The organism is Hymenobacter glacieicola (genome assembly GCF_014640315.1).
In the GTDB taxonomy this organism is placed as follows: domain Bacteria; phylum Bacteroidota; class Bacteroidia; order Cytophagales; family Hymenobacteraceae; genus Hymenobacter; species Hymenobacter glacieicola.
The window spans coordinates 171,777-402,462 of the sequence record NZ_BMGS01000001.1 but is presented as its reverse complement, the minus strand read 5'-3'; the positions used below and the strand labels follow the sequence as shown (position 1 = coordinate 402,462).

At 58.4% G+C, this 230,686-nt stretch carries 202 protein-coding genes, 5 tRNA genes and 2 riboswitches (2 of these 209 only partly in view); of the genes, 59 read left to right on the top strand and 148 right to left on the bottom strand.

Translation table 11 applies throughout. The features are described 5' to 3' along the window. From deoC to IEW18_RS01695, 10 genes are all read right to left on the bottom strand, one after another. A protein-coding gene (gene deoC / locus IEW18_RS01735; protein ID WP_188556081.1) for a deoxyribose-phosphate aldolase crosses the window boundary here: on the bottom strand, positions 1 to 231 show its 5' portion. It extends 447 nt beyond the left edge of the window; only the first 231 of its 678 coding nucleotides appear in the window; it begins with the start codon at positions 229 to 231; its stop codon lies off the left edge, out of view. A 114-nt stretch (positions 232 to 345) separates the two neighbouring features. Continuing rightward, complete coding sequence (gene secA / locus IEW18_RS01730) at positions 346 to 3,747, bottom strand: preprotein translocase subunit SecA (RefSeq protein WP_188556080.1); 3,402 nt, start codon at positions 3,745 to 3,747, stop codon at positions 346 to 348. A 154-nt stretch (positions 3,748 to 3,901) separates the two neighbouring features. Continuing rightward, positions 3,902 to 4,948 carry an acyltransferase family protein gene (locus IEW18_RS01725; protein WP_188556079.1) on the bottom strand — a complete coding sequence of 349 codons (1,047 nt, stop codon included), beginning with the start codon at positions 4,946 to 4,948 and terminating at the stop codon, positions 3,902 to 3,904. A 199-nt stretch (positions 4,949 to 5,147) separates the two neighbouring features. Further along, entirely contained in the window at positions 5,148 to 6,080 is a 933-nt protein-coding gene (locus IEW18_RS21585; RefSeq protein WP_229728550.1) for an SDR family oxidoreductase, read from the bottom strand. A 3-nt stretch (positions 6,081 to 6,083) separates the two neighbouring features. Further along, the gene (locus IEW18_RS21580; RefSeq protein WP_229728549.1) at positions 6,084 to 7,391 is read right to left on the bottom strand and encodes a family 1 glycosylhydrolase; all 1,308 of its coding nucleotides are present in this window, start codon (positions 7,389 to 7,391) and stop codon (positions 6,084 to 6,086) included. Between the two features lie 188 nt (positions 7,392 to 7,579). Beyond that, the gene (gene glf / locus IEW18_RS01715; protein WP_188556078.1) at positions 7,580 to 8,761 is read right to left on the bottom strand and encodes a UDP-galactopyranose mutase; all 1,182 of its coding nucleotides are present in this window, start codon (positions 8,759 to 8,761) and stop codon (positions 7,580 to 7,582) included. Between the two features lie 143 nt (positions 8,762 to 8,904). Further along, entirely contained in the window at positions 8,905 to 10,155 is a 1,251-nt protein-coding gene (locus tag IEW18_RS01710; protein ID WP_188556077.1) for a glycosyltransferase family 1 protein, read from the bottom strand. Between the two features lie 155 nt (positions 10,156 to 10,310). Continuing rightward, on the bottom strand, positions 10,311 to 10,838 hold the full coding sequence (locus IEW18_RS01705; protein WP_188556076.1) for a GNAT family N-acetyltransferase: 528 nt from the start codon (positions 10,836 to 10,838) through the stop codon (positions 10,311 to 10,313). A 310-nt stretch (positions 10,839 to 11,148) separates the two neighbouring features. Further along, positions 11,149 to 11,958, bottom strand: coding sequence for a diaminopimelate epimerase (gene dapF / locus IEW18_RS01700; protein WP_188556075.1), 810 nt, complete (start codon positions 11,956 to 11,958; stop codon positions 11,149 to 11,151). 17 nt (positions 11,959 to 11,975) lie between these two features. Beyond that, complete coding sequence (locus IEW18_RS01695) at positions 11,976 to 12,458, bottom strand: DinB family protein (protein WP_188556074.1); 483 nt, start codon at positions 12,456 to 12,458, stop codon at positions 11,976 to 11,978. Between the two features lie 104 nt (positions 12,459 to 12,562). Here IEW18_RS01695 and IEW18_RS01690 point away from each other — a divergent pair, with 104 nt between their 5' ends. Next, positions 12,563 to 13,447 (top strand): class I SAM-dependent methyltransferase, encoded by an 885-nt coding sequence (locus IEW18_RS01690; protein WP_188556073.1) that lies wholly within the window; start codon positions 12,563 to 12,565, stop codon positions 13,445 to 13,447. 204 nt (positions 13,448 to 13,651) lie between these two features. After that, positions 13,652 to 14,593 (top strand): Ppx/GppA phosphatase family protein, encoded by a 942-nt coding sequence (locus IEW18_RS01685; protein WP_188556072.1) that lies wholly within the window; start codon positions 13,652 to 13,654, stop codon positions 14,591 to 14,593. 6 nt (positions 14,594 to 14,599) lie between these two features. Here IEW18_RS01685 and IEW18_RS01680 read toward each other — a convergent pair whose 3' ends face one another. Beyond that, positions 14,600 to 15,691, bottom strand: a complete 1,092-nt coding sequence (locus IEW18_RS01680; protein WP_188556071.1) for a zinc-binding metallopeptidase family protein — start codon at positions 15,689 to 15,691, stop codon at positions 14,600 to 14,602. A gap of 455 nt (positions 15,692 to 16,146) precedes the next feature. Between IEW18_RS01680 and IEW18_RS01675 the strand changes: the two genes are divergently transcribed. From IEW18_RS01675 to IEW18_RS01660, 4 genes are all read left to right on the top strand, one after another. Further along, the gene (locus IEW18_RS01675; RefSeq protein ID WP_188556070.1) at positions 16,147 to 17,601 is read left to right on the top strand and encodes a circularly permuted type 2 ATP-grasp protein; all 1,455 of its coding nucleotides are present in this window, start codon (positions 16,147 to 16,149) and stop codon (positions 17,599 to 17,601) included. Positions 17,602 to 17,739: 138 nt separating this feature from the next. Further along, positions 17,740 to 18,675 (top strand): alpha-E domain-containing protein, encoded by a 936-nt coding sequence (locus IEW18_RS01670; RefSeq protein WP_188556069.1) that lies wholly within the window; start codon positions 17,740 to 17,742, stop codon positions 18,673 to 18,675. Then, the gene (locus IEW18_RS01665; protein ID WP_188556068.1) at positions 18,647 to 19,681 is read left to right on the top strand and encodes a transglutaminase family protein; all 1,035 of its coding nucleotides are present in this window, start codon (positions 18,647 to 18,649) and stop codon (positions 19,679 to 19,681) included. Before IEW18_RS01670 ends, IEW18_RS01665 begins: the two co-directional genes overlap by 29 nt. A 134-nt stretch (positions 19,682 to 19,815) precedes the next feature. After that, positions 19,816 to 20,883, top strand: coding sequence for an Ldh family oxidoreductase (locus IEW18_RS01660; protein WP_188556067.1), 1,068 nt, complete (start codon positions 19,816 to 19,818; stop codon positions 20,881 to 20,883). A 74-nt stretch (positions 20,884 to 20,957) separates the two neighbouring features. Here the strand turns inward: IEW18_RS01660 and IEW18_RS01655 are convergent, their stop codons facing one another. Beyond that, positions 20,958 to 21,788 carry a murein L,D-transpeptidase catalytic domain family protein gene (locus IEW18_RS01655; protein ID WP_188556066.1) on the bottom strand — a complete coding sequence of 277 codons (831 nt, stop codon included), beginning with the start codon at positions 21,786 to 21,788 and terminating at the stop codon, positions 20,958 to 20,960. A gap of 310 nt (positions 21,789 to 22,098) precedes the next feature. On the opposite strand from IEW18_RS01655, the gene IEW18_RS01650 reads away from it, so the two are divergent. Next, the gene (locus IEW18_RS01650) at positions 22,099 to 24,465 is read left to right on the top strand and encodes an alpha-amylase family glycosyl hydrolase (protein WP_188556065.1); all 2,367 of its coding nucleotides are present in this window, start codon (positions 22,099 to 22,101) and stop codon (positions 24,463 to 24,465) included. A 90-nt stretch (positions 24,466 to 24,555) separates the two neighbouring features. Here IEW18_RS01650 and IEW18_RS01645 read toward each other — a convergent pair whose 3' ends face one another. The 7 genes from IEW18_RS01645 to IEW18_RS01615 form a co-directional block, all read right to left on the bottom strand. Next, positions 24,556 to 25,044 (bottom strand): globin domain-containing protein, encoded by a 489-nt coding sequence (locus tag IEW18_RS01645; protein ID WP_188556064.1) that lies wholly within the window; start codon positions 25,042 to 25,044, stop codon positions 24,556 to 24,558. An 83-nt stretch (positions 25,045 to 25,127) separates the two neighbouring features. Continuing rightward, complete coding sequence (locus tag IEW18_RS01640) at positions 25,128 to 25,457, bottom strand: heavy-metal-associated domain-containing protein (protein WP_188556063.1); 330 nt, start codon at positions 25,455 to 25,457, stop codon at positions 25,128 to 25,130. A gap of 159 nt (positions 25,458 to 25,616) precedes the next feature. Next, positions 25,617 to 26,063: a CHRD domain-containing protein gene (locus IEW18_RS01635; RefSeq protein ID WP_188556062.1), complete on the bottom strand. Its 447-nt coding sequence runs from the start codon at positions 26,061 to 26,063 to the stop codon at positions 25,617 to 25,619. 40 nt (positions 26,064 to 26,103) lie between these two features. Next, entirely contained in the window at positions 26,104 to 27,027 is a 924-nt protein-coding gene (locus tag IEW18_RS01630) for a DUF5777 family beta-barrel protein (RefSeq protein ID WP_229728548.1), read from the bottom strand. A 66-nt stretch (positions 27,028 to 27,093) separates the two neighbouring features. Next, positions 27,094 to 27,639: a YceI family protein gene (locus tag IEW18_RS01625; RefSeq protein WP_229728547.1), complete on the bottom strand. Its 546-nt coding sequence runs from the start codon at positions 27,637 to 27,639 to the stop codon at positions 27,094 to 27,096. Positions 27,640 to 27,690: 51 nt separating this feature from the next. Next, positions 27,691 to 28,062, bottom strand: coding sequence for a hypothetical protein (locus tag IEW18_RS01620; RefSeq protein ID WP_188556060.1), 372 nt, complete (start codon positions 28,060 to 28,062; stop codon positions 27,691 to 27,693). A 761-nt stretch (positions 28,063 to 28,823) separates the two neighbouring features. Beyond that, complete coding sequence (locus IEW18_RS01615) at positions 28,824 to 29,711, bottom strand: murein L,D-transpeptidase catalytic domain family protein (RefSeq protein ID WP_188556059.1); 888 nt, start codon at positions 29,709 to 29,711, stop codon at positions 28,824 to 28,826. A 1,023-nt stretch (positions 29,712 to 30,734) separates the two neighbouring features. On the opposite strand from IEW18_RS01615, the gene hscA reads away from it, so the two are divergent. After that, entirely contained in the window at positions 30,735 to 32,594 is a 1,860-nt protein-coding gene (hscA, locus tag IEW18_RS01610) for a Fe-S protein assembly chaperone HscA (protein WP_188556058.1), read from the top strand. Between the two features lie 247 nt (positions 32,595 to 32,841). Beyond that, complete coding sequence (locus IEW18_RS01605) at positions 32,842 to 34,050, top strand: anhydro-N-acetylmuramic acid kinase (protein ID WP_188556057.1); 1,209 nt, start codon at positions 32,842 to 32,844, stop codon at positions 34,048 to 34,050. An 87-nt stretch (positions 34,051 to 34,137) separates the two neighbouring features. Here IEW18_RS01605 and IEW18_RS01600 read toward each other — a convergent pair whose 3' ends face one another. From IEW18_RS01600 to IEW18_RS01335, 54 genes are all read right to left on the bottom strand, one after another. Continuing rightward, positions 34,138 to 34,596 carry a hypothetical protein gene (locus IEW18_RS01600; protein WP_188556056.1) on the bottom strand — a complete coding sequence of 153 codons (459 nt, stop codon included), beginning with the start codon at positions 34,594 to 34,596 and terminating at the stop codon, positions 34,138 to 34,140. Positions 34,597 to 34,634: 38 nt separating this feature from the next. Continuing rightward, positions 34,635 to 34,955: an FtsB family cell division protein gene (locus tag IEW18_RS01595; protein WP_188556055.1), complete on the bottom strand. Its 321-nt coding sequence runs from the start codon at positions 34,953 to 34,955 to the stop codon at positions 34,635 to 34,637. A 131-nt stretch (positions 34,956 to 35,086) separates the two neighbouring features. Beyond that, positions 35,087 to 38,746 (bottom strand): CARDB domain-containing protein, encoded by a 3,660-nt coding sequence (locus IEW18_RS01590; RefSeq protein ID WP_188556054.1) that lies wholly within the window; start codon positions 38,744 to 38,746, stop codon positions 35,087 to 35,089. 377 nt (positions 38,747 to 39,123) lie between these two features. Beyond that, the gene (gene eno / locus IEW18_RS01585) at positions 39,124 to 40,395 is read right to left on the bottom strand and encodes a phosphopyruvate hydratase (RefSeq protein ID WP_188556053.1); all 1,272 of its coding nucleotides are present in this window, start codon (positions 40,393 to 40,395) and stop codon (positions 39,124 to 39,126) included. A 293-nt stretch (positions 40,396 to 40,688) separates the two neighbouring features. Continuing rightward, the gene (gene rplQ / locus IEW18_RS01580) at positions 40,689 to 41,270 is read right to left on the bottom strand and encodes a 50S ribosomal protein L17 (protein WP_188556052.1); all 582 of its coding nucleotides are present in this window, start codon (positions 41,268 to 41,270) and stop codon (positions 40,689 to 40,691) included. Positions 41,271 to 41,489: 219 nt separating this feature from the next. Continuing rightward, positions 41,490 to 42,479, bottom strand: coding sequence for a DNA-directed RNA polymerase subunit alpha (locus IEW18_RS01575; protein ID WP_188556051.1), 990 nt, complete (start codon positions 42,477 to 42,479; stop codon positions 41,490 to 41,492). A 148-nt stretch (positions 42,480 to 42,627) separates the two neighbouring features. Then, positions 42,628 to 43,233 carry a 30S ribosomal protein S4 gene (gene rpsD / locus IEW18_RS01570; RefSeq protein WP_188556050.1) on the bottom strand — a complete coding sequence of 202 codons (606 nt, stop codon included), beginning with the start codon at positions 43,231 to 43,233 and terminating at the stop codon, positions 42,628 to 42,630. A gap of 129 nt (positions 43,234 to 43,362) precedes the next feature. Next, positions 43,363 to 43,755, bottom strand: coding sequence for a 30S ribosomal protein S11 (rpsK, locus tag IEW18_RS01565; protein ID WP_110977283.1), 393 nt, complete (start codon positions 43,753 to 43,755; stop codon positions 43,363 to 43,365). Between the two features lie 79 nt (positions 43,756 to 43,834). Then, complete coding sequence (rpsM, locus tag IEW18_RS01560) at positions 43,835 to 44,212, bottom strand: 30S ribosomal protein S13 (protein ID WP_045688471.1); 378 nt, start codon at positions 44,210 to 44,212, stop codon at positions 43,835 to 43,837. Positions 44,213 to 44,238: 26 nt separating this feature from the next. Then, the gene (gene rpmJ / locus IEW18_RS01555; protein WP_044003233.1) at positions 44,239 to 44,355 is read right to left on the bottom strand and encodes a 50S ribosomal protein L36; all 117 of its coding nucleotides are present in this window, start codon (positions 44,353 to 44,355) and stop codon (positions 44,239 to 44,241) included. A gap of 9 nt (positions 44,356 to 44,364) precedes the next feature. Next, positions 44,365 to 44,583 (bottom strand): translation initiation factor IF-1, encoded by a 219-nt coding sequence (gene infA / locus IEW18_RS01550; protein ID WP_022822146.1) that lies wholly within the window; start codon positions 44,581 to 44,583, stop codon positions 44,365 to 44,367. 4 nt (positions 44,584 to 44,587) lie between these two features. Further along, positions 44,588 to 45,358, bottom strand: coding sequence for a type I methionyl aminopeptidase (gene map / locus IEW18_RS01545; protein ID WP_188556049.1), 771 nt, complete (start codon positions 45,356 to 45,358; stop codon positions 44,588 to 44,590). Between the two features lies 1 nt (position 45,359). Further along, complete coding sequence (secY, locus tag IEW18_RS01540) at positions 45,360 to 46,676, bottom strand: preprotein translocase subunit SecY (RefSeq protein WP_188556048.1); 1,317 nt, start codon at positions 46,674 to 46,676, stop codon at positions 45,360 to 45,362. 13 nt (positions 46,677 to 46,689) lie between these two features. Continuing rightward, a complete protein-coding gene (rplO, locus tag IEW18_RS01535) occupies positions 46,690 to 47,133 on the bottom strand; it encodes a 50S ribosomal protein L15 (RefSeq protein WP_188556047.1) in 444 nt (147 codons plus the stop codon). 13 nt (positions 47,134 to 47,146) lie between these two features. Further along, positions 47,147 to 47,326, bottom strand: coding sequence for a 50S ribosomal protein L30 (rpmD, locus tag IEW18_RS01530; RefSeq protein ID WP_188556046.1), 180 nt, complete (start codon positions 47,324 to 47,326; stop codon positions 47,147 to 47,149). Between the two features lie 6 nt (positions 47,327 to 47,332). Continuing rightward, positions 47,333 to 47,944 (bottom strand): 30S ribosomal protein S5, encoded by a 612-nt coding sequence (rpsE, locus tag IEW18_RS01525; RefSeq protein ID WP_229728546.1) that lies wholly within the window; start codon positions 47,942 to 47,944, stop codon positions 47,333 to 47,335. A 6-nt stretch (positions 47,945 to 47,950) separates the two neighbouring features. Further along, positions 47,951 to 48,301, bottom strand: a complete 351-nt coding sequence (gene rplR / locus IEW18_RS01520) for a 50S ribosomal protein L18 (protein ID WP_188556045.1) — start codon at positions 48,299 to 48,301, stop codon at positions 47,951 to 47,953. 9 nt (positions 48,302 to 48,310) lie between these two features. Continuing rightward, positions 48,311 to 48,865: a 50S ribosomal protein L6 gene (gene rplF / locus IEW18_RS01515; protein WP_188556044.1), complete on the bottom strand. Its 555-nt coding sequence runs from the start codon at positions 48,863 to 48,865 to the stop codon at positions 48,311 to 48,313. Positions 48,866 to 48,885: 20 nt separating this feature from the next. Then, positions 48,886 to 49,284: a 30S ribosomal protein S8 gene (gene rpsH, locus IEW18_RS01510; RefSeq protein WP_045688463.1), complete on the bottom strand. Its 399-nt coding sequence runs from the start codon at positions 49,282 to 49,284 to the stop codon at positions 48,886 to 48,888. Between the two features lie 198 nt (positions 49,285 to 49,482). Further along, entirely contained in the window at positions 49,483 to 49,752 is a 270-nt protein-coding gene (gene rpsN, locus IEW18_RS01505; protein ID WP_088462455.1) for a 30S ribosomal protein S14, read from the bottom strand. Further along, on the bottom strand, positions 49,745 to 50,305 hold the full coding sequence (gene rplE, locus IEW18_RS01500) for a 50S ribosomal protein L5 (protein WP_188556043.1): 561 nt from the start codon (positions 50,303 to 50,305) through the stop codon (positions 49,745 to 49,747). Before rplE ends, rpsN begins: the two co-directional genes overlap by 8 nt. Before the next feature lie 14 nt (positions 50,306 to 50,319). Continuing rightward, positions 50,320 to 50,583 carry a 50S ribosomal protein L24 gene (gene rplX / locus IEW18_RS01495; RefSeq protein WP_139925674.1) on the bottom strand — a complete coding sequence of 88 codons (264 nt, stop codon included), beginning with the start codon at positions 50,581 to 50,583 and terminating at the stop codon, positions 50,320 to 50,322. A gap of 3 nt (positions 50,584 to 50,586) precedes the next feature. Beyond that, on the bottom strand, positions 50,587 to 50,955 hold the full coding sequence (rplN, locus tag IEW18_RS01490) for a 50S ribosomal protein L14 (protein ID WP_045688459.1): 369 nt from the start codon (positions 50,953 to 50,955) through the stop codon (positions 50,587 to 50,589). A gap of 1 nt (position 50,956) precedes the next feature. Beyond that, positions 50,957 to 51,247, bottom strand: coding sequence for a 30S ribosomal protein S17 (rpsQ, locus tag IEW18_RS01485; RefSeq protein WP_188556042.1), 291 nt, complete (start codon positions 51,245 to 51,247; stop codon positions 50,957 to 50,959). Between the two features lie 2 nt (positions 51,248 to 51,249). Next, complete coding sequence (gene rpmC / locus IEW18_RS01480) at positions 51,250 to 51,462, bottom strand: 50S ribosomal protein L29 (RefSeq protein ID WP_188556041.1); 213 nt, start codon at positions 51,460 to 51,462, stop codon at positions 51,250 to 51,252. Between the two features lie 3 nt (positions 51,463 to 51,465). Beyond that, positions 51,466 to 51,888, bottom strand: coding sequence for a 50S ribosomal protein L16 (gene rplP, locus IEW18_RS01475; protein ID WP_045688456.1), 423 nt, complete (start codon positions 51,886 to 51,888; stop codon positions 51,466 to 51,468). Positions 51,889 to 51,927: 39 nt separating this feature from the next. After that, positions 51,928 to 52,806, bottom strand: a complete 879-nt coding sequence (gene rpsC / locus IEW18_RS01470; RefSeq protein WP_188556040.1) for a 30S ribosomal protein S3 — start codon at positions 52,804 to 52,806, stop codon at positions 51,928 to 51,930. Between the two features lie 5 nt (positions 52,807 to 52,811). Beyond that, positions 52,812 to 53,294: a 50S ribosomal protein L22 gene (rplV, locus tag IEW18_RS01465; RefSeq protein WP_188556039.1), complete on the bottom strand. Its 483-nt coding sequence runs from the start codon at positions 53,292 to 53,294 to the stop codon at positions 52,812 to 52,814. A gap of 1 nt (position 53,295) precedes the next feature. Further along, on the bottom strand, positions 53,296 to 53,574 hold the full coding sequence (gene rpsS, locus IEW18_RS01460; protein WP_044003251.1) for a 30S ribosomal protein S19: 279 nt from the start codon (positions 53,572 to 53,574) through the stop codon (positions 53,296 to 53,298). A gap of 3 nt (positions 53,575 to 53,577) precedes the next feature. After that, positions 53,578 to 54,405 (bottom strand): 50S ribosomal protein L2, encoded by an 828-nt coding sequence (gene rplB / locus IEW18_RS01455; RefSeq protein ID WP_188556038.1) that lies wholly within the window; start codon positions 54,403 to 54,405, stop codon positions 53,578 to 53,580. Positions 54,406 to 54,444: 39 nt separating this feature from the next. Further along, positions 54,445 to 54,732, bottom strand: a complete 288-nt coding sequence (gene rplW / locus IEW18_RS01450) for a 50S ribosomal protein L23 (protein WP_188556037.1) — start codon at positions 54,730 to 54,732, stop codon at positions 54,445 to 54,447. Then, entirely contained in the window at positions 54,732 to 55,370 is a 639-nt protein-coding gene (gene rplD / locus IEW18_RS01445) for a 50S ribosomal protein L4 (RefSeq protein WP_188556036.1), read from the bottom strand. The genes rplW and rplD overlap by 1 nt, the downstream gene beginning before the upstream one ends. Before the next feature lie 8 nt (positions 55,371 to 55,378). Next, positions 55,379 to 55,999: a 50S ribosomal protein L3 gene (gene rplC, locus IEW18_RS01440; protein WP_188556035.1), complete on the bottom strand. Its 621-nt coding sequence runs from the start codon at positions 55,997 to 55,999 to the stop codon at positions 55,379 to 55,381. 295 nt (positions 56,000 to 56,294) lie between these two features. Beyond that, positions 56,295 to 57,575 carry an O-antigen ligase family protein gene (locus IEW18_RS01435; protein ID WP_188556034.1) on the bottom strand — a complete coding sequence of 427 codons (1,281 nt, stop codon included), beginning with the start codon at positions 57,573 to 57,575 and terminating at the stop codon, positions 56,295 to 56,297. A 167-nt stretch (positions 57,576 to 57,742) separates the two neighbouring features. Continuing rightward, positions 57,743 to 58,048 carry a 30S ribosomal protein S10 gene (rpsJ, locus tag IEW18_RS01430; protein ID WP_022822123.1) on the bottom strand — a complete coding sequence of 102 codons (306 nt, stop codon included), beginning with the start codon at positions 58,046 to 58,048 and terminating at the stop codon, positions 57,743 to 57,745. Between the two features lie 21 nt (positions 58,049 to 58,069). Next, positions 58,070 to 60,211, bottom strand: coding sequence for an elongation factor G (fusA, locus tag IEW18_RS01425; RefSeq protein WP_188556033.1), 2,142 nt, complete (start codon positions 60,209 to 60,211; stop codon positions 58,070 to 58,072). A 106-nt stretch (positions 60,212 to 60,317) separates the two neighbouring features. Further along, entirely contained in the window at positions 60,318 to 60,785 is a 468-nt protein-coding gene (gene rpsG, locus IEW18_RS01420) for a 30S ribosomal protein S7 (protein ID WP_110976705.1), read from the bottom strand. An 85-nt stretch (positions 60,786 to 60,870) separates the two neighbouring features. Then, positions 60,871 to 61,299 (bottom strand): 30S ribosomal protein S12, encoded by a 429-nt coding sequence (rpsL, locus tag IEW18_RS01415; protein WP_045688446.1) that lies wholly within the window; start codon positions 61,297 to 61,299, stop codon positions 60,871 to 60,873. A gap of 205 nt (positions 61,300 to 61,504) precedes the next feature. Beyond that, entirely contained in the window at positions 61,505 to 62,389 is an 885-nt protein-coding gene (locus tag IEW18_RS01410) for a hypothetical protein (protein WP_188556032.1), read from the bottom strand. Between the two features lie 118 nt (positions 62,390 to 62,507). After that, the gene (locus IEW18_RS01405) at positions 62,508 to 62,861 is read right to left on the bottom strand and encodes a DUF3467 domain-containing protein (protein ID WP_188556031.1); all 354 of its coding nucleotides are present in this window, start codon (positions 62,859 to 62,861) and stop codon (positions 62,508 to 62,510) included. A 562-nt stretch (positions 62,862 to 63,423) separates the two neighbouring features. Further along, positions 63,424 to 67,776: a DNA-directed RNA polymerase subunit beta' gene (gene rpoC / locus IEW18_RS01400; protein WP_188556030.1), complete on the bottom strand. Its 4,353-nt coding sequence runs from the start codon at positions 67,774 to 67,776 to the stop codon at positions 63,424 to 63,426. A gap of 342 nt (positions 67,777 to 68,118) precedes the next feature. Then, positions 68,119 to 71,994, bottom strand: coding sequence for a DNA-directed RNA polymerase subunit beta (gene rpoB / locus IEW18_RS01395; protein ID WP_188556338.1), 3,876 nt, complete (start codon positions 71,992 to 71,994; stop codon positions 68,119 to 68,121). 288 nt (positions 71,995 to 72,282) lie between these two features. Beyond that, positions 72,283 to 72,663, bottom strand: coding sequence for a 50S ribosomal protein L7/L12 (gene rplL, locus IEW18_RS01390; RefSeq protein WP_188556029.1), 381 nt, complete (start codon positions 72,661 to 72,663; stop codon positions 72,283 to 72,285). Positions 72,664 to 72,726: 63 nt separating this feature from the next. After that, complete coding sequence (gene rplJ / locus IEW18_RS01385; RefSeq protein WP_188556028.1) at positions 72,727 to 73,281, bottom strand: 50S ribosomal protein L10; 555 nt, start codon at positions 73,279 to 73,281, stop codon at positions 72,727 to 72,729. 19 nt (positions 73,282 to 73,300) lie between these two features. Continuing rightward, positions 73,301 to 73,996, bottom strand: coding sequence for a 50S ribosomal protein L1 (gene rplA / locus IEW18_RS01380; protein ID WP_188556027.1), 696 nt, complete (start codon positions 73,994 to 73,996; stop codon positions 73,301 to 73,303). Between the two features lie 19 nt (positions 73,997 to 74,015). Further along, the gene (gene rplK / locus IEW18_RS01375) at positions 74,016 to 74,459 is read right to left on the bottom strand and encodes a 50S ribosomal protein L11 (protein WP_188556026.1); all 444 of its coding nucleotides are present in this window, start codon (positions 74,457 to 74,459) and stop codon (positions 74,016 to 74,018) included. A 113-nt stretch (positions 74,460 to 74,572) separates the two neighbouring features. Then, on the bottom strand, positions 74,573 to 75,139 hold the full coding sequence (nusG, locus tag IEW18_RS01370) for a transcription termination/antitermination protein NusG (RefSeq protein WP_110976696.1): 567 nt from the start codon (positions 75,137 to 75,139) through the stop codon (positions 74,573 to 74,575). 19 nt (positions 75,140 to 75,158) lie between these two features. Continuing rightward, positions 75,159 to 75,353: a preprotein translocase subunit SecE gene (gene secE / locus IEW18_RS01365; RefSeq protein ID WP_188556025.1), complete on the bottom strand. Its 195-nt coding sequence runs from the start codon at positions 75,351 to 75,353 to the stop codon at positions 75,159 to 75,161. 59 nt (positions 75,354 to 75,412) lie between these two features. Further along, positions 75,413 to 75,486: transfer RNA gene (locus tag IEW18_RS01360), tRNA-Trp, on the bottom strand. A gap of 127 nt (positions 75,487 to 75,613) precedes the next feature. Then, the gene (gene tuf / locus IEW18_RS01355; protein ID WP_185888775.1) at positions 75,614 to 76,801 is read right to left on the bottom strand and encodes an elongation factor Tu; all 1,188 of its coding nucleotides are present in this window, start codon (positions 76,799 to 76,801) and stop codon (positions 75,614 to 75,616) included. A gap of 168 nt (positions 76,802 to 76,969) precedes the next feature. After that, positions 76,970 to 77,041 (bottom strand) — tRNA-Thr (locus IEW18_RS01350). A gap of 91 nt (positions 77,042 to 77,132) precedes the next feature. Then, positions 77,133 to 77,205 (bottom strand) — tRNA-Gly (locus IEW18_RS01345). 58 nt (positions 77,206 to 77,263) lie between these two features. After that, a tRNA-Tyr gene (locus IEW18_RS01340) sits at positions 77,264 to 77,346 on the bottom strand. Between the two features lie 251 nt (positions 77,347 to 77,597). After that, on the bottom strand, positions 77,598 to 80,189 hold the full coding sequence (locus IEW18_RS01335; RefSeq protein WP_188556024.1) for a M1 family aminopeptidase: 2,592 nt from the start codon (positions 80,187 to 80,189) through the stop codon (positions 77,598 to 77,600). Positions 80,190 to 80,287: 98 nt separating this feature from the next. Between IEW18_RS01335 and IEW18_RS01330 the strand changes: the two genes are divergently transcribed. The 3 genes from IEW18_RS01330 to frr all read left to right on the top strand — a co-directional run bounded on the left by IEW18_RS01330 (position 80,288) and on the right by frr (position 82,363). Then, positions 80,288 to 80,797, top strand: a complete 510-nt coding sequence (locus IEW18_RS01330) for an acyl-CoA carboxylase biotin carboxyl carrier protein subunit (protein WP_188556023.1) — start codon at positions 80,288 to 80,290, stop codon at positions 80,795 to 80,797. A gap of 112 nt (positions 80,798 to 80,909) precedes the next feature. Further along, positions 80,910 to 81,701, top strand: coding sequence for a UMP kinase (gene pyrH, locus IEW18_RS01325; protein ID WP_188556022.1), 792 nt, complete (start codon positions 80,910 to 80,912; stop codon positions 81,699 to 81,701). Positions 81,702 to 81,799: 98 nt separating this feature from the next. Next, on the top strand, positions 81,800 to 82,363 hold the full coding sequence (gene frr, locus IEW18_RS01320; protein ID WP_188556021.1) for a ribosome recycling factor: 564 nt from the start codon (positions 81,800 to 81,802) through the stop codon (positions 82,361 to 82,363). An 83-nt stretch (positions 82,364 to 82,446) separates the two neighbouring features. On the opposite strand, the gene nadD is transcribed toward frr, so the two are convergent. From nadD to IEW18_RS01285, 7 genes are all read right to left on the bottom strand, one after another. Next, positions 82,447 to 83,052, bottom strand: coding sequence for a nicotinate (nicotinamide) nucleotide adenylyltransferase (gene nadD, locus IEW18_RS01315; RefSeq protein WP_188556020.1), 606 nt, complete (start codon positions 83,050 to 83,052; stop codon positions 82,447 to 82,449). Continuing rightward, a complete protein-coding gene (gmk, locus tag IEW18_RS01310) occupies positions 83,049 to 83,633 on the bottom strand; it encodes a guanylate kinase (protein ID WP_188556019.1) in 585 nt (194 codons plus the stop codon). Before gmk ends, nadD begins: the two co-directional genes overlap by 4 nt. Positions 83,634 to 83,642: 9 nt before the next feature. Beyond that, on the bottom strand, positions 83,643 to 83,930 hold the full coding sequence (locus tag IEW18_RS01305; protein ID WP_188556018.1) for a hypothetical protein: 288 nt from the start codon (positions 83,928 to 83,930) through the stop codon (positions 83,643 to 83,645). 23 nt (positions 83,931 to 83,953) lie between these two features. After that, positions 83,954 to 84,598, bottom strand: a complete 645-nt coding sequence (locus IEW18_RS01300; protein WP_188556017.1) for a sigma-70 family RNA polymerase sigma factor — start codon at positions 84,596 to 84,598, stop codon at positions 83,954 to 83,956. 86 nt (positions 84,599 to 84,684) lie between these two features. Then, positions 84,685 to 85,971, bottom strand: a complete 1,287-nt coding sequence (locus IEW18_RS01295) for an O-antigen ligase family protein (protein WP_188556016.1) — start codon at positions 85,969 to 85,971, stop codon at positions 84,685 to 84,687. 17 nt (positions 85,972 to 85,988) lie between these two features. Then, positions 85,989 to 87,032, bottom strand: a complete 1,044-nt coding sequence (locus tag IEW18_RS01290; protein WP_188556015.1) for a glycosyltransferase family 9 protein — start codon at positions 87,030 to 87,032, stop codon at positions 85,989 to 85,991. Further along, on the bottom strand, positions 87,029 to 87,793 hold the full coding sequence (locus IEW18_RS01285; RefSeq protein ID WP_188556014.1) for a glycosyltransferase family 2 protein: 765 nt from the start codon (positions 87,791 to 87,793) through the stop codon (positions 87,029 to 87,031). The genes IEW18_RS01290 and IEW18_RS01285 overlap by 4 nt, the downstream gene beginning before the upstream one ends. A gap of 333 nt (positions 87,794 to 88,126) precedes the next feature. Between IEW18_RS01285 and IEW18_RS01280 the strand changes: the two genes are divergently transcribed. After that, positions 88,127 to 89,002, top strand: coding sequence for an SDR family NAD(P)-dependent oxidoreductase (locus tag IEW18_RS01280; RefSeq protein WP_188556013.1), 876 nt, complete (start codon positions 88,127 to 88,129; stop codon positions 89,000 to 89,002). 631 nt (positions 89,003 to 89,633) lie between these two features. On the opposite strand, the gene IEW18_RS01275 is transcribed toward IEW18_RS01280, so the two are convergent. From IEW18_RS01275 to IEW18_RS01250, 6 genes are all read right to left on the bottom strand, one after another. Next, positions 89,634 to 91,244 (bottom strand): RagB/SusD family nutrient uptake outer membrane protein, encoded by a 1,611-nt coding sequence (locus tag IEW18_RS01275; RefSeq protein WP_188556012.1) that lies wholly within the window; start codon positions 91,242 to 91,244, stop codon positions 89,634 to 89,636. A 21-nt stretch (positions 91,245 to 91,265) separates the two neighbouring features. Further along, positions 91,266 to 94,685: a TonB-dependent receptor gene (locus IEW18_RS01270; protein WP_188556011.1), complete on the bottom strand. Its 3,420-nt coding sequence runs from the start codon at positions 94,683 to 94,685 to the stop codon at positions 91,266 to 91,268. Positions 94,686 to 94,847: 162 nt separating this feature from the next. Beyond that, positions 94,848 to 95,888 (bottom strand): FecR domain-containing protein, encoded by a 1,041-nt coding sequence (locus tag IEW18_RS01265; protein ID WP_188556010.1) that lies wholly within the window; start codon positions 95,886 to 95,888, stop codon positions 94,848 to 94,850. A 135-nt stretch (positions 95,889 to 96,023) separates the two neighbouring features. Beyond that, positions 96,024 to 96,617: an RNA polymerase sigma-70 factor gene (locus tag IEW18_RS01260; RefSeq protein ID WP_188556009.1), complete on the bottom strand. Its 594-nt coding sequence runs from the start codon at positions 96,615 to 96,617 to the stop codon at positions 96,024 to 96,026. Positions 96,618 to 96,790: 173 nt separating this feature from the next. Next, a complete protein-coding gene (ahcY, locus tag IEW18_RS01255; RefSeq protein ID WP_188556008.1) occupies positions 96,791 to 98,110 on the bottom strand; it encodes an adenosylhomocysteinase in 1,320 nt (439 codons plus the stop codon). A gap of 128 nt (positions 98,111 to 98,238) precedes the next feature. After that, entirely contained in the window at positions 98,239 to 99,003 is a 765-nt protein-coding gene (locus IEW18_RS01250) for a DUF4397 domain-containing protein (RefSeq protein ID WP_188556007.1), read from the bottom strand. Positions 99,004 to 99,147: 144 nt separating this feature from the next. Here IEW18_RS01250 and IEW18_RS01245 point away from each other — a divergent pair, with 144 nt between their 5' ends. Both IEW18_RS01245 and IEW18_RS01240 read left to right on the top strand, forming a co-directional pair. Continuing rightward, positions 99,148 to 99,768, top strand: a complete 621-nt coding sequence (locus tag IEW18_RS01245; protein WP_188556006.1) for a hypothetical protein — start codon at positions 99,148 to 99,150, stop codon at positions 99,766 to 99,768. A 209-nt stretch (positions 99,769 to 99,977) separates the two neighbouring features. After that, positions 99,978 to 101,165 carry a THUMP-like domain-containing protein gene (locus IEW18_RS01240; RefSeq protein WP_188556005.1) on the top strand — a complete coding sequence of 396 codons (1,188 nt, stop codon included), beginning with the start codon at positions 99,978 to 99,980 and terminating at the stop codon, positions 101,163 to 101,165. A 241-nt stretch (positions 101,166 to 101,406) separates the two neighbouring features. On the opposite strand, the gene IEW18_RS01235 is transcribed toward IEW18_RS01240, so the two are convergent. Continuing rightward, the gene (locus tag IEW18_RS01235; RefSeq protein ID WP_188556004.1) at positions 101,407 to 102,006 is read right to left on the bottom strand and encodes a DNA-3-methyladenine glycosylase; all 600 of its coding nucleotides are present in this window, start codon (positions 102,004 to 102,006) and stop codon (positions 101,407 to 101,409) included. Positions 102,007 to 102,152: 146 nt separating this feature from the next. Continuing rightward, positions 102,153 to 102,372: riboswitch (cobalamin riboswitch) on the top strand. A 171-nt stretch (positions 102,373 to 102,543) separates the two neighbouring features. On the opposite strand from IEW18_RS01235, the gene IEW18_RS01230 reads away from it, so the two are divergent. Together IEW18_RS01230 and IEW18_RS01225 are read left to right on the top strand one after the other, a co-directional pair. Continuing rightward, positions 102,544 to 104,508: a TonB-dependent receptor gene (locus tag IEW18_RS01230; RefSeq protein ID WP_188556003.1), complete on the top strand. Its 1,965-nt coding sequence runs from the start codon at positions 102,544 to 102,546 to the stop codon at positions 104,506 to 104,508. Between the two features lie 28 nt (positions 104,509 to 104,536). Then, positions 104,537 to 105,625 carry a YncE family protein gene (locus IEW18_RS01225; RefSeq protein WP_188556002.1) on the top strand — a complete coding sequence of 363 codons (1,089 nt, stop codon included), beginning with the start codon at positions 104,537 to 104,539 and terminating at the stop codon, positions 105,623 to 105,625. Between the two features lie 120 nt (positions 105,626 to 105,745). Here the strand turns inward: IEW18_RS01225 and IEW18_RS01220 are convergent, their stop codons facing one another. Beyond that, positions 105,746 to 106,024 (bottom strand): hypothetical protein, encoded by a 279-nt coding sequence (locus IEW18_RS01220; protein ID WP_188556001.1) that lies wholly within the window; start codon positions 106,022 to 106,024, stop codon positions 105,746 to 105,748. A 227-nt stretch (positions 106,025 to 106,251) separates the two neighbouring features. Between IEW18_RS01220 and IEW18_RS01215 the strand changes: the two genes are divergently transcribed. The 3 genes from IEW18_RS01215 (at position 106,252) to IEW18_RS01205 (ending at position 109,675) form a co-directional block, all read left to right on the top strand. After that, positions 106,252 to 106,605: a hypothetical protein gene (locus IEW18_RS01215; protein ID WP_188556000.1), complete on the top strand. Its 354-nt coding sequence runs from the start codon at positions 106,252 to 106,254 to the stop codon at positions 106,603 to 106,605. After that, positions 106,602 to 107,174 (top strand): AraC family transcriptional regulator, encoded by a 573-nt coding sequence (locus tag IEW18_RS01210; RefSeq protein ID WP_188555999.1) that lies wholly within the window; start codon positions 106,602 to 106,604, stop codon positions 107,172 to 107,174. Before IEW18_RS01215 ends, IEW18_RS01210 begins: the two co-directional genes overlap by 4 nt. A gap of 170 nt (positions 107,175 to 107,344) precedes the next feature. Continuing rightward, positions 107,345 to 109,675, top strand: coding sequence for a B12-binding domain-containing radical SAM protein (locus tag IEW18_RS01205; protein ID WP_188555998.1), 2,331 nt, complete (start codon positions 107,345 to 107,347; stop codon positions 109,673 to 109,675). 179 nt (positions 109,676 to 109,854) lie between these two features. Here the strand turns inward: IEW18_RS01205 and IEW18_RS01200 are convergent, their stop codons facing one another. The 3 genes from IEW18_RS01200 to IEW18_RS01190 form a co-directional block, all read right to left on the bottom strand. Continuing rightward, positions 109,855 to 110,916, bottom strand: coding sequence for a hypothetical protein (locus IEW18_RS01200; protein WP_188555997.1), 1,062 nt, complete (start codon positions 110,914 to 110,916; stop codon positions 109,855 to 109,857). Between the two features lie 154 nt (positions 110,917 to 111,070). After that, a complete protein-coding gene (locus tag IEW18_RS01195; protein WP_188555996.1) occupies positions 111,071 to 111,610 on the bottom strand; it encodes a GNAT family N-acetyltransferase in 540 nt (179 codons plus the stop codon). A gap of 43 nt (positions 111,611 to 111,653) precedes the next feature. Then, positions 111,654 to 111,896: a hypothetical protein gene (locus IEW18_RS01190; RefSeq protein WP_188555995.1), complete on the bottom strand. Its 243-nt coding sequence runs from the start codon at positions 111,894 to 111,896 to the stop codon at positions 111,654 to 111,656. 119 nt (positions 111,897 to 112,015) lie between these two features. Between IEW18_RS01190 and IEW18_RS01185 the strand changes: the two genes are divergently transcribed. Further along, a tRNA-Gly gene (locus IEW18_RS01185) sits at positions 112,016 to 112,088 on the top strand. A gap of 121 nt (positions 112,089 to 112,209) precedes the next feature. On the opposite strand, the gene IEW18_RS01180 is transcribed toward IEW18_RS01185, so the two are convergent. The 15 genes from IEW18_RS01180 to IEW18_RS01110 all read right to left on the bottom strand — a co-directional run bounded on the left by IEW18_RS01180 (position 112,210) and on the right by IEW18_RS01110 (position 130,929). Continuing rightward, positions 112,210 to 112,695 carry a hypothetical protein gene (locus IEW18_RS01180; RefSeq protein ID WP_188555994.1) on the bottom strand — a complete coding sequence of 162 codons (486 nt, stop codon included), beginning with the start codon at positions 112,693 to 112,695 and terminating at the stop codon, positions 112,210 to 112,212. Positions 112,696 to 113,215: 520 nt separating this feature from the next. Then, on the bottom strand, positions 113,216 to 114,013 hold the full coding sequence (locus IEW18_RS01175) for an HNH endonuclease signature motif containing protein (protein WP_188555993.1): 798 nt from the start codon (positions 114,011 to 114,013) through the stop codon (positions 113,216 to 113,218). Positions 114,014 to 114,269: 256 nt separating this feature from the next. Beyond that, positions 114,270 to 115,193, bottom strand: coding sequence for a hypothetical protein (locus IEW18_RS01170; RefSeq protein WP_188555992.1), 924 nt, complete (start codon positions 115,191 to 115,193; stop codon positions 114,270 to 114,272). 15 nt (positions 115,194 to 115,208) lie between these two features. Beyond that, positions 115,209 to 115,484: a helix-turn-helix domain-containing protein gene (locus IEW18_RS01165; protein ID WP_188555991.1), complete on the bottom strand. Its 276-nt coding sequence runs from the start codon at positions 115,482 to 115,484 to the stop codon at positions 115,209 to 115,211. Between the two features lie 108 nt (positions 115,485 to 115,592). After that, on the bottom strand, positions 115,593 to 116,687 hold the full coding sequence (locus IEW18_RS01160; RefSeq protein WP_188555990.1) for a hypothetical protein: 1,095 nt from the start codon (positions 116,685 to 116,687) through the stop codon (positions 115,593 to 115,595). Between the two features lie 29 nt (positions 116,688 to 116,716). After that, positions 116,717 to 118,087: a site-specific integrase gene (locus IEW18_RS01155; RefSeq protein WP_188555989.1), complete on the bottom strand. Its 1,371-nt coding sequence runs from the start codon at positions 118,085 to 118,087 to the stop codon at positions 116,717 to 116,719. 277 nt (positions 118,088 to 118,364) lie between these two features. Continuing rightward, complete coding sequence (locus IEW18_RS01150) at positions 118,365 to 120,161, bottom strand: HAMP domain-containing sensor histidine kinase (RefSeq protein ID WP_188555988.1); 1,797 nt, start codon at positions 120,159 to 120,161, stop codon at positions 118,365 to 118,367. Positions 120,162 to 120,267: 106 nt separating this feature from the next. Further along, positions 120,268 to 121,434 (bottom strand): sensor protein KdpD, encoded by a 1,167-nt coding sequence (locus IEW18_RS01145; protein WP_188555987.1) that lies wholly within the window; start codon positions 121,432 to 121,434, stop codon positions 120,268 to 120,270. Between the two features lie 358 nt (positions 121,435 to 121,792). After that, the gene (locus tag IEW18_RS01140; protein ID WP_188555986.1) at positions 121,793 to 122,923 is read right to left on the bottom strand and encodes a porin; all 1,131 of its coding nucleotides are present in this window, start codon (positions 122,921 to 122,923) and stop codon (positions 121,793 to 121,795) included. Positions 122,924 to 123,201: 278 nt separating this feature from the next. Continuing rightward, complete coding sequence (gene kdpC, locus IEW18_RS01135) at positions 123,202 to 123,753, bottom strand: potassium-transporting ATPase subunit KdpC (protein ID WP_188555985.1); 552 nt, start codon at positions 123,751 to 123,753, stop codon at positions 123,202 to 123,204. A gap of 199 nt (positions 123,754 to 123,952) precedes the next feature. Continuing rightward, a complete protein-coding gene (gene kdpB / locus IEW18_RS01130; protein ID WP_188555984.1) occupies positions 123,953 to 125,998 on the bottom strand; it encodes a potassium-transporting ATPase subunit KdpB in 2,046 nt (681 codons plus the stop codon). A gap of 88 nt (positions 125,999 to 126,086) precedes the next feature. Then, positions 126,087 to 127,787, bottom strand: coding sequence for a potassium-transporting ATPase subunit KdpA (gene kdpA, locus IEW18_RS01125; RefSeq protein WP_188555983.1), 1,701 nt, complete (start codon positions 127,785 to 127,787; stop codon positions 126,087 to 126,089). A gap of 82 nt (positions 127,788 to 127,869) precedes the next feature. Further along, complete coding sequence (gene kdpF / locus IEW18_RS21980) at positions 127,870 to 127,947, bottom strand: K(+)-transporting ATPase subunit F (RefSeq protein ID WP_110978249.1); 78 nt, start codon at positions 127,945 to 127,947, stop codon at positions 127,870 to 127,872. Between the two features lie 353 nt (positions 127,948 to 128,300). Continuing rightward, positions 128,301 to 129,431: a TlpA disulfide reductase family protein gene (locus tag IEW18_RS01115; protein WP_188555982.1), complete on the bottom strand. Its 1,131-nt coding sequence runs from the start codon at positions 129,429 to 129,431 to the stop codon at positions 128,301 to 128,303. Positions 129,432 to 129,576: 145 nt separating this feature from the next. After that, the gene (locus IEW18_RS01110; RefSeq protein WP_188555981.1) at positions 129,577 to 130,929 is read right to left on the bottom strand and encodes a sigma-54-dependent transcriptional regulator; all 1,353 of its coding nucleotides are present in this window, start codon (positions 130,927 to 130,929) and stop codon (positions 129,577 to 129,579) included. Between the two features lie 303 nt (positions 130,930 to 131,232). On the opposite strand from IEW18_RS01110, the gene IEW18_RS01105 reads away from it, so the two are divergent. Both IEW18_RS01105 and IEW18_RS01100 read left to right on the top strand, forming a co-directional pair. Next, the gene (locus IEW18_RS01105) at positions 131,233 to 132,087 is read left to right on the top strand and encodes a phosphatase PAP2 family protein (protein WP_188555980.1); all 855 of its coding nucleotides are present in this window, start codon (positions 131,233 to 131,235) and stop codon (positions 132,085 to 132,087) included. 100 nt (positions 132,088 to 132,187) lie between these two features. Further along, the gene (locus tag IEW18_RS01100) at positions 132,188 to 132,601 is read left to right on the top strand and encodes an EamA family transporter (protein ID WP_188555979.1); all 414 of its coding nucleotides are present in this window, start codon (positions 132,188 to 132,190) and stop codon (positions 132,599 to 132,601) included. A gap of 40 nt (positions 132,602 to 132,641) precedes the next feature. Here the strand turns inward: IEW18_RS01100 and IEW18_RS01095 are convergent, their stop codons facing one another. Continuing rightward, positions 132,642 to 133,280, bottom strand: a complete 639-nt coding sequence (locus IEW18_RS01095; RefSeq protein ID WP_188555978.1) for a chloramphenicol acetyltransferase — start codon at positions 133,278 to 133,280, stop codon at positions 132,642 to 132,644. Between the two features lie 57 nt (positions 133,281 to 133,337). Here IEW18_RS01095 and IEW18_RS01090 point away from each other — a divergent pair, with 57 nt between their 5' ends. After that, positions 133,338 to 134,057 (top strand): HAD family hydrolase, encoded by a 720-nt coding sequence (locus tag IEW18_RS01090; protein WP_188555977.1) that lies wholly within the window; start codon positions 133,338 to 133,340, stop codon positions 134,055 to 134,057. On the opposite strand, the gene IEW18_RS01085 is transcribed toward IEW18_RS01090, so the two are convergent. From IEW18_RS01085 to IEW18_RS01060, 6 genes are all read right to left on the bottom strand, one after another. Beyond that, positions 134,050 to 135,579 carry an ArnT family glycosyltransferase gene (locus IEW18_RS01085; protein WP_188555976.1) on the bottom strand — a complete coding sequence of 510 codons (1,530 nt, stop codon included), beginning with the start codon at positions 135,577 to 135,579 and terminating at the stop codon, positions 134,050 to 134,052. The genes IEW18_RS01090 and IEW18_RS01085 overlap by 8 nt on opposite strands. Positions 135,580 to 135,715: 136 nt before the next feature. Further along, complete coding sequence (locus IEW18_RS01080; RefSeq protein ID WP_188555975.1) at positions 135,716 to 136,252, bottom strand: hypothetical protein; 537 nt, start codon at positions 136,250 to 136,252, stop codon at positions 135,716 to 135,718. Between the two features lie 102 nt (positions 136,253 to 136,354). Beyond that, a complete protein-coding gene (gene uvrB, locus IEW18_RS01075) occupies positions 136,355 to 138,391 on the bottom strand; it encodes an excinuclease ABC subunit UvrB (protein WP_188555974.1) in 2,037 nt (678 codons plus the stop codon). A 270-nt stretch (positions 138,392 to 138,661) separates the two neighbouring features. Beyond that, positions 138,662 to 139,003 (bottom strand): DUF6970 domain-containing protein, encoded by a 342-nt coding sequence (locus IEW18_RS01070; RefSeq protein WP_188555973.1) that lies wholly within the window; start codon positions 139,001 to 139,003, stop codon positions 138,662 to 138,664. A gap of 54 nt (positions 139,004 to 139,057) precedes the next feature. Next, positions 139,058 to 140,671, bottom strand: coding sequence for a hypothetical protein (locus tag IEW18_RS01065; RefSeq protein ID WP_188555972.1), 1,614 nt, complete (start codon positions 140,669 to 140,671; stop codon positions 139,058 to 139,060). After that, positions 140,652 to 141,344 (bottom strand): RNA polymerase sigma factor, encoded by a 693-nt coding sequence (locus IEW18_RS01060; RefSeq protein ID WP_188555971.1) that lies wholly within the window; start codon positions 141,342 to 141,344, stop codon positions 140,652 to 140,654. The genes IEW18_RS01065 and IEW18_RS01060 overlap by 20 nt, the downstream gene beginning before the upstream one ends. A gap of 434 nt (positions 141,345 to 141,778) precedes the next feature. On the opposite strand from IEW18_RS01060, the gene wrbA reads away from it, so the two are divergent. Continuing rightward, entirely contained in the window at positions 141,779 to 142,390 is a 612-nt protein-coding gene (wrbA, locus tag IEW18_RS01055) for an NAD(P)H:quinone oxidoreductase (protein WP_188555970.1), read from the top strand. Between the two features lie 296 nt (positions 142,391 to 142,686). Here the strand turns inward: wrbA and IEW18_RS01050 are convergent, their stop codons facing one another. Together IEW18_RS01050 and IEW18_RS01045 are read right to left on the bottom strand one after the other, a co-directional pair. Beyond that, positions 142,687 to 143,424, bottom strand: coding sequence for a LytR/AlgR family response regulator transcription factor (locus IEW18_RS01050; RefSeq protein ID WP_188555969.1), 738 nt, complete (start codon positions 143,422 to 143,424; stop codon positions 142,687 to 142,689). A 160-nt stretch (positions 143,425 to 143,584) separates the two neighbouring features. Then, the gene (locus IEW18_RS01045) at positions 143,585 to 144,856 is read right to left on the bottom strand and encodes a sensor histidine kinase (RefSeq protein ID WP_188555968.1); all 1,272 of its coding nucleotides are present in this window, start codon (positions 144,854 to 144,856) and stop codon (positions 143,585 to 143,587) included. A gap of 488 nt (positions 144,857 to 145,344) precedes the next feature. On the opposite strand from IEW18_RS01045, the gene IEW18_RS01040 reads away from it, so the two are divergent. The 7 genes from IEW18_RS01040 (at position 145,345) to IEW18_RS01010 (ending at position 153,630) form a co-directional block, all read left to right on the top strand. Beyond that, positions 145,345 to 145,893 (top strand): RNA polymerase sigma factor, encoded by a 549-nt coding sequence (locus IEW18_RS01040; protein ID WP_188555967.1) that lies wholly within the window; start codon positions 145,345 to 145,347, stop codon positions 145,891 to 145,893. A 30-nt stretch (positions 145,894 to 145,923) separates the two neighbouring features. Then, a complete protein-coding gene (locus IEW18_RS01035; protein ID WP_188555966.1) occupies positions 145,924 to 146,793 on the top strand; it encodes a HEAT repeat domain-containing protein in 870 nt (289 codons plus the stop codon). Positions 146,794 to 147,032: 239 nt separating this feature from the next. Continuing rightward, the gene (locus IEW18_RS01030; RefSeq protein WP_188555965.1) at positions 147,033 to 147,806 is read left to right on the top strand and encodes a DUF4097 family beta strand repeat-containing protein; all 774 of its coding nucleotides are present in this window, start codon (positions 147,033 to 147,035) and stop codon (positions 147,804 to 147,806) included. Between the two features lie 183 nt (positions 147,807 to 147,989). Further along, positions 147,990 to 148,721, top strand: a complete 732-nt coding sequence (locus IEW18_RS01025) for a DUF4097 family beta strand repeat-containing protein (RefSeq protein WP_188555964.1) — start codon at positions 147,990 to 147,992, stop codon at positions 148,719 to 148,721. 228 nt (positions 148,722 to 148,949) lie between these two features. After that, positions 148,950 to 149,882, top strand: coding sequence for an ABC transporter ATP-binding protein (locus IEW18_RS01020; protein ID WP_229728544.1), 933 nt, complete (start codon positions 148,950 to 148,952; stop codon positions 149,880 to 149,882). A gap of 45 nt (positions 149,883 to 149,927) precedes the next feature. Further along, positions 149,928 to 150,788: an ABC transporter permease gene (locus IEW18_RS01015; protein ID WP_188555963.1), complete on the top strand. Its 861-nt coding sequence runs from the start codon at positions 149,928 to 149,930 to the stop codon at positions 150,786 to 150,788. Between the two features lie 241 nt (positions 150,789 to 151,029). Beyond that, positions 151,030 to 153,630 (top strand): TonB-dependent receptor, encoded by a 2,601-nt coding sequence (locus IEW18_RS01010; protein WP_188555962.1) that lies wholly within the window; start codon positions 151,030 to 151,032, stop codon positions 153,628 to 153,630. Positions 153,631 to 153,816: 186 nt separating this feature from the next. Here the strand turns inward: IEW18_RS01010 and IEW18_RS01005 are convergent, their stop codons facing one another. The 11 genes from IEW18_RS01005 to IEW18_RS00955 form a co-directional block, all read right to left on the bottom strand. After that, positions 153,817 to 154,560, bottom strand: a complete 744-nt coding sequence (locus IEW18_RS01005) for a shikimate dehydrogenase family protein (protein ID WP_188555961.1) — start codon at positions 154,558 to 154,560, stop codon at positions 153,817 to 153,819. A gap of 98 nt (positions 154,561 to 154,658) precedes the next feature. Next, a complete protein-coding gene (locus IEW18_RS01000) occupies positions 154,659 to 155,315 on the bottom strand; it encodes a DedA family protein (RefSeq protein ID WP_188555960.1) in 657 nt (218 codons plus the stop codon). 84 nt (positions 155,316 to 155,399) lie between these two features. Then, positions 155,400 to 156,059 (bottom strand): spermidine synthase, encoded by a 660-nt coding sequence (locus IEW18_RS00995; RefSeq protein ID WP_188555959.1) that lies wholly within the window; start codon positions 156,057 to 156,059, stop codon positions 155,400 to 155,402. 85 nt (positions 156,060 to 156,144) lie between these two features. Next, positions 156,145 to 157,068, bottom strand: coding sequence for a TraB/GumN family protein (locus tag IEW18_RS00990; RefSeq protein ID WP_188555958.1), 924 nt, complete (start codon positions 157,066 to 157,068; stop codon positions 156,145 to 156,147). Positions 157,069 to 157,229: 161 nt separating this feature from the next. Next, positions 157,230 to 158,567: a PQQ-dependent sugar dehydrogenase gene (locus tag IEW18_RS00985; protein WP_188555957.1), complete on the bottom strand. Its 1,338-nt coding sequence runs from the start codon at positions 158,565 to 158,567 to the stop codon at positions 157,230 to 157,232. A gap of 260 nt (positions 158,568 to 158,827) precedes the next feature. Continuing rightward, positions 158,828 to 159,661: a phosphosulfolactate synthase gene (locus tag IEW18_RS00980; protein WP_188555956.1), complete on the bottom strand. Its 834-nt coding sequence runs from the start codon at positions 159,659 to 159,661 to the stop codon at positions 158,828 to 158,830. A gap of 186 nt (positions 159,662 to 159,847) precedes the next feature. Further along, complete coding sequence (locus IEW18_RS00975; RefSeq protein WP_188555955.1) at positions 159,848 to 161,245, bottom strand: tetratricopeptide repeat protein; 1,398 nt, start codon at positions 161,243 to 161,245, stop codon at positions 159,848 to 159,850. Between the two features lie 187 nt (positions 161,246 to 161,432). Then, positions 161,433 to 162,440 (bottom strand): NAD-dependent epimerase/dehydratase family protein, encoded by a 1,008-nt coding sequence (locus IEW18_RS00970; protein ID WP_188555954.1) that lies wholly within the window; start codon positions 162,438 to 162,440, stop codon positions 161,433 to 161,435. Positions 162,441 to 162,483: 43 nt separating this feature from the next. Further along, positions 162,484 to 163,257, bottom strand: a complete 774-nt coding sequence (locus IEW18_RS00965) for a tyrosine-protein phosphatase (protein ID WP_229728543.1) — start codon at positions 163,255 to 163,257, stop codon at positions 162,484 to 162,486. Positions 163,258 to 163,266: 9 nt separating this feature from the next. Further along, positions 163,267 to 165,723, bottom strand: a complete 2,457-nt coding sequence (locus tag IEW18_RS00960; protein WP_188555953.1) for a GumC family protein — start codon at positions 165,721 to 165,723, stop codon at positions 163,267 to 163,269. Positions 165,724 to 165,786: 63 nt separating this feature from the next. Further along, the gene (locus tag IEW18_RS00955) at positions 165,787 to 166,728 is read right to left on the bottom strand and encodes a polysaccharide biosynthesis/export family protein (RefSeq protein WP_188555952.1); all 942 of its coding nucleotides are present in this window, start codon (positions 166,726 to 166,728) and stop codon (positions 165,787 to 165,789) included. A 237-nt stretch (positions 166,729 to 166,965) separates the two neighbouring features. Between IEW18_RS00955 and IEW18_RS00950 the strand changes: the two genes are divergently transcribed. The 4 genes from IEW18_RS00950 (at position 166,966) to hpf (ending at position 169,828) form a co-directional block, all read left to right on the top strand. Then, positions 166,966 to 168,105, top strand: a complete 1,140-nt coding sequence (locus IEW18_RS00950) for an acyl-CoA dehydrogenase family protein (RefSeq protein WP_188555951.1) — start codon at positions 166,966 to 166,968, stop codon at positions 168,103 to 168,105. A 153-nt stretch (positions 168,106 to 168,258) separates the two neighbouring features. Then, entirely contained in the window at positions 168,259 to 168,456 is a 198-nt protein-coding gene (rpsU, locus tag IEW18_RS00945; protein ID WP_188555950.1) for a 30S ribosomal protein S21, read from the top strand. 154 nt (positions 168,457 to 168,610) lie between these two features. Then, complete coding sequence (locus IEW18_RS00940; protein ID WP_188555949.1) at positions 168,611 to 169,498, top strand: tyrosine-type recombinase/integrase; 888 nt, start codon at positions 168,611 to 168,613, stop codon at positions 169,496 to 169,498. A gap of 30 nt (positions 169,499 to 169,528) precedes the next feature. Next, positions 169,529 to 169,828, top strand: a complete 300-nt coding sequence (hpf, locus tag IEW18_RS00935) for a ribosome hibernation-promoting factor, HPF/YfiA family (protein ID WP_188555948.1) — start codon at positions 169,529 to 169,531, stop codon at positions 169,826 to 169,828. Positions 169,829 to 169,986: 158 nt separating this feature from the next. Here hpf and metK read toward each other — a convergent pair whose 3' ends face one another. Then, complete coding sequence (metK, locus tag IEW18_RS00930; protein WP_188555947.1) at positions 169,987 to 171,249, bottom strand: methionine adenosyltransferase; 1,263 nt, start codon at positions 171,247 to 171,249, stop codon at positions 169,987 to 169,989. 225 nt (positions 171,250 to 171,474) lie between these two features. On the opposite strand from metK, the gene IEW18_RS00925 reads away from it, so the two are divergent. Then, entirely contained in the window at positions 171,475 to 172,299 is an 825-nt protein-coding gene (locus IEW18_RS00925; RefSeq protein WP_188555946.1) for a phosphatase PAP2 family protein, read from the top strand. Positions 172,300 to 172,513: 214 nt separating this feature from the next. On the opposite strand, the gene IEW18_RS00920 is transcribed toward IEW18_RS00925, so the two are convergent. Then, complete coding sequence (locus IEW18_RS00920; protein ID WP_188555945.1) at positions 172,514 to 173,779, bottom strand: hypothetical protein; 1,266 nt, start codon at positions 173,777 to 173,779, stop codon at positions 172,514 to 172,516. A gap of 5 nt (positions 173,780 to 173,784) precedes the next feature. Further along, entirely contained in the window at positions 173,785 to 176,238 is a 2,454-nt protein-coding gene (locus IEW18_RS00915) for a prolyl oligopeptidase family serine peptidase (RefSeq protein ID WP_188555944.1), read from the bottom strand. A gap of 306 nt (positions 176,239 to 176,544) precedes the next feature. Here IEW18_RS00915 and IEW18_RS00910 point away from each other — a divergent pair, with 306 nt between their 5' ends. Further along, complete coding sequence (locus IEW18_RS00910) at positions 176,545 to 177,117, top strand: porin family protein (protein WP_229728540.1); 573 nt, start codon at positions 176,545 to 176,547, stop codon at positions 177,115 to 177,117. A gap of 56 nt (positions 177,118 to 177,173) precedes the next feature. On the opposite strand, the gene IEW18_RS00905 is transcribed toward IEW18_RS00910, so the two are convergent. After that, positions 177,174 to 177,827, bottom strand: a complete 654-nt coding sequence (locus IEW18_RS00905; RefSeq protein WP_188555942.1) for an HD domain-containing protein — start codon at positions 177,825 to 177,827, stop codon at positions 177,174 to 177,176. Between the two features lie 152 nt (positions 177,828 to 177,979). Next, on the bottom strand, positions 177,980 to 178,414 hold the full coding sequence (locus IEW18_RS00900; protein WP_188555941.1) for a GNAT family N-acetyltransferase: 435 nt from the start codon (positions 178,412 to 178,414) through the stop codon (positions 177,980 to 177,982). A 161-nt stretch (positions 178,415 to 178,575) separates the two neighbouring features. Between IEW18_RS00900 and IEW18_RS00895 the strand changes: the two genes are divergently transcribed. Then, positions 178,576 to 179,964, top strand: coding sequence for a PQQ-dependent sugar dehydrogenase (locus IEW18_RS00895; protein WP_188555940.1), 1,389 nt, complete (start codon positions 178,576 to 178,578; stop codon positions 179,962 to 179,964). Between the two features lie 487 nt (positions 179,965 to 180,451). Here the strand turns inward: IEW18_RS00895 and IEW18_RS00890 are convergent, their stop codons facing one another. Beyond that, positions 180,452 to 181,489, bottom strand: coding sequence for a cation diffusion facilitator family transporter (locus IEW18_RS00890; RefSeq protein ID WP_188555939.1), 1,038 nt, complete (start codon positions 181,487 to 181,489; stop codon positions 180,452 to 180,454). A gap of 246 nt (positions 181,490 to 181,735) precedes the next feature. Here IEW18_RS00890 and IEW18_RS00885 point away from each other — a divergent pair, with 246 nt between their 5' ends. The 3 genes from IEW18_RS00885 to IEW18_RS00875 all read left to right on the top strand — a co-directional run bounded on the left by IEW18_RS00885 (position 181,736) and on the right by IEW18_RS00875 (position 186,606). Then, complete coding sequence (locus tag IEW18_RS00885) at positions 181,736 to 183,112, top strand: Nramp family divalent metal transporter (protein ID WP_188555938.1); 1,377 nt, start codon at positions 181,736 to 181,738, stop codon at positions 183,110 to 183,112. Positions 183,113 to 183,405: 293 nt separating this feature from the next. After that, entirely contained in the window at positions 183,406 to 185,676 is a 2,271-nt protein-coding gene (locus tag IEW18_RS00880; RefSeq protein ID WP_188555937.1) for a TonB-dependent receptor, read from the top strand. A gap of 75 nt (positions 185,677 to 185,751) precedes the next feature. Continuing rightward, positions 185,752 to 186,606 (top strand): transporter, encoded by an 855-nt coding sequence (locus IEW18_RS00875; protein ID WP_188555936.1) that lies wholly within the window; start codon positions 185,752 to 185,754, stop codon positions 186,604 to 186,606. Between the two features lie 92 nt (positions 186,607 to 186,698). Here the strand turns inward: IEW18_RS00875 and IEW18_RS00870 are convergent, their stop codons facing one another. From IEW18_RS00870 to IEW18_RS00860, 3 genes are all read right to left on the bottom strand, one after another. Continuing rightward, positions 186,699 to 187,010, bottom strand: a complete 312-nt coding sequence (locus IEW18_RS00870; RefSeq protein WP_188555935.1) for a hypothetical protein — start codon at positions 187,008 to 187,010, stop codon at positions 186,699 to 186,701. 214 nt (positions 187,011 to 187,224) lie between these two features. Continuing rightward, positions 187,225 to 187,614, bottom strand: a complete 390-nt coding sequence (locus IEW18_RS00865; RefSeq protein ID WP_188555934.1) for an SPW repeat domain-containing protein — start codon at positions 187,612 to 187,614, stop codon at positions 187,225 to 187,227. A 152-nt stretch (positions 187,615 to 187,766) separates the two neighbouring features. Further along, positions 187,767 to 190,373, bottom strand: coding sequence for a lamin tail domain-containing protein (locus tag IEW18_RS00860; protein WP_188555933.1), 2,607 nt, complete (start codon positions 190,371 to 190,373; stop codon positions 187,767 to 187,769). Between the two features lie 113 nt (positions 190,374 to 190,486). Here IEW18_RS00860 and IEW18_RS00855 point away from each other — a divergent pair, with 113 nt between their 5' ends. Together IEW18_RS00855 and IEW18_RS00850 are read left to right on the top strand one after the other, a co-directional pair. After that, on the top strand, positions 190,487 to 191,485 hold the full coding sequence (locus tag IEW18_RS00855; RefSeq protein WP_188555932.1) for an aspartate-semialdehyde dehydrogenase: 999 nt from the start codon (positions 190,487 to 190,489) through the stop codon (positions 191,483 to 191,485). A 35-nt stretch (positions 191,486 to 191,520) separates the two neighbouring features. Then, the gene (locus IEW18_RS00850; RefSeq protein WP_188555931.1) at positions 191,521 to 192,678 is read left to right on the top strand and encodes a TonB family protein; all 1,158 of its coding nucleotides are present in this window, start codon (positions 191,521 to 191,523) and stop codon (positions 192,676 to 192,678) included. An 88-nt stretch (positions 192,679 to 192,766) separates the two neighbouring features. Here the strand turns inward: IEW18_RS00850 and IEW18_RS00845 are convergent, their stop codons facing one another. From IEW18_RS00845 to dxs, 4 genes are all read right to left on the bottom strand, one after another. Beyond that, positions 192,767 to 193,537: an alpha/beta fold hydrolase gene (locus IEW18_RS00845; protein WP_188555930.1), complete on the bottom strand. Its 771-nt coding sequence runs from the start codon at positions 193,535 to 193,537 to the stop codon at positions 192,767 to 192,769. Between the two features lie 80 nt (positions 193,538 to 193,617). Continuing rightward, on the bottom strand, positions 193,618 to 194,385 hold the full coding sequence (locus IEW18_RS00840; protein ID WP_188555929.1) for an alpha/beta fold hydrolase: 768 nt from the start codon (positions 194,383 to 194,385) through the stop codon (positions 193,618 to 193,620). Positions 194,386 to 194,745: 360 nt separating this feature from the next. Further along, complete coding sequence (locus IEW18_RS00835) at positions 194,746 to 195,294, bottom strand: YceI family protein (protein WP_188555928.1); 549 nt, start codon at positions 195,292 to 195,294, stop codon at positions 194,746 to 194,748. 385 nt (positions 195,295 to 195,679) lie between these two features. Continuing rightward, positions 195,680 to 197,623, bottom strand: a complete 1,944-nt coding sequence (gene dxs / locus IEW18_RS00830; protein WP_188555927.1) for a 1-deoxy-D-xylulose-5-phosphate synthase — start codon at positions 197,621 to 197,623, stop codon at positions 195,680 to 195,682. 249 nt (positions 197,624 to 197,872) lie between these two features. Between dxs and IEW18_RS00825 the strand changes: the two genes are divergently transcribed. Then, positions 197,873 to 198,958, top strand: coding sequence for a lysylphosphatidylglycerol synthase transmembrane domain-containing protein (locus IEW18_RS00825; protein WP_188555926.1), 1,086 nt, complete (start codon positions 197,873 to 197,875; stop codon positions 198,956 to 198,958). 136 nt (positions 198,959 to 199,094) lie between these two features. Here the strand turns inward: IEW18_RS00825 and IEW18_RS21830 are convergent, their stop codons facing one another. From IEW18_RS21830 to IEW18_RS00810, 3 genes are all read right to left on the bottom strand, one after another. After that, complete coding sequence (locus tag IEW18_RS21830) at positions 199,095 to 199,520, bottom strand: erythromycin esterase family protein (protein ID WP_262891876.1); 426 nt, start codon at positions 199,518 to 199,520, stop codon at positions 199,095 to 199,097. 347 nt (positions 199,521 to 199,867) lie between these two features. Beyond that, entirely contained in the window at positions 199,868 to 202,627 is a 2,760-nt protein-coding gene (locus IEW18_RS00815; RefSeq protein ID WP_188555924.1) for a choice-of-anchor Z repeating domain-containing protein, read from the bottom strand. A gap of 385 nt (positions 202,628 to 203,012) precedes the next feature. Further along, the gene (locus IEW18_RS00810; RefSeq protein WP_188555923.1) at positions 203,013 to 203,429 is read right to left on the bottom strand and encodes a lipocalin family protein; all 417 of its coding nucleotides are present in this window, start codon (positions 203,427 to 203,429) and stop codon (positions 203,013 to 203,015) included. Positions 203,430 to 203,648: 219 nt separating this feature from the next. On the opposite strand from IEW18_RS00810, the gene IEW18_RS00805 reads away from it, so the two are divergent. The 4 genes from IEW18_RS00805 (at position 203,649) to IEW18_RS00790 (ending at position 208,866) form a co-directional block, all read left to right on the top strand. Continuing rightward, entirely contained in the window at positions 203,649 to 203,951 is a 303-nt protein-coding gene (locus IEW18_RS00805) for a LysM peptidoglycan-binding domain-containing protein (protein WP_188555922.1), read from the top strand. A 363-nt stretch (positions 203,952 to 204,314) separates the two neighbouring features. Next, positions 204,315 to 204,426, top strand: a riboswitch (SAM riboswitch). A gap of 378 nt (positions 204,427 to 204,804) precedes the next feature. Continuing rightward, positions 204,805 to 206,193 carry an O-acetylhomoserine aminocarboxypropyltransferase/cysteine synthase family protein gene (locus tag IEW18_RS00800; protein ID WP_188555921.1) on the top strand — a complete coding sequence of 463 codons (1,389 nt, stop codon included), beginning with the start codon at positions 204,805 to 204,807 and terminating at the stop codon, positions 206,191 to 206,193. Between the two features lie 371 nt (positions 206,194 to 206,564). Continuing rightward, positions 206,565 to 207,602 carry a homoserine O-acetyltransferase MetX gene (gene metX, locus IEW18_RS00795; protein WP_188555920.1) on the top strand — a complete coding sequence of 346 codons (1,038 nt, stop codon included), beginning with the start codon at positions 206,565 to 206,567 and terminating at the stop codon, positions 207,600 to 207,602. Next, entirely contained in the window at positions 207,592 to 208,866 is a 1,275-nt protein-coding gene (locus IEW18_RS00790; RefSeq protein WP_188555919.1) for a homoserine dehydrogenase, read from the top strand. Before metX ends, IEW18_RS00790 begins: the two co-directional genes overlap by 11 nt. 397 nt (positions 208,867 to 209,263) lie before the next feature. Here IEW18_RS00790 and IEW18_RS00785 read toward each other — a convergent pair whose 3' ends face one another. Further along, positions 209,264 to 210,475: an alpha/beta hydrolase gene (locus tag IEW18_RS00785; RefSeq protein WP_188555918.1), complete on the bottom strand. Its 1,212-nt coding sequence runs from the start codon at positions 210,473 to 210,475 to the stop codon at positions 209,264 to 209,266. A 214-nt stretch (positions 210,476 to 210,689) separates the two neighbouring features. Between IEW18_RS00785 and IEW18_RS00780 the strand changes: the two genes are divergently transcribed. Both IEW18_RS00780 and IEW18_RS00775 read left to right on the top strand, forming a co-directional pair. Beyond that, the gene (locus IEW18_RS00780) at positions 210,690 to 211,595 is read left to right on the top strand and encodes a S66 peptidase family protein (RefSeq protein WP_188555917.1); all 906 of its coding nucleotides are present in this window, start codon (positions 210,690 to 210,692) and stop codon (positions 211,593 to 211,595) included. A 12-nt stretch (positions 211,596 to 211,607) separates the two neighbouring features. Then, positions 211,608 to 212,141, top strand: a complete 534-nt coding sequence (locus tag IEW18_RS00775; RefSeq protein ID WP_188555916.1) for a GNAT family N-acetyltransferase — start codon at positions 211,608 to 211,610, stop codon at positions 212,139 to 212,141. A 78-nt stretch (positions 212,142 to 212,219) separates the two neighbouring features. Here the strand turns inward: IEW18_RS00775 and IEW18_RS00770 are convergent, their stop codons facing one another. The 3 genes from IEW18_RS00770 to IEW18_RS00760 form a co-directional block, all read right to left on the bottom strand. Continuing rightward, on the bottom strand, positions 212,220 to 213,239 hold the full coding sequence (locus IEW18_RS00770; RefSeq protein ID WP_188555915.1) for a M28 family peptidase: 1,020 nt from the start codon (positions 213,237 to 213,239) through the stop codon (positions 212,220 to 212,222). A gap of 189 nt (positions 213,240 to 213,428) precedes the next feature. After that, on the bottom strand, positions 213,429 to 214,988 hold the full coding sequence (cysS, locus tag IEW18_RS00765; RefSeq protein ID WP_188555914.1) for a cysteine--tRNA ligase: 1,560 nt from the start codon (positions 214,986 to 214,988) through the stop codon (positions 213,429 to 213,431). Between the two features lie 240 nt (positions 214,989 to 215,228). Further along, entirely contained in the window at positions 215,229 to 216,359 is a 1,131-nt protein-coding gene (locus IEW18_RS00760) for an endonuclease/exonuclease/phosphatase family protein (RefSeq protein ID WP_188555913.1), read from the bottom strand. 129 nt (positions 216,360 to 216,488) lie between these two features. On the opposite strand from IEW18_RS00760, the gene IEW18_RS00755 reads away from it, so the two are divergent. The 4 genes from IEW18_RS00755 (at position 216,489) to infB (ending at position 225,194) form a co-directional block, all read left to right on the top strand. After that, the gene (locus IEW18_RS00755) at positions 216,489 to 219,968 is read left to right on the top strand and encodes a DUF7948 domain-containing protein (protein ID WP_188555912.1); all 3,480 of its coding nucleotides are present in this window, start codon (positions 216,489 to 216,491) and stop codon (positions 219,966 to 219,968) included. A gap of 116 nt (positions 219,969 to 220,084) precedes the next feature. Beyond that, entirely contained in the window at positions 220,085 to 220,558 is a 474-nt protein-coding gene (gene rimP / locus IEW18_RS00750; protein WP_188555911.1) for a ribosome maturation factor RimP, read from the top strand. A 106-nt stretch (positions 220,559 to 220,664) separates the two neighbouring features. Continuing rightward, a complete protein-coding gene (nusA, locus tag IEW18_RS00745; protein ID WP_188555910.1) occupies positions 220,665 to 221,957 on the top strand; it encodes a transcription termination factor NusA in 1,293 nt (430 codons plus the stop codon). Positions 221,958 to 222,083: 126 nt separating this feature from the next. Further along, positions 222,084 to 225,194 (top strand): translation initiation factor IF-2, encoded by a 3,111-nt coding sequence (gene infB / locus IEW18_RS00740; protein WP_188555909.1) that lies wholly within the window; start codon positions 222,084 to 222,086, stop codon positions 225,192 to 225,194. Between the two features lie 753 nt (positions 225,195 to 225,947). On the opposite strand, the gene IEW18_RS00735 is transcribed toward infB, so the two are convergent. After that, entirely contained in the window at positions 225,948 to 226,403 is a 456-nt protein-coding gene (locus tag IEW18_RS00735; protein WP_188555908.1) for a hypothetical protein, read from the bottom strand. Positions 226,404 to 226,774: 371 nt separating this feature from the next. Continuing rightward, entirely contained in the window at positions 226,775 to 227,197 is a 423-nt protein-coding gene (gene mscL, locus IEW18_RS00730; RefSeq protein WP_188555907.1) for a large conductance mechanosensitive channel protein MscL, read from the bottom strand. Positions 227,198 to 227,450: 253 nt separating this feature from the next. Between mscL and IEW18_RS00725 the strand changes: the two genes are divergently transcribed. The 4 genes from IEW18_RS00725 to IEW18_RS00710 form a co-directional block, all read left to right on the top strand. Beyond that, on the top strand, positions 227,451 to 228,236 hold the full coding sequence (locus tag IEW18_RS00725; protein WP_188555906.1) for an enoyl-CoA hydratase/isomerase family protein: 786 nt from the start codon (positions 227,451 to 227,453) through the stop codon (positions 228,234 to 228,236). Positions 228,237 to 228,380: 144 nt separating this feature from the next. Continuing rightward, the gene (locus IEW18_RS00720) at positions 228,381 to 229,880 is read left to right on the top strand and encodes an MATE family efflux transporter (protein WP_188555905.1); all 1,500 of its coding nucleotides are present in this window, start codon (positions 228,381 to 228,383) and stop codon (positions 229,878 to 229,880) included. A gap of 173 nt (positions 229,881 to 230,053) precedes the next feature. Then, positions 230,054 to 230,488, top strand: a complete 435-nt coding sequence (gene dut / locus IEW18_RS00715) for a dUTP diphosphatase (RefSeq protein ID WP_188555904.1) — start codon at positions 230,054 to 230,056, stop codon at positions 230,486 to 230,488. Between the two features lie 93 nt (positions 230,489 to 230,581). Beyond that, positions 230,582 to 230,686: the 5' portion of a sugar phosphate nucleotidyltransferase gene (locus IEW18_RS00710; protein WP_188555903.1), read on the top strand. 906 nt of this gene lie beyond the right edge of the window; 105 of the gene's 1,011 nt are visible here — the first part of the coding sequence; its start codon is at positions 230,582 to 230,584; the stop codon falls past the right edge of the window.

Here is a 230,686-nt window from a genome sequence, read left to right as displayed (position 1 = left end):
AAAGAATTTAACTTTCGAGGAGGAATACCCCAGCGGAAACCCGATTACCGTGCATACGGGCACGCCTGTATCCAGCAACTGCCCTACGGCAAAGCGCACGTAGCAAGGCGGCACGCACACGCTGGCAAAGTGGTGCGCGGCGGCCTCCTGGCAGAGTTGCGCAATCTGGTCGGGGGTAGCATCCTGACGGAGCAGCGTGTGGTCGATGGTAGCGGCAATCTTCTGCGACATAGGAAGGCAAAGGTAACAGACGGAAACGGTAGCCCGGACGGCCCCGCATGCTACAACAAACGGGCCGCGCTTCCAACTGGAAACGCGGCCCGCAGGTAATTTACCGACTGAGAGTTAGTCGATCAGCACGGCGCGGTCATTTAGCAGGTCGTCCTCAACGGACTTAAACTTCACGTCGCGCACAATGCGGCCGTCCATGTACTGCACGCTTACCTTCTCGTTGCGGTTGGCAACTTTCTGGGACTTGGCCGGCTGCTGCTTTTCCAGCACTTGGGCGCCGTCCTGCTCCAGGTCCTCAGGCCCTGCCCCGAGCGATACCGACGATACTTCCTTCTCGGCCTTCAGCTTGGGCTGGGGCGGCGCTACGGGCAGCTCGTCTTCGGTGAAGTACTCGGGCTCGTCGTAGCCATCCTGGCCGGGCTGCATAGGCACATCGGCGCGGAACAGGAACTGAATGGTGTCCTCGTTTACCTTGCCAATCATGCGCTTGAACAGCTCAAACGACTCGAACTTGTAAACCAGCAACGGGTCCTTCTGCTCGTACACGGCGTTCTGGACTACCTGCTTCAGGTCATCCATGGCGCGCAGGTGCTTGGTCCAGGCCTCGTCAATAACCGACAGCACCACTACCTTCTCCATACCCCGAATGATTTCGTGGCCGCCGGTGGCCTGGGCGCGGCGCAGGTTAGCTATGGCCTGGATCTGCTTGCGGCCATCGGTGAAGGGAATGGCAATGTTTTCGTAGGGCGAATTCTGGCTCAGCAAGTCGTTGATTAGGGGCAGGGAGTTGCCGGCAATGAACTCGTTTTTGCTGTGGTAGTAGCCCAGCGCCTCGTCGTAGAGCTTTTGGGTGAGTTGCCCGGCCTGCATGCCGCCCAAGTCCTGGGCCGTCAGGTGGGTATCGTAGCCAAACACGCGGATGATGGCCAGCTTGAAGTCCTCGTAGTCGTTGTTGCCTTTGTGACCAACCACAATGTCCTCGCAGACATCGTAGATCATGTTCCAGATGTCCAGCTCCAGCCGCTCGCCATGCAAGGCGTTGCGGCGGCGCTTGTACACTACCTCGCGCTGGGCGTTCATTACGTCGTCGTACTCGAGCAGGCGCTTGCGGATACCGAAGTTGTTTTCCTCTACCTTCTTCTGGGCGCGCTCAATCGAGGAGGTAATCATGGAGTGCTGAATCACTTCGCCTTCTTCCAGGCCCATGCGGTCCATGAGCTTGGCAATCCGGTCGGAGCCGAACAAGCGCATCAGGTTATCTTCCAAGCTTACGAAGAACTGCGACGAGCCCGGGTCGCCCTGGCGGCCGGCGCGGCCCCGCAGCTGGCGGTCCACGCGGCGCGACTCGTGCCGCTCCGTGCCGATGATAGCCAAGCCACCGGCCTCTTTCGAGGTTTCCTTCAGTTTAATGTCGGTACCACGGCCGGCCATGTTGGTGGCAATGGTAACAGTGCCGGGGTAGCCCGCGCCAGCCACAATTTCCGCTTCGCGCTGGTTTTGCTTGGCGTTGAGCACCTGGTGCGGAATGCCCTTAAACTTCAGCATGCGGCTTACCAACTCCGAAATTTCCACGGAGGTAGTACCCACCAGCACCGGGCGGCCGGCCTGTACCAGGGTCTGGATTTCGTCGGCTACGGCGTTGTACTTCTCGCGTACCGTTTTGTAGACTTTGTCGTGCTCGTCTTTGCGGGCAATGCCGCGGTTGGTGGGAATTACCACCACGTCGAGCTTGTAGATTTCCCAGAACTCGCCGGCTTCGGTTTCGGCCGTACCCGTCATGCCGCCCAGCTTGTGGTACATGCGGAAGTAGTTCTGCAGGGTTACCGTGGCGTAGGTCTGGGTAGCGTCTTCCACGCGCACGTTTTCCTTGGCCTCGATGGCCTGGTGCAGACCATCGGAGTAGCGGCGGCCTTCCATGACGCGGCCGGTCTGCTCGTCCACAATCTTTACCTTGCCGTCGTCGGTGAGGATGTACTGGTCATCCTTCTCAAACAGGGTGTAGGCTTTGAGCAACTGGTTGATGGTGTGGATGCGCTCCGACTTCTCCTGGAAGTCGTCCATCAGCTTTTCCTTGTTGTGCAGCTTTTCCTCCCCGCTCAGGTTCGGGTCCTTCTCGATGTTGGCCAACTCGGTGCCAATATCGGGCATAATGAAGAAGTTGTGGTCTTCGCCCTGGCCGGTAATCAGGTCGATGCCTTTTTCAGTCAGCTCAATCTGGTTGTTTTTCTCGTCGATGGTGAAGAACAGCGGCTCATCAGCCTTGGGCATCTGGCGCTGGTTGTCCTGCAGGTAGAAGTTTTCCGTCTTCTGGAGTACGGCGCGCATGCCGGTTTCCGACAGAAACTTAATCAGAGGCTTGCTTTTGGGCAGGCCGCGGTAGGCCCGGAACAAGGCCAGACCGCCTTCCCCTTCCTTGGGGCCGTCTTTGCCTTCTTTGATGAGCTTGCGGGCCTCCACCAGGTAGTTCTGCACCTGCTTTTTCTGGGCATCCACCAGCATCTGAATGCGGGGCTTCAGGATGTAGAACTCATGCACATCACCGCGGGGCACGGGGCCGGAGATGATGAGCGGGGTCCGGGCGTCATCAATCAGCACGGAGTCCACCTCATCGACCATGGCGTAGTGGTGGCGGCGCTGCACCAGTTCCTGCGGGTCGCGGGCCATGTTGTCGCGCAGGTAGTCGAAGCCGAACTCGTTGTTGGTGCCGTAGGTAATGTCGGCCAGGTAGGCCTGCCGGCGCGCATCGGTGTTGGGCTGGTGCTTGTCAATGCAGTCCACGGTAATGCCGTGAAACTCAAACAACGGCGCATTCCATTCCGAGTCGCGCTTGGCCAGGTAGTCGTTTACCGTTACCAGGTGCACCCCGCGGCGGGCCAGCGCGTTCAGGAACGCGGGCAGCGTCGAAACCAGGGTTTTGCCCTCGCCCGTCGCCATTTCGGAAATCTTGCCCTGGTGCAGGACCACGCCGCCGATAATCTGCACGTCGTAGTGAATCATGTCCCAGGTAACGTCGGCCCCGGCGGCCTTCCACTTGTTGCTCCAGATGGCCTTGTCGCCCTGAATGGTTACGTTGGGCTTGCGCTGGGCGTACTGCCGGTCATAGTCGGTGGCGGTTACCACCAGCTGGCCGTTTTGGGTGTAGCGGCGGGCCGTTTCTTTGGCAATGGCAAACGCCACGGGCAGTACTTCCATCAGTACTACCTCCAGCTCCTTGTTGCGCTGCTTTTCCAGCGTATCAATCTGGTCGAACAGTTCTTCTTTCTGCACGGCGTCCAGCGAGGCATCGTCGTTGATGCGCTGGTGCAGGGCAGCAATTTGGTCGTCGATGGCTTTCAGGTAAGCGTCGATCCGGGCCCGAACCTCGTCGGTACGGGCGCGCAGCTCATCGTCGCTGAGTTGTGCCAGTTTGGCATATTCGGCGTTTACGAGCGCCACGTACGGAACAATCTCCTTCAAATCCCGGTCCGACTTAGAACCGAAAATCTTGGCGACGGTTTTCCCTAGAAAATCAAACATGCTGGTTTACCTTAATTGAAACGCCGGGGCGCATCCCAAATTTACAGGATTTCTAGCCAAAATCGCCCCATATCGTAATGAACAGACAATCTGACGGATTTCGGGGGCGGCGGGCTGTACCGCAACCGTGCCCAGGGCGGGCTGCTACCCCTGCTCAGCGCCCGCTTACCGCCAGGTCATCGGAGCCAATAGCTGCCCGATGAGAACTACGCTTCAGCCAGCGTTTTTCCAACCCGTGCCAGCATAAAAACGCCACCCCCAGCACGCTACCCAGCAACCCACAAAAGCCTAACCACGGAGCCGTCTGGAACGCTCCGAAATGGATAAACAACTGAATAAGTGGAAAGTGCACCAAATAGATGCCGTATGATACGTCGCCCCACTTGCCGGCGGGTAGCTGCACGGGTAGGCGGGTAGCGCAAAAGAGCACGGCAGCGGCATAAAACACGGGCTCGACTACCTCCCGCAGGGCGTGGTGGCGGACCAGCAAAAAGCCCAGGCCCGTCGCCAAGGCGACCCAACCCAGCCAGGGGCCCAGCCGGCGCTCCTCCGCGGTAAACAAGGCTCCCAGGGCGAAAAAGTGCAGCATACCCGGAAACTGCCGCCCCAGCTCGGTAGCTACCTTGGGGCTCAGGGCCGGTACGCGGGGTAGCAACCACCCCCAGGCCAGGGCTCCCAGCAAGGCCAGCGCAGCCGTACGGTACGGCCCCAATCGGCGAAACAGCCACATCAGCACCGGCACGCAGCAGTACAAACACAGCTCCACCTTAATCGTCCAGAGCGAGCCGTTCAGCACCGAAACCGGGTGGCGCTCAAACACGCCGGGCAATGTAGGCTGCAAGAAGTTCAGGAAGGTAGCATTGGCCGCCAGGTAGCGGTAGGCGGCTGGGTGGCGCACAAAATCAGCGGCGGGCAGCGTGGTAGCTAGCAGCCCAATCAGCCAGGCCAGCCCGATAACGCCCAGATAAGCCGGATAAATGCGCCGGATGCGTTTTTGGGCGTATTCCCGCACGGAGGAGCTACTCAAAAAACTGCGCGTAACCAGGCAGCCACTGATAACGAAGAAGCCTTTCACGGCGAAATCAGCTGACAACACGGCCAGGAAAGGCTGAAAAATCGGCAACTCCGACAGCACGGCCAGATGGCACAGTACCACCGTCAGGGCCAGGGTTAGCCGCACGGCGTCGAAGTTGTTTTGCATGAACAGTAGTAGGGGCGAAAGATGGGTCGCAAATTACACCAGGCCGAAAACTTCCGGCTTTTACGCACTGAACTGGCCCCCAAAACGAGGAAACCCCGCGCCCTTATCAGGCGGCGGGGTTTTCACGAAAGGAAGAGGTACGTGTTTAGGACAGGGCGGAATACTTGTTCAAACAAGTGCAGTCAGCACCAGAAAGCCGTTAGGAAGCAACAGCCATGGGCTCTTCCAGGGAGGCATTGATAGCGGTTAGCATCTCCGGAATGCACTTGTGCAGGCGCTGCTCGGCGGAAGGCAACAAATTCCCCTGCCGGCTACCCAGCACACTGTACGCCGGGCGGGCGGCGGCCAAACCCAACGCCTGCATGGAACGGGGCATCACGAATGAGGTATCCAGGCTCGCCATGCTGGCAGTGAGCCGGGCCAGATCGGCCCAAGTATAAGCGCCCTGGTTGGCTAGGTGCCAGACTCCGCGCTCCTCGTCGATGAGCAGGTCCAGGGCCACGTTTACCAAGTCCGGAACATAGGTAGGCGAGATGAGCACGTCGTTAGCGGCCTCAAAGGTTTGCTTGGTATAGGCAGCTCGTAGCGCAGCATATACGAAGTTGTACTCATCCCAGGCGCTAAAGAAAGCACTGGTGCGTACTACCAGCGCGTGCGGCATGTGGCGGAGCACATCACGCTCCGCGAGGCGCTTACTGTTGCCATACACGTTGAGCGGGCAAGGCGTGTCGCTTTCCACGTAGGCCGCCGACTTATTGCCATCGAATACCATATCCGAGGAAAACGTCAGGAAAGGCAGGTCGCGGTAGGCGCAGGCGGCGGCTAGCACAGCTGGGCCCTGGGTGTTTTCGCGGTAGCAGCGCTTGAAGTCTCTTTCTGCTTCATCTACCCGCACGTAGCCGGCAGTATTCACTACGGCCCAGGGGTTGTGCTGAATCAAGGCTTTTTCGACGGAAAGCGGGTCTGAGATATCCAGTTCGTCGCGGCCCAGGGCCACAACGTCGATACCCCGAATTGCACAGATGCGCTGGAACGCACGGCCCAGTGTACCATTGCCCCCCGTAATCAGCAGGGGCTGCACCGGGGGTAGGGCGGCCCCCACGGCTTGGTCGTTAAGGTCAATAATTTGCATGATTTAGGCGGTCTTGGAGGTGGGACAATGGTGATGGTAGAGGAAACGGTCGTCTCGCTCCCACCATCCTTTGTTACGGAGCAGGGGGTGACTATAATGCCCTTCAGTGGCAAGGCCCTTGACCATTTTGAATAGTGCGGTAGGCCGGGGAGTACCCCCTCGCATATCAAACACGCCGCTTTCGTAGAAAACCCCTTCCTGGGTGAGAAGCGTGTTCCAATCGTAGGCGCCCAGCAACGACCAAATAGTAATGGCCCGCAGGTCTACTCCTTCTTCCTTAAGCGTATTGGCAGCATCCCAGATGTACTTTACCCAGCGCATTTGTTCTTCCCGGGTACACTCCAGGTGCACTTCCGTAACGGCAATGGGCAACTGGTACCGCTCCCAGGCTTCCAGCAGCAAATCGTGAATGCCGGCCATCTTCACCAACCGCACGCGCACGGCTTCTACGTCGGCATAGTCTACGCGGGCCTCGCTCTGGCATAGGTGCTGATGGGGAAAGTATTGGTGGTTTTCGTCCAGAAACCGCTCACTGGTGATATAGTGGTTGATACCCAGCACATCCGGGGGTAGCGGGTGCTGCACCATTTCCAAGAGTTCGGCCTGGGAAGCACCGTTCTTGCGCAGGTATTGCCACAACGGATGCTGTTGATCAATGCGGCCGCAGAGTAAATCAAAGGTGAGCCAGCGGCGGTTGTTCTCGTATTCCGCTTGCTCGACCAGTTTGGGCGTGCAGTGGGTTTTGCCTAGGTCTTCCGTTTGCACTAGCTGAGCATCAGGCGTTACCTTCCGAATAGCCCGCATGGCCTCCTTCACCCCTTTGATGTGGTTGAGCTGGATGCGCACGAACGTTTTGTCATCGAGACCATGTGGGTACCAGATACCGTAGAGGCCGCTGAAGCGCGCCGTGGTCAGGGGCTCGTTGACGGGAGTATAATGTTTGATCCAGGGGTAGCGTTCCGCCACCATACCGGCAAAGCGCGCTAGCCCTGACACAAAGTTTTTCTTGTGCAAGGCGGTGTAACGGGGCCCACTGCCGTGGTGCAGGAGGGTTACAATGGGGTCAATGCCCAACTCCCGCAGGCGGTTCATTCGCTCATCGGTCCAGGTCCAGTCCGGGTGGTCCAGGCTTTCCGGGGCCACTTGCTCCCACAGAATGGGGTAGCGCAGCTTGCGAATGCCCAGCTCAGCGAAGCGATCCAAGTCGTCGAGTCGGGCGCGGTGTCCACTGCTTACCAGCTGGTCGGAATAGCCGTTACCAACCCGTCGAATGGTGCACTCAATCCCACCCCACATTTCTACTTTTTCCATATTCTTCAGGATTTAAGGAAGCCCAGTCAGTTCTACCAGTGTCGAGTTACAAGTAGCTGAAAACAGTTCTGTCACGCTGAGGCGGCAGCGAGCAGCGCTACAGTAAGCAGCCAAAGGCTTGTTTACTGCATACAACTGCTTGCTACCAACTCAGCGTGACAGACGCTTGGCAACCGGTGCGGAATGCGCTATTCCTTAGCGGGGTCGCGCGGCACGAGCTTTTCCATGATGGATGCTGAACCGATAATGGTTGGCTTAACTACCTTCTGAGCCTCCTCGGGCTTCTCGGTTAGTTTCTTATACAAGGTCAAGGCCTGGGCTACTACCTGGTCCATGTTGTAGTACTTGTAGGTAGCTAAACGGCCCACAAAGTGTACGTTCGGGGTTTCGTCGGCCAGCTTCTTGTACTTGTTGTAGAGCTCGGCATTTTCCAGGCGCGGTACGGGGTAGTACGGGTCGCCTTCAGCCTTCGGATACTCATACACGATGCTGGTTTTCGGGTGCTTCTGGCCGGTTAGGGCTTTGAACTCCGTAATGCGCGTGTACAGGTTGTCGTTAGGGTAGTTTACTACCGGCGCGGCCAAGTAGTTCTCCTGGTTCAGCGTCTCGTGCTTGAACTCCAGGGAACGGTACGGCAGCTTGCCATACTTGAAGTCGAAGTACTCGTCTACCGGACCTGTGAAAATCATTTCCTTGAAAGGAATGAAGTCCACGATGTCGTGGTAGTCGGTGTTAAGCATCACCTTGATGTTGGGGTGGTCCAGCATGCGCTCAAACATGCGGGTGTAGCCGTGCAGGGGCATGGCCTGGTAGGTATCGGTGAAATACCGGTCGTCGCGGTTGGTGCGGGTAGGTACGCGCGAGGTTACCGACTTGTCCAGCTCCGAGGGGTCCATGCCCCACTGCTTGCGGGTGTAGTTGCGGAAGAATTTCTCGTACAGTTCGCGGCCTACTTTGCTTACTACTACGTCCTCCGACGTTTTAATAACCGGCACCTGCTCGGCCAGCGACTCTAGGAACTGCTCTACTTCGAAGCTATTCAGCGACAAGCCATAGAGTTTGTTGATCGTATCCAGGTTAATGGGCATGGGCACCAGCTGGCCGTCAACGGAGGCCAGCACACGGTGCTCGTAGGGACGCCAGTCCGTGAAGTTGGACAGGTACTCGAATACATCCTTCGAGTTGGTATGGAAGATGTGCGGGCCGTATTTGTGGACCAGAATACCTTCTTCATTGTAGTGGTCGTAGGCGTTGCCAGCAATATGGCTGCGCTTGTCTACAATGAGTACTTTTTTATTGGAGCGCGTAGCGAGCCGCTCGGCCAATACACTGCCGGCAAACCCGGCTCCGACGATGAGATAATCGAACATAGCAAAGCGGTTTTTTAGGGAAGAATGAGGGGGAAGGAAGGGCGGAGGGTAGTGAGGAGCGAGAAACAACGTTTGGCGAGAAGCAAGGTGGCCTTCCGGCCCCTGGGCTTGCAACAACCAGTGAAGGAAAAACGCCTTACCTGCTACGCCGTGGCCCTAATGGCAGCGGAGGCGTTAAGTATCGGGGCGGAGGGTAGTTTCTTCTGCATCAGGTCTACCATCTGCTGCCAGGTTTGGTCCCAGCTAATGGTGGCGAGGTATTCATCCGTGCGCCGGCGCCAATCGGCGTCCTGGTGCTGAAGGAGGGCTTTGGCAATGGCCTGGCCAAACTCATCGGCAGTGGCCGCAATCTGCACGAGGTTCAGGTCGCCGTAGGGCCGCACTACGTCGCGGATGGGCGTGCTGACGACTGGCCGACCAGCCGCCAAGTATTCCGGCGTTTTGGTGGGCGAAATAAACTTGGTGCTTTCGTTATCGGCGAACAGCAAGGTGGCCACATCCCAGCCGTGCAGGTAGGCGGGCAGTTCCTGGTAGTCTTTGCCGCCGAGGTAGTGAATGTTCTGCTGACGCGGCAGCTGGGCGAGGTCAATCTTGACTACGGGGCCAATGATGACAAACTGCCACTCAGGGTGAGCATCAGCCAGCTGGCGGAGCAGCTCAATATCGAGGCGCTCATCTACCACTCCAAAGAAACCAACGCGCGGATGGGCAATACCGGCTTGGTCGGCAGGTTCGGGCATTTCCTGGCGAGCTTGGCCGAAATGGGCCTTATCGATGCTGCTGGGGAAGGGATGGGCGTCGGCGTGCTGCTGGCTTTTGGCCTCGTAGAGGGTGTGCCCGCCAGTGAACACATAATCGGCTTTCTGGAACAGCTCCTGCTCCCGCTCGCGCAGGGCCGGGGGCGCAAACTTGAAGGCCGCCAGCTCGTCCATGCAATCATAGATGGTAAGTACTGGCTGAAAGCCGCGCGACTTACCAATTGCCATAGGCGTATAATACCAGGCAATAAAATCTTTAATTCCTTGCTCGTCGAAATACCGACGGAGCACTTCGTATTGTGCCTGTTCTGAGTTCTGCTCTTCGTGGCGCAACTGGTCAGGTAAGTGTACGACCAGTACTTTCAAGCCATTTTGCCGCTCTTTCACCTCAATGTGCGGCTCAATCAGATTGTCGGCGTGGTAGAAGGCATCTTCCACGTAAAACACCCGGCCATGCTGCGCAAAGCGCGACATCAAATGCTGCGGACGCTGCCACACAAAATCCCAGTGTAAATGCGCAAAGCAAACCAGGTCGGGCAGGTTATAGGGTAGGGTTACGGCAGGGGCAGCAGGTTTGGAGGAGAGAGCAGGTTCGGAGGCGCGCACTGGCGGCTCCGCTGGTGGAGACAGCGACATAGAAGCGAAATAATATGTTATAACAGCAGCTTCACTACCCGCCCGAAAACCAAGGCGGCCGGCCGCTGTTTACCTATCATACGCTACCTCCGGAAAAAGGGTATGGCTGAGCTTCAACTAAGGCCATTAGACAGTTGAGCCTGATTCAGATGGTCTTACGTGCCTTGCTGCAATAATAGTTGCATTTCAAGGGCATTTTGCCAGCCTTGCGCCGTACGCAGCCATTCTTTGCGCACACCAACCGGCGCAAAACCAGCTGCCGTGAACAATTGAATACTAGCCCGATTAGCGACCGAGATAGTACAATACACTTGGTGTAGTCGTAATACCTGACGGGCATACGGCACTAGCAGCGCTAAAGCGGCCCGGGCGTACCCACGGCGCCTAAATTCACGCTGCACGGTAATGCCCACAGCGGCCCGCTGGTGCAGGGGCTCAAACCCGAATATGTCCAAAGTGCCCACCGCTGCTCTGCTACCGGTGTCACAAATAATGAGTCGTAGCTGCCGCACCTCAAAAAAATCGGCGGCAGCGCTATCCAAATACTGCCGCAACACGTGCCGCGAAACCGGCGCCAGCGTGTCCGACACTCCCCAAACGCTCGGATCATTTTCCAGCGCGTAAAGAAAATCGAGGTCATCGGCTTCAAGGGGGCGCAGAAAAATCAGGTCGGAGGAAAGCATAGCGGGGAAGGTAGCCGGCAAGTGTCCAGCAAACCTACAGATCGGGCCTTAAACCGAAGCCGGAAGCTTACATCTTGCCTTTCTGGGTTGGTCATGTGCTGGCTATGTAGACTTTAAACCACCAGAGCGTTAGGCAGAGGCCGCGAAGCATGACGATTCTTTTGAAGCGCAGGCTCCTACTTCCCACGCAGTATAAGTGAGCACCCAGCCCGGCGCACAAGCAGTTTAATGGCGCCTTTGTGATTACCGCTAAAAGCAATAACCTCCCTGGCTGGGGAGGCTGTTGCTTTTAATGAAACCGCCAGGGCAGCTACTGCTGTCTGTCGGCTACCTCCAGCTTGCCGTCGAAGACGCGGGTAGCGGGGCCGCTGAGGTAAATGTTCGTGAACGAGCCGTCGGGTTTGGCGTCGAAGGCCACGCGCAGGTCGCCGCCGGGGGTGCGCAGGTGCACGGGGCTGGTAGCGCCACGCCGGGAAGCAGCCAGGGCCACGGCCGTGACGCCGGTGCCGCAGCTCAGAGTTTCGTCTTCCACGCCCCGCTCGTAGGTGCGTACTTGCCAGGGCTGGCCGGGGGTAGCCGGCGACTCGACGAAGTTAACGTTGGTGCCTTTCTCCCGAAACCGCTCGTTGTAGCGGTAGGTGCGGCCCTCGGTAAACACGTTCAGCTCGGCCAGGGTGCTGGCGGGCAGAAAGCGGACCAAATGGGGCGAGCCGGTATCCAGAAACACGCCGTATTCTTCTACCTCCTGCTGCCCAATTACGTCCTGCATGCGCAGGTGCACGGTGCCATCGGCATCTACGCGGCCGTCGTGGGGGCCATCAGCGGCCAGAAAACGGGTTTGGTTTTCGATAACGCCGAGCTGCTTGGCAAAAGCCACCGTGCAGCGGCCGCCGTTACCGCACATGGAGCCCAGGTAGCCATCGGCATTAAAGTACACCATCTCGAAATCGTACTGGGCGTGCTGACGGAGCAGAATCAGCCCGTCGGCCCCGATGCCGCGGCGCCGGTCGCAGAGGAAGCGCACCAGGTGGGAGTTGGTTTCGTCGAACTGGCGGGAACGGTCGTCCACCATCACGAAGTCATTGCCGGTTCCCTGGTATTTGAAGAAGGATAACGTCACGGGAAAAACAAAAAAGGTCAAAGGGATTTGCGCAGCAGGGCAACCTGACCGGCGTGGTAAAGATAATGCTGCGCGGTGCCATGTAGCAGCACATAGAAAGAATCCGCGGGGCCAGCGGCGGGGCCAAGCCCACCGGCCGGCACAACCTCCAGGTCGGCATCCGACATAAGCTGCACGGCGGCTAATAACCGCTGGTGGGCCTGCACGAGTTCCTGCCGGGCCTGCTGCCAGGCTGCCGCATCGGGGGTAGCTGGAAACGGAGGCCAGTCGGGGGCGGCAAGCGGCGTTAGGGCCCGCTGCTCCAGGCGCTGAGCCACGGTTAATACCCAGGTAGTCAGGTGGCAAACCAGCTCGCCGATGCTGTGCGCCTGCGCCACCGGCCGCGCCGCAGCTTGCGCTGCGGTCAGGCCAACCAGGGTGGCCTGCAACGATGGCCCCGACCAGGCGTCGCCGTCGAAAGCCCGCTGCAACTGTTCCCTGATTCGGGTTACTTCCTGCATACTTCCTTTTCCGCTACGTTTCCTACCCTATTTCCTGCCGGCTGATGCTGCGCCATGCCGTACCTTTGCCAGCCTGCCCCCGCGGGCAGCGTAAAGGTAGTTCTATGTACACGTTCCTCACCACCAGCCCCTGGGCCGACTACGAGCTGATTGACGCCGGCAACTTTGAAAAGCTGGAGCGCTTCGGCAAACACATCCTGGCCCGCCCCGAGCCCCAGGCCATCTGGGACCCGCACTTGCCCGCCTCGGAGTGGCAGCGGGCCAACGCCATCTTCACCCGCGAGAAAGGCAGCCAGGAGCGCGGCCAGTGGAAAATCAAGCCGGGCACGCCCGAGCAATGGATTATCGGTTACGAGCGGCCCGATGGGCTAAAGCTGCGGTTTCGGCTAGGTATGTCGTCGTTTAAGCACGTAGGGCTGTTTCCGGAGCAGGACCCCAACTGGCAGTTCATTTATCAGCAGACCCGCCAGCGCCAGGCCGCCCAGCCCCGGGTGCTCAACCTGTTTGCCTACACCGGGGCCGCTACCCTGGCCGCCCGGGCCGCCGGCGCCGATGTGACCCACCTCGACTCGGTGAAGCAAGTAAACTTCTGGGCCCGCGACAACATGGAGGCCTCCAACCTGGACGGGGTGCGCTGGCTGGTAGAAGACGCCATGAAATACGTGCGGCGCGAGGTAAAGCGCGGCAGCAAGTATCAGGGGCTGATTCTGGACCCGCCCGCCTACGGCCGCGGCCCCAACGGCGAGAAGTGGCAGCTGGAAGACGAGCTAAACGAAATGCTCAAGCTCTGCAAGGAGCTGCTGGACCCCCAGGACCACTTTTTCCTGGTGAACCTGTACTCGCTGGGCTTCTCGGCCCTGATTCTGGAAAATCTGGTGCACGAAATCTTCCCGGAGGCTCGCCAGACCCGCGAAATCGGGGAAATATACCTGCACGACACGGCCGCCCGCAAGCTGCCACTCGGCACCTTCTGCCGGTTTGCTACGTGAGGTGATGAGGTGATGAGGTGAAAGGTAACTGGTGACAAGTAACAGGTAAAGAAGTAGTTCTGTTGAGCTTGTTGACCTGTCCTGCCTTCTCTTTCCAACGACCGTTTTAGCAGAGCGTCATCCAGAGCTCTTTGCTTTTGACTGCCTCACCTGTCACCTGTTACCTGTCACTTTTTACCTCACCACACCCTCACCCCCTCCCCTATGCGCCACCGCCGTCTGGCCCTGATTGATATGGGCACGAACACGTTCCATTTGCTGATTGTGGAACTGCCCGAGCCCAGCCACCAGCAGCCCGTTACGCTGTTGCGCACCAAGGTGGGCGTACGGCTGGGCGAGGGCGGCATCAGCAAGGGCGAAATTGCGCCGGCTGCCTTTGAGCGGGCCTTGCACACGTTGGTTGGCTTCAAGGAAGAAATTGAGCTGCACCAGGTAACCGAGGTGCGGGCCACCGCCACCAGCGCCATGCGCGTGACCCGCAACGGCCCCGCTTTGGCCCAGGCCATCTTTGAGCAAACCGGCATTCAGGTAGAGGTTATTCCGGGCGAGCGGGAGGCTGAGCTGATTGCCAAAGGAGTGCGCCGGGCCGTGCCGCTGGGCACCCAGCCCCACCTGCTGATGGACATCGGTGGGGGCTCGGTGGAGTTCATTATTGCCGATGCTACTACCATTTTCTGGAAGCAAAGCTTTGAAATTGGGGCCCAGCGCCTGCTCGACAAGTTTTTCCCCGACCCCAGCGGCGTCTTCCCTCCCGAAGCCCTGGCCGCCGAGCAGGACTACCTGACTACCGTGCTGGCTCCCCTGGCGGCAGCAGTGCAGCAGTACCGGCCGGTGGGCATCGTTGGGGCGTCGGGCTCTTTCGACAGCCTGGCCGACATGCAGCTGGGCCGGTTGCGGACCGAAGCCGAGCTGCCGCCCAGCACTGTGCTAGCCCTCAGCAGCTTCCGAGCCAGCTACCAGCAGCTACTCAGCCTACCCCACGAGCAGCGGGTAGCGCTGCCCGGCATCTTGCCCATGCGCGCCGATATGCTGGTGGTGGCCAGCGTGCTCATTGATTTGGTGCTGAAAATGACCGGTGTAACCAACATGCAAACGTCCGCTTACGCCCTGAAGGAAGGCCTGCTGGCCGAAATGCTGGAGCAGTAATACTTGCTACGCGGCGAGTGGGGTAGCCTCGGCCTTGGCCTGCCGACACACCCGATGGATGAAGTCCAGTTTGCGCACCACATCGGGCCGGATGATGAAGGGGTAGGAATCGGGCTGGCCCATGCTGCGGTTCAGGCTGTTCATGGCGAAGGTGAGCGGTAGCCACATGTCCACAACTTGGGCAAAGTCGGCTACCTGATACGGGTCCTGCGAAATGGTAGCGTCCAGGTTTTGCTCGTCGGAGGCTGGCCGGGGGTTTACGCTCAGCCCAAAAGAATACGCCGTTTGCAGCGTGTCCATGATGTGCAGGTAGTGGGCCCAGGTTTCGGCCCAGTCTTCCCAGGAGTGGGTGGTGGCGTAGGAACTGATGTAGTGCTCGGTCCAGTCGGCGGGCGGCCCTTGGTCGTAGTGCTTCTTCAGCGCTTCTCCATAGTCTTCCCGCTCATCGCCAAACAGCTGGCGGTACTCCTCTAGCCAAGCAGTCGGCTCAATAAGCCGCTCCCAGTAGTAGTGCCCTACCTCGTGCCGGAAGTGTCCTAGCACGGTACGGTACACCTCCTGCATTGATTTGCGGGCCATTTCCCGCTCCACGCTGTCGGCTTCGGCAATGTTGATGGTGATGAGCCCGTTGTCGTGGCCGGTCATGACCTTCTCACCTTCGGGCTTTTGCTCGCTAGCCAGAAAGTCGAAGGCCAGGCCGGTTTCCTCGTTTTCGGTTTTGCTGACGACCGGCAGACCCAGCTGTAACAAACCGTACACCAGCCGGTGCTTGGCGTTTTCCAGGGTTTGCCAGCGCGCTATGTGGCCGGGCTCGGTGAGTTTGGGGATGGTGCGGTTGAGCTTGCAGGCCACACAGAACTCGGAGCCGCTGTTGGCTGGCACCAGCCAGTTGCACACCTCGTGCGCGTGATTGGCGCAGTAGGTGTACAGGGCCTTGTCGGGCTGGCCAGCTTGGGCGAAGCTCTGCTCGCCGCGCTGCTCCAGGGCCACCAGCAGTTGCTGGTTGGGGTCGAAGCCCAGCCAATACTGGCACTGCTCGCAGTGGGTGTTTTCGAAATATACCAGCTGACCGCAGTGGGTGCACTTAAATAGCTTCATACTGATTCCTGTGTTTCAACGCCCTACCCATCCGGGGCAACAAGCCAAGCAAACGCAGGGCTACTGGATAGGTTTTGGTTCAGCTTCTGCGCGAAGTGCTAGTGTTCTGCTTACACAGACAACTTGCTTATATCCAACTACAGCAAAATTCCTACTTGCGAAAACCAAGGCTCAGTTTGTGGCGCTTACCACTAGGCAAAGCAGGGCCAACCGACATATTAAATTTTCCCGAAAAAGGATCTACTGCCCAGTTTAAGGCTTTTTCACAAGCTCAGCCGTTCGCAGTAGGGCAATTGAATTATCTATTGTGTTAGCTAGTGAGCCTGAGCAACTAAGCCCCGGAAACCAAAACGCGCATTATCAAAATACAACTCAGCTCCTTGGAGCGCGTAGGTAAAAAAAGGCGCGGAAATACTGCCCACGAACTTTCGGTGCCGCCCTACCCCGCCCCCACTATGAAAGAGCATTCCCTACTGCACACTTACCAGGAGCAGCCCAACGTCTGGGACGAGATGTTCCATGCTGAGCACATCCGCCCGGAATACCGCAGCTTTGTTTCGGCCATTGAAAACCTGCCCCGCTCGGAAATGACCCGCAAGGATGAGCTAGCCAAGAAGCTGTTCATGAGCCAGGGCATCACGTTCACGGTATATAACAGCGGCGAGGGCATCGAGAAGATATTTCCCTTTGACATCATTCCGCGCATTATTCAGCACGCGGAATGGAAGCACATTGAGGCCGGCATTAAGCAGCGGCTGCTGGCCCTGAACATCTTCCTGAAGGACATTTACCACCAGCAGTTCATCATGAAGGACGGCCTGATTCCGGCCACCCTGATTTACTCCTGCCCGCAGTTCCTGCGCGAGATGATGAACGTGCAGGTGCCCTACGACATCTACACCCACATTGCGGGCGTGGATTTGATTCGGGACGCCGACGGGCAGTTTTACGTGCTAGAGGACAATTTGCGCACACCCTCCGGCGTGTCGTACATGCTGGAAAACCGCAGCATTACCTCGCGCATCTTCCCCGATTTGCTGCCCAAAAGCAACGTGCAGCCGGTGAAAGACTACCCCGATCTGCTGTTTCGGAACCTGCTGGCCCTGGGCAACCGCCACATCAGCGACCCCACGGTGGTGTTGCTGTCGCCGGGCATCTACAATTCGGCCTACTTCGAGCATACGACCCTGGCCCGCCTCATGGGCATTGAGCTGGTGGAAGGCCGGGACCTGATTGTGCACAACCACCACGTGTTCATGAAAACCACCAAGGGCCTAAAGCAGGTAGATGTAATTTACCGCCGCGTGGATGACGAATTTCTGGACCCCTTGGTGTTTCGGCCCGACAGCGCCTTGGGCGTACCGGGTATTTATGCCGCCTACCGCAAGGGCAACGTGGCCATTGTAAACGCCATGGGCAACGGCGTGGCCGACGACAAGGCCGTGTATTCTTACGTGCCCGAGATGATCCGCTACTACCTCAACGAGGAGCCGATTCTCAAGACCGTGCCCACTTACCAAATGAGCGACCCGGACCAGCGCAACATGGTGTTTGAGCGCATGGACAAGATGGTGATTAAGCGCACCAATGAGTCGGGCGGGTACGGGATGCTGATTGGCAGCAGCGCCACCGAGGAGCAGATGCAGGCCTTCCGCGAAGCTATTACCGAGGACCCGCGCAGCTTTATTGCCCAGCCCATCATCAGCCTGTCCTCTACTCCGTGCTACCTCAACGGCGTGCTGCAGCCCCGCCGCGTCGACCTGCGCCCGTTTGCCCTCTACGGCCCCGGCGGCATCGATATCGTGCCCGGCGGCCTGACCCGGGTGGCCCTGCAGGAAGGCTCTTTGGTCGTTAACTCTTCCCAAGGTGGAGGTAGCAAAGACACCTGGGTGCTGGGGCCGGAAAGCTAGGGTAAGAGGGTACGAAGGCAGGAGGGCAAGCGGGTAGAAACCGGCTGAATTCATCCGCCCTTCTCACCCATTTACCCTGACGCCCTAGCAACTCCTACCCTCCCACATTTTTACCCTCCTACTCTCCTACCCTTTTCTATGCTCAGCCGCGTTGCCGATACTATTTACTGGCTGGCCCGCTACATGGAACGCACCCAAGCCATGTTGCAAGTCATCCGGATTCACTACCAGGCCTCCCAGGATAGTCCGTATGATTTCAGCTGGCGGCCGGTGCTGTACAGCTACGGCCATTTGTCGGCGGAGGAGCTGACTGCCACCGAAGGAGATACGGCCCGGGTGCTGGCTCACCTTATTCTGGACAAGCACAACGATGCCTCAGCCTACAACAACGTGCTGCAGGCCCGGGAAAACGCCCGCTCGGCCCAGGACCACATTACCCGCGACGTTTGGCAGTGCCTGAACGATTACTACCATGCCATCCGAAGCGAGGAAATAGCCCAGCAGATCCGCTACGGTGACCCCATGTCGGGCATTGACGCCTTGATGCGGCACGGGCTGGTGTTTACTGGGGCCGTGCAAAACACCATGCCCCGCGACGAGGGCTACGGCTACCTGACCATGGGTGGGCTGCTGGAGCGCGCCCTGCAAACCACCGACGTGCTGCGCCTGCGCTGGGCCAGCGCCCCCACACCCTCGTCCAACAGCCTAGATGCACCCGAGCTGCGCTACCTGCTGCAGTCCTTATTTGGCCACGAGCTCTACCTGAAAACCTACCGCGGTAATTTCAACCCCGACAGCGTACTGCAGTTTGTGCTCCACAACAGCCACTTCGCCCACTCCCTGTCTTCGTGCCTGAACCGGTTGAGCTGGTACTTTGAGCGGCTCCGGGCCGACAGTCTGCCCGAAAGCTACGAACGGCTGGAGTTTATGGTAGGCCGCCTGGCCAACCACGTGAAGTACAGCAGCGTGGAGGCGGCCCGGCCCGATCAGCTCAATGAGTTTCTGCTGGAAACCCGCCGGGAGCTGCTCGACATAGCCGTGGCGTTTGGCAAATATTACTTCGGAAGAAGCTAACCCTACCCCCATGCCTGCCTACAACATCAAGCACATCACGCGCTATACTTACGCAGCCGAGGTAATCGACTGCGCTAACCAGGTCATGCTTTATCCCCTGGAAGACGAGCGCCTGGACGTACTCCACCACGAGGTAGTCATTTCCCATGATTCCGGCGTGCTGCAGGACACCATCATCGACACGTACACGGACTTCTTCGGCAACACCGTGGGCGTATTTACCGTGCTGCCGCCGCACACCGTCCTCGTTATTGAGTCTACCAAGGATGTGGTTACGCATCCCATTCAGTTCCCGATGGACGAGCAGCCGGCCGAGCAGCAATGGCGGCATTTGCAGGAACTGCACCAGGATCCGGCCTTTATTGACTTCCTGTGCCAGGAGTGTTTCACTTCGGCTCAGGGCCTCAAAGCTACCCTCGACCAGCTGGTAAACCGCGCCGACAAGCCCCTCAAGAATGCTTTGGTGCTCTCGGAGTACGTTTTCGATAACTTCCAGTACCGGCAGGGCGTGACGAACGTGGAAACGCCGGCGGAGGAAATCTGGCAGCTGAAAGCCGGCGTCTGCCAGGATTTTGCCCACATGCTGCTAGCCATGATTCGGATGATTGGCATGCCGGCCCGCTACGTGAGCGGCTATGTGTGCCCCCAGAAGGAGGGCGTGCGCGGCTCGGGTGCTACCCACGCCTGGGTAGAGGTGTACATTCCCTACTACGGGTGGCTGGGCCTGGACCCCACCAACAACTGCATCGTGAACGATGGGCACGTGCGGGTCGCCATTGGCCGCAACTTCCCCGACTGCACGCCCGTGAAGGGTACCTACAAAGGCACCGGCTCCCACCGCCTCGATGTTTCAGTGCACATTGAAAGCGGGGAGCCCGAAACCCCTGCCGACTTGCCCCAGGAGCCCAGCTACACCTACGAGGTCAAGGACACGCCGCCCCCCGTTAACTCCTACCGCCGCCACCTGGAGTTACAGATGCAAATGCAGATGCAGCAACAGCAGTAAGGCCAGGATGGCGTAAGTTTGGGCCCCAAGGCACGCTCAACTTTCGGTGCGCACACCTAGAATGGCTTCTGGCAGCCGGCCGTTCTTTTTCAGCTCCGAAACGCCATACGCCCCACTTACCGCTACCCCGCCTCATGCCCACAACGTTTCCTTATACTCAGCTTTTCACCTTCACGGAATCCGTTTTCAACAGCATGGGCTGCTCCGATGAGGATGCTACCCTGGCCACCGAAACCTTACTTTCCGCCGACCTGCGTGGCATTGATTCGCACGGCGTGGCCCGCCTGGTAGGCTACGTTCGCCTTTGGGAAGCCGGCCGCATCAATGCTACCCCGCGGGTAGGCGTCACGTATGAAACGCCCAGCACCGCCGTAGTAGATGGCGACGGGGGCCTAGGGCTGGTAGTTGGTCCCAAAGCCATGCAGGTAGCCATGGAAAAGGCCCGGCAGGTGGGCACGGGCTGGGTTTCGGTGAAGAACTCCAACCACTTCGGCATTGCCGGCTACCACGCCATGAAGGCCCTGGCCCACGACATGATTGGGGTAGCCATGACCAACGCCTCGCCCCTGGTAGCGCCTACGTATTCCTTGGAGCGGCTGCTGGGCACCAACCCCATTGCCGTAGCCGTGCCCGCCGGCGACCAGCCCGACTTCGTGCTGGATATGGCCACGACCACCGCCGCCAACGGCAAGCTTGAAATTGCCCAGCGCAAAAACCTTCCCATTCCCGAGGGCTGGGCCCAGGACCCGCAAGGAGTTGGCTCCACGGACCCCAATGCCGTAAAAAATGGTGGGGCGTTGCTACCGCTGGGCGGCGCTACCGGCTCGCACAAGGGCTACGGGCTGGGGGCGGTGGTAGATATTTTCTCGGCCGTGCTCAGCGGGGCGAATTACGGACCGTGGGTACCGCCGTTCGTGGCCTTTTTGCAGCCTTCGGCCAACCCCGTGGGCGAGGGGCTGGGTCACTTTTTCGGGGCTATGCGGGTAGATGCCTTCCGGCCCGCTGCCGAGTTCAAAGCCCACATGGACAACTGGATTACCACTTTCCGCCAGGCGCGCGCCACCGAAGGCCAGCATGTGCTCATCCCCGGCGACCCGGAGCGTGAGATGTCAGGACACCGGCTGCTGAACGGGATTCCGCTGCTAGACGCGGTTATTCAGGACCTGGAAGGCGTAGGCGCCAAGTTCGGAGTAAAGCTGTAAGTGGGCCCCTACCCTGCGGCCATAAAAAAAGCCTGTCCGGAATTCCGGACAGGCTTTTCTTTTGCTACAACTACTTAAATCATCTGGGTGTCGCTGAGCAACTTGCTCATGGCCACCTCTTCATTCAAGTACTTTGATGAGTACTGGGTGTCAGGGCCGTTCAGGAACAGGCAGGTCTGCCCGCCGACCGCCTCAATAATGGCGTCCTTCTGGTCCATGGGCAGGGCCGGACAGCCGAGGCTACGGCCCAGGCGGCCGTACTGGCGGATAAAGTCTTCACTCACGTACTCGGCGCCGTGCATTACCACGGAGCGCGCCAGCGCGTTGGTGTTATAGCCTTCGTCCACGCCCTGCAATTTCAAGGACAGGCCATGCTTGCCGGTATACTCGCCCTGGGTTACGTAGAAGCCCAGGCTGCTCATGTTCGACTCGTTCTCGTTGGAGAAGTTGGTCGCCATGTTTTCGCCGGAGTTATGGCCGTGAGCTACCAGCGTGTGGAACTTGACCTGCTTGTTGGCTAAGTCCAGAACCCACAGGCGCTTTTGGGTAGAGGGCAGCCCAAAATCCACTACGGTCAGCAGCTGCTTGTTGCCAAGCTTGCCTTCCTGTTCCAGGTTAAGGTAGCCAGTCAGTGCTTTTTCGAATACTTCATACCGTAGGCCCTGCTGCTCCACGCCCAACTCCCGATACAGGCCCTGCACGCGCTGGTCAAACAGCACGGCTTTCATGGCCTCCGGCGAGATGGAACGCAGCTCAGAGCCGGTGGTAGCCGCCTTGGACTTCGTCACTGGAGCGGCCAGCGGCGTAGCCAGAAACAGGGAGGCTACGAACGGCAGCACGCGGCGAGCCATCCGACGGGTGCGGCGCTTCAGGCGCTGACGGCGAACTACACTCTGATTTTCCATCGACACAGTTCAGTTTCGGGTTTTCAGTAAGACGCTTGCTTCTGCACGAAACAGGCAGTACAGGTTTTACGAGACAGAGCCCATTCCAGATACATTAAATGGGTTATGAAATCTGGATCTGCCTTTATAAGGCAAATCCCGGCCGATAGATTCCTCTTCGGTGAAAAGCGGCAAAAACACCACTACTATTCAGCAATACACCACCAGCTTATGATTGCCCATTTTTTCATTTTAGAGGCCCCAAACCCGCTCTTACCGGCGCGCGTTGCGTCGTTTCTTTTTCCCACCTACCAATTCCCACATTTTCCACATGCACAACTGTACTCGCTCTTGGTGGCGCAAGCTCACCCTGGCCGCGGCTGCCCTTCTTGTTCTGGGCGGCCAACCCGCAAAAGCCCAAAAGGTAGTCCTGCAAGGCTACTGGTGGGATTATTGGAACACAAACTACCCCAACGGCTGGGCCAACTACATTGCCCTGCTGGCGCCGCGCCTGAAGGCCATGGGCATTGATGCCGTGTGGCTGCCCCCGAGCATTAAGAACGGCAACCAGGGCAACGGCTACTCCCCCTTCGACAACTACGACCTGGGCGACAAGTACCAGAAAGGCTTCACGGCCACCCGCCTGGGCACCAAGGACGAGCTGCTGCGGGCCGTGGCTGTGCTGCACGCCAACGGCATTGAGGTGGTGCAGGACATTGTGCTGAACCACAACGACGGCGCGGGTTCCCAGACCGGGGCCGGTGGGCAGGACCCCGCCGCCTGGGAAGACGGCTCGACCAGCAAGTACAAAAACTTTCGCTACGTGAGCTACAGCAAGCCCGCTACCACGGAAGACGCCGCCAACTACTTGGCCCGCAACGGCCGCTTCCCGAAAAACTGGCAGAACTTCAACCCCAACCCCGGCAATAACTCCACCTCCGGCGACTGGAACGCCGTGTACTTCGGGCCCGATGTAAGCTATTACAGCGGCTCCTACGGCCAAAGCTCCAACGCCACGTTCAACCCCGCCCAAACTGCCGACTACATGCGCACCAACGTGCGTAACTGGCTGATATGGTACAAGAAGCAGGTCGGCTTTGATGGCGTGCGAATGGATGCCGTGAAGCACTTCCCGGATGCAGCCTCCGAGGATTTCCTTTATAACCTGCAAAGCAACGCCGGCTGGGCCTCGGGTGGGGCTACCATGTACGCCGTGGGCGAATGGGTCGGCTCGGCGGGACAGATGGACGGCTGGGTGGCCAACGTGCAGAACCGGGCCGGCACCTTCGACTTCTCCCTGCGCAACGGCCTCTACAACATTGTGAGCGGGGGCGGCAACTTTGACCTGGGCTCTTTGCCGGGTTACCAGCAGAGCGCGCGGGTAGTCAATATTAACGGGACCTACGTGCACCGCACCGTGCCTTTCGTGAACAACCACGACACGTTCCGGCCCCAGGTAGACGCCGGCGGCAACTACACTGGCTGGAACACCGGCTCGGAGCTGGCCCCCCACATCGACCCGTTTGACCCGCGCCTCTCGGCTACGTACGCGGCAGCCCTGGCCCTGGACGGCTCCCCGCAGATTTTCTTTGAGGATCTGTTTAACGTGGGCAGCACCAGCAAGCGGTATTCGCACCAGCCCACCAGCACCACCGACCTACCGGTGCGTGACGATTTGAACAATCTGATCTGGTGTCACCAGAACCTGCGGTTCAAGGACGGAGCCTACAAAGTGCGCTACCAAGCCGCCGACCACCTTGTGATTGAGCGCAGCACCAAGGCCATCATCGGCATCAACGACAACTTCACAGCTTGGCAGAGCAATACTGTTGCCTGCGACTTTGCGCCCGGCACGGTGCTCAAGGATTATTCCGGCGCCAACGGCACGGCCACTGTTACGGTCAGCGGCACCAAAACCGTAACCATTAACACGCCGCCTTGCAATGGTACGGCCAGCGCCGGCCGTAGGGGCTACTCAGTGTGGGCGCCCACGGGCATCGGCACTAACTATACCCGTCCGGCCCTGGCCACCACGCAGGAGTGGGAACTAGCCGACGACCTGGGCGACTCGCACGCTTCTTCTCTGAAGCAGGGCGGGCAGCTGCCAGCCTCTTCCACGGCGTACCGCACGGCGGGCCGCATCTTTGCGGCATCGGGGCAGGCCGTGACCTATAACCTGTTCCCTACCGATGCTACCCGCAGCCTGAGCGTGGAGCTGGTCAACGGCAGCGGCACGGTGTTGAGCAGCAAGACCGGCGTGGGTAACCTCACCGGCACCTACACGCCCACCGCTACCGGCTGGATTACCCTGCGGGCGAAGAATGCCGTAGCAACCAACCCCGCCCAGCGGGCCTTTGTTAAGGCTACCTACACGGCCCCGGCCGTACTCAGCACCACGGCCCTGCGCGAAAGCACGGTTACGGCAGCCCCCGCCGCTACCCCCACCGACACCGACCTCCTGGTATACCCCAACCCGACCAGCGCCGACCGGATCGACGTGGTGCTACAGTCGCCGCAGGACGTAACGGCCAGCCTGCGCCTGCTGGACTTAACCGGCCGCTTGGTGCACGAGCAGTCGGTGCGGCTGTACCCAGGCTCTACGGAGCAGCGTCTCACGGTAGGCCGCGCGCTGCCAGCCGGCGTGTACCAGCTGCACGTACCGGAGCTGGGCCTCAGCCGGAAAGTAGTAGTGCGCTAACTTGCCCCACCGCTTCTATAGCACAGCAAAAAGCCCCGCCGAAATTTCGGCGGGGCTTTTCATTTTATTTCGGCGCTAGCCGGAGGCTGCTTAGTGACCTACGGTGGCTGCCTTCATGTCGTCCAGGATTTTAGCTAGTTCGGCCTTTTCCTTGGTGCCGAGGTTGTTAGAAGCCATGGAAGCATCGGCAGCCTGGCGCCATACTGACCATTCTTTCTCGGTAATCATCATGCCTTTGTGAGCCGAAAGCATGGTCATGCCGGTGTACTTCAGAGGGCCGCCAGTAGCTTCGCCCATCTGATTGATGAAGTTGTTCCGCAGGCGGGCTAGGCGGGCCGGCTTGTCGGGGTCGGTGAGCAGGGGCGTGTGGGTGCGCAGCATAGAAGAGTTTTGCACGCTGGTTTCATTGGCCACATTGGCCATCAGCACGTCAACAAAACCTTCTACACCCTTTAGGCCGCCCATGCGCTCGTACAGCGTGGGCTCCGGCTCATCTTCCTTCGAGCCACAGGCCGTGGTGAAGAACAGGCTGCCGCTCAGGAGCAGGGCTGCGGCAAACTTGAGTCGGGGTTGGTGCATAGAGTAAGGAGTAAGGGGGAAATGAAAAGAAAACAGGTAAAGAGTAGAATGGCAACGGCGACTACCTAGCTCGTATAGTCCGGTCAGACGTTGATGAAGAGACGGCGCAGATTAAACGCAAACCGGATTTGATCCAGAGTTTCCAGGTAGCTGGCGGGCACCGGACACTCGCGCCCGGTGGGGGCCGAAGCCACCATTACCGGCCGGTTTACCCGGAAGGTTCCGCCCACGGATAGTACCCGCTCTATCTCAGGCTCTGAGACATCGTCCTCGTGGAAAAGCACGGTAGCCACCTGGGTATTTGGGTTGATTACGCACGCAGCCACACCAGGCACGGCCGCTACCTGCTGCTGCGAGGTAGCTACCTGAGCGGGCGTATTTAACCCTTCTACCCGTAGCTGAAGCACTTTCACGGGCTGCACATACTGATGAAGATTTGGATCTTCCCAGCTTCCCCACACGAGTAATACTCCCAACAACCCTAGCCCTACCTTCGCAAGCTGCTTGCCTAGTATTGTAAACACTGTACTTATTTCAGGCATAATGTGCTATGCTAGCCAGGCTTAGCAGAATTACTTGGTCATTACCTGACCACGAATCTCCCCTTTGGGGTTAGCGGTGGTATGCAGGTTCACGTATACCTCTCCCTTCATCAGCAGAGCGGCATCGGCCTCAGACAGAACGGTAGTGCCCGTAATTGGCGGAGTACCAGCGTTGGCATACGTAACGAAAGCATTGCCATCAACTCCGGCGGCGCCGCGGTGGAAGTGCCCGGAAGTAGCCGTCATACCTTGGTAAGTCACGGTGTAGTTCAGCTCCCGCGTGGTCTTGTTATAGGTGCCGGTCATGGTACCCGTGGCCGCAGAGGTCGTGGGCGTCACTTCGTTTTTGCTGTTGAGCGTGGCCGTCATTTGTACGGTGTCGCTGGCCGGGGCGGTTTTTTCATTCTCTTTCTCGCAGGCTACCAGAGTGGCCGAGCCGGTCAGGAGCAGGAAAAGCGCAGTAGTTTTCAAGTTCATGAGTAAAAAGTTGGAGTGAATGGTAAAGGAGAAAGTTTGACTATTTGCGGAAACCTTCCTTGGCCCGGACGGTGAAGTTGCGGTTCACGTTGAAGCCGAAGTAGATGTCGCCATCGAAGAAGTTGCCCCGGGTGTTAGCCACAAAGTGGTTTTCAATCATGCCCTGAGAATTGGTCAGGTGCAGTTGGAATACGTGTCCGCCGGTTTCAATATCAAAGCCCAGCGCCAGGGCATTGCGCGAGCCGGTTGGCTTGCTGCTTTGCACCAAATAGAAATATTCGGCGTTGAGGGAGGTGCGCTTGGTGAGCTTCTGCCGGCCGCCAAATCCAATTGCGTACACGTCATTAGACTGCGTGTTGTCCTGCACCAGGTTGCGGTGAATCAGGGTGGGCATCAGTTGCAACGACAGGTTGGGGCTGAACTTGCGCGCAATCAGGGCCTGGTAGGAGTAGGTCAGGCGCCGTGGCACCGTGTACCACGACCGGTCGTCGCGCAGCATGTTCATGGCCGAGTTAGCGAACAGCGTTACGCTTACGGGCATCACCTTGCTACCCGTCGTCTGCCGAATGGCGCGGTATTTTACAAAGCCGTCCAGCGTTTTCTCGATGTTGCTGCGGCCAATGCCTATTTCCAGCTTGTCCGTGACGGCGTACTCCAGGCCTAGGCGCAGAGCCGCCTGATCCAGGCCAAAGAAGTTATAGGCGCCACTATTGATGGTGCCAAAGCGGTGCGAAATCAGGAATACCAGGGTGCCCTGGCCCGGAGTTTCCACCGTGTGCCCGCTAATCAGGCGGGTGCTTTTAAAAGTTGCCGCTACGGGCTCTGGGGTAGTGGCGGCCGGTTTCTGGCTTTCTAGCTGCCCGAGCAAATCGTCCTGGGCCCAGGCCGGCGCGGCGCAGGTAGCTAACAGAAACACCAGGAATGAGGCCAAACGGCCTCGGTAGTGAGGAAAAGTTGTTTGCATAGAAAAAAGCAAAAGCGGAGTGGAACAGAGGCCCGCACGAGGGGTGCCACCTGCACGTAGTAGTAGTTATTTAACAGTGAGCTGAGAAACGGCCTCGCAGGTCAGCACCACTTTGATGCCCACGACTTTGGCAATATTCTCGCGCACCAGCAGCGGAATCTCAATGCCGTAATCGGCAGGAGCCACGCTGAAGTAGGCATTCACTAAAAGGGTACCCTTTTGCTGCTCCAAGGCGCCGGCAACGGTCAGGTGCTTGGTTACGCCATGAATCGTCAGGTCGCCCTCCACGGTGACCCGTTGCGACTGGCCTTTGGCCAGGGCATCCGCATTCAAATCCAGAATCTTGCCCTTGAAGGTAGATTTGGGTAGCCGGTCAGACTCCATGTAGTTCTCGTTGAAGTGCTCCTGCATGAGGGTGCGCTTAAACTGGAACGACTTGATGGGGATGATAAAGGCTATTTGCTGACTTTGCAGATCAACCACCGCGGCGGCTTGATCTGTATGGGCTTCAATATCCTCCAGGATGCTACTGGAAAAGAAGCTGACCACTCCCTTCTGGGTCATGTATTTGCCCTGCGCCTGGCTGGTGCTAATGCCACCAACCAAAAGCAAAAGGCTACAAAGAGGTAAACGCAGGTAATGGACCAGACTGTGCATCCTAGGTTAGTTGTTAGGTGCTCCAGCGTCAGCCCATTTTTGCAACAGCTCAATATCACAGTCCGACAGCTTGTTTCCACCCTGTGGCATGGGATTATAGCCAGGCAGGTGCTTCACATTTCCCATCAGCTCGCCGGAGCGGATGTACTTCTGAATTACAGAGAAATCCTCCAGGTTCACGCTGCCGGTTAATAGCACTGCGTTGTGGCAGGAGCGGCAATTCTGGGTCAGTAAAGGCGAGATGGACGCGCTATAAGAAACCACTTCCGGGGTAGTACACGGCACTTTGGGCCCCGCAATTTCATCTGCCTTATCGTAAGCGCAACTACCGAGCATAAGCGTCAGCAACGCACACAAAATAGTAGAGAGTTTAATCATTGAATCGGTGTGTAGGGGTAGCCCGAGCTATTAATCAGCGCCGACCAGCCCAAGTAAGTGATGTAAAGTGCAACAAGGCTATATCTGCTTAGCCCTGAGAGTCAGAAGAAGAGCAGGATGCGGACCATGCTCGCGGAGGAGTAACGCTACCTTAAAGTGGTTGTGCTGGGCCCGTAGCAGCGCTTTCTATATAGCTGGGCCTAAATACTAGCAGCAGTGCATTTTGTTTCATTATCGGAAAAATACGGCAGTTGAATGATATTGAGTTGGTAGACTTAATTGCAGACGCGGAAAGTCCCGCATCTACGTTTAATACACAACATCAGGTTTTTACATCGCAACAACTATTTTCAGCTTCGTACCGGCAGCAAGCGAGACAACATACCTATCAGCACTCATATTGGGAACTTATTTCCCATTATGCTACTCAAAACTACTGGGTTTGCCCCCCATATTTTCAATTGTGCACCGCCTTTTAGCCGAACCATAGGAATTGCCCGGTGAAATATGAATGTCCCACGGTCAAAACAGAAAATTCATATTTTTACTTATTTGTATTATTATTTTAACTTTACTTATAAATAATTACATATAAGTATGATTATCAGCTGTTTGACCTTTATAGCTTATTGGCTTTTATGGTCCCAGCTAGCAATTGAGGTAGCAACATGGGTAAGAAATGCTCAATAAATAATCTAAATGCTGCAACAAGCTCAACCGTAAAATTACTACTGTTGCGCTTGCTTACAGGGGTGATGAGGCTACTTCCAGCCGTGCGCTGCCAAACGTTGTGCAGCCGAGGTTTCATTTAGCCACGCGGAGCTAGCGCCGGGGCCGCTTAGGTACAGACAACTGCCCTCGCCTACCGTGTGAATAATAGCCCGATACTGGTCTGGGGGTAGCGCCGGGCAGCCACGGCTGTAGCCAACCTGCCCGTTCTGAGCTACATACTCCCGGCTGACGTAATCGGCGGCGTGCAGCACCACGTACCGGCGTAAGGCGTTGTCGTTTTGGTTGGTATCAAGTCCCCGCAGCCGACGGGAAAGTCCATGCCGGCCTTGGTAGGTGTCTTGAGTGCGGTAGAAGCCTAGGGCAGTGCAAGCCGATTTCATGACGTTGGAGAAACGCCGGGCCCGCAGCCGGCCCGAGCCCCGACCGTGAGCAACGTGACTCAGATGAAGTACCCGCCCAGCTGTCAGATCCAGCACCCACAGGCGTTGCTTGGACGAAGGCAGGTCCATATCGGCCACCGTTAGCACCCCCGCTCGGTGCACCACGCCTTTCTGGCGCAAGTTTAGGTATCCCACGCACGCTCTTTCCAACACTTCGAGGCGCAGTTCCTGAGCCGCGGGCCCCAAACGGGCGTGCAAGGTGTGCACGGCTCGGCGCAATGAATCGGACAGCCTTGGCAAAGGAGCTAGAGGAGTCAGCTGCAATGAATCGGGCACTACGGCCCGGGCGGAATCAGCGGCAGCCGGAGCCAGCGCCCCCGGGGCAGCGGCAGGCGGGCGCGCCATGGCGGCCTCTCCCACCGATGACTGGCACCCCGCCCCTACCCCATTCAGCATTACCAATAGTAGGTAGTGCCGCAGCCGACCCCACAGCGGAGGCAGGCCCAGAGTGGTACGGCAAGGAGGCAGCTTCTTCACGGAGGCAAACAGGATAAGAAGCCCGAAAAATCCGCATTTATACCGCGGCATACAAGCCAAGCGCCCAGCAAACTGCCCATTTTCTGCGCGCCTCGCTGATTGGTTACGCGTATGGCTTCGGTCAGCGGCCCACTTTAGTGCTGGCCTGAAACTGAAGCAGGGAGCCAGCGGTGTATGCTGGCTCCCTGCTTCAACAGTAAAAAAAGATAGCCGAACTCACCCAGGGCCCGGCTATCCACCCGCAATAGCCAACTGGCCAGTCATGGGTAAACCGGCCAATTAGCTTTGTTACGGGTGTTATTCAATAGGCTGTACTTCTAAAAGCTACAGGACCGGCAGCCGCCCCGAAGCGACATTGGCTCTTGCATTTTTCAGTCAGATCAGCAGCCAGCTCCCACGTGAAGCCACGAGTTGTCAGCCGAAGCCCACTACTCCTACAGTAAGGCCTTAAGGCTACTGACTACACCGGAGGAACAAATAAGAGAGGAGTTTATTCATATTTCGTCAGTAGTAAAAGAAGACCGGGAATACGCAACTCTTCCTTTCACGCTTTCCAGCGAAAGGAATACTTTATCAGAGCACAACTAATGCCGAAGTAGCAATGGTCACGCAATCTTCACTTGCTGGCAGCCAACTCAGTTAGGTTGCACAAAAAGAGCAAATGCCTAAGCCAGGAGGCGCAGCGCAGACATAGGAAAGTGATACTATTCGGCCTACGATCTTGAGCTGGGCAGCGGATTTAAATAACCAGAATCTTATACAACTATTCTACTATTCTCAAAGGCTCAATCACAGGCATGAGGTAGAAGCAGTACTATTTCCTCTGTCTTGTCTGAGAACCTGCCAGTCCTGAGCGGTTTGTGAGGCGTATCCTAACCCGTTGCTACTTCCCGCCTGCTGACCGGCGCCTGCTTTCCGTGCTTTTGTTCCGTACTTTTGTGCCTTTCAGGGCGCGGGCCGGTTATAGGAGCCACCCCTCACGTATTCGCACTTCTCCGGCGCGCCGCAACGCGCCTTTTGCTTATGGCCAAAGTTGCAATCAACCTCTCTACCGGGAGCATTCAGCAGGAAGAAATTATTGTCGGCATCGATCTGGGCACGACGAACTCCCTGGTGGCCTACATTCACCCGGATGGGCGCCACCCCGTGGCCATCAACGACCAGGGCCGCGGCACCATTGTGCCGTCGGTGGTGCACTTCCCCGGGGGCGGCGATACGCCCATTGTGGGCACTGATGCCAAAGAATATTTGCTTACCGAGCCGCAAAACACGATTTACTCCGTGAAGCGCCTGTTGGGCAAGTCGTACCAGGACTTGGGGCAGCACGCCCAGGAACTCGGCTACAAGGTTATCGACGACAACTCGGAAGGGCTGGTCAAGATTCGGGTGGGCGACACGTTTTACTCCCCCATTGAGCTGTCGGCCGAGATTCTGAAAGAGTTGCGCCAGCGCGCGGAACACGCCCTGAAAACCCCGGTCAACAAGGCCGTTATTACGGTTCCTGCCTACTTCAACGACTCCCAGCGCCAGGCCACCCGCGACGCCGGCCGCCTTGCCGGCCTGGAAGTGCTGCGCATCGTGAACGAGCCCACGGCAGCGGCGCTGGCCTACGGCATTGGCCTTTCGCCGGATGAGGAAAAGACGGTAGCCGTGTACGACCTAGGCGGCGGCACCTTCGACGTAAGCATCCTGCGCATTCAGCAGGGTATTTTTGAGGTGCTAAGCACCAACGGCGACACGTACCTGGGCGGCGACGACCTGGACCGTGCCATCATCAACCACTGGACGCAGCAGCACCAGTTGGCCCAGGCGGTGGCCGCTAGCGGCTCGCTGCAGCAGGAGCTACGTTTGCTGGCCGAAGCCGCCAAGCGCTACCTCAGCCAGCACGAGGACTTCGCGGCTAACTTCAATGACGTGGTGCTGCGCCTCACCAAACCGGAGTTCAATGACCTGATCCGCCCCCTGGTGGAGCGCACTATTACGTCCTGCCGCCAAGCTCTGGCCGATGCCAAGCTGACGCCCGCGGATCTGGACGCCGTGCTGCTGGTGGGTGGCTCAACCCGCGTGCCGCTGGTGTACGATGCCGTATCGGAGTTTTTCCAGCAGCCGGCCAACAACTCCCTGAACCCCGACGAGGTAGTAGCCTTGGGCGCGGCCATCCAGGCCGACATCTTGGGCGGCAACCGCCGTGACGTGCTGCTACTGGACGTGACCCCGCTCACGCTGGGCATTGAAACCTTGGGCGGCCTGATGGACCCCATTATTCCGCGCAACTCCAAGATTCCGACCAAGGCCGGCCGCCAGTACACTACCTCCGTGGACGGGCAAGTAAACCTGAAGATTTCCGTGTATCAGGGCGAGCGGGACTTGGTTAAGGAAAACCGCAAGCTGGCCGAGTTCGACCTGCGCGGCATTCCGGCCATGCCCGCTGGTTTGCCCAAGGTGGATGTTAACTTCATTCTGAACGCCGACGGCATTTTGAAGGTAGAGGCCATTGAATTGCGCTCCAACACCCGGCAGGCCGTGGAAATCAAGCCCCAGTACGGCCTCACCGACGAGCAGGTGGAGCAGATGCTGATGGACTCCATGACGCACGCCCGCGAGGACATTGCTGCCCGCATGGTGATTGAGGCCCGCACCGTGGCCGAACAGATGCTCTACCAAGTGGAACGCTTCGTGGCTAAGAACGGGCAGCACCTTACCCCGGAGGAAACCACGCAGACCCATGCCGGGGTAGAGCAGCTAAAGGCCGCCCTCACGACTCAGGACAAAGACACGATTCTAAAGGCCGTGGATGAGCTCGAGGAACTCACCCGTCCCTTCGCCGAGCGGGTCATGAACATTTCCATCAGCCAGGCCATGGCCGGCAAAAAGATAGAATAAGCCATAGCTTAAGTGCTCCTGGTTTATCGGTGCTACTTATCTAAGTACTGCGCCTAATACATACCACAGCTTGTTGATCAGAAAAATGCCCTACTGGTTCACAGTGGGGCATTTTTGCGTTATTTAACCTCTACCTTTAGCACCAAGCGAGCTTGGCCCTCATCTACTTTTCAGTAATAGGAAGTATAAAAATTGTTTTAGCACCTACTGGCCGGTAGTAGATAGTACAAACTCATTCTGTTGTCATATGAATTCCTACCTCGCTCGTCTTGCCCACCTTGCTCAGCAGCCAAGTCGCCGCATCATTGGGCTAATGTCGGGGACTTCCCTGGATGGGCTGGACGTAGCGCTCTGTCGGGTGCAGGGGCACGGGCCGGGTACCCGGCTGGAGCTGGAGCAATTCAGGACGGTGCCGTACTCGGATGAGGTACGCGGACGCATCCGGGAGGTGTTTGCGCGGGATCAGGTTAGCTTGGAGCACCTGACCTTGCTAAACCCGTGGCTAGGCCGCCTGCACGCCCGCTTGGTGCTGGATTGCCTACGAGAGTGGCAAGTGCCCCCGGACGCCGTGGATCTGATAGCCAGCCACGGCCAAACCATTTACCATGCCCCCCAGCACCAGCACCAACGCCCCGACTTCCCGCTGAATGCCACGTTGCAGCTTGGCGACGGCGACCATGTGGCCGTACTGACGGGCATTATCACGCTCAGCGACTTTCGGCAGAAGCACATTGCTGGCGGCGGCGAAGGCGCCCCCCTAGCGGCTTACGGCGACTACCTGCTACTGAGTAGCGCCACTGAGGAAAGGCTGCTACTGAACCTGGGCGGCATTGCCAACTTTACCTACCTACCCCGCGCCAGCCAGGATGCCAGCACGGCCTTCAGCACCGATACCGGCCCCGGCAACACCCTACTCGATGCTACCGTGCGGGCCCAGCGCCCCACCATGACCTACGATGAAGACGGACGTTTGGCCGCGGCCGGGCACGTGCACGAAGGCCTATTAGCCGCCTTGCTGGATCATCCTTTTTTCAGGGCCCCGGTGCCTAAAACCACCGGCCCGGAGCTGTTTAGCCCCGCCTACCTGCACCAAGCCCAAGAGCAAACTGCTACTGCTGCCCTGAGCCTGGAAGACACGCTGGCGACCCTCACGGAATTCAGCGCCCTGGGAGTTGCTCGCGCGGCTATTCAGGCGTTTGGTTCCCGGCCGGAACTGGCAGTGTACATGAGCGGCGGCGGGGCGCACAACCCCATACTGCAGGCCGCCTTGCAGCGCCACTTGCCCGGCTGCCGCCTGGCTACCACGCAGGCGCTGGGCATGTTGCCAGATGCCAAGGAAGCAATTCTGTTTGCAGTGCTGGCGAATGAGGCCGTGGCCGGGCAGCCCGTAAGCTTGGGGGCGGGGCGCCAGCGGGTGCCAGCCGTTAGCATGGGCAAGATTTCATTGCCGGGGTAGTGTAGCGGCAGCTTTTGGCTATACACCGGCGGCGGCTCAGGCTAGTAAGCCTACCAGCGCTTGTTCAGAGCTCAATAACAGCCGACCCTACCGGCCGCTGACCGGCAGTAACGGGACCAGCCCGAACCCCTGCACCTGGCGGGTGGTGGAGTCGCGGAAGGTAACGTCCAGCTGGTAGTGAGGTAGGCGGCGGAGCGTATCGGCCCGGAAGGAAAAAGCCACGAAAGGCTGGGGCGTTTCTTCTCCGCGCAGCCGGTAGCCCAGTTTGTAAAGGTCGATAACCGGCCCGTAGTGCTGGCTCTGGACGAGGAAGGGTTGGGCAGCCGTACGAAATTGCTCTATGGAAAGGTCGTGCCGGGTTTCGGGCGCCAGCCACTGGTAGGCGGCGGCCCACTCGCCCCGCACCATGGCTAGCAGAAACTGCCGGGCCACTTGCACCTGCGAGGGCGGAGTTTGGCCTGATGTAGCCAGCAGCGGACACGCCAGCGCCAACACAAGCAGTAGCGCCCAGCGCAACGCAACGGTTCCGATCCGAGAGTTCTTCATTCTCTGGCCCGCGGCAACTACCACGCCACAACTCCTACCTATTCCGGTTCCTTGGCTTGAGGAACCAGCACGAATACGTCTTCGCCCGGGCGCTTCATGATGTATTTCTCGCGGGCAAATTTCTCCAGCAGCTCCGGACTGCTCAGCAGCTCAGCCCGGTCTTTCTTTACCTTGTCGATTTCCCGTAGGTAGTACTCCTTGTCGTTTTGCAGCTCCTGCCACTTAGCGTACATGTCGTACTGCTTCATGAAGTCGTTGGCATCGAACAGGAACATCCAAACCAGGAAGCTCAGGCCCGCCAGAAAGTAAAAGCTGCGCAGAAAGCGCGGCACCCGCTCAAGAATATCAGAGAAGCCCATAGCTCAAATATACTGAACAAACGTGGCCGATTGAACGCCCAGCTGCTGCCCCCTATTTCTGGCCCCAAGCCAAACGCCCACCCAACGTACTGTTGGGTGGGCGTTTTCGAACTAAGTAGTCAGCTTTAGTGCTACTCTATTACTATTCGGCGGGTAGCGTGCAGGCCGGCTCCGCTCAGACGCAGCAGGTAAACACCCCGGTTTAACTGGCGAGTGTCGAAGGTAACTGGCGCCAGTGCGCCGGTCAGCGGCACGTCGCGCCGGGCCACTTCCTGCCCGATGGCGTTTACCAGCGTGGCCTGGGCTGTTTTGCCGTTTGGCGTGCCGCTTAGCTTAACGCGCAGCTGCGCGTCTGCTCCCACCGGGTTAGGATACACCTGGAGGGTGAAGCTCTGTAGTTGCTCGTCGTAGGCACTTTGCACAATAGTCACGCTCAGAGGCACCGACACTACGTTGTTGGTTTCGCTGGCCTCCGTTACGGCCGATGCCTGGTCGGCTACGAACAGCACGTGGTAGTTGCCGGTTGCAGTACCGGCCGGAATAAGTACCAGCGCCAGGGAAGGCGTAGCACTGCCCGCCACCATACCACCGGCCGCTGCCGTACCCAGCAGTACGTCGTTGCTACTCAGTACATTGTCCGTCGACAGGTAATAGCCCGTTGTGCTGGATCCAGCGGCGGCTGAACCCTGGTTAGCGAGTAGGCAACTGATACCTAAATTGTTGCCAGCCACAATGCTGGTGTTCTGCAGAGCTGGCTGCAGAATCACCAAATCGGGGCGGGCCGCGCCTACGCTCACAGCGGAGCTGGTTACGTTGTTGGTTTCGTTGGTTTCCGCTACTGCGTTCTGCGGATCTACCACGTGCAGCACGAAGTACTGCCCGGTGGCGGTGGTGGCCGGAATGGTTACTGACAGCCCGCGCGTGGCACTTTGCCCGCCGCTGATAGCAACCCCACCAGTGGCCCCCAACGACACATCGTTGGTGCTAAAGGCGTTATCTGTGGAGAGGTAGTACCCCACGGCGCTGCTTCCGGCTACGCCGGTACCCGTGTTGTTCACTACGGTGCTCAGCACAATGGTACCACCGGCGGTGGCTGCCGTGGGCGTTACAGTAGGCTGCTGCGGTACCAGATCAACGGGGCCGGTAGTACCGCCCACGCAGGTTAGGGTAGCCTCGAAGCCATCTGAAGTGTAGCTACCGTCGCTGAGGAAAGCCACGGTTAGGGCTCCAGTCGGGTTAGTGGGAGCCGTGGAGGCAACCACCGTACCCGGATTGCTGCTGTAGTATCCCAGCATGGGTGAGCTGGTGGTGGGGCCATCATACACGATCAGCCGGTCGCAGCAGGTTTCCAGGTTGAGGTAGCTGAACGTTAGCTGCACCCGCCCGCCGTTAGTACCCGGATTGATGGTCAGGGAGCCGTTGGAGTTGTTGGCGTAGTTCCCCGTACCGCCGTTGTCGAAGATAGTGCCGCTGCAGGCGGTCATGCTGTTCGTGCCGTATTGCGGTACCATGATGCCGCTGAAGGGCGCCGAAACCGTGAAAGTAACCGAGGCCACGTTGTTGGTCTCATTGGTTTCCGTTTCCTGGCTCAGGTGGTCAGCTACGAAGAGCAGGTAATAGCTGCCTGCCGTAGTAGTGGCTGGAATAGTGAGGAAGCTGGAGCGGCCGGAATAGTCATTAGCCGGCAAATACCCGCCCGGTGCGGAGCCCAGCAACACATCGTTCGAGCTAAACACCGCATCCGTCGACAGGTAAAAGCCAACGCCGCTAATGCTGGCCGCAGTGGTTCCTTGGTTAACAACGGTAGAATAAGCGCTTACGCCCGTGCCAGGAGCCCCAACAGTCCGCGACAACGAGGTCTGGCTGACGATTAAGTCGACTCCCGCCGGCACAATGCGCAGAGTAGCGGAAGCTACGTTGTTGGTTTCGTTGGTCTCCGTCTCCTGGTTCAGGTAATCGGCCACGAAGAGCAGGTAGTACGTACCCACGGCCGTATTGGCGGGTACCGTGAGCGAGGCGTACCGGTTGCTGGATGCGTTGCCGCTCAAGCTGCCGCCGGGACTGTTCCCAATCAGGACGTCATTGGCATCGAGCACAGTGTTGCTGGACAGGTAGTAACCAACCGTTGCGTTGGTGGCCACCGCGTTGCCGGTGTTGGTAATGTAGCTACTCACCGTGAATACGTTGCCAGGCGCTACGTTGGTGTTGCCTAGGTAGGGTTGCTGCATGGTCAGGTCGATGGTGGGTATCACCACCTGCATAGCCACTGCCCGCACGTTGTTGGTTTCGTTGGTTTCCGCTACCTGGTTGAGGTGGTCGGCCACAAACAGCACGTAGTAGGTGCCCGCTGCCAGCGGTGCCGGGAGCGTAAAGGCTCCGTACAGCGAGTAGCCCTGGCTGCCCGCCAAAGCGGGCACCTGGCTAGTCGTCAGCGACACGTCATTGGCACTCCACACCGCATCCGACGACAAGTACACCCCCTGCCCGGAAGTTTGCGCCCCGGTATTGCCTTGGTTGTAAACGTAGGAGCTGAAGTTGATGTAGGCGCCGGCTACCGGGGTAGTCTGGCTTAACTGGGCCTGGTTAACAACTAGGTCCAGGCTGGGGGGCACTACCGTAAGGGCAACTGCCGATACGTTGTTGGTTTCGTTGCTTTCCGTAACGACACCTTGGTAGTCGGCCACGAACAGGATGTAGTAGTTGCCCGGCAAAGTGTTGGCAGGCAGGTTGGTGGAGGAACTCCGGTACTGGGGGTAGCCAGGGGAAAGCTGGCTACCGAAAGAAGAGGTCAGCAGTTGGTCGGCGGCATCCAGGGTAGTGTTACTGGACAGGTAATAGCCGACGCTGCTGTTCGAAGCAATGGCATTGCCCTGGTTTTGGATGGAACACGAGAGGTTCAACACGCTGCCCGGGGCCGTGGTCGTGTTGTTTACGGCTGCTTGCTGAATCAGCAGGTCTACGGAAGGCGGCAGAATATTCAACGAAACAGCCGCTACGTTGTTAGCTTCGTTGCTTTCCGATACCGTGTTTAGGTGGTCGGCTACGAACAGCACGTAGTAATTGCCGGCCGTAATGTTGCTAGACAAAGTAGCCGAAGCCGACCGGTAGGAGCTTTGCCCGGAGGGCAGCGGTCCGCCCTGGGAACTGCTCAGCAGTTGGTCGGCAGCATCCAGGGTAGCATCCGTGGAAAGGTAATAGCCCACAGTGCTGCTCACGGCACCAGCCGAGGCCAGGTTATACACCGAGCAGCTCAGTTGCAGGGTACCGCCAGCCACAGCCGCCAAGGGCTGCACAGCGGCAGCCTGCACGGCCAGATCGGCCTGCGGCACGGTCGTAACGCAGGATATGTTGGCGGCAAACCCGCTGTACTGCCCGTAGCTGTCGCTAGTAAAACGGAGTGTCAGCGAGCCACTGCTGGTGGTAGCGTACACTGTGCCCGGGTTGTAATCGAAGGTGCCGATAACGGGAGCACTCGTGCTGGCGCCGTCGTAAATCGTGAGCCGGTCGTAGCTCGACTCCACGTACATGGAGGAAAAGTCCAGCTTGATTTTGTTGCCCGCTACGGCCGGGGTCAGCGTTACGGTGCCGTTGGCGTAGGCGGAGTATGCCCCGTTGGGGCCACCGTCATCGTACAGCGTACCGCTGCAGGTAGTATAGCTGGTCGCGCCACTAGCCGGCATCAAGAAGGTTTGGGCCGTAGCCGCTAGTGGTCCCCACCAGAGCAGGAGCGCCAGCAAGCCGAGGCGCCGGCCGATCAGATACTGCTGAAAACGAGAATAGAGTTGCATCATAGAGTAACTAGAATGTGAAAAGCAAAGAAAGCCCGGCGCCGATGGCGTGGCAGTGTAAGATGGAGCGCTTGGTAAATAGCCCCTGATGGAGAATCAGGGATGATAGAGAGTAGTAGCTGGATGGGGTTTACCTACACTACATTTAGGTCAGGAACCTGTCAGAACAATAGAGAGGGACACTTGCCGGTGGTATTTGTATGGTAGTATTGCTTAGGGTAGTCGAGAGGACCTTTTTGCACTTCATTCGTAGCTCACCCAGTAAAGTATAGCAGAGTAGCGCTTGGTAGCGAATAGCTTAAGGCAGTCAAATATAGAAGAAAGCCGCCGAATGCAAGTGCATCCGGCGGCTTTCTAAAGTACTATCTAACAAGAATCAATTACATCTTCCGACCGGGGAAGTAGGCCGTCTCGCCCAGCTCTTCCTCAATGCGCAACAACTGGTTGTATTTCGACATTCGGTCGGAGCGCGAGGCTGAGCCCGTCTTGATCTGACCCGTATTCAAGGCTACAGCCAAGTCAGAAATCGTGTTGTCCTCCGTTTCGCCCGAACGGTGCGACATGATGCTCTTGTAGCCGTGGCGGCGGCCCAGGTTGATGGCGTCAATCGTTTCGGAAAGCGTACCAATCTGGTTGACCTTGATGAGAATGGCGTTGGCAATCTTCTCATCAATGCCGCGCTGCAGGCGGTTTACGTTGGTCACGAACAGGTCGTCGCCCACCAGCTGGGTAGTAGAGCCAATGCTGTCAGTCAGGTTTTTCCAGCCTGTCCAGTCGTCCTCGTCCATACCATCTTCAATGCTAATGATGGGGTACTTCTTGGTCCAATCGGTCCAATAAGCCACCATTTCCGAAGAAGTCAGCTTGTCGCCCGTGCTCTTCTTGAAGTGATAGTGCCCATCGGAGTAGAACTCCGACGCCGCGGCGTCCATGGCAATCATCACGTCGTCGCCGGGCTTGTAGCCTGCCGTTTCAATAGCCTGCAACACTACTTTAATAGCATCCTCGTTCGACTTGATGTTCGGCGCAAAACCGCCTTCATCGCCCACGTTCGTGCTCAGACCTTGCTTTTTGAGCACATTTTTGAGGTGGTGGAAGATTTCAGTGCCCCAGCGCAGTGCTTCCGAGAAGGAAGGAGCGCCTACCGGCATAATCATGAACTCCTGGAAATCGATGCTGTTGTCAGCGTGCGAACCGCCATTCAGGATGTTCATCATCGGCACGGGCAGTGTAGTTGCGTTTACGCCGCCTACGTACCGGTATAACGGCATACCTGCCTCAGAAGCTGCTGCCCGGGCAATAGCCAGCGAAGCACCCAGAATAGCATTGGCGCCCAGATTGGCTTTGTTCGGCGTGCCGTCCAGCTCCAGCATGATCTTGTCAAGCAAGCCCTGCTCGAATACCGAGAAGCCAATCAGCTCTTCCGCAATTTTGCTGTTCACGTTTTCCACCGCTTGCAGCACGCCCTTGCCCATGTACTTCGACTGGTCGTTGTCGCGCAACTCCACAGCTTCGTGCTTACCAGTCGAAGCGCCGGAGGGCACGGCGGCACGGCCGACGGTACCGCTTTCGGTAGTTACATCCACCTCAATGGTTGGGTTGCCGCGGGAGTCGAAAATCTGACGAGCGTGAATTTCGGTGATAATGCTCATGAGGAAATGGGTTGAATGGAAAGAAGATCAATGTGAGCAACAGCCTGTCCGGCCATTGCGCCGCAAGGTAAATATTAGCCCCGACCTTTTATCGCCAGAATTTCGCCATCCTGAAAAGCTTTCTGCTTAACACTCCTACCCTTCCAGCCACTCCCGAAACTCTAGCAACCGAACAGCAAGGGTAGTTGGTACGAGGAAACTGGGCTACCTCCACCGTGTACTTATCTTAGGCTATAAAACCAAAAAGGGATGCTCTGGTAGGAGCATCCCTTTTAAATGAAGTTAAGCCAAGCTTACGAAGCGGCTTCCTCGTCGGCCTTAGCTTCGTCGCGGGTTTCGCCTTCCTGTACCGTGGTAGTAGCAGTGTCAGCCGGAGCAGCCGTTTCAACTACAGCAGCGGGAGCAACAGCTTCACCGGCGGCAGGAGCGTCAGCCTTCTTCTTGCTGCGCGAACGACGGGTAGTGGGAGCAGCAGCTTTGGCTTCGCCGGCGGTTTTTGCTTCCAGCAGGGTTTCGTTAAAGTCAACCAGCTCAATGATGCACATCTCGGCGTTGTCACCCAAACGAACATCGCTCAGCTTGATAATGCGGGTGTAACCACCGGGACGGGTAGCAATTTTCGAAGCAACCGTGCCAAACAGCTCTTTCAAAGTCTCCTTATTCTCCAGAACCGAGAATACCAGACGACGCGAGTGCGTAGTGTCGTTTTTCGACTTGGTGAGCAGGGGCTCTACAAACTTGCGCAGTGCTTTGGCTTTAGCAACCGTAGTCGTGATACGCTTGTGCAGGATCAGCGACGAGGCCATGTTCGAAAGCATGGCATTGCGGTGCGAGGCCGTCCGGCCGAGGTGGTTGATGGTTTTACCGTGACGCATAAAATGAAAAAAAGTGTGAGCTTGCGAACGACGACCACGGCGGAAGAACAAGTACTGAGTTCTTCACATTAGAACCGTCGTCCCTTGGGGCTCACTGGTTATGAATGTGTGAAAATGGAGTGCAAAGGTAGGAAATATGCCGACATGAAAAATGCGCTGCAGTGAAAATATGCGTATCGCACATTTCTCACTGTCAGCGCATTCTCACTAAGAGTAAGCCTATTCTTCGTCGAGCTTATACTTACCTAGGTCCATCCCAAAAGTCAGACCTTTCTCTTCAACAAGGTTTTCCAGCTCCGTCAGCGACTTCTTACCGAAGTTGCGGAACTTCATCATGTCCGCCATGTCGAGTTGCACCAAGTCGCCGAGGGTTTTGATATCGGCGGCTTTGAGGCAGTTGTAGGCGCGCACACTCAGGTCCATATCCGCCAGGGGCGTCTTCAGCACCTTGCGCATGTGCAGCGTTTCCTCGTCCACGGTCTCCTCTTCTTCAGCTTTCGCCGTTTCGAAGGTCATGGTGCTGTCGGAGAACAGCATGAAGTGTTGAATCAGGATGTTGGCCGCACCTTTCAGGGCGTCCTCTGGGTGAATAGAACCGTCGGTGTGAATCTCGATAAGGAGCTTCTCGTAGTCAGTCTTCTGTTCTACCCGGGTGTTTTCGATGCTATACTTCACGTTTTTGATGGGCGTGAAAATGGCATCAATGGCAATTTGACCGAAAACCTGGTCGGCGGGTTTGTTTTCCTCAGCGGGAACGTAGCCACGGCCTTTCTGAATCGTGAATTCAAACTCTAGTTCTACGCTGGGGTCCACGTTGCAGATAACCAGGTCCGGGTTCAATACCTGGAAACCGTTGGTGAACTTGTTGATGTCACCAGCCGAGAACGTGTCCTGACCTTTAACGCGCACCGTGATTTTGTCCTCGATGGCGTCGCTCACTTTCTTGAAGCGAACCTGCTTTAGGTTCAGAATGATTTCGGACATGTCCTCAATCACCCCTTCAATGGTCATGAACTCGTGCAGTACGCTGTTGGTGCGAACCGACGTGATGGCATAGCCCTCCAGCGACGACAGCAGGATGCGGCGCAGAGCGTTGCCGATCGTGACGCCGTAGCCTTTCTCCAGCGGTTTGAATTCAAACGTTCCGTAGAAGTCGTCGGATTTCTCCATTACTACCTTCTCCGGCATTTGAAAAGCTAAGATTGACATAAGTGGGGCGTTTGAAGTAGTGAATAGCAGGCAGTAAGAACGCGGCCAAAATAGCCTAATTTCTTACCGCCTGCTACCCAGTTCCAGTTATAACAAGGAAAAAAGTCGAAGCAGAGAAACGGCCCGGACTGCCGGGCCGTTCCAGTAATTACTTCGAGTACAACTCGACGATGAGCTGTTCCGTGATTTTCTCCGGAATCAGTTCGCGCGAAGGGGCGCTGATGAACTTGCCCACCAGTTCCTTGCCATCCCACTCCAGCCACGAGAAAGCACGGGCGTTGCGGGCGCTCAGGCTCGTCGTGATAGCCTCCAGCGACTTAGATTTTTCACGCACGGCAACTACGTCGCCAGCGCGCAGACGGTAGGAGGCAATGTTTACTACCTCTCCGTTCACGGTGATGTGCTTGTGCAGAACGAGCTGACGAGCAGCACGGCGGGTAGGGGCAATGCCCAGACGGTATACCGTGTTGTCTAGCCGCGACTCCAGCAAAGCCAGCAGGTTGTCACCGGTGATGCCGGGCAGGGTAGCTGCTTTGTGGAACAGGTTTTCGAACTGCTTTTCCAGGATGCCGTACATGTACTTCACTTTCTGCTTCTCCATCAGCTGGACAGCGTACTCGCTCTGCTTCTTACGACGACCACGGCCGTGCTGGCCGGGGGGGTATGCTTTCTTGGTGAGTGCCTTGCTTGGGCCGAAGATCGGCTCATTGAAGCGACGGGCAATCTTGGTTTTAGGACCAGTATAACGTGCCATTTCAGGTTTGTTGAGTTGAGTGGGGGTTGAACTGCGCGTGTCGGGCCTCAGAGGCGCTCCTTGCAGGGGAGTAAAGGCGCATCAGAAACCCGACACCGGTGGCAAGCTTACGCCAGCCTGTCCAAGTAATTAAACGCGACGACGTTTGGGAGGACGGCAGCCATTGTGGGGCAGCGGCGTCACGTCCTTGATGGTCGTCACTTCAATACCCACGTTACCCAGCGTACGAATAGCCGACTCACGGCCAGCGCCCGGACCCTTCACGAATACTTCAGCCTTGCGCAGACCAAGGTCATGCGCAACTTTGCCGCAATCCGTAGCAGCCATCTGAGCTGCGTAGGGGGTGTTCTTCTTAGAACCCCGGAAGCCCATCTTACCAGCCGAAGCCCAGGAAATTACCTGGCCATTGTTGTTGGTGATGGAGATGATGATGTTGTTGAACGAGGCCTTGATGTGTACCTGACCTACGGGTTCTACAACGACAACGCGCTTCTTGGCTTTGTCTTTTCTTTTTTGTGCCATTTGGTTATCGCGAAATACTGCGGAAGGTGTTGAAGCCCGCCTCTAACAAGAGAAGCTGGGCTTCGATTCCCGCTACAGATTATTTAGTAGCCTTTTTCTTGCCAGCAACGGTCTTCCGCTTGCCCTTGCGGGTACGGGAGTTGTTCTTGGTGCGCTGACCACGAACCGGCAGACCTTTGCGGTGACGCAGACCCCGGTAGCAACCGATGTCCATCAGGCGCTTAATGTTCAACTGCACTTCTGAGCGCAGCACACCTTCGGTCTTATACTCGGCGGCAATCACGCCGCGGATTTCACCCGCCTCTGCTTCAGTCCAATCTTTCACCTTCTTGTTCAGGTCAACGCCTGCTTTGGTGAGGATCTGCTGGGCAGAAGGACGGCCAATGCCGAAAATGTAGGTCAGCGCGATTTCGCCGCGCTTGTTGTCTGGGATGTCTACCCCTGCAATACGAGCCATGTGCTTTCTTAAAAAGTCTGGTGCTACTAGCCCTGACGCTGCTTATAGCGCGGGTTCTTTTTGTTGATCACGTAGAGCTTGCCTTTGCGGCGGATGATTTTGCAATCAACGCTACGCTTTTTAACCGAGGTTTTGACTTTCATGTCGTCGGGTTATTTGTAACGGTACACAATTCGTCCCTTCGACAAATCGTAGGGCGACATTTCCAACTTTACCTTATCTCCCGGCAGAATCTTGATGTAGTGCATCCGCATCTTGCCCGAGATGTGGGCAATTAGCTGGTGACCGTTCTCCAGCTCCACGCGGAACATGGCATTGGATAAGGCTTCCAGGATAACACCGTCCTGCTCAATGGAAGTTTGTTTGGCCATAAGGCTACTGTAAGGCTTTTTCTATGTATTCGAAGGAGGTAAGTATTTCCGCCTTGTCTTTGCGAACAACCACGGTATGCTCGAAATGGGCAGATGGCTTTAAATCCTTGGTTCGGATGGTCCAGCCGTCTTTTTCCTGAATTATGCTTTTCGTACCCAGGTTCACCATTGGTTCAATAGCTAAAACCAAGCCCGTCTGCAGCTTTAGTCCCGAGCCACGTTTACCGTAGTTTGGAACATCAGGCCGCTCGTGCAGCTTCTTGCCAATACCATGACCGACTAGTTCTCGTACTACGCCATAGCCTTGCTTCTCAACGTGGCTCTGAATTGCATAGCTAACGTCACCCATCCGGTTACCAGCCACTGCCTGCTCGATACCGAGGTACAATGACTTTTTGGTTTCCTCCAACAACTTGGTTACTTCTGGTGCTACCTCCCCTACTGGGTAGGTGTAGGCACTGTCAGCATGATATCCATTGAGCAACACCCCACAGTCAATCGAAACGACGTCTCCGCTTTTTAGCGTGTAGTCACTCGGAAAACCGTGCACCACCACCGAGTTGGGCGAGATGCAAAGGCTGTACTCAAATCCATTATACCCTTTGAAAGAAGGATGTCCACCATGGTCCCGGATGAATTCTTCCGCGCGTTGATCTAATTCGCGTGTCGTAATTCCTTCCCGAATCATGCTGGCCACTTCTCCGTGGGCCTGAGCTAGCACTTTCGCGCTGGCCCGCATGAACTCGATTTCTTCCTCGGTTTTGTAAAAAATCATCTTACGAAGCGAGGGCGATATTTTGCGAGCGGCCCCGAACCTTACCGGTCTTCATCATACCATCATAATGACGCATGAGGAGGTAGCTCTTCACCTGGTTCATGGTATCTAGTACTACGCCCACCATGATGATAAGGGAAGTACCGCCGTAGAACTGAGCAAAAGGACGAGTTACACCTGCTACCGTAGCCAGCGAAGGCAAAATAGCAATAACTGCCAGCGCCACAGCACCGGGTAACGTAATCCGAGTCAATACCTCATCAATATATTCCGAAGTATCACGACCGGGCTTAACTCCCGGAATGAAACCACCGCTGCGCTTCAGGTCATCCGCAATCTGATTGGGGTTAACGCTGATAGCCGTGTAGAAATACGTGAAGATGATGATGAGTAAACCAAACACCACGTTGTATACCCAATGGTTTGGCTGGAACCACGTCCCAATGAGAGTAGCCGTGTCACTATTCTTGTTCCAAGCGGAAGCAGCAATAGCAGGCACGAACATCAACGACTGAGCAAAGATGATCGGCATTACACCGGCTGCATTCACTTTCATCGGAATGTACTGGCGTTGCGAGCTAAGCGTAGCAGCACCCCCCACTTGCTTGGCATACTGAACAGGGATTTGACGTACAGCCTGCGTGAGGATAATAACCGCCATAACCACCAAAAACAGCACGACAAGCTCGATTAGGAAAATCAGTGAACCCCGCATGGTGCGAGCCGTAGCTTCACCAATCAGAGCACCAGGTAGCCGCGATACAATCCCGATCATAATGATCATAGAAATACCGTTGCCAATTCCCTTATCGGTGATTTTCTCCCCCAACCACATGCAAAACAGCGTACCTGCCGTCACGATTATGGCTGTGGAGACAGTAAAGAAGGCACCGGGGTTTACGATGGCCTCTGCATTGATCGTAGCAATGAAGCCTACTGACTGTAAGGCTACGATGGGGATAGTAAGAATGCGCGTGTACTGGTTGATCTTCTTACGTCCCGACTCGCCTTCCTTCTGCAATTTCTGGAAGTAAGGCACGGCAATCGTCAGCAGTTGCAGAACGATTGACGCCGAGATGTAAGGCATGATGCCCAGCGCGAAAATCGACGCATGACTGAAGGCGCCCCCGAGCAGAGTATCCAAGATACCCAGTACTCCGGTAGCGCCTCCTTGAGTTAGCCGAGTCGGATCGACGCCGGGGAGCACCACATAAGAACCCAGCCGGTAGATGGCAATGAAAAAAAGCGTATTGAAGATCCGCGTACGCAGATCTTCAATTTTGAAAACTTCCTTTATCGACTCGATAAGTTTTTTCATTGCTTCTTAAACGCTACAGCGTTACAGCTTTGCCACCAGCCTTCTCAATGGCTTCAACAGCCGACTTAGAGAAAGCGTGAGCATGTACTTCCAAAGCCTGGGTGATTTCACCACGGCCCAGAACTTTAATCTTGGCGTTTTTCGAAGCCAAACCGGCATTCACGAAGAAAGCAGCATCCAGCGTAGTAGTGCCGTTCTCCGTGAGGGCAGCCAGCACGTCAAGGTTGACGGCTTTGTACTCAACGCGGTTGATGTTTTTGAAACCGAATTTCGGTACCCGGCGCTGCAGAGGCATTTGACCGCCTTCGAAGCCCGACTTCTTGGAGTAACCCGAACGGGACTTGGCACCTTTGTGACCGCGCGTCGAGGTGCCGCCACGGCCGGAACCCGTACCGCGACCAATACGCTTTACATTGCGCGTGGAGCCAGCGGCGGGTTGGAGATTGCTGAGATTCATTTTCGGGAGATTCCTAGAGTTCGGTTACTTCCAACAGGTGCTGTACGGCGTGAATCATACCAGCTACCTGAGGCGTATTTTCTACTGCCTTGGTGCTGCCGATTTTGCCGAGGCCCAGGGCCTTTACAGTGCGCTTCTGACGCTCGGGGCGGTCGATAACGCTCTTTACGAGTTTGATTTGGATCTGTGCCATCTGCTCTTAGCCGTTAAAAACTTGGGAGAGAGTGATGCCACGCTGCTGGGCAATCTGCATGGGGTCACGCATCTTCAGCAGGGCGTCGAAGGTAGCCTTTACCACGTTGTGAGGGTTCGACGAGCCTTTCGACTTAGCGAGTACGTCTTTGATACCAGCGCTTTCGAAAACAGCGCGCATAGCACCGCCTGCAATTACACCCGTACCAGCAGCAGCCGGCTGAACCAGCACAAAACCACCCGAGTACTTACCTTCCATTACGTGAGGAACCGTGTGCTTGTACAGCGGAACCTTCACCAAGTTTTTCTTCGCGTCGTCAATGCCTTTGGCAATGGCGTCGGTTACTTCATTGGCTTTGCCGAGGCCGTAGCCTACAGTGCCGTTACCGTCACCTACTACTACGATGGCCGAGAAGCTAAAGCGACGACCGCCTTTCACTACTTTGGCGACGCGGTTGATAGCAACCACTTTCTCTTTCAGATCAGAGTCACCGGTACGGGACTGCTGCTCATTGTTACGGTCATTGCCGCGACGGTCATTGCCACCACCACGACGGTCATTGCCGCCGCCACGGTTATCGCCGCTACCACCACGGTTGCCGGTGTTAAATTCTGCCATGATGATTTAGAAATTGAGGCCGCCTTCGCGGGCTCCTTCTGCCAATGATTTTACGCGGCCGTGGTAGAGGTAACCGGAACGGTCAAATACCACTTTCGAAATTCCTTTTCCTGTAGCACGGGCGGCAAGCTCTTTGCCGACTGCGGCAGCGAGGGCGACTCCGTTGCCCCCTTCCACCGATACGTGCTTCGAGGAAGCAGACGCCAGGGTGTGACCGGTTGTATCGTCAATAATTTGAGCATAGATGCCCGTATTGCTGCGAAATACCGACAAACGCGGACGCTCGGACGTGCCAGACACCTTAGTGCGGATGATGCGCTGGATCCGTTTTCTTCTAGTTGCTTTATCGAAAGCCATGGTGTGATGTTATTTCGAAGCTGTTTTACCAGCCTTACGACGAATCTGCTCACCCACGAAGCGCACGCCTTTGCCTTTATAGGGCTCAACTTTGCGCAACGAGCGAATCTTAGCGGCCACCTGGCCCAGCAGTTGCTTATCAATGCTGGTCAGCGTAACGATAGGGTTTTTACCTTTTTCCGTTACAGCCGTAGCCGTTACCTCCTTGGGCAAAGCCAGGAAGATGTTGTGCGAGTAACCCAGCGACAACTCGAGGGTGGTACCAGCCATGGCGGCTTTGTAACCTACACCTACCAGTTCCAGCTTTTCTTCCAAACCGTTGCTAACACCGTTAACGGCGTTGTTCAGCAGCGAGCGGTACAGGCCATGCATGGCCTTGTGGCGTTTCTGCTCGGTAGGACGGGTCACTACCAGCTGACCATCTTCGGTAGCTACAGTAATGTCGCGGTCAACCGGAACAGTCAGGGTGCCCTTGGGGCCCTTCACGGTTACCGTGTTTTCGTTGCTCACTTCAACCTGCACGTTGGCGGGCAGGCTGATGGGCAGTTTACCAATGCGTGACATAGTCTCGTTTTCCTTTCAGATTAGTAGACGTAGCACAGCACTTCGCCGCCCACGTTCTCGGCTTTCGCCTCTTTCTCCGTCATCACGCCCTTCGACGTCGACAGAATCGCAATACCCAGACCGCTTAGTACGCGGGGCAAGTTCTCCACATGGGCGTACTGACGCAGACCCGGGGTGCTGATGCGCTCCAACTTCGTGATGGCGGGCTTTTTAGTAGCCGGGTTATACTTCAGCGCGATTTTAATCGTGCCTTGTACTGCGGCGTCATCAAACCGGTAGCTCTGAATGTAGCCCTTTTTGTAGAGCACCTTCGTAATCTCCTTTTTGATGTTGCTGGCCGGGATTTCTACTACCCGGTGGTTTGCCTTGATGGCATTGCGCACCCGGGTCAGGTAGTCGGCAATTGGATCTGTGTTCATTCGGTTGTAAAAATGAAGCGCCCATTTTTAGGGAGCCGCAAAGATATGAAAATTTCGCCGCCACGGAAAGAGGCGACGAAATTTTCGGTTAAGACTACTCGGCTCGGCTTATTGAGGCTCGGCCAATGGTTTCTTTCGGCAACCTGCCAAATAACAATGCCTTACAGAAAGCTCTGGTTTGGCAGGAGAACAGCGGTATTACCAGCTGGACTTGGTCACGCCGGGGATTTTGCCGGCGAGAGCCATTTCGCGGAAACGTACGCGGCTAATGCCAAACTTACGCATGTAACCACGGGGACGGCCATCAATTTTGTCGCGGTTGTGCAAGCGCACGGGCGAGGCATTGCGGGGCAGCTTGTCCAGACCTTCGTAGTCGCCAGCCTCTTTCAGAGCCTTGCGCTTCTCGGCGTAACGGGCTACGGTAGCAATACGCTTCCGCTCCCGTGCTTTCATTGATTCCTTAGCCATTGTTCTGTTTCTTGGCGTTAGCGAACGGCATTCCGAAGGCGCGCAGCAGCTCATAGCTCTGCTCGTCGTTTTCAGCCGTCGTTACGAAGGTAATATCCATACCGGAAATCGATTTGATTTTGTCAATCGAAATCTCGGGGAAGATAATCTGCTCCTTGATGCCCAGGGTGTAGTTACCCCGGCCATCGAAGCCTTTATCGTTGATGCCTTTGAAGTCACGAACGCGGGGCAGAGCCACGGTCAGCAAACGGTCAAGGAATTCGTACATCTGGTTGCCACGCAGGGTAACGCGGGCGCCGATGGGCATGCCTTCACGCAGCTTGAAGTTCGATACCGACCGCTTGGCGATGGTAGCAACGGCTTTCTGACCAGTGATGGTCGTCAGCTCATCTACACCGTTATCCACCAGCTTCTTGTCAGCTACTGCTGAGCCAATGCCACGGTTGATGCAGATCTTGGTGATGCGCGGTACCTGCATGATGCTCTTGAACTGGAATTTCTCCTGGAGCGCCGGTACTACTTCTTTTTGATATTTATCTTTCAGTCGAGCCATGGTCGTAGAGCAGATTAGGCGTTGGTCGATTCAACGCGCTTCACGTTGCTCACGTGAATCGGTGCCTCGATCTTGGTGATGCCGCCCTGGGGGTTCTTCGCACTGGGTTTGTTGTGCTTAGTTGCCAGGTTCAGGCCTTCCACGATAACACGCTGCGTCGAACGGTTCACCGACTTAATTACACCGGTTTTGCCTTTCTCGTCGCCGGAAATCACCAGAACGGTGTCACCAGTTTTTACGTGCAGTTTCGCGGGCGTTGCTTTCGTTTTCGTTGCCATTGCTTAGAGAACTTCAGGAGCCAGCGAAACAATCTTCATGAACTGCTTCTCGCGCAGTTCGCGGGCCACGGGGCCGAAGATGCGAGTACCGCGGGGCTCGTCGTTATTGTTGAGCAGTACAGCAGCGTTGTCGTCGAAACGGATGTAAGAGCCGTCTTTACGACGGATTTCCTTTTTCGTGCGAACTACTACTGCCTTCGAAACAGCACCTTTCTTGGCGTTGCCGGAAGGAATAGCCGACTTGATTGCCACTACAATCTTGTCGCCTACACTGGCGTATTTCTTGCCCGTGCCACCGAGGACACGAATGCAGAGAACTTCTTTGGCGCCGCTGTTATCAGCGACGGTCAGACGGGATTCTTGCTGTATCATCTTACTTGGCGCGTTCTACGATTTCTACCAGTCTCCAGCGTTTGTTCTTGCTCAACGGACGGGTCGACATGATACGAACCGTATCACCTTCGCCGCATTCGTTATTCTCGTCGTGAGCCATAAACTTGGTCGACTTGGTAACGAATTTACCGTAGATCGGGTGCTTCATTTTGCTTTCTACCATCACCGTAATGGACTTGTCCATTTTGGATGAGGTAACGCGCCCGATGATTTCTTTGCGCAGGTTCCGCTCCGTGGCGGCCGTTGCCTGCTGTTCTTCGTTGCTTGCCATCGTTAGTTAGCAGAGTTAGTAGCCTGCTCGTTCTCGCGACGCTTCAACTCGGTCAGCAGACGGGCGACATTTTTGCGGGCTTGCTTCAGACGAATCGGGTTTTCCAGCGGGGAAATAGCATGCGCGAAACGCATGTTCTGACCGTTGGTCTGCTCCGTCTTGATTTGATTTTTGAGGTCCTCAATAGAGAGGGCGCGGATTTCGGCGTTCTTCATCTTTTAAGCTTCTTGATAGTCGCGACGAACAACAAACGAGGTACGTACTGGCAGCTTCTGCGCAGCCAGACGCAGCGACTCCTGCGCTACTTCCAGCGAAACGCCGTCGGATTCGAACAGAATGGTACCGGGCTTCACTACGGCTACCCAATACTCGGGCGAACCTTTACCCTTACCCATCCGAACCTCAGCGGGCTTCTTGGTAATGGGCTTATCCGGAAAAATGCGGATCCATACTTGACCTTCGCGTTTCATGGCGCGGGTCATGGCAATACGAGCAGCCTCAATCTGGCGAGCCGTAATCCATGCCTGTTCCAGCGACTTGATAGCGAACGAACCGAAGTCAATGGAGCTGCCGCGGTGGGCTAAGCCATGCACGCGACCCTTTTGCATCTTGCGATACTTGGTCCTTTTCGGTTGTAACATGAGTTATCTAGAATTGAAATTCGAGAGAAAAGAAAAAGGCTAGCGACGGGGGGCGCCACCGCCCTGGCCACCGCGGTTCTGACCACCTGGGCCACCACCACGACGCTGGCCACCGGCACCCTGACCGCCCCGGTTGTCACCGCCACGGCCTTCGCCGCCACGATCATTCCGGTCACGACGCGGGCCACGGTCACCGCCACGGTCACCACGCTCGCCGCGCGGGCCACGGTCGTTGCCACGGCTTTCGCCACCCTGGCCACCGGCAGGCTGCTGGTTCGGAGAGAGGTCGGGCTTACCGAACACTTCACCACGCATTACCCACACTTTGATACCGATTTTACCATACACCGTCTGAGCTTCAGACAAAGCATAGTCAATGTCAGCACGTAGGGTGTGCAGTGGAGTGCGGCCTTCCTTGTACTGCTCGGAGCGAGCAATTTCAGCCCCGCCCAAACGGCCACCGCACTGAATCTTGATGCCTTCGGCACCAACACGCAGGGCAGCCTGAATCGCCATTTTCATAGCGCGACGGAACGAGATACGAGCCTGAAGCTGCTGAGCAATGCTCTCACCTACCAGCTTAGCGTCGAGTTCCGGACGCTTGATCTCGAAGATATTGATCTGAACGTCTTTGCCAGTAATCTGCTTCAGCTCGTCCTTGATCTTGTCAACCTCGGCGCCACCTTTACCGATTACTACCCCCGGACGAGCCGTGTTGATAGTAATGGTAACGCGCTTCAGCGTACGCTCGATTACGATGCGGCTGATGCCACCTTTCGGGATACGAGCGTTGATGTATTTGCGGATTTTTTCGTCCTCAACCAGCTTGTCGGCAAAGTCCTTGCCACCGTACCAGTTCGAGTCCCATCCTTTGATGACGCCCAGACGGAAGCCAACCGGATTTACTTTCTGTCCCATAGTGCTTATGCGGTGGCCTGAGCCGTGGTTTCGGTGGATTTCTTAGCCGAGCTGCGACGGGTAGTCTTAGGTTTGGCTTCAACGTTAGCATCGGTGCTTTTCGTTTCAGCAGCCTGCTTAGCGGCAGCTTTGCTACCCAGCGGTTCTACTTTCGAATCAATCACCATCGTCACGTGGTTGCTACGCTTGCGGATGCGGTGACCACGACCCTGGGGGGCGGGGCGCAAACGCTTCAGCATACGTCCTTCGTCCACAAAAATCTCTTTGATATAGAGGTTGGCATCTTCGATGCGCTCATCCTCGTTTTTCTGCTGCCAGTTGGCCAGAGCCGACAAAAGCAGTTTTTCAACGCGGGCAGCACCGGAGTTAGCCTCGAATTTCAGCAGGCCGAGGGCACGGGTTACTTTCTGACCGCGCACCAGGTTGGCCACCAAGCGCATCTTGCGCGGCGAGGTGGGCACATTACGGAGTTTAGCTACTGCTTCCATCTTAGCGCTTGCCTTTATCTTTCTTGGCAATGTGGCCGCGGAAGTTACGGGTCGGAGCAAACTCACCGAGCTTGTGTCCTACCATGTTCTCCGTCACATATACCGGGATGAACTTATTGCCGTTGTGCACGGCGAAGGTGTGGCCAACGAAATCAGGCGAAATCATCGAGCGGCGCGACCAGGTCTTCACCACCGACTTTTTGCCGGACTCATCCATTGCCGTTACTTTCTTCTCGAGCCGGAAGTCAATGTACGGCCCTTTTTTTAGTGAACGTGCCATTGCTTACTTCTTGCCTTTGCGGTTAACGATGAGCTGCTCGGAATACTTGTTCTTGTTCCGGGTCTTCTGGCCTTTAGCGAAGATACCGTTACGGCTGCGTGGGTGACCACCCGACGACTTACCTTCACCACCACCCATGGGGTGATCGACAGGGTTCATAGCGACACCACGAACGCGCGGACGACGACCCAACCAACGGTTACGACCGGCTTTGCCGAGACGTACGTTCATGTGGTCACCATTCGAAACGGTACCAACCGTGGCCATGCAGGTAACCAGTACCATGCGCATTTCGCCGGAAGGCAGTTTCAGGGTAGCGTATTTGTCTTCGCGGGCAACCAGCTGGGCGTATGTACCAGCCGAACGAGCCATAGCAGCACCGTTGCCGGGCATCAGCTCAATGTTGTGCACGATAGTACCCAGCGGAATCTCGCGCAGGGGAAGGGCATTGCCTACCTCCGGAGCCACGCCTGAACCCGACACTACCGAAGCGCCTACGGTCAGACCAGCAGGAGCAATGATGTAGCGCTTCTCGCCATCAGCGTACTGCAGCAAGGCAATACGAGCGGTGCGGTTGGGGTCGTACTCAATCGTCTTCACCGTGGCGGGCACTGTGGCCTTGTCACGCTTGAAGTCAATGATACGGTACTTGGCTTTGTGACCACCGCCGATGTAGCGGTTGGACATTTTGCCCGAGTTGTTACGGCCACCGGAGTTTTTGAGGGGTGCCAACAGCGACTTCTCCGGCGTCGACGCAGTAATCTCGTCGAAGGCCGGGGCGATGCGGAAGCGCTGACCCGGTGATGTTGGTCTTAGTTTCTTGAGTGCCATTACTCTTGCTTAAAGGAAATGTCTTGGCGGGAAGCAGGCCTACAGGCTGCTGTAGAAGTCGATAACGTCGCCTTCTTTCACGGTCACGATGGCTTTTTTGCCATGGGCGCGACGACCTGAAACGGCGCCGCCTTTCGTGAACTTCGATTTCACTTTGCCGATGGTGCGGATCGTGCTGATGCCCGTTACCGTTACCCCGTACAGTTGCTCAATCTCTTTCTTGATCTGAACCTTGTTCGCTTCGCGCGTAACTTCAAAGGCGTACTGGCCTTTTTCGTTCAGAGCCGTGGCCTTCTCGGTCACGATGGGCTTCTTCAGGATGCTCATTACTCAGCAGTGGTATAGAGTTGTTCCAATGCCGTCAGGCCATCCTCCGACAGCAGCAGCGTGTCGGTGTTCAGCAGGTCGTGGGTGTTTAGAGCCACCGGAGTAGCTACGCTCACGCGCTGGATGTTGCGGGCCGACAGCACCACGTTTTTATCAACCGAGCCGGTTACCAGCAGAGTCTTCTTGCCGTTGTTCAGCTTCAGACCGTTCAGGATGCTTAGGAAATCCTTGGTCTTGGGGGCCGACAGGGTGATGTTCTCTACTAGGGCTACCTTGCCGTCTTTGGCCAAGCTCGACAGAGCCGACAGACGAGCAAGACGCTTGGTTTTTTTGTTCAGCTTGAAGCCGTAGTCGCGGGGCTCAGGACCGAAAATACGGCCACCACCTACGAATACACCCGACTTCATGGAGCCGGCACGAGCACCACCGGTGCCTTTTTGCTTCTTCAGCTTCTTGGTAGTGCCGTGCACTTCGTTGCGCTGCTTCGACTTGTGCGTACCCTGGCGCTGATTGGCCAAGTACTGCTTCACGTCGAGGTACATCACGTGCTCGTTCGGCTCCAGACCGAAGATGGCGTCAGACAGGGTAACCTTACGGCCGGTGTCTTCGCCTTTGATGTTATATACTGACAGTTCCATTTGCTAGGTTATTTTTCCAGGACCACGAAAGAGTTCTTGGCACCGGGAACCGAGCCGCTCACCACGATGAGGTTCTTGTCGGCTACAATGCGCATCACCTTCAGGTTCTGCACTTTCACCCGGTCGTTGCCCATGCGGCCACCCATGCGCATTCCTTTGAATACGCGCGAAGGCCAGGAGCAAGCACCGATAGAACCGGGGTGACGACCACGGTTGTGCTGGCCGTGCGTTTGGCCACCCACACCAGCAAAGTTGTAGCGCTTTACAACGCCCTGGAAACCTTTACCTTTTGAGGTACCTACTACGTCAACGAATTCGCCTTCCTCGAAGAGGGTAGCGTCGATGGTAGAGCCGGCAGCAAAGGTGCCAGCCTCGTCGGTGCGGAACTCAACGAGTTTTTTCTTGGGGGTGGTTCCGGCTTTCGCGAAGTGACCAGCCAGTGCTTTGGTGGTGTTCTTCGCCTTTTTCTCGCCGTAGCCGAGCTGGATGGCCGTGTAGCCGTCCGTTTCGATGGTCTTAACCTGCGTCACTACGCACGGACCCGCCTCAATGAGCGTGCAGGGAATGTTCTTCCCGTCCGGAGTGAAGAGGCTTGTCATACCGATTTTCTTACCGATGATGCCAGGCATTCTGTTGGTTTTTAAAAAAGACACACTTGAAAACGCCCAAGTGGCGTTTTCGGAAATGGAGTGCAAAGCTAGGAAATTGTTGTCTGATAATCTAACCACGTCCTGAAATATTTTCAGTACCACGTAGTTAGGCTCCCTCCTACCGGGCTCGCCTGATCCTCAGCCACTTTTGAGGGGAATGGTTCAGGTGCAACATGTGGCCTTATCAACCTCTTATTGCCACCCCAGAGAAGTAACTGCAAACCTGAGCTGCGGTAAAATCCAAAATCTGGTTTGGACTAGCAACGGTAGCCAGTTAAGCTGGCCGCCATTCGCTTTCTTGGGCCCTAATGGGCTTGCTGCCTTCTAGGGCAAGCAACAGGAAGAATAGGGCAAATGCTAGCCCGATTTGCGTTTCCAGCGTGTACTCAACCAGAAAAGATAAGGTCACAATAAGGTACTGCGCTAGTAGCAGAGGAGCATAGCGGGGCCAGATACACAGGCCCGCGTAGTAAAACCCAACAATGAATAGAATGAGTCCGGCTATTCCGAAGGCAACCGTTGAGTACAGGTATTGGTTGTGAGGTTGGATATAGGCTCCTGCTTGAATCATGGGAAACTCCCGCCGGTACCGGGTAGCCATTTCGTCTTCAATGTCAGCCTTCCCTACTCCTACCCACAAATTATCCTGAATCACTTTCAGGGCCACTTTGTAAGAGTACACCCGGCCTACTAGTGAATAGTTGTTGGCGGAGGCTGTGTTCCCAACCTGGCCGACGTCCTCCTTCGTATTGGCGAACTTGTTTCGGAAGGTTGGAAAGCAGACGTAGCTTACGAGAGGTAGCAGGATAAGCGCTGTTGCCACGGCTGCTGCTTGCCGGAAATTCCGTTGCCGGAACAGCAACCACAAGCACGCTACTCCACCTAGAAAATAAAAGGTTATCAGCCCGCTGCGCACAGCCAGCATGTGCTGGTACAGAGCCAGAGCCACTAGCACAGCTATCAATCCTGCTTTGGCAACGCCTTTTGTATTCCCATGAGCTGCTAGTGCTGCCCCAGCTGCAATGGCAAGGGTAACGATAAGGCTGAACCTGATATGATCAGGTTCCGTGGGCATTACCTTGGAGTGTAGATATAGCTCATTAATTTGATCGAAATGCAGCAAATAGTTGCCCGTGCTCAATAGCGCAGCTAGTAACGTTGCAGCAACAAGAGTTAGCCATAGCCCACGTAGGTAGCTTGCGGGCAGAGGAGGTAGCAGCCAGAAGCCAAGCGGCAAAATCAGGAAGGGCAATTGCAAGACCAGGTCGCGCTGATACCCCCCCCAGTTATCGGCGGAGGTCAGCCAGCCGGAGCCGAGGTGAATCACGTAAACCAGCAGAAAGGCGCCGTACGCAACAGTATTGAATCGGCTGTATTCCGCTCTATGCAACCCGTAGCACAGAAGCCCAGTCACTAGAATACCGGCCATGCCAATGCTGGGCAAGATGCGAAAGAAAGTACTCGTGAACAGCCCTACAATGATGCAAGCGCAAAAAAAGGTAGCGGCTACCAGCAGCCGGTGAAGAGTTAGGATAGATCCCAGGGAAGAAGTCATGCAACACAATACTGGACACAAGGGTCTCTATTGGCAAAAATAGAGCTAGCTCTGCTGTATGGCTGAGCTTTTACCGTAGGCACAAGTTGCATCGATTAAAAACAAAACACCCCACTGGCTTCGAAAACCAGTGGGGTGTTTTGCTTAAGCAACTAGGAAATCAGTCCTCAGACTTTGATTTCAACGTCTACGCCGCTGGGCAGTTCCAGCTTCATCAGGGCGTCTACCGTCTTCGACGAAGTCGAGTAGATGTCCACGAGGCGCTTGTAGGTGCAGAGCTGAAATTGCTCCCGCGACTTCTTGTTCACGTGGGGCGAACGAAGCACGGTGAATTTTTCCTTGTCGGTCGGCAATGGAATGGGGCCGCTTACGATAGCGCCCGTAGCCTTCACCGCCTTCACAATCTTCTCCGACGATTTGTCCACCAGGTTGTGGTCGTAGGATTTGAGTTTGATGCGAATCTTCTGGTTCATGTCTGTTGAATGAAAGCGGTATTAGCGAATGGCGTTACCTTTTTGCTTGGCGATGATGCCTTCAGCAAGGTTAGCAGGCACCTGGTCGTAGTGCGAGAACGTCAGCGAGGCAGAAGCGCGGCCCGACGAAATAGTGCGCAGCGACGTCACGTAGCCGAACAGCTCCGACAGCGGAACGTCAGCCTTGATAACGTTGGCACCACCTTTCGTGTCCATGCCTTTCATGATACCACGACGACGGTTCAGGTCACCTGTTACCGAGCCGGTGTACTCATCCGGCGAAACTACTTCCACAGCCATGATGGGCTCGAGCAGTTTCGGACCGGCTTGCTTGCCAGCTTCGCGGAAACCACCACGGGCGGCGAGTTCGAACGACAGAGCGTCCGAGTCAACGTCGTGGTACGAACCGAAGAACAGACGTACGCGCATGCCTTCGATGGGGAAGCCCGCAAGCGGACCGTTCTTCATGGCTTCTTCGAAACCTTTCTGAACCGGCGCAATGAATTCGCGGGGGATAACACCACCCGTGATATCGTTTACGAACTCTAGACCTGGCTTTTCAGGCTCAGTCAGTTTCGGACCGAGTTCGAATACAATGTCACCGAACTTACCACGACCACCGGTCTGCTTCTTGTAGGTTTCCCGGTGCTCAACCGTTTTGGTCAGCACTTCTTTGTACGCTACCTGCGGAGCACCCTGGTTGATTTCCACCTTGAACTCCCGACGCATCCGGTCGATGATGATTTCAAGGTGAAGCTCACCCATACCTTTCAGTACGGTCTGGCCCGTCTCGGGGTCCGTCTGTACCACCAGGGTAGGATCTTCTTCCACGAGCTTGGCAATGGCCATACCCATCTTATCCACGTCAGCCTGAGTTTTGGGCTCAATGGCGTAACCGATAACGGGCTCGGGGAACGACATCGACTCCAGTACTACGCGCGACTTCTCGTCGGTCAGCGTGTCACCAGTCTTGATGTCTTTGAAACCCACGCCGGCAGCAATGTCACCAGCCTGGATTTTGTCGATGGGGTTCTGCTTGTTGGAGTGCATCTGCATCAGGCGCGAGATACGCTCCTTCTTGCCGGTGCGGTTGTTGAACACGTACGAACCAGCGTCGAGCTGACCGCTGTAGCAGCGGAAGAAGCACAGACGGCCTACGAACGGGTCGGTAGCAATTTTGAACGCCAGCGCGGTGAAGGGCTCGTCGTTGTCGGGGTGACGCTCGATTTCCTCGCCCGTGTCGGGGTTGGTACCGATGATGGCAGGCATGTCCAGCGGCGACGGCAGATAGGCCATAACGGCATCCAGCATCGACTGTACACCCTTATTTTTGAAGGCGGAGCCGCACATTACGGGCGAGAACTTCATGTCGATAACCGCTTTGCGAATTACCACCATCATTTCTTCGCGCGTGATGGAGTCCGGGTCGTCGAAGAATTTCTCCATCAACGTGTCGTCGTACTCAGCTACGCTTTCCACGAGCTTCTCACGCCACTCGGCAACCGTGTCCACGAGGTCCTCGGGAACTGGGATTTCCTTGTAGGTTTTGCCCTGGGTTTCGTCGTCCCACACGATGGCTTTGCCAGTCAGCAGGTCAACTACACCTTTGAAGGTGTCTTCAGCGCCAATCGGGATTTGCAGCGGCACGGGCGTAGCGCCCAGCTTCTCTTTAATCTCGTTAACGGCTTTGAAGAAGTCAGCACCGGCGCGGTCCATCTTGTTAACGAAGCAGATGCGCGGCACTTTGTATTTATCAGCCTGACGCCAAACGGTTTCCGACTGCGGCTCTACGCCTGAAACGGCGCAGAACAGAGCCACGGCACCGTCCAGAACACGCAGTGAACGTTCTACCTCTACGGTGAAGTCCACGTGACCGGGCGTGTCGATTAGGTTGATCTTGTATTGCTTGGTTTCCGGAGTCGGGTCGCCCTGTACCGTGGGGTAGTTCCAGAAGGTCGTAGTAGCAGCCGACGTGATGGTGATACCACGCTCCTGCTCCTGCTCCATCCAGTCCATCGTGGCGGCACCTTCGTGCACTTCCCCGATTTTGTGGGTTTTACCGGTGTAGTAGAGAATGCGCTCCGACGTGGTAGTCTTACCAGCGTCGATGTGCGCCATAATCCCGATGTTCCGGAGGTATTGCAGTTCTTTATTAACAGCCATTGCTTTTTTTGTGACGGAGGGACTTTAGTAGTTGAGCTCGTAGAACGCGAAAATTGCTTTTCCCATTCCCGGAGCCGGCAACTTCTAAAGCCCCTGCGAGGTCTGATTAGAAGCGGAAGTGCGAGAAAGCCTTGTTGGCTTCTGCCATCCGGTGCGTGTCGTCCTTTTTCTTCACGGCAGCACCTTCACCTTTGGCGGCGGCAATGATTTCGCCCGCCAGCTTGTCCTTCATGGTTTTCTCACCACGACGACGAGCATATTGAATCAGCCACTTCGAGCCAACCGCAATACGACGGTCCGGACGAACCTCGGTGGGTACCTGGAAGGTAGCACCCCCTACGCGGCGGCTTTTCACCTCCACGGTCGGCATTACGTTGTTGAGGGCTTTGCGCCACATCTCCAGGCCGCTTTCTTTGGTGCGCTGCTCAACCAGTTCGCAGGCATCGTAGAAAATGGTGTAGGCCAGGTTTTTCTTCCCGTCGTACATCATGTAGTTGACGAAACGGGTTACCAGCGTCTCCTTGAACTTGGGGTCCGGCAGGAGGATGCGCTTCTTCGGTTTTGACTTTCTCATGGGTGTAGAAATGAGCGTGGGTAGCGAGCAGTGGGATAAGAACCATGTGCTATCCGGCACTGGGCACTACCGTACTCGTATTCAATTACTTTTTCTTGCCGGGTGCGGGTTTGCCACCTTTGCCTGCTGCGGCAGCTTGGCCTGGCTTCGGACGCTTAGCGCCGTACTTAGAGCGGCGCTGCAAACGGCCGTTTACACCAGCGGTGTCCAGGGCGCCACGGATGATGTGGTAACGCACACCGGGAAGGTCTTTCACGCGGCCACCACGGATCAGCACGATGCTGTGCTCCTGCAGGTTGTGGCCTTCACCGGGGATGTAGGCGTTAACTTCTTTGCCGTTGGTCAGGCGCACACGGGCAACTTTACGCATAGCCGAGTTCGGCTTCTTAGGCGTGGTGGTGTACACACGGGTGCAAACGCCACGGCGCTGCGGGCACGAGTCAAGAGCCGGCGACTTCGACTTCGTCGTCAGCTTCTCGCGGCCTTTTCGTACTAACTGATTGATGGTAGGCATCTACGGAATGTTTTGTCAAGGAGGGTTCTCTCCCAAAAATTAGGCTTGCAAAGGTATAGAAGTTGCCTGGAAATAGCAAACGGGTTGAAAGAGTTAATTTTAGGGAAACCACTGCCGTGTTTTCCGCTGCTTTCCAACTCGTTTTTACTGGTACTTAGCGTTTGGCTAGGCTTCTCAGTAAGGTCTCCTACCTTACTATCTCAAGTTACACTTCAAAAGCCGGCAGCTGCCACCGACGACCAGTGAGCTTGCGCAACGTGCGCTGCCAGCTCGGTAGGTTCCGGTAGGCTAGCTCCTGTTCGTGCAGCGTGGGTAGGTTCAGCTGGTGTAGTCGCCGCAGCAACTCCGCTGAACCATGGCTGCCGTACGTGCTGAAGACCCGGGTGATGGCGGGCCGGGCTTCCTTCAGATTCCAATAATGCCACAAGTAAGCAGGCACGTCAGTTATGGTTCCTTCGGCGGCAAAGCGCAGGCTGAAAGCCAGCTGCTCCATCATGTGCTTGTTGTAAGTGACGTAGAGCTGCTCGGCCAAGCTCATTACTTCCCGTAGGAGGTAGGCTTTGTCACTGCGCAGGGCGATAACGCCGGAGTTGAACAGCTCGGTTTCGGAAGTCACCTGGAACACTTTGCCGCCTACCTTCCATTCGTGCCCGCGTAGGTGCCGGTACACTTTCCGGCTGAGTGTATTGCCCGAAATCAGGCAGCCTTCGTTCTGGTGCATGAAAAACTGCCCGGCCTGAATAGCACCGAATAAAGTAGCGGGGCTTTGGCGCCAGATGGTGTCGGTATCGAGGAAGAGCAGATTGCCGGGGTAGTGCGCCGCCGCGTGTTCCAAGATTCCAATCTTGAGTAGGTATACTTTGTTGGCTGCTCCACGCCACGCCTGCCACTGTTCGGGCGCAACAACGGGGTAGTGAACATCAGGCCGGCTTCCGAGCACCTGCTGGAACGCCACGGCCTCATCCGTATACACCAAAATCTGCGTATCCGGCTGGGGGGTAGGCTCCTGCTGATAGTAGGATAAGATGCTGTAGAGAGCCTCGCTTCGAATGTCAACAGAGCCGAAAGCCAGATAAATCAGGGAGTTCATGGCGCAAAGATAACGGACCCGCCAGCATCCAGTAAGCAAGACTGAAATTGAACATAAATAAGTAAAGGCTTCTACCAACTCGGTAAAAGCCTTTACTATCGTATAATTATTCTCAGGATTACGCTTCCCCTACCTTACCACCAAAACCCATTGGGTACAATGGGCCGTCATTGGGTTGCTCCTTGATTGCGCCGTTGGCCTGCTCGAACCGTTCAATGTTTTCCGTCAAGGCCGCTACCAAGCGCTTAGCGTGTTCGGGCGTGAGGATGATGCGGGACTTTACCTTGGCTTTGGGCAAGCCAGGCATCAGCCGGATGAAGTCAATGACAAACTCGCTGTTGCTGTGCGCAATCATGGCGAGGTTGGCGTACTCGCCCTCGGCAATTTCCTCCGACAGCTCGATGCTGATGGCGTTAGGGTCCTGGGGTTGAGACGCGTCGGCGTCGCCTTCAGGTTTGATTGGTTGGTTCATGGGGTATCAAGATTGGCGTTGGGGTGCAACGTTACGTCAGGTAATTTTTTGGAAGGTTTACTAAAGCGTAAGAGCAAAAGCAGTATGAAGTAGCAGATCAAAGGTACCCACTGCAAATACCTTATCGGTTCGTCCCGAACAAAACTTGTAGTGTCTTCTTCGCTTCTAAGTGCCATAGCTATGTAAATAAGAATAGCAATGTCAAGCGTATTAATGAAGACTACAAAGTACAGTAATGCTGCTGTTAACTTCTGTACTATTCTCCCGAATAAATTCTTTCTTAGATAAGCAGTACTGCTGTTATAGTAACGAATAGGAACTGAGGTGTAACGATGAATGTCATAACATCTTTTTGACCTTTGCCAGTGTGATGACTGATGTATTGTGTTCTTTCAAAGTCAGCAAGTACATACCAGCTTACTAGCATAAACAGGAGAATACAGAATACAATTGAGTTATATCGAACAGTTCTCATTGCATGTATTATAAGTAGAAGCTGCAGTATAAGAAAAAAGCCGGCCGGGTTTCCCCAGCCGGCTTCTCTTATATACTCCGGTTCAGATTACTCCGATACCGACTCGCGACGCGTAGCGCGGGCGCCCCGCTTGGCGGGAGCAGGCGTATCGTCGGTCTTGGCAGCCTGGGCGGCTTCCAGCTCTTCCTTCGACCCCACAATCTGACGCGTGTACTCGCGCAGACCGGTACCAGCCGGGATGAGGTGACCTACGATTACGTTCTCCTTCAGGCCCAGCAGTTCGTCGGCCTTGCCACGGATGGCGGCTTCCGACAGTACCTTGGTCGTCTCCTGGAAGGAAGCGGCCGAGATGAACGACTGGGTACCCAACGACGCCTGGGTGATACCCTGCAGGGTCGGGCGGGATACGGACGGTTGCGCGTCGCGCACCTCCACCAACTGCAGGTCGCGGCGGCGCAGGCTGCTGTTCTCGTCGCGCAGGCGACGAGCCGTCACAATCTGACCGGGCTTCAGGTTCGTTGAGTCGCCGGCATTGGTTACCACCTTCATGTCGATGATGGTATCGTTTTCCTCCATGAAGATAATCTTGTCGATTACCTGGTGTTCGAGGAACGACGTGTCGCCAGCGTCCAGAATCACCACTTTCTGCATCATCTGGCGAACTACTACCTCGATGTGCTTATCGTTGATTTTCACACCCTGCAAGCGGTATACTTCCTGAATCTCGTTCACAAGGTATTCCTGCACGGCACCGGGGCCCTGAATGCTCAGGATATCGGAAGGCGTAATAGCACCGTCGGACAGCGGAGCACCCGCGCGGATGAAGTCGTTGTCCTGCACCAGAATGTGCTTGGACAGCGGCACCATGTACTTCTTCTTGACGCCGTCTTTCGACTCGACGAAGATTTCACGGTTACCACGCTTCACCGTACCGTAGGTTACCACCCCGTCGATTTCCGACACCACGGCCGGGTTCGAGGGGTTACGGGCTTCGAAGAGCTCCGTAACGCGGGGCAAACCACCGGTAATGTCGCGGGTTTTGCCCACGGCACGCGGAATCTTGGCCAGAATCTGACCAGCCTTGATTTTCTCGCCGTTCTCCACGTTCAAGTGCGAACCTACCGGGATGGAGTAACCCTTCGAACCTTCCATGTCACCCTTTTTGCCGGGGCGCACGATGATGGCGGGGTTCTGATCCTTCGCCTTCGATTCGATGATTACTTTCTCACGGTGACCCGTCTGCTCATCCGACTCCTCGCGGTAGGTGATGCCTTCCGTAATGGCGTCGTACTGAATGGTACCGTCGAACTCGGCCAGAATAACGGCGTTGTAGGGGTCCCAGTTGTTGAGCTCCTGGCCTTTCTCTACCTCCTGACCTTCGTCAACGAGCAGGAAAGAGCCGTAGGGAACGTGGTTGGAGATGAACACCTTGCCGGTGCCTTTCTCTACGATGCGAATTTCGCCCGAACGACCCATGACCACTTTCACCGGCTCGCCATCGGCGTTGGCGGTTTCTACGGTCCGGATGTCTTCGAACTCCACCACACCGGCGAACTTGGCGCGCAGGCTAGCCTCCACGGCAATGTTGGAAGCCGTACCACCTACGTGGAAGGTACGCAGGGTCAGCTGAGTACCAGGCTCACCAATGGACTGGGCGGCAATTACACCAACAGCCTCACCCTTCTGGACCATGCGGCCCGACGAGAGGTTACGGCCGTAGCAACGGGCGCAGATACCACGCTTCGATTCGCAGGTCAGTACCGAGCGAATCTCAACCGACTCAATGCTGGTAGCATCGATGCGGCGGGTAACTTCCTCGGTAATCTCATCACCGGCAGTGAGGATAACCTCGTCCGTCAGCGGGTCGATGATATCGTGCACGGCTACGCGGCCCAGAATACGCTCGGCCAGCGGCTCTACTACGTCCTCGTTGTCTTTCAACGCGAAGGTTTCGATGCCACGCAGGGTACCGCAGTCGTTTTCGTTTACGATTACGTCCTGCGACACGTCTACCAGACGACGAGTCAGGTAGCCGGCGTCAGCCGTTTTCAGAGCCGTATCGGCCAGACCCTTACGGGCACCGTGAGTCGAAATGAAGTACTCGATTACGTCCAGGCCTTCTTTGAAGTTCGACAGAATCGGGTTTTCGATAATCTCACCTACCGAACCCTGCAGCGACTTCTGCGGCTTGGCCATCAGACCCCGCATACCACCGAGCTGACGAATCTGCTCACGCGAACCACGGGCACCGGAGTGCATCATCATGTAAATCGAGTTGAAGCCCTGGTTCTCCTTTTCGAGGCGACCCATGAGGGTTTCAGTGATTTGGTTGTTGATGCGGGTCCAGATGTCGATAACCTGGTTGTAACGCTCGTTGTCGGTAATCAGACCCATCTGGTAGTTCTGCGTAACGGCCTTCACGTCGTTCTGCGCTTGCAGAACCAGGGCATCTTTCTCTTTCGGAATCTGGATGTCGCCCAGACCCATCGACAGACCACCTTTGTAAGCCGACTGGAAGCCCAGCGTCTTGATGTCGTCGAGGAACTGTGCGGTGCGGGCCATACCAGTCCGCTTGAACACCATCGAAATGATCTGCTGCAGCTTTTTCTTGGTCAGCAGCTCATCTACGAAACCTACTTCGGCTGGCACAAGCTGGTTGAACAGCACGCGGCCGGCTACGGTTTCGATGATCTTTGTAACAAGGTTATCTTCCTCGTCGCGAACCTGCGTGCGCACCTTGATGTAGGCGTGCTTTGACAGTTGACCTTCGTTGAGAGCAATAACCACTTCCTCGTCCGAGTAGAACATGCGGCCTTCGCCCTGGATCTGCTCTTCTTCCGTGCTGCGCTTGCCTTTGGTTACGTAGTACAGGCCCAGAACCATGTCCTGCGACGGTACCGCAATGGGCGCGCCGTTGGCCGGGTTCAGGATGTTGTGCGAGGCCAGCATCAGCATAGAGGCTTCCAGGATAGCGGCCGGGCCGAGGGGCACGTGCACAGCCATCTGGTCACCGTCAAAGTCAGCGTTGAAGGCGGTACACACCAGCGGGTGCAGCTGGATAGCTTTACCCTCGATGAGGCGGGGCTGGAATGCCTGGATACCCAAGCGGTGCAGCGTAGGAGCACGGTTCAGCAGTACGGGGTGACCCTTGAGCACGTTCTCGAGGATGTCCCATACTACGGCGTCCTTACGGTCCACGATTTTCTTGGCCGACTTCACCGTTTTCACGATGCCGCGCTCAATGAGCTTACGGATGATAAACGGCTTGAACAGCTCAGCAGCCATATTTTTGGGCAGACCGCACTCGTGCAGCTTCAGCTCGGGGCCTACTACAATAACCGAACGGCCAGAGTAGTCGACACGCTTACCAAGCAGGTTCTGACGGAAGCGGCCCTGCTTGCCTTTCAGCATATCAGACAGCGACTTCAGGGCGCGGTTACCTTCGGCGCGCACGGCGTTTACCTTACGCGAGTTATCGAAGAGCGAGTCCACGGCTTCCTGCAGCATGCGCTTCTCGTTCCGCAGAATCACCTCCGGAGCCTTGATTTCGATCAGGCGCTTGAGGCGGTTGTTACGGATGATAACGCGACGGTACAGGTCGTTCAAGTCGGAGGTAGCGAAACGACCACCATCCAACGGCACGAGGGGACGCAGTTCCGGCGGAATCACCGGCACCATGCGGATTACCATCCACTCGGGCTTGTTCTCGATGCGGGTAGCCGCGTCGCGGAACGCTTCCACTACGCGCAGACGCTTCAGAGCCTCAGCTTTACGCTGCTGCGAAGTTTCGTGGGCAGCCGAGTCGCGCAACGAGTACGACAGCTCGTCGAGGTTGGTGCGCTCCAGCAGGAGTTGCAGCGCATCAGCCCCCATGCGGGCAATGAATTTGTTGGGGTCCTCGTTTGGCAGCATCTGGTTCTCCCGGGGGAGCTTGTCGATGATGTCGAGGTATTCGTCTTCGGTCAGGAAGTCCAGCTGCTGTACGCCTTCTTCGGCAAGTACACCAGGCTGCACCACTACGTACCGCTCGTAATAGATAATCTGGTCAAGCTTCTTGGTGGGTAGGCCCAGCAAGTAGCCGATTTTGTTAGGCAGGGACTTAAAGTACCAGATGTGCGCTACGGGCACCACCAGTTCGATGTGGCCCATCCGCTCCCGACGTACTTTCTTCTCGGTCACCTCCACACCGCACCGGTCGCAGATGATGCCTTTGTAGCGAATTCGCTTGTATTTGCCGCAGTGGCATTCCCAGTCCTTTACGGGACCGAAAATCCGCTCGCAAAACAGGCCGCCCATTTCGGGCTTGTACGTCCGGTAGTTGATCGTCTCGGGCTTTACTACTTCACCGTTCGACCGCTCCAGAATGGATTCGGGCGAGGCCAGCGAAATGGTAACTTTCGAGAAGTCCTGTACCAGTTTCTTGTTTTTTGCAAACGCCATGTAGGGTAGCTGTTGTTAGCTGGTGGCTTTTATCTGTTCGTTGGTTCCGCTATTCTTAAGAGTAGTCGGAAAGAACATAACAGTTCGACTCTGCGAAAAGTGCTCTGCGGGTCGGATAGGTACGCCGCGCAGTAGGTTTTCGCCAGGTCTGGTAATCGGGTGATTCAGCGAGCTGAATCAAGTTGCGGCCAGTTGCCGCCGGGGTTTAGTATCGTTCTGACCATATCTCGGAACGACGCCGGCAGCGGCTGTTATCGGTTGACCGAACCGCAGGTACTTTATGTGATAAGACTTGAAAGTGGCTGCCGATACCGAAGCACCAGCAGCCACCTTATTCAAACCTTAGTCAAGCGTGATTTCTAGTGCCAGACCGCGCAACTCGTGGATGAGTACGTTGAATGACTCGGGGATATTCGGCTTGGGAAGCACGTCGCCTTTTACAATGGCTTCGTACGCTTTAGCGCGGCCTACCACGTCATCCGACTTCACCGTCAGGATTTCCTGGAGTACGTTGGAAGCACCGAAGGCCTCCAGCGCCCACACTTCCATTTCGCCGAAGCGCTGACCACCGAACTGCGCTTTACCGCCGAGGGGCTGCTGGGTGATGAGCGAGTACGGTCCGATAGAACGGGCGTGCATCTTGTCATCCACCAAGTGACCCAGCTTCAGCATGTAAATCACGCCTACGGTTACCGGCTGGTCGAAACGCTGACCGGTCAGACCGTCGTGCAGGTACGCCCGGCCGAAGGTCGGCAGACCAGCTTCCGTCAACTCGCGCGATACTTCCTCTTCGGTAGCACCGTCGAAAATCGGGGTAGCGTAGGTGCGGCCCAGCTTCAGGCCAGCCCAGCCCAGTACAGTTTCATAAATCTGACCGATGTTCATGCGGCTTGGTACACCCAGCGGGTTCAGCACGATGTCCATCGGGGTGCCGTCGGGCAGGAAGGGCATGTCCTCATCGCGCACGATGCGGGCTACTACCCCTTTGTTCCCGTGACGACCGGCCATTTTATCACCCACCTTCAGCTTGCGCTTCTTGGCGATGTATACTTTGGCCAGCTGCACGATACCAGCGGGGAGCTCGTCGCCTACTTCCAGCGTAAACCGGTCGCGCTTGAAGCGGGCCGTGATAGTGTTGCGCTTCTTGGCGTAGTTTTTCACCAAGTCGAGCAGCATGCCATTCACGCGGGAATCAGCTGTCCAGTTCTCCAGAATGAGGTCTTTGAACATGTTCACCTCTTCCGGCACGGCGTAGTTGCTCTCGTCCTTATAGGGGTTCTTCTCGGGGAACAGCGCTTCCGTGATGTTCTTCTTCCCGAATTTCACACCCTTAGTCAGGATTTCGTCGCCGAACTTGTGCTTCACGCCCTGGGAGGTTTTGCCTTCCAGCAGCTGCACCAGCTTCTCGATCATCACGGCTTTGATACCGCGCAGCTCGCGAGCGTACGACTCCTTCAGTTCCTCTACTTCCTTCTTGGACTTGGCCCGCAGGTTTTTGTCTTTCTTCGGACGCGAGAACAGCTTGGTGCCGATTACTACCCCGTTCAGGGACGGTGGCGCCTTAAGGGAGGCATCCTTCACGTCGCCGGCTTTGTCGCCGAAGATGGCGCGGAGCAGCTTCTCTTCCGGGGTCGGGTCGGTTTCGCCTTTGGGCGTAATCTTACCGATGAGGATGTCGCCTTCGCGAACCTCCGCCCCCAGCCGGATGATGCCGTTGTCGTCGAGGTTGCGCACGGCTTCTTCGCTCACGTTCGGAATCTCCGAGGTCAGCTCTTCTTCGCCGCGCTTGGTCTCGCGCACTTCCAGCTCAAACTCCTCAATGTGAATCGAGGTAAAGATGTCGTCGCGTACTACCTTCTCCGAAATGACAATAGCATCCTCGAAGTTGTAGCCCTGCCACGGCATGAACGCCACCTGCATGTTGCGGCCCAGGGCCAGCTCACCTTTGTTCGTGCCGTAGCCTTCGCAGAGGGGCTGCCCTTTGGTTACCCGCTCGCCCTTCTTCACGAGAGGCGTCAGGTTGATGCAAGTGTCCTGGTTGGTACGCCGGAACTTAATCAGGTCGTACGAAATCTTCTCAGCGTCGAAGCTTACGAGGATGTCGTCTTCCGTCAGGTCGTACTTTACCACGATACGGTTAGCATCTACGTAGTCGATAACCCCGTCGCCCTCGGCTACTACCAAGGTGCGGGAGTCAATGGCTACGCGACCCTCCAAGCCAGTGCCCACGATGGGAGCCTCGGCCTTCAGCAGGGGCACGGCCTGACGCTGCATGTTCGAGCCCATCAGGGCGCGGTTGGCGTCGTCGTGCTCCAGGAACGGAATCAGCGAAGCAGCCACCGATACAATCTGGTTCGGGGCTACGTCCATGTAGCTATACTCGTCGGGACCTACCACCGGGAAGTCACCTTCGAAACGGCCTTTTACCAGCTCGTTGATGAAGTTACCTTGCTCATCGATGCGGGCGTTAGCCTGCGCGATGTGGTGGGTATCTTCTTCCTCAGCCGTCAGGTACTTCACGTTCTCCGTGATGTCGACCTTACCATTCTCTACCGTGCGGTAGGGAGTTTCGATAAAGCCCATGGAGTTAACACGAGCGTGCACGCACAGCGACGAAATCAGACCGATGTTCGGTCCTTCCGGCGTTTCGATGGTACAGAGGCGGCCGTAGTGCGTGTAGTGAACGTCACGTACTTCGAAACCAGCCCGCTCGCGCGACAAACCGCCCGGTCCCAGCGCCGATACGCGACGCTTGTGCGTCACCTCGGCCAGCGGGTTGGTCTGGTCCATGAACTGGGAAAGCTGGTTGGTACCGAAGAACGAGTTGATAACGCTCGACAGGGTACGGGCGTTGATCAGGTCAACCGGCTTGAAGTCCTCGTTGTCGCGCACATTCATGCGCTCCTTAATGGTACGCGCCATCCGGGCCAGACCCACGCCGAACTGGGCGTAGAGCTGCTCCCCTACCGTGCGCACGCGGCGGTTGCTCAAGTGGTCAATGTCATCGACAATGGCCTTCGAGTTAATCAGACCGATCAGGTACTTCACGATGAGGACGATGTCCTCGTTGGTCAGCACGCGGGCGTCCCAGTTCGTGTCGATACCCAGCTTCTTATTGATACGGTAGCGGCCTACGTCCCCGAGGTCGTAGCGCTTATCCGAGAAGAATAGCTTTTGGATGATGTCGCGGGCAGTTTCCTCGTCGGGAGCCTCCGTGTTGCGGAGCTGACGGTAGATCTGCTCCACGGCTTCTTTCTCCGAGTTGGAGTTGTCCTTCTGCAGCGTGTTGTAAATAATTGCGTAGTCGGCAATGTTTACGTTCTCACGGTGCAGAATTACCGACTTGGCACCAGCGTTCAGAATAACGTCGATGTCTTCCTCTTCGATGGTAGAGTCGCGCTCCAACAGCACCTCGTTCCGGTCGATGGATACCACTTCGCCGGTATCCTCGTCCACGAAGTCTTCCGTCCAAGTGCGGAGTACCCGGGCGGCCAGCTTGCGACCCACGGCCTTCTTCAGGTTCTTTTTGTCGGCCTTCACCTCTTCCGACAGCCCGAACAGATCGAGAATGTCTTTGTCGGTACCATAGCCGATGGCGCGCAGCAGCGTCGTAACCGGGAATTTCTTCTTCCGGTCGATGTAGGCGTACATCACGTTGTTCACGTCCGTGGCAAATTCGATCCACGAGCCTTTGAACGGAATAATACGGGCCGAGTACAGCTTCGTGCCGTTCGTGTGCTTGCTCTGGGCAAAGAACACCCCGGGCGAACGGTGCAGCTGCGAAACGATAACGCGCTCGGCCCCGTTAATCACGAAAGAGCCCTTTTCGGTCATGTAGGGAATGTTCCCCAGGAACACTTCCTGCTCAATCGTTTCGAAATCCTCGTTGTCCGTGTCGTTGCAGACCAAGCGCAACTTAGCTTTCAGCGGCACTGAGTACGTCAAGCCCCGGTCAATGCACTCGTCAACGGAGTACTTGGGCGGGTCAACGTGGTAGTCAATGAAGGTCAGCACGAAGTTTTCGCGCGAGTCCGAAATCGGAAAGTTCTCGGCGAATACTTTGAAGAGGCCCTCATCGGTACGGTTCTCGGCAGCCGTTTCCAACTGGAAGAAATCCATAAACGAGCGAACCTGCACGTCCAGGAAATCCGGGTACTCAATAACCTTTTTAATCTTGGCGAAGTTGATCCGCTCGTCAGCCGCCTGCAGTTTTTGCAGGCCTGTCTGTGCTTTCGGTGTAGCCAATGTATGTGGGGTTAGGAAATGGATACTGAGAGAATCCAACTCAAGCAGCTGGCAGCACCAGAAACCTGAGGAAAATCGAAAGTTTTGGGCGCACGAAAGCGCAAAGCAGAACCTTGCGCTTCTGGCAGCCGTAGGCACGAAAAGCCGCAAAGCGGCGTGCAAACGGACTTCCGACTAGTTTGTTGCCTACAAACAGGAAAAGACCTGGCTTAGTTGCCAGGCCTCTCCATATTTGCTGGTTTTAAGAGCAGGCAGCAGAAATTACTTAACTTCTACTTCAGCGCCGGCTTCTTCCAGTTGCTTTTTCAGCGACTCAGCTTCGTCTTTAGCAACACCTTCTTTCAGGGGCTTAGGAGCACCGTCAACCAGTTCTTTGGCTTCTTTCAGGCCCAGGCCGGTCAGGTCTTTCACCAGCTTTACAACAGCCAGCTTCTGGCCACCAGCAGCCTTCAGGATTACGTCGAACGAGGTCTTCTCCTCAGCGACCTCAGCAGCACCAGCGCCAGCACCACCAGCTACCATTACGGGAGCAGCAGCAGCAGGCTCAATGCCATACTCGTCTTTCAGGATAGTAGCCAGTTCGTTTACTTCTTTTACCGTCAGGCTAACGAGCTGCTCGGCGAATGCTTTCAAATCTGCCATTTCTGTAGATTGTTAAAAAGGGGGTTGTTGAAGGAAATTGAAAGTGAAAAAGATGAGCAGCGGTTAGCCTGCAACCTCTTCTTTTTCGGAAAGCGTTTTGATAAGACCAGCCAGGATGTTGCCACCGCTCGATAGAGCAGAGATAACATTTTTGGCGGGCGACTGGAGCAGACCGATAACGTCACCGATAAGCTCGTTTTTACCTTTTAGCGTGCTGAGGCTGCTGAGCTGATTAGCACCGATATAGATGCTGGCATCTACGTAAGCACCTTTCAGTGCCGGACGAGGCTCTACGTTCTTGCCGTAGTTCTGCGCCTTGTAGAAATCCTGAAGCAGCTTGGCCGGAGCATTGCCCGACTCTTTCGAGAACAGGATGCCCGACTGGCCTTTCAGCGCCGCGTCCATCTCCGAAGTGTCGCCACCGAGAGTGTCGAGGGCTTTGCGGATGAACGTGTTCTTGTACACTTTGAACTCCATGCCGCGGTTAAAGCACAGGCGACGGAATTCGTTGATTTTCGCCACCGACATTCCCGAAGCATCGGCAATGTAGAACGCGTTGTGCGATTGAAACTTCTCGCTCAACTCGTCGACTAGGGCTTGTTTTTCTTCCCGGATCATATCGTCGTGTTGATTAAAATTAAGCGGAAGTTACTGCAGTGTCAACCGGTACGGCAGGCGACATAGTGCTCGAAAGCGTGATGCTCTTGATGTAAGTGCCTTTCGCCGAAGAAGGCTTCAAACGCTGAAGCGTCTGGATTACCTCGATGGCGTTTTCAGCGAGCTTCTGCTCGTCGAACGACACTTTACCTACTGAGCAGTGGATGATACCGGTTTTATCAACTTTGAAGTCGATTTTACCAGCTTTCACCTCCTGAACAGCTTTTGCTACGTCAGTTGTAACCGTGCCCGACTTAGGGTTCGGCATCAGGCCACGAGGACCCAGTACGCGACCCAGACGGCCCACCTTAGCCATTACTGACGGCATCGTGATGATTACGTCGATGTCAGTCCAGCCTTTCTCGATCTTGGCGATGTAGTCATCCAGACCAACGAAGTCAGCACCAGCTGCAGTAGCTTCGGCTTCTTTGTCGGCGGTAACCAGGGCCAGAACGCGAACGGTTTTGCCGGTACCATGAGGCAGCGTAGCCACGCCACGTACCATTTGGTCAGCTTTGCGGGGATCAACACCCAGACGAACGTCGATATCGACGGAAGCGTCAAACTTGGTATAGGTGATATCCTTTACCACTTTGGCGGCTTCTACCAGATTCCGAACTTCGGTCAGGTCGTGCTTGGCAAGGGCTTCCTTGCGCTTTTTGCTTACTTGTGCCATGTCTTACTCCGTCGTTAAATTATTCAGCGAAAGGAGAAGTGCCCGACACAGTGATGCCCATGCTGCGAGCCGTACCGGCTACCTGCATCATTGCCGACTCCACTTTGAAAGCATTCAGGTCTGGCATCTTCGTCTCGGCGATGGTGCGTACCTGGTCCCATGACACCGAGCCAACCTTATTCCGGTTAGGCTCTTTCGAACCGCTCTGGAGCTTGGCAGCCTCCATCAGGAGAACCGGCACCGGAGGGGTCTTCACCACAAAGTCAAATGACTTGTCGGTGTACATGGTGATGAGTACAGGACAAACTTGGCCGGCCTTATCCTGGGTCCGCGCATTGAACTGCTTGCAGAACTCCATGATGTTAAGGCCTTTGCTACCAAGTGCAGGTCCAACCGGCGGCGCAGGGTTTGCGGCGCCTCCCTTTATCTGAAGCTTCAGATAACCTCTAATTTCTTTGGCCATTTGGTTTGAAAGGCTTCGGAATCTGCATCGTAACACGCAGCTTCCTCAGTTTTTACTTGCTCCTAGTGGAAGCACCACCGGTCCGGAGCGGATAACCGGTGACGTTGTATGAGTTACGCTTCCTTCTCGACCTGGGTGTAGCTTAACTCCATGGGAGTGCTACGGCCGAAAATCTTCACGATAACGTTCAGCTTTTTCCGTTCCTCGAACACCTCAGACACCGTGCCTGACATACCCGCGAAACCGCCATCCACAATCTTCACTAATTCGCCAACTACAAAAGGCGTCTCCAGGGTAGCGGTCTGCTCTTCGGCTTCATCCACAATCCCAAGGATGCGGTTTACTTCCGAAATGTGCAGGGGAACAGGCTTAGTGTTCTGGTTAGCTGCTTTTCCTTCTTTATCACTCAGGAAACCAATTACCCCAGGCGTGCTAGTAATAATATGGTCTACCTCTCCGTGGGTAAGATCAGCGTGGATAATGATGTAGCCGGGGTACAGATTCCGCTCACGCACGCGCTTCTTGCCGTTGCGCATTTCGAATACCTTCTCCACCGGAATCAGTACCTGAGGCACCAAATCAGAAAGGCCATGGCGACCAATCTCAGTTTCCAGATAGGTTTTAGCCTTCTTCTCTTGTCCGCTTACCGAGCGGACTACGTACCACTTCAACTCGCCCATTGTCGTATAACTCTACCGATTAACGGAACGATTGGTAAAATGCTTCTAAGCTCTTGCTAAAAGCAACATCCATCAACCCTACTACCCCAGCGAACAGCAACGAACCAATCAGCACTAGACCGGCACTTTTCTGCAGTTCCTCTAGCGAAGGCCACGTCACTTTGTAGCGCATCTCTTCGGAGGTTTCCCGGAAGTAGTTCGTTAGCTTGCTCATGATAGCGGCACCGGTTTGGGGTGTAAAGCTACGGCTGCCGAAGCAGCCGTAGTTCTTAGTGGCACGGGCGGAGAGATTCGAACTCCCATCAAAGGTTTTGGAGACCTCTATTCTACCCTTGAACTACGCCCGTGTATGCGTCCTGACCAGTCAAGGTGCTGGATTGGGACTGCAAATGTATGGAACTCTTTAAACAAAACAAATCCGCCCCCGAAAAAATCGAGAGCGGATTTGCATTATTTCACCAGAAGTGGTTGAAACTATTCGGTGATTTCAGTTACCTGACCTGCACCTACGGTCCGGCCACCTTCGCGGATAGCGAAACGCAGACCTTTTTCCATAGCTACCGAGTTGATCAGCTCAACCGAGATAGTTACGTTGTCACCAGGCATTACCATTTCAACACCCTCGCCCAGCGAGATGATACCGGTTACGTCGGTGGTGCGGAAATAGAACTGGGGACGGTAGTTGTTGAAGAAAGGAGTGTGACGACCACCTTCCTCTTTCGACAGTACGTACACCTCAGCCTTGAACTTGGTGTGAGGCTTAACCGAACCGGGCTTGCAGATAACCATACCACGACGGATGGCTTCTTTTTCAATACCACGGAGCAGCAGACCCACGTTGTCACCAGCTTCACCACGGTCGAGGATCTTGCGGAACATCTCAACGCCCGTTACGGTCGACTTGAGGTTCTCAGCACCCATACCGAGGATTTCTACTTGCTCACCCGAGTTGATGATACCACGCTCGATACGGCCGGTAGCAACCGTTCCACGACCCGTGATAGAGAATACGTCCTCTACGGGCATCAGGAAGGGCAGGTCGGTCAGACGAGCAGGAATCGGAATGTAGCTATCAACAGCAGCCATCAGCTCCTCGATCTTGGGAACCCAAGCAGCGTCGCCGTTCAAGCCGCCCAGGGCCGAGCCCTGAATAACCGGAATGTTGTCGCCGTCGAAGTCGTAGAACGAAAGCAGTTCACGGATTTCCATTTCCACCAGCTCAAGCAGTTCGGGGTCATCCACCATGTCCACTTTGTTCATGAACACCACCAGCTGAGGAACACCTACCTGACGAGCGAGCAGGATGTGCTCACGAGTCTGGGGCATCGGGCCGTCGGTAGCAGCTACCACGAGGATAGCACCGTCCATCTGAGCAGCACCCGTTACCATGTTCTTCACGTAGTCAGCGTGACCGGGGCAGTCAACGTGAGCATAGTGACGGTTTTCGGTAGCGTATTCTACGTGCGACGTGTTGATCGTGATACCACGCTCTTTTTCTTCGGGAGCATTGTCGATCGAAGAGAAGTCGCGCTTGGCAGCCAGACCCTTGTTAGCCAACACCATGGTGATAGCAGCAGTCAGGGTGGTTTTGCCGTGGTCCACGTGACCAATCGTGCCGATGTTTACGTGCGGCTTGGACCGGTCAAAATTTTCTTTAGCCATTGTAAAGAGATTAAGAGGAATTTTGAGGTAAAGAGGGGGAAAACGCGACTAGTCTATACAGTAAGAAAGCGAAACACAGCTCCGCTTAGTCGGGACTGCACGTCGCTTTACTTGCTGACAGAGCCAAACGGTGCAGTCGCGCTGCCCCGTTGGTACTCGTAAATTCTGAGCCATTTATGGGATTTGAACCCATGACCTCTTCCTTACCAAGGAAGTGCTCTACCACTGAGCTAAAACGGCTTATTTCAGGTTTGGCAAAGATACAACAGGAGAAGAACATTTGCCAGCCGACGCTACGGGTTGTTATTTCTCACTGCCGCCTTGGGCACCGAGCGGGAGACGAGGTTCGAACCCGCGACCTGCAGCTTGGAAGGCTGCCGCTCTACCAACTGAGCTACTCCCGCGTGTGTGAAAGAAGATCAACCAGTAAAACGAGTCTACTGGTCGATCTTTTCACTACTGTGGGGGGAGAAGGATTCGAACCTTCGAAAGCTTGCGCTAACAGAGTTACAGTCTGTCCCATTTGGCCACTCTGGAACCCCCCCAGTTGTTTGTTTTCCCACCGCTTGTGAGAAAGATTCCCTTTCATTGGCAGTAGCCGTTATGGTTACTGTGTCGATTGGAGTTGCAAAATTAGAGGCTTTCCGGTGTAAGTCAAGCCCACCGCAAAAAAAGGTTTCAACTTTTTTCTTCTTCACAGCTCCAATTCCTAGCCTCCCCGTACCTAACCGATTGACTACCTAACAAAAACGACCAGCTCAAATGAGCTGGTCGTGGCTGAAAAAAGTTGATTTTTTTATTGAATAAGGCTGTACATCGACTTCAAGCTGTCATCTTTCTCTTTGTTTCGGATGTCCTGCAGGATGGGTTTGAGCGTGGGCATGCTGGTGGTGAGCTGATGCAAGCCTTTGTAGGCCCCGAGCCGCACGTACATCTGCGGGTGCGTCCGGGCTAAGGTTTCAAGGCGCTGGATACCTTTTTCCCGCTCAATGGGAGGCATACGCTGCATCAGGGTTCCGAAGTTTTCCAGCATCACGTACAATACCTCCGGCGGGGCATCCTGGCTGCGCCGTAGAAACCACGAGTAATCGTCGAGAGTACCGTTGAGGCCGTAGTAGTTTGACAGGGCCGTGAGCAAGGCGGGGTTCTTCGTTTCCTGCAGAGCTGCTACCTGGGTGCGGGTAGCAGCAGTAGGAGCTTTGGATAGGGCATCAACGGCCGCTCCGACAACCAGATAGGAGCTGTCTTTCAAGGCAGCGGTGTACACTTCACTGAAGTCCTCGTTCTGGAAGGAAGATAAGACACTGATAGCCGCCGCTCTTACTACCCCCTTTTTCTCGTTTAAGGCCACGCGCTGCAAGTCCTTCCGAACCGCGCTGCCCTCAGCACCCCGATACCGCCGCAGCCCATCCAGAGCGGCTACCCGAGTGGCCCAGAATGGATCCGATAAAGCGTTTCGGAAAGCGGAGCTAACGGTGAGGTCGGCGGTTTTGCTGCGTAGGCCCTGGATAGCTGCGTATTTCTGTAGGTAGCCGCGGGCGTGGCTCAGCTGGTACAAGAGTTCTTCCTGGGTTTGCGACTCGTCAACCTGAGCCAGCAACGTTCCTTCGTGGTCGAACTTGACGAGGCTAGGGCGCTGATTGACGGGTAAGTGAAAGGTCTGATCGGCTTTGGTGATGAGGATGCGATGCTCCGTGGGCTGTCCGCCGTTCCAGGTAGCCACCGTAACTGGTAGCCGGTAAACAGGCTGATACAGGGTATCCTGCACCTGTTGCACGCGCAACACTACCTGGCTGTTCTCGAAGGAGTGGGTAACACGCAACTCTGGGTGGCCACGCTGCAGAAACCACTGATCGAAAAACCACATCAAGTCTTCTCCCGTCGTTTCCTCGAAAGCAATGCGCAGCTTGGCCAGCTCGGTGCTGGATAGCTTGTTTTGGGTGAGGTAGCGGTTCAAGGACGTGAAGAAGGCATCATCACCAACGTACTTGCGCAGCATGTGCAGCACGCGCCCGCCCTTATCGTAGGAATGACGGTCGAACATGTCTTCCCGGTCGGCGTAGCGGTAGCGAATCAGGGGCTCGCGCTTCATCTGCGCTTCCTCCAGGTAGTTGCGGAGCTTGGTTTGCTGCACCAGCGCGGCGGCATCAGCCCCGTATTTCTGTTCGGCCCACAGCAGCTCGGAGTAATCGGCAAACGACTCGTTCAGGGGCAGATTGGACCACGATTCCGTGGTTACGTAGTCACCAAACCACTGGTGGAACAACTCGTGCGCAATTACTGATTCGGGCTCATAGGAAATATCAGCTAGCTCCCGGGAATTAAACTGCACCAATTGCTGCTGAAATGTGGAGGCCGAGGTATTCTCCATGGCCCCGGACACAAAATCGTGCACAGCAACCTGCGCGTACTTTTCCCAAGGATAATCTACCCCTAGCTTCCTCGAAAAGAAATCGAGCATCTCGGGGGTGTTACCAAACACCTGCTTAGCGGTGTACTGGTAGGGCGGATCAACGTAGTACTCAATGGGCTTGCCGCGCCACGTATCCGTTACTACCGCAAAGTTGCCGGCAGCCAGCATGGTTAGGTAGGGTGCATGGGGCAGATTTTGCTTCCAGACATCCGTGCGGGTGCCGTCCGAGTTACGTCGAGAAGATACCAGCAAGCCATTTGATAGGGTTTTAAACCCATTTTCGACCGTCAGGCTGATTTCCTGAGTCATGCGCTGATTAGGCTTGTCGATGGTTGGAAACCAGCAAGAGCTGCCTTCCGTCTCGCCCTGGGTCCATACCTGGCGAGGCTTGTCCTTGTTCGTGCCGAGAGGGTTAATGAAGTACAGCCCTTTATCTTCCGTAATGGCCTCACTCCCACCCTTGGGCAGTTCATTGGGCTTAGCCACGTACTGAATTCTAACCTGATACTGCTCAGTGCGCGGATACTGCCGGTCTAGCGTAATGGTCAGCTTCTTTTTGTCGTAGCTGTACTTCAGGTCCCTGCCTTTTTTAGCGCCGTTGAGAAGCTCCACGCTTTTCACGTCGAACCCCTTAGCGTCAAGTACCAACTGGCTTTGCGGGTAAAAGTGCGGACGCAACGTGAGGGTAGCCGTACCCAGAAGCCACTGCTTGGCCCAGTCGAAGCGCACGTCCAGCTTGGTATCCACCAGGTCGTGGAGGATGGTGGCGGCGGGCTGGACGGGGTTGGTAGAAGGCAGCCAGTTGGGCACGGGTTGCTGAACCGGCGCGGGGGTAGGCGTAGCGGCCACGGGAGTTTTCTTGCGAGCCGGATGGCTGACATTCGAGGCCGGGCGACTGGATTTAACTGCCTGAGCGGAAGCCGTAAACTGACACAGAAGTGTCAGGACAAAGGCACCGAGGACCGGGTATTTCATGCGGAAAGGCACTAGGGTATTGGAGGGTCAAGTTCCGAATTTATTTCAGAATTGGCCTATCTTTAAGCCCTTTTCCGCCCTACCCCCGCCCTCTTCTTATGCTACAGGTACGCACCGGCGCCACCCCCGACCAGACCTGGGAGGTTGATTACCGCCCCAACGGTCCAATTACTGTTAACGGGCAGCCTTTCGAATGGGACCTGACGCCTTTGGGCCAGGGCCGTTACCATTTGCTTTACAACAACCGCTCTTACAGCGCCGAGCTGGTAACGGCCGACTATGCTACTAAAACGGTAGTGCTCAAGCTGAACGGGCAACAACTCGAGCTGCAGGCCAAAGACCGTTTCGATTTGCTGCTCGATAAGCTGGGTATGAGCAATGCGGCGGCTAGCAAGGTAAACGAGCTAAAAGCTCCTATGCCGGGCCTGATTGTTGATATTCGGGTAGAGCCCGGTCAAATCGTGCAGAAGGGCGAGCCGTTGCTGGTACTGGAGGCCATGAAGATGGAGAACATTCTCAAGGCGCCGGGCGAAGGCACGGTGGCCGCTATTAAAGTTAATTTGCGCGACAACGTAACCAAAGGGCAGGTGCTGATTCAGTTCAGCTAACCTGCCTTTCTCATATTTACCGGGCCGTAACGGCTACCATGAGGCTTCTGCCGCGGGTACCGCTTACGGCCTCCCTACGTACATCCGCGTTCCACGCCTAACCTCTCTCGTTTTGAAGTACAACCGAATCCTGCTGAAGCTGAGCGGCGAGGCCCTGATGGGCCAGCAACAGTACGGCATCGATGCCGCCCGGCTCATGCAGTACGCTGAAGAAATCAAGAAAGTAGCCGCTACGGGCACGCAGGTAGCTGTCGTTATTGGGGGCGGCAACATTTTCCGAGGGGTACAGGCCGAAGCATTCGGGCTCGACCGGGTGCAGGGCGACTACATGGGTATGCTGGCCACCGTTATCAACTCCATGGCCCTGCAAAGCGCCCTGGAAAAGCTGGACGTGAATACGCGCCTGCTGTCGGGCGTGACCATTCAGCGGGTATGCGAGCCGTACATCCGTCGGCGGGCGTTGCGCCACCTGGAGAAAGGCCGCGTCGTTATTTTCGGTGCCGGCATTGGCTCGCCCTATTTCACCACCGATTCGGCCGCTTCGCTACGAGCCATCGAGATTGAGGCCGACGTAGTACTGAAAGGCACCCGCGTCGATGGCATTTACACCGCCGACCCGGAAAAGGACCCTACGGCTGTGCGCTACCCCCAAATCACCTTCGACGAGGTGATGGCCAAGAACCTCAACGTCATGGACATGACGGCCTTTACCCTGTGCAAGGAAAATAACCTGCCTATTATTGTGTTCGATATGAACAAGGAAGGCAACCTGCAGCGTTTGCTCGACGGCGAAAGCGTGGGCACGCTGGTAAGCATGCACGGCGCAGCCCCCACCGAGCCCTCAGATGCCAAGCACAGCAGCCTGCAGCCCGCGCTGAAGCAGACGCCGGGCGAGCAAGCGTAAGCAGAACTACATGCGGCGTGGCTTGCAGTAACAATTGAAGGTCAAGCCCGGCATTTCCTCACTTTACCATTCACCTTTCAACACTTAACATTTCAGAAGTGGACGAAGAAATTAAGTTTTATCTGGACGAGGCGGAGGAGTCGATGGGCAAGGCCCTGCAGCACACGCAGGTTGAGTTTGCCCGAATCCGCGCGGGTAAGGCTACCCCAGCCATGCTCGATTCTTTGCGGGTTGATTATTACGGCACTCCTACCCCGGTAGCGCAGGTAGCCAACGTAGCTGCTCCCGATGCCCGGACGCTCTTCATCAAGCCCTGGGAAAAGAATATGATCAGCGAAATTGCCAAGGCCATCAAGAACAGCGACCTAGGTTTGAACCCACAGTCAGATGCCGAGGGCGTACGCCTCAACATTCCGCCCATGACGGAAGAACGTCGTCGGGACTTGGTAAAGCAAGCCAAAAATGAGTCGGAAAGCGGCAAGGTGCGCATTCGGGGTATTCGCAAGGATGTAAACGAATCGTTGCGGAAGCTGCAGAAAGAAGGTGCGGCTGAGGACGCCATCAAAGACGCCGAAGCGAAAGTGCAGAAGTTCACGGATACCTACATCAGCAAAGTAGACGAGCTGCTGAGCAAGAAGGAAACCGAAATCATGACCATCTGATTTCCAGCTTTATGGGCAACAAAAAGCCCCAGCCGATACCAATCGGCTGGGGCTTTTTGTGAGGTAGCCGTTAAGGTTACTGCTTAAGTACGCCAGTAGCCGGCTGCCTGAATTTGCTGCTCCACTGGCTCCGGTACGAGGTAGCGGATGGATTTGCCCGCTCGCACGCAGTCGCGGATGAACGTGGCCGATATGTCAAGCAACGGCGCAGTTACCACTTGTATTCCGGGGTGCATTTGAACGTCGGTAGAGGCTACGCCCGGGCGGGGGTAAACGTATACCTCGTTTTCAGCTAGAATACGGTCAGCCTCTTTCCAGCGCGGCAAGCCGGGCAGGTTGTCTTCTCCCATCAGTAGCACAAAGCGGTAACTGGGGTAACGCCGGCGCAGCTCATCCAACGTGTCGATGGTGTAACTAGGCTTGGGCATGCCAAACTCCACGTCGAGCGCCCGCAGCCGGTCATTGCCCGCAATAGCTGCTTCCACCATGCGCAACCGGCCTTGCTCAGGCAACAGTTCCCGGCCCACTTTAAACGGGCTTTGCGGCGACACCACCAGCCAGACTTCTTCCAGGTCAGTATGCGTGGCCATGAAGTGAGCCAGAATCAGATGCCCGGTGTGAATGGGATTAAACGAACCAAAAAGCAGCCCTACTTTCCGGCCGTTAGGGACGGAAGCAGGGCTGCTCACAAGATGGCAGGCTCAGCGGTAATAAAATTGCGTACTATCTTTTCCGCTTCGTCAATGGCTCGCTCCAAGTCATCATTCACGATGGTGACATCAAAGCGGTCCTCAAAAGTCAGCTCGAAATTGGCTTTGTACAGGCGGGCCGAAATACTGGCATCGGAATCAGTGGCACGGTTACGGAGGCGTTGCTCCAGCACCTGCAACGAGGGCGGCTTCACGAAGACGGCAAGGGCGCGGTCTTTGTAAAACTCCTTGATGCTGAGGCCACCTTTCACGTCCACGTCCAGCACGGCATGCTGTCCATTTTGCCAGATGCGCTCAACCTCCGATTTTAGCGTGCCATAAAAGGCCCCTTCATACACCTCTTCCCACTCCACGAAATCATCGTGCCGGATTTTCTCCTGAAACTCCTGAACGGAGATAAAGTAGTAATCCTTGCCGTTGGCTTCGGTGCGGCCGCGCTTGTCGCGCGTACACGCTGAGATAGAGAAGCTTAGCTCCGGAATCCGTTCCAGTAGCCGATGGACGATAGTAGTCTTACCGGCGCCGGAAGGAGCCGAAAAGGCGATTATTTTACCCTGCATCGGGCAAAATTAGGCCATTTCTGCTTTAACTCTCGCAAGAATTGAGTTTGACAAAGAAGAAGGCGCTCCTTTCCGGCCTACGTGCTGGGCCAGGAAATCCACGAAAATGTGCTGCTTCTCGATGCTGTCAAAGCACGGGGAACAATCTTCGGCGTGGTTGATGAAGTAATCCTCATCCTCCGCCGTGGGCTCATGCCCGACGATAATTTGGTCAAGAATTGTGTTCACGCGTTCACAGTCGGGGCCATTGGTGGGCACCGCGCTTTGGTTGGTTTGCTTAGTAGAAGTCGTTTCCATAACGGGGACCTAACAGGAGGAAGTTATTCGTTTTCGTCAGTAAGTAGTTCGTCGTCACCTTCGCCTTCCGAGCCATAACCCATGGACTTCGCGTAACGTTCGAGTTTGTCTTTCAAGAAATTACGAGCCCGGTGCAAACGGGAGCGCACCGTTCCGATGGGGATGTCCAGCACCTTAGCCATTTCCTCGTACGTGAACCCTTCCAGGTCGCAGAGGATAATGACGGTGCGAAAATCCACGGGCAGTGAGTTAAGTGCGCTGGCCACCTCGTCGCCGATGAGGTCACGCACGGCTTGCTGCCGCATGTCGGTTGAGGTGCTGCCGGCGTCGCCATCGGCCTCCACATCTTCCGAGTTGTAGTACCCTTCGATTTCGCTGTAATCAACCTTGGCGGGCTGCTTACTTTTTTTGCGAAAATCATTGATGAACGAATTTTTCAGGATGCGAAACAGCCACGCTTTGGCGTTTGTTCCTTGCTCGAAGTACTCAAAGAAGCGATATGCTTTCAGATAAGTTTCCTGCACAAGGTCATTTGCATCATCTTCATCGAGGGTAAGGCGGAAGGCGAAGTTGTACAGAGAATCGAGCACAGGCATCAGTTCGGCCTGAAAACGCCGGTCCTTTTCCTCTTTACTCAGTTTTGGTACTCGTTCGGGAGAGTCGCTCATGGACACAAAAAAAATTCGGCTGAATATTGGAAAAATACCGCCGTTAGACAAATGTAGAACTTATACCATCCGCGGAAAGGAAGGTTTTATTTCTGGTAGCTCCGCCGTTCCGTAGTTACTATCAGAAACCCGTACAGGAATACGAACAGGTTGAAACTCGTTTGCAATTCCAGCAGCGAATCGACGGCCATAGCCAGGGCTTGCAGCAATAGGAACCGATACACGTACGGGTTACGCCGCTGCGCGGGTTGCACCAGCGGCCCGAATAAGACGAGCAGCCAGAGTACCAACCCCACAATTCCGCCCCCCACCAACTGGTGCAAGTACTGGTTATGAATCATGACGCGGTTTTCTGGGCGCAGACCATGATCCTGCCAATCGTACTGCTGCATCATGGCCTGGTAAGCATCGGCTGGCCCCACGCCCAGCCACGGATGCTGGCGGGCTACAATGGTAGCAGTTTGCCAAGCCGCCAGCCGCCGCGACCAAGAATACTCGTTGATGTCGTTGTTACGCTCGAACTGCTCGATATCGTAGCTAGTAGCCTCTACCCGCTGCCGCACAGACTCCAAGGATTGATACGCTAGCCACGGCCCCGCTACCAAGGAGACGAGCAGCGCTACCCCCAGCCACCACCGCTTCCGCACCAGAAGTAAGAGTAGCGCATCAATCAGAAGCATGCCGTAAAGTGCCATCAAGCCCGTTCGATAGGCTAGCACGTGGAGCGTAAGCGCACAGACTGCTGATGCCAGTAGCAGCGCCACGCGCCAGCGGAGAGTAGCGGTAGCCTCACGCTGTAGCGACAGGCCAAAAAAGGTAGCCAGCGCCAGCATCAGCCCGAAGTGGATGTGGAAAATGCGGGTGATGGAGGGCATACTCTGGCCCGAACCGAACGCAACGTTGGCGGCAGCAGGATCCAGTAAGTATTGGCCTAGCGTGGCTGCTCCCACCAGCGCTACCCCAACAACATATAAGGCTCCAATTCCGAAGCGCTGCCGGCTGCTAAGCGGTACGGCCAGCCCGAAGGCCAGCGGCACCCCTAGCCACGGCAACAACCGGAAGGCTTCGTGCCGCCAAGTAGGCCAATCCTGCGTGTATAGAGCGCTTAGCAGCAAGAGTCCGTACAGAGCGGCCGGGCCCCACACCGTGCGCAGCCGTAGCCAGTGCGGCACCTGCCGGGTGGCTCCTGGGTTGGCCAGCGCAGCCAGCACCCCCACTACCGGGCTCAGGGCTATCAGAGCGCGGGAAGTCAGCAGGCCAACTACCCCGGCGGCACAGGCCAGCACCAGCAGATATTGCGAAAGGCGGCCGGTGCGCCACCACGCCTGCCACACGGGTTCGGGGGTTGTTGTAGGGGTAGTCAGCGGGCTCATTCGAGGAGGCAAGTAGGTCAGAAAGCCGCAGACAACAAAGGCTGCCACTGCTGAATACGAGCCAGCGCCTCCGTGGGCTCCAGCGCCTTAATGCAGCTACAGGCCGCGGGCTGAGTCCGGCAGGCCTGGCAATCAGGCCGGTTGAAGACCAAGTACTCCGCGTGCTGACCCAACGGAGCCCAGCGGCCCGGGTGCATGGGCCGAATGGGCGGGTACAGGCCCAGCGCGTGCCGGCCCAGCGCGGCGGCAACATGCAGGGGCCCGGTGCTGCCGGCCACCAAGCCATCGGATGCCCCAATGAAGGCCAGCAGCTCCGGTAAGCTCAATTGGCCGGTAAGCTCGGCCGCCAGAAAGGCCCGGTGTTCCGTTAGCCACGCGCGCAATTCCTCCCCTTCAGTGGCCGTACCGGTCACGAACACCCGGTGGCCAGCCTGGTGCAGCAGACGAGCCAGGGTTCCGAAATGTGCCAGCCCCCATTCGCGGGCACTACCCCGGCTGCGAGGATGCAGAATCACATTGAGCTGGCCGGCATGACGCGCCGATAGCAACTCCCGCAGCGCTGGCTTTAGCGCAACCGCGGGAACTAACCGAACCAAGTTGGCTACCTCCGGAAGGGGCAGCAAAGCGGCAGTTGTAAGCAGCGGCTCCAGCAACTGCAGGTTAAGCTGGGCTTCGTGCAGGGGCGAGTTCTTGCGGCTCAGTGCTACCCGCCGGTTGCAGGTCAGCCAGTGAAACCACCGGTTGCGGGTCCCAATACGTACCGAAATCTGGGCTTGCCGGGCCAGGCGGGCTAGCTGCTTATTCGGGAAAACGTGCAGAATGGCATCGGCCTGCTGCGCCCGCAATGCCGCTACCTGCTCGGGCGCTGGCAACTTCAGCAATTCATCGAAATTGAGAAAGTCGTCAATCCAGGGGCAGGCCTCGGCTATGGCTTGGGTGTAGGTTCGGCCCAAAAGTACTACCCGGCAACTTGGGAAGAGCTGCTTCAGCCGGCCGGCTACGGGTAGGGTGAGTACTACGTCGCCGATGGCATCGGTGCGGCTGAGGAGAAAGGTACTCATGCAGATTCTTTCGTTTTCAGCTTGGCAAACTTTAGAAATACGCCCCAGGCGGAAATAACGGCGATGCTCAGGCCCGCAAATCCATCCAGAAAGCCCAACCGCAGAACGTAGCCGTGCGTGAACTTCCACCAGGGCTTGAGCAGCAAATGGAACAAGGACACCCGCCGCCGGCCCCGCAGCCACAGCTCATCGGCCGCAATGCTGGTGAAGCGGTTTAGCTGACTGACGTGCTGCTCCACTGAGTCGTAAGAGTAGTGCAGGGCGTCGCCGGTAAGAGGCAGCGGGGCGGGCTGGCCGGGCTGCAGCTCGTACCGCTCGTGCAGCAGCAGGCCCTCCCACTGGCCCCGGCGCCGGTCGTAGAGCCGGAGCTTCCGGTCGGGGTACCAGCCGCCGTGGCGCACCCAAGCGCCGCAGTAGTTGGTCAGGCGGGACAGGGTGTAGCCGGCCCCCTGCCAGTTTTGCTTCGCCGCCAGAATGCTGCGGCGTAGCTCCTCGGTCAGCACTTCGTCGGCATCCAGCTGCAACACATGGTCGTGGTGGGCTTGGGCAGTGGCAAAGTTTTTCTGCTGCACGTACCCTTCGAAGGCGTGCTGCACTACCCGGACTCCGTGCTGCCGGCAAATGGCAACGGTGGCGTCCGTCGAGAAGCTGTCGACTACGACGATGTCATCGGCTACGGCGCGCACGGCTGCCAGACAGCGGCCAATGTTGCGCTCTTCGTTGTAGGTAATAATGACGACAGACAGGGAAACGGTAGGCATAGCGGCGGCAAATATCCGCAATTTGTGCAGGCCATGGGTTGCGGCCGGGAGCTTGCTGCTGTTACCCCACGTAACGGGTACGAACGACGGCACCAGTTGCTTTTCCGGGCAAGGCTGATGCGCTTCTGCTTCTGGTGGTTGCCGCTCCGCTGCCCTACCCAATGCCGAGCCGAGCTACTTAGTGAGCCGCAGGCTTGGGTAGTGACCATGGTTGGCACAGCCGCGGCATCAGGTTCGTGCCGCAGCTGCGCCAACCGGCGCCCTGATAATTGTGTGCGTATTACCTCTTTACGCGCTGATCTGCGTATAGAGGAGCTCACTCACTTTCTTCGTATGGCTACAGCTGTGCAGCCCATTGCCCTAGTTACGGGCGCCACTTCTGGTATTGGCGAGGTAACTGCCCGAGAACTGGCCCAGCAAGGCTACCACGTGGTGTTACTGGCCCGTAGCGCCGAAAAAGCGGCCCGCACCCGTCAGCAAATTCAAGACGCCGTGGGCCTGGGGCAACGGGTAGATGTGCTGCTCTGCGACTTGGCCGATATAAGCCAGGTTCAGCGAGCGGCCGCGGAATTCAACCAGCGTTACCCCCAACTCGACCTACTAATTAACAACGCGGGGTTACTATTTGGCAAACCCCGCCAAGTTTCCGTCGATGGGCTGGAAATGACCCTGGTTACCAACCACCTCGGCCCGTTTTTGCTGACGGCCTTGCTGCTCGACAAGCTGCTGCTGAGCCCCGCGGCCCGCATTGTCAACGTGGCCTCTATGGCTTACAAAATGGCCCAGCCGCGCCTCGATGATTTAGGCCAGCAACGCAGCTACAGCCCTCTGCAGCAATACGGCAACACGAAGCTCTACAACATTATGTTCACGCAGGAGCTGGCCCGGCAGCTGCGCGAGCGGGGCATCACCAACGTGGTGACCAATAGCCTGCACCCTGGCGTCATAGCCAGCAACTTCGGCACCAACGCCAGCGGCTGGCTGGCAAAGGCCACCTCCCTGCTTCGCCCCTTCATGATTTCGCCTCAGAAAGGCGCCGAAACAACTTTGTATCTGGCTACTGCTCCGGAAGTCGGCCAAGTAAGCGGCGGATTTTACATTAAGAAGAAGGCCGAGGCGGTGAAGCATTCCTTTAACACGCCAGCCAACGCTCAGCAGTTGTGGCAGGAATCGGAGCGGCTAGTAAAGCGCAACTTCTTTCTATATTGAGCCTATACCTTATGCGTTAAGATGTTAGCCTGGACTGCCCTTAACGTGTTTTTATTCGCCCTGATTGTTTACGCCTGGGTACGGGTATTCAAGGTGCTCCGGTGAGAAATCGGGGTAGGCCTAGCCCTATTATTCCTGGTGAGCCTTAGCGTTTTCAGAGGCGGGCGAGACGAAGTTCCGGAAAAAGCTAAAAACCTGATAACGCCTGACCCTACGCGCACGGGCCTGGGTAACTGGAGCACGCATACTACCATTCCAATTAACCCAAATAACAAGCTCACCCTACTACTAGAAGGCAAACGCACTGATTCAACTTTCCAACCGTATGGCTTGTACGCAACAGTTTCCGGCGTACTGATAGGCCATGAGTGGAAACCACTCATCGGAATAGTGAATACTACTCATAAGAAGCAGCTGACTTACGAAGTACTTATGCTGCACGAATGGAAACTGATGGGCGCCAAAATATATACCAGTTCCGACGAGTACGCCGGCACACTCAGTAGCAGCAGTAACTAGCATTGGGCCACGAAAAAGCCCCGCTCCTTGGCAGGAACGGGGCTTTTTCAGGTGTATTGGTCTTCCGGCAACTGGGCCAGCCTACGTGCTACCCAGCTACGCGGGGCGCTTGTTAATACCCCGGGTTCTGGGGTAGCTTCCAGGCCTGGGCGTCGGTGAGGGAGATGGGCAGCAGAGGCATGGGGTTTACGGAAGGCTCCGTGGTAACGTGCGAAAGCGCCCGGGCCCGCACATCGGGGGGCAGACTGGCCATGTAGCGCCCGGTCCGGATCAGGTCCCAGAGGCGCAGGGATTCTTCCCCAAACTCCACCCGGCGTTCGTGCCAGATGGCGTTCAGCAAGGCCTGGCCCGACAAGCCGGCGGCGAGGTCGGGCAGGGTGCCGGCGGGTACGTTGGCGGGCTCATAGGCAAGTGAGCCAACGGTAGTGCCGGGCGGGCGGGTAGACGTGCGGGCCCGCTGGCGCACCTGGTTCACCAGGGCTACCGCCTCGGCACTGCGGTTGGTTTGGGCCGCGGCTTCGGCTTTCATCAGCAGGATGTCGGCGTAGCGCACTTTCCGGATGTTCTGGGGGCCTGAGGCGGTGTTGTTGGGAGCCAGGATGGCAACTTTGCGGTTGAGGTAGCCGGTAGCATTTTCCGTGCGGTCAATCACGTTTTTGATACCCAGCACCACGTCGCCGTCCTTGATGACGGTAGCTTCCAGGCGCGGGTCGTTCGGCTCGAACTCGTTTACCAGGCTCTGGGTAGGGTTGTTGAAGCCGTAGCCAAAGGTTTTGCGGTTGTTCTGGAAAATGTTGTTCGTGGTACCCGTCATGATGGGGCCGTACCCGTCGTTGGAGGTAGCAAACTGAATTTCAAACACCGATTCGCTGCTGTTCTCGCCAATGTCCTGGTGAATGGCGGCGTAGTTAGGCAGCAGGCTGTACTGGCCGGAAGAGATGATGGTGCTGGTCAGGTCGTAGACTTCCTGCCAGGTGTGGTTGTTGCCATTCACGGTGCCGAGCTGGTACATGATGGCCCGCGCCAGGTAGGCGTTGGCCGCGCCCTTGGTAGCCCGGCCGAGGTCGGCGGCGGGGTAGGCGCTTTTCTCGGGCAGGACGGTAGCCGCCGCGCGCAAATCCTTCTCAATGAAGGCGTAGGTTTGGGCAATGCTGGCGCGCGTTACGTTCGTGGCTTCGGAGGGAGTTGGCGTTTTCTCGAACAGCGGCACCCCGCCAAACAGCTTCACGAGGCTGAAGTAGAAATAGGCCCGCAGGAAATACGCCTCGCCTTTCAGGCGCTGCTTCAGGGCATTGTCGATGGTGCCGGCGTCAATGTTATTGATGACGGTGTTGGCCCGGGCAATCCCCGTGAAGCTGTGCACCCACAGGGTAGTGGTGGGCGGGTTGGAAGGCGGAATGTTCCAGGTTTTAAGCTCCGTGAGGGTTGGGAAGTCGCTGGGCGAGCTGCCTTTCTCGGCGTCGTCGCTCATCACATCCCCGAACATCCACTCGTAGGTCTGGGGCACAAACTGGCCGTTGGGGGCGCCCCACTTCGGGCCCTGGTCCCAGGAAGCCACGTCGTAAATGGCATTCACGGCCTGCACGGCGTTGGTGGGGTCGTTGAACAAGTTGCCCTGGGTGGTGGTACCCAAGGGGTCTTTATCGAGGAAGCTGTCACATCCCTGCGACAGGGCCGCCAGCACCGTAAAGGCTAGGAGGCGGGCTGCATGGGCAGTTTTCATCACGCGCGGTTGTGTATATCGTTAAAACTGAAGGTTGAAGCCCAGGCGGTAGGTGCGGGCCTGGGGGTAGTTGCCGTAATCCACGCCGTACGCCAGGGGGTTGCCGTAGAAGCCGGCCGTGGAAATTTCGGGGTCGTAGCCGGTGTACTTCGTGATGGTGAAGACGTTGTCAACGGAGGCAAACACCCGCAATCCGTTGATGTGGAACCTCGACGACAGCCCCGCAGGGAGGGAATAGCCCAGCTCCATGTTGCGGGCGCGCAGGTAGCTGGCGTCTTCCACGTAGCGGCTGCTGAACCGGTCGTTGCCGTTGGTATCGTTGGAGGTGACGCGGGGCTGGTCGCTGTTGGGGTTGCTGGGCGTCCAGCGGTCCATGCGGGAAGCGTAAAAGTTGCTCCAGATACCAACCAGGTTGCTCGACTTGGAGAGGCTGAACGCCACGCCGTTTACGGCTTCCGCGCCCTGCACCCCGTAGAGCAGCACCTTGAAATCGAAGCCATGGTAGCCCAGGTTGATGGAGCCGCCGTAGGTAAAGTCGGGCGTGGCGCTACCCAGGTAGGTGTTGTCGAGGGCCGTAATTACTCCGTCGCCGTTCACGTCGCGGTAGCGGATGTCGCCGGGCTTGGCCCCGGGCTGAATCCGGGCGCCGGTGCTGCCCTGGTACGAGTCAATCTCAGCCTGTGAGCGGAAGATACCATCGGTCTGTAAGCCGTAGAAGTAGGCAATTTCCCGATCTACGCCCGTGAGCGTGGTGTTGCCAATCTGGACCAGCACGTTGCCGCTGGCAATGGGGTTAGCCCCGCCCAGGTCGGTTACTACGTTGTTGATCTTGGTAAAATTCAGGCCTACTCCGTACTGAAACTCGCCTACCTGGTTGCGGTAGTTCAGGGCCAGCTCCAGCCCGCGGTTGCGCAGGGAGCCTACGTTGGCGCTGGCCGGCGCCTGCCCGATGTAATCGGGCACGGGCAGCAGGGCAATCATGTCCTTGGTGCGCCGCACGAAGTAGTCGGCCGTGAAGGTGAGCTTGCTGTCGAACAGCTCGGCATCCAAGCCCACGTCGGTGGTAATGGCGGTTTCCCACTTCAGATCGGGGTTGTTAAGCTGGGTGATGGCCAGGCCCGGGGCCGGCTGCCCGCCGAACACGTAAATCTGGTTGTTGGCCGCCACGGAGGCGTAGCCGTAGTTGGGAGCCGCGTTCTGGTTGCCCACGGCCCCGTAGCTACCCCGCAGCTTCAGGGAAGAAAGCCCGCTCAGGCCCTTCAGGAAATCCTCGTTAGACACGTTCCAGGCGACCCCCACCGAGGGGAAGGTACCCGTGCGGCTGGAGCCCAGAAACTTCGAGGTCTGGTCGAAGCGCAGGGTACCGGTTAGCAGGTACCGGTCGCGGAAGTTGTAGTTGGCGCGGCCGAAGTAGGAGAGCAATGCCCCATCGTACTGGGAGCTGCGCACGGCGTTATTGGCACTCCGGTTGGCCGACACGTATTGCAAAGAGGCGTCGGCCGGCACATTGTAGGCCGTGATGGAAATGCCGTTGCCGTAGCCGCGCTGGGCTTCCTGACCCAAGGTGGCCGAGAAGGAGCTGTTGTCGGCGAAAGTTTTGGTGTAGTTGGCGTAGTTCGACCACACCCACGACACGTTCTGCAGGCGGGTTTCATTCAGGGCACTCTGGTCGCGCCTGTCCAGGGGCCCGAGGAAGTACTGGGGCAGGTAGCCTTTCGGGTTGCTTTGGTTATACGTAATGCCGAAAGACGACCGGAACGACAGCCCTTTAAACAAGGCTACGTCGAGGTAGGCATTCGAGAACAAGGTGCTGTTGCGCGTCTTGCTCTGCTTCTGCTCATCGAGGTAGCGCGCCACGTTGGGCACGTTCGTGATGTTGTCGTAATTGTAGGTTCCGTTCGGCCCAATGGGGTTCAGAATCGGAATGTTCTGGGTGGCGTACTCCAGCACGCGGTAGTTCAGGGTGTTGCCCGTGCCATCGGAGGCGCCTACCACGTTGGAGTTCGTGAACGTCGCCGAAACGCCGGCTTTCAGGTTTTTGGTCAGCGCGAAGTCGTCGTTGAGGCGCACCACGTACTTCTTCAGCCCCGAGTTCTTCAGAATACCATCCTGCTGGAAGTAGCTGCCGCTGAGCAGGTAGCGGTTCTGCTCCGTGCCACCCGATACCGAGAGGCTGTAGTTGGTAATCAATCCGCGCTGGGTGACTAGGTCCTGGTAGTTGGTGCCGGTGGCTCCGCTCTGGATGGCGCTCTGCAGCTGGGCCGCGTAGTCGGTGGGCACGGCGGCGCCGCCATTGGTGTAGGCTTCCGTAACCAGGGTAGCATACTCGGCGGCATTGGTCAGGTCCAGCTTCTTCCTGATTTCCTGGAAGCCGGTGTAGCCGGTAAGGTTAAACTGGGGCTTGCCCACCTTGCCGTGCTTGGTGGTGATGAGCACTACCCCGTTGGCCCCTCTCGAACCGTAAATGGCCGTAGCCGAAGCATCCTTCAGGATTTCCGTCGACTCAATATCGGTAGGCAGCAGAAAGCTGATGTCGCTGGTCTGGATGCCGTCCACCACGTACAGCGGGTCGCTGTTGTTGATGGTGCCCACCCCGCGCACCCGGATGCGGGTTCCGGCGCCGGGCTGGCCGCTGTTGGTGGTTACCTCTACGCCGGCGGCGCGGCCTTGCAGGGCCTGCACGGGGTCGGAGGTGGCTACCTGGGTGAGTTGCGCCCCGCTAACCGAGGCCACGGCCCCCGTCAGGTCGCTTTTGCGGGCCGTGCCGTAGCCGATAACCACTACCTCATTCAGGGCCTGCGAGTCCTCGGCCAGGGTTACCGACAGGTTGCTGGTAGCGCCGGCTACGGGCACCTCACGGCGCGTAAACCCGACGAAGCTGAACACCAGCACGCTGTTTTCGGGAGCCTGCAGAGTAAATTCCCCGTTGGGGCCCGTGCTGGCCCCGATGGTAGTATTCTTAACAACTACCGTCACGCCGGGCAGACCGGCTCCTTTGGCGTCCACTACCCGCCCCGATACGGTGACATCGGCTGCTACGAAATCGTTTGTGTTGGAAACGTTTGCGGTAGTAGGTTTTGCCGGAACCCGCAGCACCACGCGGCCATTGTTCACCTCATACTCCAGCTTGAGCGGGGCCAGCACTTCGTCGAGCACCGTGACCAGCGGCTCATCGGTGGCGCGCACCGTCACGCGGCGGTCCGACTTAATCAGCTGCTGGCTGTACACAAACCGCACGTCGGCTTGCTTGGCAATGCGGTTGAGAGCCTCCTTGATGGTTTGCCCTTCCAGCTGCAGGGTAATCTTGCGGTCCAGAACGGATTGCACGAAAACGGGCCGGGCAGTGGCCATGCTGGCCAGCAGGCAGCCCATTACGCCTTGCAGCACCAGCACTCTGGCCGGGGTTTGGAAGGGTGGTGGGATGTGTACGAGGTTTTTCATAAACTGATTTTCACTATGGTGGTGGGAACTAAAGAGAAAACAGTGGCCATCGGCGTTTTCAGAAACGCCACAACAAGCTGCTATGCAATAACTTGTATGGGAGGTGTGTTTCAGCCAAAGGCTGGGGGTGGGGAGCGGATGGGGCCTCGGGGTTAATAGGCGCTACTGGGCCGGGTGCAGCTGGCAACCGGAACTATGAATGATAATCTGGGCATCGGACAAGCTGTAGTAAGCGCCCAACGACTGGCAGAGCAGGCTAACTTTTTCCAGCAGAGGCTCATCGTAGAAAGCAATGCTCACGGTGCAGCCCGCCAGCTTCTGCTTGTCGTACACGATGGTAACGCCGTACGCCTTTTCCAGCGCCGTCAGCACTTCCGTAACCGGGCGGGCGTCGAACTCCAGGGTCTGCGGCGACAAAACCACCGGCTTCTCCACCAGCTTCTTGCGCAGTTGGCGCGTGGCAAGCGAATACACGGCCTGCTGGTTGGGCAGCAGCACTAGGCCGGTAGCAGCGGGCCTGGCGGGGGTAGCGTCCAGCTCGGCGTTTTTGCGGGCCTGCACTGATACCTTGCCCTCGCTTACCGCCACGGAGGCCTTCAGCCCGTGGGCGTAGTCTGTTACCCGAAAGCTGGTGCCCAGCACCGTGGTTACTACCTGCTTGGTGAACACCAGGAAGGGCCGCTCCGGATTCTTGCTGACCTTAAAGAAGGCTTCTCCTTCTAGGTACACCTCCCGCTTGGGCCCAGCCAGCGAGGTAGCGTATTGCAGTTGGCTGCCAGGATGCAGGGTCACGCGGCTGCCATCGGGTAGCTGCAGCTCCTGCACTTGCCGGGTGGTGTTGCGGTGGCGCGTCCAGCTTTGCTGCGCTACTCCGCCCAACGGCCCCACGGGTGCCTGCACGTAGGTAAACAACACTCCCAGGCCCAAGGCAAAAACCAACAAGGCAGCGGCCCACCAAACCCAGGCAGGCTGCGTGGCCGGGTGCTGCCGTACGCGCGGGGCTGCTGCGGGCGCCTGCCGTAGGTGCGGCAGCCGCCGCCAGATAGCATCTTCTACCGCTTCCTGATTTTGAGTGGGTAGGAGGGCTACCCCATCCGCCTCTTCCAGCCGGTTATACCACTGTTCCACCAGCGCTTGTTCAGCGGGCGTGCACTGCCCGTCGAGGTAGCGCTGAAGGAGCAAATGGAATTCAGGTTCCGTCACGGAGAGTAAGGCTTAGGCGGGCTTCTATGTAACAAGTCAGCCAACCGGCCGGTATCCCTAAACCAACCGCACACTTTTTTATAAAAAGTTATAAAAGCCCCTTCCCTACCCCTTCCGCTGTGCTGAACCCTACCTCTACAGGAACAACAGCGGCATAAGCGCCACCAGGAAATCCCGCAGGTAGCTCCGCAACAGCTTCAGCGACTTGGTCAGATGATACTCCACGGATTTTTCCGACAGGTTTACCCGCACGGATATTTCGGGTACGGAGTAGTGCTCCAGGCGGCTGAGCTGAAATATTTCCCGTGACTTTTCGGGCAACTTCCGCACGCCAGCTAGTAGGGCGGCGCTTAAGTCCTCGGCAGCCAGGGCCTCTTCGGTATCCGTGTTGGCTTCCGAAAGCGAAATGCGGCAGTACAGCTCGTAGCCGCTCCGGACTTTCTGGGCCTTGATGTAGTTAATAATCCGGTAGCGGATAGCTGAGAACAGGTAGTGCTCCACCTGCTGAATCTGGTGGCTGGCGCGGCGGCTCCACAAATCAGTGAACAGGTCCTGAACCAGCTCCTCGGCTACTTCCCGGCCTTTGAGCTTCTGGTAAGCCACCGTAAACAGCCGGTAGCAGTAGCGCTTGTACAACTCTTCGAACGCGCCTTCCTCATCGGTCCGCATAGCGTCGAGCAGCGCCGCGTCAGGCCAGGAGGCATACATCCGGAGGGAAACAAAAGTCACAGATCAGAGAAATGAACACGGCAGGAATGGCAGCTAATATACTATTTAAGGTTAGATAAATACCAGATATTCATTAAGCTAAATACTCGTTAGTAGCTCTCGACCAAAAGAAAACCCCACCCGGCGCAAAGCCAAGTGGGGTTTTCAAAACTGCGTCGGCTACTCCCGACCGATTAGTAGCGGTACAGATCCGACTTGAACGGGCCTTCCACGGGTACGTTGATGTAGTCGGCCTGCTTGGGCTTCAGCTCGTCCAGCTCCACCCCAATTTTGGCGAGGTGCAAGCGGGCTACCTTTTCGTCGAGGTGCTTGGGCAGGGTATACACTTTGTTTTCGTACTGGTCGGCGTTCTGCCACAGCTCCAGCTGGGCCAGGGTTTGGTTCGTGAACGAGTTCGACATTACGAAGGAAGGGTGGCCGGTAGCGCAGCCCAGGTTCACGAGGCGGCCTTCGGCGAGAATGATAACCTCTTTGCCTTCAATATTGTACAGGTCTACCTGGGGCTTCACCGTGTCCTTGGTGTGGCCGTAGTTCTTATTCAGCCACGCCATGTCAATCTCATCATCGAAGTGACCGATGTTGCAGACGATGGCTTTGTCCTTGAGGGCGCGGAAGTGCTGCTCCGTGATAATGTCGCAGTTGCCGGTAGCGGTTACCACGATGTCGGCTTCCTTGATGGCGTTTTCCATCTTCTTCACCGCGTAGCCATCCATAGCAGCCTGCAGGGCACAGATGGGGTCAATTTCCGTCACGATAACGCGGGCGCCGGCGCCGCGTAGGGAGGCCGCAGTACCTTTTCCTACGTCGCCGTAGCCAGCTACTACCGCAATTTTGCCGGCCATCATCACGTCGGTAGCGCGGCGGATAGCATCCACAGCCGACTCTTTGCAGCCGTATTTGTTATCGAACTTCGACTTGGTAACCGAGTCGTTGATGTTGAAGGCCGGCATGGGCAGGGTGCCGTTCTTCACGCGGTCCAGCAGGCGCAGTACGCCCGTGGTGGTTTCCTCCGACAGGCCCTTGATGTCCGCGGCCAGCTCCGGGAACTGGTTCAGCACCATGTTGGTCAGGTCGCCGCCGTCGTCCAGAATCATGTTCAGGGGCTGGCGCTCCTCCCCAAAGAACAGGGTCTGCTCGATACACCAGTTAAATTCCTCTTCGTTCATGCCTTTCCAGGCGTATACCGGTATACCGGCCGCAGCAATAGCGGCGGCGGCATGATCCTGCGTCGAGAAAATATTGCACGACGACCAGGTTACGTCCGCACCCAAGGCAATCAGCGTCTCGATCAGCACGGCCGTTTGAATGGTCATGTGCAGACAGCCGGCAATACGCGCGCCTTGCAGGGGCTTGCTGTTGCCGTACTCCTCGCGCAAGGCCATCAGACCGGGCATTTCGGCCTCGGCCAAGCGGATTTCTTTCCGGCCCCACTCGGCCAGAGACATATCTTTTACTTTGTACGGAACGTAAGCCGTCGTCTTGGTATCAACCATGATGGTAGTAGCTGGAATGCGTTGTCGCTTTTCAACCGCAAAGATAGCCAAATTGTTACTAGGCCCGAAAGCAACAAGGCCCACCCCAGCAGGAGCAGGCCTTGTTAGCACTTGGTAGGAAAACCAGCTTAGTTGTTCTGGATTATGATGGCCTGCGCCTGCTGAGCGGCGGGCACGCCGGCGCCGGAAATGCCACGCACCACAATGGTGTAAATCTTGCCGGCTTCAAAGTTCTTGGTACCCGTGCCGGAGCCCGTACCATCGCCAACGGCCAGCACTTGCGTGCGGGCAGTGCCCGTGCCGGCGGCAGTGACGCTCAGGCCAAGCGAAGCAGCATTAACCGCCACAAAGCCCGACGCCGTGCCGAAGGCCACGTCCGTGGTCAGGTCCGTAGCCGCCCCACCGGGCACCGGTGAGGGTACGCTGAGTCTGACGGGGGTAGGAGCCCCTACGGCTAGGTGTACCAACCGAACTTTGGCCTGGTTGGCAGCCGGCGCCGACAAGTCGTCGGAAACCGACAACAGGGCCGCGCTACCAATGGTAGCCGTGGGCGAATACACGAATACGGAGTAGTTCCGGTCTTTGGCCACGTTCAGGGCCTGGGTTACTACCGTCTGGCTACCGTTGTTAATCTTCAGGGTAGGCGTGCCCGCGTTTACTTTCAGGTAGCCGCTGCTCTGCCCGTAGTTGAGCTGTCCTATCTGCCTGTCATCGGCCAATGCCGTTACCTGAACATTCGATGAGGCGGCGGCGTGGGAAATCAGCACGTTGCCCTGGTTGGGGGTTGCCGTGTTGTTATCATCGTCGTCGTTGGAGCAAGCCGAGAAAGTTAGCGCCGCCGGCAGGGTGGCCAGCAGCAGGGCCGGACGCAGGAAGGAAGTCAGCGTTTTCATAGAAGGCAGATTAGTGAATTGACCGTCAGAACGAAGGCCCTTGCGCTTTTGTTGAGTAGAACGTGAAATTTCCCTCGGTGAATTGCACTTTTTTCTCGCCTAAGCGCTTAGGTCCCTGAATGATTGTACTCTAGATTTGTACTCATGCATCAGCTGTTTCCAACTCGCTTTTCCGGCGCCGTGCGCCGCACCGTCCTTGCTGCCTCCTGCGCCCTTGGCCTCAGCCTGACGGCGCAGGCACAACAGGCCAACACCATTATTCGCCTGAGCCCTGAGGACAAGGCACGGGGCTTTAACGGGGTTCAGAAGAATTTCTTCTTTACAACGGGCCTGGGCACCACGGAAGGCGAGTACCAGAATGCGGGCTTTTTCGGGCAGCGCCTGCGCCCCTACCTCGCCGGTAATGAGGAAGCCCTGGACAACCTGAACCGCTACCGTCGGCAGAAGTGGCTGTACCTGGCCGAGCGCGCAACGTTTGTGGGTGCAGTAGGCCTGTACAGCCAGCAGGTATTAGCCTTGGATGAGAAACAGCAGTATTTCAACGGTACGCAGCAGGTAGCGGCCGGCGTGGCCATTGCCAGCCTGCTCAGCAACATCTTTATTTCCCGCAACACCAACTCCCACTTTCAGCGGGCCGTGGAAGCCAACAACGCCGGGCTACCGGCCGCCCGCACCGGCGCTGTTCAGCTGCGGCCCAGCGCCGTGGGGCTGGCCGCTAGCCGCACTGGCCGGCCGATGGTGGCCCTTACCTGGAACCTGCGCTAGCCGGCCTGACGTTCTTAACCATTCCGAATCGGGTGTTGCTTCCGTAGCGACGCCTGATTCGGAATGGTTGTTTTAGCTAGTTCCCTTTGCTGGCGTAGCCTGGGGCCGTTCGGCATTGCCGGATTCCTGCTTACGTTTGATTATCCGTTGTTCGGGGTTGGAGCGGACGTTGCACGTCCGGGCCGGCCCTATTTTCGTAGGAAGCCTACATGGAATACCCCCTGCCGGCAGCGGCTCGGCAATACGTTGCGGAGCATTTGCACGACGACCCCGCCCAGCTTGCATTGCAGGCCCGCCGCTACCCCAGCCTCCCCGTCCCGGACTTGGTCCGGCAGATTCAGGCCCGCCAAAAAGCTCGCGCCAAGCTTCCTACCTGGGCCGAAAACCCCGACCTTGTTTTCCCGCCTACCCTTTCGGTTGAGCAAGCCTCCTCGGCCCGCACGGCCGCGTTCAAGGCGTCTCTGGTACAAGGCCAACGCCTGGCGGACCTTACCGGTGGTTTCGGGGTAGACTCTGCCCACTTTGCCGCCAGCGTGGACGAGGTGCATTACGTGGAGCGCAACGCGGCCCTGGCCGATGTGGTGCGGTTTAACTTGGCGCAGTTGGGCATCCAGAACGTGCAATGCCACACCGAGGACGCCGTGCACTTCCTGCGCAACACTCCCGATACCTTCGACTGGCTTTACCTGGACCCCGCCCGCCGGGATACGGCCGCCAAAAAGATTTTCCGCCTTCAGGATTGCGAGCCGGACGTGCTGCGCATTATGCCCTTGTTGCTGCACAAAGGCCGAAGCGTGCTGCTGAAAACCTCCCCCATGCTCGATATTGAGCAGGCGATTCAGGAGTTGCGGCACGTGCGGCGGCTGTGGGTGCTAGCCGTGGATAACGAGTGCAAGGAGGTGCTGTATGAGCTAAGCCCCGAGCCCGCCGTAGACCCGGAACGCTACACCGTGAACCTACTACGCAACGGCCAGCAGCAGGAGTTCCGGCTGAACCGGGCCCGTGAAGCCCGCGCCATTGCCCGCTACGCCGAGCCCCAGCAGTACCTCTATGAGCCCAACGTGGCCGTGCTGAAAGCCGGGGCGTTTCGCAGCATCGGGACGGCCTATGAGATGCTGAAGCTGCACCAGCACAGCCACCTCTACACCTCCGATGTACTGCGCCCCGAGTTTCCCGGCCGCATCTTCCGCATCAAAGCCGTGGAGAAGTACGACGGCCAGGCCCTGCGCACTCACCTCGGCCCCGAAGCCCGCGCCCACGTCACCACCCGCAACTTCCCCGATACCGTGGCCGAATTCCGCCACCGCACCGGCATCCGCGAGGGCGGCGACCTGTACCTGTTTGCTACCACCAATCTGGAAGGCAAGCTCATGGTCTTGGTCTGCGAGAAGCTATAAGCAGTGAGTGAGTGATGAGGTGATGAGGTGAAGAGGTAAAAGAGTGAGAGAATAAGTGAAGTAACTAAACCGTCTGTCATCCTGAACGCAGCGAAGGAGTTTCTCACGCCTGAACAAACCGTTGTTACGAAACTTGTTCAGGCGTGAGAAGCTCCTTCGCTGCGCTCAGGATGACGGGCTTTTTACTCACGACGTCACTACCTCATCACTTCATCACTTCATTACCTCTTCACTCACTCACTCACCTTGCCGGGCTAGTCCAGGGGCTGCCTTTGAGGCGGAAGCGCCAGGGCAGGGCGGCGTCTTCGCCGGCGTAGTCGATGCCCACGCGGGGCGAGGCCACGATGCTGTCCTCCGGTACTACGTCGCCGTGGTCTTCCAGCCAGACAATGTCGCTGGTTACGGGCAGGCCGTAATGGGCGGTGGTAAGGCCAAGGGCTTGCGTGAGCAGGCCGGGGCCGCCAGTGAGGTTGCGGCGCACCTCCGTCAGACCCCGGCGCAGTAGCATTTCCGGAATGCCCACCGTTGGTTCCAGCCCCCGAATCAGCACGGCGTCGGCTTTGCCAGCTTCGTTGGTGATGATGTTAAAAAGCACGTAACGCCCGTAAATCAGGTAAGTGTAGGCCACGCCGCCGGGCTCATACATCACGCGGGTGCGCGCCGTGTAGCGGCCCAGATGAGAGTGGCAGGCCTGGTCGTTGATATGGGCATAGGCTTCCGTTTCCACGATGCGGCCGCCGGTGAGCACCCCGTTGATGCGCGTAAACAGGTATTTGCCGAGCATTTCGCGGGCAATAAGAACAGGATCGGGACGACGGTAAAACTCAACGGGCAGCTTCATGAACGGATGGCGGGAGCTAGGAGCTAGTGGTACCGACTGCTTGCATAAAGGTTACAAAGCCGAGCTTTCTTGCCCTCTATCCTATAGCTTCTCTTTCCGGGCCCAGCTCATCTGGCTGCTCTTCTAGCTTCTTTCTGACTTTGCTGCTACCTTTGCGGCGTAGAGGTGGCCGGACCCCGATTGGGGGGCGAGGCTGAAAAGGGAATCCGGTTTAATTCCGGAGCTGTCCCCGCAACTGTACGCTTCATGAGTCGGCGCGTCATCACCGGCCACTGTTTCACAGGCTCTTTCCTTGGAAGGCAGCCGAAATGGGAAGGCGACGCGCCCGGAGCAAGCCAGGAGACCTGCCTCTGCATTTCCCATGTTCAGCGCCTGCGGAGGAAGGGCGGAGAATGAATGCAGTGGCGGCGCTCAGGCGCGGCCGGATTTTCGTCTGTTTTCGGCCTCGGCTCCGAGGAACCCGCGAGTGGCCCCGCTGCCCGCGCAACCCTGGGGTTTTGAACTGAATTTTTCGATTGCGAAAATTTGGTTCGGAAGATGCATTTTCTGAAGTGGCTGCCCGTAAAGCGGCTGGGCACGCTCCTTGGTAGCGTAGGCCTGCTGCTGGTAGCAGCGCAACCGCTGGCGGCCCAGTCGGCCCTACCCCCCGATACGGCCCGCGCCCAGCGCCTGCCCACCGTGCGCGTGGCCGGTGTCCGGCCCGACCGATTTGCCGTTGGGAGTCGTCGGCTTACCCTGGATTCCCTGGATTTAGTTAATTACCGCACCGGCACGCTTGCTGAGGTGCTGAGCGCCCGCACGGCGCTGTACCTGAAGAATTACGGACCGGGGCAGCTGTCTTCCATTACCATGCGCGGCACCTCGGCCCGGCACACGGCCGTGCTCTGGAACGGGTTCAACATTAACCTACCTTCCCTGGGGGAAGCCGACTTTGCCCTGCTCCCGGCTACGGGCGCTACGCAACTCGATATTCAGCCGGGGCCGGCCAGCGCTACCTACGGCAACGGGGCCGTGGGTGGCACGGTACTGCTTTCCTCGCCGGTACGCTGGGGAGCGGGCTGGCGAGCCGTGGCCCAGGGCGAGTTGGGCAGCTTCGGGCTGCGAGCCGGGACCCTGGAGGCGGGATTTAGCAACGAGAAGCTAGCGGTGCGCACCAGTCTGCTTTACCGCCAGGCCGAAAACAACTTCCCGTACTTCGAGCAGGTAGCTACCGGGCGCGTGCGCCGGGCGCAGGAAAACGCGGCCCTGCAGCAAGCCAGCTTCACCCAAGACCTAACCCTGCGCCTGGGGCAGGGCGGGGAGCTGACCGCCGCCGCGTGGCTAACTGATGCTGACCGCCAGATTCAGCCCGGCATTGGGACCAACAACACCAATGCCCGGGAGCGGGACCAAAGCCGCCGCCTCATGGCCGGCTACCGCCACATCAGCTCCCGCCACGAGTGGGCCGGCCGGGTGGCCTGGTTTGAGGATGTCATCAACTACCGCGACGACGTGAGCGGGCTGAGCGAGTCGAGCGTGCGGACTACCCAGGCCCAGGCCGAGCACACCTGGAACTTCGCGCCCACTGCTACCCTGCGCGTAGGAGCTGAAGCGCAACACTTTGCAGCCCAGGTAGACGGCTACGGCACCCAAGCGCGCACCGAGAACCGCTTTTCCGGCTTTGCCTTGCTTCGCTACGACCCGCGGCCCCGCCTGCACCTTTCCTTGAACGTGCGCCAGGCCGTGTTGCCAGGTCGGCAGGTCCCGCTCACGCCTACCGCCGGGGCCGAATGGGAGGTAGTGCAAGCAGGTCCGCAGATGCTCAGCCTGAAGGCCAGCGCCTCCCGCAGCTACCGTGCCCCCACCCTCAACGAGCGGTACTGGCGGCCGGGCGGCAACCCGGACTTGCTGCCCGAACAAGGCATCGGCTACGAAGGTGGGGTAGTGCACACGCTAGCCGTGCCCACGGCCCACCTGCGGCTGCAAACCGAGCTGACGGCCTACCACCAACTGGTAGACAACTGGGTGCAGTGGACGCCGGGCGCCTCGTACTGGTCGCCGCGCAACCTGCGCCAGGTGCGGGCTCAGGGCCTGGAGGCCAGCAGTCAGCTGAGCTGGCAGTCGGGAGCCTACCAGTTGGCAAGCCGGGCGTCCTACGCCTTTACCCACTCCCAGAAAACCCAGGGCGCCGCTTACGACTCCGACCCTGTGGGCCGACAGCTGCCGTTCGTGCCCCTGCACTCGGCTGCCCTGAGCGTCGATCAGCAGTGGCACGGCTGGCAGCTTACCACCACGCTCACCTTCACCGGCTACCGCTACACCGATGCCTCGGCCACCAGCTTTCTACCTTCCTACCTGCTGCTGAACGCAACGGCTGGCCGCACGCTGGTCGTGGGCCCGAGTTGGAAGCTGCTGGTGCTGGCCCAGGGCTACAACCTCACCAACCGCAGCTACCAAAGCTACCAGAACCGCGCCATGCCCCTGCGGCACGGCGCCCTTAGTTTGCGCGTGCTGTGGCGCTAACCTGTCATCTTTTCCTTAATTCCTTTTTATGAAGTCACTTTCCACCCTCACCAGCCTACCTTACCGGATGCTGCTGGGCGGCGCTGCCACCTTAAGCCTGCTGGCCTGCGACCCAAACAACGACCCGACGCCCACGGAAACGCCCATTGTTACCAAGAGCGTATTCGTGGTGAACGAGGGTAACTTCCTGCGTTCCAACTCCGATATCAGTCTGTTCAGCAAGGAAAGCAACTCCGTTCGGAACCCACTGCTGTTTACCAGCGTCAACAAACGCGCCCTGGGCGACGTGGCCCAAAGCATGGCCATTCAGGACTCGCTGGGCTACATTGTGGTCAACAACAGCAACAAGCTGGAGGTCGTCTCGCTGGCTAGCTTCCGCTCGAAAGCAACCATTAGCAGCCTGAAACTACCCCGTTATTTCGTGGCTGCTTCCGCTGAGAAAGGATACGTTACGGAAACGGTAGCGTATGGCAAAGCCGGGCAGGTTTCGGTTATCAACCTGAAAACCAACACCGTTACCAAAAGCATTCCGGTGGGCATGCAGCCCGAGCGTTTGGCCGTGGTGGGCAACCGCCTTTACGTGACCAACAGCGGCGAAAACACGGTCACGGTACTTAACACCACCACCGATGCCGTGGAAGGCACTATTCCGGTGGGCGACTCGCCGAACAGCGTGGTGGTGGACCGTAACAACAACGTGTGGGTGCTGAGCGGTGGCAAGGTGGTGTACAACGCCGACTACTCCATCGACTTCACCCGCACTACCAAGGGCAGCCTTTCGCAGATTACGCCCGGTCAGCTCACGGCCAAAACCCGGGAAGTGGAGGTAAATACCAGTTCCCCGGGCCGCCTGACTATCAATGGCCGCCGCGACCAGCTCTACTACACCTACCGGGGGGGCGTGTACACCCTGGCCATCGACGACGACAAGCTGCCGACTACCCCGCTGATCCGGCGCAGCTTTTACGGGCTCGGCGTGGACCCACAGGATAACACGATTTACGGCGGCGTCGGCTCCTTCACGGCCGCCGATAAAGTAATCCGCTACCGCAGCACCGGTGCCGCCATTGATTCGTTCACGGTCGGCATCGGCCCTAACGGATTCGTGTTCTACTAACGTTGTTCTAGGTTCTTAACCGAGAGTTCCAGAAGACGGACATTACCCAACGCAACAGCGCCGGCTCCCTCACGAGGGAGCCGGCGCTGTTGCGTTGAGGAGCCTTAAGGCCGAGGGAATTTAGTCGGCCAGGCCGTCGTTGTTACGGTCTTTGCGGCTGGCGCCGTCTTCGTACACTTGGCGGCCGGTAGGAACTTTCATGGTATCCCGGTTCATGCCGGAGGTAGCCGAATCGGCGGCGGGGTTCTGGCTGGGCATGTTGGTATCCATGCCCAGGTCTTTGGCGTCGCCGCGTTCAACGTTGGTATCCCCGGCTTTGTCGCCAGTATCACAGGCGGTGAGGGAGGTAGTAAGCAGCACAGCAGCGGCTATTGCGCGAAGGAAAGAAGCGGTTTTCATGGGTCGGGTTAGGAAGAGGGGTAAGACGTATAGTATTTTGGCCTGTACGGCTGACCGCGCCACTGGTTTTTTGCGTATGAGTATTTCCTATGCTTGCTACCCTTGTTCCACCGCCAAAACACGCCCTCCTTATGCTTTGTTGTTACAGCTGACTGCTTCCCTGCGCCGGCCGCTCCTGGTTGCTGAATAGGACAGACGTTTATCTTTGTCTACCTTTTGCCGTTACCATGACCCGTCCTACGCTTCCTGCTTTTGCCTCCACTCCCCTGCTGCGGCGGGCCGCCATCCTGGCGGGAGTTAGCTTTTTGCTGGCGTTGGCGCTGGTAGGCTACCTGTTCGGAGTGCAGGACAACTTCTTTGGCCGGCTATTCAGTGCTTTTTTCGTATTTTTCTGGCTACTGGCCGTAACCTTCCTCGGGGTTGTGCCCTTTGTGAATTGGGCGGCTGCCAGCTGGTTTGGCAAGCAATGGGCCGAAGCGCCAGCGGAACCCGCACGGCGCCCCCGGCCCAACCCAAACTCGACTACTACTCGTAAACCCACGCGGACCGCAACGCGGCTGAACTCAACTCAACATCCGTGAAAACGACGCTTCTCCACATCAAAAACATGGTTTGCCCACGTTGCATCGACGCCGTGCGCAGCCTTCTCGAACAAGCTGGCTACCATCCTACCGACGTAACGCTGGGCCAGGCGCAACTTGATCAAAGCACGCCGGCTGACCCGGCTTCCGTAGCGCCCATGCTGCGCGAGGCGGGTTTCGATGTGCTGATGGGCCGCGCCGATCAGTTGACCGAGCAAATCAAAAGCGCGCTGGTAGAGTACTTGGAGCATTTGCGCACCGCGCGTATGCCGCTCACTACCTCAGCCTTCCTCACTGACCGATTTGCCGCTACCTATTCTCACTTGAGCAAGGTGTTTTCTCGCACGGCTAATCTGACCATCGAGAAGTACCTGATTCGCCTCAAAATTGAGCGGGTAAAAGAAATGCTGAGCTACAACGAAATGACGCTCAGCGAAATTGCCGAGCAAATGCGCTACAGCTCCGGCCAGCACTTAAGCAACCAATTCCGCCAGGTAACCGGCCGCTCCGTGAGTGAATTCCGCCGCGACCTGATGCCCAAGCGCCTCTCGCTGGACCAACTGGCGTAGCCTAGGCCCAGACCCAACGAAAGCGTAGGCCGCTCCCTCATCCAGTTCGGACAAGGGGAGCGGCCTACGCTTTTTGCGTTGTTGCACCAGCGGAACCGGGGCGGGACTTACGCGGTTACGGGCACCTCTGGCGTCGTATCTTTGTTGTCCGCTCCTGACCCCGTGCTGCCGTGTCCGCTTCGCTTCGCATCCTGCTCATTACCCCGCCGCTTACCCAGCTCAACACGCCCTACCCGGCTACGGCCTACCTGAAGGGGTTTCTGGGCGGGCGCGGCTACCAGGTAACCCAGGCCGACTTGGGCTTGGAGCTGGTCTTGAAGCTGTTTTCCAAGAAAGGATTGACTCGGGTATTTGCCGAAATTGAGGCCGGCGCCTACTCGCTCAGCGACAATGCCCGCCGCATGCTGCGCCTGCAGCAGAGCTACCTGAGTACCATCGGGCCGGTCATTCGCTTTCTGCAGAACAAGGACAACACGCTGGCTCCGCGCATCTGTCACTCGCGGTTTCTGCCCGAGGCCAGCCGCTTCGATACCATTGCCGACCTGGAAACGGCCTTTGGCACCATGGGCCTCACCGACCAGGCCCGCCACTTGGCCACGCTCTACCTGGAAGACCTCGCCGACCTGATCAAAGAAACGGTGGGCCCGCAGTTTGGCTTTTCGCGCTACGCCGAGAAGCTGGCTATGTCCGCTACCTCGTTTGACGGCCTGCACGAGGCCCTGCAAGCTGCGCCCAACCTGCTGGACCGCATGCTGCTGGAGCTGCTGGATGAACTGGTGACGCGGGTGCAGCCCGAGGTAGTGGGTTTCACGGTGCCGTTCCCGGGCAATTTGTACGGGGCTCTGCGCCTAGCGGGGCGCGTCAAGCAGATCAGCCCGGCTACCAAAACGCTTATGGGCGGTGGTTACCCTAACACCGAGCTGCGCAACCTGCGGGAGCCCCGCTTCTTTGACTACATCGACTACCTGACCCTGGACGACGGCGAAGGGCCCTGGCTGCGCCTGCTGGCATGGCTGGGGGAAGGCAGCAAGGCGGCAGCTGAGCCCCTCCTGGAGCATCACGCAGAGGTAGAACTGCAGTACCTAGCCAGTGGGGTAGGTAGTGGCAACCCAACGCTGGCCGGCGCAATGATGGGTTCCGTGCTGCCGGGCACTCCGCAAACGCTACCCTTACCGCTGCAGCGCACCTTTCTGCGGAATGCGGCGGGCGAAGTGGAGTACATCAACCAGCCCTTCCCGGATGTGCCCCACCCCGAAGTGGGCACGCCAGACTACTCCGATTTGCCGCTGACGGAATACCTGTCGGTCATTGAGGTGCTGAATCCTATGCACCGGCTGTGGAGCGACGGGCGCTGGAACAAGCTGACGGTGGCCCACGGCTGCTACTGGAAACGCTGCTCCTTCTGCGACGTCACGCTGGACTATATTTCCCGCTACGAAACGGCCCCCAGTACCCTGCTAGTGGACCGCATCGAGCAAATCATTGCCCAAACCGGCCAGACCGGCTTCCACTTCGTGGATGAAGCGGCCCCGCCCCTGGCCCTGCGCGACTTGGCCATTGAGCTGCTCAAGCGGCGGGTGAGCATTACGTGGTGGGGCAACATTCGCTTCGAGAAAACGTTCACGCCCGACCTGTGCCGGCTGCTGGCGGCCAGCGGCTGCATTGCCGTGAGCGGGGGCCTGGAGGTAGCCTCCGACCGGCTGCTGGCCCTCATGGAAAAAGGCGTAACCATTGCCCAGGTGGCCCGCGTGACGGATGGCTTCACCCAGGCCGGCATCATGGTCCACGCCTACCTGATGTACGGCTTCCCTACCCAGACCACGCAGGAAACGGTTGATTCATTGGAAGTGGTGCGGCAGCTGTTTGCGGCGGGCATTGTGCAGAGCGGTTACTGGCACCGCTTCTCCATGACGGCTCACTCGCCTGTGGGCAAGAATCCGGGGAAGTACCAGGTAGCGGCCATCGGACCCGAGCCCGGCCCCTTCGCCTGGAATGACCTGTGGCACGACGACCCCACCGGCACCGACCACGAAGCCTTCGGCCCGGGCCTGGCCAAAGCCCTGTACAACTACTTGCACGGCGTGGCGCTCCAGGAGCCGCTCAGCTTCTGGTTTGACTTCCGGACGCCCAAGCCCACCGTGCCGCGCCACCTCATTCAGCAGGCCCTGCAGGAACCAGCCAAACCCGATGCCGCCCGCCCTAACAACCGCCTGTTCTGGCTGGGCAACGCGCCGGAGCTGCGCTACGAGCCGGCCAAAAAAGGCCAGCGGGCCATCCTGACTTTTTATGAGCAGGCCGAGGACTTCGAGGTGAAAGTGCCGGCAGTGCTGGGGCCCTGGCTGCACGAGCTGCTCACTACCCTCGCCACCGACCACGATACCAAGGTGTTGCTGAAAGATGCGGCTACTTCCTACCCCCCTGCGGCCGGCCAGCCCTGGGAGCAGTTTCTGTTGTCGCCGGGGTGGCAGTTGCTGCGCGAAAAGGGGCTACTGGTGCTGTAAGGGCAGCGTTTAAGGTTGCTAACGAAGTTGCCAGATACCCGTACGTACGCCCAAATTGGCTGCTGTCTTGGTGCTATTTGTTGCGTAGGTGCCTGCCTTGCTGAGCTCAGACCGACTATTGGGTGTCAGCACTCTCTACCCGCCGCCAAGATATGCCCTTACCTCTCTTAGTGGCCCGGCTAATTCGTGACCTTACGCAGCCATTCGGTAAGGCCGTCCCAGTAGCCAGGCGCGGGCTTGGGCCATTGCCACTGCCCATCGGCACCTAGTTTGCCGGGCTGAACAAAGTCGGCGGTGGCTTGCGGATACGTGCGAATTTGCGTCCCGCGACGATTCCCGAGCACGGAGCGCAGGCGCCGGGTGCTTTCGCGCACGTTTAGGCTCGTATCGAGGCCAGCGTACAGGGCCAGCACAGGGATGCGCTGCTGGCTAAGTGGTTGATATTGGCTGGCCTCGTCCCGGGAAGCGGCGGCTACTGACTCCAGGACCACGAAAGCGGCCGCCGGCCGGGCGCGAGCCGCTGCTCCCGCTACCTGCGGCACCACGGAGCCGCGGGCCCAGCACCCTACCCGCCCGGAATCAACTGCCGCCTGCCGGCGCAACGTAGTCAGGGCTGCCGCCGTGGCATAATACGCGCTGGAATCGGGGGTAGCAGTTGGGGATGGGGTGGTTACGACCATGGTAACGAAGCCCCGGCGGGCCAGGTAAGCGGCGCGGGCCTGGGCGGCAGCCTGGGTTTGGGGTACGGTCAGCAACGCCACGGCAGGATGCAGTCGGAGCGTATCGTCGGGCAGCAGAAGCCGCGCGGCCTGGACGCGGCCGGCGTAGCGCACCGTCAGGCCCTGCTCCCGGAAGCCCCGCGGGCCTGCCTCGCCCCGCCGCACCCACACAAAATCAGCCCGCACACTGTCGAAGCTCAGCAAGCCACGCAGAAAGTCGCCTTCCCGTATGGCCTGAATGCTTATGCCGCCAGCTTGCCCGGCTTGCTGCTCCAGGCGCAGTTGGGGCTCCTGATACGTGAGGCGGTCGGCTTCAAACTCGAGCCCAGGTAACTGCGGAAAGCTTACATCGGCCTGGAGCTTGCCCGGAGACACTTCGCGCAAATCCAGGCTTACCCGCAACTCGCTGCCTTGGTAGCTGACGGGGCCTTCGTAGTGGCCAGTAGGCAGCGGCACCTGAGCCTGCTGGCCGCCGCCTGCATCATTGGAGCAAGCAGCCAGCAGTACCGGCAGGCCCCACACTGCAGCAGAGGCAAGAGAACAGACGGGCCGTAGTGGTTTCAACGCAAGCAGGCTAGGTAGACGACAAGCTAAAGGTACGCGGACACGGGTAGAAGATGCGCGAGGCGGTTTACCGCGTAACAGAACACCACGCAGGAGCTGTTACAAGCAATTTTTACTGTAGCCCTTTGCGCAGAATCAGGTCAGTTTGCTCGTCGGAGCCTACGGTAAACGGGTGGGTACCAACCTGCTTAAACCCAAAGCGGCGGTAGAATTCCAGGGCCCGGGCATTTTTCTCCCAAACCCCCAGCACCACGGCTCGGCTTCCTTGCTGGCGAGCTTCCTCAATGGCGCGGCGCATCAGGGCCGCGCCCAAGCCGGTACCAATCCAGTCTTGGCTCACGTACAGCCGTTCCACTTCCAGCCGGTCCTCGGGGGTTTTGTCGGGGTCGAGGCCTAGGGTTGAGTGCAGCTTCAGCTTCGCGTAGCCGACTACCTCTTGCACCAACTGTGCCAGCAGAAACACGGTATTGGAGTCCTGTAGCTCGCTTAGTTGCTTTTCCGGGCTGAAGGTAGCCGCCTCGTAGGCCGCCATATCCTCGGGGGCATTTTGCGCCGCGTACGTTTCATGAAACAGGCGCTGGCCTAGCTCAGCTAATTGGGCGGCCGTAGCCGCGTTGCGCTTGGCTACCAGAATACGGAGCGGAGAGGTCATAACAGGGAAACCAAATCAAAGGAGAGCGGCAAAGGTAAGGCCCCTAATCCACGGTATCGTTGCCGCGCCGCTCGCGCCAGCCGTAGCGCAGCATCATGATGGCCGCTACCAGCATAGTCATGCTTATCACTAACCGGCCCGAACTGAGGGCATCGGGGCCTAACCGCTCGTATTCATAATAGACCACGCCTAGCCGCAAGCCAACGCCCAGCAGCAACAAAAAGCCGGCAATCAGAAACAGCCAGCCAACCAGGCGGCGGGTAGTAGGCGGAAGAGGCCAAGACATAAGCAAGCAGCAGTTGAAGCCGGCGCCCGTGCGCCGCTAAGGAAAACAGTACCGTATGAAGCTGAAGGATACGCAGGTAGTTGGAATTTGATTTTCCCGGCGTACTTTTGCCTTACCACGCGGGAGTAGCTCAGTTGGTAGAGCATCAGCTTCCCAAGCTGAGGGTCGCGAGTTCGAGCCTCGTTTCCCGCTCATTGTGAATCAGCCACTTATGCTATTGCATAGGTGGCTGATTTGTTTTTGGGTTATACTATGGATTATACAAGCCTTCGGCTGGCTCTCTTTAAGGCCGCCACCAAGCCGCATAACTATCTTATTCCGATGCCGGGACGGCATCCTCTGTAGGCAAGTACTGAATAGAATATTCAACCCGCTCGCCGCTGTAACGCTTACGCAACCAAGCGTTGCGGCTCACGTCAATCCACTCGTTGAGGCGGCCGGTAACCGGCTCCCACCGGCTATCATGAGTGTACTGCTCACCTGCTGGGTTATCTGGAGCGAAAGAGAACGACACCTGCGCCAGCATCCCGTGCTCGAAAGTAAACGCCTGCAAAAGTGCAGGTGACCCCGATTCAGATGGTTCAAAAATCAGTACGCGGCGCTCGTCAGTGCCCGTATCGCTGCGCACGAGCCACCCCGGCTTAGACTGAATGTGGCTTTTAATCCATTCAGCGTCTTGAAACCAACCAAATGCTTGGTTAACAGGCATGTTTCGAGCCGCTGCAATGCGGGCGTATGGGGTAATTTGGGCAACGGTAGGCAACGAAGCCAGCAGCAGGAGTATAAATAACAGGCGCATAACTGCTTTTGATAGAGGCCTGGAAGATAGCAAACCACTAATAATGTAACAACCTCGCTAATCAGTGGCTTAGGTGTGGGTCTGTTCAACGACCTAGCCCCTCAATCTAACAGCATTGGCCCCAAAAGGGATATTGAACCTATAAAACGGGGTGGGTCTGTTTGCGCACCCACACCTTACCCTCCCTTGTTTATTCAAGCTTCTACTGCCCTATAAGGCACGGAAGTAAAAGGCTTATCTAACGATCAGCATTGTAGTAGCTTCTACTTATAGCAGAAGATATAAAGGCCGTTGTTCTGTGTATGCCTCCACTCGCTAGGCAAACCTGTACTTTTTTACCTTTTTGCTAGTGCTGCTACATGCGTATACAATACACTATGTTTCGGCTCCTTCATTAGCATGCTCAAATGTGCCTTTACTCGCTAAATTCAAGTTTTTTCACACAAATACATAACCGCGTCCCAGGTGGCAACTATGCACAGCCTGAAACGCGGTTATTAAGGGGTATTTCTTGGCCTGATTAGGCGGCTTTCTGCACTTCTTCGGCTAAATAAGGCCCCGGCAGCATACGGTTTATTACCTTTTCGAAGCGGCGGAAGGCTTCCCCAATGGTTTCGGCGGCCTCCGTTTCAAAAGGTTTTCCAGCCACAAGTATTCGGCACCAATACACAGGCCTATACTTCTCATCTTCGCACAGTGCCTCAGCACAATAAGCTTGCGCCGTTACAGTAGGCACAGAAGCGACTACTACTTCAACAACTGCCCTGAGCACGTCTATGGGAGCCATCGTTTGCGGTGTCCCTAACTTAAGTAGGTAGTCCCATCCATCCGTAACTCGTCGGCCGCTCTTGCACCAGCGCTCTATCTTCTCTTTGTAGGTGCCGTGCGCGGTGGCAGCCTGCCTTGAGCTGCCGAATACAGCTAACGGCGTTTCATAGTACAGACTTGGCTTGTTACGTAAACCAGTAGCTACAGCATGCCGACAGTTCTCGCTGTGCGTCATCCACTCCAAGTTGTCCTTGTGGTTATCGGTTTTACAAGAGTTGCGGTGATTAACGGTCAACTCGGCCGCCACTTTCCCTTTAGGCAAGGGTAAGAAGACTAGTGCAACCACTCGATGTACGAGAAATGGTTTACAAGTACCATCACCTGTATGTAAGCGCACTGTTAGGTAGCCGCGCCCATTGTCGCCAGGACGCATGATTACAGGCCGCTTGGGCTTAACCAGTGATAGGACGGTGCCGCATGGACTGATAAAGTAGCGCGGCGCAAGAGAGAATTGATAAAAGGGTTTTCCGTTATACAGGAGAGGTAACATGTGGGCAAGGCTATGCCAAGACGCCCGATTTCGAGGCGCTTAGCGGGTTGAAATAATCTGTGGATTGTGGCCGTGCAGGGAGATTCCTGACGGCGCGGGGGCACCTTACGACCTGCGCGCTACGCTTGCGCCATCCTCACTCCGCTTTGCTGCGTTGCGGGTGGCTGAGACAAGGTTTTTGACTGGTTTGGTAGCGCGGTTTTGGGCGAGTGGTGCAGGTGGGTTTCCTATTGATTACAAGGGGCGGAAATCACCGTCACTTTTGACCATCGACGGGCAGCGGTCCTAGCACCTGTGCCAGCTCTCGCGCTAGTACTTCGTCGTAGGGATGCGGCTGCTTGCGCTCCTGTAGTAACTGCTTGGCCCGACTGTAATTGCGCTCATAGGTGCGACGCGTCTGCGTACTGCGCATGGTTTCCCAAAAGGCCGTATCAGTTGCCAAGTGCAACAGTTGTGCGTCGGATAGGCTTAGGCCGTCGTAGTTCATATGCTGCCGTCGGTGGCTTAGGTTCCAGTGTTTTCGCACGTCGGCTGCTAATGCTTGTAGCACCTCTGGCTTGGGCAAGTCGGCTAGCGTCAAGCCAGGCAGTTTAGTCAAGGTTTGCAGCGGGCGCGCCCGTAGGTACTTGACTTCGTAGCGCAGCAAATGGGGCGGCCCATCCTTCGACAACGGCTGACCTTGTAGGCGGGAGTATTCACCCTTGTCGTATGCCTTAATTCGATAGTCGGCATGGTGGGCGTTGTACAGCAGCGGACGCGTTGCCTTGGGCGGCGGGTTCATGGCCGTAAACGGCGCTTTCTTGTGGCTTGTAAGACTCTCAAGAAACCGGCGTGGCGACTTAGCCAAGGGAATGTTTATCCCCGCTTCTAGGCCACATATGGACAACCGTTCGGGCGGCAAGTCTACAGCCGCTGCCAACTTATTGCAGGCCGTCAGTACTTGGTCAGCCGTGAACCGCCCTAGGTTGTTGCCGTGCGCGAAGCTGTGCAGCGAACCGCGCCCGACGAGCCGCTTGGTAGCGTTGTAGTAGTCCCACCGGATGCCCCGATGCTGCGCCCGTATGCTGCCTCGTTCGTTTTCTTCGCCCGTGCTGCCGACGTAGGCCGGGGCACGGGCTAACCGCTCTACGGCTTCTGGGTCGTTTAGCAAGCACACCCATATCCGAATCTCGTCTATCATAGCGAGACAGGCTGCTTAGTGCTGAGCCTTTACCTCACGCTTGCCCTCGGCCAGCCAAGCAAGCAACTCAGTGCGGCTAAAGCTAAGTCGACCGCCTCTCTTCATCACAGGCAACTTACGCTGTGAGCAAAGGGCATAGATACGCGGCTTCGAGAGGCGTAGTATCTCCTGTGCAAGTTCAATACCGCCTACAGCAGGCGGCTCCGGTGTAATGTTTTGGGCTAGAGCCCGATTTACCATCTGCTTCAACTCATCAAGTTGGGCTTGGATGGTGTCGAATGGATTCTGCATAACCTGTCTGAGTTGTTGACAGGTCAAAGTTGATTAGGGCTTAGCAGCGTCTATTACCAACTTGGTAGAATAGGTAAAACAGGTAGAAAGCCTATAAATGAGCACTCATTAGTTATATCTTTTTATTGCCTCGATTTGACTAAGCATTCTTCTGAAAACAAGTGCCTTTGAGCCAGTAAACTGATTTGTATCGGTAAAGTCTTTTAGGTCGTCCAGGGTCTCTCTACTAGTTGTACCGGGGAAATCATTTGCATCAAACCATCTAATTACTTCAGGTGGACTACCGATAAGTAAACCTCGGCTACTTAAAGCAACTAGTGCGGTTGCCCATTCTCCGGCTTTGCTTTTCCCACTAAGTTTAGCTCCCTCAAATAGCTTTCGTACTTGAGTCAAGTCTATGCCTTTAAGCTGAGCATGTTTGGCTTTACTTGATTTGGCATTCTGCTTAGTCTCTTTGACATTACCCTTCGGCGTATTAGTGTGCGCAGCGTTACTTTCTTGTAAGCCTTGTGATAGTATCTTCCGGTGTTTACTCTTGTCACCAAGCACCCCGCTTAGTGTATCTACTTCATCTATTAGTTTCTCATACAGCTTAGATACAAACTGCCGAACGTCTTCTATTGTCTGCTCAACTAGTTCTCCGATGTGGTTTCCTGGAATCCATTCTAAAGAGTCGAAGTCATTTAGGGCAGCTCCAACCAGTTCGGCACGGCCTTCAGGAGTCGGAATAGAGTCAACAGCGGCTTCTAACTCGCGCTTAAAGTCATAGGCAATGGTGTCCAATTCCCGGTCTACTTTCTTTCGTTCGTCTCTTGTGCTAGGCTCATCCCTAAATTCCTCTACTACTGGCTCAGGAAATGGCAACGTGTAACTGATGAGTCCTCTGTGCTTGAGATTCTTTACTAATTCAGCCAATGCAAGTGAGGGCTCGTCGCTACCTTCCGTGCAACTCCGCATTTTCTCGTCGTGGCCTTGGTAACAAAAGAAGTAATGTGGCCCAGCATAGTACGCCGCCGAGTACTCGTTTTCAACATATAATTCTAAGCTTGCCAAAGTAGGTGTAGCCGCAAGTATCTTGTCGCATTCGGCCTGCACTTCTTCTAGCTGCATCGGCAACGCTCCACTGACTTTGAGCCTTCTACCAGCAATAATTTCCGCATGGAGCATAAAGTCACGAAATAAGGGGTGGCAAGTGATTTCCATAAATGTTGTGATGTATAGCTACAGGTTTCTTAAAGCAAGCTATCAAAGGCTGAGTCTATTATATCAGAAGCAAAGGAATCCAAGTACACGGCCGTAACCGCTTCCGATTTGTGGCCCATCAACTGTGAAATAACCGCTGTGCTGTTGCCGTCCTGCTTGAGTGTTGTTGCCATGCTGTGCCGTGCCACGTAGGTAGTGAGAGGCGTAGCAATACCGGCTTGCTTCCCTAGCTCTTTCAAGTCCTTGTTAACCTGCCCCAGCACTTTGTGCAGCCGGTTCTTGATCTGCGTTGCGGCTTGGTGCTTGCGCGAGTCTAGCACGGGAAATACGTAGCTAGCGAGTCCAGCGAAGGTAAACGGCCTATAGGCAGCAACTATAGTGGCAGCAGGAGCCAAAAGCTTAAAGGCGAACTTACCGCCCGTTTTCTGCCTGACGTAGCTTAGGCGCTGCGGGCGGCCATGCTCGTCGGTGCCGGTTAGGTCTTGCCAACGGAGTTGCGCTAGGTCTACGAAGTTTATGCCGCCACAATAGAACGAGAACAGGAACACGTCCTTTGCCAGCCCTTGCCGGTCGGTAGCTGGCTGCAACGCTTCAAGCTTGCGCAGCTCGTCACGGGAAATAGCACGCTTCGCCGTAGTCACATCAAACTTGCCTACCTGGAACTTGCGCCGCTCTGTTACCGTGCGGGCAAAGGGGTAATTCTCTGCCTTCGCCAGCTCCGCATCAATAGCCTTGTTCAGTACGGCCCGCAACGTGCGGAACCGAAGCGAGAGGGTAATTTCCTCTACACCCGTAGCGCGTAACGTGGCCTCCCACTCATTGCAAAAGGTAACAGATACCCGGTCAAAGGGAATATCATGCTGTTTCACCCACGCGGCTTTCTCTACCTCTTGCCCCTTCCCTAACGGCGGCTCTGGCGCGCTGTACTCGGCACCGATAAACTTAGCGAGTTGGTTTGCCAAGTCGCGGTACACACCTGCATTGCCTACCTGCCCCGCTGCTACCATGCCTACGGCTAGTTCTTCTATGTACGCCAGCAGCTTTACCCGCCGCTGCGCTTGGCGGCCCTCTATAGCCTTTTTGAATACTGTTTCCGCGTCGTGCTGCTCATCGTTGCCAGCGAGTGTAGTTGCAGCTTCTTCGTATTTCTTCCGCCAGCCATCTAGCTTGTCCAGCAAGTCTTCCCGCAACTTGTCCGGGTAGGTACGGCGTATTTCTTTCTTAGTAGCGTTCCAGTGCTTAGGGTGCAAGCTCAAGCCTGTGTAGCGGTATACTTGCTTGCGGTTCTTCGTTACGCGCACCACGAACGGATGCGAACCGTCGGCCAGCGTCTTGCTAGTGAAGTAGACGATCTTAACCGTGGCTTTTCCCTCTTTGTGTTCGGTGGTTTTGCTGCGCATAATGTATAACCCGGATTATACAGCGGGTTATACAAACATAACAGACGCTGCTATACTAACAACAAGCCACAACAAGAAAAGCGCGCTTAATCAGCTTATTACGCCATAAACGATAACAAGTAAACACCCGTAAAAACGGCCTACACATAGCTTCCCAAGCTGAGGGTCGCGAGTTCGAGCCTCGTTTCCCGCTCATAGAAAAAGCCACTTGCTTTAATAGGCAAGTGGCTTTTTCTATGCCTTAGCTCGCGGATAATTTGCTTCACGAAAGCACTGGTTAGTCAGGCCGCGCCAGTGGTAGCGTAAAGCTGAAGGTGCTGCCGCTGCCCAGCTCACTTTCCACCCACAACTGCCCGCCCTGGCTGCCGATAAACTCGCGGGCGATGCTCAGGCCCAGGCCCGAGCCGCCCTTGTAGCCGCTCTGGTTGGGAATCTGGACGAAGCGCTGGAAGATTTTTTCCTGATACTGCGGGGCAATGCCGGGGCCGTGGTCCTGCACGCTGATGCAAACCTGGGGCTGGGCCTCGGCGGTGAGGGCGGCCCGGATGTGAATCTGCGCCTGTTCCGGGGAGTAGCGAATGGCGTTGGCCAGCAGGTTGAGCAGCACCCAGGTCGTTTTCTCGATGTCGGCGCGCACGGGGGGTAGGGTGTCGGCCACCTGGAGGTCGAGGGTGAGCTGCTTGGGCTGGAGCTGGAGCTGAATGGTCGCGGCGGCAAACTGCACTACCTCCGTCACGCGGGCTGCCTGGAAGTTGAGCTGAATGTTGCCCGACTCCAGCCGCGACACGTCAATCAGCTCCCCCACCAGCCGCAGCAGGCGCTGGTTTTCCTGCTTGATGGTGACCAGAATGTTCTGCTGCTCCTCGTTCACGGGCCCGACCTTGCCGTTTTGCAGCAGCTTCAAGCTGAAGTTGATGCTCGACAGCGGCGTTTTCAGCTCGTGCGACACGGTAGCCAGGAAGTTCGACTTGGCCTGATCCAGCTTCTTGTACTCCGACACGTTGCGCAGCGTCAGGATGGAGCCCACGAACTCCATCTTGTCCAGGGCCTCGTTGAAGCTCACCACGTCGTTGACGCTGACGCGGTAGTAAGCTTCCTCGTCGTGCTGGGCCAGGGTGAGCACGGGGGCGGCCTCGGTGGGGCGCTGGGCGGCGGGGGTATCCAAGTGGCGCAGCAGCTCCCGGAACAGGTCGTTCTGCTGGGCTATTTCCTCGGCGGGGCGGTTCAGGAGTTGCTCGGGGGGTAGGGCCAGCAGCTGCTGGGCCACGGGGTTGGCCAGAATCAGACGGCGATTTTCGTCCACCAGCAGCAGGCCTTCATCAAGGTTGTTGACGAGGCTGACCATGCGGTTGCGCTCGGCCAGCAGCTGGGCCAGTGTGGAGGTGCGGTAGTCCTGCAGCTGCACCAGCAGGCGGTTGAAGGCCCGCGCTACGCCCCCAAACTCGTCGTGGCTTTCCACCGGAATGGAGTTGGAGTAATCCTGGTGGGTCGCGTTTTCGATGCTGGCCGAGAGCTTGCGCAGCCCACTCACGGCGGCCTCGGGCACGCTCAGCACGAACAGCAGGCAGGTCAGGACCGCAAACGTGAGCAGGGCCAGCACGTAGCCGCTCTGCTCGGTGGCCAGGCGGTTGGCGGCTTCGTTCTTGCGCGTGAGGGCCTGAGTGTTCAGATTCACCATGCGGTACGTAAGCTGCCGCAACTGGCCCATGTGCGCGTTCCAAAGTTGCGGCGCCGTGGTATCGGAGGCCAGATACCGCTCCGTGGCAGTCAGCTCACTGAACAAGGAGTCTACCACCTGCTGCTCGCCGGGCTCGGTCACGTTGCCGGCCTCGCGGGCCAGCAGTTGCTCAAACCGGTGCTTGGCTTGCGTGTCCAGTGGTGCCTCCTGCGCCTGCAGCCGGTCGAGGGCCCGCAGCATCTGCTGACCTAATTCTACGGAGTACAGGTTGTCTTGCAGTACGTTGCGGGCACTGCGGTCCAGGCGATTGAGCGAGTACAGGGTAAACGCGCTAACACCCAGCAGCAGGAGCAGCATGGTCAGGAGTGCCAGCGTGATTTTGGTTTTGAGGTTCATGAGCAGTGGCGCGAAGCGGCGGGGCTTCGCGTGTCATTGAGCAAAAAATCGTTGCGCGCGCCGGCCGCTGCCAGTCATGCAACGGAACGCGAAGCCGCGCGCGCCATTAGTAGGTCACCAGAAACAAGTCCAGGTCGGTATCCGTCTGGGCTACGGCTTGAATCAGAGAGGTAGTAATACCGCGGCGGGTCAGGCGCTGCCACCAGCCTTTCTCCCGCGTGACACCGCAAATAAGCAGGGTAGCACCTTTTTCCTGGGCCACGCGCAGTATCTCCATCACCACCTCCTCCGACTTCACCCGCAGAATCTGCCCGCCCAGCTCGGTGGCCAGTTGCAGATTGTGCAGCAGGTGGCGCTGGGTGGCCAGCCCCACCCGGTCGGCCGCTTCGCGGGCGGTTTGCACGTAGAGCACGTACCAGGTGGCCGTCCCCAGGCGGTCAGCGAGGCGGGAGGTTTTGCGGATGATTTCGCGGGCGGCCGGAGCGTTGGAGTTGATGCAGGCCAGCAGCCGGTCGTGGTTGCGGCGCGGGGCGGGCACCGCGGCCGCGCCCGTGTCAATCTGGCGGCTGAGCTGCCCGGCCACTTCCCGCAACGCCAGCTCGCGGAGTTGCAGCAAGTTTTCGGGCTGAAAGAAATTGCGCAACGCCGTGGGCACCTTCTGCGGGTCGTAGATTTTGCCTTCCTCCAGGCGGGCCCGCAACTCGGGCACGGTCAGGTCCACGTTTACTACCTCGTCGGCCAGCTTGAGGAGCTGGTCGGGCACCCGCTCGGCCACGTCCTGGCCCGTAATACGCAGCACCTGGTCGTGGAGGCTTTCCAGATGCTGCACGTTCACGGCGGTAATCACCGAAATGCCCGCCCGCACCAGTTGCTCCACATCCTGCCAGCGTTTCTCGTTCTCGGAGCCCGGCACGTTGGTGTGGGCCAGCTCATCGATGACCACCACCGCCGGCCGGCGCTGCCGGATGGCCGCCACGTCCATTTCCTCCAGCAGGCGGCCCTTGTAGAAGATGTTTTTGCGCTTGATCAGGGGCAGGTCCCGCAGCTGGGCCACGGTGCCGGCCCGGCCGTGGGTTTCCACGTAGCCCAGCACCACATCCACCCCGTGCTGGCGCAGCTCCCGGGCCTCCTGCAGCATGCGGTAAGTTTTTCCTACCCCCGCGGCCAGCCCGATGTACACCTTCAGCCGCCCGCGCCGCGGCTCCCGCACCAGCCGCAGAAACCGCTCCGCCGATTGGTCGCGCAGCTGAGAGTCATCGTTGGGAGGCGTCATGGGGGTAGGGTGTTAGTCAGGGTTTGGTGGTAAACCGTCCGTCATGCTGAGCGGAGCCGAAGCATCTTTCCCGCTTCGTGGCTAGCCAGCGGGGCGGTTCACTAGTCCAGGGTTTAAACCCTGGGCTACGGAGCGGGCGTCGCGTGTCTGTCGTTGCCGGCGTGGTTTATTTTGTCATTCCGAGCGGAGCGAGGAATCTGGGTTAGCCTCTCGTGTGTGACCCAGATTCCTCGCTTCGCTCGGAATGACAGGGAGGGAGAGTCGTTCTGGCGCTGCGCTACCAGGTGTTGCGGCTCTACCGTCGTACGGCCGCTGGCGAGATGCGGCGCGTGTTTTGGTCGCTCGGACTTCCGGCTTGCTAGAAAGAAATAGCAATGCTGCTGGTCAGGTTGCCGTAGGAGTTGGAGGGCTGGCCGTTGCGGTCGGTGAGGAAATCCTGGCCGGAGTGGAACACGCGGCCTTCCACCCGAAATGTCACGTTGGAGGTGGGCAGGTAGTCGAGGTTGAGAGAGGCGGCTTTTACCTTGAAGTCAGCATCCGTGGGGGCTGGAGAAATCGAGGAAATGATGACGCCGTGGTCGGCGTTGTAGTACTCGGCGCGGGCCGTGGCCGACCACTTCTCGGCCAGCTTGTAGCGCACGAAGGCGGCGCCGGTGTGCCAGGTATCGGCCTTGCTGCCGCGGGCAGCCTGCTCCTGCTTACCCACGTCGAATACGCCGGCCACGCTCAGGCGCTCGGTGGCGGCGTAGCTCAGGTAGAAATCGTGGAAGTAGCGGCGGCGCTTCCCTAGGCCCTCGGGCTGCTCGTTGCCGTAGAACGTGCTGCTGTTGATGAGCAGCTTCTCGGTGGGTTTCCACTGAATTTGGGTTCCCAGGGCCTTTTTCTGGTTAGTTTCCCGGATGTTCTGCCAGCCGTTAAGCACCAGCACCGTAAGCGTCAGCTTGGGGTCGACTTCGTAGGTGAACCGGGCCCCGGCCTCGTAGTAGGGCGAGTTTTCGGCCATGAGCGAGCGGGTCAGCGTCCAGTTGTCCTTGCTGATGGCCGATTCGAAACCAATGTGGGAGCCGAAAATACCCACGTCGAGCCAGGCCTTCTGGAAGGGCCGGAAGCCCGCGTACGCCTCGTAGATATGGCGCAGCACCGGGTCCTCGGCGGCGTAGTTGGCCGAAACGTAGGTGCCGGCGTGCAGGCCCAGGGCCCCGCGCACTTGCCCGTTGTCGTAGCGCAAACCTAGGATGGCGTTGTTCACCGTAAACTCGTTCTGGCGGTCGTGGGAGTACAGGAAGCCGGGCCGGTCGTTGGTGGCGACGTGCTTGATATCGTAGCCGTAGTAGCCATCCACGAAGCCGTAGGGCGTGAGCGGGTTGGTGGCGGGTGTGGCCGGCGCCTCGGCGGGCGTCACCACCGTATCGGCCGCAACGGGGGTGGTTTGGGCGGTAGCGGCCGCGCTGCACAGCAAGCTGAGGGTAAGCAGGAAGATAGATTTCATGGGGAGAGGAGTACCCGTGGCGTAGGGTGGGCAGGGGAGAATAAAGACGAAAGAGTAATAGTAAACGAAAGTAGCCGGGCTGGACTGTAGATACGTGCCCCGTGGCATCTCGGCGCCAGCTGCCGTTGTGTAGTTTGTCATTCCGAGCGGAGCGAGGAATCTGGGTTTACTTGTGGACGGCTTGACCCAGATTCCTCCTGCGTCGGAATGACAGCTGGTACTGGTTGTATTGACGCCGAGACGCGAACCGAAGGTCGGCATAACCACGAGTCGTGTTTCTACAGCTCATCCAGGGCTACGTTCAGGCGCAGCACGTTTACCCGGTCGGGGCCCAGCAGGCTGTGCTGGGTGTGCTGGGCTACCAGGGCCTGCACTTTAGCGGCGTCGAGCTGGCGGGCACGGGCCACGCGGGCTACCTGCACGGCGGCACCCGCCGGCGAGAGGTGCGGATCGAGGCCGGAGCCGGAGGCGGTAATCAGCTCGGCGGGCACTTGGGCTTTGGTTACGCCGGGGTTCTGGAGCAGAAACGTATCGAGGCGGGCTTGCACCGTGGCCTGGTACTCGTGGTTGCTAGGGCCTTTGTTGGAGCCCACCGAGCCGGCCGAGTTGTAGTCCACGGCCGAGGGGCGCGACCAGAAGTATTCCGGCCGGGTAAATTTCTGGCCCACATTATCATACCCTACCACGCGGCTCCGGTGGCTGATGGTTTCGCCCTGGCCGCTATTTGGGGCCAGCTGCGCGCCGGCCCATATCAGCGCCGGGTAAATCAGGCAGCAGACAACCAGGAGTACAAGGGTCAGGCGGAAAGCGGGAAGCAGGTGTTGTTTCATGGAAGTAGAAGCGAGAAAGCTAAGGCTAGAGTTAGTGCTAGTTCCCCTCATCATCTGAGGAGGGGTTAGGAGTGGTTAACTACTCGTTGAACAATACCCCCGGGTGACACAGACGCGAGTCGTTCTCACGGCGGTCAACCACCCCTGCGTCGGCTGTGCCGCCGCGTCCCCTCCTCATCTGAGGAGGGGAGTTTTGTTCTTACAAAAACAGGCCTACCAGCAGGTCAATGGCTTTGATGCCGATGAAGGGGACGATGACGCCGCCCAGGCCATACACCAGCAGGTTGCGGCGCAGCAAAGCCGAGGCGCCAATGGGTTTGTAAGCTACCCCGCGCAACGCCAGCGGCACCAGCAGCGGAATAATAATAGCGTTGAAGATGACTGCCGACAGGATGGCCGACTGCGGCGACTTCAGACCCATGATGTTCAGCGCGCCCAGGCTCGGAATGGCCACCATGAACAGAGCCGGCACAATGGCGAAGTACTTGGCTACGTCGTTGGCGATGCTGAAGGTGGTGAGCGTGCCGCGGGTCATGAGCAGCTGCTTCCCGATTTCGACTACCTCAATGAGCTTGGTGGGGTCGTTGTCGAGGTCCACCATGTTGCCGGCTTCCTTGGCGGCTTGGGTACCCGAGTTCATGGCTACTCCCACGTCGGCCTGGGCCAGGGCGGGCGCGTCGTTGGTGCCGTCGCCCATCATGGCCACCAGCTTGCCCTCCTGCTGCTCGCGGCGGATGTAGGTCATCTTGTCCTCGGGCTTGGCTTCGGCAATAAAGTCATCGACGCCGGCCTTTTCGGCAATGAAGCGGGCCGTGAGCGGGTTGTCGCCGGTTACCATCACCGTTTTGATGCCCATTTTGCGCAGGCGCTCAAACCGCTCCTGAATGCCAGGCTTGATGATATCCTGCAGTTCCACCACGCCCAGCACCCGGTCGTTTTCACTGACTACCAACGGAGTACCGCCGTTGCTGGCAATAGCCTCCACGCGCTGAGTCGTTTCCTGAGGGAAGGGCTGGTTGGCTTTGGCCGCCAGCTGCCGGATGGCATCGGAAGCGCCTTTGCGGATGCGTTGGCCATTGGCCAGCGTGACGCCGGAGCTGCGGGTTTCGGCCGTGAACTTGATCAGCTCGGCACCCTGCAGGCGGCCTTGCAGCTGCTCGGGATTCACCTGCTTTTCGCGAGCCAGCTCCACGATGCTCTTGCCTTCGGGGGTTTCGTCGGTGAGCGACGACAAGGTCGCCAGCTCGATGAACTGCTGCTCCCCTACCCCCGGCGCGGGCCAGAAGTGTGTGGCTTTGCGGTTGCCGATGGTGATGGTGCCGGTTTTGTCCAGCAGCAGCACGTCAATGTCGCCAGCGGTTTCCACGGCTTTGCCGCTTTTGGTGATGACGTTGGCACGCAGGGCGCGGTCCATGCCCGCAATGCCGATGGCCGAGAGCAGCCCCCCGATGGTGGTCGGAATCAGGCACACGAACAGAGCAATAAAGGAGGCAATGGCAATGGGTGTGTTGGCGTAGGCGGCGAAGGGCTGCAAGGTCACGCACACAATGATGAACACCAGCGTAAAGCCCGCCAGCAGAATAGTCAGGGCAATTTCGTTGGGGGTTTTCTGCCGCGACGCGCCTTCTACCAGGGCAATCATCTTGTCGAGAAACGACTCGCCGGGCGCCGTCGTCACCACTACCTTGATGCGGTCCGACAACACCTTGGTGCCGCCCGTCACCGACGACTTATCACCGCCGGCCTCCCGAATTACCGGGGCCGATTCGCCCGTAATGGCCGATTCGTCGATAGTGGCCAAGCCCTCGATAATTTCCCCGTCGGTAGGAATGATTTCGCCGGCTTCTACCAGGAATACCTGGCCTTTCTGGAGCTGAGAAGAAGACACCGAGGAGAGGTTGCCTTTTTCGTCGATGACGCGGGCCGGGGTTTCCTCGCGGGTTTTGCGCAGGCTTTCGGCCTGGGCCTTGCCGCGGGCTTCCGCTATTGCTTCCGCGAAATTGGCGAACAGCAAGGTCAGCAGCAGCACCATGAACACGGTGAAGTTGTAGGCAAAGGAGCCCTGGGCCGCATCGGGCTTCACGAGCAGCCCCAGCGTCACGAGCAGCATCACCACCGTCCCAATTTCCACGGTGAACATCACCGGGTTGCGGAACATCACGCGCGGGTCGAGCTTTACGAAGGCTTGTTTAGCGGCCTCGGAAACCAGCGCGGGTTGGAACAAGGATTGTCCTTTTGAAGACATGAGAGTGTAGAACTCAGAGCTTAGAAATGAGAGGCAGAGACGAATAAGAGCTATGCTCTCAGTTCTTGCTTCTAAGCTCTAGATCAGATTAATACAGGGAGAAATGCTCGGCAATGGGGCCCAGGGCCAGGGCGGGGAAGAAGGCCAGGGCGGCAATGATGACGATGACGGCCATGACCATCACGCCGAAGGTGGCCGTGTCGGCGGGCAGGGTGCCGGCGCTTTCGGGCACGTACTTCTTGCGGGCCAGCAGGCCGGCAATAGCCACCGGACCAATGATGGGCAGGAAGCGGGACAGCAAGAGCACTACCCCCGTGCTGATATTCCACCAGGGCGTGTTGTCGCCGAGGCCCTCGAAGCCGGAGCCGTTGTTGGCGGCCGAAGACGTGAACTCGTAGAGTATTTCCGAGAAGCCGTGGTAGCCGGGGTTGGCCAGCCAGCCGGCGTACTCCTGGGGGTTGCCGGTGTAGAGGTGGGCCGTCAGGGCCGTGCCGGCCAGAATCAGCAGCGGGTGCAGCAGGGTCACGAGGATGGCAATCTTCATCTCGCGGGCCTCAATCTTCTTGCCCAGCAGCTCGGGTGTGCGGCCTACCATCAGGCCGGCAATGAACACGGCAATAATCAGGTAGGCAAAGAAGTTGAGCAGCCCTACCCCGCACCCGCCGTAAAAGGCATTGGTCATCATGCCCAACATCTGCGTCAGTCCGGAAAGCGGCATAAACGAGTCGTGCATGGAGTTCACCGAGCCGCAGCTGATAACCGTGTTCGTGATGCTCCAGTAGGCCGAAGCCGCCGCCCCAAACCGCATTTCCTTGCCTTCCAGCGCCCCCAGCGCCTGGTTTACGCCCAGGTGGCTGATGGCCGGGTTGCCCTGCAACTCATAGTACACCGTGGGGGCCAGCAGCACTACGAAGCCTACCGTCATGACCCCAAAAATCATCAGGGCCAGCTTGCGGCGGTTCAGGTAGAAGCCCAGGGCAAATACCATGGCCACGGGGATGATAACCAGGGCGATATTCTCAATGGCGTTGGTGAGGTAGTTGGGGTTTTCGAGGGGGTGAGCCGAGTTGGCTCCGTAGAAACCGCCCCCGTTAGTACCCAGCTCCTTAATAGCCACCATAGCTGCCACCGGCCCGCGCGACACGGCCACGGAGTCGCCCTGCAGGGTCACTAGCTCCTGCTTGCCTTGCAAGGTCATGGGGGTGCCGTTGAAGGCCAGCAGCAGGGCTACCAGCAAAGAGCCCGGCAGCAGCAGGCGCGTGAGGCTCTTGATGAAATAGTTGTAAAAGTTGCCCAGCTTGTCGGTGGCGCGGGTTTGCAGGGCGTTGAACACCACCACAGCCGCCGCAATGCCGGTAGCCGCACTCACAAACTGCAGGAAGGTAATGACCACAATCTGCGAGAGGTAGCTCAGGCCCGACTCGCCGCTGTAGTGCTGAAGGTTGCAGTTTACCAGAAAGGAAATGGCCGTGTTAAACGCCAAGTCCGGCGACATGCTGGGGTTCTGGTCGGGGTTGAGGGGTAGGCTGCCTTGGGTAGACAACACCAGCATAGCCAGCAGAAACCACACGAGGTTAATAGTAAGCAAGGCCACCAAGTGCTGCTGCCAGCTCATTTCGCGGCGGGCATCAATGCCGGAGAGGCGGAAGATGCTGCTTTCTACGGGCCGCAGGAAATCCAGCAGGTTCTTCTCGCCCTTAAACACCCGGGCCAGGTAGTGGCCCAGCGGCAGGGCCAGCACCAGCGTCAGGAAGTAAATGGCGCCGATGCCGAGTAGTTCGTTGATCATCTTAGTTGAGTTGCGAGTTATCGGTTGCGAGTTTCAGCCCGTGCCTTGTCTGGCAACTGGCAACTCGCAAGCGGTAACTGAATTAGAATTTCTCCGGGCGCAGCAGCACGTAGCAGAGGTAGCAGAACGTGGCGAGGGAGAGGAAAAAGAGGGCGACCATCATGGGGCAGTAGGCGGCGTTAGATGTGGTCGAAAAAATCGATCGACTTGTAGAAAAGCCCGAACCCGGCGAGGCCCGCGGCAGTGAGCAGAACAATCAGCAATAGTGGGGTCATCAGTAGAAGCGTAATAAGGTTGCCCGCTGCCTCTTGCCAATTCGGGCCCGCTTCCGCTTATACTTGTCCTTTAAAGATTTATCACTCTGATAATCAGTGCCTAAATTCTGCGCTGCCTACTATTCCGTATGGCCCGAACGCAAAAAACCGGGTCATTCTGACTCGGTGCGTCGGTCAGAATAACCCGGTTTGTGAGGTTGCTGTTAACTCAGGAATAGTATCCTGCCTCAGCTTCTACTTATTTGATATACTTCGCCAGGGTAGCTTTCAAATCAGCGCCTTTGAGGTTGGCGGCCACAATTTTGCCGGTAGGGTCAATGAGAAAGTTTTGGGGAATGGCGTGCACGTAATAACTGAGGGCAGCCGCATTATCCATGCCCTTCAGGTCCGACACTTGCGGCCAGCTCAGCTTGTCGTCCTGAATAGCTTTCACCCATTTGTCACGTTGCTTTTCGTTATCCAGCGACACGCCCAGCACCTCGAAGTTGCGGCCTTTGTACTCGCTGTAGACCTTGGCCACCGTGGGGTTTTCCTCGCGGCAGGGGCCGCACCAGGAAGCCCAGAAATCAACTAGCACGTACTTGCCGCGGTAGTCGCGCAACGATATGGTTTTGCCGTCGGGCGTTTGCTGGGAGAAATCAGGGGCCTGTGCTCCAATCGCCACAACTTTCAGCTTTTGGACCATCTCACCATACTGCCGGCCCTGGGGGCTGTTCTTGAGGGCCGGGCTAAAGGCATTGTACAGCGGAGCCACCACGTTGTACTGCGGCAGGTCCAGCATCTGGAGCCCCATCAGGGCATCTAGGCTCACCCACGAGTTCGGGTTGGCTTTGATAAAATCGTAGATGACAGCCGCAATCTGCTTGTTGAACGCGTCAAACCGGGCCTTGTTCCGCTCGTGGAAAGCCGGGTCCTGCCGCTGCTGTTCCGTGGCTTTCTGTATTTCCGCCCCGAAAGCCTGTATGTTGGCAATAACTGGCTTTATAGCCGCATTCAGCCGTACATTATCGGTATTGACAGGGCCGCCCTGAATAGTAGCGTGGGCCAGCGAATCGGGGCTGGTGATGACTGTGATTCCCGGCTCCAGATAGAGGCGCGTGCGGTCCAGCACCCGCCCAGACAAGCTACCTAGCTGCCCCTTGGGTCGGAATATTAAGTCGGCTGCTACAGGCGCATTGCTGGTTCCTTTTAATTCAAACGCCCCGTTTTTTAACGTTGCTGAATCTGCCACCACGTTACCGCGCATTAGGTACACCTTGGCTGGGGCGTTGAGCTTGCCGAGGGTGCCTTTGATGGTAAAAGGAGCGGCCGTTTGCGCGTTAGCCAGCCAGGGGGCAACGAGCAATAAACCCAGTAAATGCTTTTTCATAGAGATGAGGAAGTAGATAATACACAGATGCTTCCCAGCTTTCTGCCTTCAGAAGCCGACCTTCTCAAGTAACGAAAATTTTAGGTGTACTAGTATACACTTCCAGCTATATAGGAGGCTCATCCGCGACCTTACTTCCTCTCAGTTACAACCCGTACTCCTGAATCTTGCGGTAAAGGGTTTTGGTGCCGATGCCGAGCTGGCGGGCGGCCTCCATTTTGTTGCCGCCGGTTTCCTGGAGCACCTGCCGGATCTGGCGCTTTTCCAGGGTGCGCAGGCTGCGGTCGGCGGCTTCGTCGGTGGTCAGGGGGGTAGGCAGGTACTGGAACTCGGCGGGCAGGTCGTCCAGGGTGAGCAGGTCGCCGTCGGCCAGGATGGCGGCGCGCTCCAGCACGTTTTTCAGTTCCCGCACGTTGCCCCGCCAGTCGTAGCGCTGGAGCTGCTCCAGCACCTCGGACTCGAGGCCGCGCAGGCGTTTGCGCAGGCGGGCGGCAAAGTACTGTAGGAAGTAGCTGGTGAGCGGGGCAATGTCGTCGCGCCGCTCGTTCAGGCCTGGCACCAGCACCATAAATACCGAAAGGCGGTAGTAGAGGTCGGGTCGGAAGTGACCTTCGGCGGCTTCCTGCCGGAGGTTGCGGTTGGTGGCGGCTACAATGCGCACGTTCACGCTGGTAGGCTTGGTGTCGCCGAGCTTGGTAAATTGCTGGGTTTCCAGCACCCGCAGGAACTTGGCCTGCACGTTCAGCTCCAGCTCCCCGATTTCATCCAGAAACAGGGTGCCGCCGTGGGCTTCTTCCAGCAAGCCCTTTTTATCTGCCAGCGCCCCCGTAAACGCGCCCTTCTTGTAGCCAAACAGTTCCGATTCCAGCAAGTCCTTGGGGAAAGCCGAGCAGTTCACGGCCACGAACGGCTTGCTCCGGCGCAGGCTGGCCTGGTGAACGGCCTGGGCAAACAGCTCCTTACCCGCACCGGTAGGGCCTTCCAGCAGCACGGTGCTATCCGTGGGCGCAACGCGCTGGGCCAGCTTCTTGGCCTGCTCCAGGGCCCCGGAGCGGCCAATCATGCTCTCGAAGCTGTACTGGGCGCCCACCTTCTTCTCCAGGTCGGCCACGCGCTGTTGCAGGCGGGCTTTGTCGGCGGCGCGCTCCACCACGACCAGCAGCTGGTCGTCGGAGTCGCCCTTAGTGAGGTAATCGAAGGCGCCTTCCTTCATGGCCCGCACCCCGTCGGGAATGGTACCATAGGCCGTCATCAGGACGACCTCGGCCAGGGGACTTACTTGCTTGTAGCGGGGTAGCAAATCGAGGCCGTAACCGTCGGGCAGCTTTACGTCGGAGAGAACCACCAGCACCTCGTCGGCATGCTGGCGCAGCAGCTCCAGGCCGCGGCGGGCATCGGGAGCTTGCAGCACGGAGTAGCCTTCCAGCTCCAGCACCCGGGCCAGCAGTTGGCGCAGGCTGGTTTCGTCGTCGATGAGCAGTAGGGTTCCGGCGGGCATGCGAAGTAGAAAAGTAGGGCTGATTTCGGGCTGCAAGGGTACACAGAAACGGCGAAAATGACCCTGGACCGGCGGCGCTGTTTTCCGCACACTTCCCTGCCTCTCCCCCATCTAGCCAGCTTTGGGGTACGCCCACGGGGCCGGGCGGGGCGGTTCCAACGGTTCACTGGGCTAAAGTTGAGCTGCGTAATTTGCCTCTCATTTAGATAGACCTATTTGTTACCAAATCGTTACGTACCCCGTTATACAGCCCGTTCACGGGTCGTCTATCCTTCTGATCAGCACATTTTCACCTTCCGTTTGATGAATTCCATTGCTCGCCGGATTGCACTTGGCTTCGCGCTCAGTACGGCTTCCATGGTGCCGGGCCTGGCCCAGGTTTCCCCGCCCTCCACTCCCACTGCTCCGGCCGACACAGCCCACAAGTTTGAGAATCCGGGGGGCGTACCGGCCGTAGTGAAGCAGCCCTGGTACAAGGGCAAGCTGGTTAGGGCCACCATCGTGCCGGCCCTGCTGATTGGCTATGGGGCGTACACCTTCGACGGGGGCGGTTTCTATACCAACCAGGAAGCCAACCGCGACATTCACAAGCTGTTCCCTACCTTCCGGACCCGCCTCGACGACATCCTGATTTTAGCTCCCTACGCTGAGCTGGGCCTGGTCGCCTTGTCGGGGGTTGAGTCCAGAAACGACCGGATTAACGTGGGGCTAGTCGTGTTGAAAAGTGAGCTGATTATGCTCACGACGGTATTTGCGGTGAAACACTTGAGCCGCGAAACCCGGCCCGATGGCTCCGATAAGTTGTCGTTTCCCTCGGGACACACGGCGCAAGCGTTCCTGGCCGCCAGCATCGTGCACAACGAGTTTCGGGATAAAAGCCAGTGGTACGGCATTGGGGCCTACACCCTTGCCACCAGCGTGGCCGCCCTGCGCATGATCAATAACAAGCATTGGCAAAGCGACGTGGTGGCGGGAGCGGGCTTCGGCATTTTATCGGCCCACCTGGGCTACCTGACCCACCGCAACCGCTGGGGCCGCAAGCCCCGCCTGCCCGAGGGCATGGGCTTTTCGCCGACTTGGCTACCTAGCTACGGGCTGGGTACGGGCGGGGGGCTGAGCGGCACGCCAGGGTTTAGCTTTACCTGGCAGCCCAAGTAGAACAAAGTAAGGAGCCCTTACAAGCCCGGGCGCAAGCCGCCGGACTAGCGGCTTGCGCCCGGGCTTCGTACACTAGGTAGCACCTTTTTTTCAGTGTCCTATGTGGTGGATTTACGCGCTTCTTTCGGCCGTGTTTGCGGCTCTAACCGCCATTTTGGCCAAAGTTGGCATCAAAGGCGTTGACCCGAACCTGGCCACGGCCGTGCGGACGGTAGTTATTTTGGCGCTGGCCTGGGGCATTGTGTACTTCCGGGGCGGCCTGGCCGACGTGCACACGCTTTCCCGCACCAACTTGCTTTTTCTGGGACTTTCGGGAGTAGCCACGGGGCTGTCATGGATTTTTTATTTCAAGGCCCTGCAAGTCGGCAAGGTTTCGCAGGTCGCTCCCGTCGACAAGCTGAGCGTAGCCTTGGCCATTGTACTGTCGGTGGTGTTTCTGGGAGAAAGGCTGACGTTGCAGGTGGGGGTAGGCGCCGGCCTGATTGTTATCGGCACGCTGGTCCTGATTCGGTAGCGCCGCGCTATTAGCGTATTGCTGTTGGGGCAGCGAACTACTAGTTTTCAGCAGCCTCCAGTTCGCGCTGAAACGCGGCCAGGAACAGGCCTACGTGGTAGCCATCGGCCAGGCCGTGGTGCACGTTTACGGCCACGGGCAGCAGCAACGCCGCGCCTTGCCGCCGGGTTTTTCCCACCGATATTTTCGGGATGCTGTCGGGGTGGCTGAAGGAACGGGCGTGGGTTAGGCTGGTAAAGGAAATCCAGGGCAGGGCTGAAAAGTGAACCACGTCGGGCCGGCCCGTGGTAGGAGTCAGGCGCAGGCCGGTGCTGTGGCGCACTGCTTCCATTTCGGCCGCCAACCCTACCCCAAACTCCGAGAGGGAAGAGGCATAGGGCACAAAAGAAAAGCCGAAGGTATGGTCAGGTCGGGTGAGCGTAGCCGACACGTGCACTTGGTCGTAGCAGTACACCTGCCCGTCTTCAATGCGGTAGCGCAGGGCCTCTACCTCGTTCACGGCCGTGAGGGCGCAGTGCAGGTAGAGTTGGAAAAACGACACGCCCAGGGCCTTGGCCCGGGCGTAGGCGCGGGCGGCGTCAACCTCGGCCACTACCCCAAAAAATGGCTCCTCGAAGGCGGAAAAGAACGCAAAATGCTCCTGCCGGTTCCAGGTGTTCAGGTCTACTAACTGCTTCATAGGGCCGCAAGTTCGGTAACTTTGCCCAAGCCTTTGCCCCTTTCCACCCTTCCTGCCATGCCCGCGCCCCGCCTGATTGCCTTCGACGCCGACGACACCCTTTGGCCCAACCAGCCCCATTTCGACTACGCCGAAGCCCAGCTGTATGAGCTGCTGACCCACCACGGCGAGCCAGGCGTTATCGGAAACCGCTTCAACGAGGTGCAGCGCCAGAACATGCACTTGTTTGGGTACGGGGCCAAGTCGTTTATGCTCTCGATGATTGAGACCGTCATCCAGCTCACCAACGGCGCAGTAACCGGCACCGAAATCCAGCACATCCTCGACCACGGCAAGCGCCTGCTCAGCTTCCCCATTGAGCTGCTGCCCGCGGTACCCGACGTGCTGGCGGCCCTGAAGCGGCAGGGCTACCCCCTGATGCTGCTCACGAAAGGCGACCTGTTCGACCAGGAAAGCAAGCTGGCCCGCTCTGGCCTCGGCGACTTATTTGACTACGTTGAAATCGTGAGCGAAAAAAACGAAGCCACTTACCAGCGCATCCTCGCCCGCCACCAGCTGCGCCCCGAGGAGTTTCTAATGATTGGCAACTCGCTGAAGTCGGATGTGCTGCCGGTGGCGCGGCTGGGGGCCCAGGCCGTGCACGTGCCCTACCACACCACCTGGATTATGGAGGAAGTACCGGCCGAGCAACTGGTGGGGGTAGCCTTCCAAACGCTTGCTTCGCTGGCCGAAGTACCGGCTTATATCGAGCTACTGGGCTCCTCTCCCGTTATTTAGGCCCTACCAGCACCAGGGTATGACAAGGGGCTGACTGATGCAAGGTTCGGGTAGCAAACCGCGCCTGCACCTGTTGGTGCAAGGCCTCATTACACACGATTACCGTATCAGCCGGAGCCAGGGAGGCCAGCTGCCGGACGCTGGTAATGCGCAGGTCCAGGTTTCGCCCGGCCTTATACGCCAGCTTGTAGAAGGTAAATACCGGGTTGTACTCACGCCCAGGGTCGCGGGCCGTTGACACCACGTTCGTCTTCACAATATCGGGCACTACTACGGCCACGGAAGCCGGTTGTGCACTAGCGGGTAGGGCGGATAGGTAGCTTCGGTAGAAGTGGTACAGGGTGCGGTGTTGAAGCTGAATCAGCATGTCGAGCAGCATGCCGCGGTAGGGCAGCCCAAAGAACAACAGCGCAAAAACCGCCATGCTAACCACGCGCGAGATGTAACGCCCCAGATACGCCGTGTGCAGCCACTGCCAAAGCTGGGCTATGCCTAGTCCCGTCAGCAGGGCCAGGGGTGGGTAGATGGGCGCGGCGTACCAGGCAAGTTTCGTAGCCGAACAGCTAATCAGCAGCAGCCAGCAAGCACTGAAGATGACCAGCAGCCCCACCGCCCGCCGCTGCACCTGGTTGGGCTGCCACCACGCCAGGACGAGTGCGGGAGCCAGCCAGTAGAGCCAGGGCACGAAGTCGCGAATCTTGAGGTAGACCAGGTAGTAGTTCCAGGGGCCGGTCAGGTCGTTCAAGGCCGTGGAAAAGCGGCCGCCCAGCTCGTTTTCCCGCACGGCCTGCCAGTAACCCGGCGTGCTGATTTCGTGCCCCAGGTAGTAGCCGCCCACCAGCAACAGCAACAGGGCCACTGAGATATACAGCTTCCTATTGAGCAGCATGAAGCCCAGCCTACCCTGCCAGAGCGTGTAGAGCAGCAACCCCGGCAGCCCCAGCAGCCCCGCCACCCCTTTGGTCAAAATGGCCCCCAGTAATGCGCCGGTAAACAGCCACCAGTCCCGGGAGCGGGCTTTTTCTAGATACTGAAAATAAAAAACTAACAAGAGCAGCTGCCAGCACACCAACAGGCCGTCGTAGTCGCCGGACCAGGCCACGTGCACCCGGAAGTAGCCAGCAGTAGTCAGCAGGACAAGCACGGCAAACAGGCCCGCGGCCGCAGTGCGCAGGACTTTGGCGCTAAACCAGTACAAGGCGCTAACCGTTACCAGCACCGCCCCAATAGTAGGCAGCCGGATAGCCACTTCGTTGAACCCAAACAGCTTGATACACAGCACCTGCAGCCATAGTAACAAGGGCGGCTTGGTGTTCCATAAATCGGGCTGGCCCTCGAAGTGCGCTACCAGCCAGTTATGGTTAAGAGCCATTTCGGCCGCGTTTACCGCTACCCGCGACTCATCCCACAGGTAAATGGGTTCACGCAGCACCAGCAGCAATGGCGCAACCGCCAGCAGCAATACTGGAAATAAGGCCCGGGCCGGATGCTGCCGGACCCAAGTTGTTAGCGTGTGTATCATGCCCAGAGGTAACCCACTTGCCAGTGCGTAAGCAAGTGCCACTTGAGGTAGCGCTGAAGACTGGTCAACCAAAAGTACCAGATTAGAGGGAGCGGTTGACTACTCAAACTGAAGTGCTGAGAACAAGCACGCCAGACTACTTGGCCGCAGTCGGTAACGGACGCCGCAACAGGTAGCGCGTTTCTAGGTAACTGTTGATAGATGTGTAGCCCGTAACGATGCGCTTAGTAGGTTCCATGAATCCAAGCGCCGATGTAATGCTCTGCTCCGCACCTACTGGCTGCACCAGCTTATATACCTCCATCAGTTCCCAGCCTTCTTCGGCTAACTCATTGAGCGTTTGCATTACCTTAACGTCCAAGCTGCCGGGTACGCGGGAAGTACGGCGCTTTTCCTGCACTACATCGGGCTCTAAGTGCAGTAGGCCATGCCATGCAGGGGCCAGAAAGGCTTTTTCATTGTTCACCGCTCTGATTTGTTGATACATAAAGCGGGTGCCCGGGGAAACTGCCGCTGCCTGGGTAATGGCTACCGTGGGCTGCAGAGCCGACTCAGGTAAAGATGGAAGCGCCGGATGCGTGTCGGAAGCGGGCTTGGACGAATCGGTTTGAGCCGCCCCTGATAGCTGCAGCGTACCCAATAAGCCAGACAAGAGCAGAAAACGTAGAATCATCTGAACCAGGATTAAGATAGAGTAAAACCAAACCGGCTGGCAGCAGGCGTTAAACACCTACTACCAGCCGGTTTTCCCGTGGTCTACAATCGTGCCGAAAGGCTAGTCGCGCTTGGTTTTGAGAACTTGCTTGAGGCCCGCCAGCTCGTCGCGGAGCTTGGCGGCGGTCAGGAAGTCGAGGTCCTTGGCGGCGGCTTCCATCTGCTTTTCGGTTTGCTTGATGAGCTTTTCCAGGTCCACTTTGGTCATCATGGAAACGACTGGCTCGGCGGCAATGGCCAGGGCCGCATCCTCAGTGGGGCCAGCGTAACCCGGCGCTTCCGCAATGCGGTAATCCGACAGCGAGGTTTGCTCCATAATGGCTTCCCGCGACTTGCGCACCGTACGGGGCGTGATGCCGTGCTCCTCGTTGTAGGCTTGTTGGGTAGCACGGCGCCGGTTGGTTTCGTCAATGGCGCGCTGCATGGAGCCCGTGATACGGTCAGCATACATAATCACCTTGCCCCGGTCGTTACGGGCGGCGCGGCCCATGGTCTGGATGAGGCTGCGCTGGTCGCGCAGAAAGCCTTCCTTGTCAGCGTCGAGAATGGCAACTAGGCTTACCTCAGGTAGGTCGAGGCCCTCCCGGAGCAGGTTTACGCCAATGAGCACGTCAATTTCGCCCAGGCGCAATTGGCGCAGAATCTCCACCCGGTCCAGGGTTTTCACGTCGGAGTGCACATAGCTGGATTTGATACCCAGGCGCTCCATGTACTTCTGCAGTTCCTCGGCCATGCGCTTAGTGAGGGTGGTTACCAGCACCCGGTCGCCCATCTTCACGCGGTTGTCTACTTCGTCCAAGAGGTCATCAATCTGGTTGCCACTGGGGCGCAGGTCGATTTCCGGGTCGAGCAGGCCGGTGGGGCGGATGATTTGCTCGACCACGACCCCATTGGCCTGGGTTAGCTCGTAGTCGGCGGGGGTAGCCGACACGAACACGGCCTGGCGCACCATGCCTTCGAACTCGTTGAAGGTAAGCGGCCGGTTGTCCATGGCCGAGGGCAGACGGAAGCCGTACTCCACCAGGGCCGTTTTGCGGCTTCGGTCACCGCCCCACATGGCCCGGATCTGGGGCATGGTGGCGTGGCTTTCATCAACTACCAGCAGGTAGTCCTCCGGGAAGTAGTCAAGCAGGCAGAACGGGCGGGAGCCGGGCTGGCGGCCGTCGAAGTAGCGCGAGTAGTTCTCAATGCCGGAGCAGTAGCCCAATTCCCGAATCATTTCCAGGTCGAATTCGGTGCGCTCCATAATGCGCTTGGCTTCAGCATCACGCCCCTCCTTCTCGAAGTAGGCGTGCTGCTGCACCATATCGAACTGGATTTCCTTGATGGCCTGGTTGAGCGTGTCCTTGCCGGTTACGAACAGCTGGGCGGGGTAAAGCGTGACGGATTTCTCGTCGGCGAGCTTCTTGCCGCTTACGGGGTCAATCTTGTGAATGGCCTCGATTTCGTCGCCGAAAAAGAAGATGCGGTAGGCGTGGTCGGCGTAAGCCGGAAACAGGTCCACGGTGTCCCCTTTCACCCGGAATGTGCCGCGCGTAAACTCGGCCTCGGTGCGCGAGTACAGGATTTGGACGAAGGAGTAGAGTAGGTTGTTGCGCGAGTAGCGCAGGCCTGGAGCCAGGAAAATCACGTTTTTACCAAACTCTTCGGGGTTGCCGATGCCGTAAATACACGACACCGATGCCACCACAATCACGTCGCGGCGGCCCGAGAGCAGCGTGGAGGTAGTGTGCAGCCGCAGCTTCTCAATTTCCTGGTTGATAGCCAAGTCTTTCTCAATGAAAACATCAGTGGAGGCAATGTAGGCCTCGGGCTGGTAGTAGTCGTAGTAGCTGATGTAGTACTCGACGGCGTTGTTGGGGAAGAACTGCTTAAACTCGCCGTAAAGCTGAGCAGCCAGGGTTTTGTTGTGGCACAGCACCAAGGCCGGCTTGCCGGTTTCGGCAATAACGTTGGCCATGGTGAAGGTTTTGCCCGTGCCCGTGGCCCCCAGCAGCACCTGCGCCGGCTCGCCGTTATTAATTCCTTCCACCAGTTGCCGAATGGCCTGGGGCTGGTCGCCGGTGGGTTTGAATTCCGAGGTCAGTTGGTAGTGCATGCAGGGAAATGTAGGCCAGAAAGGTAGCCTATGATAACTCTAAAATCCGGCTTATGGTTCGGGAGGAAAGGAAGACGGGGAATGAGTGAATGAGCGAGGTTGACAACAGCACGTCATTCTGAGGCAGAGGCCGAAGGACCTTATCACGCCCGAACGACATCGGTACAACGACTCGTGCTGACGTAATAAGGTCCTTCGGCTGCTGCGCTCAGGATGACGTGCTGTTGTCAACGCGTCCTTTCTGCTACCCACTCCCCCTCATTCACCGAATCACCGCGGGTCGCGCCAGAGGAGGGTAGCGTTGGTGGCGGTAGCGGCAAAATCGGGGCATCGGCCGTCACCGGATTTATTGGGGCCACCGCCGGCGGCACAAATCACATTGCCACACGTGTCAAACAGGTAGCTGTAGTTGGTCGCATCGCCGCCCGTTACCAAATACACGGTGCGACCCTGGTAGGTGTACTGGGTTACCTCGGCCGCCGGCGTTTGCTTGGGTTTTCGTTGCAACTGCTCAATAAGGGTAGCAGAAAAGTTGGTTACGCAGGCACCATTCATTGCCTCATCGAGAGAACTGGAACAGGAAGTAGCGGCTCCCAACAGCAGCAACCACACAGGGAGAAAATGAAAAAAGCGACTCATGAATGGTGGGACAACGCGGCGCGGGAATTATTGAGCAGCAATGGGCTGGGGCTTTGCCGTCCCAAATTCCATGCTAGCTTCCAGACCGATACTGTAGGGGCGGCTTTGGCGCGCGCCACGCTGGTTGGGGTGGGCGTTCAGGGTCGTCAGGCCGGCTTCGGCAGCAGGCCCGATTACCACGTTCCAGGCGGCCGAAGCAGGTTGATATCGGACACCAGTACCCCCACGCACCGAGGTCAGCACCTGCCGGTACGGCGACTCCGCCGATTTCAGGGTGTAGGTGCGGGTAGCTTCGGGGGAACCCTCCAGCTCTGAACGGCTGCCTAGCAGCACACTCACGGCCGCCCCTACTTTGGCGTACAGGGAAAGGCCGGGCTTGGTAGAGCCGTAGCGCACGCCCACCGGAATACCCGCCGTGCGGTAGCGGTAAGAAGTGGCGCGGGGCTGGGCCGGAGCCGGGCTGTAAGCGGCGGGCCGGTTAAATAAGTCGGCAGCCTCGTGGCCTACCTGCTTGCCATCAATGAAACCGTACGTGGTGGCGGAGGTAGCGCGCTGCTGAGCCACCTCCGCCCCGGAGGTAAGGGTCCACCGGTCGTTGAGGGTGTAGGAAGCTACCAGGGCCGCCCGCTGACTTACGCCCGCCCGCAGGTTGCGGCGGTACTCATCCTCGGCCTCATCCTGGTAGTAGTTACGCACGGCGTTGGTTACCATGTCCGTTCTCAGCCGGCCATCGGTGTGCGAGAAGTTGATGTTCGGGTTATAGGAGCCCACCGCGTAGCTAGCTCCCAGCCGCAGCCGACGCCACAGCTTCGGGGATTCCCTCTGCTCGGGCTCGGGAACAGCGGCTACTTCCGGGGCAGAAGTGGGCAGCTGTGGGGCCATCAGCAAAGAAGGCTTCAGCGTATCGGGCCGGCTCAGGCCCAGCCCGCTGCGCAAGGCAGCGGGGCGGGGCTGCATCCCGGTTAGGCTGGCAAAGAAGGAGTTGTCGGCTCCAACTCCTCCGGCCGACGATGTTACTTGGCGATACACATCCATTAGGCTACCTCCTTCCGCCGGAGCAGCGGAATACAGGCCCGTAGCCGAGCGACCAGCACCAAACTGCGCCGTATACGCAGGGGTTGCGCTACCACGACGTAGCAGCGCGGCCACCTCTGATTCGGTAGCGCCGGAGGGTACGTCCAGGCCGGCTAGCAAGTCACTGGCTGAGCCGGAGGCCGTTGCGGGAAAAGCTGCAGCATCAGAAGCGGCACTACCATGTTCAGCCCCAAAGCCAGAGGTAGCAGCGCCAGCCGAACCGGCCGAGGCATCAGCAGAGGTAGCCGAACCTGCCGGCAATTGCATGGCTAGTTCAGGGCCAACGGCGGCGCCATTCTGCCACAGGAAAGCCCAACTGCCAAAGCCCAGGGCCAGCAGTAAGCAGGCGGCCGCAACCCAACGATGCACTACCAGGCGGCGGCGGTAGGTCACGTTTTGCTGCACCACCTGCTCATTCTGCTGCACTACCAGCTCGTGGTCGAGTTGGTCCCAGAAGCTGGCGCGCGGAGCCACTTCAGCCTCGGCAAACTTTTGCCGAAACAGGTGCTCCAGGTCGCCGGTTGGGCGGGGGTCGGGGGTATTCGTATTAGGAGCGGATGCTGCCATGCGTGCGATGAGCGTCGAGACGCTCGATTTTACTTTTCAAAATGGCCCGGGCCCGGGAGTACTGCGACTTGCTGGTGCCCTCGGAAATACCGAGCATGTCGCCAATTTCTTTATGCCCGTAGCCTTCAATGGCGAACAGGTTGAACACCATGCGGTAGCGCGGGGCGAGGTCCTGAATCATGTTCAGCATCTCCTCGAAATTGTAGTTGGAAAGCGTAAACTCTTCGCCGGCCAAATCCTCCGGGTACTCGCCCCCGTCGCTGACGGCTACCAGGGGTGCGTTGCGGCGGTGCTGGCGCAGGGCGGCGTTGACCATGATACGGCGAATCCAGAATTCCAGCGGACACTCCCGGCGGAAGCTGGCCAGATTTTTAAATACGGTCAGAAAGCCTTCCTGCAATACGTCCTCGGCCTCGAAGGTAGTTTGGGCGTAGCGCAGGCACACGGCCATCATGCGGCCGGCAAATCGTTCGTATAAATACTTCTGCATCAGGCGGCTACCAGCAAGGCAGCCATCAATCAGCTCCGAATCAGAGAGCTGGGAAGGCGGGGTCAGAGGACGCACGGGAGCAGCTAACGACGAGGAGTGGGACTCTGGGCGCGCCGCAGCAGCGCTACCCGGCAACAGGCTACGCAGCCCGCTCCCTCCCAGCGAGGCCGACAGGGCGCTCATTGGAAGTCCCGGCCCCGGCGGGGTCCGGCATTAAGATGCTCACCAGCGGCCAACCCCATCAGGAGCTCGGTTCCGCACAAGTAAGAATGCTGCATATGTCGCGAAGTCGGATAGAAATAAAGCAGGATACCTTCATTGTGGAAAGGAAGGCTGTGGGGGTAAGATGCTGCTGTTGTGGGGTAAGGTTGCATTCGGACCGGCCTTTTTTTACAGCCCTACGACTACAGGCCCTAGCAGAAATAATCCGCTTAAGATAAGCAGAACGGCAACCTAATCCAGCATTAGCATGTAGGTACATATCTTATAAAGTAGAGGCAGCTTGTCGTTTGGGCGGTACACTCGTACCACATGAGTTCCGCCTGCGGTGCACAGCTTTTTGGCGGCCTCTGCTTTCCTGATTGTCTTTCGTTTTTTTCACTTAAAACCAACTGCTTATGAAGACGCTCGTGTTGTTTTATTCCACCTATGGTCACGTGTACAAGCTGGCGGAAGCCGTAGCGGAAGGCGCTCGGCAGGTTGCCGGCAACGAAGTAGCCATCAAGCGGGTACCCGAAACCCTACCCGCGGCTCTGCTCGACAAGATTGGCGCTACCCAGGCCCAGAAAGCCTTTGAGCACATTCCGGTGGCCACGCCCGAGGAGCTGGAACAATACGACGCCATCATCATCGGGACGCCCACGCGCTACGGTAACGTGTGCGGCCAAATCCAGTCGTTTCTGGATGCTACCGGCGGCTTGTGGGCTCAGGGCAAGCTGATTGGTAAGGTTGGCGGCGCCTTCGTGAGTACCGCTACCCAGCACGGCGGCCAGGAAACCACCATCCGGGCCCTGCACACCGAGCTGCTCCACCACGGCATGGTCATCGTGGGCCTGCCCTATGCTTGGCAAGGCCAGATGGGCCACGAAGAAGTTACGGGCGGCACGCCCTACGGCGCCAGCACCGTGGCCGGCGGCCAAGGCGAGCGGCAGCCCAGCGCCAACGAGCTGGAAGGCGCCCGCCACCAAGGCCAGCACACCGCCCAGATTGCCAGCAAGCTGGCGCAGTAGCGGTGAGATGGTGATTTAGTGAGTGAGTAAGCCGTTATGACGAGGCGGAGCCGAAGCCATCCGTCCTCTCTTTTGGGGCGAGCTACTTCGCCTTCCTCCACGGCATCAGCGCTAACTCCACAGTTCGCGCTACCACTCCAATCCGGACCCAGAATCACGCTGTTAACGCAACAAGCCCTTACTTCCGCGCCAGAGGTAAGGGCTTGTTGCGTTCGTAGGCTTCTTGCGGAAGAGAGGGAAGATGGCGGCGCTCCATCCCGCCATGACACCACTCCATCACCAACTCACTGAATCACTTACAGTAGGTTGTAGGCTTTAATGAGGTTGGTGAAGGAGTCCCGGTAAGTGTCGCCGATGGGCAGTAGGCGACCGGCGACCTGCACTTTGCCTCGCTCCACGTGCTCAATGCGGCTGAGGGCCACGAGGTAGGATTTGTGGATGCGCGCGAATCGGTCGGCAGGCAGCACTTCCTCTACCCTCCGGAACGATTGGAGCGTGAGTACCTTGCCGGTGGAGGTGTAAATCATGAGATATTCCTTCATGCCCTCGATGTAGAGGATATCATCGAAGGCGACGCGCTGCAGGCGGTGCTCGTTCTTGACGAACATGGCATCCGGCGCGACGGGGTGCACCTCGGTACTGGTGGCGGGCGTGGCAACTACTGGCGGAGCTGCGGGGGTAGTCAGTTGCTGGCGCACCTTCTGTACGGCCTGCACAAACCGCTCAAAGGCAATGGGTTTCAGCAGGTAGTCTACGGCATTGAGTTCGTAGCTGCGCACGGCATATTGGTCGTAGGCGGTGGTAAACACAATGCGCGGACCGGGCTGGGGTAGCAGTTGAGCCAGCTGCACGCCCGTAAGCCGGGGCATGTGAATATCCAGGAATACTACGTCTACGGGGTTATCCTGCAGGAAAGCCAGCCCGGCCAGGGCATCGTCGAACTGTCCTTTCAACTCCAGGCCCGGCACTTGGGCACAGTAATCGGCCAGCAGGTCCAGGGCCAGGGGTTCGTCGTCGAGAATGGCGCAGGTCATGGCGTGAGTGGCTTTATTAGGGTGTGAGGGTAGGAGGATGTGAAGGTGTGAAGGTGTGAAGGTGTGAAGGTGTGAGGGTAAGGGATTTAGAGCAGAAAGGTAAGGTTTGCAGTTCAACTCCTACCCCTTACCCTCCTACCCTCATACCCCTACAAACGGCTTATTGCAGCAACACCAGCGTAACGAGGTGCTGGCCGGGCGGGGTTTGCACATCCAGGGCGTAGCGGCCGGGGTACAGCAGCTCCAGGCGGCGGCGTAGGTTTACCAGGCCCACGCCGCCGGGCTGCTTGGGCAGCTCCCGCTCCGCATCGGCGGGCGCCACGTGGTTCAGCACCGAGAACCGCACTAGCCCATCGGAAGCCAGCACCAAGGAAATATGCACGGCCACGGGCCGGGCGGTCAGGTCGCCGTGCTTGAAGGCGTTTTCTACCAGGGGCATGAGCAGCAGCGGGGCAATGGGATGGGCGCAATCAGGCGAGGTGCCGGTTACTTCCAGCTGAATGGCATCCTGGGCCGAGGCTGGCAGGCGCAGGCGCTGCAAGTCCAGGAAGCTGCGCAGGTGGGCCAGCTCCCGGCTCAGGGGCACGGTATCGGTGCTGCTCTCATAGAGCAGGTAGCGCATGATTTCGGCCAGGCGCAGCACGGCTTCGGGAGCTTTATCGGACTTGCGGCTGGTGAGGGAATAGATGTTGTTGAGCGTGTTAAAGAGAAAGTGCGGGTTGATCTGGGTTTTGAGCATGGCCAGCTCCGTGAGCAGTTGCTGACGTTCCATTTCGCGGCGGTTGCGCTGCCCCCGAATATAGTCGCCGGTGATGCGCAGGGCCGAGCTGCTGCCCACGATAAACACGCCGATGATGCCCGCACTGATGATGCGCATCCACGTTTCCGGCATCTGCGGGCCCGTTTTCTTGCTTTTCACAATGGTCGTGACGGGTTTCTTTTGGCCCTGCGCGGGGCTGGTTACCCGGTAGGCAGAAACCTGCACGCCTTTGCGCGAGGTTTGGGCAGTGACCCAGCCCACTAGCGCCGCGTAGGGCAGCACCAGCAGGGCGGCCAGCAGCACGTAGTGCACCACCCGGGCCCGGCCCAGGGTGCGCGGAATCAGCCAGCGCCAGGTCAGATAGAACAGTAAGGCTCCGGTCATATCCTCCAGCAGCAGGCGGCCAATTAGGGGTAGCAACGGGTGCCACTCGGCCGCGGTGGCCGGGAAACGGGGCAGCATGGCCACGGTGCCACTGAGTTTCAGTGCATCAATGCCCGCCAGCCACAGCCACAGTAGCACGTGTACCCAACGCGGAATGGGCGTGTCTTCGGAAGCGGCCGACCAGTTGGCTGACCGCAGCACCGGCCGCAGGCGCGCCCGCCAGCCGACGCGGGACAGCACTGGTTTTTCGGACAGCGGGGCAGTAATGGGCGCAGACGATACTTCCATGCTTAAAAATACGCCTTCTCCCGGCCGGAAGGAGCCCTTTTCAATGAACCCCGCCCGCCGGCCCCCCAACGCCCGCTAGCGCCCGGCTAACCCCGTACCGCATCAGATTGCCAGCTTCTGACTCTCCGCTAGGGCTAAGCTTGAAATCCTGTTATTAAGACATGGCCGTTATCCTACAAAACGACTTCTTCCTGCTGAGCTGGTCAAAGCATCTTTACCTTCGGCTAATGGAGGAAGCCTGCAACGAAGCAGGAGAGATGCCTTGACCAGCGGACGCCAAAGCAGCAGGACAGTTACAGCTTGCAACGCCATTCTAAGGCCATCCGAGCGAGATGCTTCGCGGCGCCCGGCATGACGCGCTTGCTCGACTATACAGCCTAAGGTGGCGGGCGGAAAAATTATTTTGCGGGGCCTGTAACGAATAGACCAGCGGCCGGTATTCGGGGCAGATTCGGTTCTTTCGTCCCGCCGCTTGTTTTGTTCCGCCCGTGCCTGTTTCTACCTCTCTCAGCGACGAAGACTTGATGCTCCAGGTGCAGGCTGACGACCTGGACCAGCTCACGCCCCTGTTTGAGCGGTACCACGGCCCGCTGTTCGGCTTCCTGACCCGCCTCAACAACGGCGACCAAGAAGTTGGGCAGGATTTAACCCAGAACGTGTTTCTGCGGGTGCTGAAATACCGGGCTAGCTTCCGGGCGGGCCTGAGCTTCCGGGCCTGGCTCTACCAGTTGGCCCGCCACGCCCACGCCGACCACTGGCAGCGGCGGCGCCCCGCTCCCATCGACCTCCACGACCTGGAACACACCGCCGCCCACGGCCGCGCTGCCCAGGCCCACCTCACGGCCACCGATTGCGCCCAATCCGTGCAGGAGGCCCTGGCCCTGCTGCCGCCGGCCCAGCGCGAAATCCTGGATTTACACCGCTTCCAGGGGTTTGACTACGCCGAGATTGGGCAGATGCTGGGGTGTTCCGAGGGAGCCGCCCGCGTGAAAGCGCACCGCGCCCTGGAGGCCCTGCGCACACTGTACTTCCGCTGAATTTTCGGGGCGCTGGCCGCCCGTTTGTATATGACTTCTTCCGCCGAAACCCTGCTACCCGCCGACTGCGCCCGTTGGGAGCCGCTGCTACCTGCTCACGCCGAAGGCGCCCTCCCCCGCCCCGACGCCGAGGCCCTGACCGCTCACCTGCGCCAGTGCCCCGCCTGCCGCCAGCAGCTGCACCAGCTCCGTGCCCTGCTCGAGCACCTCGACGCCCTACCCGCCCCGCCCCCGCCCCCAGCCCTGCGCGCAAACTTTTTGCAGGCACTCAATCAGGAAAAAGCAGCCCTAAACCGCAACCAGCCGGCAGGGCTGCCGCTCCTGCCAGCTCCCGCGGAGGAGCCCGCCCCGGGTGCCAGGGTCATTCCGCTTTGGGAGGCGTCGGCGGCGGGGCGCTGGCTGCGGATGGCGGCCGCTGTGGCCTTGCTGGCAGTCGGCACGGTGCTGGGGTTGCTGCTGCGGCCGGTGGCTGCGCCGGAAGTGGCCATGCGGCCAACCCGGCAACCGGAGCTGGCCGCCCAGCTTACTACCCTGGCTGGTCAGCCCGCCTCGGCTAACCGCCGCCTGCAGCTGGTCAGCGAAGCGCCCACCACGGTACAGCCCGGCGACGCCGCAGTGCAGGTGCTCATCACGACCCTCAACGCCGACCCTAACCCCAACGTGCGCCTGGCCGCGGCCGAAGCGCTGTTTCACCTGCGCGCCGATCCGCGCGTGGGGCCGGCCCTGGTGCAGGCCCTACCCAACCAAACCGACCCTAACGTGCAGATTACCCTGATTGAACTGCTGGTGGCTCTGCGCGACAAGCGGGCCGTGGCTCCCCTGGAGCACCTCTCCCGCCAGCCCAATGTGCTGCCCGTGGTGCGCCAACAGGCCCAGCAAGGCCTGGGGCTTTTAATCTGATGTTGCTTTAGGAATCGTCTGCAAAGCCCTTTTCGCTGTCATTCCGAGCACAGCGAGGAATCTGAGTTAGCCTCTGGAGTTCGACCCAGATTCCTCACTGCGCTCGGAATGACAACTCGGGTCTGGCTTTGGAGAAGCTACCTATTCGAGATGCTACTTATTGATTTGCTGCTTCCCTACCTGCGTGGGCCCGCGCAACCTGGCGGCGGCTTCTTTTTCTCGCTCTTTCTTCTGCTAGTATGAAACGTTCCTTCCTTTTTAGCCTGCTCCTACTGACCGGGACGGCCTCCGCCTTACGGGCGCAAGAATACAAAACCCGCTTTCCTACCCGCGAAAACCGCCGCCTCGTGCTGGAAATGCACGGCAGCAGCGTGGTGGTAGAGGGCTACGACGGTGACGAGGTGGTGATCCGCGGCAACGGCTACCAGGAGCCGCCCAAACAAGCCCAGGGGCTGCGGCCCATTTATAACTCAGCCGAGGATAACACCCGCTTGGGCTTGTCGGTGGTAGCGCAGGGCAACGTGCTGCGCGTGGTGCAGGCCTCCCGCAAGGAGGTTACCTACACCGTGCGGGTGCCCCGGCGCACGGCCCTGGTGTTCACCGAAACCAATTGGAACGGCAGCGACCTGCGCGTAAGCGGCCTCTCGGGCAGCCTGGAGGTAAAGATGAAAAACGGCGACGCTACCCTGACCAACGTGAGCGGGCCCGTGGTAGGCAATAGCACCAGCGGCAACATCACCGTGCAGTTTGCCGCCCTGCCCGCCGAGCCCACGGCCTTGTCCTTGGTCAGTGGCAAGCTCGATGTGACCATGCCCGCCGCTTCCAAGGCCAACCTTACCGTGCGGTCCATGTCGGGCGAAGTGTACACCGACTTCGACCTGAACCCGCGCCCCACGCCCGACGGCCTGACCCGCGTAGGCGGCCAAACCGTATCGGTGCCCCTGAACGGCGGCGGCACGAAGCTGGCCCTGCACAACATCAGCGGCGACATCTACGTGCGCAAAGCCAAGTAGCAGGCCCTACCTCTCGGCCGGCGGTCTAACCCGGCTCAGTCAGTTCATTGTACCGCTGTTGTTGCGCCGCGGGCTACCAGCGGCCGGCCAGCCGATCAACGCTACCCACGTTGACCATCATCGGCCTGACACGCTACCGCTCGCTACTTACTACCAACCTTTCACCTTTAACAACTTGTTGTCATGCTCCGTTTGCTTTTTTGCTTTCTGACCGTGGGGCTGCTGAGCGGCTCCGGCGTAGCCGTGGCCCAAACCGTACTGGAAAAAGCGGCGCCCGTGGGCGGCAATTCCGTGGTGACCCTGGACCTGAAACACGCCTCCACCATTCGGGTGCGGCCGGCCACCGACGGGCAGCTGCGGGTGCGGGCCACGGTGAGCATCAACCAGAACAAGCTCAACGACGCCTTCACCATGAGCCTGCAAACTACCGGCACCGACCTGCGGGTAGCCTCCGACCTCGACGCCAAGCGCTTGGCCCAGGCCCAGCCCGGCGACTGCCCCAGCGGCGGCACGCTGTACTACGGCAACTGGGACCACAGCAAAGGCGGGGTGCGCGACGGCCGCGCCCCGGTGTGCGCCGACATTAACTACGAAATTACCCTACCGGCCGCTACCAATTTGCGCATTAGCACCATCAGCGGCAACGTGGACGTGCGCGGCCTTACGGGCGAGCTGCGCGCCAACTCCATCAGCGGCTTTGTGGACGTGAGCTGGCCGGCCGCCCGCCCCGCCAGCGTGGCCCTGAAAACCATTACCGGCGAAGTGTACACCGACCAGGAGGTAGCCTTCAGCAACCGCCAGCAAAACCCAATGGTCGGGTATGAGGTGAAAGGCGCACTGGGCGCGGGCACAGGGCCACTGCTGCGGCTGGAGTCGGTGAGTGGAGACGTGTTTTTCCGGCGGGCGCAGCAATAGCGCCCGGTGGCGGGGCGGTTTCTCAATCAACCCGGCACTTTGTCCTACCAACGCCGCCGCCGCCCTGGCTAACGGGCTGATGGCCTGCGCAGCACCGCCAAAGCGGGGTTCAGTTAGGAAAAGCAGCAGTTTCGGGGGGTAGGCGGGGCGTTGGTTGAATAGGGCCAGCCGAATATACTGGGGCCGTTACGTTTGCTGCCGTCTTCCTTCTCACCTGAATTCGGCGCTATGCAACTAGCCCCCCTGCTCGAAACCCGCGGCCTGCACTTTCACTTCGGCAAGCGGCCTATTCTGCACGACGTAAATCTGCGCGTGGAGCCCGGCAGCATCTATGGCTTTTTGGGGCCGAACGGGGCCGGCAAAAGCACTACCATGCGCCTGCTGCTGGGGTTGTTGCGGCCGGGGGCGGGCTCGGTGCACTTGTTCGGGCACGATATGGCCCGCCACCGGGTAACCCTGCTGAACCGGGTGGGCGCCCTGATCGAAAACCCCTCCCTTTACGACCACCTCACGGGCCGCGAAAACGTGGAGGCGACCCGCCGCCTGCGCGGAGTAGCGGCCCACCGTACTGCCGAGGTGCTGGAGTTGGTCGGCCTCGCCGACAACGCCCACCGCCCCGCCCGGGAGTACTCCCTGGGCATGCGGCAGCGCCTGGGCCTGGCCATTGCCCTGCTCTCCAATCCCGACTTGCTGTTGCTGGATGAGCCCACCAACGGATTAGACCCCAACGGTATTATCGAGATGCGCGAGCTGCTGCGCCGCCTGCGTCAGGAGCACGGCAAAACCATTGTGGTCAGCAGCCACCTTATCAACGAAATCGAGAAAGTAGCCACGCATGTGGGCGTTATTCAGGAAGGCCGACTGGTGTTTCAGGGGAGCCTGCCGGATTTGCAGCGCCTGCAAACCGGCCGGGCGCGGTTGGTGCTGGAAACGGAAGATGCCGATACCTGCCGCAACCTGCTGCCCCGCCTGCTGGCCGGCGCTACGGTAGCGGGGGCGGGCACGCTGTGGTTGCCCTGGCTTTCGCGGGAGCACACCGCCGAGCTAGCCGCGGCCCTCACGGCGGCGGGTCAGCCGCTCTATGGTCTGCGCCTGGAGCAGCCCAGCCTGGAAGATACCTTTCTGCACCTCACCGAGGTCAAAGCCGACCTGGTGCAGTAAGCCGGTGCCACCTGTTTTTCCTGACTACCTCATTGCTACCTGACGATGGACGCTACCCTACCCCCTGCCTCGCCTATCCTACCCGATTTTGCCGCGCTGCCGCAAGCCCCGGCTCCTGTCACGCAACTGGGACGCACCCTGGCCGCCGATGTGCTTAAGCTGCGGCGCACGGCGGCCCTGCGCCTGACCCTGTTCAGTGGAGCTCTGCCGGTGCTGCTTACCTTCTGCATTTTCTTCTTTAAGGGCCACCTGATTATGAAGGCGGGCGGCGACCCGTGGCCGCGCTTTATCAGCACGGCCTGGCAAACGGCGGGCACCCTGCTGCTGCCCCTGTTTGTGGTGCTACTGACCAGCCTAGTGGTAAACATCGAAACCAAGGCCACGGCCTGGAAACACCTCTATGCCCAGCCCGTGGGGCGCGGGGCCGTGTTCGTCTCCAAGCTGCTGCTGGTGCTGGCGCTGAATGCCGGGGCCCTGTTGCTGTTTGTGGGCTTGCTGCTGGGCGCCGGCGCGCTGCTGGGTTTGCTGCGGCCCGGGCAAGGCTTCCAGACCTACAGCATTCCCTTTGGCACGGTAGGCTGGATGCTGCTGCGCACCTACCTGGCTACGCTGGGGCTGCTGGCGGTGCAGTACATCGTGAGTTTGTTCTGGCGCTCTTTTGTGGTGCCGGTGGGGGTAGGCATGGGAGCGGTAGTCGCTACGTTTGCCCTGCTGCAGTGGGAGCACGTTAGCAAGATTCCGTACGCGGCGCCTTTCCTGACGGCCATGTCCATGCAGGTTTCCAAGGCGGGAGTGCTGGAAGCAGCCCCCGAAGTTGCCCGGCACGAATGGTACGCCCTGGCCTCGTTTGGCGCGGTGCTGGTGGCCGGTTACCTGGTGCTTTACCGCCGCAACGTGACCAACTAAGCGCGTAGGTTGGTGCCTGCCCGCGGGCGTTGCCGGGCAAAAACATAGGGTTGGTTGAATAAACCCCTGGCTCCGGCAACGCCCGAAGAGCTTTGTAGTCCTTATCCCCGATTTCAGCTTCAGTCATTTCGGCCTGATACGCTGTCGGTTACACTTCATCCTCCGTTTTCTACCCTTCAGCTACCGCCGTTTTGTTTGCTTTCGGCCGCTGCTCTCCTTGCAACTATCTTCTGCTATCCTCATGAAAAACGCTACCCTTCCCCTGCTGCTGACCAGCCTGCTCACGGTCCCGGTTTTTGCTCAAACGGCCCCACCGGCTGGCGCTCCGGCTGCGGGTCAGCGGCCAGCCGGAGCACCGGGCGCCCCGGGTGCAGGCGCCGCTAAGCCAATTCTGCCCACGGCTCCAAAGGGCCCGGGCCGCCTGGAAGGCACGGTACTCGATGCTACTACTAAAAAGCCGGTGGAGTTTGCTACCGTCACGCTGCTGCCCTTGAGCGGCAGCACGCCCGTTGATGGCGGCGTGTGCGACGAACGGGGCCGATTTGCGCTGCGGGGGCTGGCGGCCGGAGAGTTTCGGTTGCAAATCAGCTTTGTGGGCTACGCTACCCAAACGCGCAATATTACGGTAGGCACGGGCCTGACGACGGTGCCCACCGTACAGCTGGCTTCCTCGGCCCAGAACCTGGCAGGCGTAACGGTCACGGGTGAGCGGGACGTCATTGAAACCAAGCCCGACCGGATTGTTTACAACGCTGAAAAGGACCTGACCAACTCGGGCGGCACGGCGGCCGATGTGCTACGCAAAGTACCCCTGGTGAACGTGGACCCCGACGGCAACGTGGAGCTGCGTGGCACCAGCAACGTGCGCGTGCTCATCAACAACAAGCCCTCGGGCATTGTGGCCTCCTCGGTGGCCGATGCCATGAAGCAGATTCCGGCCGACCAAATCAAGAGCGTGGAGGTCATTACTACGCCTTCGGCCAAGTACGATGCCGAGGGTACGGGCGGCATCATCAACATCATTTTGAAGAAAAACAGCCTGGAAGGCGTGAACGGCTCCGTGGGACTGGCCGCGGGCACGCGCAGCTCCAACGGCAACGGCACCCTGAACTACCGCAAGGGCAAGGTGGGCCTGAGCAGTTCCGTTAGCGGCTTCGGCTTCTACAGCCCCAACCGCAACGATTTGGTGCGCTACCTGAAAACCCCGGGCGGCGAACGAGAGTCGTTGCGGCAGGAAGGCGATGGCAACACGCTGGGCGGCGGCGGCTTCGGCCGCTTCGGGCTCGACTACGACCCGGCCCAGTACCACAACCTTACCCTGGGGTTGCAGGGTAGCATGTTCCGCAACAGCGGCAACTACGACCAGTTCAACAACTTGCTGCTGCCGGTTGCCAACTCCTTTACCCGCGACACGGACCGGCGCTTTCGCACCCAGAGCTACGATTTGAGCGGGGCCTATACTCGCACCTTCGAGCAGAAGCGCCGCGAGTGGAGCGTGCTGGCCCAGCACACACGCAACCGCAACGTGCAGGCCTACTACCTCGACCAGTTTCAGGGCCGCTCGGAGGCAAACCAGGCCAAGACGTACCGGGAGGAAAGCGACAACCTGGCCCGCAACCTGGAAACCACCCTGCAAACCGACTACGCCCACCCGTTCTCGGAAACGGCGTTGCTCGAAACCGGGGCCAAGGCCATTCTGCGCCGCGTGAGCAGCGACTACGACGTCTTTACTAGCCCCTCCGGCAACGGTAGCAACATCGACCCAGTGTACGATGCCAGCCGCTCCAACCTATTCGATTACAATCAGGATGTGTTTTCTGGTTATGGTACCTACGGGTTTTCAGCCTCTAAGAAGGTGAGCTTCAAGCTGGGCGCGCGGGTAGAAAACACGCGCATCAATGGCAGCTTTCAGCAGCAGGAGCAGGACAACTCCAGCGTGGCACAGAACTACACCAACTTGCTGCCCAACCTGAGCCTGAGCTTCCAGCCGAACAACCCCAAGAAGCCCGGCCAGACCCTGCGCCTAGCCTACTCGCGCCGGATTCAGCGCCCCCAGATCTTCTTCCTGAACCCGTTTGTTAACGCTTCGGACAGCCTGAACATCAGCTACGGCGAGCCAGAATTGCGCCCCGAACTGACGGACAGCTACGAGCTGAATTACACCACGTTCATCAAGGGCTCGGTGCTGAACATGTCGGCCTACGCCCGCCGCACGGGCAATGCCATTGAATCGGTGCGCTTCATTGACCGCAACGGCGTGAATAACCAGACCTTCCGCAACATTGGCCGCAACGCTACCTTCGGGGTAAGCCTGTTTACCTCGGTGAAGCCTGTGCCGAAGTGGGACGTGAGCGGCAACGTGAACGTGTACTACGTGTCACTGGAAAGCCCGGCCCTAACGTTTGAAGAAGGCAGCATTACCACTTCGGCCTACTCCAACAGTGGGGTGATGTACAACCTGAACCTGAATTCCAGCTACAAGTTCGAGAAGGGCCTGAGCGTACAGTTCTTCGGGGGCCTGAACTCGCCGCGCGTACAGTTGCAAGGCAGCCAGCGCGCCTGGACGTTCTACTCCCTGGGTTTGCGCAAAACCATGCTTAAGGAGAAGGCCGACCTGACCCTGAACGCCGATAACTTCCTGCAAGCTACCCGCAACCTCAGTTCCACCCTCGACACCGACCAGTTCCGGCAGGTAAGCAACAACTACATCTACCTGCGCGGTGTGCGCCTGGCCTTCAACTACCGCTTCGGCAAAACCACTACTCAGCCCCAGAAGCGCCGCCGCAGCATCCAAAACGACGATACCAAGCAAGGCGAAGGCAGCGGCCAAGGCCAGCAGTAATGGTGAGGCGGTGAAATGGTGAGTTTGTGAGTTAACAGAACGGCTGTCATCCTGAGCAGCGCAAAGGACCTCTACCTCTGGTTAACTCAACAGAGGTAGAGGTCCTTTGCGCGGCTCAGGATGACAGCACGTATGTATTCACCGAATCACTAATTCACTCAATCACCACTTCACCATCTCACCGTCTCACCTATTCCAGATTTGCCAGGCGGCTTCGGCCTGGAGGCAGAGCATTTCGAAACCGTTTTTGGTTTGAGCGCCGAGAGCAGCCCCGCGCTTCATGAATTCGGTTTCGGTGGGGTTATAGATGAGGTCGTAGAGGTAGTGCTGAGCCGTGAGGTAGGGGTAAGGAATGGGCGGGCACTCCTCCACGTTGGGCGTGGTGCCCAGGGGGGTAGTATTAATGATGAGCGGGTGGTCCTGCAACAGGCGCGGCGTCAGCTCCTCGTAAGTCAGCCCCGCTCCTAGGGCATTGCGCGACACTACCCAATACCCAATATTTAGGTCGCGGAGGGCAACTTCCACGGCTTTGGAGGCACCACCGCTACCCAAAATCAGGGCCCGCATTTCCGGTAGCTTCGCCTCGGGCAGGAAATTTCGCAACGACTCGCGGAAGCCCAGGTAGTCGGTGTTGTGCCCAATCAGCTGCCCATCGGCCCGAAACTCGATGACATTGACGGCCCCAACCCGAGCGGCAGAGGGCGCTACCTCGTTCAGGAACGGCCATACTTGCTCCTTGTAGGGAATGGTCACGTTGAGGCCGCGCAGGTCGGGGTGGCGGGCCAGCAGGCCCGGCAGCTCATCCATAGTAGCCAGCTCGAACAGCTCATAATGATGATCAGCCAGCTCCAGATTGTGAAATTTCTGGGAAAAATAGGTTTGAGAAAAGGAGTGGCGCAGGGAGCGGCCCAGAAGTCCAAATTCAGGCATAACACGCGGGTAATTGCACTGTAAACAACAGCAAAAAACCGCTCAGCCCCAACCTGGGCCGAGCGGTTTTTATCATTTATTTAATACACCAGAAAGGGTTAGTGGCTCGCTACGTTGCTCGGGCGGCGAGCCTTAAAGAACTCAAACACGGCCGGCAGCACCGATACCACAATGATGCCGATGGTAAACAACCCGAAGTTTTGCTGAATCCAGGGGATGCTGCCGAGAAAGTAGCCGGCACCTGTCAGCAGCACTACCCACAGCACCGCGCCCACCACGTTATAGGAGAGGAACTTTGTGTAGCTCATGGTGCCCACACCCGCCACAAAGGGCGCAAACGTGCGGATAATGGGAATAAAGCGGGCTATAATGATTGTTTTGGCTCCGTGCTTCTGGTAGAAAGCCTGAGTTTTCTCGAGGTGTTCCCGTTTCAGAAACCGGGAATTTTCCCGAAACACCCGCGGCCCTAAGTAGTCACCGATGTGGTAGTTAAGGGTGTCGCCGAGGACGGCAGCCAGAATCAGCAGCCCGATCATGGCCCATATATTGAGCGGGGAGCCGGGCAGAGCAGCCAAGGTACCCGCGGCAAACAGCAGAGAGTCGCCGGGCAGGAAGGGCAGCACCACTACCCCTGTTTCCACGAAGATGATGAGGAACAGAATAGCGTAGGTCCAGACGCCATAATCCTGAATTATCTCGGCCAGGTGCTTGTCAAGGTGCAGAATAAAGTCGAGCAGATGCTTCAGGATTTCCATAGAGCGGGGGTTGAGCCTACAAAGAAAGGGGTTTCTGCGTTGCAACTTCTAGTGACGGGGCAGGCTTTTGGCTGGATGCCACAACTACCCCCGCAGGATCAGCAGACGATTGTACTCTACTTCGAGGTCTTTCACCTCGAAACTTTGCTGGGCCAGGTAGTCGGGAGCCAGTTGCCCCGTAATCAAAAGCGGAGCCTGCGCCAACGTATTGAGCAGTACGGCGCCGCCCGGTTGCAGCACCCGCCGCACCTGCTGCCAGAAATAAACTTCGCTGAGTTGCCGAGGCAAGGTTAGATCAATAAACAAATCAATGACGATCAAGCCGTACGCGTCTGTAGGGGCCGTAGCCACCCACTCGAATGCATCGGCGCAAACAATTTGCAATTGGGCATCGGGCCGAATGCCAAACTCGGTGGCGGCCAGCTCCACAATAGCTGGGTCTAGCTCCACGGCCGTAATGGGGCCGGTGTGCCCCCGCTCCCGCCGCAACGTGTCAACCACGGAGCCTCCGCCCATGCCCAGTACTAGCGCCGCAACCGTGGCATCCGGGGCCATGACGAACAGTCCGTAGCGCAAAATCTGCTGGAGCGGGCCGTAGCTGTAATTCGCGTATTGGGCATTGAGCACTTTGCGGCCGCGGTGCAGCTCCACCGTCAGCGGGCCGCTGTAGCGCGACTCTACCCGGCGGGAAAGCGGCAGGGCGTAACTCAACCAGTGGCGCAGGGTAGTCAGTAGCTTGTTCATACCGGACAAACATACGGCCCTTGCGGCAAGCTCAATGGAAGCCTCTTAACGTGAGACCAGGAACAGCCTACTAATTGTGCTGCAATTAACGCGTTACGGGTAGCACCTGGTAGCCCTGTTGCCGCAGCAAAGCCAGGAGCCCTTTTGGCCCGCCCAGGTGGGCGGCTCCCACGGCAAAGAAGGTAGGCTGGCCAGCGGCTTGCTGGGCGATGCTGGCTACCCAATGCTGGTTCCGCTCGTCGAGCAGCATTTCAGCGTAGCCGGGAAAGGAGAAAGCGCTGGCGCTGGTCACGGCCCGCAGCTCCTCTATCTTCTGGGCCTTGTAAAGCGCAACCAGCAACTGAAATTCCTGCTGGGCCTCTGCTTCGCGGCCAACTAGGTCGGCCAGGAGTTGGCTTTGCACGGCGTAGGGGATCTTATCGAAAAAGCCCATTTGCTCCTGCACCGTTTCCAGCCCGCGTATTTCCTTGTGCTGCTCCTGGGCCAGCTTCACGAAGCTGGTTTCATAACTGGCTGGCGTGCAGTTCAGCAGATTGGAGTAAAGCAAAGAGCTGACGATAAAGGGCTTGAGCATACTAACCTGGGCAATGGGAATACCGGCCTTGTCTTTGAGGTAGCTGCTAACGCGGGCGTAGTCAGCGGCCGACAGCAGCTTGTGCAGGGTCTGGCCGTCGTTCATCTTCATACCAGCTTTCATGTCCTGGAGCAGCGTAGGACTATCCAGGTCCAGCTCCAGCATGAGTTGCCGGGTGCTGGTAAAGGCCCGTTTAACCGGCTCGGTTATGCGCAAATCCTGGGGGCAAATCAGGTGGATGGTGCCGTAGAGGTAGGAAGGTTTGGCCAGGCCCTTGCCCGAAATCTTCCACAGTAGCGCACGGGTAGGCGCGGCGGGAGTAGCCGAGGCTTTGGCAACGGATTGGCGCGGGCTGCCAGCCGGCTGGGCCTGTCCGCCACTGATAAAAGCCAGCCAGAGGGTACTGGTTAGGATGATTTTAGGGAGCCAGTTCATAGTCAGGGCAAAACAGGAAGCGCATCTGTTGTTATTCGGCTAAAGCGGCGGATCGTTGCGCTACCTCTTCTCTTTTTTATAAGGGATTCTCGAGTTGGCTGCTACCAAAAAGCCCGCGCTTCGAAGGGAAACGCGGGCGTTGTGTCGGGCTCAAGAGTAACTTACTGCGCCGCTATGCGCCAGAGCGTATCGGCCGCATCATCGGCCACCAGCAGGGCACCATCTGGTAGCACCGTTACGCCCACCGGGCGGCCATATACTTCCTTTTTATCAGCATTGGCCACAAAACCGGTCAGGAAATCCTGCATGGGGCCGCTGGGCTTGCCGTTAGTGAAAGGCACAAACACCACCTTATAGCCCGAAAACTCCGAGCGGTTCCAGGAGCCGTGCTGCCCAATGAAGGCGCCGCTGCGGTACTGGGCCGGAAAGGCGTTACCCTTGTAGAATGCTAGGCCCAGGGAAGCCGTGTGGGGCCCGAGTGGCACTTCGGGCACTACGGTTTTCTGCACCAGATCGGGCCGCTCCCCTTTGCGGCGGGGGTCTTCGTGCTGCCCAAAGTAGGCATAAGGCCACCCGTAGAAAGCGCCCGGCTTCACGCTGGTCAGGTAGTCGGGCACCAGTTCGTCGCCCAGCTCGTCCCGTTCATTCACCGCCGACCACAGCGTTTGGGTGCCCGGCGCCCAGTCCATGCCCACGGGGTTGCGCAGGCCCGCGGCGTACACCTTCTCGCCGCTACCATCCGGGTTGATTTCCAGAATGTTGGCCCGACGTTCTTCTTCTTTCATGCCGTGTTCTGCTACGTTGGATGCAGAACCCACCGACACGTAAATTTTCTGGCCGTTAGGGCCCGCCAGCAGGTTGCGCGTCCAGTGGTTGTTGTAGCCCCCAGCTGGCAGATTCATGATTTTCTGGCCACCACCCGCAATTTTGGTTTGGCCGGTTTGGTAGGGGTAGCGCCACACGCCATCGGTGTTGGCCACGTAGAAATAGTTGTCGAGCACGAGCATGCCAAAAGGCTGGCTCAACCCCGCCAGAAAGATTTCCCGGGTTTCGGGCTTACCATCCTTGTCAGCGTCGCGCAAGAGGGTAATGCGGTTGGCGCTGGTGGCCCGCAACGAGCGGGAAGGGTCCAGGTCGAGGGCGGCCACTACCTTCTTCTTCGGGTCCTGCGGAATCGTGTTCGACTCCGCCACCAGCACGTCGCCGTTGGGCAGCACGTAGGTATTGCGCGGGCTCTCGAAGCCATCGGCGTACTTGGTTACCACGAAGCCAGCTGGTGCGGTGGGCATTTTGCCCTGGGGCCAGCCAATAACTTTGCTGCGCTTGGTGGTCGACTTGCTGGCGTAGGGCTCGGGTAGGTTAACGGCCGTAGCGGCCGTCGCCACAGTGTCGGCGGGGGTAGTAGCAGCGGCCTCCGCTTTTTCCTGTTTGGAGGGTCCGCTGCAGGCGCCCAGCAAGGTCAGCAAGCTCAGGGCGGAGCCAGAAAGATTTCGATTCATTGGTAGTGGCTAGATCGGTAAATAGGAAAAGCCCGACCTCACAAAGTCAGGCCTTTCCTTTACTGAATTGCCGTGGTTGAAGTTGACTTCCCGGTCTCAGAAACTCGAAACCGCCCGCTACCAGGTAGCGTGGGGCCGCACGGCGCTGCTACTGGCTTCGCGTTGGAGGGAAGATTTCAGCCTGAAATGCCGGGCCGTGAAAACCAGAAAAGGCTGCGCCCTCATGCGGCGCAGCCTTTTCAAGCGGATACTTTTGGGAGCTAGCCCCGGGGCATAGAGGTGCCGGGCTTGCCCGCTACCTTGGGCTCAGGCTTGAACATTTCGTCCACGTTGTCCATGTCCAGGAAGTCCGTGAAGGTGTCGCCGCGCAGGCCCAGTCGAATGGTTTCCAGGCTGATAATTTCGTTGGGGGCAATGTTGCCCAGGTTCACGTTGGCGCCCAGCAACTTGATAAACCACACTTGTTGGGCTTTCTGGGGCGCTTCCCAAATGATTTTCTCGAAGGGAATCTGGGTCAGGATTTCCTCTACCAGACCGGAGCGCACCTCGCCGGTGCTGCGGAACAGGCCCACGTTGCCAGCCTCGCGAGCTTCCCCGATAACCTTTACGGCGCCAGCTTCCAGCTCGGTTTTCATCTGCGAAATCCACTTGTAGGGCGGAATAATCTTTTCCGCATCCTTGGAGCCTACCTCCGACAACACCTTCACATCTTGAGCCAACGTGCGGATAAATTCCAGCTTCTTGTCGTGGTTCAGGTCAATGGAGCCGTCCGATACTTCGGCGTATTCCATACCGAAGTTTTCCAGCAGCCGGCGGTAGTCATCAAACTGGTTCCGGATGATAAAAGCCTCAAACAGGGTTCCGCCAAAGTACACTGGAATGCCAGCCTCCTTGTACACTGCCAGCTTGCGCTTCAGGTTGGGGTTGACGTAGGACGTGGCCCAGCCCAGCTTAACAATGTCGGTGTAGGCGGCCCCTACTTCCAGAAAGTCCTCCGCCTCGCGGACGCTGAGGCCTTTATCCATGACCATGGTAAAGCCTTGCTCGCGGGGTTTTTGGGTGCGCTCGGGGAGTTGGTTGAGGGTGTAATTCATGTTGTAAGACCTAGAGTCAGATGAACGTGAAAGCGGCACGAGGCTTCGAGACGATGCGAAAGCCCGGTGGCGCCGCGCCCAAAAGTACGCCCGAATTCTGTAACCGCTTTGAAATGGCGAGGCCTCCGCGGGGGCCAGCTACGTAGCCGGCACCCGCGGAGGCCCCCGTCGGGCTGAGAGCAGCGCCTATTTCCGATACTGGTCAATCAGGCGGGCCAGGGCTTTCTGCGACTCCAGCTCCGGGAAGTAATCGAACAGCAGGCGGTGCTTGTCAAAGTCCAGAACCAGGGCGTTTTCCAGGCACTCGTAGGCCTCGCGGTACCGGCCGCCGGCCAGCAGGTAGGCGCACAGGCGGTAGTGCAGTTCGGCCTCCATGGGCTGAATTTCCACGGCGTTGCGCATCAGGTCAATGGCCCCGTCGAAGTTGCCCTGCTCGTAGAGAATAATGCTCCAGTTCAGCCAGGCATCCTTGTTGTCGGGGGCTACCTCCACGGCTTTCTCGTAGGCTTCAATCGACGAGACAATGTTGCCTATCTGGTACTCGGCGGCGGCCAGGGCCAGCCAGTACTCCACGCTTTCCTCGTAGAGGCTCACGGCCTTGCGGAAGAAGTGAATGGCCTCGAAGTACTTTTCCTGCACATTCATCACAATGCCGATACCAAACCAGGCCTCGTCCATCTCGGGGTCCAGGTCGATGGCGCGCTGGTAGAAGCGGCGGGCCAAGTCCCACTCGGCCAGCTTCTCGTGGCACTCCCCGATGTTGCACAACGCTTCCGGGCTGGGCTCCCCCTCGGGGTGGCTCAGCTCAAACTCACTGATGGCGGCGCGGTAGCGCTCCTGGGTAACGTACACGCTGGCCAGAAACCCGTGCGCCTCGTAGAATTTCCCGTCAATCAGGATGGCGTACTCAAAGGCGCTGATAGCCTCATCGAGCTTGCCGGCCCGGTAGTAAGCCTGGCCCAGGTTGTACCAGGCCACGGCCGAGTAAGGGTCCTCATCGGTGAAGCGACGGAAGAAGTCCAGGTTCTTTTCCAGCCGCTCGCTTACTTCCAGGCAGTACAGCAGCTCCTGCACCGCCACATCGTTGTCGGGGTTCAGGCGCAGGCTTTGCTTATAGTACTTGGCGGCACTCTTGAACTTCTGCCAGCTCTGGTAGGCCAGGCCCAGGTTGAAGAAGATGTCGTCGCGGTCCTGGGCGCGCTCGGCGGCCTGGTGGAAAAAAGCAATGGCCTCGGCAAACTCGCCTTTCTGGGTAGCGATAATGCCGCGGGTAACGGCCACATCGGGGTTGTCGGGGTCGAGCAGGGCTACGTCCTCGATCTGGCTGCTGGCCGCGGCATACTCGCCCTTCATGGCCAGCACCTGGGAGCGGTCAATCAGGAGTTCGGTACTAAACGGATATTGCGCAATGCCGGCTTCGCAGGCCTGCAAGGCTTTTTCGTATTGAGTAGTGGTGGTGTAATGGTCGATGATGTTTTCAAAATCGGCCAGATCAAAAAACACGGGCTCGTTCAGGGCTACCATCTGCTCAAAACGACGCACGGTAGCCTCTACTTCGTCCCGATCCTCAAAATTCTCGTTCATTCTCATTCTGCTACAATCGACACGTCGCCGCCAAAACGGCAGACTTCGCGGGTCAGTGGGGCATTTTCAGCGGAAAGCACCTCCCGCCCTGAATATACAATAACCGCACCGGAGGCCGATGGGTTCTAGAGGAGTAAGGGAGTAAAACGGTAGCTGCGCAATCGTTCCGCTCGGCCAGGCGGAAGACTCAGGTAGCTACCTCTTTGCCCTTGCTAAGTCCGGCGCAGCACCACCTGATGGTTTCGGCCAGGGGCCGGAAGCGGAACGCCAGGGCCTGCTCGATTTTAGTGGCCCGGTACTCGGTAGCCCGGCGGCCGGCGCGGGCCGTGTCTTTGGTAATGAGTGGGCGGGCGCCGGTCAGCAAGGACCGCACGTGCTCCAGGCGCCAGATGGTCTCGGCCGCCCAGTCGGGCACGGCTACGGTGGGCGGACGCTTGTGAAAGCAGGCGGCGGCCTGGGCCATAAACTCGCGCAGAGGCAAGGCGCCGGCATTCACTACGTAGCGCTGGCCGCTGTAAGCGGTGTCGAGGGTCAGGCGCAGCAGAATTTCCACTACATCCCGCACATCTACCAGATTAATGCTGCCCGGCGTGTAAAACCGGTGCTCGTTGAAGGCATAGCGGAACAAGCGGGTGCTGCTACGGTCCCAATCGGCCGGGCCCAGGATAACCGAGGGATTAATGATAACAGCCTGCAGACCCTCCGATACGCCACGCCACACCTCCAGTTCGCCTAGGTATTTGGAGGTAGCGTAGGCGTTGTGCTCAGCGCCTAAATCCCACTTGGCATTTTCATCCAGCACCAGCGGCCCGGCCGCCGGCAATTGCTCCGGCCCCGGCGCGGTGCCGCCCAATGCGGCCACCGACGAAACAAAGCCCAGCCGAATACCGGGGCGCTCCAGGCACGCATCTACCAGGTTGGCAGCCCCTTCCACATTTATTTGCTGCAGCAGGTCTTCGTCCTGGGGTGCGTAGGATACTAGCCCCGCGCAGTGGAACACGTGCGTGACGCCTTCCAAAGCCGCGCGCAGCCCCAGCCCATCCCGGATATCACCCTCTACCCACTCCACTTGCTCGGCGGAAGGAAAAAGAGGAAGCTGCTGCCGGTAGAGGGCCCGCACAGGTAGCCCGCGCAGCCGTAGCGCCGAGATTAGAAAACTTCCTACCAAGCCGCTGCCGCCAGTAACAAAAATCATGAAAGTGGAGTGACTCGTGAAGAAGGGAAAGTAGCGGCAGCGTTTACAGGGTAGAGTTGAGCAGCGGTAAGGCCAGCAGCTTGGGCAGGTATTCGGTTAGTAGCACTTTAGCCCGGATACTGTCCACGTGCTTCAGGTTGTGAGCATCCGTACCAACCATGTCCACCATACCCGCGTCGATGAGCTTTTCGGCTACGCGCTTGGCCCCGGCGGAGTAGTAGCCCGTCAGGGAGTTCAGGTTTACTTGCATCAGCACGCCTTCCTCCCGAATTCGAATCAGCTCTTCGAACCGGCCATACAAGTAGGTATAACGCTCCGGGTGGGCCATCACGGGTCGGTAGCCGGCGGCCTTCATCTTGAACATCATTTCCTGGAGGTTAAACGGCTCATTGATGTAGGACGTCTCAAATAGAACGTAGCGCTGCTCGCCTCCAAAGGTCAGTAGTTCTTCATTTTCCTCGAGCTTGCGGGCCAGGCCTTCGTCCATGTAATATTCGGCCGCGCACGCCAGCTCTACCCCGGAAATACCGGCTTGGGCCGCCGCCGCCCGCAGCGCGTCCAACGCGCCTTGAATTCCGGCCGGCGTGTTCCGGTAGAAGTCGCCCATGATGTGGGGCGTCATCACCAGCTTGCGGTAGCCCAGGTCCCGTAGTTGCTGCAGCAATACCAGCGACTGTTCCAGCGTTTCCGCCCCGTCATCGAGGCCAGGCAGGAGGTGGGAGTGCATATCAGCGCCCAGCACAGCTAGCGTAGCGGGTAGCTCATTGTCGGGAGCGGCGCGCCCAAATAGCTTCTGGAAGAAAGACATAGCTGACATTAAGCCGGGTTAGGAATTGCGCTTCCGCAACCGGCTCAGCAGGCCGCCCTTGGGCGCCGTGTCCTCGTAGTAGCCTTGGCCGTAGCCGTAGCCATAGCCGTAGCCATAGCCGTACCCATAGCCCCCACTTCCCTGGGCATCGTTCAGGATGGTGCAGAGCTTAGTGAAGCCGTTCACCCGCATCAGCTTGTTGATGTTTTTGAGGAAGGCTTTCTTCGAGTAATTGGCGCGCACAATGTAAATCGGCACATCAGCCTTGCGCATGATCAGAATGCCATCAGTTACCAGGCCAACGGGCGGGGTGTCAATCATTACCACGTCGTAGGACTCGTGCAAGCTTTGAATCAGCTCGTCGAAGCGGTTGCTCAAAATCAGCTCCGAAGGGTTAGGCGGGGTAGGTCCAGCCGAAATAAAGTCCAGGGTTGGAATGCTGGTGTGCTGCACGCACTCCTGCCAGGTGTGCTTCTCAATGAGAATAGTGCTGACGCCTTTCACGTTTTCTGCATCGAAAGCCAGGTTTACCTTGGGCTTGCGCATGTCCAGGTCGAGGATGATTACGCGCTGGTCGGAGGCGGCAATAATGCCGGCCAAGTTTACCGTCACAAAGGTTTTACCCTCACCGCTAATGGTTGAAGTAATAGAAATCAGGCGCTTCTTCTTGGAAGAAGCCATGAACTCCAGGTTGGTCCGGATGGAACGAATCGACTCGGAAATGGCTGATTTGGGATTTTTGTCTACCACCAGCTTCGAGACGGCCATCTTCTCCTTGTCGTAGGTCGGGATAATGCCCAGTACGGAGGCGGAGGTAGCCCGCTCCAGTTCCCGGATGCTGGTTACGGTGTTGTGCATTAGGTAGCGAACAGCAATCAGGCCCAACCCTAGGATGATGCCTGCCGCCAAGCCAATAGCATACACCATAAGCTTAACCGGCGAAATAGGAGCCGAGGGCATAGTTGCCGGCGACAGAATCTGGAAATCGGCGGTAGTGCCCGCCATGGAAATACCAAACTCAATCTTCTTGTCCATCATGTTCAAATTGTACTTCTCGTACAATTCGAGAGGGCGTTCCAAGCGGGCTTGCTCAGTTGCTTTTTCCGGCAACTCCCGCAAGCGGTTTTCCAATTGGGCCCGCTTGGCATCCATCTTCAGTAATTGCTGGCGTACCAGTTGCTGATTACGTCGTAACAGCTCCCGAATAACTCGTTTGGTGTTGGCAATTCGCTGCTCCCTTATTTGTAGTGCAGTAGTGGCCCCTGGCTGATAAGACAATTCAGCTCGCTCCAAATCCAGTTGCAAGTCGCTTAGCTCTACAATCCGCTGCGAAAGCTGCTCATCTTTCAGCTCGCTCAAGGCCGGAATGCTTTGGAACACGTCCCCATCCTCCCGATCGGTCAGACGCTTCTGGCCCAGCAAACGCTCCAACTCCAGCAGCATGTCCGATTCTTCCTGCAACTTCTCCCGCTCTTTCTCCTGCTCCTCCAGGGCCGTCGTAATCATGGCCACATCAGCCTTGATATCATAGGTGCCGTTGCGTTTCACAAACGACTGCATGTTTTCCTCGGCCTGCTGCAAGTCTTTGCGGTTTTCGCCTAGCTGCTCATTGATATACCGGGTGGCCCGGGCCGCCTGCTCCTGCTTGCGAGCCAGCTTTTCTACGAGGTAAACCGAGTCAATCTTGTTAACGATGTCGTGGGCTTTGCGCGGGTTGTGGTCCGTGAAGGAAATGCCGATGATGTTGGCATCCGCATTGCCGATTTCTACCGTAAGGTTTTTGCTCAGATAAGCGTTTAAACTAGCCTCGTCGTTGATGACAAAGTGGTAGTTAGGCTCCAGGGCAGCGGCATTGTACAGGTTGGTGGGAAAAATCTGCAGCGTGAAGCCCAGGGCGCGAATTGTTTGACCAAAGCCATACTCCCCCCCGCCTTCCTGGCCATTATGCTCATACTGCAGCCGCAACCGGTTGCCCGGAAGCAGTTTCAGCCCAAACTTTACGTTGTACACTGCCTCAGGCGTAGCAGCGTACTCTACCCGAAAGGGAGAACTGCGGTACAACTCGTTTTCCAGGACCGTGCCCTGCACGTAATAATTTACGGCAAGGTCCAAGGAGTCCTTCAGCCGCTGGTAAATAATGTCTGACTTAATGAGTTCTACCTCACCGGAAAGCTTATTGATGCTTTGCTGCTTCTCAGCCTGTGCTCCAATGCCTTCTAGCCCTAGTAAGCCGGCCTCTGTTTTCTCATCAATTTTGATGGAAGAAGAAGACTGATACAAGGGCGGCGTGTAGCGCAAAAACAGCCAGGAGGCAGTCAGGCCCAGCAGAATAAGCAAGAGCATCCAGGGCAGGCTCTTGCGCACCACCATCAATAAGGTCGTCAGGTCTAGCCCACCGCCTTCGTCTTCTTCCTCGGCTTCGCCGCCTGCATTCCGAATTAGTTCTTCCAGATCAGCCTCTTCTTTCGCCGCCATGTAGTAATGAGTAGTGAAAACAGCTCTTTGGAAATACCGAAGAGAAACGCTGCGTGCTTGTACTTATTTTGAAATAGCAATGAGGAGCGTCGCCAGCCCCGACAATCCGCCTAAAAAGGCAAACAGTGGGCTGGCATCGGCCAGGGCCTCATAGAATGGCCGGCGAATAGGCTCTACGTACACAATATCATTGGGCTCTACCTGTAGGTTAGCACGCCGCATGCCGTCAATAGTAGTCAAATCAATGATTTGGACCTGGGGGTTCTTCAGGCTACCCCGAATCAGGCGGATATTGTCAGCGCGGCCAGCTTGACCATTGCCGCCGGTAGGCCCCACAAAGCCCCCCGAAATACCACCGGCCTGAGCCAGCACTTCCAACAGGTTCATGTTGTCGTTGAACATCTGAATCACGCGGGCCCCACCCGAGGTAGCGCCCAGCACAATAATACGGTTATTGGTGACCCGGGTGGTCACAAATACATCCTTATAGAACTCCGTGTAACGAATCTGCAACAGACTATCGGCTTGTAGCAGAGTCAGGCCGGCTACTCGAACGTAGTCGACCATGGGTAGCTTCACAATACCATCATGTTGCACTAGAAACTCGCTGTTGCCTTGCTGCTGGCCATTTTGCTGCTGGCCCTGCTGTTGCATCCCCTGCTGGATACCTCCGCCGCCCGCCCGCTGGCGAGAGAAGCCACCACCACCCATGTTCGTTCCCGTGGGCGAACCAAAAAACAACTCCCCATTGGGGTCCAAAATTCGTTCCCCTTTGTTGGTATACACCCGTACCTCGAGGTAGTCGTTGGGTTGGATAATGTAGTTGCGCTCGGCCCGATTTACTACGTCGCGTAGCCGAGCCGTATCCAGGCGGCCGGCGCCATCAGTACGAAACAGGATGTTTTGCTGCCGAACTCGGGAGGTAGTGCAGGAAAAGGTGAGCAATGCTAACGGCAAACACAGCATCCAGAGACGCAACAGGTGGTAGCAAGTAGGTCGGTTCATGCAAGCCGGGACAACCGGATTCGGTGGGAAAAAATTCAGGAAACAAATCCGCGCGGACAGTATTTCCCTAAAAAACCATCAAAGAAACCGAATTAGTGCCCCCTTTCAAAATTCAGTACCCTGAGCTCCACTCAGGCATTGGCTTGTACGCCAGTAAAATCCTACTTTCGCGGACCCAAAATTGGCCCGGATGGGTTACACCTGTCCATTCTTACTTCCCACCCCACCCTTACTACTATGGAACTGGTCGCTACTGAAAACCAGACGATGATTGCCCAAATGGTGCGCGACTTCGGAGCTCAGCACATCAAGCCCCACATGATGCGCTGGGACGAAACGCAGGAGTTTCCGGCGGACGTATTCCACAAGCTGGGCGAGCTGGGCCTAATGGGCGTGTTGGTACCCCAGGAGTATGGCGGAGCCGGTTTTGGCTACGTGGAATACGTAACAGCCATTGCCGAGCTGGCTAAGATTGACGGCAGTATTGGCCTGAGCATGGCCGCCCATAACTCGCTGTGCACTGGCCATATTTTGCAGCATGCTTCCGAGGAGCAGAAGCATGAGTACTTGCCCAAGCTGGCTTCCGGCGAATGGATTGGGGCCTGGGGCCTAACGGAGCCGAACACGGGTTCCGACGCCGGTAACATGCGCACCGTGGCCGTAGCTGACGGTGACGACTATATTCTAAACGGCGCCAAAAATTTTATTACCCATGGCAAAACCGGCAACGTGGCTGTGGTTATTGCCCGCACCGGTGAGGTAGGCGACTCGCGCGGCATGACGGCCTTTATTATTGAGCGCGGCACTCCTGGCTTTGAGGCTGGTCGCAAGGAGGACAAGCTAGGCATGCGGGCTTCCGAAACCACCGAACTGATTTTCACCGACTGCCGCGTACCGAAGGCAAACGTAATCGGACAGGTGGGCGACGGGTTTGTGCAGGCCCTGAAGGTGCTCGACGGCGGCCGCATCAGCATTGCAGCCCTGAGCCTAGGCATTGCCCAGGGTGCTTACGAGGCGGCGCTGCAGTACTCTAAGGAGCGCCACCAGTTCAACCAGCCCATCAGCAACTTCCAGGGTATTAGCTTCAAGCTGGCCGACATGGCCACGGAAATCGAGGCGGCTTCCCTGCTCACCTACCGTGCTGCCGACATGAAGGACCGCGGCCTGAACGTGAACCTGGAATCAGCCATGGCCAAGCTCTACGCTTCGGAAGTTTCGGTGCGGGTAGCCAACGAGGGCGTGCAGATTTTCGGAGGGTACGGCTACACCAAGGACTACCCTGCCGAGAAGTACTACCGTGATGCCAAGCTGTGCACCATTGGCGAAGGAACTTCGGAAATTCAGAAGCTCGTGATTGCCCGGGCCCTGCTGAAATAATCTTACGCGGTGGGCAGGTTTGCGGCTGATTTTATTCGCTATGGCTTTTTCTGAGGCTATTCCCTACAAAATCAGCATAATCATTTTCAAATCTGCTTAAACTGTGATTATCTTTGCGGCCCCTTCAATCCGGGTTTCTAAGTCACTGAACATATGATCATCGTCCAAATCAAAGAAAACGAGTCGGTTGACCGTGCGCTGAAGCGCTTCAAGAAGAAATTTGAGCGCACCGGCGTTCTGAAAGAGTTGCGTCGCCGCACCTTCTTCCAGAAGCCGTCCATCACCAACCGCAAGCAGAAGCAGAAGGCTATCTACAAGCTGGCTACCTACGGCCCCGACGCCGCCGAGTAGTCGTCTGCCCCTGCTTTCGTCAGGACGAAAAAACCGGCTGATTCACCTACCTAGCGTGAGTCAGCCGGTTTTTTCGCGTCCGTACTATTTCGTTTTTTTCCTCCCTTGAATTCCATACATTGGTTGTCCGGCCTTAGCGGCTGGCTCCCGATGTATGGAATTGTTTTTTGACTATTTACGGTTTGAGCGGCGCTACAGCCCGCACACGGTGCTTTCGTACCAGACCGATTTGCGGCAGTTCGCCGAGTTCTTGTCCGGCACCTACGACCTTGCTGACCCTACCCAGGCCGACCATACCATCATCCGGTCGTGGATAGTGGAGTTGATGCAGAAGCAGCACGATCCGCGCACGGTAAACCGCAAAATTGCCTGCCTTCGCTCTTACTACAAGTACCTGCTGCGCACGGGAGTTATCCAGAAAAACCCCATGCTGCGCATCACCTCACCCAAGGTTGCCAAAAAGCTACCCGACTTCGTACCGGAGGATTCGTTGAACGGGCTGCTTAACTCCTTTGAGTTTCCGGACACGTTTGCCGGCGTGCGCGACCAACTGGTACTGGAGTTGCTGTACGGCACCGGCATCCGGCTTTCGGAACTAATTGGAATTGGAGCTGATGACCTGAACCTAGGCGGCCGGACGGTGCGGGTAACGGGCAAAGGCAACAAGCAGCGCGTAGTGCCCCTGAACCCAACGTTATTGCTAGTGCTGAGCCGCTATATAGCGTTTAAGCAACGTGAATTTGCCTTGGATAGCAACGCCCGGCGGGCCCTCCTCGTTACGGACAAGGGAGAGCCGCTCTACGAAAAGTTTGTGTACCGGACCGTGAAGCACTATCTGAGCCAGATAACCACTGCTTCCGGCCAGCAGCATCCGCACGTGCTTCGTCACTCTTTTGCTACCCACTTATTGGGTAAAGGAGCTGATTTGAACGCCATTAAGGAACTGCTCGGGCATGCTAGTTTGGCGGCTACCCAGGTGTACACCCACCTAAGTATTGACAAGCTAAAGTCCGTATTTGACAAGGCCCACCCCAAGGCCTGATTTTTCCTTTTACCCTTAACCCCACTCCCGATGAAAGTACAGATGCAATCGGTGCACTTCGATGCCGACCAAAAACTGCTTGACTTCATCCAGAAGCGCCTCGATAAACTCGAAACCTTCTATGACCGCGTGATTGAAGGAGAAGTTATTCTTCGCCTGAATAACAAAGACGGGATAAACAATAAAACGGTAGAAATTAAGCTGCACGTGCCTGGTACCACCCTGTTCTCGCAAGAAGACGCCGGCACTTTTGAAGCAGCTACGGACGCGGCAGCCGAGAACCTGAAGCGCCAAATCACTAAGTATAAAGAGAAGCTGGTTAGCCACTGATCTATAATTGTTGGCAGCTGACTGCTGGTTGTTAGCTGCTGCCTTCTTGTTAACCCAACCATTAGCTCACAAAAAAGCCCCGCCTGACGGATTCAGGCGGGGCTTTTTTGTGGTGAACAGGATTAGCAACTTGTCACCAACACCGGGTAACTAAGCTTCTACAAACCAAATTCTGCCTTTATTTTATCCACGTAGTCAAGCTTTTCCCAGGTAAAGGTTTCCACGGTTTTTGTCGAGCCATCGGCCTGCTGCACCTGCTTGGTACCGGGCTGCCGGCCCATGTGACCGTAGGCGGCTGATTCGGCGAAGATAGGGTTCTGCAGGCCCAGGCGCTGCACAATGGCGTAAGGGCGCAGGTCGAAGAGGCGCTGTACCTTCTCGGCAATTTCACCGTCGGTCAGTGAGTGGCCAAACGAGCCGGTGGCTTTGGTGGTACCATAAGTAGTCACGAACACGCCTACCGGCTCAGCTACGCCAATGGCATAGGCTACCTGTACCAGCACTTGGTCGGCCACGCCGGCGGCTACCAGGTTTTTAGCAATGTGCCGGGCTGCGTAAGCCGCCGAGCGGTCTACTTTCGAGGAGTCCTTGCCGGAGAAGGCGCCGCCACCGTGGGCACCTTTACCGCCGTAGGTATCCACGATGATTTTACGGCCCGTGAGGCCGGAGTCGCCGTGGGGGCCCCCAATGACAAACTTGCCGGTGGGATTGATGTGGTAGGTGATGTCCGACGTGAACAGGGCCTGCACTTCCTGGCCGAGCTGAGCCTTCACGCGGGGCACCAGGATGTTCTTGATGTCCTGCTCAATCTGGCGCAGCATGACCTGCTCGTTCTGGTCGAACTCATCGTGTTGGGTGCTCACCACAATGGTTTCGATGGCCTCGGGCGTGTTGTCGTCGTTGTAGCGGATGGTTACCTGGCTTTTGGCGTCGGGGCGCAGGTAGGTCATTTCCTGGCCAGCCTTACGAATGGCCGACAGTTCGCGCAGCAAGCGGTGCGAAAGGTCCAGGGCCAGGGGCATGTAGTTCTCCGTTTCGCGGGTAGCGTAGCCGAACATCATGCCCTGGTCGCCGGCGCCCTGCTCCTCGGGCTTAGCGCGCTCTACTCCTTGGTTGATGTCGGCCGACTGCTCGTGCAGGCGGTTCATTACCTCGCAGGTGTCGGCGTTGAACAGGTACTCGGGCTTGTTGTAGCCAATGCGGCGAATTACCTCCCGAATAATGGGCTCAGCCTCTACGTGGGCCGTCGACTTAATTTCACCGGCCACCAGGGCGAAGTCGGTGGTAACCAGGGTTTCGCAGGCCACTTTGGCGGTCGGGTCCTGACGCAGATATTCGTCGAGGATGGCGTCAGAAATCTGGTCGGCTACTTTATCAGGGTGGCCTTCCGAAACAGATTCGGAGGTGAACAGGTAGGGCATCAGCTTGTAAGGTAGAAGTACGCGAGGGGCCGGCAGCCCCTGCCCCGGCCGGGCGGTACTGCCGGACAAGGGCTGCAAAGCTACAAGTTTTCTACGTGGCTGAGCGGGTGAACTCCCAAATAGCCTTGCGTTCCAGCAAACCGCCTGGTCTTTTTCTCTAGAGGTTAACTCAGCAGCTGGCGCTGCGTTTAGGGACCTATTCCCTCTACCTCTGTCCTCTTTCTTATGCAGCACCTTCGTCTTTTTGCGCTGGTACTTTTCACGTTTCTAAGTTCCAGTGTCCGCGCCCAGCGGGCCCCCTCGCCCTACCACACCCGCTTCGGGGTAGATGCTCCCGTAACCGTAGGCCTGCTCGGGGTGAATGCGCTGGGCCTGAGTCTGGCCAAAAACAAGGACGGGCTGACCGACGCCGAAGCCCTGGCCCTGGACCGCCGCGACGTGAACCGCTTCGACCGGTTTGCCGCCGGCAACTCCAGCGCCACGGCCAAGCGCATCAGCGACTATCCATTTTACGCCTCCTTTGCCGCTGCTCCTCTGCTCATGGTAGCCGACGGGGATGTGCGCCGCAAGTTTGGGCAGATTGGCGGCTTATATATCCAGACCATGGCTACCACCGGGGCCCTGTTCACAATGGCGACGGGGCTGGTGGAACGCAGCCGGCCCTTGGCCTATAACCCGGGGCTCGACCTCTCAGACCGCACCAGCCGCAACTCCACCAACTCGTTTTTTGCGGGTCACACGGCCGCTACGGCCTCCGCTACCTTCTTCGCCGCCAAAGTATTCCACGATTTTCACCCCGACTCGCCGGCCCGGCCGTTTGTGTGGGCTGGCGCGGCGGCCGTACCAGCAGCGGTTGGCTACCTACGCCTGAAAGCCGGTAAGCACTTCCTCTCCGACAACCTGCTGGGCTACGTCGTGGGGGCCGGCGCGGGCATTTTGGTGCCCCAGCTGCACAAGAGCAGCGGCGGCCGAATGAGCGTGGTTCCCATTCAGGGGCTGAACAGCAATGGCCACGCCTACGGTGGTTTGTTGCTGACGCGGCACCTGTAGGGAGTACTGCTTGCACAGCTGCTCGCCTTTGCATGTCCGAAGTAGTAGAATCAAGACCATTCCATTCAGCGCGTTGGTAATCATTCGCTGAAACACTGCCTTAACCAATTTGCGGCTGCCGACTGAGGCCGAACCCTAACCTTCGGAATACAACTGCAGCGCCCGCCAGAGTATCCGGCGGGCGCTGCAGTTGTATGGCATTAACCAAACACCCTCAGGAAAACGGACCGTAGGACACAACGTGCCACACGTGCCAGCTTAGCGCCACGCCCACAAGTGCCCAAGCCAACCAACGCGGTGGCCGGGGCGGCAGCAGAACCACCACCAGACACAGAAGCAGGGGCGCCAGGATAAACGTGAGCCGGGGCTGGTAGTAGCCCAGCACCGCGAAGAAGCCGGCAAACAGCCCCAACAATCCAACCACCACCGTTAAGGCTTGCCGCCTAACCGGCCACTGGTGGTAACGCCCCAGCCCTAGCACCCCCAGCACTAGCCCGGCAACCAGCCCTACGGCAGGCAGCGTTTCCAGAAATCGGTAGCCGTTCTCGGCGACCAGGCGCGTAAACTCGGGCCAGGGCCGGCGGAAGGCATCCAGCAGCCAGATTAGTTGGTGGTAGGCCTCGGCTTCATGGTTGTAATACGTCACGTCCTGCACACGCAGCAGTCCAATCCAGAGCAGGGTAGGCATCAGGAATAACACCACTACTGCCAGACAACCCCCTAACAAGTGGGCTGGACGCCGAGTCCGGTTCTGTTGCCAGAAACCGTAGAGCAGACACGGCAGCACCAGCACAAAGCTACCGTACACCAGCGCCAGCAGGCCCGTCAGGCAAGCCCAGGCGGCTACGTGCCGGCCTTGGCGCAAAGGTGGCCGCGTGGGCTCCAGCAGTAACCACGCGCAGAACAGCGGCACCAGAAATGTGAACATCTGCTGGTGCACCGTCCAGAAAAACGCCTTGGTAACCTGGTTGGAGGCAAAGAAAACCAGCATGGCCCCGAGCAGCAGCCGGTTACCCTGCCCATCCGTCAGGCGGTAATACAGGTGGGCAAACAGCAGCATGCTCGCCAGCAAGACTACGTAGTTGAGCAGCACGTACCCGATGTAGAAGCCCAGCAGCGGCTGATACTTGGCGGGTAGATGCTGTATTACTTGCTGGGGTAGCAATCCGCTGGCGCTCAGGGCCTCCACCAGCCACGTACAGGGGTAGCCCACGGCCGTTCCCAGCAGAATAAACAAGGGACGTGACTGCCGCACTTCCTTGGGCTCCAGCAAGTGCCTGGGGTGGCGGGCATCTTCCATGTACACAAACCCGTCGCAGTTGGCGGTGAAACCGGCAAAGGAGGTCAGGTGCAGGTAGGTACCGCAGTACTCGGCCTCGGTTCGGGGCGCGGGCGAAAACAGAAACGATACGGTTGCCAGCAGAATCAGCCCGGTACAGTAGGCGGCCCGCCGGAGCCGCCGCCGCAGCGACGTTGTCATTGCCGCTACTGCCCGCTGGTGGTTTTAGGGGCAGCACTACCCGGGTTCAGGTTGGTTTCGAATAGCTTGAGAATGCGCTTGTACTCGTCGGTCCAGGAGCTGGGCTCCACGAAACCGTGGTCCTCTACGGGGTACACAGCCAGCTCCCAGTTCTCCTTTTTCAGTTCAATCAGGCGCTGGGAAAGGCGGACGATGTCCTGAAAATGCACGTTGGTATCGACCATGCCGTGGCACATGAGCAGGTGCCCTTTCAGGCCGGCGGCGTAGTTAATGGGCGAGGACCGGGCGTAGGCCAGGGAGTCGTTGTAGGGCTCGTTGAGGATGTTGTCGGTGTAGCCGTGGTTGTAGTGGGCCCAATCCGTAACGGAGCGCAAAGCGGCCCCGGCCTGAAATACGTCGGGCTGGGTGAACATGGCCATCAGGGTGATGAAGCCACCGTAGGAGCCCCCGTAAATACCAATGCGCTGGGGACTTACGCCGTACTTGTCGGTGAGCAGTTTGGCGCCGTCCACCTGGTCGGTGAGGTCCTTGCCGCCCATGTAGCGGTAAATGCCCGTGCGTACGTCGCGGCCGTAGCCGGCGGAGCCGCGGTAGTCAATATCCAGCACCGTGTAGCCTTTGTCGGCCAGCAGGTTATGGAACATGTACTCGCGGAAGTAGGTGCTCCACCACTTATGCGCGTTCTGGAGGTAGCCGGCCCCGTGCACAAAAATTACGGCCGGGCCCTGGGCTACGGCATTGGCCGGACGGTAAAGGCGGGCGTACACGTCGGCCCCGTCGCGGGCCTTGTAGCTGATAACTTCCGGGGCGCGCCAGGGGTAGCTCTCAAACTCGGGGGTAGTGCTGTGGGTGAGCTGGCGCATCTTAGCCCCGGGCTTGTTATCCATCAGGAAAAGCTCCCAGGGCTTGTTGGAGGCGCTGTAGCGCACGGCCAGGGTCTTCTCGTCGGGCGACAAGGTAACTTCATTGGCCCCCGTGCGGGTAGTAATCTGCGTCAGCGAGCCGCCTTCCAGGGGCATGCGGTAGAAGTGCTGCTCACCGGGGTGGGTTTTGTTGGCCGTCAGGTACCAGGTTTTCCGGTCGCGGCTGAGCTGGGCTTTTTGCACTTCCCAGCGGCCACTGGTCAGGGCTTTCTTCTGGCCCGAGGTAATGTCGGCGGTATACACGTGGCTGAAGCCGGACTCCTCGCTCTGAAACCAGATGCGGCGGTTATCGGGCAGCCAGCCCACGTTGCCTTCGTCGTACCCGATGCCGGGGCCGTTGATCCAGGCGTCGTCGTGCTGACGGTCCAGGAGGCGGATTTTCTGGGTGGCCGGGTCCAGGGCCACAATCCAGCGGTCCTTGTTATCGGTGCTGCGGATGACCAGGAAGGCGTGCTGCCCGTTATCAGACCAGAAAGGCCCGAACGGAATAACGTGACGCACTTCGGTGGCGGGCTTTTCCTTTTTAGTCCCGGCGGCCTTAGCGGTGTCGGCGGGGGTAGGGGCTTTGGCTTGCAGCGGGTACTCTTTGCGGTAGGCGGGCTGCTCGTCCAGGCCTTTCAGCTCCTTATAGCCGAGCACAAATGTGGTATCCCGACTGATATCATACAGTCCTAGCTGGTAGGCTGTTTGGGCGGCGCCAACCTTAGTGCGGGTGCTGATGTCCTCGGTAAAGCCCGAAGTAGTTACGAAGTTGGGCACCAGGGCTACTTTCTCGTTGGCTGGCTCCTGCACCAACGTGTAGGTCACGTACCGGCCATCGGGGGCGAGGCGCAGGTTTTGCACCGTTTGCTGACCCAGCCAAATGGCCTTGGGCCGCAGCCGGGCCAGGGCTTTCTGCTGGCGCTGCCGGGCCTTGGCATCCTGGTCTTTGCCGCGCAGCACCTCGAACAACGCCAGCTGCTGGGCCTTCAGAAACTTCTCCGACTTATCAGTCGGCTCGCCCGAGGTAGGCCGGTTGCCCCGGCGGAAGTCCGTGCGCTGGGTGGTTTCGCCGGTGGCGGGGTCCCAGGTAAACAGGTTGCCGGCCCGGGTGTAGCTGATAACGCGGCCCAGCAGGGCAAACTGCGGGTCGGTTTCCCGCTCGGCCGTGTTGGTTACGCGCCGCACCCGCTGCGTTTTCAGGTCCAGCAGGTAAATGTCGCCCTCCCGCTCGTACACTTTGCGGGTGTAGCGCTGGTCATACTCGCCGTTGGTGGTAGGCAGGGCCTGCTGCTCGCGCAGGCTCACCTTGCGCGGGGCACCACCCGCCACGGGCAGCCGATAAAGGGAGTCGCGGCGGGCTTTTTCGGGGTTCCAGTTGAAATAGATGGTTTTGCCATCCTCCGCCCAGGAGATGTTGCTCGGTGAGTTGCCCAGCCACTGGGCCGGGTCGCGCATGATTTTCTCGACGGTAAGCGGGGCCAGCTGCTGGGCGTGAACAGCAAACGGCAGCAGCGCCAGCACCGCACCCAGCGGCAGTATGGAAAGCTTCAACATGGAAGGAGAGGTAAGAGGAATAGCAGGCCGCAACTTACGCAGCGGCTACGAATGGACAGTGCTTTTCCTGGTTCGTTGCGCAGTAGCAGTTAAGGTCCGGTCCAACGGACGGCGCGTGTCCGGTTAGTTTCATGCTGACAATTGCAGAAGGGGTAACCGGTGTTGGGAGTTAGCAACGTGAGCAGATGGCACAACCGGCAACTTGAGGTACGGGTTGTCTGGTGGCTAGCACAGCTACTGGTCAGCTTACGGATTCCACGTCGCTCATCAACACGTGAAGCGCGGGACTTCTATTTTTCACTTGTGATGAAAAAACTACTGTTATTCTGCGCTGCATTTGTAGTAGGCGCCGGGGCGCGGCCGGCAGCGGCGCAACACGTTCGGGTGGGGCTCAAAGCGGGCCTCAATTATAGTAACGTGACGGGTTATCTGGGTGGAATCAAGCGGCTGTTTGGCCCGGCGGCAGGTCTTTTTGCGCAGGTGCCGCTTTCAGCCGATGGTGGTTTCCTGTTCCAACCTGAGTTACTTTATTCGGCAAAAGGCTCGAAAGTCACCTACCCCAATGGCACTTACATTAACCGCTCGCACTACATTGATGTGCCGTTGCTAGCCAAACTCAACACCCACGGGCTGTTTTTTGAACTAGGACCCCAGGTTAGTTTCCTAGCCGCCGCCCGCTATGAAACCTCCAACGGCACATTTACCGACTTGGGAGGCTCTAACCGCGCAGTAGCGGGCGCGCTGGCTGGCATCGGCTACCAGTTACCCTTAGGCTTGGGGGCAACCCTGCGCTATACCCACGACCTTACGCCACTCTCACCCAAAGGCCCGCGCAACAGTGTGTTTCAAGCGCAAGTGAGCTATTTAATGGGTAAGTGACGGTCCTGGACTAACGGTTGTCTTTATCTACGGCCACCTGCTATTTCGGACAAGCTCTACACTCCCGCACCCTTCTCCCAGGCAATCAATTCTGCCTGCAGATTCCGCCGGGCATGGGCGTCGAGCTTGTCGTGGAAGGCGGGCGTGTGGTAGAGGGTAGCAGCCGCGAGCAGCTTCTCCAACACCTTGCGGCGGCCCCGGCGGTACATGAAATCAGGCACGAGGCGGTACTCCTGGCGCACCTGCCGGGCGTACTGCCAATAGTCGGCCTCCGGGGCGCCCAGGATTTGCAGATCAGCATCCAGAAAAAGCAGCAGGTCGGAGTCGGCGGCGGGTTGGGGCTGGGTGTGGTCCTTGGTTCGCTCAATCAGGAAGGCAACGCGCTGGCGGCGTTCCGGCGTGAGGGTAGAGTGCTGCAGAAACTCCAGGGCCAGGGCGGCGCTACGGGCCTCGTTGTCGTCGCGGAGGGGGTTGTACACCGCATCGTGAAACCAGACGGCCAGCTCCACTACCTCCCGGTCGTGGACCAAACTAGCGTGCTGATCTACGGCATCGAGCAGGGCGCGTATGTGGGGCAGGGCGTGGTAGTGCCGGTCGGAGGCAGTGTAAGCGCTTTCCAACTGCTGAAATGCAGCCGTGCGCCGGGCCTCATCATTGGGTAGCAACGGGCTAGTAAGGCGGTGCCAGCGGGCAGCCAAGGTGGTATTCATACGTAGCAACTAACGCGGAGTGAAGGGAGAAATTCGGCGTTAATCAATAGAAACGAAAATAAAACCAATCAATCCATAGCCAGCAACAGGCTCTTGTTCGTGAGCAAGTGCAGCGGCAAGCTTCGTTTTTCCTTGGTGCAGGCGGCACCAGCCTAATTGGCTGTAGGCGCTCCGTAGGGGTTTACCCGTTTGACCTCCATATAGCGCTCGGCATGGGCCAGGGGCTGAAAGCCGAACTGCTCGTACAAGCCGTGCGCATCCAGGGTTGCCAGCATCTGGCGGCGCACGGTGCCCAGATCGGGGTGGCTCCACACCTGCTGCATAAGTTGCTTGCCAATGCCCTGACCCTGCCGTTCGGGCAACACAAATACGTCGCAGAGCCAGGCGAAGGTAGCCCGGTCGGTGATGACGCGGGCAAAGGCGACCTGGGCCCCGTCCGGAGCGTACACCCCGAAGCAGAGCGAATTGGCAATGGCCCGCTCCACGGTTTCGCGCGGAATGTTGGTAGCCCAGTAGGAGTCTTCGGCTAGGTAGCGGTGAATCAGCGGTATATCAAGCAGAGTCGGGTCGGTGCTAACGGTGTACATAAGAGCCGAAAATGGGAGGTAAGCAGCAGCGCCGCGGGGTTGGGCTGGTGAGGATAATGGCCAAGAACGGTGGTTCCGACAAAACTACTAGGGTCCTCATCCAAAAGCTGCTCCGTCTCGTTAGCTTACTGAACTCATCTACCCTTCTTAACTCACTGGCTATGAAACAGCTGAACTCGCTTATCCTCGGCAGCTTTTTACTTGGCACGGGAGCAATGGCCCAAACGGCCCCGGCCCTGACCACGTTTCCGGTGGGCGCTACCACGGTTACCGTTTCGGCCCTGACGACGGGCTTGCAGGTGCCCTGGGAGCTGGTGTGGGGCCCGGATAACTTTATCTGGATGACCGAGCGCGGCGGCCGCATCAGCCGCGTCGACCCAAGCTCGGGGCAGGTGACGCCGCTTATTACCTTGCCCGACGTGGCGACTTCCTCCGAAGGCGGGTTGCTGGGTATGGCGCTGCACCCCGAGTTTACCACGTCGCCCTACGTGTACGTGGTCTATAATTACAACGACAACGGCTACAAGGAAAAGCTGGTCCGCCTGACCTACGCCAACGGCACGCTAGGCAGCCCTATGGTACTGCTCGGCGACATTCCGGCCGTAAGCACGCACAGCGGTTCTCGCCTGCTCATTCTGCCCGACCGGACCCTGCTCATGACCACCGGCGACGCCCAGGACCGGCCCGCCGCCCAGAACCGCAGCTCCCCCAACGGTAAAATCCTGCGCCTGAACCTGGACGGCACCATTCCGGCCGACAACCCAGTAGCCGGCAACCGTAGCTTCACCTTCGGGCACCGCAATCCGCAAGGGTTGGTGCGGGCCTCTAATGGCCGCATCTACAGCTCAGAACACGGCGAAAACGCCGAGGATGAGGTCAACATTATTGAAGCGAATGTCAATTACGGCTGGCCTACGGTGGAAGGGCTCTGCAACCTGGCGGCGGAGCAAAGTTTCTGCACGGCCAACAATGTGCGGCAGCCCATCTTTACCTGGGCTCCTACCGTGGGCGTGGCGGGCCTTACTTACTACGACCACCCCGCCATTCCGGGCTGGCGCAATAGCCTGCTGGCTGCCACGCTGCGCGGCAACAAGCTCACCCAGATTCCGCTGGATGCGGCCGGCACGACGGCCGGCACCGGCGTGTTCACTCTGACTTCTTTCGGGCGGCTGCGGGCCCTTTGCGTCTCGCCCGCGGGCCGGGTGTACGTAGGCACCAGCAACCGCGACGGCCGGGCCACGCCTGGCTCCAACGACGACCAGATTCTGGTGCTGGAAAACCGGGCGTTCGTGCCCACGGCCACCGCCGCCAGCCGCAGCAGCCAGCTCCGCCTCTGGCCCAACCCCGCCAGCCGCACCGTCACGCTCCAACTCCCGAACCCAAGCAGCACGGCCGCCACAGTCCACATCCACGATGCGCTTGGCCGGGCAGTGCGCACCGCTCAGTTTGCCGCCGGCCAGTCCAGCCTTTCCCTATCCCTGCACGGTTTACAGCCCGGCTTCTACTCCGTGAAAACGGCGGCAGGCACGCAACGCTTAGTGGTAGAATAGTAAGGCAGTGAAGTAGAATAGTGAGGTAGTGAAATGGGGAATAATGCTTGATTGTCGACTAAATGAGTTAAACCCATCTGTCAGCCTGAGCCGCGCGAAGGACCTTATCACGCCAGTACGACCTCGTATCAACGACTCGTTCAAGCCTGATAAGGCCCTTCGCGCGGCTCAGAATGACAGACGGGGGTAGGTGGATGTGAGGGTGAAGAGCTACATCTAAATCCAATGTAAAAAGAGTGTCATGCTGAGCGAAGGCGCAGCCGCAGTCGAAGCATCTCTACCTCTGGCTAATCAAAGAGCCTGTGCCGACCACCGCTCCATAGCCCAGGGTTTAAACCCTGGGCTAGTGAACGACCACCGAAGCGGGAGAGATGCTTCGACTGCGCCCAGCAGGACGTGCTGTAACACTAATGTGCACACAACTCATTGGGTGTTATACTCGCTGCGTACGTGCAGTTTGCGCATTATGCGTTGCTTTGTAGCGACCCTACCCGTCCTGCATCTGAGGCTCTTCTGTCAGGTGGTGCCGCTCGTTCTTTACTACGTTGGCCAGGGTCCAGGGAATTTCCTGGGCGAAGGGGTGCTGCCGCACGGGGCAGTCGGGCATGCGGCAGTGGGAGCAGGCGGCGAAGGTGCAGGGGTCGGCGTGCACGAACATTTCCACCTGCACTTCAAACTCCTGATCTACCAGCACCTCAATGTTGTGCACCTCGGCGTGGGTTTGCTCCAGGCTGAAGTAGTAGGGCATGGTCACGTGGCAGTCGATGTGCAGGTTGGCCCCGTAGCGCACCACCCGCAGGTTGTGCACGTCAATCCAGGCCGGTTGGCGGTGCTCCTGCAGCTCCGCTACCACGTGCTGCACGGTAGTACTGTCCGTCTCATCCATCAGCCCCGATACCGACCGGCGCACCATGCGGTACCCATTCACCACAATAAACACGCCCAGCACCAGTGCCGCGGCGGAGTCAAAAATGACGTTGCCGGTAAACACCACCAGCAGCAGGGCGGCGCACGAAACAAACGTGCTGACGGCGTCCAGATACAGATGTTGCCCGTCGCCGACGAGGGTAGGCGAGTGGTGCTTGCGGCCGGCCTGAATGAGCAGATAGCCGGTACCCAGGTTTACCAGGGCTGTAAACGCCAGCAGCGCCATGCCCCAGTCGGGGCGGGCCAGGGCATGCGGATGCAGCATGGTTTGGAGGGCCGTGTAAAAGATGTATACCCCCGCCATCAGAATCAGCCCGCCCTCAAACCCCACCGACAAGTACTCGATTTTGCCGTGGCCGTAGGGGTGATTTTCGTCCTTGGGCAGGCCCGCCAGATAGATACTATAGAGCGCAAACCCACTGGCTACCACGTTGATAATTGACTCCAGCGCATCAGTCAGCACGGCCTGGGAGCGGGTCAGCAGCCAGGCGTAAAACTTCACCGCCACCAGCACCACGCTCACCACCAAGGAAAGTAAGGCAAAGCGCGTTTTAAGCGGCAGCGAAAACAGGGAGCGAGCAGGAAGTCGGCGGGCCATGAGGGTGCAGTGAGGAAGCAGAGCTACCGGCGGGGCCGATCAATTAGACTCCGGTACAGGCAAGCAAAGACAAGAAAAGGGGGCACAAAATTCCGGGAAAATTCGGGCTTCTCGCCGTAACGACAACTTTTTGAAACAAAAGCAGTAAGTAGACTGTCTTAAAAAGAAATTTAGGTTGCCCTAAATTTAGCTTTCTTTGTGACTATCAGTTCCTCAGGCGCCTTGCCGGACCCTTTGCCCTGCCCTATGCCCTCAGTCTTACCTTCCGCTACCGATACGCAGATTCCTCCCCTTACGCCGCCGGAAGCCGGGTGGCGCAAGGCCCGCACGGCGCCCTCCTTGCAGGAGGTGTACGCCTCCATTCGGGTGCCCGCCCAGAACGCTTCTTTCTGGCGCAAGCTGCTGGCCTTCTGGGGCCCGGGGCTGATGGTAGCCGTGGGCTACATGGACCCCGGCAACTGGGCTACGGATATTGCGGGCGGTTCCCGGTTCGGGTATACGTTGCTTTCCGTCATTCTGATTTCCAACCTGTTTGCCATGCTGCTCCAGCACTTGGCCGCCAAGTTGGGTATCGTGACGGGCCGCGACCTGGCCCAGGCCTGCCGGGACCATTTCTCGAAGCCCACGGGCATGGTGCTCTGGTTTTTCTGCGAAATAGCCATTGCCGCCTGCGACCTGGCCGAGGTTATCGGCTCGGCCATTGCCCTGAACCTACTGTTCAAGATTCCCCTCACCTGGGGGGTCGTGCTGACTATTCTGGATGTGATGGTGGTGCTGCTGTTTCAGAACAAGGGCTTCCGGGTGCTGGAAAGCATCGTGGCGGGCCTGATTGTACTGATCTTCGGCTGCTTCCTCTACGAAATCATCGTGTCGAACCCGGACTGGTTTGGCATTCTGGGCGGGCTGGTACCGCGGCCGGAGGTGGTTACCACACCGGGCATGCTGTACGTGGCCATTGGCATTCTGGGCGCCACCGTCATGCCCCACAACCTGTACCTGCACTCCAGCATTGTGCAAACCCGGCAGATTGAGCAGACCGAAGGTGGCAAGCGCATGGCCATCAAGTTTGCTACCATCGACAGCACCGTGGCCCTGTTCCTGGCTTTCTTCGTGAATGCCGCCATTCTGGTGACGGCCGCCGCCGCTTTCCACAAAAACGGCCACCACGAGGTAGCCGACATCAACCAGGCCCACGCCCTGCTGGCCCCGGTGCTGGGAGCCGGCGCCGCCTCGGTTGTGTTTGCGGTAGCGCTGCTGGCTTCAGGTCAAAACTCGACGCTTACGGGCACCCTGGCCGGGCAGATTGTGATGGAAGGCTTCCTGAACATACGGCTCAAACCCTGGCTGCGCCGCCTCATTACGCGCGGTATTGCCGTAGTGCCGGCCTTCATCGTGACCTTGCTGTACGGCGAAAAAGGCACCGGTGAGTTGCTGGTACTCAGCCAGGTAATTCTGTCGTTGCAGCTGAGCTTCGCAGTAGTGCCGCTGGTCATGTTCACGAGCAGCAAAGCCAAAATGGGCGTATTCGTAAACAAGATTTGGGTGCAGGTGCTGGCCTGGGTGGTCTCGGCCATCATCATCGCGCTGAACGTGTACCTGTTATATGAAACGTTTTTCGGGTAGGAATGTGGGGGTAGTTCTAGTCGCCTCACCCCTAGCCCCTCTCCAGCGGGAGAGGGGGACTAGCTCTAAAAATCGTTCTGTTGTCTGCTTCCTTCTAGGTCTTAGAAAGCTAAAAACTGGTTCCCCTCTCCCCCTGGAGAGGGGCTAGGGGTGAGGCGACTAGAACTACCCCCACATTCCTACCCTTTTTCAAACAGAAAAACCCGGTCTACATCCTGACAGCGCGCACTGCCGCGCTTTTTTCAGCCCACCAGATTTAGACTTATCTAAATAATTTGTAAAGCCGCTGCTAAATGAGATACCTCCTACTTTGCTTATTCGTGTTTGTCAGCAACTTAGCTGTTCAGGCCCAACCCACCGGCTCGGTACGGGGCGTGGTGCGGTCAGAGGGCAAGGAAGTGCCGTTTGCCAGTATCGGGCTGAAGGGCACAACCCTGGGTACTACCGCCGATGAGCACGGCAGCTTTGTGCTAACGAAGGTGCCGGCGGGCAGCTACAAGCTGGTAAGCAGCGCGGTAGGGTTGCTGCCTACCGAACGCAACGTGAGCGTAGCGGCGGGCCAGTCGACTACCCTCAACCTAAGTTTGAACCCCAGTGCCAACGCGTTGGGCGACGTAGTGGTGAGCGGCACCCTGAACGAAGTGATACGGAGCGAGTCACCGGTGGCCGTGGAGCTGTACTCGCCGAAGCTGTTTCGCAAGAACCCGGCGGTGTGCTTGTTCGAGAACCTGGCCATGATTAACGGGGTGCGGCCCCAGCTCAACTGCAACGTCTGCGGCACCGGCGACATCCACATCAATGGGCTGGAAGGGCCTTATACCATGGTGCTGATTGACGGCATGCCGCTAGTTAGCTCCCTGAGCACGGTGTACGGGCTGAGCGGCATTCCGAGCAGCCTGATTGAGCGGGTGGAAGTAGTGAAGGGCCCGGCCTCCACGCTTTACGGCTCCGAAGCGGTGGGCGGCCTGATCAACGTCATTACCAAAAACCCGGCAAAGGCCCCGCGCTTTTCCGCCGACCTGTTCGGCACCTCCCACCGCGACGTGAACCTGGACCTGGGCGTGGCGCGCAAAATCGGGGCGGCCTCTACCCTGCTCAGTACCAACCTCTACCACTACAACCAGCGCCGCGACGTGAACGACGACGGCTTTACCGACGTGCCTACTCAGCAGCGCGTTTCGGTGTTCAACAAATGGACCTGGGCCCGACCCGAGCAGCGGGTAGCCAACCTGGCCGGCCGCTACTACTACGAAGACCGGTTTGGAGGCCAGTTGAACTGGACGCCCGAGCACCGCGGCCAGGACAGCATCTACGGGGAAAGCGTGTACACGAGCCGCTACGAGCTGCTGGGGCAGTACCAGCTGCCGGTACGCGGGCAGCGGCTCGTGCTCAGCGGCACCTTCAACCAGCACCGCCAGAACTCGGCCTACGGCACTACCCTGTACCGGGCCCTGCAACGGGTAGGCTTCGGGCAGCTGACCTGGGCCAAGGAGCTGAGCATCCGCCATAACCTGCTGACGGGCGCTACCTACCGCACCACCTGGTACGACGACAACACGCCCGCCACCGCTACCACCGGCCCTGCTGATACCCCGCGCAACGCCCCCGATTTGGTGCAGTTGCCCGGCGCGTTTGTGCAGGACGAGTGGCGCCTCACGCCCGACGCTACCCTGCTCCTGGGGCTGCGCTACGATTACAACTCCCGCCACGGCAGCATCCTGAGCCCGCGCCTGAACTACAAGTGGGGCCGGCCCGATGGTAGCCAGGTTTGGCGCGTGGGGTTGGGCAACGGCTACCGGGTAGTCAACCTGTTCACCGAGGACCACGCCGCCCTTACCGGGGCCCGGCAGGTAGTGGTGCCCGAGGCCCTGAAGCCCGAGCGGAGCTGGAACGTGAACGTAAACTACAACCGCTTCCTGCAGCTCAACAGCGGCGCTACCGTCACCCTCGATGCCAGCGTGTTTTACACCTACTTCACCAACAAAATCAGCCCCGACTACGACACCGACCCCAACCAGATTATCTACCGCAACCTCAATGGGTACGCCGTTAGTCGGGGCTTCACCCTGAACACCGACGTGGCCCTGGCCCGGCCCCTGAAGGTGATGGTAGGCGTGACGGTGCTGGACGTGTTTCGGCGGGAGCAGCCCGCTGATGGCGGCCCGCTGCGCCGGTTAGCGCAGTTTCACTCCCCGCCTTTTTCCGGCACCTGGGCCGTGAGCTACGCCCTGGAGCGCCTGAACCTCAGCCTCGACTACACCGGACAGGTGAGCAGCCCCATGGCATTGCCCGTTTTCCCGAACGACTTTCGGCCCGGCCGCTCGCCCTGGTTTGCCCTCCAGAACGTGCAGGCTACGCGCAAGCTCAAGGAAGGGCTGGAGCTGTACGCAGGCCTGAAGAACATCTTCAACTTTTTGCCCCGCTACGCCCTGCTGCGGCCTTTTGACCCCTTCGATAAAAACGTGGGCGTGGATAATCCGCAGGGCTACACCTTTGACACCAGCTACAACTTCGCGCCCCTGCAGGGCCGGCGGCTGTTTTTGGGCGTGCGCTACACCCTGTAGCCGGGCCAGCGCGGGGCCTGCATGATCGGGCGGGCCGTTTTTGCGTACGGAGCGGCATACGCTACTCCTCCCCTCATGAAATTTTTTCCCGTCCTTTTGCTCACTGGCGCGCTGGCTGGCGCGGCCAGCCAGGCGGTAGCCCAGGCCCCGGACTCTACGGCCAAACCGCGCTACACTCTGTTTCAACCTACTCCGCGCACCCAGCTACGCAAGCTCCACCCCGACCGCCCCGGCATCACGGAAAGTGGTTTCACCATTGACCCCGGCCATTTGCAAGTAGAAACCAACCTTTTTCGGGTGCGCAACGGCCGCGAGGATGGTACGCGGCGCCGGGAGTTACTCTTTAATCAGGCCGTAGTGAAGCTTGGCGTTTCGGAACAAACCGATGTGCAGCTGGTGGTGGAATCGTACACGATTGAGAAAGAGTGGCCCCAGGAAAACACCGCCCCGGCGCGTAACCGGGGTTTCGGCGACCTGACCCTGCGGGTGAAACGCAACATTTTCGGTGACGATGGCCCGTCACGGGGGGCGCTGGCGGTGGCTACGTTCGTGCGCATGCCCACCGGTGGCAGCGTTGGGAACGGGGGCTGGGAAGCGGGCGTGTCGGTGCCGTTCACGTACAAGCTGGCCGAAACGTCGGAGCTGTCGGTGCAGGTGCGCGGCAACTGGGAGCACGACCGGGATGCGGGCCAGCACTTTGTATCGTTTATGCCCGCGGCCACCGTCAACCACGACTTAAATAAGGTGCTGGGTGTGTACGCCGAGCTGATGAGCAACTGGGATACCCGCCAGGCGCTTTGGCGCACTACCCTCAACGTAGGCCCCGAACTCACCCTCAGCGAAAACTGTCAGCTCGACTTTGGCGCCGGCCTACCCCTTACCCGCGAAACCTACCGGGAGTTTTTCCTGGGCCTGACGCTGCGGCGCTAGACAACTCACTTTCAAACAGTTGATTAACAATCAATCGGCCCGCCGCTTCAGGTTGAAGCGGCGGGCCGATTGGTCACGTTCGGGGCAGTAAGTTAGCCCCGGTCGGTCATCATGCTGCGGGTCTGGCCCTTCCAGTCGGTGACAAACCATGTGATAACGGAAACCGCCCCCAGCATCCACGACAGGTTTCGTTCGGCGCTGCCGGCTTCGAAGTGAAACAGGAACGGGGCCGCCAGCAGGGCCAGGCCCGTGAGCAAGTCCAGCCAGCCGTGCACCGGAAAGGGAATCAGGCGGAATATGCCGAGCTTGAAATCGGTGAGCAGGGTGATGAGCAGGTAGCCCCCCGCCAGCACAAAGCACGCCGTATCGACGGCCGGTTCCAGATCAAACATGATGGGCGCCATGGCCAGCACCGTAATAAAAGGCTACATCAATGAAGCCGTGAGCAGTGGGCGACACAATTTTCATAACAAAGCAACAGGTTGATGGGCAGACATTTAACAATGAATTGAATACCGCCTGGAAACAGCACCGGCTTTCGGGGCATTCCAGCAGTTTCCGACAAAAAAGCCCGATAGCACTACACTATCGGGCTTTTCGGTGTGGTACCGCGGCAGTTTAGTGCTGCGGCATAACGTTCTTATGGGCTTGGGTGTGGGTATCAGCGCGCCAGTCGGTGAGCATCCACGAGCCCAGGAACACTACCCCCATGATCATGAAGAAGTTACGAGCCAGGGTGTTGTCATCGTGAAAGCCAAAGATGAACGGGGCTGCCAGCAAAGCCAAGCCACTTATCAGTTCCAGGCCCCCATGCATTGGAAACGGAATCATGCGCATGACGCCCATCGGAAAATCAGTCATCAAAGTGATGAGCAGGTAGCCGGCGGCCAGCACGTAACAAGCCGTAGCGTAAGGACCATCGAAGTCAAAAAGTGTGGGGGCCAGTGCAAACAAGGCAATGGTGCCGTAGTCGAGCATGCCGTGCATGCGGGGTGATATTACTTTCATAGAATGAGTCAGTTAAAGTGAATAACTGCTCATTTTTACGAGCTCGTTTTTTAAAAGGATATTGTTGAGCAATAAAAAATATGTAATATCACCTTAAAACAATACAATATTGTTGAGCTTATTCTGCTCTCGAAATCTGAGACGGAAGAGCTTTACAGCCGGGCGCCTACCACCACCATTTTGCGGAACTCGCGCTTGGTGCCGCCAGGAGTAAACAGCTCCACCAGCAACACGTAGTAGCCCACCGCCGCCTTCTGGCCCCGATCCGTCAGGCCGTCCCACTGCCAGAAGCCGCGCGTGGGCAGCGTTTCGTTGCGCACTAACTGACGAGCCAGTCGGCCCTGGGCATCGTAAATAGTTACGGAGCCGGCGTACCCCGGTTCTTCCAGCTGGTAGGTGAGGGTAGTAAAATCCTGCTGGCCGTCCTCGTCGGGGGTAAACAGTTCGGGAGTTACCGTGAGCAGTCCTGCCCCTTCCGGCTCGGTTTGCTGCTGGGAGTTGGCCCGGCCCGGCGTGGCGTAGCCCACGCTGCTGGCCGCCGAGTGAAAGTTGCCCGACTCGCTCGGGCCGGTCGCCCGAATCCGCTCCAACGACACGCCATCAACCTGATCCAGGAGCTTCAGGTGCTGTTTTTCGGAGTAGGCGTAGCGGTCCAGCACCTGCGCTTGGGCATCCAGCACCGCCACGGTGCCGCCATCATCGGGGAAGGTGGGCAGGTCCGGCACCAGGACCAGATTGGCCGGGTTGGTGCTGGCGGGGTAGTGATTCAAAATAATATCGGGGCGGGTAGTGAAGGCCAGCAGACCACCGGGAGGCAGCAGCAGCGGGCCGCTGCTAATCGGCTCGGTCCGGATGGAACCGGTGGCTTCCACGCTGCCCAGCTGCCAGCCCTGCACATTCAGGTACTTGCCGGAGCGGTTGAGCAGCTCCACAAAATCAACTCCCCCCACTCGCGGATTAAACAAGATTTCGTTGATGACCACGTCGCCGGGCGCGGCTGGCGCGGGCAAGGCAAATGTGGCCGAGGTAGCCGGGCCGCTGGCGTTGCCCACGCAATCCAGGGCTTGCTGCACGGTTACGGTCAGGGGTTGGTTGGGCGCCAGAGGGGTAGCCAGGGTTAGGTCTACGGTCCGGAAATCGGGGGTAGCCGGGACGGCGCGGGTAACGGTAGCGGCAGGCACCAGGGTATAGTGCGCGGGTCGGGCCGCCGCGGCGCTGTCCAGCTTTTCGGCGAAGTAGAGCCGCACCGTAGTGGGGGTAAGGGCCAGGGCGCGGAGCAGGGCCGGCGGGGTACGGTCGGGGTTGGCGGCCCGCACTGCATTAACCCGGCCGGGCGTGCCGCCGGTGGCAGCGGTGCTGGCCCGCCAGTTTGGCGCCCCGGCGCAAGGGTTGCCGGTGTCCACCATTTCCAGAGTCCAGCCGCCTTCTTTCTTGCGGGCATCCTGATACCAGGCGTCGGTGTAGCTGACTTCAAACAAGGTGCGGCCATCTTTGCCACGCAGCACCAGCTGGTCGGCGGCGTTGGAGAGGCTGGGGAAGTTCGTTAGCCCGAACACCTTGCCGTAGCCGGCAAACTGGGCGGCGCGGGTGCTGCCACACACTACCGCGTACTCGCCCGGCAGCAGCACGGCACCGGCCGGAAATACGGCCGCGCTGGCACTTCCCGGTTTCAGCAGGCGCACCCCAGCTAAATCCAGCACTGCCGTAGCCGAGGCGTTATGCACCTCCACAAACTCCGAGGCGGGCAACCCGACTACCGGCGTTTCATCGGCCATGATTTCCGTGATGAGCACCTGGTTCACGGTAGGCGCCACGGCAAAGCCGTTGGTCTGAAACGTAGCCGTCAGCGGGCCAGCCGCCACGTTACCAAAGGCATCCGCTACGCCCCGCACCTCCACCGTAGTGGTGCCCAGCGGCACATCGGCGGCCAGCGTCAGGTGCACGAGGGTTGGGTCGGCGGCATCCCGGGTGGCGGCCGTTACGGCCGGGGCTCCGGTGCCCGCCAGCTGGTAGCTGCCCACGGGCTGCGCGGCGGCCACGGCTTCATTGAAGGTAATATCCAGTTGGCGGGCACTGGGCGCGGCGGCTCGTAGTAGTAAGGGCGCCGTAGTGTCGGTTACCCGGAAATCATCGAAGGTAAACGCCTTACTATTGGCCTGCGAATACGTGGTGTACACCCCAAAGAAGGCACTACGCTGGTGGGTGGCATCGGTGGCCATTCCCTCCCGCACGTATGCCGTGCCGCCGGCCAGGTCCCGCTCCAAGGTCCAGACGTTCAGGGTAGTGCGCGTCACGCGCACCCGCACGAGGTTGTTGGTGGGGGAGCTTAGGGTAGCGTCCTGCCCGTTCACCACGTACACCGGACTGCCCGTGGCATCCTGGCGAAAGAGCGACACTTCATCGGTGGTACCGCCCAGGCGCACGAAGTAGCCCTTGGTGCCGCTGGCTTTCAGATCGGCCTGGTCGGACATGAGCCACACGTCGGCGTAGTTGCCGCCGCTGGTGGCCAGCTTCAGGTTCGCCCAAAACTCCCAGGTGGTGCCGGTGGTAGCGGTGCAAGGCGTCACCAGTTGAATTTCGGAGCCGGTGACGGCCGGCCCATTGGTTTGCAGCTGTTGGGCCGCATTTACCTGAAAAGCGGCCGCGTCGCCGGTCCAGGCAGGATTTTGGGTGAAGTTACCGTCGGCGAAGGTATCCGCGAGTTGGGCGCTGGCCGAAGCTGCGCCCAGGCACAACGGCAGAAGCAGTAATTTTTTCACGAAGGATAAGCAGCAAAACGTAGGGTAGCCGCCGCCCGTGGGGCAGCAATAATTGGGTGAAATATAACCACATTTCGTGATGTACCTTTGCTCCCGACAAACACCTAGAATCCATGAAAGTAGCCGTAGTAGGTGCCACCGGCCTGGTCGGGGGCGAAATGCTGAAAGTACTGGCCGAGCGCAACTTCCCGGTCACTGAACTCCTGCCCGTGGCTTCCGAGAAATCGGTGGGCCAGGAAATCGAGTTTCGGGGGCAGAAATACAAGGTGGTCAGCATGGACGATGCCATTGCCGCCCGCCCGGCCGTAGCCATTTTCTCGGCTGGCGGCTCTATTTCCAAGGAGCAGGCCCCACGCTTTGCCGAGGTCGGCACCGTCGTAATCGACAATTCCTCGGCCTGGCGCATGGACCCCACCAAGAAGCTGGTGGTACCCGAAATCAACGCCAAAGAGCTGACCCCCGACGATAAAATCATTGCCAACCCCAACTGCTCCACTATTCAGATGGTAGTGGCGCTCAACAAGTTGCACGAAGCCTACAAGGTGCAGCGCATTGTGGTCAGCACCTACCAGAGCGTAACCGGCACCGGCAAAAAAGCCGTGGACCAGCTCATGCAGGAGCGCTCCGGCGCCGAGGTTACCTCCCAGGCCTACCCCCACCCCATCGACCTGAACGTGCTGCCCCACATCGACGTGTTCGAGGACAACGGCTACACCAAGGAGGAGATGAAGATGGTGAAGGAAACCAAGAAAATCATGGGCGACGAGAACATCCGGGTTACGGCTACCACCGTGCGCATTCCGGTAGTGGGCGGCCACTCCGAGGCCATAAACGTGGAGTTTGAGCAGGAATTCGAGCTGGAGGACGTGTTCCGCATCCTGCGCGAAACCGAAGGCGTGGAAGTAGTCGACGACGTTCAACACAACGTGTACCCCATGCCCAAGGACGCCCACGGCAAAGACGCCGTGCTGGTGGGCCGCCTGCGCCGCGACGAAACCCAGCCCCGCACCCTCAACATGTGGGTAGTGGCCGACAACCTGCGCAAAGGCGCCGCCACCAACGCCGTCCAGATTGCCGAAAAAATGCTGCAAATGGGCTTGCTGAAGGCGTAATACGCGCTTGCCTTTAGAGTTTACTGTTTCGTTATATGATTCGTGTTTTTCGGGTACTAGCTATTGGCGGTGTTGTGGCCGCAACCCATGTTACGGCTCTAGCCCAAGCACCTCAGCAGCCTACCAGTAATGGACCAGCCCCGGCATCTACGCCGGGGCCGGGTACCATTCCGGCCGCAGTGTACACGTACGTGGAGCAAATGCCCGTATTTCCGGGTGGACAAAGCGCGCTGTATCAGGCTATCGGTCAGACTATTGTTTACCCCACGGAGGCACTCCAGCAACGACTACACGGGCGGGTGTTCGTGAAGTTTGTGGTTGCTGCCTCGGGCAAGGTGGAAGGCGCGGAGGTAGTAAAAAGCCTGCATCCGCTCCTGGATGCGGAAGCCGTACGGGCCGTTAGCAACCTGCCGGCCTGGGAGCCAGGTAAGCAAGTCGGACGCCCCGTGGCAGTTGCGTACACCGTGCCCATTACCTTTCGACTTCCTTTGGATGTAGAGCAAGTGCTGGCCGAACGGCTTGGCAAAGCGGCAACCAAGCCCGAAAAGCAGCAGGCACAGTTTCCTGGTGGTCCGGAAGCGTTGTATTCCTATTTGCACCAAGCGCCTTACTCGGCAGCTCTTCGTTCCGGCGGTATCGAAGGCAAAGTGTTTGTGACGGTTGACCTTGATACCACCGGCCGTGTAACTACGGCCACTGCGGTTCGGTCTCCGGTCAAAGGCAAAAAATTGGCGGCCGCTTCAGCAGCCTTGTATACTGCAGCCGAGGAATACCTGCGCCACATGCCGGCCTGGAAGCCAGCGCTTGCCAATGGCCGGCCAACAGCCAGCACCATTACCCTACCCATTACCTACCAAACCCTTCCTGCCGATCTGCTGACCCAGCCTATCTATCCGTACCTGGATGAAATGCCAGTTCCGAGCAAGGAAAACCTGATTGCTACTTCGGCTCACCGCATTCAATATCCCGTAGCGGCCCTGCGTAACCAAGTGCAAGGGGTAGTGCTCGTGTACTTCGTCGTGAACGAACAGGGCAAAGTTACGCAGCCCGCGGTCATCCGTTCTGTTGATCCTTCCCTTGATGAGGAGGCTTTACGCGTAGTAGCTGGCTTCGCTGATTTCACGCCGGGCCGCCAGAACGGCAAACCAGCCAGCGTATTTTTTGTCACTCCCGTGACGTTTGCCATCAAATAAGGCAGCTCCTACCCAGGGTAGTGCTACCATTTAGCACGCAGGTAACTGACTGGGCCGGCGCATACCGGGCTAGAATCCTGTTCCGGATCTAGTGAGCTATCTGCTTGCCAAAGACCAGCTCGGCAAAGCCCTCAATAGCCTTGCGCGTGTCGGTGGGGCGCTCCAGAAAGCCCAGGTGGCCTACGTTGGCCAGCCAGAGCACCGTAGAGTGGTCGGGCAGCAGGCTTTCCTCGTGGGTTTTGGCCAGGGGCACCGCTTTGTCATCTTTGCCGGCAATGAAGAGAACCGGATAAGTAGCCTTTTCCAGCACCGGGCGCCGGTCGGGGCGCTGGGCCATGGCCTCCATGCTGCCCAGGGCCGTTTCCAGCGGTACGGCCGCGCCGATGCGCTGGAGCATGGCCAGGTGGTGCTCCATAGACTCGCGGTGGGCGGCGGAAAACTGGGGCTTCAGGAACTCCTCCGTAAAAGCCGCTACCCCTTGCTCTTCCAGAAACTTTCGGTTGCGTTGGCGCCGCTCCTGGTCTTCCTCCAAATCTGGCAAGGACGAGGAGTGAAACAGGCACAGGCCGGCCACTTGGGCCGGAAACTTCTCGGCAAACGCCAGGGCCACGTAGCCGCCCATGCTGTGGCCTACCAGCAACACCTGATGCACGCCTTCCGCTCTCAGCTGCGTTTGAACGTAGTCGGCGGCGGCTTCAAAGGAATAATCGAGGCCGGTTTGGGGCTCCGGGCCGTAGCCGGGCAGGTTAAGCCGAAGCGCGCGGTAGTCAGCAGGAAAGTCGCGCAGAAAGTCGTCCCAGATTTCGTTGCTTTCCAGAAAGCCGTGCAGAAATACCAGGGTAGGGATGGAAGAGCTCATAGAGGAAAAAAACAGGGCCGCCCTACATCGGGCGGCCCTGATCTTCTTACGCGTTACGGCAGCTAGTCGTTAAGGCCGAGCTACTTTGCCTCGGGTGCGAATACCATTCCGGCGAAATTCACCACGGCCCGGCGCGTCAGCTCGGGCTCCTCGAAGTAACCCAGATGGCCCACGTTGCTGAGGAGCAGGGCGTGGCTTTGGGCGGGCAGCGCCAATTGGGGCAGCAGGCTTTCGGTGGGCACGGCTACGTCCTCCTTCCCCGCAATAAACAGCACCGGAAAACGAGCTTCCTGAAGCACTCGGGTGCGGTCGGGGCGGTTTTTCATGGCCTCCAGGGCGCCCAGCACGGTGGCCTCCGGGACGGCGCGGCCAATGTCTTCCAGAAACTCCCGCTGCTCCAGCATCTGCTCCCGGTTGGCAGGCGCAAACAGCGGCCGAATAAACGACTCCATGAACTTCTCGACCCCGTGGCGGCGCACAAAGTCCTTGTTCTTGTCCCGGTTGGCCTTTTTCTCCTCTGAATCGGGCAGCGCCGTGGAGTGGAAGAGCACCAGCCCGGCCACCATGTCGGGGTAGCGCTCGGCGAAGGCCAGGGCCACGTAGCCGCCCATGCTGTGGCACACGAGCAGGGCCCGCTCCACGTTTTTCTGCCGCAGCTGCTCGGCCACGTAGCGGGCCTGGGCCTCCATGCTGTAGTCGCGGATGTCGTGCACATTGGTGCCGTGCCCGAGCAGGTTAAGCGTGAGCAGACGGTAGCCGTCAGGAAACTCGCGGGTGAATTCCGTCCAGACCTCGCGCGACTCAGCGAAGCCGTGCAGGAAAAGAATAGTGGGTTGGGAAGTTGACATGTCAGCCTGAATTAAGAGCCCAAGTATACGCTACTGGTAATCGGGACGGCAAAAAACTACGTCGTAAGACGCTAAAGCTTGCTTTCAACTTCTCCCAGCAGGCAGCAAAACAAACAGGATCCTGCACTAGACTTGGCAACGTAACGGGTCTGTTAATCAAGACCTAAAGCCCATCATCCGGAGCTTGGCGAACAACCTTATCACGGGTAAACGATTGACGTAACAACGTCCTGTTCCTACCTGGTAAGGTCCTGCGCTAAGCTCCGGATGACGGGCTTTAGGTCTTATGCTCTATTCTCTACCTTATGCCCTATACAGACTATAGGACTATATACTAACGTAGAGCGCCGAGGCCGCAGCTTAGGCCACTACTGCCTCTTTCTGCTTTACTAGCTGCACGCTGGCCGAGAGCTTCACGTCGTCGCCGAGGACGATGGAGCCGGCTTCGGTTACAGCGTGGAAGGTCAGGCCAAACTCCTTGCGGTTGATTTTGCCGCTGATTTCAAAGCCGGCCTTTTCGTTGCCGTAGAAGTCGGTAGCCACGCCACCAAACTCCACGTCGAGGGTTACGGGCTTGGTCACGTCTTTGATGGTCATGTTGCCCGTCAGCTGGTACTCGTCGTCCCCTTTTGCGGTCAGTGAGGTGGAAGTGAAAGTAATCTGGGGGTAGGTAGCAGCGTCGAAGAAGTCGTTGTTGCGCAGGTGCTCGTCGCGCTGCTCTTGGTTGGTATCGATGCTGTTTACATCCAGCGCGAAGGTAATTTGCGCATTCTCGAAGCTGTCGTTTTCGGTAACCGCCTGGCCCTCAAACTTCTTAAACGAGCCGGTTACGGTCGAAATAACGAGGTGCTTAATCTTGAACTGTACTTCGGAGTGGGTGGGGTCAATTACCCAAGTGGTAGTAGCCATGGTAGGAGGCGTTGCTGTTAATGACACTATAAAGATTCGTGCGCATCTGCGCCGCCGAATCCGAGACAAATGTAGAGACATTTATTCAATTGATGTACCTACACGAATAAATATTTTTTCATCCCCATATTCGCCGGATACAATGAAGCCGAAGCAGTAGGAGCTACTTCGGCTTTTGGTCTGCCATTGCGTTGAGAAAAACGGGCCTGCTGCGCTTATCGAAGCATCTCTACCCCTGGCTAACCTAATCGTGAGGACGAAGCGGGAAAGATGCTTCGATAAGCACAGCAGGCCCGTTTTTTTAGCTTATCACTTATGCTTTGCTGCTAATGAAAAGCCCCGCTGGATGAATCCAGCAGGGCTTTTTTATTACATCAGTTGCAGGTTATAGCAGCACCGTTTCTGCTGGGGCTTGGGCGGCTACTTTGCCGGCCATTTCGCGCAGAGCGGCAGCAATACCATCGGCGTCGAAGCCACACTCTTTGTAAAGCTCATCCTGAGTACCGTGCTCCACAATACGGTCCGGGATACCTAAGCGGCGCACGGGTAGGGCGTAGCCATGGTCGGCGAGGAACTCCAGCACGGCAGCGCCGAAGCCGCCCTGCAGGCAGCCGTCTTCTACCGTGACAATGGCCTGGTACTGGCGGGCAATACGGTGGAGCATTCCATCGTCCAGGGGTTTGCAGAAGCGCATATCGTAGTGGCCGGGATTGAGGCCTTCCTGCAGCAGCTTCTCGGTAGCCTTCACGGCGTAGTTACCGATGTGCCCAATGCTGAGCACGGCTACGCCTTCGCCCTCGCGCACCACACGGCCGGTGCCCACGGCAATTTTCTTCAGAGGCTTGCGCCACTCAGGCATCACGCCTTCGCCGCGGGGGTAGCGGATGCTGAACGGGCCAGCATTTTCAGCTAGGGTGGCCGTGTACATCAGGTTGCGCAGTTCCTCCTCGTTCATGGGCGCCGAAACCACCATGTTGGGGATGCAGCGCATGTAAGCCAGGTCGTAGCAGCCGTGGTGAGTGGGGCCGTCGGCGCCGGCAAAACCGGCGCGGTCGAGGCAGAACACGACGTGCAGGTTCTGCAGAGCTACGTCGTGCAGCACCTGGTCGTAGGCGCGCTGCATGAAGGAGGAGTAGATGTTGCAGAACGGCACTAGGCCCTGGGTAGCGAGGCCCGCCGAGAAGGTCACGGCGTGCTGCTCGGCAATGCCCACATCGAAGGCGCGGTCGGGCATCTGCTTCATCATGATGTTGAGCGAGCAGCCCGAGGGCATAGCCGGCGTCACGCCCATGATTTTATCGTTCTGCTCGGCCAGCTCCACAATAGTTTCGCCAAACACGTCCTGGTACTTGGGCGGCTGAGGTTTTTCGTAGGTTTTCTTGTGGATTTCGCCCGTCACCTTATCAAACAGGCCCGGGGCGTGCCACAGGGTCTGGTCCTTTTCGGCCAGAGCGTAACCTTTGCCCTTCACCGTCACGCAGTGCAGGATTTTTGGGCCGGGAATGCTCTTCAGGTCGTTGAGGATGGTAGCGAGGTGCTGCACGTCGTGGCCGTCCACGGGCCCGAAATAGCGGAAGTTCAGGGCTTCGAACAGGTTGCTTTGCTTGAGCAGGGTCGCCTTCATGGCCGACTCCACTTTGCGGGCAATCTGCTGGGGGTTGGGGCCAAACTTGCTGAGCTTGCCCAGCACGTTCCACAGCTCATCGCGCACCTTGTTGTAGGTGCGGGAGGTAGTAATGTCGGTAAGGTATTCCTTGAGCGCGCCCACGTTGGGGTCGATGCTCATGCAGTTGTCGTTGAGGATAACCAGCAGGTTAGACTTCTCCACCCCGGCGTGGTTCAGGGCCTCGAAGGCCATACCGGCCGTCATGGCCCCATCACCGATAACGGCAATATGCTGGCGGTCGAACTCCTTTTTATAATCAGAAGCCACGGCCATGCCCAGGGCGGCTCCGATGCTAGTAGAGCTGTGCCCTACCCCGAAGGCGTCGTACTCACTTTCGCTGCGCTTCGGAAACCCCGACATGCCTTTGTAGCGGCGGTTGGTCGGGAACCGGTCGCGGCGGCCGGTAAGGATTTTGTGGCCGTAGGCTTGGTGTCCTACGTCCCACACCAGCTGGTCGTAGGGCGTGTTGAAGACGTAATGCAGAGCTACCGTCAGCTCTACTACCCCCAGGGAGGCCCCGAAGTGCCCGCCGTAAATGGAAACCGAATCGATGATGAACTGCCGCAACTCTTGGCTTACCTGAACCAGCTGGTCTGGGCTGAGCTTCTTGAGGTCGTCGGGCGAATTTATTTCCGCGAGCAGTTCACCGGGTTCAACTAGCATAGGGGCAGGGCAAAAGAGAGGATAAATAGCCAGGCAACAGGAGTGGAATACGGAAGGTTAAAACACCCAGGGCCGCTCACTGCGTACAACAGGCAAAGGTACGATTTTTCCCGCCCGTCGGTTGGCAGCCGAACGGTAACAACGTTACGGCAATTTCGATTGTTTGCGGTTGGCGGCCAGATTAAACGGGCTTCAGCACCTTGGCCGCGGGCAACTCTTACCTTTGTTTACCCACCCCACCTTAGCCTCATGCCCCAGCTCACCGAACCGCAGAACGAGGAACAGCAGCTGCTGGACAAGCTTCGCCCCTCGCGCATCATTCTGCCGGTGCTGATTGGGTTGAGCGTAGTGGGCTTTATGTTCTGGCGCAGCTACCAGCCCGGCGACCTGGCCCCGCTGGCCAACGCCAAGCCCGCCTGGCTGCTCCTGATGCTGGTAATACTGGTGGCCCGCGACGCCGGCTACGTGTACCGCATCCGCTACCTCACCGAGAAAGTGCTGAGCTGGCGCGCAGCCCTGGATGTTATTATGATTTGGGAGTTTTCCTCGTGCGTGCTACCGTCGGCGGTGGGCGGCACGGCCGTGGCCCCGGTGCTGCTGCACAAAGAAGGCATTCCGCTGGGTAAGTCGGTGGCTTATATTATGGCCACGGCCATGCTCGACAACCTGTACTACGTGCTGGCCGTGCCCCTGGTGGTACTAATTGGGGGCGACGCGCTGTACCCGCACGAGGCGTTGCAGGGCGGACTGGTCGCCACACTGCGCATCGGCTTTATTGCCAGCTACGTGTTCGTGACGGTGTACGCGCTGCTCATGCTGTACGCCATTTTCATTAATCCGCAGTCGGTGAAGCGGCTACTGGTGCGGCTGTTTTCCCTGCGCGGGCTGCGCCGGTTCCGCAACAAGGCCTACAAGATGGGCAACGAGCTGGTGCTGGCGTCGGCCCAGCTGCGGGGCAACGGCTGGGGCTACTGGCTGCGGGCGGCCCTGAGCACGGCCTTCGTCTGGACGGCCCGCTACCTGGTTATCGGCTGCCTGATTGCGGCCTTCATTGACATCACCTGGCCGGATTTCTGGCTGATTTTTGGCCGCAACCTTACTTACAAGGTTATCCTGCTGATTGCCATAACGCCGGGCGGCGCGGGCATTGCGGAGGGCGCCTTCCCTACCTTCTTCGGCAAATTTATCGGTACGCCCACCATGACCAACTTCATGGTGCTGCTTTACCGCATCCTTACCTACTACCTCTACCTGGTGCTGGGCGCCATTTTCCTACCCCGCTGGATTACCCGCATCTTCGGCAAGCGCAAGGCGGTAGAAGTCATGGCTTCGTAGTAGGTGGCAGCGTAGGCGCAGGACCAGCCAGGGCTGGGCGCTGGCTTCAAGCTTACAAAACTGTACTCCAGACCCGGGTTAGCAGCTGCGCCTCCAGGCTTCCGGAGGACGGGGTCGGCACCGGCGTGTGCTTTTCCTAGACCCCGGAGGCATACTCACCGCCCCCACTTATCGTCCCGAGCACGTACACCGCATGGGGGCCCAGAGCCGCTTTCACGGTGCGACCCATGGGGTGGTAGTCTTTGAGCTCGGCATCAGCCAAGAACTCGACTGTGTTTGCCAGGTGGGGCAGCGCGCCCCAGCAGATAGCCTTTCCCTGGGGGTGCTGGCGCAGATACCACAGCAGGTTGTCGGCCATTTGGGCGTCGCGGGGTTGCTGTCGGCGGCGCTGAACTCGGCGGAGTCTTTCACGGCCGGGTCGTTGGTAGCGTGGTCGTGGGCCAGGGCCTGTAAGCTGCGCAGCTGCTGGAGCCAGAACCCCGCCCGCCCCTGCCGTTTGGCATCGGAGCCGGCAGCGGCTTTCATCAGCAGCTTGCGGGCCCTGCTGAGCTGCATACCACATATCATTAACTGGTGGGAAGGCGGAAAAATATTGTGCTCCCCCATGATGCTAAGGCACTCGTCGAGGTAGTCGCACGACTACCCGCGCGCCGCCAATTTCCCGCCGCAGAAACTCCAGATCCTGAAAAGCGGTATCGGCGGGGCTGATGCTGCGGATGGGGTGAACCCTTAGCGCCCCGACTGCGCCCACAGGCGGGCGGCTAACACAATGCACAGCAGGACGCTGCCCACAACACGAGGTATACTTATTATCAAGAAATAGCAAAAAGAAAACTGCAGCCCAAGCTACACAGAATGACTTACATAGAATAATCTGTATTCTCTAATCCCCAACACCGCCTTATTTAGCTACTGCTTATAGAAGGTAGCATTTTCCATCTTTTCTCCCCCATCCACCTGCAGGTAGTACAAGCCCGGTTTCAGCGGCCGCACATCCAGGTAGGTAGCGCCGCTCGGTGCGGTTTGCCCATTTATCTGCACTTGGCCCAGTGAATTGAGGATGCGGTACCGTACGCTGGCCGGCGCCTGAATTGTCAGCTGCTCCTGCACTGGGTTGGGGTAGGCGGCAACCGCGCCGCTGGCCCGCACCACTACCACCGGCGACCAGTAGGCGTTACCATCGGCGTCTACCTGACGCAAACGGTAGTACAGCTGCCCGGCGGGCGGGGTGGCATCAAGCCAGGTGTAGGCGTGGGAGGCCGTGCTGGTGCCCCGCCCCGCCATGCTGGCCACCGGAACAAACTCCCGCCCATCGAGGCTGCGCTGCACTTCAAACCGGGCGTTGTTCAGCTCAGTGGCGGTACCCCAGGCTAGGCGCACGCTTTCCCGCCGACGCTCGGCCCGGAAGTGTAGCAGCGTTACGGGCAAGGGGTTAGGGGTAGCGTCGGGGCTGGTGCTGGCCAGCGTGAACAAGCCCAAGGACGTGAGCGGACCCGAGGTTAGGGTGCCAGTCACACTCGCGCCGTTGCTGGGGCTGCCCGTACTACTGCTCCGCCCACTGTTTACCCACCCGTTGCCGTCGTTTTTGGCCACTACCAGCGTACTGGCGGTGGGGTCCGTTACCTGGTCATCGGGCCCGAAGCTGAGAGTGATGGTGCCCGCGAAGGTATCGGTGCTGGTGAGGGCGGGCGTGGGCGACACGGCAAAGTAGCGGGTGGCATTCAGGCGGCGCAGGTCACCGGTCAGGTCTTTTGTGGCAAAGCCGCCCTCAGTTTGGGTTGCCGTAAACGTGGTAGCGCGGCTCAGGCTACTGATGGTTAAGGTCAGCGGGCGGTAAGCTGCGCCCTGGGCATCAATGCGTCCCAGTGGGAAGATCAGGGTAGCCGCGCCACTAGCCGGGCGGGCAACGGGGCCGTTTACGAAGCTGTTCTCGGAGCCGCCGGCGGGGTTGTTAAGCAGCGTCAGTATGTTCACGGCATCCGTATTCAACCGCCCTGCCGTGAGTTGCAGCACGTTGTTCACCGTAACGGGAGTAGCCAGCGTCACGCCCTCCGGGCTAGTGTTATTGAGCTGCAAGGGCACATCGGCGGCCAGGTAAGTACCGGCTGGGCTGCCGCTGGGTGCCGCACCCCAGGCCACGCCGCTGATGCGTTGCGGTCGGCTCCCATTCAGCACCATTCGCACCGTGCTGGTCCCGGTGGTTTGAGGGGCAAAGCGAAAAGCCCCCTGCACTACGATGTCGCCGGCCACCCGAATTTCGCTGGTAGTAGAGGCCGTAAACACCGCGCCGGGCCCAACAATCAGGTTGCCGCGCACCGTCAGGGGGTTAGCGCCGCTACCCGTGAAGTTGGTAAAACTCTGGCCGATTCGGTTGCGAAAAACGAGGTTAGGGTAGGTCCGATTCGCAATTGAGGGCGTGTTGCTAGGCTGAGTTTTGGGCCGAAACTCCCAGGTTCCGGCTTCCGTGCCCGCCACAGCCGCCAGGTTTTCCAGCAGGCCCACATGCGGCCGGTCGGTGTAGTGGCGGTAGGTCCCGCCGTTGTAGAGGTAGAAGCTAGGAGCCGCACCCGGAATGTCAAGTACGCCAACGTCGCTCATGTTCGTTACGACGCCCTTATTATAAATGGCAAGGGCCGTTTCCGTGGCGCTGCTACGAGTCAGGCGCAGGGGCACGGAACTGGTATTTAACGCCGAAACTTCCAGCAGAATAGAGTCGCCAGCGGCCGGATTTATGGTCAGGGAACGAACTTCAGCGGTGGGCGTAGAGGTGGGAGCAACGGCCCCGCCCGCATCCAGTACTACGGTGTAGCGGCCCGTAACCTTGTTGTGGTCCAGCAGCACCTCATCGTTGGTGGTTGGTACCGCATCAGAGTCCCAGTTGGCCCTATCAAACCAGCTGCTAGTCCCGGCCCCTCCATCCCAGCGGACTACGGGCGTAACAATGAAGCTACTGCTGCCGGAAGTGCCCCCGCCGGGTCCTGGGCTCACCACCGTTACGGGGTAAGTGCCGGCTACCTCCACCTCAGAAGCGGGAATAACGGCCGTCAGTTGGGTGGGGCTGATGAAGGTAGTAGCCCGCTCAACGCCATTAAAGCGGACCGTACTCCCGCTGCTGAAGCCGCTACCCGTAACGGTAAGGCTAAACCCGTTGCTACCCGCCGCAATACTGCCCGGACTGAGGCTGGTCAGAACCGGCGTGGGATTTAGGGCGGAGGTAGCCTGCACCTGAAAGTTGTCGAGGCGGAAGGTGCCACTGCCCGAGGTAGCCCCGCTGACCAGCACCCGCAGCACCAGCGTAGCCTTGTAATCGAGGTCGGTTACTCCGGATAAATCAAGCGTCCGTTCCGCAAAGCTTGCTTCCGGCACGGTGAGCGTGGTTGGGAAGTTCGTGAAGGTGGTGGCACCATCGGTGCTGTAGGCCACCGTTAGGGTAGTTGCGCCGGTGCTAGAGCGGTAGGGCTGCAGGTACAGTTTATAGCCGTAGTAGTTGCTCAAGCCGCTACCGCTTAGCGTAAACTGGAAGTACCTGCTATTGGTGCCGCTGGAATTACCCATCGACAATGCCGGACCGCTGGGGGCGGCCGTAAAGGCGTTGGTGCCCGTGGCTGTGCCGGGGCCGGTGGCAAATGGCTCAGTAGAGGAAGCTGCGGCCGTAATGCCCCCAGCCACAACGGGGGTAAGCGCGTCGTATCTGGCGCCTGAATTGAAATCGAAGCTAGCAAGGGTGCTAGTTGTCTGGCTCTGAGCTATCTTCGGTAGCAGACACAAACCAACACAGCTGATAAACAAATTAATACGCTTCGTTAAAATCCTAAATCCCATTCTTGTAACTATTAGCTACTTAATATTTCCTTTACTTTTTCAAAGTTTAACCAAATATATACAACACCATACTTTCAAACCACCTGATTAAGATTTATCAGGAAATCCTTTGCCCCCAGCATATCCCAAAAACAACCAGGCTTGGCCTCGGATACTGTTAAACAGAAACGAAAAAGCCTCTCTGCTTTCAACAGAGAGGCTTTTTTGATGTAAAGCGAAAAGGCTACCGGGCTTATTCTTTTTCGAGGCGCAGCTCAGCACCTTTGGGGCTACGGAGCGTTAGCTTGTCGTCGGTAAGGGTCACTACGTCGAAGGTGTTGCTCTGGGCGGCACCGTCAGGCGTCATCGTGATTTTCTTACCGGCTTGGTCGAACTCGTATTTGCCATTAACCGCGCCAGCAGGGGAAGTCATGTTGTACTGCTTGTTGGCGAAGAAGGTGATGCGCTCGTCTTCCTGGGCATCCGTCTGCTTCACTTTGTCGCCGGCGGCGCTAAGCTCTTTGTCGGTTTTCCAGACTTTGCTTTCGGTGCCGTACAGCATGTTCACGCCTTCCACTTTGCCTTCCTTGCTGCCGCAGGAAGCCGTGAATAGTACCAGTAACATGAGCAGGCTAGCCAGGTAGCGCAGGGGAGCGAAATGAGTTTTCATGGGGCAGGGAGATAAGGTAAATGAGAGAGAGAAATATCACCAAGCAGGACGCTTGATGTTGCGCTTCTTACGGGGCAATTCCGCAAGATGTTCAGCCCAGGGGTAAGGAAATGAGCTGGGTACAACTTATTGTCGGCCTTGGCGTAAGAGCCAAAACCGACGCCCTCTTTCCACCCTGCAAGTCGGTCGTTTCTTCCACATTTACTTGCCTTTACCACTATGGGACTGTTTGATTTCCTTTCCAACGACGGCGAAAAAAAGCCCGTTGCACCTGCTCCTAAACCTGCCGCTGGCGGCGCCACCGACTTCTTCGGCAACGCCAACCAGCCCGCTGCCCAACCAGCTGCGGCTCAGGCTGACAAATACACAGTAGTAAGCGGTGATTCGCTTTCTAAAATTGCCAAGAATCACTACGGTGACGCGTCTAAGTGGCATCAGATTTACGATGCAAACAAGGCAATCATTGGCTCGAACCCTGACCACATCGAAGTAGGCCAAGTGTTAACCTTACCCAAGATTTAAGCATAATTCTATAACTAAGAATTATCCTAAAAAGCCACTCAATAGTGAGTGGCTTTTTTTATGCCTTATTCGGGCTTTTACGCACGAGAAGAATTGCGCTTCCGGGTGGTCATTTACCAAATTATGCGGTTACCTAGATGAGCTTCAGCTTCTTCGACGGGCCTAAAGCTATACAACAATATTTCCGTTACCCTTGATAATCTGCAGCTTAAACTGCCACACCAACTTCAACGACTGTACGTGTCTGTGGTAAGCTACTGCAATAAAAAATCCGACTACCCTATTGCATATATCAAAACCGTTGCTATACCTTTGCAACACCAACCCGGTACTCCCCCGCTCGCGGCGGGGTAGTTTTCATAAGATTTATACAGAAGCGGCGAGAGAACAGGCTCCCTGACCCGCTGGCAACCTTCGACCGCGCGAAAGGTGCCAATTCCTGCCCGACCAGCTGTGCTGGCGGGGCATATAACTCAGGAGTACCATGGAAAACACACTCGCTTTCGCCTCTTCCCGCCCCGCTACCCTGGTCGCCTTGCTGCGCCCTACCAGGCCGTGGGGTTTCCGTGTTTCGGTAGCTGCTCCGGCTTCCCGGCGAATGCGAATGCGCTGCTGTAGCGCGTGTTGTTGCTGTTGCTAGCCTTTTCAGCGGCTAGGTAACCCCCTTCCTTTCTTGGCCTGATTCCGCGGTGTCCTACAGAGGCACCCGCCATGGCCCGCTCGCATCTTCTATCAGCTTCAGAGGCACTTTCTGGCTGGTTCCGGTGTGGCCCCTGCTGCGCCTCGTTGTGGCTTCCCTTCGCGTTTTTGCTCCCTCATTTCCTGTCCTAACGGCCTTTAACCCAGCCTTGCCATGTCCACGCAGAACCTCCACTTCGAGACCCTTCAGCTCCACGCCGGCCAGCAGCCCGACCCGGTAACCGGCTCCCGCGCCGTGCCGCTCTACCAGACTACCAGCTACGTGTTCAAGAATGCCGAGCACGGCGCCAACCTGTTTGCCCTGAAGGAGTTCGGTAATATCTACACCCGCCTGATGAACCCCACCACCGACGTGTTCGAGCAGCGCGTGGCGGCCCTGGAAGGCGGCGTAGCGGCCCTGGCGGTTTCCTCGGGCCAGGCGGCGCAGTTCATTGCCCTGAACAACATTTTGCAGGCCGGCGACAATTTCGTGAGCACCACGCACTTGTATGGCGGTACCTACAACCAGTTTAAGGTAGCGTTTAAGCGCCTGGGCATTGAGGTGCGCTTTGCCGACGGCGACCAGCCCGAGAAATTTGAGGCCCTGATAAACGAAAACACCAAGGCCATTTACCTGGAAACCATTGGTAACCCGAGCTTTAGCATTCCAGACTTTGAGCGCATTGCCGCCATTGCCGCCAAGCACGACCTACCCCTGATTGTGGACAACACCTTCGGCGCGGGCGGCTACCTGTTCCGGCCCCTGGAGCACGGCGCCCACATCGTGGTAGAATCGGCCACGAAGTGGATTGGGGGCCACGGCACCAGCATTGGCGGCGTGATTGTGGACGGCGGCAAATATGACTTCGGCAACGGCAAGTTCCCGCAGTTCACGGAGCCTTCCGAGGGCTACCACGGGCTGGTGTTCAACGACGTTTTCGGCAAGGGCGGGCCGTTCGGCAACATTGCCTTCATCATTCGGGCCCGGGTAGAAGGCCTGCGCGACTTCGGCCCCTCGCAGAGCCCGTTCAACTCCTGGCAGCTGATTCAGGGCCTGGAAACGCTGAGTCTGCGCGTAGACCGCACCGTGGAAAACGCCCTGCGCGTGGCTACGTGGCTGGAACAGCATCCGCAGGTAGAGGCCGTGAACTACCCCGGTCTGAAGAGCAGCCCCTACCACGCCCTGGCCCAGAAATACCTGAAGCGCGGCTACGGCGGGGTGCTCACTTTCGCCATCAAAGGTTCCAAGGAAACGGCCACGCAGTTTATTGATAACCTGAAGCTGGTCAGCCACCTAGCCAACGTGGGCGACGCCAAAACGCTCATCATTCAGCCCTCGGCTACTACCCACCAGCAGCTTTCCGAAGAGGAGCAGCGCGCTGCTGGCGTATCGCCGACCCTGCTGCGCCTCTCCGTGGGCATTGAGCACTTTGAAGACATTCGCGCCGATTTAGCCCAGGCTTTTGAGGCCGTACGGAACGTGGCAGCCCAGCCCGCCGACGCGGCCGGCAGCACCCTGCTGCCCGAGCCAGAACCCGAACACGCCGCCACGCTGGAAGTCTAGCACCTAGAGAGGGGTTGATGTCCGGCGGCAGGTGAGAGAGCCGCCGGGCCGCAGCTTCCAGCCACGCGGTGAGCGGGCCGGCGCCGACGTTTTTTGTGAGAGAGGAACCATCGGAACATACGCCGCCCGCACCTGGCCGGGGCGGAGCCGGGCAGGATCGGCTCCGCCTTCGGGCCAGGATACTGCCTGTAACGCGCAGTTTGCCTTCGCGCAATTGCTACACAACTTCATCGAAAGCCTGAAAAAGGTGCTGTCTGGGCCTCTGCCTGCGCGCCTCGTTGAACGACCCTTGTTGCCGTGGCGCGGCCACTGGCAACGCCTCCCGAAGCAGCTTCTGGCTTCGCTTTTCTTTGGCCCGCGCTTCTTTTCTCATGTCTGCGTCTGAACCACACCTGTTCCGTTTGCCCCGGCCCCTGCGGCTGGAAAGCGGTACCACCCTACCCCGGGTGGAGGTTACCTACCATACCTACGGCCGCCTCAACGCCGCCCGCGACAACGTGGTGTGGGTGTGCCACGCCCTTACGGCCAACGCCGACGTGCTGAGCTGGTGGCCCGGCCTGTTTGGCGCCGGCTGTCATTTTGACCCCGCCGACTGGTTTATTGTGTGCGCCAACGTGCTGGGCTCCTGCTACGGCAGCACCGGCCCGCTTACCCCCGATCCGCTGACGGAACACGCAGCCTACCAGCACTTTCCGCTCCTGACCATTCGGGATATGGTGGCCGCGCACGAGGCCCTGCGGGAACACCTGGCCCTAACGTCTGTTCACACCCTCATTGGTGGCTCCTTGGGGGGGCAGCAGGCCGTGGAGTGGGCCGTGCAGCGGCCGGAGCTGTTCGAGCATCTGGTGCTGCTGGCTACCAGCGCCCGGCACTCGGCCTGGGGCATTGCCTTCAATGAAGCGCAGCGCCTGGCCATTTTCGCCGACCCCACTTACGAAACGGCTACGCCCGCAGGTGGCGCGGCGGGCCTACGCGCGGCCCGCGCCGTGGCCCTGCTCAGCTACCGCAGCCCCGACGCCTACGACCGCACCCAAACGGACCCCGACGAGAGCAAGCTCGACGACTACCTGGCCAGCTCCTACCAGCGCTACCAGGGCGACAAGCTCGTGGCTCGCTTTAATGCATACAGTTACGTGACCCTTTCGCGGGCCATGGACAGCCACCACGTGGGCCGGCGGCGTGGCGGCATTGCGGCGGCGCTGGGCCGCATCCGGGCCCGCACGCTGGTGGTGGGCATTAGCTCCGATGTGCTGTTTCCGCCCCAGGAGCAGCAGTTGCTGGCGCGTCACATTCGCGGGGCCAGGTACGCCGAAATGGACTCGCACTACGGCCACGATGGCTTCCTGATTGAAACCGCCCAGATTACCCATTTCCTCGAACGATTCTACGTCCAGAGCTATGTCCACTAACGCTGCCTTTTCCGCTCCTGCGGCTTCTTTGTCTGCTTCTACCGCCCAGCCCTGGCGAATTGGCCTGATTGGGTTCGGATGCGTGGGCCAGGGCCTGTTCGATATTCTGAGCCAGCAGCCGGCGGCCGGTTTCAGCATAGCGCGCATTGTGGTCAAAACGCCCGGTAAGGCCCGGCCCCTGCCCGCCGAGCGGTTTGAGTACGACCCGCAAGCCGTGCTGGAGGATGACACCCTGGATGTGCTGGTGGAAGTAATTGACGATGCCGAGGTGGCTTTTCAGCTGGTAGCCGAGGCCCTGCGCCGGGGCCGCCGGGTGGTAACGGCCAACAAAGCCATGCTGGCCCGTCACCTGCCCGAGCTTATCCGGTTGCAGCGCGAAGGCCGAGGCACCTTATTATACGAGGCCGCCGTGTGCGGCAGCATCCCAGTTATCCGCACCCTGGACGCGTACTTTAGCACCGAGCCGCTGCGCCGCCTCACGGGCATTCTCAACGGCTCCTCCAACTACGTGCTCACGCGCATGGGCGAGGACGGCTCCGACTATTCCCCGGCCCTGGCCGAGGCGCAGACCTTGGGCTTCGCGGAAACCGACCCTACCCTCGACATGGGCGCGTTTGATCCGCGTTCCAAGGCCGTGCTGCTGGCCGCCCACGCTTACGGGGCGTTTCTGCAACCGGAGCAGGTGCTCAATCTGGGCATTGAAGGAATCGGCGCCGTAGATATTGCGTTTGCCGCCAGCCAGGGCCAGAAAATAAAGGTAGTGGCCGGCCTCCAGCGCCTACCCGACGGCCGCGTGACGGTGCTCGTGACGCCCCAGCTTATCGGCCCGGAGTCGCCGCTCTACACCGTGGATCAGGAATTTAACGGCGTAGTCATTGAGGCCGATTTCGCCGGCGAGCAGTTCCTGCGCGGGCGCGGCGCCGGCGGCCACCCCACCGGCTCGGCCGTCCTCGCCGACTTGGCGGCTCTGCGCCAGGGCTTTGCCTACCAGTACGCCAAAGCCGCTGCGGCTCCTACCTACGCCTCCGACCTGGAAGTGGAAATCTACCTGCGCACCGACGAGGACCGCATCATCGACCTGCTCGATTTCAGCGAGATTTCCGAGGAAGCCGACGAAGACGAATACGTAGTCGGCTATGTGGCCCTGGAAAACCTTATTCGCCACCGCGACACTCTGCGCAAGTACGGCGCCTTCATCGTCCGCACCGGCCGCCTCCGCCCCATCAGCGTCGGCACAGAACTGGCCGAGGAAGTTTCAGCCTAAGCCACAGCCTCGTGCTGACGTTGCGTGGTGAAGAAACGCGACCCGTAGCTACGCTGACCTTTGGTTGGCGTCTCGCCGTTGCTGAGGTTGTGCGGAGACGTTCATCGCCCATCGTTCAGGAGCTGTTACCAGTTGGCGCGGAGGCCGTCATGCCGAGCCGGAGGCGAAGCATCTTGCGTGCTGACATTGCTATGCTACCCCAACGATTCAAGCGAGATGCTTCGCTGCGCTCTACGTGACGAGCTGATGCAATTTATGCGCCCGACTGTTCACTACAGCCCAGTGTAGAGACGCGACACTTAGCGTCCCGTCGTTTGGATGTTAACCCCAGATTCCTCGCGCTGCTCGGAATGACAGGCGGTGTTGAGCTTTGGCCGGGGTTTGGTTTTCCTACTGTTTACCGCTCTGACTTTGGAGTGCTACCCTGCGGTGGCGCGGGAGGTGTGGGGGTTGGGACGGCTTCAGCGGCGGGCAGCGGCAGGGCTGGCTCGGCGGGGCGTTGGGTTGAGTCGGGCGTGGATTTCAGCAAGTCGGGTCGCCAGGTTATTTCAGCGGGGGTGGGCAAGCCCTGTAGTCCGATGCGCCGCGGCAGCAGCAGGGCCGTAACCTGGGCCACCCGGCGCGGACTCAGGGCTGCTGCCAGCAACGGCCCGGGCGCTCCTACCCCCAACAAGGGCCGCAGGAAGTCGCGCATGGCAAAGAAGGCCGAGTCGATATAGGTCGGCTCGAACGAGTACGGCACGTGGCCCGCCCCGCGCAACCGACGCAGCACATTTGGTACGCCTACCGCGTTGGCCCGCAGGCGCAGGGCCCCGCTGCCGTACACCAGCTGGGGCGGCAGGGCCGAGCCGACCGTGCCGCGCCCGTACGGCACGAGCCCGTCGCGAGTACCGTGCACGCTGCACAGGGGCACGTCGCCGGCTTCCAGCCACGTGGCGCGGGCCAGGGCTCCGCACAAATTGACTACCCCGCGGGGCCGGCTGCTGTAGCCAGCGTGGCCGCCGTTGCCTTCCAGGCCGCCCAAGGCTTTCAAATCGAGGTAAGCGGGTACTTCGGCGGCTTTATTGAGGTAGCCCGCTTGCAAGGCCATGAAGCCGCCGGCCGAGGAACCACCCACAAACACGTAGCCCGGATGCACCCGAAACTTCTTCGCGGTAGCCGCATCGTGCCGAAAAAACCGCACGGCCGCGCGCATATCCTGGGTAGCTCGAATGGCAGCCCGCCCAATGCCCACGGTGTCAAACGGGAAGAAGTACAGACGGTAGTCGATGGTAGCAGCCACGTAGCCCAGTCGCGCCAGCCGGTTGCAGAGGGCGGTCATCACGGCATCGTCGCGGGTGCCGGTCAGAAAGCCGCCCTCGTGGGCCAGCACCACCAGGGGCCGGCGGCGCACGGTGTCGCCGGCGGGCTCATACACGTCCATGTATAAGGTTTGCGACATGCCCAGGAGGGTAGTGGCTTGGGCAAACTCCACGTTGCGGCGCACCTGCACCTGCCGAAACACCGGCCGGTGGTAGCGGCCGTGGGTAGTATCGGGGGCTGTCTGGGCGCGCAGAGTAGCGGATACCGCGGTTAGGAGCAGAAAAATCAGAAGAAAGCAGAATCGCATACGCTGGGGCCGCGTTCGGCGCAAGCCACCACAAAGATACCGCCCTGACCACGGGCGCCGCGCGTTGAGGTTGCGTTTTTATAGCCGTTTGGGCACGACTCACGCATCGGCCTGATAACCGCTGTAGGTGGCATGAGCCGCGCGGCGGGGCCCGGCTCCCGTTTCGCGCTACGGCCCGTTTGCTTAGGTTTGCGGCTTCTGCCTTACTTGTTGTATGCCCACTACTGCCCCCGCTCCGCTTCGTCCCGGCGACCAGGTTGCCATTGTTTGCCCCGCTCGCAAAGTGTCCCACCAGGAGCTGGCGGCGGCTATTGCTACCCTGGAAAGCTGGGGGCTGCGGGTCGTGCTGGGCGCTAGCACCAACGTGGCCCACCACCAGTTCGGGGGTGAGGATGAGGTGCGCCGCCAGGACTTCCAGCAGCAGCTCGACGACCCCAGCATCCGGGCCATTCTGTGCGCCCGGGGCGGCTACGGCACCCCGCGCATCATTGATGGCCTCGACTTTTCCCGCTTTGCCCAGGACCCGAAATGGGTAGCCGGCTTCTCGGATATTACCACTTTGAATTGCCACCTGTTGAAGCTGGGCCACCAGAGCATTCACGGCGTGATGCCGCTGATGTTTCACCTGGAAGGCGGGGAAGAATCGTTGGATAGTCTGCGCCGGGCGCTGTTCGGGGAGGAAATCCGCTACAGCATTCCAGCCCACCCGCTCAACCAGCTGGGCACGGCCACCGGCGAGCTAATCGGGGGCAACCTGAGCATGCTGCAAACCCTCACCGGCACGGCCTCCGACTGCCCCACCGCGGGCCGAATTCTGTTTCTGGAGGACATTGACGAGTACCTGTATTCCATCGACCGAATGCTGGTGCACCTGGACCGCACCGGCAAGCTTCGGCACCTGGCCGGCTTACTGGTGGGCCACTTCACCAACCCTCAGGACAATACCGTGCCCTACGGCCAAACGCCCAACGAAATCATTCAGCACTACGCCGGCAAGTACGGCTTCCCCATTGCGCACGGCTTCCCGGTGGGTCACGAGCCCCAGAACATGGCCCTCATCTGCGGCCGCCCCGCCCGCCTGACGGTAGAGGCCGCCGGCGCCCGATTGGGATACGTGTAACCTATCCATGCCATGCCTATCAACATCCGCCCCCTGACAGTTGCTACGTTTCCACAACACCTCAACGGCCTAGTTGCGCTACTCCAGGATGCCGTTGACTCCGGCGCTTCCGTGGGCTTCCTGCCGCCCCTGGCAGCCGACGAAGCCCGGGAATACTGGCGCGGCATTGAGGCGGCACTACCGACTGGGCACGTGTTGCTGCTGGTCGCGGAGGAGGAGAACGGCGAGCTAGTAGGCACCGTGCAACTGCACTTGGCCACCAAGGCCAACGCCACGCACCGCGCCGAGGTAGCCAAGCTGCTGGTTCCTACCTGGGCCCAACGGCGGGGCATCGGCCGCCAGCTCATGCACGCCGTGGAAGAGCTGGCCCGCCAGCAGCACCGCACCACGCTGGTACTGGACACGCTGCAAGGCGCGGGGTCGGAACTGCTGTATCAGGGGCTAGGCTACGTAGCGGCCGGCGCTATTCCGGCCTTCGCCCGCGTAGGCAACGGAGCCCTAGAAGCAACGGTAGTATACTACAAGTTGCTACCGGAACGACCCTAGCCTATAAGGACAGTACTTCACGAAAAAAAGCCTGGCAGCTCGCGCTATCAGGCTTTTTTTCATGAGTTCACGTACTTCTTACTCGGCGTAAATGGTCGTTAGCAGAGTTTGGCCCACGGCCTTGAGCGTCCGCTTGTCGATGATGCTCATGTTGTCCTGGGTAGTATGGTGGTAGGGCTGAAACTCGCCGCTGGGCAGGAAGTCGATGATGTCAATGGTGCGCACACCGGCTTGGTTGGTGAACACGTGGTCGTCGGTGATGCCGGGACTGTCGCTGAACAGGAAGTAATCGGAGTAGCCGAGCTGGGCGGCCGTATTCCAGACCTTATCCACTACGTCGCGGGCCTGTTGGCGGCTAAGGTCTTCGCGGCTGAAGCGGCCGTTTTTAGCGCCCACCATGTCTAGCAAGATGCCGTAATTGGGCTTGTAGTTAGCCGGCACCATGTTCTTGGCCCAGTGCTGGGAGCCCAGGCACCAGCTTTCCTGCTGACCCAGCAGATTCTTTTTCTCGCCCTGGGTGCTGCCGTCGTAGCCGTAATCTTCGGAGTCAAACAAAATGAAATCGACGCCCACGCCGGGCGCAGCCGCGTCTTTTTGCTGGGACAGCACGCGGGCTATTTCCAAGGCAATGCCTACCCCGCTGGCCCCGTCGGAAGCGCCGTCAAGCGGGGCGTTTTTCTTCTCCTTGTCTTTATCGGCGAAGGGGCGGGTGTCCCAGTGGGTGAAAATGGCAATGCGGCGCGGGGCCTGGGGCATATACTGGGCAATGATATTGCGCGACTTAAGCATCTTCCCATCGAAAGCCATGGCCTCAAAGGGCTGCTCCTTTACCGTCAGGCCCGCCGCCTTAAACTGCCCGATAATCCAGTCGCCGGTTTGCACGTGGGCCTTGGTGTTGGGCACCCGCGGCCCGAAGGCTACCTGCTTGGCCGTGTAAGCGTAGGCCGAATCGGGGTTGAAAGCTGGGGCCTGGGGTAGGGCCGGCTGGCTGGCCGCGTTGTTTTCGGTTTCGGCAGTATCTTTTTTGGCCGGACAGGCGGTGAGCAGCAACAGGGCCACCAGCGAAGCCGGCGCAAGACGAGAGAGAGACAGATTCATATACAAGTACAAGGTAGAAAGAACGTCATGCAGAGGCGCAGCCGAAGCATCTCGCGTGCTGAAGCTGGGGTGGTAGCCGCTCTTCCGAGCCCCGCGAGGAATCTCGCTCGGCTGCCGTTGGAGTTACTACCTAACGATTCGAGCGAGATGCTTCGGCTGCGCCTCGGCATGACGTTCAACCGGGTCGGTTTACTCTTCGCTGTAGGCCCAATCTACGCCGGCTTTCGTGTCTTTCACCACAATGCCCTGGTCTTTGAGGGCCGTGCGGATCCGGTCGATTTCGCCGTAGTGCTTGGTGGCCTCGTCGGGGTTGCCTTCCTCACGGGCTTTGGCGGCGCTTTGCTTGGCGTTGGCGTAGAAATTCAGGGTCAGGCCCAGCAGGTCCTCCACGTTGGCGCGGGGCTCATCCCGCAGGCCCAGCACGTCTTGCACCAGCGTCCGGAAGGTAGTAACGGCTTCGGTTAGCGCTTCATTGCTTACCTGCGCCAGGGTAGCTAGGTTGGCCGCGTAGCCGTTGAGCTTGCGCAGCAAATTAAACAAGCTGGCAATGGTACGGGCCGTGTTCAGGTCGTCGTTGAGGCCGGCAAAGCAGTCCTGGGCGAGCTTGCGCAGCTCGGCGTCGGCCGCCGTGGTATCAGCGGCGGGCTCGGCGCCTTCCGGCAGCACCAGCTTTTCCAGCAGGCGCAGGCCGTTCATGAGCTTGCGGTAGCCCTTGCGCGCCGCCTGCAACCCCTCGTCGGTAATATCGACGGTGCTGCGGTAATGGGCCTGGAGTAGGAAAAAGCGCACCGTCATGGGCGAGTACGCTTGGCTAAGCGTGGTGTTGGTGCCTTCAAACAGCTGACTCATGGTGATGAAGTTGCCCACCGCCTTGCTCATTTTGGCCCCGTTCACCGTAATCATGTTGTTGTGCATCCACACCTGGGCCTCGTTGGTGGGGTGGTTGCAGGCCTGGCTCTGGGCAATTTCGCACTCGTGGTGCGGGAACATCAAATCCAGCCCGCCGCCGTGAATGTCGAACTCAGCCCCGAGGTACTTGCGGCTCATGGCCGAGCACTCCAGGTGCCAGCCCGGAAATCCTTCGCCGGGCGCTTCCCCGAAGGGCGAGGGCCAGCGCATGAGGTGGCGCTCATCGGCGCGCTTCCAGAGGGCGAAGTCCAGGGGGCTGCGCTTTTCGTCCTGGCCGGCGAGGTTGTCGCGGGAGCCAGCCAGCAGTTCCTCCACTACCCGGTTCGAGAGCTTGCCATACCCGCGACCGGCGGCGTTGTACGCGGGCACATCAAAGTACACCGAGCCGTTGACCTCGTAGCCGAAGCCGTTGTTGATGATCTGCTGAATCATCTCAATCTGCTCAATGATGTGGCCGCTGGCCCGGGGCGTGATGTCGGGCGGCAGGCAGCCCAGGGCCTCCATGTGCCCCTGGTAGAGGTTGGTGTATTGCTCGGCCACTTGCATGGGCTCCAGCTGCTGGGCCCGGGCGCGCTTGCTGATTTTGTCCTCGCCCTCGTCGGCGTCGCCTTCCAGGTGACCGACGTCGGTAATGTTGCGCACGTAGCGCACGGTGTAGCCCAGGTAGCGCAAGTAGCGCGTCAGCACATCAAATACCACCGGGCCGCGGGCATTGCCTACGTGGGCCTCGCTGTAAACGGTAGGACCGCAGAGGTACACGCCCACAAAAGGCGCGTGCAGGGGCTGAAACGGGGATTTGCGGCGGGTAAGCGTGTTGTAGAGCGAGAGGGTAGGCTGCATAAGTGCAAAAGTAACCGCAGATTCTGCAGAGTAAGCGGATTGCTGGGATTTTGTAACCCGTGCGTTACGGCTGTATCTGGCTACGGCGCATACTAACAAGCAACCATCCTAAATAGCTGCTTCCAGCCTAATTATTTCCGCAACTAAGTACAAACTACCACCCAAACGGTACAAACTGCCGGCGCGGTAGTTTATAAAGTTCCCTGGGTAGTTTATACCGACCTGTTTGTGGTATAAAAACTACTGCGCTGATTGGCGCTTGGCTAACCGATAGGTGGCAGTACTGGGAAAGTGGTCGGAGTACGGAATTTCGTAGTGCACCCAGTAATCATCCACTGTCCACTGCGGGCTGGCAAACTGGTTGTCGATGCGCACGAAAGGTAGGCGGCCGTTGTAGGTGCTGCCTACGCCGTTGCCCACGCTGGCCCAGGCGTTCTGGAAGTGGTCGGCCAGCTGGTCGTAGCTGTAGCTGTAGGGCACGTCGTTCAGGTCGGCGCAGAGGAGCATGGGGTAGCGGCATCGCTCGAAGCGGCGCACCAGCGTGTCTACCTGCCAATGCCGGGCAATGGCACCGCGCTTAAAGCGCCGCAGCAGCCCTACCCCTTTCTGCTTCAGGCCGGCCTTGCTGGAGTAGCTGTCCACAATGTCCTTCTCTTCCATGCTCATGCTCTGCAAATGGAAGCTGTACACACGGATGGTGTCGTGAGAAGGCAAGCGGATGTCGGCCCACATGGCGTGGTTCTGGGTCAGCTTGCCAAAGCTGATGGTGCCTTTGTTTACAATGGGGTAGCGGCTGAAAATGGCCATGCCAAACTCGGCCCCGGCGCTGTTGGTAACCGTCTTGGAAAGAAACGCCTGCCGCCCCGCCTGTCGCCCGATTTTGTCCACCGTGTGAAACACATTGCCGTCCTGGGAGCGGGTGCCCACCGGCTCGTTGTAGAACTCCTGCAGGCACAGGATATCGGCCGGGTTTTCGGCCACCCAGCGTACCATTTCCCGGGAGGAGTGCAGACCTGCGTCGCGCAGTTGCGGGTACACGTTAAAGATGCGCACATTGGCCGACAGCACCTTTACCACTTGGCCGGTTTGGGCGGCCGCCGCCGGGGCCACCCGGAACGGATGCACCGCCAGCCCGCGCTGAAAATGAGGCCAGGTAAGTACCGCCAGCCCCAGGGGCAACGCAGCCACCGGCCAGCGCCGCACCAGCCAGTACAGGCCGGCCAGCAGGTTGAGCGCCAGGGCAACGGGTAGTGTGAGGGCGCCGAAAATGGCCGGCCAGAAGGTGTACGCCGGAATCTGAGCGCAGGCAATAGCTACCAGCACCCACAGCATCAGCAACACGGTACACTTGAAGGCAAACGAACGACGCACGGGCAACCTTTTTCCAAGCAACAGGATCAGGGGCAAAGGTAGGAGTTCCGCCCAAGCTGACGCTACTCGCTTCGGCATGGGTTTTGGCGTGGCTTTCCGTACCTTTCTTTTCCTTACTACTTCCTGCCGATGCTTCGATCTACTACCCTCATTATCTTCTTATTAACATTCCTTCACGCTACCCAGGCGGCCGTCCCGCCCGGACCAAAGGCCCGGTTTGCCTCGCCCGTACCGGAGCCCAGCCTGGAGTTTGTGGAAAACCGTGGGCAGTGGGATGCCCGGGCCCGCTACATGGCCGAGCTGCCCGCCGGCCGCCTGTTCCTAACCGCCACGGGCTTTACCTACACCCTCGCCGACCCGGCGGCACTCCGCGCGGCCCACGAGCACACGCCAGGCCCCACCACGGCCACGCTCCGCAGCCACGCCTACTCCGTTACGTTTGAGGGCGGCAACAGCAACGCCGCTATTCGGGGCAGTCAGCCCACCGGGGAGGTGCGCAACTACTACCTCGGCAACGACCCTCGCCACTGGGCCAGCCAGGTGCCCGGGTTTCGGCAGGCCACGTACTCCGAGGTGTACCCCGGCATTGGCGTGCGGCTCTACGAAAACGCTACCCAGCAGCTGGAGTATGACTTTATGGTGGCGCCCGGGGCCAAGCCGAGCCGTATTCGCCTGCGCTACCAGGGCCCGGAGCGCGTGGAGCTGACCGAAGGAGTGCTGCGCATTCATACCTCCGTGGGCGACGTTGTGGAGCAAGCCCCGCAGGCCTGGCAGGAAGGTCCCGGGGGCCAGCGCCAGCTGGTGAGCTGCCACTACGAGCTGCAGAATGGCGTGGTAAGCTTCCGGCTGGGCTCCTATGATGCGCGCAAGCCGCTACTTATTGACCCAACCGTGGTTTTCTCCTCCTACACGGGTTCCAAAGCCGATAACTGGGGCTTCACGGCTACCTACGACGCGCAGGGCAACATGTACTCCGGCGGGGTGGCATTCGGGCCCGGCTTCCCTACTTCTCTGGGGGCCTTCGACCAGTCGTTTGCGGCCGCCATGGACATGGCCATCATCAAGTACAACACCACGATAAAGGGTAGCGCGGCCCGCCTGTACGCTACCTACCTGGGTGGGGATGCGGCCGATGCGCCCCACAGCCTGGTGGTAAACGGCAGCGACCAGCTGGTTATTCTGGGAAGCACCAGCTCCACGAACTATCCCGTTTCGCAGACCGCCTACGACCGTAGCTTCAACGGGGGCGTGGCCGTCGACCCGCTCAGCAGCGGCATCAACGGCGTCACGCGCTACGCCAATGGCTCCGATCTGGTCATCTCTACTCTGAGTTCCCAGGGTAATGCGCTGGTAGCCTCTACGTACCTGGGCGGCAGCGGCAACGACGGGCTAACCCTCAGTCCGGGCATCGTTAATAACTACGGCGACGCTTTCCGGGGCGATATTATTACGGACGGCGCCAATAACGTGTACCTGGCTTCTACCACTCAAAGCGCCGACTTTCCGGTGACCAGCGGCGCGCAAAACGGCCGCCAGGGCGCCGCTGATGCCGTCGTTGCCAAGCTCAGCGCCAACCTGAGCTCCGTACTCTGGAGCACGCTGCTGGGTGGTTCGGCCGTAGAAACGGCCTGCTCCATCCAGCTCAGCACCGACCACATGGTGTACGTGGCCGGCAGCAGCACCAGCCCCAATTTTCCGACTACCACCGGCGCCTTCTTAACCGCTAATCCGGGCGGCACCAACGGTTTCGTGGCCCGTTTTCCGGCTACGGCTAATACGTTGCAGGCAGCTACCCTGCTAGGCACCAGCGAAAACGACCTGGCTTACTTCGTGCAGCTAGACGGTAGTAACAATGTGTACGTGCTGGGCCAAACCCAGGGCCGGTACCCACTGACCAGCGGCCTGTACGGCGTGGCCGGGGGCCAGCAGTTCATTCAGAAGCTGACTCCCGACCTAAAAACCGGCCTCTATTCTACGGCCTTTGGCAGCGGCCGCCCGCAGGCGCACGATTTGTCGCCCACGGCTTTTCTGGTCGATGACTGCGAGCGGGTATACGTGTGCGGCTGGGGCGGCAACACCAACCGCAGCTTCGGCATCTCCTACATGGCCCAGCTGCCGGTAACGGCTAATGCCATTCAAAGAACCTCCGACGGCTCCGACTTCTACCTGGTGCAGTTCGGGGCGGGCTTGCGCACAATTGAATACGCCACGTTCTATGGTGAAACCGGGGGCTCCGGCGAGCATGTAGACGGGGGCACTTCCCGCTTCGACAAGCGCGGCATGGTGTACCAGGCTGTGTGCGGCAGCTGCCGGAGCACCCAGTCGTTTCCGGTGCCGCCCGGCGCCAACTACTTCTCCACCGTTAATGGTAGTACCAACTGCAACAACGCGGCCTTTAAAATTGACTTCGGCATTACCGTTGCCGACCCCGGCCCTACCCGCTACGTCTGCGTGAACAATGGGCCGGTAACGCTGGGCGGGCAGCCGACCGGCGGCACCTGGACCGGCCCCGGCGTTACGCGCCTGCCCAACGGCTCCTACCAGTTTCAGCCCACCGCGGCCCTGGTAGGACGCAATGTGCTGCAATATACCGTCATGACCACCGGCGTTTGCCAAAGCACCCGCCCCCTGCGCATGATTGTGACCCCGGAGTTAGCCATTGCCATTGCGCCAGTGCCGGCGTTGTGCGCCAATGGAACGGCCGTTACCCTGCAGGCCACGCCCGCCGGAGGCACCTGGAGCTCTACCAGAGGCTTGGCCGGCAACGTGTTCAACCCCCAGCAGGCGGGCGCTGGCACCCACACCCTCACCTATTCCTACTCCGACTCCCTGGGTTGCGGCACGGCCAGCCGGGTAATAACGGTAAACCCACTGCCCACTCCGACGGCCGGCCCCGACCTGACCTTGTGCGCCTACGAAACCCAGACGCTAACTCTTACGGGCGCTACTCCCGCGGGCGGCACCTGGAGCGGCCCCGGCGTCACGCCCGACGGCCGCTTCACCCCGCCCGATACCAAGCTGCGCGGCGGCATCTTTACCTTGCGCTATACCGTCACGGAGAATGGCTGCTCGGCATCGGCTACCCGGCAGGTAGTGTTGGCTCCCTCGCCTACCGTCAACTTTCCGCTTAGCGTGCCGGAGTGCACTAGCTTCCCGCAGTACACGGGCTTGGCGCCGTTTACCCACACCTTCGAGCCGGTGCTGACGGGCGGCAGCTACGAGTGGGACTTTGGCGACGGCAGCCCCATCAGCCGGGAAGAAAGGCCTAGCCACCTGTACGCGGCGGCCGGCACCTACACCGTCAAGCTCACGGCCCGCTACGCCAACTGCACCGTGGAAACCAGCTTCGTTCCGGTAATCGTCGGCGACGTGTTCGTACCCAACATCATTACCCCCAACCACGACACCAAGAATGAGACGTTTATCCCGCGCTTTAGCTGCCGCCCGGCCACCCTGCGGGTGTTTAGCCGCTGGGGAACCAAGCTCTACGAAACCGACAACTACCGCAACGACTGGCGCGCCGACAATCTACCCGACGGCACCTACTACTACCACCTGAAAGACGCCGATGGCCGGAGCGTAAAAGGCTGGGTCACGGTTCAGCGCTAAGGGGCAGATAGGCCTTGTTTTCAGCCTAGAATTGTATTATCTTTGCACCTGCAAACTACAACACGACAGAGGGGACGGACAGTCCCCTCTTTCTTTTATCACCCGGTGCCTCGCCTATGAAACTTGACCGTGCCCGCCTGTCGGAGATGCTGCAGGACAGCCTGCCTACCGATGGGAGCCTGTTCGTGGTGGACCTGACCGTCTCGGATGCCATTCGCCCCAAAGTGACCGTCACCCTCGACGGGGAGCAGGGCGTGGGCATTGATGAGTGCGCTCAGATCAGCCGCCGCCTTGCCCGCCGCGTAGATGAGGAGTACGGCGAAGACGCCAGCTACACCCTGGAAGTTACTTCGCCCGGCGCCGACCAGCCCCTGCGCGACGCCCGCCAGTACACCCGCCACGTGGGCCGCAGCCTTAGCCTCAAGCTCACTGACGGCACCGAGAAAACCGGTACCCTCGAGGCGGTAGAAGCGGAAGGCATTCAGCTGGCGGAGGTAGTCAAAGAGAAAAGCAAAAAGAAAACCCTCCCCGCCGCCTTGGTGCCGTTCGCCAGCATTCAGGAAGCGAAAGTGGTTATTTCGTTTAAATAAGCAAGAGCAGTTGTCAGTCACCAGTTGTCAGTTGTCAGGCCGCCATTGCCTTTGGACAACCCCACAACTCACAACCAACCGCTAACAACCCCCAATTAACATCAGTATGAACAGCAACGTCCTGATTGAATCGTTTGCCGAATTCGCCCGGTCGAAGAACATCGACCGCCCCACGATGATGAGCATCCTGGAGGAAGTGTTCCGCACGATGATTCGCAAGAAGTACGACGATGACTCGAACTTCGACGTCATCCTGAACGTGGACAAAGGCGACTTGGAAATCTATCGGAACCGCGAAATCGTGGACGATAACTCCGAGGATATCTGGGACCTGGACAAAATTCCGCTGGCCGAGGCCCAGAAGATCGAGCCCGACTATGAGGTAGGCGAATCGGTAGCCGAGGAAATTAAGCTGGAAGACTTCGGCCGCCGCGCCGTGCTCATGGCCCGCCAAACGCTGATTCAGCGCGTGAAGGACCTGGAGCGTGACAACCTCTACCAGGCCTACAAAGATCAGGTAGGCGAGGTAGTAGTAGGTGAAGTGTACCAGGTGTGGGGCCGCGAAGCCCTCATCCTGGACAAAGACGAAAACGAGCTGGTGCTACCTAAGGGCGAGCAAATTCCGAAGGACCGCTACCGCAAGGGCGACACCATCCGGGCCGTGGTACACCGCGTGGACGTGCTGAACGGCACGCCCAAAATCATCCTCTCGCGGGCCGCACCGGCTTTTCTGGAGCGTTTGATGGAGCAGGAAGTACCCGAAATCTTCGATGGCCTTATCACCATCAAGAACATCGTGCGGGAGCCGGGCGAGCGGGCCAAAGTAGCCGTAGAAAGCTACGACGACCGGATTGACCCCGTAGGTGCCTGCGTAGGCATGAAAGGCTCCCGTATTCACGCCGTAGTGCGGGAACTGGAAAACGAAAACATCGACATCATCAACTACACCGACAACCTGGAGCTCTACATTGCCCGGGCCCTGTCGCCAGCTAAGTTGACGTCGATGAAAATCAACGAACAAACTGGACGGGTTTCGGTGTTCTTAAAGCCAGACCAGGTATCACTGGCCATTGGCCGCGGCGGCGCCAACATCAAACTGGCCTCGCGGCTCGTGGGCATGGAAATCGACGTGTTCCGGGATGCCGGTGATTTTGAAGAAGACATCGCCTTGGACGAGTTCCAGGATGAGATTGAAGGCTGGATTCTCGATGAGCTGAAGAAAATCGGCCTCGACACTGGTCGCGCCGTATTGGCAGTCAGCAAGGAAGACATCGTTCGTCGGACGGAGCTGGAAGAGGAAACTGTTGAGGAGCTTTTCCGCGTAATCCGTAACGAGTTCGAGGACAACGAAAGCGACAGCCAGGAGGAAGAAGCACAAAATTCCGGCGGCGCGCAATGAGTGCGCGGCGGCCGGTACGGCAAGGGGGTTAAATAATCAAGCCGGGTGGTTTGATTTTGACCCCGCCCGGCAAGATTTAATATAGTACCTTTGCAACTGAATAAGAGTATCGTTCGCGAGCATAGAATGGCGGAAGCAGCAACCAAACGGCTGAATCAGGCGGCCAAAGACCTGAACGTTGGACTTTCTACGATTGTAGATTTTCTGGCGGGAAAAGGGCACATCATCGAAAACAAACCTACGACCAAGCTATCGTCGGAGCAGGTATCCCTGCTCGAAAAGGCGTTTGAGTCGTCGGCGCAGGATAAGATGGAGGCCGCAAAGCTCAGTCAGGCCAAGCGCCAGACGGAGCTAGACGCCGCGGCAGCTTCGGCGGCCCAGGCGCGTGCGGCGGAAGCTGCCGCTCCTAAACCAGCCCCTACCCCTGCTGCGCCGGCTCCAAAGCCGGCCGCCCCCGCGCCTCAACCCGCTCCAGCGGCTGAGGCCCCCAAACCCGCTACCCCCACTCCTCAGCCAGTGGCTGCCCCCGCTCCGGAGGCAAGCCGCGTGCCTGGCCTGAAAGTGCTGGGTAAAATTGAGCTGGATGCCAAGGGCCGGCCCGTGCCACCCCGACCGGCTGCACCAGCAGCCCCGGCTGCTCAGCCTACTCCGGCTCCGGCCCCTGAACCGGCTCCCGTAGCCACTGCGCCCAAAGCTCCTGAGGCTCCCCAACCTGCGCCAATAGCTGCGCCTCAACCCGAGGTAAAGCCTGCGCCTGCTGCCCCAGTAGCGGAAGCGCCCAAGCCTGCCCCTCAGCCGGTTGCGCCAGCACCCCAGCCTACCGCTCCCGTAGCGGCAGCTCCTGCTCCGAAAGCTCCTGAGGCACCGCAGCCTGCCCCGGCTACCCCGGCTCCAGCACCAGCTGCCGCTCCGGATGCCGCAGCCACGGAAGAAGGCACCATCGTAGCCAAGGCGGATCAGCTAAAAGGCCTGACTGTTCTTGGTAAGATTGAGTTGCCCCTTGATTCTTCGCGGCGCGGTGGTGGCGGGCGTGGTGCCCGCCCTGTAGCATCCTCGGACGTACGCAAGAGCGGCATCAGCCCTGATAAGAAGAAGCGCCAGCGCATTCCAATGAGTGGGCCCGGAACTCCTGGCCAGCAAACTGGCTCCGGTGGTCCCGGCCAACAGGGCGGCAACCGCCAAGGTGGTCCCGGCCAGCAAGGTGGTGGCAACCGCCCCGCCGGTACGGGCGGTAACAACCGTCCGGGTCAGCAAGGCGGTGGCAACAACCGCCCTGCCGGAACCGGTGGCAACAACCGTCAGCCTGCGCCGGCTCTTACGCCCGAGCAAAACGACAAGCAAATTCAGGAGCAGATCAAGGCAACGCTGGCCAAGCTCAGCGGCGGCCGTGGTGGTCAGCAGCAGAACCGCGCCAAGTACCGCCGCGACAAGCGGAACATGGCCGCCGAAGACCGGGAGGCCTTGCGCGCTCAGAACGAGCTGGATGCCAAGACCCTGAAAGTAACTGAATTCATCTCTGCCAACGACCTGGCGTCGTTCATGGATGTATCGGTGAACGAAGTAATCAAGGTGTGCCTGAACATGGGCATGTTCGTTTCTATCAACCAGCGCCTCGACGCCGAAGCCATTACTGTTATTGCGGATGAATTCGGCTACGACGTAGAATTCCTGAGTGCTGAGGAAGAGGAAACGACCATCGACATTGAGGATGCACCGGAAGACCTGCAGCCGCGGGCTCCTATCGTGACCATCATGGGTCACGTTGACCACGGTAAGACCTCTTTGCTTGACTACATCCGGAACGCCAGCGTAGCTAAGGGCGAAGCAGGTGGCATCACCCAGCACATTGGTGCTTATGACGTGATGACCAAGTCGGGCAAGCGGGTAACCTTCCTGGATACCCCGGGTCACGAAGCGTTTACCGCCATGCGTGCCCGTGGCGCCAAGGTGACGGACATTGCCATTATTGTGGTAGCGGCCGACGACTCGGTAATGCCCCAGACCAAGGAAGCCATCAACCACGCCCAGGCCGCTGGGGTACCGATTGTCATTGCGCTAAACAAGATTGATAAGCCCGGTGCCAACCCCGACAAAGTGCGGGAAGAACTGTCGGCTATTAACGTGCTGGTAGAAGAATGGGGTGGTAAATACCAGTCTCAGGAAGTATCGGCCAAAACGGGCCTTGGTATTGACGATCTGCTGGAAAAGGTGCTGCTGGAAGCCGAGATTCTGGAGCTGACAGCCAACCCGGACCGCAACGCCATTGGCACCGTTATCGAAGCCTCCCTGGACAAAGGACGTGGTTACGTGACGACCATTCTGGTCCAGACCGGTACCATGAACGTAGGCGACATCGTATTGGCTGGCCCACACTACGGCCGCGTAAAGGCCATGACGGACCACCGCGGCAAAAAGATGAAGCAGGCCGGGCCAGCTACTCCGGTTCAGGTGCTTGGTCTGACGGGCGCGCCTCAGGCGGGTGACAAGATTCAGGTGATGGAAACCGAGCGGGAAGCACGGGAACTGGCTACCCAGCGTCAGCAGCTGACCCGCGAGCAGACCATGCGCACTAAGAAGCACATTACCCTGGATGAAATTGGTCGTCGTCTGGCCATCGGCTCGTTCAAGGAACTCAACGTGCTGGTGAAAGGTGACGTGGACGGCTCGGTGGAAGCACTGGCCGACTCCCTGCTCAAGCTGAGCACGCCAGAAGTGGCCGTGAACATCCTCAGCAAAGGGGTGGGCGCCATTTCTGAATCCGACGTACTGCTGGCTTCGGCCTCCGACGCCATCATCATTGGCTTCCAAGTGCGTCCTTCTCAGAGCGCACGTAAGCTGGCCGAGCAGGAGCAGATTGATATCCGCCTCTACTCTATCATCTACAATGCCATCAACGAGGTGAAGGATGCCATGGAAGGCATGCTGGCCCCAACGGTGCAGGAAGTGGTAGTAGCCAACGCCGAGGTTCGCCAGGTATTCAACATTACCAAAGTGGGTACTATTGCCGGCTGTATGGTAACGGACGGTACCTTCACCCGCAAAACCAAGGTGCGGCTGGTCCGCGACGGTATTGTGGTGTACTCGGGCGAAATTCAAGACCTCAAGCGCTACAAAGACGATGTGTCGGAAGTACGCCAGGGTTACGAGTGCGGTATCTCGCTGAAAGGCTACAATGACCTCCGCGAAGGGGACAACATTGAAGGATTCGAAGAAAAAGAGGTAAAGCGCACCCTGTAAAACGGACGCTTTGTTGCCACCAGAAAAGCCCCAACCTCCGCAGGTTGGGGCTTTTCTGCTTTAAAGCGACTCTAGTTTGCTTCTCCGCGTCAGGGCCACAAAATTTATTTGGTTTTAAAAACCGGAACCCGCTCCCTATCTTAGATCATACGCTTGCGCCAAAACACCAGATGCACAGCCAATTATGCCTGTGGCTTCGGTAAAAGCGGACGAGTGGAGAAGCAAGGAGGAAGTGAAGTTGGGAGGAATAGGAAGTGGTTTGCAGCAGGTCGCGTGCGTAAGTTGATGTGGGGATGAGTAGGGACCTAACCTATTAGGGGCGGGAACCTTGGAAATATGATTTTCTAGCTTGGCAACCACTCGGTTAGCTTTTGCATCTTTGTTGGGCAGGCTTCGTTTAACGCTCTAATTCGTTCGTATGAAGCGTATTTTACTTTTTACTACCCTGGTGGCAGGGGCAACCTGCTGCGGGCAGCTGCTGGCAGCCCGCCAACTAGTACCGTATGCCCCAAGTGAGGTGGCGCCCTCGTCACGGGCCCTACCCTACCCGGGTAGTAACAGCTTCAGCGCGCTGAAAAAGCCAGCCGGCTCGGCGCTGGTGCGCCCGGTTACTGCACCCGGGTACTCCACCTTTTACTCAGCCAGATGGCCGGCCCTGGCCCGTGCGCGACATTAGTTTTACAACTACCTAGAGCAAGAAAAAGCCCCGCTACTGATGCAGCGGGGCTTTTTCTTGCTCTGTGCTCCTGAGGATTAAAAGAATAAGAAGTGCTTCTTTTTCTTGTGAGTCAGTGGTTTGCCCTTGGGGTCTACGAAACCCGCGGCCCGGGTTTGCCCGCGCTTCTGGCGAGCCGTGCCTACTCGATTATCCTTGAACTTGCGCACGGTAAAGCCTCCAGCACCCTTCTCAAATTGCCGGGCAGGACCCGACGAGCGCCCGAAGCTGGTATTGGCGGTGCTCATGCCCGAACGAGCCTCCAGAATTTCGAGTTGCTGGTCGCGCTTGGCCTCATCGGGGTTCATGCTCATGCGCTGCTGCATGCGGGCAATGTCGGTGGCGGAGGACTTGCGCTTTTTGCGCAGCCCCTGCTCATTGCTTCGCTGCGTCTGGCCCGAGTAAGCGGCGCTGGCAGTACTCTGGGCTTTGGCAGCCGGCGTTGTTACTACCCCAACGGCGGCTACGATAAGGGCGAAAAACAGCTTCTTCATGGACAGGTGAGGTGGTAAGAACCGGTAAATAAACGACGTACGCTATGGCAGTAGTACAACCCGGTTTTGCGCCCAACGGGTGCGTGGTAAAGTTAGTTCAAAGCAAGCTGAAACTTGCAAATCAGCCGTTTAGCTACGCTTGCCTTGGTGCTAAAATCAGCATGTTTCTCTGCCCCAGTTGCAGTGCTTGACTTGTTACCCGGCCTAAAGCAAGTCTCAAGCCAAGTAAGAAGACGGGCCACGCGTTTCAGCGGCAGCTTACATCATAAGCTGCAAACCTATCCACTGTAAGCTACACGTGGCGCAACAACTCGGTGGTGCGCTGTCAATTACCGGCCAACGCTGCCTGCTCCTCGGTCGTTGACATTTCCTTAGGGGCGGCTACGCAGAGCGTCACGGATATCCATTAGCAGCAGTTGCTCCTTGGTTGGGCCCGGGTCGGCAACTACTACCTGCTGGGGCCGCTTGAATCGGTTGGCAATTTTCACGAGCCAGAAAATGGCAAAGGCCATGAGCAGAAACACGATAATAGCGTTCAGGAACAACCCGTAGTTAATAGTAGCGGCCCCCGCCTTTTTGGCCTCCTCCAGCGTTCTGTAGCTCGTGCCGTCGAGGGCCAGAAACCATTCCTTGAAGTCAAGGCCACCCGTCAGTATGGTGAGCAGGGGCATCAGCACGTCGTCCGTGAGCGACTTCACGATGTTGCCAAAGGCGCCCCCAATGATGACCCCAACTGCCAAGTCAAGGACATTGCCCTTGGAAATAAATTCTTTAAACTCGGAAACAAAGCTCATACGACGGAAGTGTTTGGGAGTAAAGGGAAAGCAAGGATTGGGGTAAATATATATTTTTAATAATGTAATCCTTTCCCGAGGCTGCGTAAGTGAACACGCCTGGTAGCGGCTCTTGGCAGCAGCGGTTTTCGCATCCTGAAACCGGGGTAGCCGCCATTAGCGGGAGGTAGCCGGGAAGCTGACTTGGTAGTCTAGCCGCGCCGTAATTCATCCTATCTTTACCCGCTCATTGTGCCCACTCGCCTCTTTTGCTATGACTTTCACCAACCTGCTCTACCACCTGGACGCCGAAACCGGCATCCTGACCATCACCATCAACCGCCCCGACAAGCTTAATGCCTTGAATGCGGCCACCATCGAGGAAATTCGGGCCGCGGCCCAGCAGGCCCTCGACGATACTGCCGTGCGCGGCATTATCCTGACGGGTAGCGGGGAGAAGTCGTTTGTGGCTGGAGCGGATATTGCGGAGCTTACCCAGCTTGATGAGGTTTCGGGGCGCCAGGCGGCCGTGCAGGGCCAGGAGGCTTTCCGCCTGCTGGAAGAAAGCCCGAAGCCGGTTATTGCGGCCGTAAACGGCTTTGCTTTGGGCGGGGGCTGCGAGCTGGCCATGGCCTGCCACATGCGGATTGCCTCGGAAAATGCCCGTTTTGGCCAGCCCGAAGTAAACCTGGGCCTGGTGCCCGGCTACGGCGGCACCCAGCGCCTGACCCAGCTCATCGGCAAAGGCAAAGCCATTGAGTTGCTGCTGACGGCCGACATGGTTAAGGCCGACGAGGCCCTGCGCCTGGGCTTGGTCAACCACGTAGTGCCCCAGGCGGAGCTGCTAAGCTTTACCAAGCAACTGCTCGGCCGCATCCTGACCAAGGCGCCGCTGGCGGTGGGGTTGTGCCTCGACTGCGTGGATGCCTACTACGACAAGGACCGCCAGGGCTACCAGAGTGAGGCCGATGCCTTTGCCCGCTGCTTTAATTCGGATGATTTTCGGGAGGGCACGTCGGCCTTCCTGGAAAAGCGGCCGGCCAGCTTCACCGGCAAGTAGCAGCTGGCTACCTCTGCCAGCGGCCCAGAATTTTTTACTGATGTTACGGGACCGGGGTAGTCATTTGCCGTGCAGGCAGTGGCCGCCCCGGCCTTTTCCTGCCCGCTTGGCTTTCCTTTTCCCTTGAATTTAGCTTTCCATTAAATGAGTATAGCCAAGCGACTGGCTTCGCAAACGGCCGTGTACGGCCTGAGCAGCATTGTGGGGCGCGTGCTGACGTTCTTGCTGGTGCGGGTGTACACCGGGCGGTTTGCAGCGGCGGAGTACGGCATCGTGACGGGACTGTACGCCTACGTTTCGTTTCTGAACGTGCTGTTCACCTACGGCATGGAAACCACTTACTTCCGCTTTGCCAACCGGCCCGGCACCGACCGCCAGGAGCTCTACGACCGGGTTATGACCCTACTGGTGCTTACCAGCGTCGTGTTCAGCGGGGTAGTGGCCCTGCTGGCCCGGCCCCTGATGAGCCTGCTGAGCCTGCCGGCCGGCCACGAACAGTACGCCGTCTGGATTGCCATTATTCTCGGGCTCGACGCCGTGGCGGCCATTCCATTTGCCCGGCTGCGGCTGGAAAACAAGGCCCGCAAGTTTGCCGGAATTCGGCTGGCTAGCATTCTGCTCAATATCGGACTGAACCTGTTTTTCATCGTGCTCTGTCCCGATGTGCTGGCCGGCAACTACCTGCCGGGCCTGCGCCCCCTGGTGGAAAGCGTGTACAACCCTACCCTTGGGGTGGGCTACGTGTTCCTCGCCAATCTGGCCGCCTCGGCCTTTACGCTGGTGCTGCTGGGTCGGGAGCTGCTGGATTTCCGCTTCCGCCTGAACCTGGAGCCCTTGCGGCCCCTGCTGCAGTACGCCTACCCCATTATGCTCATGGGAGTGGCCGGTATGGTTAACGAAATGCTGGACCGGATTATCCTACCCATGTGGCTGCCAGAGAACTTTTACCCCGGCCAAAGCAACCTGGCGGCCGTAGGCATCTACGGGGCCTGCTACAAAATCAGCGTCCTGATGAGCCTTGTTATTCAGGCCTTTAAGTACGCAGCCGAGCCGTTTTTCTTCGCCCAGAGCAACGAAAAGAACTCACCCTACACGTTTGCCCTCGTGCTGAAGTGGTTCACGCTCTGCTGCACCATGCTGTTTGTGGGCGTGAGCGTGAACGTAGATTTGGTGGCCCAGATATTCCTGCGCCGGCCCGAATACCTGCAGGGCTTGGCGGTAGTACCGGTACTGCTGCTGGCTTACCTGTTTCTGGGCGTGTACTGGAACCTCTCGGTGTGGTTTAAGCTCACTGACAAAACGTACTACGGCACCTACATTGGCTTTGCCGGGGCAGCCCTGACGGTCGTGCTTAACTTCCTGCTGATTCCGCTGCTGGGTTACATGGGCTCGGCTATTGCCACCCTAGCCTGCTACTTCCTGATGGCGGCCCTGTGCTGGTGGCTGGGGGAGCGGCACTTTCCCGTCCCCTACCCCATTGCTCGGTTGCTGACGTGGCTGGCGCTGGCCGTGGGCGTTGTGGCTCTGAGCTGGTGGTTGCCCGTGGCGGCCGGCTGGCCCCGCTACGCCTTCCACGCCCTGCTAACACTGGGTTTTGTGGGTCTGATTGCTTTGGTGGAAGGCCGCCGGCTGCGCGCCCTCTGAATTTGGCGGCTTCGGCCTTGAAACCCGTGAAATTACGCTAGCTTGAGCCGTTTCATGGGGAAATACCGCATCGGAATCATCCAGTATTTCCTCGTAATCCGCCAAAACAGTGCGGTAACCTGTTCTTCTCCTTCTACCTTTGGTGCGGGCAACTGCCTGTGCTTCTTTGCTTCATGCTGATTTCCGTTATCAATACCTCCAAGCATCCGCTGCCGGAGTACCAAACGGCCCACGCCGCCGGCATGGATGTGCGGGCCAACCTCGACGAGCCCGTTACGTTGAAGCCCCTGCAACGCGCCCTTATTCCGACCGGCCTGTTTCTGGAAATTCCAGTAGGCTACGAAATGCAGGTGCGGCCCCGTAGCGGCTTGGCGTACAAACACGGCATTGGTTTGGTGAACAGCCCAGGCACCATCGATGCGGACTACCGCGGCGAGCTAAAGGTGCTGCTCGTGAACCTCTCCGACCAGGAGTTCGTGGTGCAGGATGGGGAGCGTATTGCCCAGCTGGTAGTGGCCCGCCACGAAACCGTAGCGTGGCAGCTCGTTGCGGCCCTTAGCGACACGGCCCGTGGCGCCGGCGGCTACGGCAGCACCGGCCGGCAGTAACCTCGCACTAGCAGCCCATCCTTACGTAACCAGTACCTGCTTAGGCCCATATTACCCTTAAAATCAACTTTTACCTTTCAATACCACACCCGTATGAAAATCATCGTCCCGATGGCTGGTATGGGGAAGCGCATGCGCCCCCACACGCTCACTGTTCCTAAGCCCCTGATTCCGATTGCCGGCAAGCCTATTGTGCAG

Bases quoted from the DNA above. Each gene is read 5' to 3' on its own strand.
- IEW18_RS01110 (WP_188555981.1), bottom strand. From the start codon at position 130,929: ATGCCCGCCGGAACCCTACTGCTCATCGACGACGAAACCAGCCTGCGC.
- rpmD (WP_188556046.1), bottom strand. From the start codon at position 47,326: ATGGCACAGATCCAAATCAAACTCGTAAAGAGCGTTATCGACCGCCCC.
- IEW18_RS01270 (WP_188556011.1), bottom strand. From the start codon at position 94,685: ATGAAAAACCTCGTACACATCCCACCACCCTTCCAAACCCCGGCCAGA.
- IEW18_RS01725 (WP_188556079.1), bottom strand. From the start codon at position 4,948: ATGCAAAACAACTTCGACGCCGTGCGGCTAACCCTGGCCCTGACGGTG.
- IEW18_RS01690 (WP_188556073.1), top strand. From the start codon at position 12,563: ATGTACACGTTCCTCACCACCAGCCCCTGGGCCGACTACGAGCTGATT.
- rpsQ (WP_188556042.1), bottom strand. From the start codon at position 51,247: ATGGCAAGCAACGAAGAACAGCAGGCAACGGCCGCCACGGAGCGGAAC.
- IEW18_RS01620 (WP_188556060.1), bottom strand. From the start codon at position 28,062: ATGATTAAACTCTCTACTATTTTGTGTGCGTTGCTGACGCTTATGCTC.
- eno (WP_188556053.1), bottom strand. From the start codon at position 40,395: ATGAGCATTATCACCGAAATTCACGCTCGTCAGATTTTCGACTCCCGC.
- IEW18_RS01595 (WP_188556055.1), bottom strand. From the start codon at position 34,955: ATGGGCTTCTCTGATATTCTTGAGCGGGTGCCGCGCTTTCTGCGCAGC.
- IEW18_RS00780 (WP_188555917.1), top strand. From the start codon at position 210,690: ATGCCCACTACTGCCCCCGCTCCGCTTCGTCCCGGCGACCAGGTTGCC.
- rpmJ (WP_044003233.1), bottom strand. From the start codon at position 44,355: ATGAAAGTCAAAACCTCGGTTAAAAAGCGTAGCGTTGATTGCAAAATC.
- IEW18_RS01035 (WP_188555966.1), top strand. From the start codon at position 145,924: ATGACTTCTTCCGCCGAAACCCTGCTACCCGCCGACTGCGCCCGTTGG.
- IEW18_RS01020 (WP_229728544.1), top strand. From the start codon at position 148,950: ATGCAACTAGCCCCCCTGCTCGAAACCCGCGGCCTGCACTTTCACTTC.
- IEW18_RS00920 (WP_188555945.1), bottom strand. From the start codon at position 173,779: ATGACAACGTCGCTGCGGCGGCGGCTCCGGCGGGCCGCCTACTGTACC.
- kdpA (WP_188555983.1), bottom strand. From the start codon at position 127,787: ATGATCAACGAACTACTCGGCATCGGCGCCATTTACTTCCTGACGCTG.
- infA (WP_022822146.1), bottom strand. From the start codon at position 44,583: ATGGCCAAACAAACTTCCATTGAGCAGGACGGTGTTATCCTGGAAGCC.
- IEW18_RS01330 (WP_188556023.1), top strand. From the start codon at position 80,288: ATGCTACAGGTACGCACCGGCGCCACCCCCGACCAGACCTGGGAGGTT.
- IEW18_RS01275 (WP_188556012.1), bottom strand. From the start codon at position 91,244: ATGAAAACTGCCCATGCAGCCCGCCTCCTAGCCTTTACGGTGCTGGCG.
- IEW18_RS00950 (WP_188555951.1), top strand. From the start codon at position 166,966: ATGGAACTGGTCGCTACTGAAAACCAGACGATGATTGCCCAAATGGTG.
- IEW18_RS01630 (WP_229728548.1), bottom strand. From the start codon at position 27,027: ATGCAAACAACTTTTCCTCACTACCGAGGCCGTTTGGCCTCATTCCTG.
- rplQ (WP_188556052.1), bottom strand. From the start codon at position 41,270: ATGCGTCACGGTAAAACCATCAACCACCTCGGCCGGACGGCCTCGCAC.
- IEW18_RS00960 (WP_188555953.1), bottom strand. From the start codon at position 165,723: ATGGCGGCGAAAGAAGAGGCTGATCTGGAAGAACTAATTCGGAATGCA.
- IEW18_RS00885 (WP_188555938.1), top strand. From the start codon at position 181,736: ATGCCCTCAGTCTTACCTTCCGCTACCGATACGCAGATTCCTCCCCTT.
- cysS (WP_188555914.1), bottom strand. From the start codon at position 214,988: ATGCAGCCTACCCTCTCGCTCTACAACACGCTTACCCGCCGCAAATCC.
- rplF (WP_188556044.1), bottom strand. From the start codon at position 48,865: ATGTCACGCATTGGTAAACTGCCCATCAGCCTGCCCGCCAACGTGCAG.
- IEW18_RS01335 (WP_188556024.1), bottom strand. From the start codon at position 80,189: ATGAAATACCCGGTCCTCGGTGCCTTTGTCCTGACACTTCTGTGTCAG.
- IEW18_RS01685 (WP_188556072.1), top strand. From the start codon at position 13,652: ATGCGCCACCGCCGTCTGGCCCTGATTGATATGGGCACGAACACGTTC.
- IEW18_RS01195 (WP_188555996.1), bottom strand. From the start codon at position 111,610: ATGACCTCTCCGCTCCGTATTCTGGTAGCCAAGCGCAACGCGGCTACG.
- gmk (WP_188556019.1), bottom strand. From the start codon at position 83,633: ATGCAGGGTAAAATAATCGCCTTTTCGGCTCCTTCCGGCGCCGGTAAG.
- IEW18_RS00905 (WP_188555942.1), bottom strand. From the start codon at position 177,827: ATGAATACCACCTTGGCTGCCCGCTGGCACCGCCTTACTAGCCCGTTG.
- IEW18_RS00995 (WP_188555959.1), bottom strand. From the start codon at position 156,059: ATGAACAAGCTACTGACTACCCTGCGCCACTGGTTGAGTTACGCCCTG.
- IEW18_RS01600 (WP_188556056.1), bottom strand. From the start codon at position 34,596: ATGAAGAACTCTCGGATCGGAACCGTTGCGTTGCGCTGGGCGCTACTG.
- glf (WP_188556078.1), bottom strand. From the start codon at position 8,761: ATGTTCGATTATCTCATCGTCGGAGCCGGGTTTGCCGGCAGTGTATTG.
- IEW18_RS00890 (WP_188555939.1), bottom strand. From the start codon at position 181,489: ATGGCCCGCCGACTTCCTGCTCGCTCCCTGTTTTCGCTGCCGCTTAAA.
- rpsH (WP_045688463.1), bottom strand. From the start codon at position 49,284: ATGAACACAGATCCAATTGCCGACTACCTGACCCGGGTGCGCAATGCC.
- IEW18_RS00910 (WP_229728540.1), top strand. From the start codon at position 176,545: ATGAAAAAACTACTGTTATTCTGCGCTGCATTTGTAGTAGGCGCCGGG.
- rplC (WP_188556035.1), bottom strand. From the start codon at position 55,999: ATGCCTGGCATCATCGGTAAGAAAATCGGTATGACAAGCCTCTTCACT.
- IEW18_RS01285 (WP_188556014.1), bottom strand. From the start codon at position 87,793: ATGCCTACCGTTTCCCTGTCTGTCGTCATTATTACCTACAACGAAGAG.
- metX (WP_188555920.1), top strand. From the start codon at position 206,565: ATGTCTGCGTCTGAACCACACCTGTTCCGTTTGCCCCGGCCCCTGCGG.
- rplE (WP_188556043.1), bottom strand. From the start codon at position 50,305: ATGGCTCGACTGAAAGATAAATATCAAAAAGAAGTAGTACCGGCGCTC.
- IEW18_RS00785 (WP_188555918.1), bottom strand. From the start codon at position 210,475: ATGCGATTCTGCTTTCTTCTGATTTTTCTGCTCCTAACCGCGGTATCC.
- secE (WP_188556025.1), bottom strand. From the start codon at position 75,353: ATGAGCAAGCTAACGAACTACTTCCGGGAAACCTCCGAAGAGATGCGC.
- IEW18_RS00845 (WP_188555930.1), bottom strand. From the start codon at position 193,537: ATGAGCTCTTCCATCCCTACCCTGGTATTTCTGCACGGCTTTCTGGAA.
- IEW18_RS00870 (WP_188555935.1), bottom strand. From the start codon at position 187,010: ATGGCGCCCATCATGTTTGATCTGGAACCGGCCGTCGATACGGCGTGC.
- IEW18_RS01650 (WP_188556065.1), top strand. From the start codon at position 22,099: ATGCACAACTGTACTCGCTCTTGGTGGCGCAAGCTCACCCTGGCCGCG.
- IEW18_RS01155 (WP_188555989.1), bottom strand. From the start codon at position 118,087: ATGCGCAGCAAAACCACCGAACACAAAGAGGGAAAAGCCACGGTTAAG.
- IEW18_RS01695 (WP_188556074.1), bottom strand. From the start codon at position 12,458: ATGCAGGAAGTAACCCGAATCAGGGAACAGTTGCAGCGGGCTTTCGAC.
- dut (WP_188555904.1), top strand. From the start codon at position 230,054: ATGCTGATTTCCGTTATCAATACCTCCAAGCATCCGCTGCCGGAGTAC.
- IEW18_RS00840 (WP_188555929.1), bottom strand. From the start codon at position 194,385: ATGTCAACTTCCCAACCCACTATTCTTTTCCTGCACGGCTTCGCTGAG.
- rplJ (WP_188556028.1), bottom strand. From the start codon at position 73,281: ATGATCCGGGAAGAAAAACAAGCCCTAGTCGACGAGTTGAGCGAGAAG.
- IEW18_RS01670 (WP_188556069.1), top strand. From the start codon at position 17,740: ATGCTCAGCCGCGTTGCCGATACTATTTACTGGCTGGCCCGCTACATG.
- IEW18_RS00915 (WP_188555944.1), bottom strand. From the start codon at position 176,238: ATGTTGAAGCTTTCCATACTGCCGCTGGGTGCGGTGCTGGCGCTGCTG.
- IEW18_RS01675 (WP_188556070.1), top strand. From the start codon at position 16,147: ATGAAAGAGCATTCCCTACTGCACACTTACCAGGAGCAGCCCAACGTC.
- IEW18_RS00735 (WP_188555908.1), bottom strand. From the start codon at position 226,403: ATGAAGAAGCTGTTTTTCGCCCTTATCGTAGCCGCCGTTGGGGTAGTA.
- secA (WP_188556080.1), bottom strand. From the start codon at position 3,747: ATGTTTGATTTTCTAGGGAAAACCGTCGCCAAGATTTTCGGTTCTAAG.
- IEW18_RS01145 (WP_188555987.1), bottom strand. From the start codon at position 121,434: ATGACGCCTCCCAACGATGACTCTCAGCTGCGCGACCAATCGGCGGAG.
- rpsU (WP_188555950.1), top strand. From the start codon at position 168,259: ATGATCATCGTCCAAATCAAAGAAAACGAGTCGGTTGACCGTGCGCTG.
- kdpC (WP_188555985.1), bottom strand. From the start codon at position 123,753: ATGAAACAACACCTGCTTCCCGCTTTCCGCCTGACCCTTGTACTCCTG.
- IEW18_RS01225 (WP_188556002.1), top strand. From the start codon at position 104,537: ATGAAGTCACTTTCCACCCTCACCAGCCTACCTTACCGGATGCTGCTG.
- rplR (WP_188556045.1), bottom strand. From the start codon at position 48,301: ATGGCTTTCGATAAAGCAACTAGAAGAAAACGGATCCAGCGCATCATC.
- rimP (WP_188555911.1), top strand. From the start codon at position 220,085: ATGAAACTTGACCGTGCCCGCCTGTCGGAGATGCTGCAGGACAGCCTG.
- IEW18_RS00895 (WP_188555940.1), top strand. From the start codon at position 178,576: ATGAAACAGCTGAACTCGCTTATCCTCGGCAGCTTTTTACTTGGCACG.
- IEW18_RS01025 (WP_188555964.1), top strand. From the start codon at position 147,990: ATGCTCCGTTTGCTTTTTTGCTTTCTGACCGTGGGGCTGCTGAGCGGC.
- rpsG (WP_110976705.1), bottom strand. From the start codon at position 60,785: ATGAGAAAGTCAAAACCGAAGAAGCGCATCCTCCTGCCGGACCCCAAG.
- nusA (WP_188555910.1), top strand. From the start codon at position 220,665: ATGAACAGCAACGTCCTGATTGAATCGTTTGCCGAATTCGCCCGGTCG.
- IEW18_RS00790 (WP_188555919.1), top strand. From the start codon at position 207,592: ATGTCCACTAACGCTGCCTTTTCCGCTCCTGCGGCTTCTTTGTCTGCT.
- IEW18_RS01215 (WP_188556000.1), top strand. From the start codon at position 106,252: ATGACCCGTCCTACGCTTCCTGCTTTTGCCTCCACTCCCCTGCTGCGG.
- IEW18_RS01140 (WP_188555986.1), bottom strand. From the start codon at position 122,923: ATGAAATCTATCTTCCTGCTTACCCTCAGCTTGCTGTGCAGCGCGGCC.
- IEW18_RS01295 (WP_188556016.1), bottom strand. From the start codon at position 85,971: ATGAGCCCGCTGACTACCCCTACAACAACCCCCGAACCCGTGTGGCAG.
- rplW (WP_188556037.1), bottom strand. From the start codon at position 54,732: ATGAGCATCCTGAAGAAGCCCATCGTGACCGAGAAGGCCACGGCTCTG.
- fusA (WP_188556033.1), bottom strand. From the start codon at position 60,211: ATGGCTGTTAATAAAGAACTGCAATACCTCCGGAACATCGGGATTATG.
- IEW18_RS00810 (WP_188555923.1), bottom strand. From the start codon at position 203,429: ATGAAAACTCATTTCGCTCCCCTGCGCTACCTGGCTAGCCTGCTCATG.
- rplD (WP_188556036.1), bottom strand. From the start codon at position 55,370: ATGGAACTGTCAGTATATAACATCAAAGGCGAAGACACCGGCCGTAAG.
- tuf (WP_185888775.1), bottom strand. From the start codon at position 76,801: ATGGCTAAAGAAAATTTTGACCGGTCCAAGCCGCACGTAAACATCGGC.
- metK (WP_188555947.1), bottom strand. From the start codon at position 171,249: ATGCCCTACCTGTTCACCTCCGAATCTGTTTCGGAAGGCCACCCTGAT.
- IEW18_RS01160 (WP_188555990.1), bottom strand. From the start codon at position 116,687: ATGGAAATCACTTGCCACCCCTTATTTCGTGACTTTATGCTCCATGCG.
- uvrB (WP_188555974.1), bottom strand. From the start codon at position 138,391: ATGCACTACCAACTGACCTCGGAATTCAAACCCACCGGCGACCAGCCC.
- IEW18_RS01050 (WP_188555969.1), bottom strand. From the start codon at position 143,424: ATGACCTGCGCCATTCTCGACGACGAACCCCTGGCCCTGGACCTGCTG.
- IEW18_RS00770 (WP_188555915.1), bottom strand. From the start codon at position 213,239: ATGAATCTGTCTCTCTCTCGTCTTGCGCCGGCTTCGCTGGTGGCCCTG.
- IEW18_RS01045 (WP_188555968.1), bottom strand. From the start codon at position 144,856: ATGGAAGTATCGTCTGCGCCCATTACTGCCCCGCTGTCCGAAAAACCA.
- rplX (WP_139925674.1), bottom strand. From the start codon at position 50,583: ATGGCAACGAAAACGAAAGCAACGCCCGCGAAACTGCACGTAAAAACT.
- rpsN (WP_088462455.1), bottom strand. From the start codon at position 49,752: ATGGCTAAGGAATCAATGAAAGCACGGGAGCGGAAGCGTATTGCTACC.
- IEW18_RS01635 (WP_188556062.1), bottom strand. From the start codon at position 26,063: ATGAACTTGAAAACTACTGCGCTTTTCCTGCTCCTGACCGGCTCGGCC.
- IEW18_RS01010 (WP_188555962.1), top strand. From the start codon at position 151,030: ATGAAAAACGCTACCCTTCCCCTGCTGCTGACCAGCCTGCTCACGGTC.
- IEW18_RS01240 (WP_188556005.1), top strand. From the start codon at position 99,978: ATGGAATACCCCCTGCCGGCAGCGGCTCGGCAATACGTTGCGGAGCAT.
- IEW18_RS01235 (WP_188556004.1), bottom strand. From the start codon at position 102,006: ATGAAGCTGCCCGTTGAGTTTTACCGTCGTCCCGATCCTGTTCTTATT.
- kdpB (WP_188555984.1), bottom strand. From the start codon at position 125,998: ATGTCTTCAAAAGGACAATCCTTGTTCCAACCCGCGCTGGTTTCCGAG.
- IEW18_RS01710 (WP_188556077.1), bottom strand. From the start codon at position 10,155: ATGTCGCTGTCTCCACCAGCGGAGCCGCCAGTGCGCGCCTCCGAACCT.
- rplO (WP_188556047.1), bottom strand. From the start codon at position 47,133: ATGAATCTCAGCAATCTCCAACCCGCCGCTGGCTCCACGCGCAATGTA.
- IEW18_RS00775 (WP_188555916.1), top strand. From the start codon at position 211,608: ATGCCTATCAACATCCGCCCCCTGACAGTTGCTACGTTTCCACAACAC.
- hpf (WP_188555948.1), top strand. From the start codon at position 169,529: ATGAAAGTACAGATGCAATCGGTGCACTTCGATGCCGACCAAAAACTG.
- IEW18_RS00755 (WP_188555912.1), top strand. From the start codon at position 216,489: ATGCTTCGATCTACTACCCTCATTATCTTCTTATTAACATTCCTTCAC.
- IEW18_RS21585 (WP_229728550.1), bottom strand. From the start codon at position 6,080: ATGCAAATTATTGACCTTAACGACCAAGCCGTGGGGGCCGCCCTACCC.
- IEW18_RS00990 (WP_188555958.1), bottom strand. From the start codon at position 157,068: ATGAACTGGCTCCCTAAAATCATCCTAACCAGTACCCTCTGGCTGGCT.
- rplK (WP_188556026.1), bottom strand. From the start codon at position 74,459: ATGGCCAAAGAAATTAGAGGTTATCTGAAGCTTCAGATAAAGGGAGGC.
- IEW18_RS00720 (WP_188555905.1), top strand. From the start codon at position 228,381: ATGAGTATAGCCAAGCGACTGGCTTCGCAAACGGCCGTGTACGGCCTG.
- IEW18_RS01030 (WP_188555965.1), top strand. From the start codon at position 147,033: ATGAAACGTTCCTTCCTTTTTAGCCTGCTCCTACTGACCGGGACGGCC.
- IEW18_RS01575 (WP_188556051.1), bottom strand. From the start codon at position 42,479: ATGTCAATCTTAGCTTTTCAAATGCCGGAGAAGGTAGTAATGGAGAAA.
- IEW18_RS00805 (WP_188555922.1), top strand. From the start codon at position 203,649: ATGGGACTGTTTGATTTCCTTTCCAACGACGGCGAAAAAAAGCCCGTT.
- IEW18_RS01435 (WP_188556034.1), bottom strand. From the start codon at position 57,575: ATGACTTCTTCCCTGGGATCTATCCTAACTCTTCACCGGCTGCTGGTA.
- rpsL (WP_045688446.1), bottom strand. From the start codon at position 61,299: ATGCCTACCATCAATCAGTTAGTACGAAAAGGCCGCGAGAAGCTGACG.
- IEW18_RS01660 (WP_188556067.1), top strand. From the start codon at position 19,816: ATGCCCACAACGTTTCCTTATACTCAGCTTTTCACCTTCACGGAATCC.
- IEW18_RS00940 (WP_188555949.1), top strand. From the start codon at position 168,611: ATGGAATTGTTTTTTGACTATTTACGGTTTGAGCGGCGCTACAGCCCG.
- IEW18_RS01290 (WP_188556015.1), bottom strand. From the start codon at position 87,032: ATGAGTACCTTTCTCCTCAGCCGCACCGATGCCATCGGCGACGTAGTA.
- map (WP_188556049.1), bottom strand. From the start codon at position 45,358: ATGATTTTTTACAAAACCGAGGAAGAAATCGAGTTCATGCGGGCCAGC.
- IEW18_RS00800 (WP_188555921.1), top strand. From the start codon at position 204,805: ATGTCCACGCAGAACCTCCACTTCGAGACCCTTCAGCTCCACGCCGGC.
- hscA (WP_188556058.1), top strand. From the start codon at position 30,735: ATGGCCAAAGTTGCAATCAACCTCTCTACCGGGAGCATTCAGCAGGAA.
- IEW18_RS01105 (WP_188555980.1), top strand. From the start codon at position 131,233: ATGAATTCCATTGCTCGCCGGATTGCACTTGGCTTCGCGCTCAGTACG.
- IEW18_RS01250 (WP_188556007.1), bottom strand. From the start codon at position 99,003: ATGAAAACGCTGACTTCCTTCCTGCGTCCGGCCCTGCTGCTGGCCACC.
- IEW18_RS01230 (WP_188556003.1), top strand. From the start codon at position 102,544: ATGCATTTTCTGAAGTGGCTGCCCGTAAAGCGGCTGGGCACGCTCCTT.
- rpsM (WP_045688471.1), bottom strand. From the start codon at position 44,212: ATGGCTCGTATTGCAGGGGTAGACATCCCAGACAACAAGCGCGGCGAA.
- IEW18_RS01150 (WP_188555988.1), bottom strand. From the start codon at position 120,161: ATGAACCTCAAAACCAAAATCACGCTGGCACTCCTGACCATGCTGCTC.
- IEW18_RS01280 (WP_188556013.1), top strand. From the start codon at position 88,127: ATGGCTACAGCTGTGCAGCCCATTGCCCTAGTTACGGGCGCCACTTCT.
- rpsS (WP_044003251.1), bottom strand. From the start codon at position 53,574: ATGGCACGTTCACTAAAAAAAGGGCCGTACATTGACTTCCGGCTCGAG.
- IEW18_RS00825 (WP_188555926.1), top strand. From the start codon at position 197,873: ATGCCCCAGCTCACCGAACCGCAGAACGAGGAACAGCAGCTGCTGGAC.
- IEW18_RS01060 (WP_188555971.1), bottom strand. From the start codon at position 141,344: ATGAGCGCCCTGTCGGCCTCGCTGGGAGGGAGCGGGCTGCGTAGCCTG.
- IEW18_RS01100 (WP_188555979.1), top strand. From the start codon at position 132,188: ATGTGGTGGATTTACGCGCTTCTTTCGGCCGTGTTTGCGGCTCTAACC.
- rplA (WP_188556027.1), bottom strand. From the start codon at position 73,996: ATGGCACAAGTAAGCAAAAAGCGCAAGGAAGCCCTTGCCAAGCACGAC.
- IEW18_RS00925 (WP_188555946.1), top strand. From the start codon at position 171,475: ATGCAGCACCTTCGTCTTTTTGCGCTGGTACTTTTCACGTTTCTAAGT.
- rplV (WP_188556039.1), bottom strand. From the start codon at position 53,294: ATGGAAGCAGTAGCTAAACTCCGTAATGTGCCCACCTCGCCGCGCAAG.
- IEW18_RS00725 (WP_188555906.1), top strand. From the start codon at position 227,451: ATGACTTTCACCAACCTGCTCTACCACCTGGACGCCGAAACCGGCATC.
- IEW18_RS01000 (WP_188555960.1), bottom strand. From the start codon at position 155,315: ATGGAAATCCTGAAGCATCTGCTCGACTTTATTCTGCACCTTGACAAG.
- IEW18_RS01705 (WP_188556076.1), bottom strand. From the start codon at position 10,838: ATGCTTTCCTCCGACCTGATTTTTCTGCGCCCCCTTGAAGCCGATGAC.
- ahcY (WP_188556008.1), bottom strand. From the start codon at position 98,110: ATGGTTGATACCAAGACGACGGCTTACGTTCCGTACAAAGTAAAAGAT.
- IEW18_RS01605 (WP_188556057.1), top strand. From the start codon at position 32,842: ATGAATTCCTACCTCGCTCGTCTTGCCCACCTTGCTCAGCAGCCAAGT.
- rplN (WP_045688459.1), bottom strand. From the start codon at position 50,955: ATGATACAGCAAGAATCCCGTCTGACCGTCGCTGATAACAGCGGCGCC.
- IEW18_RS01065 (WP_188555972.1), bottom strand. From the start codon at position 140,671: ATGGCAGCATCCGCTCCTAATACGAATACCCCCGACCCCCGCCCAACC.
- IEW18_RS00850 (WP_188555931.1), top strand. From the start codon at position 191,521: ATGATTCGTGTTTTTCGGGTACTAGCTATTGGCGGTGTTGTGGCCGCA.
- rplP (WP_045688456.1), bottom strand. From the start codon at position 51,888: ATGTTACAACCGAAAAGGACCAAGTATCGCAAGATGCAAAAGGGTCGC.
- rplL (WP_188556029.1), bottom strand. From the start codon at position 72,663: ATGGCAGATTTGAAAGCATTCGCCGAGCAGCTCGTTAGCCTGACGGTA.
- IEW18_RS01015 (WP_188555963.1), top strand. From the start codon at position 149,928: ATGGACGCTACCCTACCCCCTGCCTCGCCTATCCTACCCGATTTTGCC.
- dxs (WP_188555927.1), bottom strand. From the start codon at position 197,623: ATGCTAGTTGAACCCGGTGAACTGCTCGCGGAAATAAATTCGCCCGAC.
- IEW18_RS01220 (WP_188556001.1), bottom strand. From the start codon at position 106,024: ATGAAAACCGCTTCTTTCCTTCGCGCAATAGCCGCTGCTGTGCTGCTT.
- IEW18_RS01305 (WP_188556018.1), bottom strand. From the start codon at position 83,930: ATGGAAACGACTTCTACTAAGCAAACCAACCAAAGCGCGGTGCCCACC.
- IEW18_RS01180 (WP_188555994.1), bottom strand. From the start codon at position 112,695: ATGCGCCTGTTATTTATACTCCTGCTGCTGGCTTCGTTGCCTACCGTT.
- kdpF (WP_110978249.1), bottom strand. From the start codon at position 127,947: ATGGTCGCCCTCTTTTTCCTCTCCCTCGCCACGTTCTGCTACCTCTGC.
- rpsK (WP_110977283.1), bottom strand. From the start codon at position 43,755: ATGGCACAAAAAAGAAAAGACAAAGCCAAGAAGCGCGTTGTCGTTGTA.
- IEW18_RS00855 (WP_188555932.1), top strand. From the start codon at position 190,487: ATGAAAGTAGCCGTAGTAGGTGCCACCGGCCTGGTCGGGGGCGAAATG.
- IEW18_RS01170 (WP_188555992.1), bottom strand. From the start codon at position 115,193: ATGATAGACGAGATTCGGATATGGGTGTGCTTGCTAAACGACCCAGAA.
- IEW18_RS00835 (WP_188555928.1), bottom strand. From the start codon at position 195,294: ATGGCTACTACCACTTGGGTAATTGACCCCACCCACTCCGAAGTACAG.
- IEW18_RS00955 (WP_188555952.1), bottom strand. From the start codon at position 166,728: ATGAACCGACCTACTTGCTACCACCTGTTGCGTCTCTGGATGCTGTGT.
- IEW18_RS01095 (WP_188555978.1), bottom strand. From the start codon at position 133,280: ATGAAGCAGTTAGTAGACCTGAACACCTGGAACCGGCAGGAGCATTTT.
- IEW18_RS01175 (WP_188555993.1), bottom strand. From the start codon at position 114,013: ATGTTACCTCTCCTGTATAACGGAAAACCCTTTTATCAATTCTCTCTT.
- IEW18_RS01405 (WP_188556031.1), bottom strand. From the start codon at position 62,861: ATGAACCAACCAATCAAACCTGAAGGCGACGCCGACGCGTCTCAACCC.
- rpsC (WP_188556040.1), bottom strand. From the start codon at position 52,806: ATGGGACAGAAAGTAAATCCGGTTGGCTTCCGTCTGGGCGTCATCAAA.
- rpsJ (WP_022822123.1), bottom strand. From the start codon at position 58,048: ATGAACCAGAAGATTCGCATCAAACTCAAATCCTACGACCACAACCTG.
- rpsD (WP_188556050.1), bottom strand. From the start codon at position 43,233: ATGGCACGTTATACTGGTCCTAAAACCAAGATTGCCCGTCGCTTCAAT.
- infB (WP_188555909.1), top strand. From the start codon at position 222,084: ATGGCGGAAGCAGCAACCAAACGGCTGAATCAGGCGGCCAAAGACCTG.
- IEW18_RS00985 (WP_188555957.1), bottom strand. From the start codon at position 158,567: ATGAATCGAAATCTTTCTGGCTCCGCCCTGAGCTTGCTGACCTTGCTG.
- IEW18_RS00965 (WP_229728543.1), bottom strand. From the start codon at position 163,257: ATGTCAGCTATGTCTTTCTTCCAGAAGCTATTTGGGCGCGCCGCTCCC.
- IEW18_RS01655 (WP_188556066.1), bottom strand. From the start codon at position 21,788: ATGGAAAATCAGAGTGTAGTTCGCCGTCAGCGCCTGAAGCGCCGCACC.
- IEW18_RS00900 (WP_188555941.1), bottom strand. From the start codon at position 178,414: ATGTACACCGTTAGCACCGACCCGACTCTGCTTGATATACCGCTGATT.
- rpmC (WP_188556041.1), bottom strand. From the start codon at position 51,462: ATGAAGAACGCCGAAATCCGCGCCCTCTCTATTGAGGACCTCAAAAAT.
- IEW18_RS00970 (WP_188555954.1), bottom strand. From the start codon at position 162,440: ATGATTTTTGTTACTGGCGGCAGCGGCTTGGTAGGAAGTTTTCTAATC.
- nusG (WP_110976696.1), bottom strand. From the start codon at position 75,139: ATGGGCGAGTTGAAGTGGTACGTAGTCCGCTCGGTAAGCGGACAAGAG.
- IEW18_RS01090 (WP_188555977.1), top strand. From the start codon at position 133,338: ATGCCCGCGCCCCGCCTGATTGCCTTCGACGCCGACGACACCCTTTGG.
- IEW18_RS00875 (WP_188555936.1), top strand. From the start codon at position 185,752: ATGAAATTTTTTCCCGTCCTTTTGCTCACTGGCGCGCTGGCTGGCGCG.
- IEW18_RS01300 (WP_188556017.1), bottom strand. From the start codon at position 84,598: ATGAGCGACTCTCCCGAACGAGTACCAAAACTGAGTAAAGAGGAAAAG.
- IEW18_RS21580 (WP_229728549.1), bottom strand. From the start codon at position 7,391: ATGGAAAAAGTAGAAATGTGGGGTGGGATTGAGTGCACCATTCGACGG.
- IEW18_RS01080 (WP_188555975.1), bottom strand. From the start codon at position 136,252: ATGATTCTACGTTTTCTGCTCTTGTCTGGCTTATTGGGTACGCTGCAG.
- IEW18_RS00865 (WP_188555934.1), bottom strand. From the start codon at position 187,614: ATGAAAGTAATATCACCCCGCATGCACGGCATGCTCGACTACGGCACC.
- wrbA (WP_188555970.1), top strand. From the start codon at position 141,779: ATGAAGACGCTCGTGTTGTTTTATTCCACCTATGGTCACGTGTACAAG.
- IEW18_RS00980 (WP_188555956.1), bottom strand. From the start codon at position 159,661: ATGAATTACACCCTCAACCAACTCCCCGAGCGCACCCAAAAACCCCGC.
- secY (WP_188556048.1), bottom strand. From the start codon at position 46,676: ATGAAAAAACTTATCGAGTCGATAAAGGAAGTTTTCAAAATTGAAGAT.
- rpsE (WP_229728546.1), bottom strand. From the start codon at position 47,944: ATGGCAGAATTTAACACCGGCAACCGTGGTGGTAGCGGCGATAACCGT.
- rpoC (WP_188556030.1), bottom strand. From the start codon at position 67,776: ATGGCGTTTGCAAAAAACAAGAAACTGGTACAGGACTTCTCGAAAGTT.
- IEW18_RS21830 (WP_262891876.1), bottom strand. From the start codon at position 199,520: ATGTGGTATGCAGCTCAGCAGGGCCCGCAAGCTGCTGATGAAAGCCGC.
- IEW18_RS01410 (WP_188556032.1), bottom strand. From the start codon at position 62,389: ATGAACTCCCTGATTTATCTGGCTTTCGGCTCTGTTGACATTCGAAGC.
- IEW18_RS01115 (WP_188555982.1), bottom strand. From the start codon at position 129,431: ATGAAAAAGCATTTACTGGGTTTATTGCTCGTTGCCCCCTGGCTGGCT.
- IEW18_RS01165 (WP_188555991.1), bottom strand. From the start codon at position 115,484: ATGCAGAATCCATTCGACACCATCCAAGCCCAACTTGATGAGTTGAAG.
- IEW18_RS01190 (WP_188555995.1), bottom strand. From the start codon at position 111,896: ATGTCTTGGCCTCTTCCGCCTACTACCCGCCGCCTGGTTGGCTGGCTG.
- mscL (WP_188555907.1), bottom strand. From the start codon at position 227,197: ATGAGCTTTGTTTCCGAGTTTAAAGAATTTATTTCCAAGGGCAATGTC.
- IEW18_RS00880 (WP_188555937.1), top strand. From the start codon at position 183,406: ATGAGATACCTCCTACTTTGCTTATTCGTGTTTGTCAGCAACTTAGCT.
- IEW18_RS00975 (WP_188555955.1), bottom strand. From the start codon at position 161,245: ATGAACGAGAATTTTGAGGATCGGGACGAAGTAGAGGCTACCGTGCGT.
- IEW18_RS01645 (WP_188556064.1), bottom strand. From the start codon at position 25,044: ATGCACCAACCCCGACTCAAGTTTGCCGCAGCCCTGCTCCTGAGCGGC.
- IEW18_RS01590 (WP_188556054.1), bottom strand. From the start codon at position 38,746: ATGATGCAACTCTATTCTCGTTTTCAGCAGTATCTGATCGGCCGGCGC.
- IEW18_RS01680 (WP_188556071.1), bottom strand. From the start codon at position 15,691: ATGAAGCTATTTAAGTGCACCCACTGCGGTCAGCTGGTATATTTCGAA.
- IEW18_RS01085 (WP_188555976.1), bottom strand. From the start codon at position 135,579: ATGATACACACGCTAACAACTTGGGTCCGGCAGCATCCGGCCCGGGCC.
- IEW18_RS01245 (WP_188556006.1), top strand. From the start codon at position 99,148: ATGCATCAGCTGTTTCCAACTCGCTTTTCCGGCGCCGTGCGCCGCACC.
- rplB (WP_188556038.1), bottom strand. From the start codon at position 54,405: ATGGCACTCAAGAAACTAAGACCAACATCACCGGGTCAGCGCTTCCGC.
- IEW18_RS01005 (WP_188555961.1), bottom strand. From the start codon at position 154,560: ATGCCTGAATTTGGACTTCTGGGCCGCTCCCTGCGCCACTCCTTTTCT.